The sequence below is a fragment of the Kribbella sp. NPDC043289 genome, from assembly GCF_056436705.1.
In genome coordinates this window covers 1-229515 of the sequence record NZ_JBWKCB010000009.1, presented here as the reverse complement: position 1 = coordinate 229515, position 229515 = coordinate 1, and the positions used below count along the sequence as shown (strand labels likewise).

The window sequence follows — 229515 nt, the reverse complement described above, 5'->3', positions numbered from 1 at the left end:
CGAATGGCTCTGGGGCGGTCCAGGCCTGATCACCGGTTCGCGCGCCGGTCTCGCGACGTTCGTCGATGCCGGCGGGGTCGACGAGTGCTTTCCCACGATCCGCGGGGTGCCTGACCACGGAGGTCTGTGGAACCAGCCCTGGGACAGTTCGGTCGTGTTCGGGGACGCGGTGCTGACCCGCGCGTTCACCCCGGGCGCGGAGACCGTCACGGTCGACTACCACCTGGAAGCATCACCCGGTTACCGCTTCCTTTGGGCGGCCCACGCACTGCTCGACTGCGTGCCCGGTGCAACCATCTCCGCACTGCCGGGAACGGTCTGCCGGCTCTATCCCGAGGCGGCTCCCTTGTTGCCGTGGGCCTGGCCGGACGGCGAACCCTGGGTGGCCGCTGGCTGGCCGACGCCGCTCGAGCTCGGGGAGTTCGGACCCACGGACGGATCCGCCGCCGGCGCGATCCTGGTGGACTGCCCGACGGTCTCGGTCCGCGACCGCGGCGCCGAACTCACGTGGACGTTGAGTTGCCCGGGGCAACCGGTTTCGGTCGCGTTGTGGCGTAACCAGGGCGGCTTCCCGAGCGATGCGCCGTACCGGAGTCTCGGGGTGGAGGCGATGCTCGGGCGGGTGTTCGACCTCGCGGAGGCCGGGCCGGACGACGCCGCGGTGGTGCCGGCGAGTGGTGAACTGACCTGGCGGTTGACGGTCGCCGCCAGGCCGGTCTGATGTCACCCGAGCGGCAGATCGAGTACGGCGTTCGGTACCGCGGTGCTGTTGCTCGTGCGGATGCTGTTGAGCTCGGTCGCGGTCAGCGCTCGCTTGTAGAGGCGTACCTCGTCGAGCGAGCCGTCGAAGTGATGGGCGCCGTCGAGCCGCTGACCGACGTACATCTTGAAGGGGCGGCCGGGGCTGACCGATCCGCTGGGCGCGGTGACGCTCGCGATCTGGGCGCCGTCGACCCAGATCGCGAGCGTGCCGGCCTTGCGTTGCAGGGCGACGTGGTGCCAGGCGTTGTCGTTGTACGCCTTCGCTGTCTGGACCGCTGCGGTGTTGCCGCCGGTGGTGATCAGGCCGCGGATGCGACCGTCGGCCGGTTCCGCGCGGAGCCAGAACTGCGAGAACTCGTTGATGCCGTATCCCCAGAAGATCGCCTGCGGGGTGGTGGAGGCGCCGTACTTGATCCACGCCATCGCGGTGAAGTCACCGGCGCCGACCGCGAGCGACTCGGCGTACGGCAACTGGATCGCGTCGTCGACACCGTCGAGATCCCGCGCCTGCCCGAACTTGCCGGCGACCGAGGTCGTGCCGCCGCGCAGGTAGCTGTTGTTGTTCAGGCCGGAGACGTCCAGCGTGGTCGTGCCGAGCGGCGCGTCCGGGTGGCCGATGTCGTTCTCGGTGAAGCGCGCGAAACGGATCTGGTCCCGCGCGTCGACCGTACCGCCCTCGTAGAGCAGGCCGATCTCGCCGGTGTCGAGGATCGCCATGTCGGAGTACCCGGACCAGTCGCTGGTGATCCTCGTGCCCTCGTCGACGGTCTGCCAGGTCTTGCCCTCGTCGAAGCTGGACCGGATCGTCATGTACCGCCGCCGATCGGGATCCGCAGGCGAGGCAAACAAGAGCCGGTTGTATTTGTCCCCTTGATCGACCGCACGCAACCGCTGCAGCGACCCCTGTACGACGGGAGTGGTCAGGCCGGTGATCGTCGCGAAGGGGGCCGCAAACGTTTGAGCACCGTCGTTGCTCACCGCGGCCATCCGGCTGGCACCCGACGTACCGGCGTTGTTGCGCGCACCGGCGTACACGCTTCCGTCGACCTTCTCGACGACGCTGATCTCCTGCGGCGTGGCGTCCGAGCGCAGATCCGTCGCGCCCTTGTGCCAGGTGTCGCCGTGGTCGTCGCTGTAGACGAGCTGACCGGCGTTCTGGCCGGCGCCGTTGTCGTAGTTGGTGCCCACGACGAGACGACCGGCATGAGCGCCGCGGGTGAGCTGAATGCCGTGCACGGGACCGGTCGCGTACCAGCCCCACGCCGGGTCGTCGATCTGGTCGCCGATGTTCTTCGCCTTGCTCCACGTCTTCCCGTCGTCCTCACTGAACTGGACGTACGGCGTCCGCGGGCGGCTCGTCGTACCGGGGTCCATCGTGGTGAGCAGGACGATGCGGCCGGTCTCGTAGTCGACGATCGGGGCCGGGTTGCCTCGGGTGGCGACGGCGTTCGGGTCGGAGTCGGTGCCGGAGAGGACGGTTTGGGTGGCCGACCAGGTACGGCCGTCGTCCTCGGAGCGGCGCATCACCAGGTCGATCTCCTGGGAGTCGGCGCACCAAGCGCGGCGGGCCTCGGCGAAGGCGAGCAAGGTGCCGGCCTTGGTCTTCACGATCGCGGGGATGCGGTAGCAGCCGTAGCCGGCATCTCCCTTGTTGAACAGGACGGTCGTCGTGACGGCGGCTTGGGCAGTCGGTGCTTGCACGGTCAGCGCGGTCAGCGCCAGCGCGATCAGCAGGGCTTTGAGCTTAGGCATGAGCGGATGCCTCCAGAAAGTAAACAACGGGGCGGTTGTTCACTAAGAAAGTTAGCCACAGATCGGGCGTCCACACCAGAGCTCATGGGACGTCCTATGTCTATCCTCGTCACTTAGGTTGGAGACCATGGATCTGCTTGCCGAACTCCGGAGCCGGAAACTGCTCGCGATCATCCGCGCGGACAGCGCGGACACCGCGCTGGCCTGCGTCGAGACCCTGGTCGAGGCCGGGATCACCGCGCTGGAGATCTCACTGACCACGCCGGGCGGCGTCGAGGCGATCGCCAACGCGCGGTCGCTGTACGACGCACACATCCTGATCGGCGCCGGCACCGTCGTCACCGCGACCCAGGCCGACGAGGTCGCCGCCGCCGGCGCCGGGTTCGCCGTCACACCGGCGATCACCCGCGGCTCCCACCGCTCGATCGAACTCGGCCTGCCGCTGCTCTGCGGCGCGCTCACCCCCACCGAGGTGGTCACCGCGCTCGACCTGGGAGCCACCGCCGTCAAGATCTTCCCCGCCAAACTCCACGGCCCGGGCTACCTCTCCGAACTCCGAGCCCCACTCCCCGACGCTCCCCTGATCGCGGTCGGCGGGATCGACGCGGTCTCCGCCCCCCAGTACCTGGCCGCCGGCGCCTTGGCCGTCGGCGTCGGTTCCCCCCTCCTTGGCGACGCGGCCATGGGCGGCAACCTCGCCGACCTAGCCGTCCGAGCCCAAACTTTCCGCACCACCCTCAACGTATGACCACCCACCACCTCACGAAGCCCCGCTCGCCTCGCTCCCCCCTCGCCTCGAGACCCGCTCGATGCTCCACCTTCGCCCTCCCCACGAACCGCCCGATGACCTACCCCGCTCGTCCCGCGGACCGCTCGATGACCGCCTGTTCACCCTTCGGAGTGCTTGATGACTGATCTGTTGACGTTCGGTGAGACGATGGTTTCGGTGCGGACCGCCCGCCCGATGCGCCTCGGTGGGGACGCACACCTGTCGATCGCCGGCTCCGAGAGCAACGTCGCGATCGGCCTCGCCCGCCTCGGCCACCACGCCACCTGGCTGAGCGCCGTCGGCAACGACGAACCCGGTCGCCTGATCCAGCGCACCCTGCGCGCCGAAGGCGTCGACACCACCCACCTGCGGTACGCCGACGACGCGTTCACCGGTTTCATCGCCTTCGACCAGCCCTCGCACGACATCACCCGCGTCAGCTACCACCGAAACGGCTCGGCCGCCTCCACCCTCACCGCCGACGAAACCACCGCCGCGATCACCGCGATCCGCCCCACCCTCCTACATGTCACCGGCATCACCCCCGCCCTCTCCGACACCACCCGCGCCGCGACTTTGGCCGCCGTACAAACGGCGTATGCAGCCGGCGTGCAGGTGTCGCTAGACGTCAACTACCGCGCCCGCCTCTGGTCCCGCCCCGAAGACGCCGGCGCACTCCGCGAACTCCTCCCGTACATCCACACCGTGTTCGCCTCCGACGACGAACTCGACCTCCTCACCGACGCCGCCGAGCCCGTCACCGACCTCCTCAGCACCGTCGACCACGTCATCGTCACCGCCGGCAGCAAAGGCGCCTGGGCGCATTCGTCCGCAGGAACCATCCACCAGCCCGCCCTCCCGGTAACCGTCGCCGACAGCATCGGCGCCGGCGACGCCTTCGTCTCCGGCTACCTCTCAGCCACCCTCGATGCCCTCTCCCCCGAATCCCGCCTCGAACGCGCCACGACCTCCGGCGCCTTCTGCGTCTCGGCGTACGGCGACTGGGAATCCCTCCCCACCCGCGAAGACCTCACCCTCCTCACCCACACCCAGGGCACCGCCCTCCGCTGACCCATGTCACCAAGCAGGCGTCTATCTCGTCTTACCAACTGACACCGGACGAGAAGAAGCCGTGGTGAATGCATGCGAACAGCTCCGGCGAGAGCACGAGCGGACTTGCGGTGGACACGCGACGGGAACTGCAGTCGAGCGCACGAGACGAACTGCGGCGGACTCGCGATCAGACCGCGGCCAACTGCGACGACCGCGCGAGCGAAACCGCGGCGAAGGCACGGCACGAACGGCGGGTTGGGGAGGATTTGGTGCCCGGAATGGGCAGGCAATCCTCCCCAAGGTGATCGGGTCGAACCCGCGGAGCCGGATGCGCGGGAAGAAGTGCTGTGGATGCGCGGGAGAAACCGCAGTGAGAGCGCCCGCGCCGCACGAACCGCGGCGGACGCGTGGAGGAAGTGCGGTGCGAGCGGCGGGCGAGCTGCGACGACCGCGCCAACGGAACCGCAGCGAGGGCACGGCACGAACGGCGGGCTGGGGAGGATTTGGTGCCCGGAATGGGCAGGCAATCCTCCCCAAGGTGATCGGGTCGTGACCGCGGCGGCGGACGCGCGGGAAGAAGTGCTGTGGATGCGCGAGAGGAACTGGAATGAGTGCGCGGGACGAAGTGCGGTGGATGCGTGGAAGGAACCGCGGTGAGTGCAGGGGACGAACTGTGGTGAGGGGCTTGGGAGGCGTTGTGGTGAGTGGGTGGGAGGAACTTCCGGAGGTGCGGAGCGTTGGTGAGCTCGAGGGGTTTGGGACTCCGGAACCGATTGTGCGCGACAAGGTGGAGGCGCGGCTGAGCGACGTACACCGGGAGTGGATCGGCGGCTCGCCGCTGGTCTTCGTCGCGACCTCGTCCCTCGACGGCACCTGCGACGTCTCACCGAAGGGCGACCCGCCGGGCTTCGTGAAGGTGCTCGACGCCGGCACTCTCGCGATCCCCGAACGCTCGGGCAACCGCCGCATGGACGGCTTCCGCAACATCCTCGACAACCCGCACGCCGGCCTGCTCTTCCTGATCCCCGGCCGCCCCGAAACCCTCCGCGTGAACGGCCGCGCCCGCATCGTCACCGACGGCCCGTTCTTCGACGACATGATCGTCCGCTCCCACCGCCCGCGCCTGGCCCTCCTGCTCCACGTCGAAGAAACGTTCTTCCACTGCCCGAAGTCCTTCGCCCGAGCCCGCGCCTGGAAACCCGACACCTGGACACCGACAACAGTCCGCCCGTACTCCGAAATAGCCCAAGCCCTCTGGCGCCAAGGCGAACCCCTCGAATCCATCGAAGCCCGCAACCGCCCCGCCCTCCTGGAATCCCAGCTCTACCCCACCACCCCCACATAACCCACTGGGCCCGAGCCGCAGCCCACCATCCCCACACCCCGCCCCGCCCCGCCACTCGCCACTCGCCACTCGCCACCCGCGAGTCACACTCACCACACGGCCCTCGCCACTCGCACTCGCACTCGCACTCGCACTCGCCAAGCAGGGTTATCCCCTGGCGTTGGGGGTTCTCCGTGGGTATACGACGTCACCACCCCCAACACGAGCGGATAACCCTCCCCGCGATGCAGGCTCGTCTCGGCCGAGCGGGCTGGTTTGGGGAACGAGCGGGGCTGGTTTGGGGAACGAGCGGGGCTGGTTTGGGGAACGAGCGGGGCTGGTTTGGGGAGCGCAGTGCACCGGGATCGGCTAGCTGGGTTCCCCAGTGTCGGCCTCAGTGGGGAAGAGGATGGGGCTGAGGAGGTAGCGGCGGCGGGTGGGGGTTGCCTGGTTGGTGAGGGCCGGGAGGATGGCGGCTCGGAGGCCTTCGATCAGGTCGTGGAGTTCCGTGTCCGACAGCCAGATGGCGTGTTGGCGGTAGCCGACGAGGTCGGCGAGTGGGTCGGCGCCGGCATGGTCGACGTACGCCGTGAACTCCGCAAGCAGCGCCGCCATCGCGATCGCAAAAGCGCGACGGTGGTCGTCGGTTGTGAGCTGCTCGAGCTGTTCCGGCGTGATCGACGCGCGTTCGGCACGCAAGCGGAAGCGGCGCTCGACCGCACCACGCACCCGCCGTTCCTCCGCGACCTCGAGGATCCCGCCCTCGGCGAGCAGCTCGACGTGCCGGTACAGCGTCGCCTTCGACACGTCCGCGATCAGCTCCCCCAGCTCACCGGTCGTCAGCTCGCGGCCGCCGCGCAACGCATGCACGATCCGCAATCGCACCGGATGCCCCAGCAGCTCCAACGGATCCATGGCGAAACGATCTCACGCCATGCTACCTTTCGCAAAGATTGAGAAAGGTACGCCGATGACCTCCTGGACTCCCCCGCCGTACGCCGATCCGACCGCGTTCACCGAGCAAGACATCGCCCTGGATGCCGCGGGCCGTACTGTCGCCGGCACGCTGACACTGCCGACGCAGCCGACCGGTCGAGGTGTCGTGCTGCTCGCCGGCGGCGGCCCGTTCGACCGCGACGGGACCAGCGGGCCGAACAAGCCGTTGAAGGATCTCGCCTGGGGTCTCGCCACGCAGGGCGTCGCGGTACTGCGGTTCGACAAGCTGACCGCGAATCGGCCCGAGGCGATGACCGAGCCCGGGTACACGATGACGGCGGAGTACGTCCCGCACGGCATCGCCGCCGTACGCGCCCTCGCGGAGCACGTCGACCGGGTTGTCCTCGTCGGTCACAGCATGGGCGGAAAAGTCGCGCCGAAGATCGCCGCTGAGGAACCGCTCGTCGCCGGCGTCGTGATCATGGCCGGCGACACCACGCCGATGCACCACGCCGCCGTGCGCGTCATGCGCCATCTTGCGGAGACCGGAGCAGTCCTACCAGAGAGCGTCGAAATCTTCCAGCGCCAAGCAGCCGCCGTCGACAACCCAGACCTGACACCCGAAACCCCCGACCTCCCCTTCGGTCTGCCGGGATCATTCTGGCTGGACCTTCGCGCCTACGACCCAGTCGCCACCGCGGCGAAACTCGACGTACCGATCCTTGTCCTGCAAGGCGGTCGGGACTATCAGGTGACCGTCACCGACGACCTCCCGGCGTGGCGCGACGGGCTGCCCGACGCCACGATCAAGGTGCTGGACGCGGACAACCACCTGTTCTTCGCAGGCAGCGGGCCGTCGACGATGGCGGAGTACCAGGCCCCGGGACATCTGGATCCCGAGGCCATCTCCACCATCGTCACCTGGTTGCCGTAAGCAACCTCAGGAGAGCAGCGCCGGGTCGGACTCGAGCTCGCGTTCGGGATCGAGCGGCAGGACGATCTTGAAGACGGTGCGGCCCGGCTCGGACTCCACGCGGAGGTCGCCGTGGTGCTTCTTCACCACGATCCGCCAGGAGATGTCGAGGCCGAGACCGGTACCCTCACCGATCGGTTTCGTCGTGAAGAACGGCTCGAAGATCCGGCGCCGGATCTCCTCCGGGATCCCCGGTCCGGTGTCGCCGATCTCGACGACCGCATACGCGCCGTCGCGCCGGGTCCGGAGTGTGAGGGTGCCGGTGCCGCCCATCGCGCTGACCGCGTTGTCGATGATGTTCGTCCACACCTGGTTGAGCTCGGCGGCGTACGCCGGGATCGCCGGCAGCTCGGGATCGAAGTCCTTCACCACCTCGTACCCCTGGAGCTTGCCCGACATCATCACCAGCGTCGACTTCAGCAACTCCCGCAGATCAACAGTCTGGTACGGCGCCCTGTCGATCTGCGAGTACTGCTTCGCGGCACCGACGAGTGTCGAGATCCGGGTCACCGAATCGTCGATCTCGTTCATCAGCGACTCGGTGTCGATCGTGTACATCAACCACCGCACCGCGCCCTCGAGGTACTTCGGGCCGACCGCCGTCAGCACCTCCTCCATCCACGGCACGTCGAGGCCGGCCTGGGCCAGCACCGGCGCCACGTCCCAGCTCGCCTGGACGTCGTGGTCGTCGAGCCAGTCGGTGAGCGTGTCCTCGCGGTCGGACAGCTCCATCGGCGGGATGTCCTTGTCCTTGTTCTTCTCCAGCCGCTCGACCGCGTCGTCCTGCAGCGCGACGATCTGGTGCAGCTTGGTCGCGTCGAGCGTCCCGTCGGCCAGCATCGCCAGCTTCGACCGCATGCCGGAGACCCGCTGCCGCAAGGACGCCGCCGCGCGGACCGCCGCCGCGGCCGGGTTGTTCAACTCGTGGGTCAGACCCGCGGACAACGAGCCGAGGGCAAGCAACCGCTCGCGCTCGCCGAGCGTCTCGTTGGTCCGGCGCATGCCCATCACGAAGCCCTCGATCAGGTGCACCGCCATCGGGAACCAGGTGTTCATCATCGTCGCCATCGTCTCGGCGCCGATGACGAAGAACTCCGACGGCTGCGTCACCTGCATCGTCGCGGTGTACGACTTGTGGTCGTTGGCACCGAAGAACGCGTTGAACGCGCCGGAGTACACCCCGCGCTGGTTGGTCCGGTTGATCTCCACCAGCTCGCCGTGCGAGAGCTTGCAGAGCCGGATCTCACCGGTCAGCAGGACGTAGCAGCAGGTCGCCTCGTCACCCTCGTTGAACACGATGCCGTCGTGCACGGACTCGACATACCCTGCCTCGGACAGCCAGCCGAGCTGCTCCTCGGTGAGGCTCTCGAAGAGGAACAGCGTGCGCAGCTCGTCCGGGGTCAGCCGCCGCGGCTCCACGGTCTGGTCAGTCATCAGAGCATCTCCAGGTATCGGTGCACCAGTGTCACGGCCATCGCCCCGTCGCCGACGGCCGACGCGACTCGCTTCACCGACTCGGCCCGTACGTCGCCCGCGGCGAACACGCCCGGCATGCTCGTCTCGAGGTGGTACGGCTCCCGCTCCAGCGGCCAGCCCGGCGGTCGGCCGTGCAGGTCCGGTCCGGTGAGGACGAAACCGCGCTCGTCGCGGAGCAGGTCACCAGGCAGCCAGTCCGTCCGCGGGGCGGCGCCGATGAACACGAACATCCATTCCGTGTCCACCTCACGCTTCTCGCCGGTCTCGCTGTTCAGCAGGGTGAGATGTTCCAGGTGCTCCGAGCCGATACAGGAAACGACCTGCGTGCAGGTGTGCACCTCGATGTTGTCGATCTCGGCGATCTGGTCGATCAGGTACGACGACATCGTCGCGGTGAGCGATGGTCCTCTTACCAGCATATGCACACGTTTCGCATGCCTCGAGAAATAGACCGCGGCCTGACCGGCGGAGTTCGCCCCGCCGATGATGTAGACCTCCGAACCGGCGCACGCCGGACCCTCGGTGGTCGCCGAGCCGTAGTAGATCCCGCGGCCACACAGATCGTCGACGCCGGGCGCCTGGAGGGTCCGGTACGAGACGCCGGTCGCCAGGATCACCGAGTGCGCCGAGATCTCGCTGCCGTCGGCGAACCGCAGCAACCGCGCGTTCCCGAGCGTCTCCAGCCCGACTACCTGCCTGGTCGTCAGCAGCTCGGCCCCGAACCGCACCGCCTGCCGGCGCGCCCGGTCCGTCAGCTGCGCCCCGGACACACCGTCCGGGAAGCCCAGGTAGTTCTCGATCCGGCTCGACTGCCCGGCCTGACCACCGGTCGCCAACTGCTCGACCAGTACGGTCCGCAGGCCCTCGCTGGCGCCGTACACCGCCGCACCGAGACCGGCCGGACCGCCACCGACCACGACCAGGTCGTAGAAGTCCTTCTCCGGGGCCGTGGTCAGGCCGACCTTGGTGGCCAGCTCGACCTCGGACGGCGCGACCATCACGCTGGCATCCGGCGTGATCACCACCGGCAGCGTCGAACCATCGACCCCAGCGGCGTCGAGGAGCCGCTTGGCCTCGTCGTCGTCGACGTTCAGCCAGCGGTACGGCACGGCGTTGCGGGCGAGGAAGTCGCGGGCCGCGAACGACGGCGCCGACCAGCGGTGCCCGATCACCCGGGTCTCGTCACCGGACGGCTCCGGGGTCGACCTCCACAGCTCGAGCATCGCGTCGACCACCGGGTAGAGCTTCTCCTCCGGCGGGTTCCACGGCTTCAGCAGGTAGTGGTCGAGGTCGACCACGTTGATGGCCTGGATCGCCGCGTCGGTGTCGGCGTACGCCGTCAGCAGCACGCGGCGGGCGAGCGGGAACAGGTCCATCGCGGCCTCGAGGAACTCGATGCCGGACATCTGGGGCATCCGGTAGTCGGCCAGCAGCAGGGCGACGGGCTCGCCGCGGAGCTTCAGCTCCTTCAGCGCGTCGAGCGCCTGCGCCGGATTCTCCGCCCGGACGATGCGGTTCTCCTCGCCGTACCGACGGCGGAGGTCACGGGCTATCGACCGGGAAACGCCGGGGTCGTCGTCCACGGTGAGGATCACCGCGCGGGTCGTTGACGCTGTCATGCCTCTTTCATACCAGCGAAAACGTACAAATCGTGATCCGTAATCCACAGGCCCGGGCCCGGTTCGCGAGGGGCTGATTCGCGAACCGGGCCCGAGGGGCGGCCTACGGGAGGGCGTCGAGGTACGGCGCGTGGCTGTTCCGGAACTCCCAGTTGTTGAAGTGGTCCCAGTTGATCGACCACGTCATCAGCCCGCGCAGGCCCGGCGAAGTACCGCCGCGGAGGCTGTAGCCGCCACAGTTCTGGCCCTTCACCAAGCAGTCGAGCGCCTCGTGCACGGCTGCCGGGGCGGTGTAGCCGTTGCCTGCGCCGACCGCTGCCGGGAGCCCGAAACCGATCTGGTCGTCGCGCAGTCCCGGGAACGTCTGGCCGGTGTTCGCCACCGGGAAACCGGCCTTGACCATGTCGGTCATGGCGATGTGGAAGTCCGCACCGCCCACAGAACCGCCCATGGTGTGGTACTGGTTGTCGAGCCCCATCACGGGACCGGAGTTGTAGTCCTGGACGTGCAGGACGGTCAGGAAGTCCCGCACCGCGTGGATGACCGGCAGGTACGCCCCGGTCCGGTTGTCGCCGCCGTTCGAGCCGCCGTAGAACTGGTATCCGACCTGCACGAAGAACGTCTCCGGCGCCATCGTCAGCACGAACTTGTCGCCGTACTTCGCCTTGAGGGTCTTCAGCGCCGCGATCAGGTTCACGATCACCGGCGTGGTCGGGTTGCGGAAGTCGGTGTCACCGGAGTCCAGGGCGAGCGAGTGCCCTTCGAAGTCGATGTCGAGCCCGTCCAGCCCGTACTTGTCGATGATCGCGCCGACCGAGCTGACGAACGCGTCCCGGGCGGCGGTCGTGGTGAGCTGCACCTGCCCGTTCTGGCCGCCGATCGAGATCAGCACCTTCTTCCCGGCCGCCTGCTTCGCCCGGATCGCGGCGATGAAGTCCGCGTCGGATTCCACGTTCGGGCACTCGCTCGCCGGACACCGGTTGAAGCGGATGTCCCCCGACGTCACCGAGGTCGGCTCTCCGAAGGCGAGGTCGATGATGTCCCACTCGTCCGGTACGTCGGCCAGCGGCACGTACCCGGATCCGTTCGCGAAACTCGCGTGCAGGTACCCGATCAGCGCATGCTTCGCCGAGTCCGGCGCAGCCTGGGCCGGCACCGCTTGAGCTGGTGCCGTCGTGCTGGTGAGCAGGACCCCGAGAACCACTGCAAGCCATCGCATAGTCATTTAGTAGAGATGCTCCATAACTCACGGTCAATGCGTTGGCCACGGCGGGTATCCGACGCTGTCGGATACCCGCTGGCAGGTTTCCGCCAGCGGCTACTTGAAGCCAATCCCGTGTAGTCGGCGCGCCGGATTGGCAGGCTTTCGGCGTCCGAGCTCGGGGGCGGGCGGCCGGGGCTACAGCCACGGCCAGGACTACTGCCGTGGAGGCATCACGTGAACCATCCCACCCTGCGCCGCCGGGCCGCATTGCTGGCCGGCGCTGCGCTGATAACCACCGCCTTGGTGGCTCCACCAGGCTCCGCGACACCGGGCGCGACACCGGGAACAGCTCCTGAGTCCACCAACCGCTTCGGGTTCGCCCCCGGTCGGTACGTCGTCACGCTGGCCGACAAGCCGCTCGCGACGTACCAGGGTGGCGTGACCGGGCTGAAGGCGACCAAGCCGACCTCCGGTCGCAAGGTGGACGTCAACAGCACCAGCGGGAAGGCGTACCGCGCTTACCTCAACGGCAAGCACGCACAGGTCGCCGGCAAGGTCGGAGCGAAGGTAGACCACGACTACTCGACCACGCTGAACGGCTTCGCTGCCGCACTGACCTCCAAGCAGGTCAACGAGCTCAGCAAGACCTCTGGCGTCGTGTCCGTCGTACCCGACCAGCTGCACCACGCCCTCGACGACCGCAGCCCGACCGACTTCCTGAAGCTGTCCGGCGCCAACGGCGTCTGGAACAAGCTCGGCGGTACGGCGGCAGCGGGCAAGGGTGTCGTAGTAGGTGTGGTCGACACCGGCATCTGGCCGGAGAGCGAGTCGCTGGCCGGCTCCAAGCTCGGCACCGAGCCGCCGACGGCAGCTGACCCGTACCGCCCGTACCTGTCCGGCTCGACGACTGTCATGCAGAAGGCCGACGGCAGTACTTTCACCGGGAGCTGCCAGACCGGCGAGGACTTCACCGCCGACCTGTGCAACACCAAGCTGATCAGCGCCAAGTACTTCGGTGACGGGTGGCTCGGCCTGGTCCCGCCGGAGCGGCGTGCCGACTACGTGTCGCCGCGCGACGGTGAGGGCCACGGAACCCACACTGCGACCACTGCAGCTGGCAAGGCCGACGTGGACGTCGTACTGGGTGGCCGTGACCTCGGCAAGGTCACTGGTGTCGCACCGGCGGCCAAGATCGCCGTGTACAAGGCTCTCTGGGAGGGCAAAGCCGCCAACGACTCCGGTGGCTTCACCTCCGACATCGTCTCCGCGATCGACCAGGCAGTGGCCGACGGCGTCGACGTCATCAACTACTCGGTCGGCTCGACGATCGAGTCCCCGGCCACGGACCCGATCCAGCTGGCGTTCCTGTCCGCCGCGTCCGCAGGTGTCTTCGTCTCGGCAGCCGGCGGCAACTCCGGTCCGGACGCGTCGACGCTCGACAACACCTCCCCGTGGGTCACCACCGTCGGCGCGAGCACTGTGGCGCCGTGGAACGGCACTGTCGTGCTGGGCAACGGCCAGAAGTACGCCGGTGTCAGTACTACTGTCTCGTCCGCAACCGGCAGCAAGCCGCTGGTCAACGGTGTCACCGTGAAGAAGGCAGGCGTCAGCGATGCAGACGCACTGATCTGCCTGGCCAACACGCTGGACCCGGCCAAGACCGCCGGCAAGATCGTCGCCTGCGACCGCGGTATCAGTGCGCGCGTCGACAAGTCCGCCGAGGTACAGCGGGCCGGCGGTGTCGGCATGGTGCTGCTGAACCTCTTCGACCAGGACGTGGTCGGCGACTCCCACGCCGTACCCACTGTGCACCTCAACACGCCGGGTGCGTTGTCGGTGCGGTCGTACGCCGCAGAGGCCGGCGCGACGGTTGAGCTCGTCCCGGGGAATACGACCAGCACTACGACGCCGTACCCGCAGATGGCCGACTTCTCGTCGCGCGGGCCGTCGCTGTCGAGCAACGGCAACCTGCTGAAGCCTGACATCGCTGCGCCCGGCGTGAACGTGCTGGCAGCAGTTGCGCCGCCGACCAACGGCGGACAGAACTACGCCTTCCTCTCGGGTACGTCGATGGCCGCACCGCACGTAGCGGGTCTGGCCGCGCTCTACCTGTCGCTGCACCCGGACTGGTCGCCGATGGCGGTCAAGTCGGCTCTGATGACGACTGCCGGCGACGTACTGACCTCCACTGGCGCCGTCGACACCAACCCGTTCGACGCAGGTGCTGGTGAGGTACAGCCGTCCAAGATGCTGGACCCGGGCCTGGTCTACGACTCGGGCGACACCGACTGGCTGGGCTATCTGGAAGGTACGGGCGTCAAGACCGGTACCGACGTACCTGCGATCAACCCAAGTGACTACAACGCTCCGTCGATCTCCGTGGGACAGCTGCTGGGTACGCAGACCATCACTCGCCGCGTGACCGCTGTGACTCCCGGCCTGTACCGGGCGACCGTTTCGGTGCCGGGCATGAAGGCAGTGGTGACGCCGTCGATCCTGAACTTCAGCAAGGCCGGTCAGACCAAGTCGTTCACGGTGAAGCTCACTCTGGACACCGGCGACTCCGGCGCGACCACCAACGGCTGGCTGACGTGGCAGGGCGCTGGTAAGACGGTCCGCAGCCCGATCGTCGTCGTACCGACGTCTGTGCTCGCACCGACCGCTGTGTCCGGCACTGGCACTTCCGGCGCCGCGTCGTTCACTGCCACCGTTGGCAAGGCCGGAGTACCGATCCGCTCGTACGGCGTCGTCTCGGCTCCGCTCGTACCGGGTGCGGTGCCTGCGGGTGCTGCTGACGCGGACCTGCCCGACTACCCGGTCACTGTGACCTCACAGACCAAGGCGGTGCAGTGGAACATCAAGACCGTCGACCCGGCCGGCAGCATCTGGCTGGTGCTCTACAAGGTCGTGAACGGTCAGATGCAGGCACTGTCCTTCGTCGGTGACGGTTCCAACCAGGCGTCGGCCAGCCTGGCCGGTCCGACCCCTGGCGTGTGGGGCGTGCTCGCCATCACCCTGTCGAACCCGCCGGGCGCCAGCACGACGGAGTACACGATGCAGACCAACGTCGTGACGAGCGGCGGCTCGCTGAAGGTGACGCCGTCGTCGGCACCGGGCGCGTTCAAGCCGTTCCAGGTCACCGCCTCGTGGTCCGGTCTTCCGACCGACAAGCGCTCCACCGGCTTCGTCGAGTTCCCGAACCGGGCCGGCACGGTCGTAACGATCAACTAGTGACATGAGTACGGCGGGCCCGCGACAACGGGTCCGCCGTACGTCAACGCCAGGTACTGCGATCCGCAGGGCTCCCCGGGACTGGTTCGAAGACCACGTCCTCCTGAGGAACCTCTGCACCCTTCTTGTCCACAAAGCCGACGTCTACCAGGCCCTTGGACCGCGTGTCACGCCGGAGCACCGTCGGCCCGTCCGCCCGCGGCACGTGCACATCCCCCCACTGCTGCAGGGCCGCCAGCACGAGCTTCAGATCCTCGCCGGCAGGTGTCAGGTGGTACGACGACCGCGCGCGCTCGCCTTCCTCCCGGTACTCACGCTTCTCGAGCAGACCGGCATCGACCATGGCGGTCAGCCGGTTCGTCAGGATGTTCGGTGCAATCCGGAGGAAGTCGCGGAAGTCCGCGAACCGGGTGGTCCCGAGATGCGCCTCGCGCAGGATCAGGAAGGTCCAGCGGTCGCTGACCAACTCCAGTGTCCGAGCGATCGAGCAGTTCGGCTGGGTCGCCGTACGCGTTGTCATCACACCTCCTCGACCTGCTTCGCCATCAGGGCTGCTGAGGCGGCGATGGCGAGCACCGCCAGGCTACCGATCATGATCACGCCCAGGACCAACGCCGTACCGAGTCCCGACGCGGTCGCCACCAGCCCGAGTGCCAGGGCGATCGCTCCCTGCAGGATGTAGGCGACGAGGTAGACGGCAGCTACGGTGCCGCCGCGGTGGTGAGCCGGCGCGTGCGCGGTGATCAGACCGAGGCCGCCCGAGAAGAGCAGGCCGTAGCTGATGCCGCCCAACACGGTGGCGGTCATGAACAGCGGCAGCGAGTGCAGCTGGGCCGACGTCTCGAGCACGGCCAGGTCGACCAGCGTGGCGACGGCTCCGGCCAGGACCAGACGGCCGGGTGCGAAACGACGTCCGGCGATCGCCGTGACCCCGATCGTGACCGACATGATCGCGAGCACCAGACCGATGACGAAGATGTTCGCGGTCCCGATCAACTGGTGGGCGACCTGCGCACCGAGCGCGAGGAAGACCGAGCCGAACGCGTAGGCCGTCGTCACGGCGAGCGCGGACGCGACGTACAGAGTCCGGATTTCCTTGGCGACGGAGATCGGACGCGGCCGCCAGCGCCCCCTGCTCTCGTCCTTGAGGTGCCGAGGGAGTCGCCAGACGAGTCCAAAGACGATCCCGACGACCGCGAGCAGCACCCAGAAGTCCAGGTGCAGCGGCTGCGGCGCGTACTCGATCAGGCCGCCGCCGACGATCGTCGCCAGCGCGAGGCCGGCCGCCGTCGCCGCGGTCGTCACGGACGAGGCGCGCGCAGCCTTGCCGAGCGGGCTGAACTCGACCACCGCGGCCGTCGCGGGAGTGAGCGCCAGGCCGACACCGGCTCCCATCAGCGCGCGCCCGGCGTACACCCAGCCGACCGACGGCGCGATCGCGAAGAGCAGGACACCGGCGAGCAGCGCGCCGACGCCGTACAGCATGGTCGCCCTCCGGCCGATGTAGTCGGACAGTTGGCCGAAGAGGAGCAGGAAGGCGACCAGCACGACCGGATAGACGGCGAAGATCGCGGTGGTCGCGGTGGGAGTGAGATGCCAGGCCGAGGCATAGAGCGGGTACGTCGTCGTGGGGGCCGCGCTCGTCCACAGACTGATGGCCGCGACCGAGGCGGCGGTCCAGAAGCTGGCCTGCCTGCTCAGAGTGCGCGGCGGTCGCGCGGTGGTCAGTTCGAGAGTGCTGGTGGTCACGCCGGGTTCCTTCCGGAGCTGAATTGCACGATGAAACTCAGAACATCTGAGTAGCTCGATGCAATCCAGATCCTCGCGTGATCCGGGTCACACTCAGATCCAGCGACGCCGGGCTGCCTGAACGCCTGCCTGGAACCGGGTCTGCGCGCCGAGAGCATCCATCAGCGCGCGGACCCGGCGCTGCGTCGTCCGGGGACTGATCCGGAGCCGCCGACTGATCATGTCGTCGGTCGCACCACCGGCCAGCAGCATCAAGATGTCGCGATCCGGCGCCCGCAGCTCCGCCACCTCGCCAGTCGCCTCGAGCTCGGGCATCGGAACTGCCAGACCCCAGAGCATCTCGAACGTCGCGATCAGTCCGTCGAGCAGACCGGTCGACCTGATCAGCAGATGGCACTCCGCCGGGGCGCGCTTCGTCAGCGCGACGAGCGCCATGTTGTCGTCGCCCAGCACCATCTTCATCGGCATCTGCGGCAACACCCGACTCTCCTCGCCGGCCGCACGCAGCTCCGGCAGCACCGTCATGACCTCTTCGGACTCGAACACCTCGAACCCGTAGATCGCGCGGTACGCCAGCCCATCCGCCAGCCGGTCCAACTCGAGCTTCTGCTGCGACGCCGGCGGCGCGGAGTACGGCCCCCGATCCAACGCCCGGATCTGCTCGTGACAGCTCCGCTGCATCTCCTCGTACGCCGCCAGCAGCGTCGGCCCGTCCTCGACCAACTCCACCTGCTCGCCCCGCAACACCGGCCTACTCCGAGCAGCCAGCAACTCGTCCGCCACCACCCGCAACCGAGCCACCTGGGCATCAAGTTCATCCAGCGGATCAATCACCCCCGCACACTAAACCGCGTCAAGTAAGTAGGTCACCGCCATCTCACAGCGCACCTTCCTGCAACGGCTGCCAGTGGGCGGCCGGGGCGGGGCGGGCGTGCTACGGGCCGCAGCTGAGGCAGGGCCAGGGGCGGCCGCAGCGGGAGCAGAGGCCGTCGGGGGCCGGGGCTGGTAGCCAGATGGTGGGGGTTGGGGTGGTGTGGGTGGTTGGGGTCGTGCGAGGGACCGGCGTGGGGGCTTGGGTCCAGTGGAGTTGGGTGCGGGGGTCGGGGGCGTGGGCGGCCAGGAGGGCTTCTACGCCGGCGTCCCAGGTCGACGTACCTGGGTGGGGGCCGCGCCAGCGGACGGTGACTGCGCCGTCGGACCACTCCACGCCTTCGGCGAGGATCGCGGTGGGAGTGGGGTGGCGCACCAGACGGAAGAGACGAGCCTGTCGCTGCAGCGTGTTCACCTCTTCAGCATTGCCCGGAGCGCACTGCGGACAACAGGTGTGGGCTGTGGGCTGTGGGAACAGCCCACAGCCCACATGTCCGTGTTTGTCCTTGTTTTGAACGGTTTTTGTCGGCGAGGGCTTGTAGCTTGACCGGCACGCACCACATGAGCTCGAAGCGACGAACGGGGTGGTCCTGTGACTTTCGGTTCGCTACTGCGGCAGTGCAGGCAGACGGCCGGGCTGAGCCTGCGGCAACTCGCAGCACAGGTCGGGTACGACCACAGCTACCTGTCGCAGGTGGAGCGTGGGCAGCGGCCGGGCTCCGCAGACTTGGCGCGGCTCTGCGACCAGAAGCTCGGCACCGACGGCCGACTGACCGCGACCTTCGAGCGAAGGCCTGCGCGCACAGGTCAGGTGCGCCCGGAGCCCGACCCGCTGGAGGCGGCGTGGCGAGGGCTGGTCGGCGCCCTCGATGCCGCCGATACCCGTCAGCTGTTCGGTGACTTCCGCGGTGTCCCTCCGGCTGCGCTGCTGCCGGCTCTGGTGCGGCAGTTGCACGGCGCCGACGGTCCGGAGACAGCCGAGTTGAGTGTCCTGATCGCGGAGACGCTGACGAGACTGGGCGATCGAAGTACTGCGCGGCGCTGGTGGTGGGCCGCTCGGGCAGCGGCGGACAGTGTCGGCAGCGGAGCAGTGGTGCGTGCGCGAGAGGCGATCAGCGGGCTGGCCGAGCGACGTCCGCCCGCCGAGCTGCTGGAGCTGGCAGATGAGGCAGTGGCTGGCGATCACCACAGCTACCTTCCGCGTGCAGCACGAGCACTGGTGCTGGCCGAGCTCGGTGAGCACCAGGAGGCGCACCAGGCGTTGCAGGAGCTGATCGGTGTTGGCGACGAGCTGGCTCCGACCTATCAGCTGCACTGGGCAGAGGGACGCGTGTGCACCCTGCTTGGGTACGGCGTGGCGGGCTGCGTACTGCTGGAGCGCGCCAGAGAGCTCTGCCCGGAGAGCTGGATCGGCGACCGCGCCAGACTCGACCTGTGCCTCGCCGAGTGCCTGGCCGTCGCAGGAGAGGTCCCAGCCGGCCTCGCCATGTCGCTGCGTGTCCTGGTCGAGTTGCCGGACGAGTGGCACGACACCTTGGTGTACGACGCTGCCGACCGCGTACTGCGCGTCGTACAAGCGGAGCCGGGTGCTGCCGAGCTGCGAGCATTTCTGGCGCAGTCGGCGTACCGGAGTGGTCGGAGTGTGGGCGGTGGGTCGAGGTGGAGATGAGGGCAGGGTAGCGTGCGGTGAGTGACAGGTGAACAGCGGGGAACGGTAGTGACACACGCGTGGGACTTCGCGGTCGAGCTGCGGAGCGACCCGGCCAGTGCGGCGGCTCGTGCGGCCGTATTGGCGGAGCCGGTGTTCGGGCAGTCGTTCACGGACCACATGGTGATTGCCAACTGGTCGGCGGACCGGGGCTGGCACGACACCAAGGTCACGGCGTACGCACCGCTCAAGCTGAGCCCGGCGGCTGCTGTCTTCCACTACTCGCAGGAGATCTTCGAGGGCCTCAAGGCATACCGGCACCCGGACGGCTCGGTGTGGGCCTTCCGCCCCGATCGGAACGCGGCCCGGTTCACCGCGAGCGCGGAGCGACTCGCGCTGCCGCACGTTCCGGAGGAGGAGTTCGTCGCGGCGCTGCGCGCGCTGGTGACCGTCGACGAGGCCTGGGTGCCGTCGGCCGATGACGGCGAGACCAGTCTGTATCTCCGGCCCTACATGATGGCCACCGAAGCCGCACTGAGCGTCCGACCAGCACACGAGGTGCTGTTCGGCGTCATCGCCTCCCCCGCCGGCCCGTACTTCAACACCGGTCCCAAGCCCGTCTCCATCTGGCTGACCACGTCGACCATCCGGGCCACCCCGGGCGGCACCGGCGCGGCGAAGTGCGGTGGCAACTACGCCTCCAGCCTGGCCGGCCTTGCCGAAGCAGTCGCGAACGGTTGTGAGCAGGTCGCGTTCGTCGACGCCGTCGAGCACAAGTGGCTCGAGGAGATCGGCAGCATGAACATGTTCTTCGTGTACGCCGACGGCCGGATCGCAACGCCCGAGCTGTCCGGATCGATCCTCGAAGGCGTGACCCGCGCGTCGGTCGTCGAGCTCGCCGCCGACCTCGGCCACCCGGTCGAGGAGCGCCGAATCTCCGCCGACGAGTGGAAGGACGGCGTCCGCTCCGGGGAGATCACCGAGGTCTTCGCCTCCGGCACTGCGGCGGTCATCACCCCGATCGGCCGCGTCGCCTGGGCCGAGGGCGACCTGACCATCGGCGACCACTCGGTCAACTACGGCGTCGGCCCGGTCACCGCGAAGATCCGCAGCTCGCTGCTCGACCTGCAGTACGGGCGTACCCCGGACACGCGAGGCTGGCTCACCCGCTTGGCCTGATGCCGTTTGTCCCCGGCGCCGGTTAGGTTGGCGTCATGGCCGCGTCCAAGGGGAAGTCTCCGGCGATCGAGCTCGAGGTCGGCGAGCGGACGGTCCGGATCTCGAATCCGGACCGCGTGTACTTCCCTGCCCGCGGTGAGACCAAGCTGGACCTGGTCAAGTACTACCTGTCTGTCGGGGACGGCATCGTCAACGCGCTGCGCGAGCGGCCGTGCATGCTGCACCGGTTCCCCGAAGGCGTCGCGGGCGAGAAGGTGCACCAGAAGCGGCTGCCGCACGGTGCGCCGCCTTGGATGGAGACGGTCCGGGTCAAGTTCCCGCGGTACAACCGGACCGCCGACGAGCTCTGCGTCACCGAGATCGCGCATGTCGCGTGGGCGGTGCAGATGTCGACGGTCGAGTTCCACCCGTGGAACTCGCGCCGCGCCGACACCGAGAAGCCGGACGAATGGCGCATCGACCTCGACCCGATGCCCGACTGCCCCTTCGACCGGGTACGCCGGGTCGCGCACACGGTCCACGAAGTACTCGACGAGCTCGGCGCGGTCGGCTACCCGAAGACGTCCGGCGGCAGCGGCATCCACATCTACGTCCGCGTGAAGCCCGAGTACGGGTTCTCCGACGTACGGCGGGCCGCGCTCGCCTTCGCGCGTGAGGTGGAGCGACGCGCACCGGAGGACGTGACGACGACCTGGTGGCGTAAGGATCGTGATCCGCGACTGGTCTTCGTCGACTTCAACCAGAACGCCCGCGACCACACGATCGCGGCGGCGTACTCCGTCCGCGGCAACCCCGAAGGCACCGTGTCGACCCCGATCCACTGGGACGAGATCGACGATGTAAACCCGAAGGACTTCACGATCGCGACCGTCCCCCAGCGGTACGCCGAACTCGGCGACCTGCACGCCACGATCGACGACAACGTCTACTCACTGCAAACGCTGATGGAGTGGGCCGACCGCGACGACCGCGAAGGCGCCGAGGAACCACCCCCACCGGAGGAGTAGGCCCCCCGCCACTCGCCTGCGGACCTCTGCGACGCGCCACCCCTCGCCCGCGGACCTGCGCCGTTCGCCAACCCTCGCTAACGGACCTGCGCCACTCGCCAACCCTCGCTCGCGGACCTGCACCACTCACTAACCCTCGCTCGCGGACCTGCACCACTCACTAACCCACGGCCCCGCACGCCCCGCGCGGCTCTGCCCGCCTGCAAAAGCCGGACCCCACGCACTTGGTGAGTGCCACAGGTCCGCCTCGCGGATCTCCAGGCCATCACAATCACTCCAGACCGGGCGCTCCACGGTGCAGCAACGCCACCTGAGCACGATTGTGATGGCCTGGCGGTCCGCTAGCGACCCACCAACCCGTGGTGGAGCAAGCCCGTCAACGTGTCGATCGCGTCGTCGTCCGTGATTGTCTGGCCGTTCGCCGGGTTCACGACCAGCCACGTGTAGGCGAAGCCCTCCATCAGCGCGTTCATCGCCGAGATCGCGACCAGTGGATCGGCCGGCGGGTTCGGGAGATAGGCGAAGTGCTCGATCATGTGCTGGTCGTCGTCGGCCATGATCTGCTGCAGCCGCCGGCCCAGCTCCGGATCGACCATCGCGGCCTGTTTTACCGCGATCATCTCCGGCAGATGCGCCTGGTAGAACCGCCAGAACGCCGCCACGTGCCACCGGATCGCTGACCGCTTGCTGAAGTCCGGGTCGTGCCCGGCGACGTCCGCGATCGTCTCGTCCGCCTCCAGCAGCATGTCGCGCAGCAGCGCCTCGAGCAGCTCTTCCTTGCCGGCGAAGTGGTTGTAGAAGGACCCCGTCGCGCGCCCCGCGGCCGCGGTGATGTCGGTGATCTTCGTGTTCAGGTACCCGCGCTCGGCGAAGACCTCGCGCGCGGCCTGCTTCAGCGCCACTTCGGTCCCGGCCGCCCGCTGCCGGCGGCTCACCGTGTCGGTCACGAGCACCTCCTTGACACCGAACCCTAGCCACGTTCAAACTGAATCTAAATTCAGTGAATCACAATTCACCCAAGGAGACCACGATGAACGTCCTGATCGCGGGCGCCGGACCGACCGGACTGACCCTCGGCATCGAGCTGGCCCGGCGCGGCCTCGCGGTCCGGGTGATCGACAAGGCGACCGAGTTCTTCGACGGATCACGCGGCGACGGCCTGCAGCCTCGGACCCTGGAAGTCTTCGAGGACCTCGGCGTCCTGGACGACGTACTGCAGCAAGGCCGCTCGGTGCCGCTGATGAAGATCTACGTCGGCGGTCAACTCGTCGACGAACGCCGGATGGCGGACCCGGTCGAGCCCACTCCCGACATCCCGTACCCGAACGCCTGGATGCTCGGCCAGTCCCGCACCGAGAAGATCCTGCGGGACAAGCTCGCGGAGTACGGCGTGACCGTCGAACTGAACACCGCGCTCATCGGCTTCACCCAGACTGCGGACGACGTGACCGCCGAACTGTCCACCGGCGAGACCGTCACCGTCGACTACCTGGTCGGCGCCGACGGCGGCAAGAGCTTCGTCCGCAAGCATCTCGGGATCGCTTTCAAAGGGACGACCGACGAGTCGATCCAGATGCTGCTCGGCGACGTCGCGGCCGAGGGACTCGACCACGAGGTCGGGTACTGGTTCGGCGCCAAGGACAACCCGATGGCCGGTATCGCGATGACCCCGTTGTCCGGCGGCGATCAATTCCAGTTCGGCGCACCGCTCGACGGCGAGGACGCGGACACGTCGCTCGAGGGTTTGCAGGCCCTCGTCGACGACTTCACCGGCCCTGGTACGGCGAAACTCCGTGACCTCACCTGGTCGACCGTGTGGCGCCCGAACGTGCGACTGGCGGAGAGGTTCCGGGTCGGCCGGGTCTTCATCGCCGGCGACGCCGCGCACGTTCACCCACCGACGGGCGGTCAGGGCCTGAACACCGGCGTACAGGATGCGTACAACCTCGGCTGGAAGTTGGCCGACGGGCGTGAAGAGGTGCTGGCGACGTACGAGACCGAGCGTCGGACGAACGCGCTGCGCGTGCTCGGGATCAGCGAGGATCTGCTGCAGAAGCACGTCGACGGTGACGAGTCCGCGCTGGAGCGCGGCGAGAACACCCGCCAGCTCGACGTCTCGTACCGCGACCCGTCGGACACCCGCCCGCTCGCGAGCGGAGACCGCGCACCCGACGCGCCACTCATCGATGCCGCAGGCAACCAAGCGCGATTGTTCGAGCTGCTTCGCGGCCCGCACGAGACCCTGCTGCGGTTCTCCCCCACCACGCCGTCGACCCATCCGCACACGGTCGACATCACCACGCCGGAAGCCTTCGAGATCTACCACGCACAGCCGGGCGACGAGATCCTGATCCGCCCGGATGGCTACCTCGCTTAGGATTCAGCAGTGCAGACCCTGGACTCAGCCGCCGCCTACGAGCGTGCCGTCGCGCTGGCGACACGTGGGCGGCGTCAGATCCTGGGGATCACCGGGGCGCCGGCGGCGGGCAAGTCGACGTACGCCGAGCAGCTCGCGGCGAAGCTGACCGCCGACGGGCACAAGGTCGCCCTGGTCCCGATGGACGGCTATCACCTCGCGCAGTCGATACTCGACGAGCTCGGGCTCGCCGAGGTGAAAGGCGCGCCGCAGACCTTCGACGGCTTCGGCTTCGTCGCGTTGCTGAACAGGTTGAAGGAGTCACCGGACGAGCAGATCTGGGCGCCGCGCTTCGACCGCAGCATCGAGGACTCGATCGCCGCGAGCATCGGCATCGCGCCCGAAGTCACGCTCGTCCTCACCGAGGGCAATTACCTGCTCCTCGACGAGACCCCCTGGTCGGCGCTGCGCTCCTTGCTCGACCAATGCTGGTACGTCGAGGTTCCCGAAGCACTGCGTCATCAGCGACTCGAAGCGCGGCACCGCCTGTTCGGCAGGTCTCCCGAAGAAGCGCACGCGCGCACGTTCGGCTCCGACGAACGCAACGCGCACCTGATCGCCGCCACCGCGTCAGCGGCCGACGCGATCATTCACCTTTGACGGACACCCGGTCGATGAACGCGGCGACGCCGTCCAGGTAGAGCTGCAGACCGAAGTCGAAGTCGGCCTCGTTGTCCTCCTCGAAGGTCCCGACCTCGTCGAACACACCGGCCTCGACCGTCCGCGCGACGGCCGGATAGACCCGCGGGTCCGCGACCCGGCGCAGCGTCGAGCCGAAGCGCTGAAAAGCATCGGGGTTGTCCGCATAGCCGGCGGCCAGGTCGAACGCCATGCGAATCTCGCCCTGGACGTAGGTGATGAGCCCCATCACCACGCCGACCTTCGCCTCCTCCGGCAAGCCGGTGTCCGCCAGTACGCCGAGCGCGGAGTCGAACCAGGCGAGGTTGTTCGGCCCGGCGGGCGGACCCGAGATCGGCACCCGGGCGTACCAGGTGTGACGCCGGATCGCCGCCATTACGCCGTCCGCCCAGAACGTCAGCCCGGTCCGCCAGTCGATCCCCTCCGGCATCGGGTCCGGGCGTTCGAGCGCGGCGTCCGACATGATCACGAGCAGCTCGTCCTTGCTCTTCACGTGCCGGTAGAGCGCCATCGTCGAGTTGCCGAGCCGCTCGGCGACCCGGGCCATGGAGACGGCCGCGAGATCCTCGGCATCGGCGATCTCGATCGCGGCCCGGACGATCTCGTCCAGCGTCAGCGACGGCTTCGGTCCGCGCCGCGGGGCCTCCCGCAACCGCCACATCGCCGCGACGTCGGCCGGCAGCTCCTCGTTCTCCACCGGATCAGTTTAGGGCTTGCCGAGCCCTACTGCGTACCTGCTACGCTATTTAGCGTATCCAATACGCAGTAAGGAGGGGACAATGATCGTCGAGGCAACCGGACTCCGGAAGTCGTACGGCGCGACCGACGTGCTGGCCGGGGTCGACCTGAGCATCGAGGAGGGGTCGGTGCTCGCCCTGCTCGGCCCGAACGGCGCCGGCAAGACCACGACCGTGCGGATCCTGACCGCGCTGACCCGACCGGACTCCGGTACGGCGACCATCGCGGGGTACGACGTCCTGCGCGAGCCGGCCCGGGTTCGCGGGGTGATCAGCCTGACCGGGCAGTACGCCGCGGTCGACGAGAACCAGACCGGGCGGGAGAACCTGGTGATGGTCGGCCGGCTGATGCATCTCGGTCGAGGTCCCGCGCGACGGCGTACGTCCGAGCTGCTCGAGCAGTTCGGGCTCACGGCCGCGATGGATCGGCGCGTGAAGACCTACTCGGGTGGCATGCGGCGGAAGCTCGACCTGGCGATGAGCCTGATCGCCCGGCCGCGCGTGATCTTCCTGGACGAGCCGACGACCGGTCTCGACCCGGCCAGTCGGTCGGCGATGTGGGACGCGATCGTCGACCTGGTCCGCGACGGTACGACGATCCTGCTCACCACGCAGTACCTCGAGGAGGCGGACCGGCTGGCTGACCGCGTCGTGCTGCTCAACGAGGGCCGCAACGTCGCCAGCGGCACCGCGGACGCGCTCAAGACCCAGATCGGTGGCGAACGGATCGCACTGCGGTTCGCTGACGAGGTGCAGCTGCTCAAAGCGTGCGGCGTACTGAACGGTGTCGGCGATGGGCTCGTGCTGAACGTCCCGTCCGACGGTACGGCGACACACCTGCACCACGTCCTCGACGTACTGCGGGACAACGGACTGGAACCGGAGCGCGTGTCGTCCCACCGGCCGACGCTCGACGACGTCTTCCTCGCTCTGACCGCGTGAGAGGTTGCTGATGACACACCAGGGAGTTGTCGCCGCGTGCTCGGACGCGGCGACCATGATCGACCGCAGCGTCCGGCTGGCCCGGCGCAACGTCGACACGATGTTCGCTGCGGTACTGATGCCGCTGCTGATGATGGCGCTGTTCGTGTACGTGTTCGGCGGTGCGATCGACACGGGGACGCAGTACGTGAACTACGTCGTACCGGGGATCCTGCTGCTCACCACCGGGTACGGCGCCGCGTCGACGGCGATGGTGGTCGCGGACGACATGAACACCGGGATGATCGACCGACTGCGATCACTGCCGATCCACAGTTTCGCAGTGCTGACCGGACACGTGGTCGCGAGCGTGGCGCGCAACGCCACATCGACCGCAATCGTCATCCTCGCGTCACTGGCCATGGGGTTCCGACCGGCCGGCGGAGTGCTCGACTGGCTCGGAGTGATCGGTCTACTGCTCCTGTACGTCGTTGCGCTGTCGTGGCTCGCGGCGGGGCTGGGGGTGATCGCCAGGTCGGTGGAGTCGGCCAGCACGCTCAGCTTCTTCATGCTGTTCCTGCCATACCTCAGTAGTGCGTTCGTCCAGCCGGAGTCGATGCCTGCGTGGTTGCGGCCGGTCAGCGAGTACCAACCGATCACGCCGGTGATCGAAACCATCCGCAGTCTGCTGATCGGAACGCCGATGGGAAACAACGGCCGACTGGCACTGGCGTGGTGTTTTGGTCTACTCCTGTTCTCGATCCTGCTGGCGACATCGCTGTACCGGAGACGAACGAACCGCTGACCGGACTCGCTCCGAAAATGACCGGGTGTGACCCCTTCGTCGGGTTAACGTCAAAGTCCCCCCCAACGTGTGGTGGTCCCACTCCCCCCGGGACCCACACGGACGAGCGCCCCGGTCTTCGATCGGGGCGCTTTGTTTTCTTGCGGTTCGCGTGTGCTGCGGTGTCGAATCCGGGCCCTCTGGTTCGACGTACCAGTAAGAGCGACCAAAAGGAGAGGGTCAGAATGAACATCAGCGCAGACACCCGGACCATGATCGTCACCATGCTGGCCGAGGGGAGCCCGGTCTGGTTCGTGGCCGGCATGGTCAACATGCGAAGCCACGACGTGTACATGATCGGCCGCGAAGCCGGCTACCCGGACAAGGCCAGCCTGCGCCGAGCCGTCTGGGCCGCCCGGAATCGCGTACCGCAAGCCGCCTGACAACTCGTCCAGGTCGCTCACACCGCTGTCTGCCCCATGGAACGGGGGCGGGCAGCGGTTTTCGCTTGTTTAAGGTGTTTCCCGTGGACGACGTCAGTGTTGTGGACTACCACACGGCGGGCGAGCCGTTCCGGATCGTCACGTCGGTCGAGGTTCCGGGTTCGTCCGTGGCGGACCGCCGCGTGACGGCGCAGTCGTCCGAGGCGATCGACGCCGTACGGCGGTTGCTCGTCAACGAGCCGCGAGGTCACGCGGACATGTACGGCGGGTTCGTCGTACCGGGTGATGACGACGGCGCCGACTTCGGGGTGGTGTTCTGGCACAAGGACGGGTACTCCACGGCGTGTGGGCACGGGACGATCGCGCTGGCGACGTGGGCGGTCGAGACCGGTCTGGTCCAGGTTGCGCGTGACGGCGAGAGCGATGTCGTGATCGACGTACCGTCGGGGCGGGTCGTCGCTCGGGTGCGTTGTGCGGGCGGCGAGATCTCGAGCGTTGCCTTTCGCAACGTTCCGGCGTACGTGCTGCGTCGCGGCGTACCGGTGTCCACCGCGCGCGGTGAAGTGCTGGCCGACATCAGCTACGGCGGCGCCTTCTACGCCTCGGTCCTCGCATCGTCCGTCGGCCTGTCGGTGACCTCTTCGTCGTACGCCGACCTGATCGCGATCGGCCGCGAGATCAAATGGGCCCTCGACCCGGTCGCCGTCCACCCGACCGACCCGCGCCTGAGCGGCCTCTACGGCACGATCCTGTACGACGACCTCGGGGACGGACCGTCCGGTCCGCATCAGCGCAATCTCGCGGTCTTCGCCGACGGCGAGGCCGACCGCTCCCCCTGCGGCTCCGGTACGTCGGCGCGCCTCGCCCTCCTGCACGACGAGGGCCGGTTGCGGCTCGATCAGACGCTCCAGCACGACTCGATCGTCGGCACCACGTTCCTCGGCCGAGTCGTCGAGGAGACGCCCGCCGGCGTCATCACCGAGGTCATCGGCAGCGCCTTCCGCACGGGCACTGCGACGTTCACGCTGGATCCGCGCGACACGCTCGGCACCGGCTTCACGCTCCGCTGATGTCTCGTTTTGAGCCTGGCGCCCGGTGACTGTCGGGATAGCTTGGTGCCCATGATCTTCATTACCGCGAAGTTCCGTGTGAAACCCGAGCACGCCGCTGACTGGCCGTCCATCACCGCCGACTTCACCTCCGCCACCCGCGCCGAACCCGGTTGCCTCTGGTTCGACTGGTCGCGCTCACTCGACGACGCGAACGAGTACGTCCTGATCGAGGCCTTCGCCGACGACGACGCCGCGACCCACCACGTCACCTCGGACCACTTCAAGGCGGCCCAGCAGCACCTGCCCCCGCACCTGGTGGAGACGCCCCGCATCGTGAACTTCAAGGTCCCCCAGGACGACTGGTCGGAGCTCGGCGAGCTCGCGGTCAAGTAGCCCTCCCACCGCATAGGGTGATCAAAACGTGACCGATTGATCACCCAGCGTGGAGGGGTCTTGCTCAGGACTGCCATCGCCGCCGCAGGCTGCGCGGCCCTAGTACTCGCAGGCGTCTCCGCGGAGGCAACACCGCAGTCGAGCTCCATGAGCATCCAGGTGTGGCTGCAGCCTGACTTCGACGGCGCTCCGCGATTCGCTGCCGCGGTCTCGACGCCGGGCAGTCCTGAGTTCCACCACTATCTGAGCCCGAGCGCGTACACGGCTCGGTTCGGCCCGTCCGTCGCGACGGCCAAGGCCGTCTCCGACTGGCTGACGGCCGGCGGTCTTGAGGTGAAGGTCAGCGCCGGGCGCGACTATGTGACGGCGTCCGGGCCGGCTTCGGCCGTTGAATCGATCGTCGGCGTCGAGGGCGACACCCATCCGGCGTCGCTCGCTCCGGCCATCATCGGGGTCACCGGGCTCGGCAACTCCCACGCCTCCGCAGCGCAGACGTCACGAGTCGCACCGCCGACCTGCTCCTCCTACTGGGCGCAACATGTGGTTCAGGTCAGGCCGTCGTACCGCGGTCTGACCAAGGCCTCGCTCCCGATCTGTGGATACTCGGCGGGGCAACTCCGCGCAGCCTACGGAGCGACGTGGACCGCCACCGGCAAGGGGCAGACGGTCGCGATGACCGAGAGCGCCGCCCCGAACGCGATGTTCCAGACGCTGACCGAGTACGCGAAGCGGAACCACCTTCCGGCGCCGAAGCCCAGCCAGTACCGGGAGACCCACGTCGGTCAGAGCGACAGCTGCGGTCCAGCCCTGCGCAGCGCCGACCGCTACAACGACGAAGCCGAGATGGACTCCGAAGCCGTCTACGCGATGGCGCCCGACGCGAACCAGCTGATGGTCGTCGGAACCGGCTGCGACGAGGACCAGGCGCTCCTCAACGCGACACTCTCGGTCCTGATCGGCGACGGGCACCGCCCGAGCGCCTCGATCATCTCCAACTCCTGGCAGATCCCGATCGGCGATCTTCCGCCGAAGACCGTGCACGCCATCACCGTCCGCGCCGCGGCCGAAGGCGTCGGCCTCTACTTCTCCTCCGGCGACACACCCGGCCTCACGACCACCGCGTCCGACCCCTTCGTGACAGTAGTCGGCGGTACGACGCTGGGCCTCGGCGCATGGAACAACCGGGTGTTCGAAACCGGCTGGTCGAACGACACCGCGGTTCTCGACGGGGGCAAGTGGAGTGACCTGGGTGTCGGTGGTGCCGGTGGTGGGACGAGCCTTGATTATGCGCAACCGGCGTACCAGAAGGGCGTCGTACCGGCGTCGATGTCGCATGTGAAGGTGGGCGGGCGCACCGTGGTGAACCGCGCCGTACCGGACATCGCCGCCGTGGGCGACCTCGGCACCGGCATGCTCACCGGCTACACGAACGCGGACGGCCACTACCAAACCATGATCAACGCAGGCACCAGTTTGTCGGCCCCTTTGGTCGCTGGCCTCGTAGCTGACGCTCAGCAAGGCCAACACTCCCACTTCGGCTTCATCAACCCCGTGCTCTACCGCCTACACGGGACACCAGCCGTCCACGACGTCCTCCCCGTCACCAAGGCAACGCCACCGCTGAACCGCGCCACCTACACCCCAGCCAGCAACACAGACAGCGCCAGCATCGACGTCTTCGACTCCCAAAACCCCACCGACACCACCCAACTAACCGCCAAGGGCTACGACACCACCACCGGCCTAGGCACCCCCAACGGCCTCCCCTTCCTCCTCACCCTCCGCCTCGCCGCAAGCGGCAAGATCTAAACCTGTGAGCTGCGGGCCATGAGGCCTTGGTCGTCTACCCACCAATAGCCACCGGGCACCTCGGGAAGCCGGCCGGCGATCAATCGGTCGACGGCAGCCAGACCTTCGCGAGCCCAGGGAGCAAGCGCCGCAGGTGCCTCGATCGGCGGATCCACACCGACAGCGGCGGCGCGACGCAGAAACGCCGGGTCTCTGACCTCGACCAGGGCGTCGCCGGCGAGGCGGTTCTGGATGGGCGGAATCGCGCTGCGGATGAGTTCGACGATGCGGTCCTTCGTCACGTGGTCGTCCAGCGCTGCGTCCACAGCACCCGTCGCGCAAAGAGCGGCGCTGAGCGCCCACCGGTCCAGCATCGCCTCGAACTCAGGCTCGTTCGGGATCACCGGCTCAAGCTCCGCAACGAGCAGCGCGAGAACGACGCTCACCGCGGCATCGCGAGTCCAGAACGACTGCCCACGAAACTCGACCTTGCTCGTCCCCATGCCAGGAGGCTAGAACGCCACAGGCCCTTCCGGACAGCAGAACCCGCCCTGCAAACCGAACCGGACCCTCGCTCAACAACAAAACGAAGGCCCGGACCTGATGGTCCGGGCCTTCTTCCGTAGCGGGGGCAGGATTTGAACCTGCGACCTCTGGGTTATGAGCCCAGCGAGCTACCGAGCTGCTCCACCCCGCGTCGTTGTGTCTTTAGTTTAGAGGATCTGGGCCGTGCAACCAAATCGGCTCCCGGTGCGGTCATAACCCGTGTTCGCCGGACGCTCCGCGGCGTACCGTCCGGGTATGTCCCGACACGTCATCCGGCCGTTCGAGGAGGCGGATCTGCCGGCCGCGGCCGGTCTGCTCGCCGAGCGGCATCAGGAACATCGCAAGCGGCATCCCCTGCTTCCTGCGGACTACGAGGACGCTCGACTCGCGCTCGTCGAAGTGACAGCCGCCTGGGAGAGCGAGGGCGCGTCCGGCGCGGTGCTCGTCGAGGGTGACGAGATCACCGGCTACATCCTGGCCGCTCCCAAACCGTCCTCGATCTGGGGCCCGAACATCTGGGTCGAGTCCGCCGGTCACGCCGTACGTGAGCCGGAACACATCCGCGACCTGTACGGCGCCGCCGCGGCCAGGTGGGTCGACGACGGCCGGACCGCGCACTACGTGCTGGTGCCCGACGATCCCGAACTGATCGACGCCTGGTTCCGCCTCGGGCTCGGCTCGCAGCACGCGCACGCGGTCCGTCCAGTGCCCGACGCGCCGATCCCGCCGTCCCGCGATCTCGTCGTACGCCGTGCCGCGCGCGGGGACATCCCGGTACTCGCGGAGCTCGACCTCGCACTGCCTCGGCATCAAGCACTCTCGCCGGTGTTCTCGGCCGGTGAGCTGCCCACCCTCGAGGAGGCGCTGGCGGACTGGGAGGAGTCGATCGACGACCCGGACTTCGCGACGTTCGTTGCCGAGTACAACGGTCAGGTGATCGGGTCGTCGGTCGGGTGCTCGCTGGACAAGTCGAGTTCGCACAACGGTCTCGCCAAGCCGGACAACGCCGGTTTCCTCGGGTTCGCCGCCGTACTGCCGCGTGCTCGTGGGCTCGGCGCCGGCCGTGCGCTGGGCGAGGCCGTGCTGCAATGGTCGGCCGAGACCGGCTACACGTCGGTCGTGACGGACTGGCGGGTGACGAACCTGCTGTCGTCGCGGGCCTGGCCGCGGCTCGGGTTCCGGCAGACGTTCCACCGGCTGCACCGGTTGATCGGGTACTGACGGGCCGGTTGTCCACAGTTTCGAAAATCACCCGTCCGGACGAGGGGTGATCACTGCACCTTCTTGGGCACGAAAGGCGTCTCGCAGCGGGCGAGACGCCGCCGTACCCAGGAGGCAGCCATGTCGCGTTCAACGCTTCGTTCCCGAGTCGTGCCGTCCACCCGTCGTATCGTGATCGGGAGCGCAGTCGTCCTGGCCGCACTAGGGCTCTCGACGACCGTCCCTGCCTCAGCAACCGAGTTCGCACCGTCGGCGACGTACTCCGCCGCACCTCCATCGACCGAGCAAAGGGCTGACACCTTGGACGGCTTCGTGATCGAGAACCTTCCCGACGGCATCGGCGCACCGAGCGACTTCGAGTACGAGTGGGAGGACGTGTCCTTCAAGAGCCGGGTCTGGGAGACCGGCCCCGACGACGAGGGCGCGTTCAAGGTCGACCTGACGCTGAAGACGCTGCGCGGCGAGAAACTCACCGACCTCGAAGCCGTGAAGGACTTCCTCGTCGAGTACGAGGAGAAGGAGCCGGGCTCCTGGCAGCTCACCCCGGTGAAGGTCGGTGGGTACGACGGACTGTTCGCCGGCGACGAGGTGTTCTACTTCATCGAGCCGGGCGTGGCGGCCGAGGTGACGATCGATCACGACCGTTTCACCGACGAGGACGTGCTCGACACCGCGGCCGGGTTCCATCCGGAGAGCAACACCTGATGCCGTAGGCAACCAGGAGCTGGCGGCCGCAACCGAACGGGGGCGGCGACGCCGACTGCTGTCGGTGTCGCCGCCCCTGGAAGCGCCCCTGTGGCCCTGTGGCTCAGCCCGTGGGTGAGCTCGGTGGGCTCGATGGCGGCGTTGAGGACGCCGGTGGGCTCGCGGGTGTCGACGGACTGCCGGACGGTTTGGGTGTCGGGGTGGGCGTCACCACGGCTCCTGCAGCCACCGCCTTGTCGACCGCGGTCTTCATGTCGGTGACGGCCTTCTGGTAGCCGGCCAGGTCGCCCTTCTTGAGGGCGTCCTGTGCCCGACCGTAGGCGGCCTGCGCATCGGCAAGCGCCTGCTTGACCGTTGCGCTCTGCTGCGCCGGAGGTGTCTTCGTCCCGGGTGGTTCCTCGCCGGTATCGACGCTGGTGTTGAAGACCTTGGTCAGAGCTTCCTGCAGTGTCGAGCCGTAGGCGACACGATCACCGAACGACACGAGGACATAGCGCAGGACGGGATAACTACCAGGCCCACTGGTCCGCACCGAGTACACCGGCTGGACATAGAGCAGACCGCCACCGAGTGGCAACGTCAGCAGGTTGCCGTACTGCGCTCTTGCTCCGCTGTTCGGCTGGTTGATCGGGAGCAGCGCCTGTCTGATGCCCTCGTCGGTCTGGAACTTGTTGTAGACCTGCCCCGGACCAGGGATCTGCAGGTTGCCCGGCAATCGCAGTATTCGGAACTTGCCGTAGTCCGGGGACGTGGCCTCGGAATCCACGGCCATGAAGGCAGTCAGGTTCTCGCGTTCACCGTTCGGTACGTACACCGACGTCAGCGAGAACTTCGGATCGGTCTGACCAGGCATCCGCAACGACAGATAGAAGGGAGGCTGGCTGATATGCGTCGACGAGTCACCGCCCGACGACACCGCGGTCGGGTCGTCCGGGACACGCCACAGGTCGCTGTTCTGGTACCAGGTGCCCGCGTCCTGGACGTGGTACTTGGCCAGCAGGTCGCGCTGCACCTTGAACATGTCCTCGGGGTAGCGCAGGTGCGACATCAGCGCCGGCGAGATCGCCGACTTGGGCTTCACGGTGCCGGGGAAGGCCTTCATCCACGTCTTCAGGACCGGGTCGCTCTCGTCCCACGCGTACAGCTCGACGGAGCCGTCGTAGGCGTTGACCACGGCCTTGACCGAGTTGCGGATGTAGTTGATCTTCTCGCTCGGCTGCTGCGCGATCGTCCCGCGTCCCGTGGTGGTGTCCCGGGTGCTGACGTCGAGCGCGACCTTCTCGGAGTACGGGTAGTTGTCCGAGGTGGTGTAGCCGTCGACGATCCAGACGACCTGGCCGTCGACGATCGCCGGGTACGGGTCACCGTCGGGCGTCAGCCACGGTGCGGCCTTCTCGACCCGCTCGCGTGGCGTGCGGTCGTAGAGGATCTTCGAGTCAGAGTTCACCCGGCTGGACAGCAGGATGTTCGCATCCCGGAACTTGGTTGCGTAGAGCAAACGGTTGACGAAGGAGCCGACCTGGACGCCGCCCTTGCCCTCGTAGGTGTTCAGCGTCGGGTCGCCGCCGCTCTTACCTTCCGGGGTGTCGAGCTCGACCGGCGAGGATCCCTTAGGGCCGCCGACGATCGAGTAGTCCGGCGACTGCTCACCGAAGTAGATCCGCGGCTCGTAGTCACCGAGCTGACCGGTCGGCGGCAGGTCCTTCTCGGTCCAGACCGGCGTACCGTCCGCGGCGCGCTGGTTGCCGTTCGCGGCGACGACACCGTAGCCGTGGGTGTAGACGGTGTGGTCGTTGTTCCAGTTGCGCTGACCGGCCGGCAGCCGGTCGACCTGAACCTCGCGCACGCCGATGACGGTGTCGTTGACCTTCTGACCGATCTTGTACCGGTCGACGTCGAGATCCGTCGGGAACGAGTAGAAGCCACGCACCTGCTGGAGCTGCTCGAAGGTCGGCCCGATCACCGTCGGGTCGATCAGTCGGATCCCCGGGAGGACCTCGGCGTCCGCCGTCAGCTCGCTCGGCTTGGCCGTGGTTGCCGCCGGGTACTCGGTGATGTCGCTGTTCTCGAGCCCGTAGGCCTGCCGCGTTGCCTCGATGTTCTTGCTGATGTACGGCCCTTCCTTCACCGGCTCGCTGGGGCGCACCCGCAACTGCTGGAGCGCGGCCGGCCAGAGCGCACCGAGAAGGATCGCCGACAGGATCAGGACGACCGTGCCGACGCCAGGAAGCAGCCAGGTCCGGCGCACCACGTTGGCGAAGAACAACAACGCGCAAAGCACCGCGATGACGGCCAGGATCTCCTTGCTCGGCAGGATCGCGTTGTCACCGGTATAGGAGATACCTGTGAAAAGTCTGCCGTCGGAGGTCGTGAGGCCGAAGCGGTCCAGCCAGTAACTGAACGCCTTGAGCAGCACGAGCAGACCGAGCAGGATCGAGAACTGCACCTGCGCCGCGCCCGAGGCCTTCTGCCCCTTCGCGGACGGGCGGAAGCCGCCGTACAGGTAGTGGGTGATGATCGCTGCCACCAGCGACAGCAGCACGATCGAGTAACCGAAGCCGAGAAGGACGCGCAGCCATGGGTAGTCGAAGACGAAGAACGAGATGTCCTTGTGGAAGTGCTGGTCGGTGACACCGAACGGGGTGCGGTTCTTCCAGGCGAGGAAGACCTTCCACTCACCCGACGCGGCCGAGCCGCCGAAGATCAGCATCAGCCCCGCGACCACGCCGACGGCGATCCGGCCGTGCTGCTGCAGCAGATCGCCGTACCTCTCGAAGCCCGGGCTCGGCGACGGGGCGAGCGCGACCCGCGGGCGGGTGCGGAAGGCGACGATGATGTTCGCGACGACCGCCGCTGCCATCAGTACGCCGACGACCACGAAGAGCAGCACCCGGGTCCCGAGGACGGTGCTGAAGACCGAGCCGAAGTCGACGGAGCGGTACCAGAGCCGCTGGGTCCAGACGTCGGTGAAGACGCTGAAGAGGATCAACAGGACGATCAACGTGGCGATCGTCGGCAGCAAGGCGCGAGGGCGGCCGCCTGTTCGCCGCGTTTTTCGGGGCGGCTCGTCCGGCATGTCGTAGACGCCGTCGCTCATGGTCGCTTCTCCTCGTCGTCACCCTCGACCGCAACCCCCTTGCCCGGCCGGCTGCCGGACGAAGGTTCGAATGTCAATGACAGTACTTCGCACAGCGTGGGGACCAAGTCGACACCGGTCAGCACCGCACTGTCCTCGTCGTGGGCGCGGAGCCGGACAGCGCCGAACCGGTCACCCTCGCGGAGCACCGCGGCGACCATTCGGACCTCGTGCCGGCGCGGGTCGCTGCCGGCCAACTGGGCCAGCTCGGCGTCGGATTCGACGCTGGAGAGACCGGCTTCGGCTGCGGCCGGCAGCACGATCCGTTCGATCGCCAGCGCGCAGCCGGCGACCCCGTCGGGCCACTCGATCCGGCCGAGCGCGTCCGCCAGGTTGTCGTCCTCGAGGCCGCCGGGCAGTTCTCCCTGCGCGACCGGGGTGAGCGGCTGCGAAGCGTCGTCGGCGCCGAGCTGCGCGGCCAGGTTCGGCTCGGCACGGAGCAGTTCGGCGGTCGGGACCAGGGCGAACAACTGCGCGGGCTGGTCCCAGCCCGCGCTGCTCACGTGCTTCTCGATCTCGACCACCGCGCGACTGAGTGCGTCACGGGGCAGCGTGCCTACGGAATCCATGCCGGCCGATCATCCCTTCGGTTCGCCGGTACGTACGGGTGGCTCACTGACTGCACGACGGAACAGCTCCCTTGCCGCTGGTGACCGCCTGCAACGCGCTGATCGCGTCGGTCAGCGTGCTGATCTTCACGAGCTGGATGCCCTTCACGTCCGCTTGCAGCGCGGCTTCACAGTTCGGCGCCGGGACCAGGAACACCGTGGCGCCGTCGTTCCTGGCGCCGGCGATCTTCTGCTGGATGCCGCCGATCGCGCCGACCTGGCCGAGCGCGTCGATCGTGCCGGTGCCGGCCACGTGCTTCCCGTTGAGCAGCGGGCCCGGCGTCAGCTTGTCGTAGATCGCGAGGGCGAAGGCGGTGCCGGCGCTCGGGCCGCCGATGTCCTGACCGAGGTTGACGGTCACCTTCACCTGCGACTCGACGCCGATCGTGATCCCGACCATCGGCCGGGTCTCCTCGCCGGGAGTCGCGGCGGTCTTCAGCTGGACGGTCTGCTCGGCGGTGCCACGGCGGATCAGGAAGACGACGTTCTCGCCGACCTTGTGCTTGCGGACGAACTCACCGACCTGCGGGACCTGGGTCACGGTGTGACCGTCGACGGCCAGCACTATGTCACCGGGCTTCAGCTTGCCCTGGGCCGGCGACTTGTCGGCGACCGTCGACACCTTGGTGTGGAACGGCACCTTCGCAGCCTGCAGCGCGGCAGCCACCGCGCTGTCCTGGGATCCGGTCATCTCCGCAGTGTTCTGCTGCTCGACCTGGTCGGCGCTCTGGTCCGGCGGATAGATGATGTCGCGCGGGAACAGGTCGTGGTGCGGGTCGAGCCAGTTACGCATCGCCTGCGGCAGCGTCAGCTGCCGGTCCGGGGAGGTCACCGACACGGTCGTCAGGTCGAGCTGGCCCGAGGTCGGGAACGTCTCGTGTCCGGAGATCTCGATGACCGGCTTGTTCTTGGACGACGATCCCAGGGTGTCCTTCACGGGCCCGGGGCTGAACGAGACGAACGGCACGGGGAACGCGGTCACCAGCCCGAGCGAGACCACGAGCACGACGATCGAAGTGACCAATGTGGCGGTACGACGTGTCACGAACCCTGCCCTGCGATCTTGGTGGAGGCTGCCTGGTTACCAGCCTCGGCGGAGGCCGACCGGCCGCGGTTCTCGGTGAAGGCCGCCTGATGATTACGACGACCGAAGCCCCGGCGACGTTCCGGAGTGGCCCGTGGGCCGGGCGCCGCGAGGGCGGCGTTGAAGCGGCGGAACTCGTCGACCGAGGCGAAGGCGCCACCGGACCGGCGCGGCTCGCGGCTGCGCCAGCCGCGCCACGCCGCCCAGCACATCGCCAGCAGTGTGGCGGTCACTGGGAACGCCAGCCACGCCAAAACCTTCACAGGGCCACCTTCATGGGCCCAGCGTACGGGTCAGTGAGCGCCGACCCACTCGCTGCCACCGTCGCTGAAGTGCTGGTGTTTCCAAATCGGGACCTCGGCCTTGAGATCGTCGATCAGCCGCCGGCACGCCGCGAACGCGACATCGCGGTGCGACGCGGCCACCGCCACGATCACCGCGGCGTCCCCGATCTTGAGGTCCCCGGTCCGGTGGACCGCGGCCAGCGCAGTCACGGCCGGGTCGTCACAAACACGCTGCGCGACCTTCCGGAGGTGCTCCAGCGCGTCCGGATGTGCCTCGTAGCTCAGTCGGTCGACCGGCTTGTCGTGGTCGTGGTTGCGCACACTGCCGATGAACAGCGCAACCCCGCCCGCCGTCGGATCCGCGACGGCAGCGAGTACCTCGTCGCTGGACAACGCGCTGTCACGAATGTCCAGCAGCCTGATCGCGTCGCTCATCGGTTCCTCATTCCGGCCGTTTCCCCGCCTGCACAGCACACACCATCCCATCCCCCACCGCCCAATTCTCCCTCCCACCCTCCGATTCGCCCACATCCCCGCCTGCGCCACCCGGGTCGGCCGCGGCGTCCTGGCGTACCCGAGGGCTGCTGTGCGTGGCGTTCCGTGCACCAGGAGAGACTGTTGCCTTCCTCACCTACCTGGTACTGCACCGGTTCATCGCTCTGCCTGCGGCGAACACGGGCGGTGATGCGTTCACCGGGCGAGGAACTGGTCGACGGAACCAGTACGTTGGAGTTGTACGCCCCACCCGCACAGGAAGGCCCTCCGATGAGCGACGAACCGGACAACCCGGACAACCCGTTCAAGGGAACGCCGTTCGAGGCCATGTTCCAGCAGTTCTCGGGTGCGGCCGGAGCGGGCGGCACCCCGGACCTGAACGCGATCTTCGCGCAGGTCCAGCAGCTGCTGAGCGGCTCCACCGACGGCAAGCCCGTGAACTGGGACCTGGCCAAGGACATCGCCCGCAAGACCGTCTCCGCCGCCGGAGACCGGTCCATGACGGCCACCGACGGCGACCGGATCGCGGACGCGGTTCGCCTCGCCGAGCACTGGCTGGACCAGGCGACCACGCTGCCCGAGGTCTCCACGACGTCCGCGGCCTGGAGCCGCGCGGAGTGGGTGGAGAACACGCTTCCGGTGTGGCAGACGATCGTCGACCCGGTCGCGGAACACGTCGCCGGCGCGATGGGCAACGCGCTGCCCGCCGAGGCTCAGCAGTTCGCCGGGCCGATGGCCGGGATGTTGCGACAGCTGGGTGGCTCTGTCTTCGGTGCCCAGGTCGGACAGGGGCTCGGTGAGCTCGCCGGCGAGGTCGTGAGTTCCTCGGACATCGGGCTGCCGCTCGGACCGACCGGCCAGGCGATCATGCTGCCGGACAATGTCGCCAAGTTCGCCGAGGGCCTCGGGCTGACCGACGAGGACGTCCGGCTGTATCTGGCGCTGCGCGAGGTGGCGCACCAGCGGCTGTACGCGGGGGTGCCGTGGCTGCGGCAGCACCTGCTCGCCGCGGTCGCCGACTACGCGGCCGGGATCGAGGTCGACACCGGCAAGATCGAGCGTGCGATGGCCGACATCGACCCGCAGAACCCGGAGGCCATGCAGGAGGCGCTCGCGGGCGGTCTGTTCGAGCCCGAGGACTCCGAGCAGCAGAAGGCGGCGCTGGTCCGCCTCGAGACCACGCTTGCGCTCGTCGAAGGCTGGGTCGACGACGTCGTCCGCGAGGCCACGAAGGAGCGCATGCCCGCGGCGGTCCAACTGGCCGAGACGGTACGCCGCCGTCGCGCTGCCGGTGGGCCCGCTGAGCAGACGTTCGCAACTCTCGTGGGGCTCCAGCTCCGCCCGCGCCGGCTCCGCGACGCCGCCAACCTGTGGGCCGCCGTCCGTGACGCCCGTGGGGTGGACGGCCGCGACAACCTCTGGTCCCACCCCGACCTGATGCCGAGCACCAGCGACCTCGACGACCCGATCGGCTTCGCCCAGCACGCCGGCGAGCTCGCGAACATCGACATCACCGACTTCCTCCCGAAGGACGACGCTCCCGAAGAGCCGACACCCAAGGACGACGACGGCAACAACCCGGACAAGTAGCAGTCAGCGCGCCCCGGCACTCGAACCGGGGCGCGTCCCCTGCTTGGGCCGGGGCTCGTACCCCCGGTCAGGGTCCTCAGCGGTGGTTGTGGAGACTTGCGGGGTGCTTCATGGAGATGCGATCGAGGTCCTGCAGGGCTGGCGTGCGCCTGACGCTGAGCAGGAAGAGCTACGGCAGCACTATCTGAGGCACCTCGCGGCCCATCCCGATGGCATGTGGCGAGGCTGCCGTCCCGAGCACGTGACGGCTAGCGCGCTGCTGGTAGACGGCGCCGGCCAGAACACGCTCCTGACGCTGCACAAGACCGTCGGCCGGTGGCTCCAACTCGGCGGCCACTGCGAATCCGGCGACACCACGCTCACCGGCGCCGCGCTCCGCGAGGCCACGGAAGAGTCAGGTCTGCCGGAACTGACGGTCAGCCCCGAACCGCTACAGCTGTCCCGTCACCTGCTCGAGGCCGGCGGTTGCGCCGGGGCGTACCACCTGGACGTTCAGTTCCTGGTCACCGCGAGCACGAACACGGCGTACGTCGTCTCCGAGGAATCCCACGATCTCGCATGGTTCCCCTTGAACGCCCTCCCGGCCGACACCGACCCCAGCGTCCAAGCCCTAGCCGCCCGAGCCCGCAAACACCTCACATCCAGCTGACCCGTTCCCTCAGCCAGAACCCGTCACCACCGCGTCGACCAACGCGAGGCAGTAGTACCCCGGACATGACCGCACATCCGTGGGCCGACCCGAACTGACCGGCCCACCTCACACCAAACCCCGCAGTCCCCACCCCCTGCTGCCCCCCAGCACCTCGTCCCGCTGGCACTGCATCCCCGCTTGCGCTGTCCCCGTGATTGCCCCCGCGATGCCGCCCCGCCTGTGCCGCGCCCCGCACTTGCCTAGCTTGTACTGCATCCTGCTTGTGCTGCGTCCCGGTCTGGTATCGCGCCCCCGGTTGGTACCGCCACCACCCCAGATGCTGCGTCCCCGTTGGCACTGCATTCCTGCGCGTACCGCGATCCCCCGTGCTCGCTGCGGACTCCGTCGTGCTGCGTCCCCGCTGCATTCCGTCCCCGTGTACGGCGTACCCCGTGTGCTGCTTCGCCTGTGGTGGGTGTGTTGGTGCAGTCCCCCGACTGCGACATCCCACCGGATCCCCCGTGCGATCCCCCGTCGTGCTGTCCCTGGTGGGCCGCATCCCCCCGATGCGGCCGACAGGGGGAGCTGATGTCGGGTGCCGCCCCTGAACGGCATCGGCGATCAGCTGGGCTTCCCCGAAGTTCCCCGCTGCATGGTGAACGAGCCGGGAGGGAGAAGGTGACGCGTCAGGAGTGACGAAGAAGGGATCTTGTCGCGTCCCATCCTTCAAGGCCGGGATCCAGTCGCGGTATGTCAGCATTCGATCGCAGACGGTGCCATCCCGGGCCTGTCGCAACCGCGTGACGGCGAGGCTTGTGCGCTTCCAAGACCGACAGAGGTGTGTCGAAGGTAGGTGCGAGGTCGGCGATCCAGTTCGCGACGGGACGCTTGATTCCGATCGCGGCCAGGGAACCGTCTTCGGCAGGGGTGACCGCGATGTCGGCGTGGCTCAGCGCGCGGAAGAGCTTGCCGATGAGCAGTCCCGGCAGATCAGGTACGTCGTGCGAAACCGCGACGACCGCCGCAGCCGGACCGACGACCTCCACCGCGTGCAGGATCGGCCGGTCCCCGTCGACGGCGTACGTCGGCGTGCCCGGCCAGGTCAGTGCGCTGACCTCGGCCACCGCGGACTCGTCACCACCAGCGACCGCGACCGCTGTCTCGACGCGATCGAGCGCGGCGACCACCTCGTACGTGTCCTCGGCAAGCGCCAACCGCCAAGCCTCCGGATCCCGCCCCGGCGGAGCCCACGACCCCGTGGCCGGCACGACAACAATCACAACTCGCCGGTCCGCCACCTCAGACCGAGCAGCCGTTTCAAGGCCCTCGCCTGCCTCGAGATCGGGGCGGTCTGGGTTGGACGCACCTGGTGCGCCAGTGGTGGTCATGCGGGAGTGCTCACGTGGTCGTAGGTGGTGCGGGCGGCGGTGACCTGCGGCATATGGGTTTCGGCCCAGGTTTTGATGGCGGCGATCAGCGGCATCAAGGTGTGGCCGAGTGGCGTGAGCTCGTAGTCGACGCGGACCGGTACCGACGGGGTGACCGAGCGAGTCAGTAGCCCGTCACGCTCCAACGACCGCAGCGTCTGGGTGAGCATCTTCTGGCTGACGCCGGCGATCCGACGGGACAGGTCGGAGTACCGCTGTGGTCCGTTGGCGAGTGCCGTGAGTACGAGGGTCACCCATTTGTCGCTGATGCGGTCGAGGAGTTGGCGCGCGGGGCAGGTGGCCAGGAACGCGTCGTACTCGCGGGCCGCCTCTTCTCGGCGTTGCGCTGCGGTGCGGGTGGGCATGGCTCTCCTCGTCGTGCGGTACGTACTCCGAAGTGCGTACTTCCCAGAAGAGAGTAGCTCTCCGAGAGTGGGCTCAACCCCAAAACAAGGAGAGAGAACACCATGCGTGCACTGGTTGCCCGTCGGCTCGACGGACCCGAGGCGATCGAGCTGATCGAGACCGCCGTCCCCGAGCCGGCTGCCGGTCAGGTACGGATCAAGGTCGCCGCAGCAGCAGTCAATCCGGTGGATGTCGCGGTCAGCATCGGGCTGCCGATCGAGTTCGGTCTGACGGCCGCCCGCAAGCAGTTCGGCCTCGGCTGGGACGTGGCTGGGACTGTCGATGCCGTCGGCCCCAATACACAGCTGCAGATCGGCGAGGCCGTGGTCGGTGTCGCGGACCTGCTGGGCCGGGCACTCAAGACGCATGCCGAGTACGTCGTGCTGGATGCGGACGCGACGGTCCGGGCCCCCGAAGGTCTGGAACTGGTGCAGGCGGCAACGTTCGGCCTCAACGGGCTCACGGCATTGCAGGCGATCAAAGCGCTGCAGCCCGGCGCCATATTGGTGACCGGAGCGGCAGGCGGAGTTGGTCGCAGCGCCGCCGAGATCGCGAAGCATGTCGGGATGACGGTGATCGGCAGCGCGCGCTCGACTGACAAGGAACAGTTGCGCGGAGTCGTCGACCACTTCGTCGACGCGGCGGACAACCTGGCCGACGCCGTACGTCGGATTGTGCCCGCCGGCGTGGATGGCCTGGTGGATGCCGCGGTGGTCGGCGTCGGCGCGCAGGAGGCCGTGCGTAACGGTGGGCGGCACGTACATCTGCAGGGAGGTCCGCGGCCGCCGCACCTGCGCGGCATCACCGTCACACAGCTGCTCGTTCGCGCCGATCAGGCCGATCTGCAGGAACTGACCCAGCTCGTCGAAGCAGGTGTCGTCTCGACGCGAGTCGCCGGCACGTACCCGCTCGAGCAAGCGGGGCTCGTCTACAAACGGGTTGCCGAAGGCGGCGTACGCGGTCGCCTCGTCCTCGTGCCTTAACAGCCCTAGGCAGGGATGCCGAGCTCCGGCTTGATCAGCCCCAACCGCATCGCGGCCATGATCGCGTTCGCACGATTGGTCGCACCAAGCTTCTCGTACACACGGGACACGTACGTCTTCGCAGTCGACAGACTGACGAACATCGTGGCAGCCATCGCCGGGACCGAGAGACCGGTCGCGAGCAGCGACAGGACCTCGAGCTCACGCGGGCTGAGCGCCAGGCCCGCGGGGTCGACTCGGTCGGGGCCCGATCTGCGAACTGTCCGCGGCGGGCCAGGGCGCGCCCGAGACCGGTGGCGGTGAAGGAGGCGGCCGCGACCGCGGCGTGCCGGATCGCTGCGAGCACCTCGGCGTTCGGAGCGGTCTTCTCGACGAAGGCGGAGACGCCGGTCTCCAGCGCTCGGAACAGTATGTCGTCACCGGCTTCGGCGGTGAGGACCACGATGCCCAGCTCGGCGTGCCGATCGCGGAGTTGCCGGGCGAGCTGGAGACCGTCGGCGTCCGGCAACGCGACGTCGAGGACCACGACGTCCGGCTGCGTGGAGGCGACGAGTGCCAACGCCTCGGACGCGAGTCCGCATTCGTCGACGATCGCGATGCCGGCACCGGCGCCGACGAGTCGCGCCAATCCGTACCTGGTCAGTGTGTGGCCGTCGATGACGACGACGGTGATCGAGGTTTCCATGACTGCCCCCAGTGCAATCCCGCCGTGACTCATCCGCCCACTGGGTTCGAAGTCACCTTCTGCCACCATGATCGACTGGGGCCTACAGCCCGTTACAGAAGCCCCGGAGATGCTTTCCAATTGCTTGGTCCCCGAGTTTCGTGGTCCGCTGCCGGTCACAGGAGGGCCGGTAGGTCTCGGCTGATCAAGCCGCGCTGCAGACCGAGCATCAGCGCCTGCGCCCGATTGGTCGCGCCGAGCTTCTCGTACACCCGCGAGACGTAGGTCTTCGCGGTCGAGTGACTCACTTGCAACGTGGTGCCTATAGCAACGACGGGCACACCCCGCCCGAGCATCTCGAGCACTTGGGACTCCCGCGGACTCAACGGCGAACCGCCTCCGAGTGGCAGAGGCCTGGGAGCCGGCGTACTCACGGATGCCCGACGACGGGCGATAGCCGAACCCAGGCCGCTCGCGATGAACGAGCCCGCTGCGACAGCGGAGTGCCGGATCGCGACCAGGCCCTCGACAGCCGGGGCCGTCTTCGGAACGAACGCGGAGACGCCGATCTCCAACGCCCGGAAGAGAACGTCGTCCTCACCGTCGGACGTGAGCAGGACGATGCCGAGCTCGGGATGCCGGTCGCGCAACTCCCGCGCGAGAGACAACCCGTCGCCGTCCGGCAGCGTGCTGTCGAGGACGACGACATCGGCGCGCTCGAGAGCGACAGCCGCGATCGCTTCGGATGCGAGGCCCGTCTCCCGAACGACCGACATGTCGGGCTGCGCAGTCACCAGTGGCGCAGCCCGTCGCGCGACAGCGTATGACCGTCGACCACAACGATGCGGATGTGATTACTCAAATTCAATCTCCCCGTGACGCCGTTACCCTAGGTAACAGGCGGAGGGGTCGACCAGGGACTGAGGACCCTATTTCGGGAGGCGCCGGGTCCTCAGCACCTACGCCGTCGGTCGGGGTTCGCCGGGTGCCACGGACAGCTGGACGTCAGCCCAGGGCAGACAGGAGGCGGAGGGCTACCTGGATGTCGAGGGTGTGGTTCGGGGATTGCCAGCCGTCGCCGAGGAGGGCGGTGACGCGGTCGAGGCGTTGCTGGACGGTGTTCGGGTGGATGTGGAGCGAGGTGGCGGCGCGGGTGGGGCTTTGGCCTGCGGCGAAGTACGCGTGCAGGGTGCCGATCAGGTCGGTACCGCGCTGCTCGTCGTAGTCGAGGACTTTGCCGAGCACGTGCTGCACGTGGGTACGCACGTCAACGTCGGATGCCCCGACCAGACCCGCCACTCCAAGGTCATCAGGGGTGGCGGACTCGCTGGTGCGCCCCAGACGAAGCATCGTGGCGACCAGACGAGCCGCCTGACGGTGCGCCTCGACGAGCGGCTCACCCCACGCCGCAGGGCCAGTGACCGCGATGGTGACCCCAGTGCGCTTGGCCAGCTCGGACAGGTCGCGTGCCGCGGTCACAGGAGTAGTGCGAGCGAACAGAAGCACCAGATCCCCGCCGTACGGACCAGATAGCACCAGCCGGTCCTCCAGTGGAGCAGACAGGCGAGCGCGTACGGCGGAGTGGTCGCCACGGCACACGGCGATGACCAGGCGGTCGTGACGGTGGTTCGGTGCGAGCAGCCGGAGTCGATCGGTCAGTGTGCGCGGATCGGCGCTCCCGCTGAGTACGTCGGCCAGGAGATCCGCCTGCGCTCGCTGCGACTGCTCCGCGGCCTGCCGGCGGAACAGCAGAACCAGTGCGGTCACCACTGCCGCCCGTTCGACAATGCGCTGGTCCGCACCGGACAGGTCGTCGACACCGCCGATGACCAAGGCACCGAGCCGTTCGCCCTTGGCCGTCGCGGCCACGACCCAACAGTCACCGATCCGGGTCAGGCGGCCAGACTCCGAGTCCTGCCAAGGCACTGCCGTATCTGGTGGGCTGCCAGCCATTGCCAGCTCGTTGCCGACGGCGTCGACCAGTACGACCCAGACATCGAGCAGCTCGGCCAGCGCGGCAGCGACCGCGTCCACATCCCCACCGGACAAGACGATCCCGGCGAACCGGTCGTGTGCTGCGGCAGCATGCTCGACACCGGCATGCGCTGCGGACAGCTGGTCCAGCGCGGCCGCAGTCTCGGCCGCGGCGCGGACCTGTACCAAGGTCACCGCGGCTAGAGCGGCGAGGGAACCTAGTAGTGACACCTCGTCGTGGCTGAACGGCCGCATCGTCCGGTTGGACGCGAACAGTACGCCGACGAACGCGCCGTCGACGATCAACGGCGTACCGCAGATCGCGACCAGGCCCTCGTCCCCTACCGCGTGGTCGATCGTCACGGTGTGCCGGAAACGCTGGTCCGACGGGTAGTCGGCGGTCCAGTAGGGCTTGTGGGTCTTGGCGACCAGACCGCCGAGTCCGGCCCCGAGCGGCAGCCGGACCTGCTGGAACTCCGCCGACACCGACCCGTCGGTCGCCCGCATGTACGTGTCGCCGCGCGCGTCGTCGTACAGCGTCAGGTAGGCGACGTCCACGCCGATCAGGCTGCGGGTCCGGTGCACGATGGTGTCGAGCACGCCGCCCGGGTCGCGCGCCGAGGCGAGCTCCCGGGCGACGTCGACCAGGGTGGAGAGCTCTGCCTCGCGCTTCTTGCTGGCATCGATGCCGGCCCGGATGCGCAGGGCGAGGTCACGGGCCACCGCGTCCTCGCCCGCCGCCCGGGCCAACTCGCTCCCGGGCGCATCCTCGGCCAGCAGCCGCAGCAGCTCCTCCATCCTGGGGATGATGCCACCTAGAGGGTGGTCAGGTCCCGCTTGTGCGTTTCGGAGTACGACGTCACCGCGATGATCGAGATGACCGCGCAGACCGCCACATAGATCGCGATGGCGTACCCGGAGTCGTACGCCTTGAGCAGTGCGACCGCGATGAACGGCGCCAGACCACCCGCGATGATCGACGCGAGCTGGTAGCCCACCGAGACACCGGAGTACCGCACGCGCGTCCCGAACAGCTCGGTGAAGAAGGACGCCTGCGGACCGTACATCGCTCCGTGCAACACAAGCCCGACTGTGACGGCCAGGGTCGCCAGCGCGAAGTTCTTAGTGTCCACCAGAGCGATGAAGAGGAAGGACCAGATACCGACACCAACCGCACCGACGAGGTACACCGGTCGCCGGCCGACCCGGTCCGACAGTGCACCCCACAGCGGGATAGCGCAGAAATGCACCGCGGCGCCGATCAGTACGGCGTTCAGCGCGAAGGACTTCCCCATCCCGAGGTGCTCCTTGGCGTACGTCGCGATGACGATCGTGAAGATGTAGTAGCTGACGTTCTCCGCCATCCGCGCACCCATCGCGGTCAGCACCTCCCGCGGGTACTTCGTCAGCACCTCCATCAACGGCAGCTTGTCCTCAGGCTGCTGCTTCGCCCGCGCCTCCTGGAACACCGGCGACTCCTCGATCCGCAGCCGCACCCACAGCCCCACCAGGACCAGCACTGCGGACAGCAGGAACGGAATGCGCCAGCCCCACGAGTTGAACGCCGCATCCGACTGGAACGCAGCCAGACCAGCCAGTACGCCGTTCGCGATCAGCTGACCCGCCGGAGCACCGGCCTGCGGCCACGACGCCCAGAAACCACGCCGCGCCGGGTCACCGTGCTCCGACACGATCAGTACGGCGCCACCCCACTCGCCACCGAGCGCGAAGCCCTGGATGAGCCGCAGTACGGTCAGCAGGACCGGAGCCAGTGCACCGACCTGCGCGTACGTCGGCAGCAGGCCGATGGCGAACGTGGCGAGCCCCATCATCAGCAGCGACAGCACGAGCAGCTGCTTGCGGCCAAGCCGGTCGCCGAAGTGCCCGAACACCACGCCGCCGATCGGACGGGCGAAGAAGCCCACCGCGAACGTGGCGAAGCTCAGCAGGGTCCCGGTGAGTTGCTCACCTTTCGGGAAGAAGAGGTCGCCGAACACCACCGATGCGGCGACCCCGTAGAGGAAGAAGTCGTACCACTCGACCGTCGTACCGACGAGACTCGCGCCCACCACCCGAACGATCGACGTACGGGTGCGGACCGGTTCTGTAGCTGTCATTTTGGGCGGCTCCTGAATTAGTGGGCGGTCCAGCCGCCGTCTAGTACGAACGAGCTCCCCGTGATGGAGGCGGACGCGGGGCCGCACAGCACGGCCACCAGCTCCGCCACTTCGGCCGGTTCGATCAGTCGCTTCACCGCGACCGGCTCGAGCAGGACCTTGTCCAGCACCTCTGACTCGGACAGGCCGTGCGTAGCGGCCTGGTCCCTCAACTGCGCGGTGACCAGCGGAGTCCGGACGTACGCCGGGTTCACGCAGTTGCTGGTCACTCCGTGCGCCGCACCCTCCAGTGCGACCACTTTGCTGAGTCCCTCGAGCCCGTGCTTCGCAGCGACGTACGCCGCCTTGAACGGACTCGCTCTGAGGCCGTGGACCGAGCTGATGTTCACCACGCGGCCCCAGCCGGCGCCGTACATGTGTGGGAGCGTCTGGCGGATCAGCCGGAACGGCGCCTCCAGCATCAGCCGGAGCAGGTAGCTGAACCGCTCCGGTGGGAACTGCTCGACCGGTGCGACCTGCTGGACGCCGGCGTTGTTCACCAGAATGTCGACGTCGACCGGCAGGTTCGCCAGCCCTTCCAGGTCGGACAGGTCGGCCACCACCGTCTCGACGCCCTCCAGCGCGTCGAGACCGGCCTGGTCGAGGTCGACGGCCACGACGTGCACGCCGTCCGCTGCCAGGCGTTGGGCGCACGCGGCGCCGATACCGGACGCGGCGCCGGTGACGAGGGCTCGACGGGTCTCCATGGCGGACGACTGTAGGAATCCGGCCGAGTCGGCACTATGGGATGGGACCACACATCCAGGCGGCAAGCTGTAGTCCGGATCACCATCTAGGCGTGGTCGCGTCTATCGAACCAGCGGATCGTCATAGATCGACCTATTGTTGAATCATGGTCGATATCGAGCAGCCGAAGCAGAAGGCTGCCGGCGTGCCCGCCGTGCTGTCGTCGTTCAAGTTCGGTCTCCGTGAGATGGGTGCGGTCCGCAGCGGCCGCGTCTTCCTGAAGATGAACCAGGACCGCGGGTTCGACTGCCCCTCCTGCGCGTGGCCGGACCCCGAGCACAAGCACACCGCGGAGTTCTGCGAGAACGGCGCCAAGGCGGTCGCCTGGGAGGCGACCCGCAAGCGGGTGCCGCGGGCGTTCTTCGCGGAGAACTCGGTCGAGGACATCCACCGGATCTCCGAGTTCGACCTCGGCAAGCTCGGCCGGATCACCGAGCCGATGCTGCTGCGGGCCGGCGCCACGCACTACGAGCCGGTCGGGTGGGACGAGGCGTTCCAGGTCGTCGCCCGGCACCTGAAGGCCCTCGCCGACCCCAACGACGCCGTCTTCTACACCTCCGGCCGGACCAGCAACGAGGCCGCGTTCCTGTACCAGCTGTTCGTCCGCGCGTACGGCACCAACAACCTGCCGGACTGCTCGAACATGTGCCACGAGTCCTCGGGTACGGCGCTGTCCCGCGTGATCGGCAGCGGTAAGGGCGCCGTCACGCTGAAGATGCTCGAAGAGTCCGAACTGATCGTGATCGTCGGGCAGAACCCGGGCACCAACGCGCCGCGGATGCTCACGCACCTCGAGGTCGCCAAGCGCAACGGCGCCGACATCGTCGCGGTCAACCCGCTGCCCGAGCCCGGCCTGATGACGTTCATGAACCCGCAGAAGCCCCGCGGCCTGGTCGGCAAGGGCACGCCGCTCGCCGACCAGCACCTGGGGATCCGGATCGGTGGCGACCAGGCGCTGTTCCTGGCCCTCGGGCACCTTCTGCTCGAGGCCGAGGCGGCGAACCCGGGCACCGTCCTGGACAAGGCGTTCGTCGATTCGCACACCAGCGGGTTCGAGCTCTACGCGAAACACAACACCGAGCTGGACTGGGACGCGGTCGAGCTGGCCACCGGGCTGCGCCGGGCCGAGATCGAGGAGCTGGCGCAGCGTTTCATCAAGTCCAAGGCGACCGTGATCTGCTGGGCGATGGGGCTGACGCAGCACCGCGAGGCGGTCGCGACGATCAGCGAGATCGTCAACGTGCTGCTGCTGCAGGGCAACATCGGCAAGCCGGGCGCCGGTCCGTGCCCGGTGCGCGGTCACTCGAACGTCCAGGGTGACCGCAGCATGGGGATCTGGGAGAAGGTGCCGGACGCCTTCCTGGACCGGCTCGACCGCGAGTTCGCGTTCACCGCGCCGCGCGAGCACGGTATCGACGCGGCCGCGACCGTGAAGCGGCTGCGGGACGGTGCCCTCCGGGTGTTCTTCGCGATGGGCGGCAACTTCGCGTCCGCGACGCCGGACACCGAGGTCGTGCATCGGGGCCTACGTGCGTGCGATCTCACCGTGCACGTGTCGACCAAGCTGAACCGGTCGCACACCGTCACCGGGCGGGAGGCGCTGATCCTGCCGACGCTCGGGCGCACCGACCACGACCACACCGCGGCCGGTCCGCAGTCCGTGTCGGTCGAGGACTCGCAGGGCGCCGTACACCTGTCGAAGGGGAACCTGATCCCGCCGGCGCCGGAGATGAAGTCCGAGATCGGGATCGTGTGCGGGCTGGCGCAGGCAGTCGTACCGGAGATCGGGCAGATTCCGTGGGCGGATTTCGCCGACGACTACAGCCTGGTCCGGCAGCGGATCGGGCGGGTCGCGGACGGGTACGAGAACTACGAGGACCGGTTGCGCGAGGGCGACGGCGGGTTCCTGCTGGCGCACGCGGCGCGCGACAAGCGCGAGTTCCGGACGTCGGACTCGCGGGCGCAGTTCACCGCGAACGACCTGACCTGGTTGCCGACGGCACCTGGTCGGCTGCTGCTCCAGACGCTGCGCAGTCACGACCAGTTCAACACCACGATCTACGGCCTCGAGGACCGCTACCGCGGCATCCACGGGACCCGCGACGTCGTCTTCGTGAATCCCGACGACCTGGCCGAGCTCGGTCTGAAGGACGGCGGGTACGTCGACATCGTCAGCGAGTTCCAGGGTGTCGAGCGACGCGCGTCGCACTTCCGGCTGGTCTCGTACCCGACGGCGCGTGGTTGCGTCGCCGCGTACTACCCGGAGACGAACGTCCTGATGTCGGCCGACGACCTCGCGAAGGGCAGCAACACTCCGGTCGCGAAGGGCCTGACCGTCAGGCTGGAGCCAGTCGCTTCCTGAACCACGGCTGCAGAAGAGCGAGTACGGCGGCGACCGCGGCGGTCGTCAACCACAACCCGGTCGGGCCCGTGGTCTTGAGCAGCTGGGTGACGGTGAGCGGGGCGATCGTGGTCGCAATGCCCCAGCTCAGGCCAAAGACGGCCAGGTAGCGGCCGCGCGCTTCGTCGGGCGCGAGGCCGGAAGCCTGGGTGAGGTAACGGGTCAGCAGGAACAGGTCGCCGAGGCTCCAGAAGATCGAGGCGCCGACGAAAAGCACCAGGTTGTGGGCCAACGCGGTGACGACCAGGCCGATGGCGACCAGGACATAGCCGATCGCGATCGACCGGAAGTCGTCCAGGTTCTGCACTCGCAGCAGGCGCTGCGCGGCGATCAGGGTGACCGCGGAGACGGCGAGGATGATGCCGGTGCCGGACTTCGGGAGTCCTTGCTCGAGCAGGGTGAGCGGCAGGCCGATGATCAACTGCATGTAGATCGTGGCGAACATCGTGCCGCCCGCGAGGAGCAGGAGCAGCCGTCGATCACGCCAGGCCGAAGCGGCCGGAGCTTGGTCCTTCGGGTGCTCTCGGCGTACGTCGGCCGGTAGCGCGAGCGCGACCAGGATCGCGCAGGACAGACAGGTGATCGCGTCGGCGACGAACAGCCAGCGCAGGTCCCAGTGGCTGATCGCGGCGGCGAGCAGACCGGCGAGAACGCCGGCCGCCGCAAGCGCCGCGCTGTAGAGGCCGTAGGCCGCAGGGCGGTCCGCCGGTTCGGTGACGTCGGCGATCATCGCCTGGCTCGGCGGCTCGTAGATCTCGAACGCGAGACCGAGCAGGACCGTGGCCAATACGGCGGACCACAGCGCGTGGCTGAGGGCGATCCAGAGTTGAGCGACCGCGCAGCCAGTGAGGCCGAGGACGATCGTGAGCCGGCGGCCGAGGCGGTCGGCGAGCTGGCCACCGAGCAGGCGGGACGGGATCGTCGCCGCGCCGAAGACCGCGAGGATCACGCCGGTCTCGGCGAGCGACGCGCCGAACTCGACCGCGAGCACCACGCCCAGGAACGGCAGCGTGAACGCGCCGATCCGGTTGACCGCCCGGGCGACGACCAGGATCCACACGGTCGGCGACACCCCGCGCCAGGGCGCGGTCACCGTGCTCGCAGCGCTCACGACGTACCTCCATGACTGTCTAAGTGGCTATGATCGGTCACGCAAGCTTGAGATTACGGAGGTGAAGCGTGACTGGTCAAGTGTCTTTTGATAGTCATGCCCGCAGCGTGCTGGCCGCGTCGGTCGAGTACGTGAACCGGCTGACGTCCGGGTACGCCGGAGGTGTAGCGTTCCATGCTCCGCCCGACACACCCGAGGCGGTGACGGAGGCGGTCGCCGAGGCGCTGACCGCGATCGGCCATCCGCCGAAGTCGGTACCGGTCGACGACGCACGGCGACTCGTGCGGCTCGCGGGCCGAATGCGGGTCGTGTTCGAGGCCGCGAGCTCCGGCGAGCTGGACGCCGCCGCGACCGAGATCAACGCGCTGCTGCTGGACACCAACGCCCGCCCGCAACTCGACCGCGGCCGGGACCGCCCGTGGAGCCTGCATTTCCACGGCCCGGACGAGCAACTGGCCAACGGGTGGGCCGCCGGCTGCGCGGCTGGTCTCGCGCTCGCGGTCGGTAGTGATCTAGCCGGACGCTTGGGTCTCTGCGCGGCGCCCCAGTGCGACCGGGTTTTCGTCGACGTGTCGAAGAACGGTCAGCGGCGCTTCTGTTCGCCGCAGTGTCAGAGCCGGGTCAAGGCCGCCGCGCATCGAGCCCGTCAGCAGGCCGCGGCCGAGTGAGTGTCGGGTTCGCCGGATCCTCGTTGCCGACGACGAGTTGGGCCCGATCGGCCGGGCGGACGTCGTCGACGTACATTCGCTCACCCGGGATGTAGCGGTTGCGGTAGCGCTCCTCCGCGGCCTCGGCTGACGCCATCCACGCTTGATCGCGCGCGGCGCCGCGGCGCAGTACCGTCTCGAAGTCGATGTGGACGTAGATCCGCAGGTCCCACCCATCGTCGAGTTCCGGTCGTTGCAGGAAGCAACCATCAGCGATCAGGACTGCTTGTGGTGTGGCTGTTCTGATCGGGAAGTCCAGCACAACCTGAGCGTTGGCCTCCCGCATCGCCGCCGTATAACGCCGATCCCCACCCGGCCCAAGCGGCCCCAGCAGCCGGTCACGAATCGCGGCGTGGTCGTACATCTCGAAGTAGTAGCTCTCCGGAGAATCGATCGGGTACGTCGTCCGCAACTCAGGCGCCCGCTTGAAGTAATCGAGACCAACCCGAATCACCTCACGCCCACTCCGCTGACGCAGTACGTCGGCCAACTCATCCCCGAGCGTCGTCTTCCCAGCAGCCGAACACCCGTCAACCCCAACCCGCACCGGATGCGCCCGCTCCACCGCCAGAATCTCCCCCGCCAACTCCCCCAGCACCGCACCACGCTCACCCATACCCGCCATCCTCCACCCCAGCGAGCGCCCCACCCGAACGGTTTTCGCGACTCACAGCGAAAGCGGTCGGAGGTGAAACGCGTGCGGCACCCGCCCGGTCTCGAAGTACCACGCGAATACCTCAGAGCTCCACGAAATTCGACTTCGCCAGCTTGGAGACGGCAGAGGTGATGGCGGTGCGCGTTATCTGGGGAACGACGAGGATGTTCGACAGCGTGGTGTATCCGGAGGATCGGACCTCGTCCGACACCTCCTGCTGCAGGCGAACCGCGTCGTACACCGTCAGGTTCCACACCCGATCACCGCTGCGGACGACGAGGTCTACGAGATAGCCCTTCGACTCGGTCTCGAATTCGTAGCCGTCCAGGTATGACGGAAACTCGATCTCAAAGGGAGCTCCTGACAAGTTCCACCTACCTCGTCGTGGTTTCGCTCATCCACGTTGGAAGATCGGTAGCAGGGTCGTGTTCCAGATCCCGTGCTGTAGTGAGAGGAAGAGTAGCCAGACCGCGGCCGGCATCGCTGCCCGGATCCACCAGGGCAGGCGGTTGACCAGGATGGCCATCGCGATCAGGGCGAGGCCGGCGGCCAGGCCGGGCGCGGTGAGTGCGATTGCCTGGGGTCGCTCGGGCCAGCAGGAGGTGTGGGTGCACGGGGTGTCCGGTCCGCCGAAGGTGTACGGGTGGCTGAGGAGGTACCCGAGCAGCGAACCACCGATCACGAGCACCCCGCTGATCCCCTGGACGAGCGCCGCACCCTCACCACCCCGAGCCTGACGCCACAAATGCCCAACGCCTCCCGATCCTTCAAGCAGGCGGGGCAGGCCGGTTGTTGCGGCGAGCGTTATCGCCATCCACAGAACGAGTGCTGCCCAGGTGAGGTCGAGAGGCTTGCCAAGATCGGTGCCACCCCGTGGGTCGACGGTGGTCAGGTAGAAGCTCAGGCCCGCGCCCACCCAACCGAACACGAGCACACCGATCAGCGCGCTAATCAGCAGACCCGCTTGACCAGCGAGAAACAAAACACGCCGGTACGCCGAGCCCGTGCCTGAACCTGCCTCGACGCCGACCCGGCCCTCCGGATCCCCCGCGTCCCCAGCAGTCACCGCGCCCCCTCGCCGCTCGGATCACCCGCCCCGGCGTCCATCATCCCCGCGACCACAGGTCACCGCCGCGCGGAGCGCACCGCAGGCCCACGCCGAACCCACGCCGTGCCGAGTGCGCCCGGCGCTCGTCACCGCGGTCGCCCCGTCCACACAGGCGAAACGGCGGGCGCCCCGCCCGAGTTGGTTCGGGTGGGGCGCCTGTGGGTGGTTAGCCGACGGGGGTTAGTTCGCGCTCTTCCTCCGCGGACGGGGGAAGGGTGGTGTGCTTCGGGCGGGTTGGGCGGAGCCATTTGGGGGCCCACCAGTTGGCGTCGCCGAGGAGGGTCATCACGGCAGGGAGGACGACCGCGCGGATGATCGTCGCGTCGATCAGGATCGCGACAGCGAGGCCGACGCCGAGTTGCTTCATGTCGAGGGTGCTCAGGGTCGCGAAGACCGCGAACACACCGATCATGACCGCGGCCGCGCTGGTGACCACGCCGGCCGAGCCGGTGATGCCTTCGGCGACGGCTTGCCGGGTCGGCACGCCGCGCAGTACCGCCTCGCGGATCCGGCTCACGACGAACACGTGGTAGTCCATCGACAGGCCGAACAGCACCACGAAGAGGAACAGTGGCAGCCAACTGACCACCGCGCCGTTGGAGCGGAAGTGCAGCAGCCCTTCGGCCCAGGTGTTCTGGAAGACCGCGGTGACGACGCCGTACGCCGCTCCGGCGCTCAGCAGGTTCAGCCCGATCGCGGTGACCGCGACCACCACCGACCGGAACGTCACCATCATCACGATCAGCGTCAGCAGCAGCACGAACCCGATCACCAGCGGCAGCTTGTCCCGGGTGTGCGCCGCATAGTCGACGTCCGCGGCCACGAAGCCGCCGACGGCGTACTCGACTCCCGGCACCTTGCCGACGGTCTCCGGCATCAGATCCTTGCGCAGCTTGGCCAACGAGTCGCGCGCCTGCTGGCTGCCCCCCTCGTACGGCGTTGCGACCTCGAGCGTCGCGACGGTGCCGTCCTTGGAGAACCGCGGCTCCTCGAGACCGTCCGACGCGAACAGCTTGTCGCCCTTGGTCTTCTGCATCAGCTCGGCCAGCGCCGCCTTCACCGCGGGCTCCTGATTGGCCGGAGCCCGTACGGCGACCTCGTGGCTCGTCCCCGTGCTCGGGAACGCGGCGGTCAGCCGGTCGTACGCCTTCATCACCGAGGTCGTGCGGGGCAGGTCCTCGGTGCCCGGGAACTTCAGCGTCATCCCGAGCGCCGGCGACGCGACCGCGAGCAGCGCGGTGACGGCGACCAGCAGCGTCGCGATCGGGTGCTTCAGAGCCGGCTTCAGCACCGTCGGCCAGAACCGCGGCTGTCCCTTGCTCGCCGTCAGCCGCCAGAGCAGCGGGATCCGCGGACGATCCACCCAGCGCCCGAGCTTCGCCAGTACGGCGGGGAGCACGGTCAGCGAACCGACGACGGCCACCGCGACGACCAGGATCGAACCGACCGCGAAGGACGAGAACACCGCGTCGCGGGCGAGGAACAGCCCGGCCATCGAGATGATCACCGCCGTACCGGAGACGACGACCGCGTGGCCCGAGGTGGCCGCGGCGATCTCGACCGCGTCGACGTGACCGCGGCCCTTGGCACGCTCCTCACGTTCGCGGCGCAGGTAGAAGAGTGAGTAGTCGACGCCGACCGCCATACCGATCAGCAGGATGACGCTGTTGACCGCGTCGACCGCGGGCACGAGCTGTGATGCGGCAGCCGATAACCCGATCGCGGCGGCGACGGCGGACAGCGCGAGCAGCAACGGCACCGAGGCGGCGATCAGGGCGCCGAACGCGATCAGCAGGATCGCCAGCGTGACCGGCAGGCTGAACATCTCGGCCCGTTTGAAGTCCTTGCCGAGCGTCTCGCTGAGCGCCTTGTCGATCGAGAGGCCACCGACCTCCTCGATCCGGAGGTCCGGATACTGCTTCTGGACCTGCGCGGTGGTGTCGAGCAGCGGCTGCACGCGAGCGTCCTTGTCGGCGCCCTCGGCCGCGTCCTTCAGCGTGACCCGGACGATCACCGCGTCCTTCTGCGGCGACGGCATCGGCTGAGCGACCTCCGCGACCCCACCGAGGCCGCGCATCCGCTGGATCACCGTGCCGGCGGCCGTGGTCGCCGCCGCCTGGTCGAGCTGCCCGGACGGCGCCGTGATCAGCACGCTCTCCACGTCCGGGTCGTCGAAGTTGCCGGACTTGACGATGTTGTCCGCCCGGGTCACCTCACCGATGTCACCCTCGTTCTTCGACTCCTTCGTCCCGGTCATCGAACCGAGCGCGAAACAGGCGACCACGACGACAACCCACATCGCGATCGCCCGCCACGGATGGGTGGCGCTCCAACGCGCCGCCCGCACCGTGATCTGTCCCCTGGCCATACCGTCCCTGCCCCTCTGCGCCCCCTCAGGCGCCCCACCCGGCGCCCCCTGGCGTGGCACCGGCTACGGGACAAAAGCCTCGCTGGCGGACACAGTCCGGGACCATGCAGGAGACCCCCGAGTTCCCCCTGGGGGAAACCCCACCCCACCCTTTCTCGTACGCCCTACGCCACCTGAGGACCGGCCGTCGCGCAAGCGCGCGGGAGCCCTTTCCCGTACGCCGTACGCACCCGGTGATCGGATGTCCTCGGGAGGCGGGTCAGAAGTCCTCGAGGTTCAGGGACGAGGCGGCGGAAACGCCCTCGAGGTACCCCTCGGCGCGCTCGGCCTTGGGGTAGCGGTGCACGAGATCCCAGAAGGTGGCGTTGTGGGTCGGCTCGATCAGATGGGCCAGCTCGTGCACCAGGACGTAGTCCACAACCCACCCCGGCATCGACTGCAACCGGGTCGACAACCGGATCGACCGGTCCGCCGGAGTGCAGGATCCCCACCGTCTGTTTTGGTTCGAAACCCACCTCACCGACGCAGGTTCGGGCACTTCGGGGAGGTGGCGACACGCGAGTTCGTGTGCTCTGGCCAACAATTTTTCGTCCGACACGCGCGATCGGCTGCGCTGCTTCTCCAGCCGCGCCAACATGGTCTCTACCCAGCGCGCCTCCTCGACGGCGGACAGCCGGTCGGGCATCAGCACGACCACTCGCTCGCCGTCCCGGTAGGCGCTGACTGTGCGCTTGCGGCGCTTGCTGCGACGGATGTCCACGTACGGCGGGATCGGGCGCGGTGGAGAGTCGGCCATGGCTCAAAAATGTACCCCCCGAATCCGACAAGTTTCTTCGGTGCACACCCTGTGAATTCCTGTTTCCGCAGGTCAGATGCCAGATCTTGAGCCCGCCGCCCCCTGTTGTTCACACCGTGTTCCCCAGCCCGTCCACCGTGCCCGACGGCGCGTCCCACAGGTTGCGCACAGAGTTATCCACAGGGGTGGACAACGCGGTCTTGCCACCGGGGCCGTGGCCTCCTAGCGTCGTCTGCAACAGGCTCCCGGACCGCCGCCGGGGCCGCTCGGAGGGGAAGCCGAGCGGTTCTGGCGGCGGAACCCCGGGAGCCTGTTCCGTGCCGGCGAAAGTTTCGGTAAGGGTTTTCCTCGGGGGATTCAGGCGGCACGCGGGCCATCAGGTGCGCTTGAGCCTGCGCCAGAAGGCCGTAGGGTGAATCCCGACTGGGCCGAACGGCCTACGGCAGGAAGGTCTGCCGTTAGCATCCAACGACTGCCCGGGGCGAGACCCCCGGGCTGTAATTCAGAGCAAGGAGAGGGCCCTCATGGCAGAGACCTGGAGCGGCGAGTTCTACTGCGTCAAGTGCAAGGCCAAGCGCACCGCCGACGGCGAGGTCAAGGTCAACGACAAGGGCACGCGCATGGCGAAGGCCAAGTGCCCCGAGTGCGGTACGAACCTGAACCGGATCCTCGGCAAGGCCTGACGCACCAAGTCGTAGAAGAGGCGGTGCCCGGCACGTTGCGCGTGCCGGGCACCGCCTTCGTCGTCCCCGGACCGGAGCACGCCGCGGGACACGCTCCGGGACACCCTCTGGGGCGCCGTCCGGGGACATGTTCGGGCGACACACGGCGACCCCACGGTGGCCGGGCTTGAGCGACCGGACAGAATGGGAGAGTGTCGGACCTTCCTCGTAAGGCGCTGAGCCGGACCGCGAAACTCGCCAGCCTGCCGCTCGGCGCCGCCGGGCGCGCGACGGTCGGCCTCGGCAAGCGCATCGGTGGTGCGCCCGCGGAGGCGGTGCTGGCCGAGTTCCAGCGCCGGACCGCCGACCAGTTGTTCGCCGTCCTGGGCGAGCTCAAGGGCGGCGCGATGAAGTTCGGGCAGATGCTCAGCCTGATGGAGTCCGCGATGCCGGAGGAGCTCGCGGCGCCGTACCGGGCGACCCTGACCAAGCTGCAGGACTCCGCCCCGCCGATGCCGGCCTCGACCGTGCACACGATCCTGTCCCGCGAGCTCGGGAAGCGCTGGCGGGACCGCTTCGAGGAGTTCGACGACCTGCCCGCGGCGGCCGCGTCGATCGGCCAGGTGCACCGTGGCCGGCTCAAGGACGGCCGCGAGGTCGCGGTCAAACTGCAGTACCCGGGGGCCGCCGAGGCTCTCCGGTCGGACCTTCGCCAGCTCGGCCGCTTCGCCCGCACGATCGGCACGCTGGTCCCCGGTCTGGACGTGAAGCCGCTGATCGCCGAGCTCCAGGAGCGGATCGGTGAGGAGCTCGACTACGACCGTGAGGCCCAGGCCCAGCAGCAGTACGCCGACGCATTCAAGGACCACCCGGAGTTCGTCGTCCCGCGGGTGGTGAAGCACTCCCCCACAGTGATCGTGTCCGAGTGGATCGAGGGCCGCCCGCTGTCGTCGTACATCACCGAAGGCACCAAGGAGGAGCGGGACGCGATCGGGCTGAAGTACGTCCGGTTCATGTTCAGCGGGCCGAAGTACGCCGGTCTGCTGCACTCCGATCCGCACCCGGGGAACTTCCGCGTCATGGAGGACGGAAGGCTCGGCGTGGTCGACTTCGGCCTGTGCGCCCGGCTGCCGGACGGTCTGCCGCCGGCGATCGGGCGGCTGCTGCGGATCTCGCTGCGCGGCGACGGAACGGCCGTCCGGGACGGGCTCAAGGCCGAGGGCTTCATCAAGCCGCGGATGGACATCGATCCGGACCAGCTGATGGATTACCTGGCGCCGTTCGCGGAGCCGGCCAAGGAGGAGACGTTCCAGTTCAGCCGGGCGTGGATGCGCGCGCAGGCGAACCGGACCGGTGACTTCCGCTCGCCGCACGCGTCGCTGGCGCTCCGCCTCAACCTGCCGCCGTCGTACCTGCTGATCCATCGCGTCTGGATCGGCGGCATCGCCGTGCTGTCGCAGCTCGAGGCCGAGGCGCCGTTCCGGGCGGTGCTCGAGGAGCTGCTGCCGGGCTTCACGGAGGACTGACTTTCTGCGCATTAGTGCGCTCAAGCCTTGACGTCTGCGCATTTACAGCCTCTTAATGTAGCGACCTTTCCTTTCCTGGAAGGACCGCCCAATGCGCCGATTCCTGGCCTTCACCGTCCCCTTCGCCCTCCTGGCCACGGCCACCACCGCCGCCCAGGCAGGCCCGCCGCAGCCCTGGGACACCACCTCTGTCGGAGCCGTGATCAAGCGGCTCGTCCCCGCTCAGGCCGCACAGGTCGAGCTCCGCGCCCTCCCGCCGACCGGTGAGTCGTACGACGTCGACCGGCACGGCCAGAACGTGCGGATCTCGGCCACCACGCCGAGCGCGATGCTGGCCGGCTTCAACGCGTACCTCGAGCAGGTCGCCCGCGTCGACGTCTCGTGGAACGGCGACTCGCTGGCCCGCCTCCCCCGCACCCTGCCCACTCCACAACAACCGCTGCACCAGTCGGCCACGGTCGCCAACCGCTTCGCGCTCAACGACACCGACGACGGCTACACCGGCGCGTACCGCACCTGGGCCGAGTGGGAGCACGAGATCGACGTCCTCGCCCTGCACGGGATCAACGAGGTCTTCGTCCCGGTCGGGGCGGAGGCGGTGTACGTCGACACGTTCCAGCAGTTCGGGTACTCCGAGAGCGACCTGCTGAGCTGGGTCCCGCAACCGAGCCACCAACCGTGGTGGCTGCTGCAGAACATGTCCGGCTTCCCGGCCGCGATGACCGCCGACCAGGTCCGCCAGCGCGCCGACCTGGGGCGCAAGATCATCACCAGACTGCGCGATCTCGGCATCACCCCCGTGCTCCCCGGGTACTTCGGTACGGTCCCGCCCGGCTTCGCAGCAAAGGTCCCTAGCGCGCGTACCGTGCCGCAGGGCAACTGGGTGGGCTTCCAGCGACCGGACTGGCTCGACCCGACGAGCACTCCGTTCGCCGACGTGGCGAAGGCGTTCTACGCCAGCTCCGAGCGGCTGTTCGGCCGCAGTACGCACTACAAGATGGACCTGTTGCACGAGGGAGGCCAGCCCGGTCCAGTACCGGTCGGTGCAGCTAGCAAGGCAGTCCAGGACGCACTGGAGGCCGCACGTCCCGGAGCCACCTGGGTGTTCCTCGGCTGGCAGAGCAACCCGCGGGCGGACACGCTGGCGGGCATCGACCGCTCACGCATCCTGATCGTGGACGGCCTGTCGGACCGGACCGACCAGAACCGCAACAAGACCTGGCCGGACTCGACGTACGCCTTCGGCTCGATCTGGAACTTCGGCGGTCACACCACGATCGGTGCGGCCACGACGACCTGGGAGGACCGATTCTGGCGCTGGCGCTCGGAAACCGGCAGCAGGCTCGACGGCATCGCGGTGATGCCCGAAGCGAGTGACAACAACCCAGCGGCCTTCGAGTACCTCACCGGTCTCGCGTGGCGCAGCGGACCCATCGACCGGGACACCTGGTTCCGGGACTGGTCCCAGCGTCGGTACGGCGGTTCTGACCAGGCATCCGCGACGGCGTGGACCGCGATCGGCAAGACGGCGTACTCGCTCGCCGGAAGCAGTGAAGCGCAGGACGGTCTGTACGCCGCCACTCCTTCGCTGACCGCCGACTCCGCGGCAACGTGGTCGCCCAGCTCGATGCAGTACGACGCCACTGACTTCGCAGCCGCACTACCGGCGCTCCTCTCGGTCGATCGACGGCTGCGCGGCACAGCGGCGTACCGCTATGACCTGATGGATGTGACGCGGCAGGTGCTGTCGAACCGGAGCAGGACGTTGCTCCCGCGGCTCAAGGCGGCGTACGACGCCAAGGACCTCGCGACCTTCGACACGCTCAAGGCGCAGTGGCTGGACCAGATGGCTCTGCTGGAGCAGGTGACGGCGACAAACCGGCAGACGATGCTCGGACCGTGGCTGGCGAACGCCGGCGACGCGTCACTGCAGAAGAGCGCCCGCACCATCCTCACCATCTGGGGTACGCGGGCCGGGTTCAACGCCGGTCTGAGTGACTACGCCAACCGCGAATGGTCCGGTCTGATCAGCACGTACTACGCCCCGCGGTGGAAGGCATACCTGGACGACCTGTCCGCAGCGCTGCGGGACAGCCGGGCACCGTCCACCTTCGACTGGTACCAGCGCGGCGCCGACTGGACGGCGTCCACGACGCCACTCCCCCAGAAGCCGACCGGTGACATCCACCAGGTCGCACAGCAGGTCGTCAGCTACCTGACCGCACACCCTGAACCGGTCGCGCTGACAGCCACCGCTACGCCGGCCAACGTTCCGGACGGCGCCAAGACGACCGTGACGGCCAGTCTGCGCAATGTCGACCCGTTCCAGACCGCCTCCAACGTCAGCGTCACTCTGACCGCTCCAGCCGACAGCGGCCTCACCGTGGAACCAGCGTCCGTCGCCATCCCCCGACTGGCACCTGGTGAACGCACCACCGCTTCCTTCGCCGTGACAGCGACAGGACCCGCAGCGCACCTGACAACAACCCTGACTGCTCGCACCGATCAGTCAGCAGCGTCTGTCCGCGTCCTACGCGCTGGACCAGTGCAGGAGCCGAACCGCACGCTCACGACCAACAACGCCGTATTCGCCCAGTCCGGTGACTCCTACCTCATCGAAGGCGCCGGAAACGACATGTGGGGTACGACGAAGCAGTACGGCACCATCTACCGCCAGAACGCCCTGGTGGCAGGCGGATCGCTCACCACTCGCGTTGTCACCCAGGACCGCACCGGTCCCTGGGCACGAGCCGGACTGGTCATCAGCCCCGACCTGACCAAGACCGGCAGCGCCGGACTGGCCGACATCGCGATCACTCCGGACAACGGGTGCGTCTACTCGTGGGACTCCGACGGCAACGGGTCCCTGGACCAGTACCGCAACGTCACCGGTCGGACTGCTCCCCAGTGGCTGCGCCTCACGCGGGACGGCGACACCGTGACCGCGGCGTGCAGCCCGGACAGTACGACGTGGACCACGATCGCGAGCTCCGTCGTACCGGCGGGGGCTGTGCTTGATGGCGGTCTGTTCATGTCGGCCGCGAACGGCGGTGCTGGGACTCGTGGCGCCGCCGAGTTCACCGGCTTCAGCTCTGCCGGCCCAGCGCAGGTACCGAGCGGAGGGTGACGGCCAGCAGGATCGCCATACCGGTCAGTGCGACGGCGGTGATCCCCGCAGCCAGGTGAAGACCTGAGGTGAACGCGTGTCGGGCGGCGTCCAGTACGTCGCCCGACGCGCCCTGGCTGATCGCCTCGCCGAGCGAGTTGCCGCCGCGGCCGTCCATGCGGCCCCGGTACACCACGGTCACCACGCTGCCCAGCACCGCGATGCCGAGCGAGTAGCCGAACTCGTTGCCGGTCTGGGTCAGCGCGCCGGCCGATCCTGCCTGCTCCGGCGGGACCGAACCGATGACCAGGTTCGTGCCGAGGATGACCAGCGCGCCGGGCCCGAAGCACTCCACCGCGAACGCGACGACCAGGACCGTCGTCGACGTCGTCTGGCTGACCACGACCATCCCGGCGACCGTGAACGCGACACCGGCCGGGATCAGGATGCCCGGGCGGATCCGCCGAGCGAGCCGCGGCGCGAGCTGGAAGCCGATCGTCGACGTGATCATGCCCGGCACCAACGCCAGCCCGGCGGCCAGCGGCGTCATCCCCTTCACCAGCTGGAAGTACTGCGCGACGAACACCATCACGCCACCGGACAGCATCGAGTACGCCGTCATGCTGCCGAGCGTCACGCTGAAGGTCCGCCGCGTGAACAGCCGCACGTCGACCAACGGTTCGGCCAGGCGCAACTGCCGTCGTACGAAGAACCACCCGAACACGCCCCCGAACACCAGGGCTCCGACCGACTGCGCACCGGCCCCGTGCGCCGCCAGGTGCTTGAGACCGTGAATGGCCGGCAGGATCGCCGCCAGCGACAGCACCACACTCGGTACGTCGATCCGCCCGGCCTTCTCGTTCCGGTACTCCGGGAGCAGGAACGGACCGATCGCGAGCAGCGCCACCATCGCCGGGACACCGATCAGGAACGCGGAACCCCACCAGAAGTGGTTCAGCAGCACACCCCCGACGATCGGCCCGACCACGGCGCCGACCGTGAAACAACCGCCCCAGACGCCGAGCGCGGTCGCCCGCTGCCGCTCGTCCGGGAACAGCGTGGAGATCAGCGCCAGCGTGCACGGCGCGATCGCCGCGCCCGCGATCCCCAGCACCGCTCGGGCCCCGATCAGCATGCCGGGGCTCACCGAGTACGCCGCCACGATGGAGGCGACCCCGAACACGCCGGCCGCGATCAGCAGCAGGCGCCGTCGGCCGAGCCGGTCGCCGAGGCTGCCCATCGTGATCATCAGGCCGGCCACCATGAACCCGTACACGTCCAGGATCCACAGCTGCCGGCTGCTGGTGGCGCCCAGCGCCTCGGTGACGGCCGGAACCGCGAGCAGCATCACGAACAAGTCCAGTGACACCAGCAGCGTTGCCAGGCACAGAACGCTCAGGGCGATCCACTGCCGCCGGCCGGTCGCCACGGTGTCGGCCTCGAGGGTGCGGGTCATGAGTGCGGTCCTTCCACAGGAGTGTCTTCACTCCCTGCGTCGACCGGATCACCCCGGAATCGACATAGGCTCGGAAGAAGTCCCCCGACGAGCGGAGAGCGCGATGACGGCGTCCGGAAATCTTCCCGAGGTCGTGTCGGAGCAGGAGTGGCTGGCCGCCCGCCGCGAACTGCTGCGGCTGGAGAAGGAGGCGACCCGAGCGCGGGACCGCCTGAACGCCGAGCGACGGCGGCTGCCGATGGTCCGGGTCACGAAGCCGTACGTGTTCGAGGGGCCGGACGGGCCGGTGGGTCTGCTCGACCTGTTCGAGGGCCGGGATCAGCTGGTGATCCACCACTTCATGTTCGGGCCGGACTGGGACGAGGCGTGCCCGAGCTGTTCGTCCGCCGCAGACGAGATCGGCAACCTCCGCCAGTTGCACGTTCGCAACACGTCACTCGCGGCCGTGTCCAGGGCGCCGTACGAGAAGATCGCCGCGTTCAAGGAGCGGCTGGGCTGGACGTTCCCGTGGTACTCGTCGTACCCGGGCGACTTCAACTACGACTTCCACGCCACGCTCGACGATCGGGTCGCGCCGGTGCTGCTGCACTTCCGGACGCAGGACGAGCTGGCGGCCGAGAAGGGTACGCCGTGGACCGACGGGCCCTGGACCGCGGACATGAACGGCGAGGAGATGCCCGGGATCAGCGCGTTCCTCCGGGTCGGCGACGACGTGTTCCACACCTACTCGACGTTCGGCCGCGGGATCGAGGACTTCCACAACGGCTACCGCTACCTCGACCTCACCGCCCTCGGGCGCCAGGAGGCGTGGGAGGAGCCGGCCGGACGCGCCGAACCGCTGGGCCTGCAGGTCGGCGGCCCGTCGGTGCGGGTACCGGATCAGTACTGACTCACCAGTGGACCGAGTCCAGCTTGCCCTCGATACTGCGCACGTTCTCCCGGGCGCAGCGATCGCAGTACAACAGCCTGCGGCCACCCTCGATCGACGTCACCCAGGTCAGCGGCGCATCCTCCGACTCAGCCTGCTGACCACACAACGCACACGTAGCAACTCCCATACGACTAGTCTGCACCGAGTGCGATGGACCGTTCACAACGAGGCCGAAGTCTGGGGCAATCGATGGCTGAGCGTCCGGCGCTTGGACGTCGAGCAACCCGATGGGGAGCGGTTCGACTACCACGCCGTCCGGCTCAAGGACATCGCCGCGGCGGTCGTCCTCCGCGACGCGCACGTGCTGCTGATGTGGCGGCACCGGTTCCTCACCGACACCTGGGCGTGGGAGCTCCCGATGGGGATCATCGAAGTCGGTGAGACCCCGATGGCCGCGGCGGCGCGGGAGCTCGAGGAAGAGACGGGGTGGCGGGCGGGTGAGCTGACCGAGCTGATCCGGTCCGAGCCGGCCGCCGGGATCATGGACTCGCGGCATTTCGTGTACTCCGCGGCTGGCGCCGTACGGGTCGGTGAGCCGACGGAGCGGAACGAGTCGGATCGGATCGAGTGGGTCCCGTTGGCCGACGTACCGGGGATGATCGCGCGGCACGAGATCGTCAGTGGGATCACGCTGATCGGTCTGCAGCAGGCGCTGCTTCAAAGACGTGGCTGAGGGGCGGCTCCCCCTTTGGGAGCCGCCCCTCAGTGATTCAGCTGGTCAGGCTGTGTTTCTGGTGTTTCAGACGAGGCGGGCGAGTGCGAGGCGCGCGCGTGCGCTGGCCCTCTCAGCTCGCCGGCCGGCCCGCTCGGCCTGCTTCTGCGCCTTCTCGATCTGGTGAGCGAGGCGGAAGCGCCGGTTCTGCTCGGCGTCGTTCAATTTGAAACGACAATGAGCACGGGCGAGATCTTCATTGAGTAAATGCATTTCGGTGCTCCTGTGCAAAGTCTGTGTGGTCATCGTTCGGACTCGTTTCGGATGGTTGGAAGTCGCTCAGGCTGCAGTTACGGTGTCGCTCTTGCGCGGGCGTCCGCGGGGCCGCTTGCGCGGAACCACCACACCCTGGACGAACAGCTGGCCGCCCCACACTCCCCACGGCTCGGAACGCTCGAGCGCTCCGGCCAGGCACTCGGCCTGAAGTGGGCAGGTCGTGCAGAGAGACTTCGCGTACTCGACGTCCGCCGGCGATTCGGCGAAGAAGAGTTCTGGCGCGTAGGACCGACAGGGCAGGTCCTGCGACGTTGCCACCTCGGTGAAGACATCGAGGAAGCTCACGCTCATTCCGGTCACCTCCCAGTGACTTTGGTGCTGATCTCTTGTCGTCCGTGACGACTACCGGTTGGTAGTCACCAAAACTGTGCTGACAAACAAAAGGGCCGCGGGACCCTTTTCGGGTTCCGCGGCCTTGGAGGTGCCGGCTCTGACGTCTGTCAGACCGGTGGACTCCATGCTCGAGAACCCGAACCGCCGTACTTCACATCGCCGACAGCTCCGCCCTTGAACTGGGCAGCGCCGGAAGCCATGAGCACAACGGTCGCGACGTGCAGGCGCGGCGAGGCACCCTGAATCGGGGCGCACGGCAGCGCGGCAGCGTCGCTGAACGGCTTCTTAACCGTGTTGGTGAGCATTTCCAGGGCACCTCCTCTCGTTGTGGCGAAGCGGGCGGTTAGCTCGATCGCTATGGTTGTTTGAAGTTTTCGGCCAGGCTTCGACCGCAGAAAGAACAGTACGCCGCCGGAGTCGGAGCCTGCAAACTATTTATCGCCAGTTTGCGAAGTTGGCCGGAAGTTGCCGCTCCGACGGCCGGATCTGGCGGCCGATGCGGGATTCCGGCACGCTCCGGGGCGCCGTCCGCACGCTCCGAGATCGTTGCCTCTGTCACCTAACTGCCACGTCTGCCAGGAGCAGAACACGGCATGTCCTCCAGGGTGCACCCCGGCTCCCGGGCCTGGCAACAGATTTGCCCGTAGGGGCAGCGGCTCAGCGCGTGCAGAGGTTGAGGATGTGCTCGCCGTACTTCGCCAGCTTGGTGTGGCCGATGCCCGGGATCTGCCGGAGCGCCTGGGGATCGCTGGGCCTGGTCTCGGCGATCGCGGTCAGCGTCGCGTCGGTCAGGATCACGAAGGCCGGCATCCGCTCCGACTCCGCCTGCTCGGTCCGCCACTCGATCAGAGCGTCGTACAGCTTCTGGTCGATCGTGGACGGGCAGCTCTCGCAGCGGCCGAGCTTGCGCGCGCCGGGGTCGAGGAGCCCGCGGCCGCAGACGCGGCACTTCGGGATCGGTCGGCCGGACTTCGACGAGCTCGAGGTCGACGGGCGCTCCCAGCCCACCGAGGACGACGGGGTCCACTCGGTCCGCGCGCTGCGGACACCGATCGGGTCCAGGAACCGGGTCGGTCCACGCGTGCCCCGGCCGCCGGGCGAGCGGGATGTCGACCAGCTGACGAACAGCTGCTGCTTCGCCCGTGTCACGCCGACATAGAACAGCCGCCGCTCCTCCTCCACCTGCGCCGGCGTCTGGGCGTAGCTGATAGGCAGCGTCCCCTCGTGCGCCCCGACGATGAAGACGCAGTCCCACTCCAGGCCCTTGGCCGCGTGCAGCGTCGCCAAGGTGACACCCTCCGCCAGCGGCGCGTGCTGGATCGTCGCCCGGCGGTCCAGCTCGGCCATCAGCTCCGGCAGGCGGGCGTCAGGATGCTCCGAAGCGAAGTCCGACGTCATCGTCACCAGCGCGCTCAGCGACTCCCACCGGTCCCGCACCGCGCCGGTCCCGGTCGGCGGCTCCGGCGACCACCCGGCCCCCGCCAGTACGCCGGTCACCGTGGTCACCAGGTCGTCGGACAGGTCCCCGGCCTTCGCCTGACCCCGCAGCAGTACGGCGGCCTGCCGGATCTCCGCCCGCTCGAAGAACCGCTCCGCGCCCTTCAGCACCGTCGGGATCTTCCGCTCGGCCAGCGCCTGCTCGAAGTTCTCGGACTGCGCGTTGGTCCGGAACAGTACGGCGATGTCGCGCAGCGCGACGCCCTCGTCCTTCAGCCGCACCACCGCCCGCGCCACCGCGTCCGCCTCCGCGACCTCGTCGGAGTACTCGCGGTAGACCGGGCTCGGACCGGCCTCCTTCTGCGACCGCAGGGTCACTCGGCCGGGCAGCCCCTTCGGGCCGGCGGCGTCCAGGATCTTGTTCGCCACGTCGACGATCTGCGGAGTCGACCGGTAGTCGCGCACCAACTTGATCACCGTCGCCGACGGGTGCCGGGACGCGAAGCGGACCAGGTTCTCCGGCTCGGCACCGGCCCACGAATAGATCGTCTGCGCCGGGTCACCGACCACGCAGACGTCCTCGCGGCCGCCGAGCCACAGGTCCAGCAGGCTCTGCTGCAGCGGCGAGACGTCCTGGTACTCGTCCACGACGAACGTCCGGTACTGACGGCGGATCTCCGCGGCGACCCGCTCGTCCTCCGCGAGCAGCGCCACCGCACAGAGCAGCACGTCCTCCAGATCGATCCGCCCGCGCTCGAGCTTCACGTCCTCGTACGCCGCGAAGATCCGCGCGATCGTCGCCGGGTCGAACGCAGCGAGTGCCCGCCCCGACTTCGGCGCCAGCCGCGCGTAGTCGTCGGGCCGGACGTTGCTCACCTTGGCCCACTCCACCTCACCGGCCAGGTCGCGCAGCGCGGGCGTGTCCACCCTGACGCGGCACCGCGACGCCGCCTCGGTGAGCAGCGGGAACTTGCGATCGGCGATCTGCGGCAGCTCCCCGCCGTACACCTTGGGCCAGAAGAAGCGGGCCTGGCGGAGCGCGGCGGAGTGGAAGGTTCGCGCCTGCACGCCCTGGACGCCGAGTTGCGCGAGCCGGCCGCGCATCTCGCCGGCCGCCCGCTGGGTGAACGTCACCGCGAGCACCCGGACCGGGTCGAAGGTGCCGGTGCGGACGCCGTACGCGATCCGGTGGGTGATCGCCCGCGTCTTCCCGGTCCCCGCGCCCGCCATCACCGCGACCGCCCCGTGCAACGACGTCGCGACCGCCCGCTGCTCCGGGTCGAGGGCCTCCAGGAGGTCCTCGGCGGAGGCCGATCGTGTGAAGTCGCTCACGGGTTGAGACATGCGGGAACAGCACCACCTGGACCATGGTTCGAATACGTCGAAGGCAACCCTAGACGGGACGCCCGACAGATTCCCCTCCCACTCCACAGGAGTCCGCCGATGTCGCCGACCTTGAGCAACACCGTCACGATGTACTCAACGCCCTGGTGCGGCTACTGCCACCGACTCAAGGGTCAGCTCAAGCGGGCCGGTATCGAGTTCACCGAGATCGACATCGAGCAGGTCCCGGGGGCCGCCGAGATCGTCGAGAAGATCAACAACGGCAACCAGACGGTGCCGACCGTGGTCTTCCCGGACGGCACCGCGATGACCAACCCGTCGCTCGCCCAGGTCGCGGACAAGCTCGTCGCCTGAGGGCTCCCAGCTGACATATCGGCACTGACGCACATATCGGCACCGGCTCGGGTCATATCACCCGAGTTATGGACATTACGGCCATGACCGTTATACCTTGCGATGAACTACGTCGCAGGGAGTCCGCCCATGTTCTCGCGCCGTCCTGTCGGTCAGTTCCTGATCACTCTCGCTGTCACGCTCGGCCTGCTCGCCACGGGCGGGCTGAGCGCCGGCGCCGCACCGCCGGGCGACCGGCCCGATCCCTTCCCGTCGGAGACCTGGCCGCTCGGCACTCCGACGAAGCCGTTCGCACCGGCCGCCGATCCCATCAAGGACCTCGGCTCACCGATCAGTTCGCTGACGATCATGGAGGGCGCGGTCGGCCGCACGCCCGACGGTCGCGACGTCGTGTACGCCGTACCGGCCGGCGAGAACGCCCGTTTGAACGTCGTCGACCTGCACTCGCGCGAACTCATCCGTACCGTGCCGCTGCCGGGAGCCGCCGGCGGCTGGGCGATCGTCGTCACGCCGAACGGCGATGTCTACCTCGGCACCTACGCGAACGCGCACCTCTACCGCTACAGCCCCGTCACCGGTGAAGTGACCGACCTGGGCCAGCCCATTCCGGGCGAGTCCCAGATCTATGGCCTCACCTCCGACCAGGCCGGCAACGTGTACGCCGGGACGTACCCGACCGCGCATGCCTTCAAGTACGACGCCGGCACCGGTCAGGTCACCGACTACGGCTCGCTCGACCCGGTGCAGCAGTACGCGCGGTCCACGGTCTACGACCCCGACCACAACAAGCTGTTCGTCGGCGTCTCCACTCCGAACGCCAGGCTGCTCCGCATCGACGTCGCCACCAAGGCCGTCGAGGACATCACTCCCCCGGGGACGACGGCCAAGGACTTCATCGACCTGGACTACGCCGGCGGCAAGGTGTTCGCGAATGCCAGCAGCCGGCTGGTGGTGGTCGACGCGGTCACCGGTGAGCAGGTCAAGTACACCGACGCCACGACCGGCCAGCAGGTGATGGACTACCCGATCGCCGCCCGCGGTGTCTCCGCGGCTGGTCCGGGTGGCGTCTACTTCACCAACAACACCCTGGCTCTCACGCACTACGACCTGGCCACCAACACGGTCGGTCCGGTCTCACCGGCGCGCACGCTGACCCGTGGTGCCTCGATCGGCTACGGCTGGGTGACCGAGAACGGCGTACCGGTTCTGTACGGCCTGGCGGGCAACTACTCCGGTGGGACGTTCCGGTACAACCCGGCGGACGGGACGCTGGCGCAGTGGAGCTCACCGTTCCAGTACGTGCCGTCTCCACTCATGCACGCGCTGGCCGACCCGTCCACGGGCAAGGTGTTCGTCAACGTCTATCTGAACGGCACCACCGGCATCTACGACCCCGCGACCGGCAAAACGGCCACCACCACCCGGCAGGGACAGGTGGAGGGCTGGGCATGGAACGGCGCCGGCAAGATGTACGTCGGCATCTATCCGTACGGCCGTCTCTCGCTCTGGGACCCGACCGCGCCGGAGAGCCCGACCAACCCGAAGGAACTGTTCAGCCTGGTCGACAGTGACCACCAGAACCGGCCCGTCTCAGTAGTCCCCGACGGCAACCAGGTGTACGTCGGAACCACTCCGGCGTACGGCGAGTACGGCGGCGCGCTGACCGTCTACGACGTACCCACCGGGAGCCACACCGTCTACCGCAACCTGGTGACCGACCAAACCATCGCCTCCATCCTCCCGACCGGAGCGAACGTCTGGGCCGGCTCCAGCATCGAGGGCGGTCAAGGCACTGACCCGCGGGCCACCGAGGCGCACCTGGTCAAGGTCGACCCCGCAACGGGACAGGTGCTCACCGACGTCGTACCCGTGCCCGGTGCGGCAAGCATCAACGAGCTGACGACCGGACCGGACGGCAACATCTGGGGACTGGCCGACGGCATCGTCTTCGCCGCCGATCCGGTGACGGGCGCAGTGCAGCGCCTGCTGCCGGTCTTCAGCGGAGCTACCGGTTCACAGGACGGCGCACTGTCCTGGCGAGACGGCTACCTGTACGGCGTGACTGGCGGGCGACTGTTCGAGGTGGACAGCCTCAGCGGCCACACGACTGTCCTGCACAGCCGCGGTCTCAACCGGCTCACTCAGACGCCGAATGGCACCTATTACTCGCTGCTCCGGCCGGACGGGTTCGTCAACCCGACCAATCTGGCCTCGTACACCCCGCCGACAGACACCTGCGCGCAGTCGGATGTCAGGGCGACGGTCTGGACGGGCAACATCGACAGCCACGTCCAGAACCGATTCCTCACCTACGGCTGCAGCTTGACCGACACACTGCCCAGTGCGAAGGCGGACTGGCCTAGCCATGGCGCGTACGTCGTCGCGGTCGACCGGAAGCTCCGGCAACTCGAGGCGAACGGGAGCGTGGAGAAGTGGGAGGGCGTCCTCATCCGAGTCGCCGCGGCGAGGTCGAACGTAGGTAGCTAGTCACCAGCTCCCGGTGAGGCTCTCGCCGTACCAGCCTTCGATGAGGCGGCGGGAGATGGAGATCGCACCCGGGAGGGCCATCGTGCCGGCTTCGACCAGCACGCGGACGTCCTCCCGGGTGAACCACTTCGCCTCGGCGATCTCGTCCTGGTCCACCTCGATGTCGAAGCCCGTCGCCTTCGCGTAGAACCCGAGCATCAGGCTGGCGGGCAACGGCCACGGCTGGCTCCCGGCGTACTCGATCTCCGGGCCGACGATCACCCCGGTCTCCTCGAGCACCTCACGCCGTACGGCGGCCTCCAGCGACTCACCCGGCTCCACGAACCCGGCGAGCGTGGAGTACCGCCCGACCGGCCACGCCTCGTTACGGCCGAGCAGCGCGCGGTCCTGGTCGTCGGTGACGAGCACGATGATCGCCGGGTCGCTGCGCGGGAAGTGCGACAGCCCGCACACCGGGCAGCGCCGGACGTGCCCCGCCTCGACCACCTCGGTGTGGGCGCCACAGTTCGCACAGTGCGTGTGCACGCCGTGCCAGTTGGACAGTCCGATCACGTGGACGGCGATTCCGGCCTCACGGTCGCTCAGTACGGCGCCGAGCTCGCGCAGACCGCCGTACGACTCGTCGGCGTCGCCCTCGACCAGGACGCCGAAGACCGCCCGTCCGTCGGCGGTCATCCCGGCACCGGACTCCCGGTCGATGCCGAGGAAGATCCGGGTGCCCTCCGGCGCCTCGGACGGCTGCACGAACCGCAGCGCGGCACGGTCTTCGGTCACCTGGATCTGGTCGCCGGTGACGACGACGACCTGTGTGTCGGGGGCGGCCCACGCCTTCTCCAGCCAGTCGTCGTCACGGCGGCGGTCGGCGGCGCGGTCGAGGACGGACCGGGACAGGGCTAGCGAACCGGAAGCGATGGAGTAGGCCACGTGCCTCAACCTACCCCGGGGGCGTGAGAGCATCCCCGCATGAGTATTCACATCGCCGCCGAGAAGGGGCAGATCGCACCGCGGGTGCTGTTCCCCGGCGACCCGCTGCGGGCCAAGTGGATCGCGGAGACGTACCTCGAGGACGTGATCTGCTACACCGAGATCCGGAACATGTTCGGGTTCACCGGCACCTACAAGGGTGAGCGGATCTCCGTGCAGGGCTCCGGCATGGGCCAGCCGTCCGCGTCGATCTACGCGCACGAGCTGTTCGCGGAGTACGACGTGCAGACGCTGATCCGGGTCGGCACCTGCGGCGCGCTCACCGAGGCGGTCCGGGTCCGCGACGTGATCGTGGCGATGTCCGCGAGTACCGACTCGCAGATGAACCGGCTGCGCTTCCACGGCATCGACTACGCGCCGACCGCCGACTACCAGCTGCTCCGCGCGGCCGTCGACGCGGCCGAGGCCGCCGGGCTGAACGTGCACGTCGGCCAGGTGTTCTCCGGCGACCTGTTCTACAACGACCGCCCGGACCTGGTGTCGCGGACGGCGGAGTACGGCGTCCTCGGGATCGAGATGGAGGCCGCGGCTCTGTACACGCTGGCGGCGAAGTTCGGCCGCCGGGCGCTCGGCATCATGACGGTGTCGGACCACCTGATCACCAAGGAGGAGACCAGCGCCGAGGAGCGCCAGACCACCTTCTCCGAGATGATCACCATTGCCCTGGACGCGGCGATCGAGGTGCCGGTCTGAACCGCCGGCTCGGCGCCGCCGTACTGGTGTGCGCCATGCTGCTGACCGCCTGCTCGGGCAAATCCGAAGAACCCAAGGCGGGTAGTACGACCACCAGCACGTCCGCTACACCGACAGGTGGCAGCACTACGTCGTCCGGTCCGGAAGAGACCCTTCCGGACCTGACAGCTGCACAGGTGGTCGCAGCATTCACAGCTCAGAAATACCAGTGCAGCACCGACGAGGCGTACGAGACCTGCAGCAAGGGCACCACCTCCGTGCAGGTACTCCTGGGCAAGCAGCCGCGCCCCGCGGTGCTCTCACTGCAGTCGACCGGTGTAGCGGCGGAAGCGGCCACCGCACTGGCCGAGTTCGCACCACAGGCGCTGGAGCTCGCGCATGTGAACCCCCGCGGTCAGATCGTCGACTGGATCAAGCAACACGCGAGCAAGCCGTCCGGTCAGACGACAGCAGGCAACTGGACGGTCGACTACTCGACCGAGGTCGACTCCGAGCAGCCAGGCGTGATCCTGACGCTCACCGACAAGCTCTGCAAGGCAGACTGCGGCGCTGAATAGGAGCTACGCCGCGACCAGTCTCGGAAGCACCTGCATGATCCGGTCGGCCAGCAGGCCGGGTGCCTTCTCCGGGTTCGCGGCGTAGCCCACCACGGCCTGCTCGAACAGGCCGTCGACGAGCGCGTACGCCGTCGGCGCGTCGACCGTCGGCGTACTGCCGGTGAGGTCGGCGTACCGGGCCAGGATCCGCCAGATCATCTCTTCGAGCAGCTTGTCGATCGCCTCGACGTCCGGGCGGAGCTGGTCCTCGAACATGGATTGGGCGCGCAGGTCGTACCAGAGCTTGTGCATCGGGGTCTCCTCGACCAGCGTCTGGGTCATCCTGCCCAGGAAGCCGGTCGCGAGCTCGTCGCCCGAGGTGGCGGTCTCGACCACCTCGTCGTACCGCCGGGCGCACTTGGTCTTGTAGTAGCGCACGCAGTAGCTGATCAGGTCGATCTTGTCGCGGAAGTAGTAGTGCACGACTCCGTGGGTGAACTCGGAGTTGTTCGCGATCTCGCGCAGGCTGGTGCGCGCGTACCCGAGCTCGCCGAGGGTCTTCAGCGCGGACTCGGCCAGTGCGACCCGGCGGCGCTCGATCTTGTCGATGCCGGAGACGCGGGCGGGCCGTTCTTCGGCGGCGCTGGCGGACGCCATCGAGACCACCCACCCTCCTGATCGATGCGGTACTGGATTCGGTGCTGATGGATGCGTTGCGTCAGAGTACCCCGCCCCGGGCCAGGCGCGTCCCGGTGCGGGGAGTTTTCTTGACAACTGTCAAACAAACTCTTGACGCCTGTCAAACAGATGGCCAGAGTGTGAAACACCCCTCGAGTCCGCTGTCAGCAAAGGAGCAACAGATGGGTTCACTCGATCTCTCCGGCCGGAAGGCCTTGGTCACCGGTGGCGCGCAGGGGCTCGGTGAGGGCATGGCGAGAGCCCTCGCGGCGGCCGGCGCGAAAGTCGTGATCAGCGATATCCAGAAGGACGCCGGCGCGGCGGTCGCCGACGCGCTCGACCAGGAGTACGGCGCCGGCAACGGCTTCGTCGCGCACGACATCACCGACGACGGCGACTGGGAGAACGCGGTCGTCGCCGCGAACGACGTCCTCGGCGGCCTCGACATCCTGGTGAACAACGCGGGGGTGGAGATCACCAGCCTGCTCACCGAGGTCACCGCCGAGCAGATCCGCAAGATGCTCGAAGTGAACGTCCTCGGCACCACGCTCGGCGTCAAATGGGGTCTGCGGACGATGCGGCCCGAGGGCCTGGCCGGTCAGGGCGGCGCGATCATCAACGTCGCGTCCGTAGCCGCCACCATCGCCTTCCCCGGCATCGCGGTGTACTCCGCGACCAAGTCCGCGGTCGACCGCCTCACCCGCGTCGCCGCGATGGAGTCCGGCAAGCTCGGGTACGGCGTACGCGTCAACTGCATCTACCCCGGGCTCGTCCCGACCGCGATGGGCGCCGGCCTGGCGAACGACGTCGCGCAGCTCGGACTGTTCGAGTCGCCGGACGCCGCGGTCGCCGCAGTCGTAGGGCTGACACCGGCCGGCCGGCTCGGTGAGGTCGCCGACATCGCGGACGCGGTCGTCTTCCTCGCATCGGACGAGTCACGGTTCATCACCGGTATCGGACTGCCTGTCGACGGCGGAATGGGGATGTGATCGCGAATGGCCACGAAACCAGTCGTTGTGTACGGCGCCTCCGGCTACACCGGCCGCCTGGTCTGTGAGTACCTCCGGCAGTACCACGTCCCGTTCGTCGCCGCCGGACGTGACGAGGCGAAGCTCAAGGCCTCCATGGACGCACATGTCCCGGGCATCGAGACAGCGGACTACGAGATAGCCGCGGTCGACCATGACGTTGCTGCGCTGACAGATCTCTTCAAGGGCGCATCCGTCGTACTGAACACGGTCGGGCCGTTCAGTGAGCTCGGTCCGGCGGCAGTGGAGGCCGCACTGGCAGCCGGTGCGCACTACACCGACACGACCGGTGAGCAGGACTGGCTGATGACCTGCGACGAGAAGTACGGCGCACAGTTCGCCGAGGCCAACCTGGTACTGGCCCCGGGGATCGCGCAGATGTACACCACCAGCGAGATCGCGGCGCAGCTCTGCCTTGAGCAGCCCGGCCTCGACTCCCTGGACATCGCCGTGTTCTGGGGCGGCAGCCCGACCATCGCCTCGACCCGCACGATTCTGGTGAACGCCGCGACGTCGAGGGCGCACTACCTGGAGAACAACCAGTACACCGAGTTCCCCGAGCAGGGTCTGGTGCCGCTGGTGGTGCCAGGGCAGCACGAGCTAGCGCTGTCCCTTCCCTGGGGCGGCATGTCGCATCCGGTCTGGTTCAAGCGCGATCCACGCGTCGCGAACTGCAAGGCGCAGGGCGGCGTGTTCAACGCCGCGCTGATGAACGGGGTCCCGCAGATCGTCGCTGCCGCGCTCGAAGCCACTAAGGACATGGCTCCGGACGACCGCAACGCCGCACTGACCGAGACCGCTCGCCAGGTGATGAACGAGATGCCGCCCCGGGAGAACCCGCGGGTCAACAAGACGCTGGACTCCGTACACGCCTCCGGGCCGCTCGGTCGCGCGCACTGCGTCATCCACGGCAACAGCAACTACCAGCAGACCGGTCTGATGCAGGCGTACGCGGCGTACTCGCTGTTGCAGACGCCACCCAAGCGGGTCGGTTTCGCGAGCGGTTGCCAGGCGTTCGGTCACCACGAGCTGCTCGGCGTACTGCGGAGCTTCGGCCTGGTGTCCGAGCCACAGCTGACGGTTCAGCACTAGGGAGCCCGCAGTGCGACTGGTCGACTACCTCGACAAGGGTGCCTCGCTCGGCCCGGACGCGGCCTGCCTGACCACGGACGGCGAGACCCTCTCGTACGCCGAGGTTCAGCAGCTCTCGTACCGGATAGCGGGCGCGCTGGCGGCGACCGGCGTCCGGCCGGGCGGCAAGGTCGCGATCCTGTCCGCGAACGACCCGGTGGCGTTCAGTTGCGTCTTCGGGATCAGCCGGGCCGGTGCGATCTGGTGCCCGATCAATCCGCGCAACGAAGCCGCGGAGAACCGTGAGCTGCTCGACCAGTTCGACTGTGAAGTACTGATCTACCAGGCGGCGTTCGCGCCGCTGGTGGACCGCATCCGCGACGCGCTGCCGAAGGTGCACACGTTCGTGTGTCTCGACGCGGATCCCGCGGTGTTGGATCCCATGGCCTCCGGCCCTACCCCCCACCCTGACGGCCGGAGAATCGTCGGCTGGGACGCGTTCTGCGGGGGCGCGTCCCAGTCGGCGCCTGACCTGACCGATCCCGATGATCTCGCGATGATCGTCGGCACCGGCGGGACGACCGGGCGTCCGAAGGGGGTGATGCTGAGCAACGGCAACCTCGAGACGATGACCGCACTGACGTTGATGGGGTACCCGTTCGGCGACCGGCCGGTCTATCTCGCGCTCGCGCCGCTGACCCACGCGGCCGGCGTGCTGTGCTTCCCGGTGCTCGCGTCCGGCGGCGAGATCGTGATCATGCGAGCTCCCGACGTACATGCGTTCCTCGAGCTGATCCCGCGCCATCGGGTCACTCACACGTTCCTGCCGCCGACGCTGATCTACATGGTGCTGGCGGCGCCCGAGCTGGACTCGACCGACCTGTCGTCGCTGCGCTGCTTCTGGTACGGCGCCGCGCCGATGTCGGTCGCCCGGCTCGAGGAGGCGCTGCACCGGATCGGTCCGGTGATGGCGCAACTGTTCGGGCAGACCGAGGCTCCGATGATGATCTCGGTGCTGCCACCGGCCGCCCATTTCAATGCCGACGGCAACGTTATCCGCGGACGGCTGTCGTCGGCAGGGCGGCCGTCCCCGCTCGTCAGCGTGGCGATCATGGGCACCGACGGCGCCCTGTTGCCGCACGGCGAGCGCGGCGAGATCGTGGTCCGCGGGTCCCTGGTGATGAAGGGGTACTACGAGAACGCCGAGGCCACCGCAGCGGCTTCGGCGTACGGCTGGCACCACACCGGCGACATCGGGTACCTCGACGCCGAGAACTACCTCTACATCGTCGACCGGGCGAAGGACATGATCATCACCGGCGGCTTCAACGTGTACTCCACCGAGGTCGAGCAGGCCCTGATGGCCCACGTCGCGGTCCAGGACTGCGCGGTGATCGGGCAGCCGGACGAGAAGTGGGGCGAGCGGGTCGTCGCCGTCGTCCAGCTGCAGGCGGGTGTCGCCGTCGATCCGGGCGAGCTGATCGCGTTCGCCAAGGCCCGGATCGGCAGCGTGAAGGCACCGAAAGACGTGCTGATCTGGCCGGACCTGCCGCGCTCGAAGGTCGGCAAGGTCGTCAAGCCGGAGATCAAGGCCCGGCTAGCTGCCGGCTGACGCGCCCGAGGCCGCAGTCACCACGAGCACCGCGGTGATGGCGGCCTGCATCTCGGTGACGGCCTTCTTCACCGCGTCGGCCGCCCAGTCGGACTCGGCGATCTCCTTCGCCCGCCGCTTCAGCGCGCGCTTGTCGACCGCATCGGTGACCACCCTCGGTACGACGTTCAGCGCGCTGAGCAGTGCGATCAGCGCACCGGTGCGCTCGTCCGGCGCCGTACCGACCTTGAGGACGCTCTCGAGCTTCGCGCGCACCTCGACCTCGTGGCGTGCGTCCTTGGCCGGCCAGCGCGTCACCGGGAACAGGCCGAGCACCTTGCCCTTGTCCGCCTCCAGCACTCCACGCTCCGCCAGGCGCGTCAGCAGCTGGTCGCGGAGCCGCTTCGACAGCGCGCCGACCTGGTCCTTCGGTTTCTTACCGGGCTTGTTGACGACGAACGCCAGCCGTTCGTCGAGGATCGGGTCGCCCGTCGGGCCATCGTCGAGAACCTGCAGGCGGCCTTGGCTGGTGATGTCGAGCTTGCGGCCTAGCGCCAGCTCGATCAGCACGGCGCCGGCCAACGCGTAGTCCAGGCCGGGCGAGCCCGCGATCGGCTTGCCGGTCTCGTCGTCGTACAGCAGCAGCAACAGGTCTTCGGCGATCAACATGTCACCAACGTAGGCACGACGGGTGCCTGGACACATCCGCCGCGCGGACGACCTGGGGTATCAGCCCGCGGACCCATCTCTTCGGGTCGGCGAGCGTCTAGTAAGGTAAGCCTTAGCTAACAGGTTCGTCCACCTCGCCAGCGGAGTCCGCCATGACCAGAGCACTGCCCGAGCCGGCGTACCGGCGGTTCGTCCCCGGCGTCGGCACCCTCAGCCTGCGCCCGTTCGACCTCGTTGACGACGTGGTCACACTGCACGACTGGGTCACCCAGCCGTATGCGCAGTACTGGGGGTTGCTGACCGCGTCGGTCGCCGACGTGCACGCGGAGTACCTGCGCATCGAGCAGAGTCCGCACCACCGCGCGTACCTCGGCGAGCACGACGGACGACCCGCGTTCCTGATGGAGCGCTACGAACCGGCGTACGACGCGGTCGGCCAGGTGTACGACGTGGCGCCGGGTGACATCGGCATGCACGTACTGGTCGGACCGCCCGTGATCCCGATCGCCGGGTTCACCGGGGGCGTGTTCGAGACGATCATGGACAGCCTGTTCAGTGATCCGCTGGTCGACCGGGTCGTGGTCGAGCCCGACGTACGCAACGGGAAGATCCAGGCGCTGAACGAGCGGATGGGGTTCCGCAAGCACAGCGTCGTACAGCTGCCGGACAAGCAGGCGTGGCTGAGCTTCTGCACGCGGGACCAGTACGCCGGCGCGCTCCGGATGAACGAGGCGGGCTGAATGATCGAGCACCTGAACCCCGAGGCCTGGGCCGTCGTCAACCGCGCACTGGTGCGGAAGGCGCTCGCCGAGTTCACCCACGAGCGCATCCTCGAACCAGTTGCCGAGGGCGACGAGTACGTCGTCGGCGGGTACCGGTTCAGCGCCCGGCGGTACCCGTTGAACCACTGGGATATCGGGGATGTCGCCCGCGTCGACGGTGGTCCGGTCGATGCGCTGGAGTTCGTGACCGAGTTGCACGAGCAGCTCGGGATCGGGCGCGAGATGCTGCCGGTGTACCTCGAGGAGATCAGCAGCACGCTGGCGTCGGCGGCGTACAAACTGTCGAAGCCCGACCTGACCGCGGCGGACCTGGTCACCGCGGACTTCCAGACCATCGAGGCCGCGATGACCGAGGGGCATCCGTGCTTCGTCGCCAACAACGGGCGGCTCGGGTTCGGGGTCGAGGACTACCGTTCGTTCGCACCGGAGACGGGCGCCGGCGTCGCGCTGACCTGGATCGCGACGCGGCGGGACCGGACGACCGTGGCCCACAGCTCGTCGCTTCGGTACGAGGATCTGCTGCGCACCGAGCTCGGTGACGAGGTGCTGGAGCGTTTCGCGGCCGAGATTGTTGCCGTGGGCGCTGATCCTTTCGATTACGTTTTCCTGCCCGTGCACCCGTGGCAGTGGGAGAACAAGACGTCGATCACGTTCGCGGCGGACATCGCGCAACGACACATCATTCCGGTCGGGTCGACAGCCGACGTGTATCAGCCGCAGCAGTCGATCCGGACGTTCTTCAACCGCTCGACGCCGTCGCGCTGCTACGTGAAGACAGCGCTCTCGGTGCTGAACATGGGCTTCATGCGCGGCCTGTCGCCGTCGTACATGGCCGCGACGCCGGCGATCAACGACTGGGTGCACTCGGTGGTCGAGAACGACGTGGTGCTGAAGCGGTACGGGTTCTCGGTACTGCGCGAGATCGCGGCGGCCGGGTATCACAACAGGTACTACGAGAACGCGACGGACAAGACATCGCCGTACCGGAAGATGCTGTCGGCACTCTGGCGGGAAAGCCCCGTGCCGTCCCTGGAACCGGGTGAGCGGCTGGCGACGATGGCCTCGCTGCTGCACGTCGACCGGCACGGCGCATCACTCGCCGCGGCGCTGATCCGCGCATCGGGCCTGGCGCCGGCCGACTGGCTGCGAGCGTACGTCGACGCGTACCTGATCCCGTTGCTGCACAGCTTCTACGCCTACGAACTGGTCTACATGCCACACGGCGAGAACCTGATCCTGGTACTGCGGGACGCGATCCCGATCCGGGTGATCATGAAGGACATCGCCGAGGAGATCGCCGTCCTCAGCCCGGCGACGCCGATCCCGGCCGAAGCCGAACGGGTCCGCGCCGAGGTCCCGGACGACGAGAAGCTGCTGTCGATCTTCACCGATGTCTTCGACTGCATCTTCCGGTTCCTGTCACCGCTGCTCGATCGTGAGGGGCTGTTGACGCCGGACGAGTTCTGGTCGGTGGTGGCGTCATCGATCCGCGACTACCAGTCCGCGACGCCGGAGCTGGCGGACGCGTTCGCGAAGTACGACATCTTCGCGCCGTCGTTCGCGCTGTCCTGCCTGAACCGTCTGCAGCTGCGCAACAACCAGCAGATGGTCGACCTGACGGACGTTGCCGGCTCCCTGCAGTTCGTCGGAACCCTGCAGAACCCGTTGGCCTGTGGATAACTAAAACCGCCGTCGGGCGCTTTCCGTCAGGCTGGGCGGGTGACAACTCTCGAAGCCACCCGCGACGGCCGAAGATACGAGGTGGTCGACGGCCGCCTCCTCGTCACCGGCCCGCAACCACCCGCCCATCACGCCGCCGTCATCGCGCTGATGGTGCAGCTCAAACACGCCTGCCCACCCCACCTCCTGGTCGCGATGGGCTCCATCACGTTCCGCCCCACTCCGCACACCACCCTCCGCCCCGACCTCCTCGTCTGCCCCCGCGACGCCCCCGTCACCCAGCCACCCTTACTCGCCGTCGAGGTCCTCTCCCCCACTACCCGCACCACCGACGTAGTCCGCAAACGAGCCCTCTACGAACAACACAACATCCCGTCCTACTGGCTCTACGACCCGTCGATCCAAGAACTCACCGTCCTAGCCCTAACCCCCACCGGCTACACCTGCCAAGCCGTCGTCCAATCCGAGGAAACCTTCCACGCCACGAACCCGTTTCCCGTCGCCCTCACCCCCGCCGCACTGGTCGGATGAGCCTGCATTCGCCCGGATCATGCGGGGCAGACCGGGGCAGATCGCAGCGTAGACGGGCAGATCACGGGGCAGCTCGGGGCAGATCGCCGGAATGGCTCCAACCGCACGGTCCGGCCCATCATGCTGGTCGTGTGACCGAGAAGGAGGCACCATTGTGTCCGTGGACCAGCTTGAGCCGTACACGTTGGAGTATCTCGACAGCACGCCCGATGACGGTGGACGGCGCGAGATTGTCGACGGCGGCCTGTTCGTGACGCCGGCACCATCGCGGCTCCATCAGCGAGCCGTCACCGAGCTGTGTTTCCAGCTGAAGCTCGCTTCCCCGGGCGGCATGGACATCCTCGTTGCACCGTTCGACTATCGGCCAACGTCACAGCGATCTCTCCAACCGGACGTACTCGTCTGCAGCCCGGACGACACCGATCCGCAGCATGCACGGAAGCCGCTGGCCCTCGCCGTCGAGATCCTCTCACCGAGCACCAGGATGGTGGACCTCCTGCTGAAGCGCGGTGTGTACGAGCAGGCCGGCGTGCGCTCGTACTGGATCCTCGATCCCGAGAAGGAGAGCCTGACCGTGCTCGAGCTCGTCGACGGCGTGTACGTCGAGCGCGACGTCGTCACCGGCGAGAAAGTCTTCGACGCCGTGCTCCCGTTCCCGGTACAGATCGTTCCGGCGGAACTCTTCCGGGCTCGTTAACCGTTCAAGAGTCTCGTCAGTTGTTGTTTGTCGGGGAGGGTTTCCGGGCGGACGATGTCGCCGGTGCGGACGTAGTAGAAGCCGGCGGTGATGTGGGTGAGGGGGATGTTGAGGAGTTCCGACCAGGCGACGCGGTAGATCGCGAGCTGGAGGGGGTCGGCGGTTTCGCCGCGGGTGGTTTTCCAGTCGATGACGTCGTAGCCGCGGGAGCCGTCCGGGCGGACCACCTGGTAGACCGCGTCGATGCGGCCGCGGATGACCCGGCCGTCGAGTGAGAGCGCGAACGGGGCTTCGATCTCGTACGGCGTGGTTTCGCCGAACGGACCGTCGCGGAAGGCGTCCATCAGGTCGGTGAGATCGGTGTCGTCGACGATGTCCTCGTCCGCGGCGCCCGGGAGATCGTCCGGATCGAGCAGCAGTTGCTGACCGAAGTAGCTCTCCACCCAGGCATGGAAGCGGGTGCCGAACCGCGCGGCCCGGTTGGGTCTGCGTGGCATCGGGCGGGCGAGTTCGGCGGCGAGACCGTCGGGGTCCTTCGCCAGCCGCATCACCTGGGTCGCGGACAGTGCCGCCGGCAGCGTCACGTCGTACGCCTTCCGGCTGCGGCTTTCCCTTGCCTCGGACAACAAACGCTCGATCTCGGAGTCCCAGCGCGCGACCGTCGCCTGCTCGTCCAGCAGCAGTGACTCCTCGGCCTCGACCGACGGCCCCTCGGAGCGCGACTGCTGCACCAGCGCCGCCGAGTCCAGTCGCCGCTGGTACGAGTCCACGTCGTACGGCGTCGGCCACGGCGCCTGCGTCTGCTCGGCGAGCTCCGGGTTCTCCGCGGTGAGCTCCGGCTGCTCGGCCCAGGCGATCACCCGCTCGCCGGCGTGCTTCTTCAACGTCTCGAGGTACGTCGACGGGCCGCGCGGACGCTTCTGGGTCGGGCCCCACCAGTGTCCGGTCGCGACCAGCAGATCCTTCGCGCGAGTGAAAGCGACGTACCCAAGGCGGCGTTCCTCGAGTGCGTTGATGGTCTTGCACTCGTCGGCGAAGGCCTTCAGTCCCGCGTTCGACAGGTCGTGGATGTCGGGCAGCGTGTCCGCGTCGCCGCGCAGCGGCCAGGGCAGAACCTTGGCATTCGTCGTCCACTTGTCCCGCCCGCGATCGGACGGGAACACCTTGGACACCAGCGTCGGCACGAACACGACCGGCCACTCGAGGCCCTTCGACCGGTGCGTGGTCAGCAGCTTCACCGAGTCCGCCTCACTCGGTACAGCGAGGTCGAGGCCCGCGGCGTACTCCTCCTCGGCCGCGAGGTACGCGAGCAGGCCGTCGAGCGACCCGTCCGACTCGGTCGACACGAAGTTGCCCACGGCATCCAGAAAGGCGGCCAGGTGATCGCGGCGGCCGGCGTCGACGTGGTCGGGCGTCGCGGTCAGCTCGACGTCCAGACCGATCGTGCTGATCACTCGCCGGACCAGATCCAGCAGCGGCTCCCCCGCGTGCCCACGCAGCTCACGGAGCTCGACCGACAGCTCCTTGAAGCGAACCAGGGCTTCCGGCGCGTACGCCGCCAGCCCTGGGTCGTCGACTGCCTCGGCGAGCGAGATCACCTCGGTCGAGTCCATCCCGGCGACGGCGGCGTCCAGGGCCGCGACCAGGTCGTCGGCGGCCGGGCGCTCCCCCGCGTCGGCCAGCGAGCGAGCGCGGTTGGCGAGCAGCGCGAGGTCGCGGTGACCAATCCGGTACCGCGGGCCGGTGAGGATCCGCAGCATGGCCGCGTTCGCGGTCAGATCGTTGACGGCCTGCAGGGTCGCGACGACGTCGACGACCTCGGGCAGCGCGAGCAGCCCACCGAGACCGACGACCTCGACCGGGACCTTGCGGGCGATCAGTGCCTCGTGGACCGCGCTGAGGTCGACGTTGGTCCGCATCAGGATGCCGATGTCCTTCCACCGGCGGTTCCGGGTCTGGTGCGCGGCGACGATCGCGTCGGCGACCCACTCGATCTCCTCCGACCGCGTCTCGAACAGACCGACCGTGATCGCGCCCTCGGGAGCGTTCGTCGGGGCCTCGAGCGGGATCACGCCGGGATGCTGTTCGTACAGCTCTGCCGCATGTTGATTGGCGGCCGCGAGGATGCGGCTTCCACAGCGGCGGTTGACGCTGAGCACGTAGCGCTGCGCGGGAGCGCCGTCGACCTGCGCGAAGTGCTCCGGGAACTCGTCGAGGTTCGCGACCGATGCGCCTCGCCAGCCGTAGATCGCCTGGCACGGGTCGCCGACCGCGGTGACCGGATGGCCCCGGCCGTCGCCCGCGGCGAACAGTGCGGTCAGCATCCGGCGCTGCGACACCGACGTGTCCTGGTACTCGTCGAGCAGCACGACCTTGTACCGCGCGCGCTCGACCGCGGCGACCTCCGGGCACTCCTCCGCGAGCCGCGCGCCGAGCGCCATCTGATCCGCGAAGTCGACGACGCCGCGCTCCCCCTTGTACGCCTGGTACTCCTCGACGAGCTGCAGAATCTCGCCACGCTTCAACGAGGTCTCGGCCAGCTTCCGGACCTCCACGGTCTGCTTGCGCGCCGCGGCGACCTCCTGCCGTACGGCGTCGTCGTGGTCGCGGATGTCGTCCGGGCGGAGCAGGTGGTCGGCGAGCTCACCGTCGAGCGCGAGCAGACTGTTGACGAGCGTCGGGACGTGGTGCGAGGCGAAGCGGATCGGCCCCGCGGAACGGCGTACCACTCGGCCTGCGAGCTGGAAGCGGGTCGCGTCGGCGAGCACTCGCGAGTCCGGCTCGAGACCGAGCCGGAGCCCGTGCTCCGCGATCAACGTGCCGGCGAACGCGTGGTACGTCGAGACGACGGGCTCGCCCGGCTCCTCGGGCTCCCAGTTCGGGATGTTGCTGCGCAGGTGCGCGGCGAGCAGCGGGTGCTGGTCGGTCGGCAGGGTGGATCCCAGGACGCCGGCCTTCGTCAGGTCCTCGCGGATCCGGACGTCGAGCTCGTTGGCCGCCTTCTTCGTGAACGTCAGCCCGAGCACTTCCTCCGGCTTCACCTGCCCGGTGCAGATCAGCCACACCACCCGGGCCGCCATCGCGGTCGTCTTGCCCGAACCCGCGCCCGCCACGATCACGCCAGGAGCCAACGGCGCGGTAATGGCCGCCAGCTGCTGATCGGAGAACGGGATCCCCAGCAGATCGCACAGGTCAGCAGTGGACCTCAACTGTGCAGGCATCAGACGACTTCCCGCCCCTCGGGCTGGATGGGACACAGTGCCCGCGCCTCGCAGCGGCCGCAGCCGTCGTTGCGCTGGGCGGTGATGTTCTCGGTGCGGATCATCGACTCGGCGTCGTCGACCGCCTCGTCCAGCCAGGTGCGGCCTTCGTCGTCGGCCTCCAGCGGCCCCTGGTGCTGCACCTTCGGGAACCCGCCGTTGTCGTCATGGCGCAACTGCACCAGCTCGGCGCCTCCCGCGACCGCGTCCTCGCCGAGCTTCTTCAGCTGCCGCGACTGGATCGCCCGTTGGTAGATCGCCAGCTGAACATGCCGCTCCAGCGCCGGCTTCGTCGGCATCGTGCGCCCGGTCTTCAGGTCGACGACCCGGATCGTCCCCTCGGGATCCTTCTCGACCCGGTCCATCCGGCCCTTCACCCGGACCGCGGGCTGCTCCTCGTCCGGCAGCAGTACGTCGAAGTCGACCTCGGTCCCCACCAGGGTCCGGTCCGGACGACCCTGATGCCAGGCGACGAACCGCCGCAACGCCTGCTCGGCCTCGCCGCGCTCACGGTCCGAGATCCAGGCGGACTCGAACTCGAGTTGCGTCCACACCTTGTCCAGCCAGCCGTTCAGCTCGTCGACCGACGGTGGCAGTGTCCCGGTCGCGACCGCATCCGCCAACGTGTGCAGCACCATGCCGAACCCGATCGCCGACGTACTCGGGGTCTCGCCGCCGGCCCGGCGGGTCAAGAACCAGCGCAGCGGGCAGTCGACGATCGTCGTCAACGCGCTCCCGGACAGCGGCACCGGCTGCTCGGGATCCGCGATCGGTTTTACGGACTCCGTCCGCTCGCGCACGCCCCACCAGCGGGACGGATCAGCTGTCGGCACGAGTGGATAGTCGCGGTCGTCGACGGCGTCGGCCAGCAACGCCAGCCGGTCCGCCGCAGCTCGCTTCAACGCCGGCGACGAGGCGGGATCGGCCAGCACGCACCGCAGATCGGCGACCAGACCGGGCAGCGACAACGGCCGTCGCGGTCGCCCGGCGACCAGTTTCAAAGGAATGTCGAGCTCGGCAAGGAAGCGGGACGGTTGGTCGCCGTCGGCCTCCGGCGCCTGGACCGCGGTCACGATCAGCCGTTCCCGGGCCCGGGTGATCGCGACGTAGAACAACCGTCTCTCCTCGGCCAGCAACGCACCGGCCGACAACGGATCGATCAACCCGTCCGGACCCAACCGGTCCGGCTCCAGCAACGATCCGCGGCGCCGCAGGTCGGGCCACTGCCCTTCCTGGACCGACGCCACGACGACGAGCCGCCACTGCAGCCCCTTCGACCGATGCGCCGTCATCAGCTGTACGCCGGCCTCGCGGTACGTACCGTCGAACCGGTTGTCACCCGCGATGTCGAGCGATTCCAACTCCGACAGGAACGCCGACACGCCCTTGAACCCGACCTGCTCCTCGGCCCGGCTCGCCGCATCGAACAACGCACACAGGGAATCCAGGTCGCGGTTCGCCGCCCGGGCCGGCTCGCCCCCGGAGTGCGCCTGGCCGCGCAGCCGGCGCAACCACGGCGAGTCCGACCACAGCGACCACATCACCTCGTCCGGCGCCGCGCCCGCGGTCACGATGTTCCTTGCCTTGAGCAACCGCTCGCCGAGTGCCGCGAACCGCGCCTCGGCCGGGGATGCCTGCTCGTCCAGCAGCAACGGGCTCATCAGCGCTTCGCGCAGCAGCTCGTCGGATGAGCGCGGCAGCCGCTGACCACCCGCGGCATCCCGGTCCCGCCGCCGAAGCACCCGGGCCAGCCGCCGCAGCTGCCCCGCATCCATCGCTCCCAACGGAGACAACGCCAACGCCCGGACCACGTCCACGGTCAACGTCTCCGGATCGGCCACCGCCCGCAACGCCAGCAACATCGGCCGTACGGCGGGCTCGCGCGACAACGGCAACTCGTCACCGGCGACGTCCACCGGGATCCCGGCCGCCGCCAGCGCCCGTCGCAGCGGCGGGATCGACCAGCTGCCGGAGCGAACCAGGACCGCCATCTCGTTCCATCCGATGCCGTCCTGGACATGCGCCCGCCGCAGCAGGTCCGCGATGTGTTCGAGCTCGGCGCCGCTGGTCGAGTAGAGGTTGGCCTCGACCTTCCCCGGGCCGTACACGCACGAGGAGGCATCCGGGTTCCGGAACCGGTCGAACGTGTCCCGGTCCAGCGTGCCGGGTACGCCGAGGCGGTTGACCACGTTGCGCGAAACGCGTTGCAGCGTGCTGCCGAAGCGTCGCGTCGTACCCAAAGCGATCTGCGCGGCCTCGGAGCCGTCGATGGTCTTGAACTCTTCGGTGAAGCGGAGCAGGCCGCGGACGTCTGCGCCGCGGAACGTGTAGATCGACTGGTCGGGGTCGCCGACCACGACCAGGTCCCGGCCGTCGCCGGCGATCGCCTGCAGCAGTTTGGTCTGCCCGGGATCGGTGTCCTGGTACTCGTCGACGAAGACCGCTTTGAACTCGGCGCGCAGCTTGGCCTGCACCGACGGCTGCTGCGCGAGGATCACCGCGCGATGGATCAGCTCGGAGTAGTCCAGCACCTGTTCGGCGTCGAGCACCTGCAGGTACTCCTGGAAGAAGTCGCCGACCGCGACCCACTCGGCCCGGTCCGCCGAGCGGCCGATCGCGGACAGGTCCTCCGGGTCGAGTCCCAGCTGCCGCGCCTTGCCGATGACCGCCTGCACCTCGTCAGTGAACCCGCGCGTCTTCAGCGCCGGATGCAGACTGCCCGGCCAGTGCACCGCACCGACCTCACGACTCCCGGACAGCGCCTCGTTCAACCGCAGCGACTGCTCCGGCCCGGACGGCAGCCGCAGTGGTACGTCGAACGCGTCCGCCGGCGTGAACCGTCGCAGCAACGCGTAGCAGAACGAGTGGAACGTCATCGACGGCATCACTCGGGTCGTCCGCCCGAGCCGGCCGGTGATGCGGTCCCGGAGCTCGGTCGCGGCCTTCCGGCCGAACGTCAGCACGAGCACCTGGTCCGGGCTCAGACCACGATTGCGGACCCGGTCGGCGACGGCCTCCACCAAGGTCGTCGTCTTGCCCGTCCCCGGCCCGGCGAGGACCAGGAGCGGCCCGCCGGGATGGTTGACGACCGCCTGCTGATCGGCGTCCAGGACCGGCGCTTCCGCCGCGCGCCCCGCCTCCCGGACCAAGCGATACCGGGACCCCTGTCTGCCGACCATCGCATCATCCCAGCAGACTCCACCGACAAAAGCCGACGGGCACCCCGAGCCGTCCACAGATGCTCGGAAACCGGACAACAAACGCCGTAGCTGACCGATCAGCGCAGCGCTGAAAGCGGGCGGGTCAGTCCTGCGGATCCCAGCGGGCGTCGCGGAGGTTCACGCGTCCGTTGGTGATCCGCACACCGTCCGACCGCAGCCGGTGCAGCTGCTCGTCCCCGACCTCGTCGGCCGGTACGCCGGATGCGCGGATCACCCGCCACCACGGCACGCTCGCGCCGTACTCGCGCATGATCGCGCCGACCTGCCGCGGTCCACCCTGGCCGACGTACTCGGCGATGTCCCCGTACGTCGCGACGCTGCCCTCCGGGATGGACTCCACGGCCCGCAGGACAGCCTCGATGTATTCCTCCCGATCCACGGGCTCAATCTAGGCGAGCGGTGCCAACGCCTTCGCCAACGGCTCCAGGACCGACGGCGGCGCGTCCAGCGGGAGGTTCATCACGACCAGGTCGACGCCGGCCTCGCCGTACGCCGCGGCCTCGGAGACCGCCTTGTCGAGCGGGCGGTCGGGGTCGATGCGGACGTTCACCGAGCAGGTGATCTCGTTGACGTCGCGGCCGACCTCCTCGCAGCGCTGGACCAGCACCTCCTTGAGCGGCGTCCACTCCTGCGGGTTCGGGACGATCACGTTCCACTGCTGGGCCCACTTGGCGACCGCGCGGAGCGTCCGCTTCGGGCCCTTGCCGCCGATCGTGATCGGCGGGTGCGGGGTCTGCACCGGCTTCGGGTTGCAGTAGGCGTCGGTGAGCTTGACGTAGGTGCCGTCGAAGTTCGCGACCTTCTCGGTGAGCAGCGCGATGATCGCCTGGGTGCCCTCGTCGAAGCGGTCGAAGCGCTCCTTCAACGGGTACAGGTCGATGCCGTACGCAGCGGTCTCCATCTCGTTCCAGCCGGCGCCGATGCCGAGCTCGAGGCGGCCGTTGCTGATGATGTCGGTGGTCGCCGCCATGTTCGCCAGCACCGCGGGGTGCCGGTAGATCATGCCATTCACCTGGCAGCCGACCCGGATCCGCGACGTCGCCTGGGCGAGCGCGGCCAGGGTCGTCCAGGCCTCCAGGTTCGGGCCCTGCATGTCACCGCTCAGCGGGTAGAAGTGATCCCAGTGCCAGGCGGATTCGAAGATCTCGAACTGGTCCGCCGCGACCCACACGTCCCGCATCTGCTGCCAGGTGGTGTGCTCCGGCCTGGTCTTGATCGCGAACCGCATCCCGCGCCTCCCTCAGGGGTAACCGTTTCCCCGGGTGAGATTACTCTGCTTTCGCCTCAGTCGAGGCCGAGGCGGGCGCGCACTTCCGGACGGCGCAGCGGTGGCACGGTCTGCGGTGGCGTCCGGCGGGCCGGCATCTCCTCGAGCAGTTGCTCGGTGATCCGCGCGACCTCGATGGCCGCCTTCTCGATCGGGCCGCGCGTGGTCGCGCTCAGCGAGCCGACGCCGGTCACCTTCCGCACGTACTGCAACGCCGCCGCATAGATCTCCTCGGAGGTCGCGGACGGCTCGAGTCCCCGGAGCACGGTGATGTTTCTGCACATGCCTTCAGACAGTACGCGCCACCGGGGACAAGACCAGGCAATCTACGAGGTATTGACATCCCTAATGGCGTTAGCTTTTCCTCAGGGTATGAGCACTGCCGCGCCGGACCGCCGTACCCGCCGTCGTCAGGAGACGATCGGGGAGATCCTCGACGTCGCCATCGAGCTGATGGCGACCGAGGGCGTCGCGGCGCTCAGCCTGTCCGCGGTGGCCCGGCGGCTCGGCATGCAGCCGCCGTCGCTGTACCAGTACTTCCCGTCGAAGATGGCGATCTACGACGCGTTGTTCCAGCGGGGCGCCGAGCTGTTCCTCGCCTCGCAGCGCGACGCAGTCGCCGCCGCGACCACCATCGACGTCGTCGAGCTGCATCTGATCGGCACCACGGCGTTCGCCCGCTGGAGCATGCAGAACCCGGTCTACTCGCAGCTGCTGTTCTGGCGGACGATCCCCGGTTTCGAGCCGAGCCCGGAGGCGTTCGCGCCGGCCCAGGAGGCGGTCGCCGACCTGCGCCGGCACCTGCAGGCGGGCGTCGACGCCGGCCGGTTGCGTCCGGAGGCGGCGAGCGACGAGGGGCTCACGGTGTTCACATCAGTCACGTCGGGGGTGCTCTCGCAGCAGATGGCGAACGAGCCGGACGTGCCGTTCGAGGAGGGGCGGTTCAGCCGGCTGCTGCCCGTCGTACTCGAGATGTTCTACCAGTACTACGCACCGACGAGGGGAAAGAGATGAGCGCAGTACTCGCGGAGCAGATCGGGCGGGCCGACCGGTCACGGTGCCGGATCCACCGGGACGCGGAGCTCGAGGCGTGGCACGAGTTCCTCGGGTCGATCGAGGGCGACGAGTGGCAGCGCCGTACCGTCTGCGAGGCGTGGGACGTCGCGGACATCGCCGGCCACCTGATCGGGCAGGCCGAGGACGTGAACCGGCCGCTCTCGTTCCCGCGCCGCTACCGCAAGGCGAAGCGGGTCTATCCCGGCGTACTGCGGATCGACGCGCACATGATGGTCCAGGCCGACGAGCACCGGGGTACGCCGCCTGCTGAACTGCGCACCACCTTCGACCAGGTGTGGGCGAAGGCGACGCGGAAGATCTCGACGGAGCTTGCGCTGATGCGCCGGATGTCGATGACGATCGACGGGTTCGAGAGCGTGAAACTCAGCCTCGGCTACATCCACGACATCCTGCTCGCGCGTGACCTGTGGATGCACCGCGACGACGTCTGTCAGGCTCTCGGCCGCCCCTTCGATCCGGGCCCGAACGCGGAGGAGATCGTCGCCCAGGTCATGTACGACGTGATCGACGGACCGTGGTGGGGCGAGCGGCCTGCCGTCGAGGTGGAGCTCACCGGGGCCGGAGGTGGGACCTACCAGCTCGGGAGGGGTGCGCCGGTGGGTCACGCTGCGGTGGACGCGGTCTCGTACATGCGAACCGTGTCCGGACGTGACGACGCCCCAGCGGTTTCGGGAGATCCCGTCGCCGCTGAGGCGGTCGCTTCGTGCAGGATGCCGTTCTAGCCGGCGTCTGTTTAGTACGAGGGCTGGCTCGGGTCGATCTGGTCGACCCAGGCGACCACGCCGCCGCCGACGTGGACCGCGTCGGAGAAGCCCGCACCCTTGGCGATCGCGAGCACCTCGGCGGAGCGGACGCCGGACTTGCAGTGGAAGACCAGCTGCTTGTCCTGCGGCAGCTTCTCCAGCGCCACACCGGTCTGGAAGTCCGCCTTCGGGATCAGCACCGAGCCCGGGATCTTGTTGATCTCGTACTCGTTCGGCTCCCGGACGTCGATCAGGACGAAGTCCTTCTCGCCGTTGTCCTTGAGTTTGATCCACTCGCTGAGCTGCTTGACGGAGATCGTCGAGCCGGCGGCCGCGTCGGCCGCCTCCTCGGTGATCGCACCGCAGAAGCTCTCGTAGTCGATCAGCTCGGTGACCGTCGGGTTCTCGCCGCAGATGGCGCAGTTCGGGTCCTTGCGGACCTTCAGCGAACGCCAGTTCAGGTCGAGCGCCTCGTAGATGTTCAGCCGGCCGAGCGACGGGTCGCCGATGCCGGTGAGCAGCTTGATCGCCTCGGTGACCTGGGCCGCGCCGACCGACGCGCAGAGCACGCCGAGCACGCCACCCTCGGCGCAGGACGGGACCATGCCGGGCGGCGGGGGCTCCGGGTACAGGCAGCGGTAGCAGGGGCCGTTGTCGGCCCAGAACACGCTGACCTGGCCGTCGAAGCGGAAGATCGATCCCCACACGTACGGCTTGTGCAGCAGCACCGCGGCGTCGTTCACCAGGTACCTGGTGGCGAAGTTGTCGGTGCCGTCGACGATCAGGTCGTACGGCTCGAAGATCTCGAACACGTTGTCGTTGTCCAGCCGGGTCTCGTGCAGGACGACGTTCGTGTACGGGTTGACCTCGAGGATGGACTCCTTGGCGGACTGCGCCTTGGACTTGCCCACGTCGGACTGACCGTGGATGACCTGGCGCTGCAGGTTGGACTCGTCGACGGTGTCGAACTCGACGATGCCGAGCGTGCCGACCCCGGCCGCGGCCAGGTAGAGCAGCGCCGGGCTGCCGAGACCGCCGGCGCCGATGACCAGCACCTTGGCGTTCTTCAGCCGCTTCTGCCCGGCCATCCCGACCTCGGGGATGATCAGGTGCCGCGAGTACCGGCGCACCTCGTCAATCGTCAGCTCGTCAGCCGGTTCGACCAGCGGTGGCAGTGACACGTTGCGGCTCCTCAGGAAGACGTCGTTCGGGGTCTGAAGGTTTTCAACCATCTGTCCCTCCCCCATGTTCCCGCACTATCCCAACCGCCCTCTGCGGAGTCCACCATCCGGTACCTCCGTCTCAGTCGTTGTCGGTGATCGTGGCGGTCAGGGTGGTGGGGACCTTCAAGGTGGCACCGTCGATCTTCTGGATCACGGCCGTGAAGGTCTCGGCGGGTTCCTTGAGCTTGTCGTCGAGGATCTTGACCGCCAGGTTGCCGGTGGTCTTCCCTGGCTCCACTGAGCCGTCGATGACCGGGGCCGCCGGTCCCTCGTCCGCGTCGGTGTAGTCCTTGCCGAAGACCGCCGCACCGTTCTTGAGGACCCCGCTGAAGGACACATACTTGTCGCTCGGTGCGGACAGCTTGACTCCGAAGCTGACCACTCCGGTCTTCTCGACCGTCTTCAGGTTGCTGAGCGTCAGCGTTGGCGTCGGGTCGTCGTCGACGACCAGACCGTGCCCGAAGGACTCGTCCAGCAGCCCGTCGTGCGGCACCGACAGCACCAGGCTGAACTTGATGTCATAGCTGTCCCGCGTGTTCCCCGTGATCGGCACAGTCACCTTCTGCCGTACCTGCCCCGGCTTGAACACCAGTTGCCGCGAGACCTCGCCCACCGTCTCCGCAAGGTCGCCGTTCGTCTCGACGTACACGCTGACCGGTCGGATGCTCGGACGGGACATGCGGACCCAGAAGTCCACCGTCCGCGTTCCCTTGTCCCCCTCCTGGACTGTGACGTTGGACGCCGACAGCTTCGGCAGCAGCGTCGCGGGGGCCGAGAACCCGAGTCCGGGCGACGAGAACCCCAGATCGCTCACGTACGCCGACCCGCTGGCCACACGGTCGGTCCTCAGCTCCACCGCACGCACATCCCGCAGGTCCACGCCCGTCAGGGACGAGACCGGGATGCGCACCGTTCGCAGCAGGTTCTTCGGTAGGCCACTGCCGTCGTTGCTCCCCGGCATCCGCACCAGCGCGTCACTGACCGCAGACACCGGTACGGCGACCGCGCTCCCGTGGCCGTCGACCACGCGCACCGTCAGGTCAGTCTTCGGCGCACCATTCGGGTCCGGCGCCGCGCGGAACGTCAGAGCCGCAAAACGACGTACGTCGCGCTGGCCGGCGGGCACGTCGACTCGCACGACCCCATTGGTGCCCGTCCACTTCAGTTTGGTGACCGCAGTGGTCGGCGTCTTCGCTGCGAACCACGCCGTACCCCAGTGCGGTGCGCTGGCCCAGTCATCGGTCGCCATGCACGCCGGAGTACTGGACTTCGACGTTGCGTCGGCCACTCCGGCGCACACGTTCGCAGAGACCTTCGGGCTGACCGCACCGGCCGGCAGCGCCTTGTCGAAGTCGTTCAGATCCCGCCGCGACCCCACCGGCGCCTGCGACACCACTCGTACGACGGCCTTCCCAGCCGACGCCGCTCGCGAGTCCGACCCGTCGAACTGCGACAGGAACTGCGTCTCGCGTCCCAGCTGCAGCCGGAAGAACCCCGCGACGTACGCCGTACCGACCGCCTGCTGCTCCTTGGCAGTCAGCCGGCCCGGGTACTTCGTACCGCAGGGCGCCGCCTTCTCGTCACCGAACCAGTCGTCGTTCGACGGTGCGACGGACTGCCCGGGCGTCCACTCGGTGTTGAAGAAGTTGTGGTTGGCGCCCAGCACCGTGACAGTGGACCGCGGCGCGGCGTCACCGTCGACGGAGTACCGGGTGTCGTCGTAGAACTTCTGACCCTGCAGATCCGACACGTCGCCATCGCAATACGGCAGGACGACGCTCATCGCGACACCCGGCACCGTGGCCCGGGCGAAGTCCGTGGGTGCGAGCGGGAGGACCGCACGGATCCCGTACTGGCCGCCGCGGTCCGCGTTCAGCACTACGGCGCGGGCGACGCCTTCACCGCCACGTGAGTGCCCCATCAGGCCGACGTTCTGCAGATCGATCCTGCCGACGAAGCGGGCGCCGAACGGCCCGCCGCCGATGGTCGACCACTTCCGCCACAGGGCGAGATGGTCGAGGACCAGCTCGGCCCGCGCCTGCGCGCCGGCGTCGTACACCTCGCTGTCCCAGGCGTTGACGGCGTTGGCGCTGATCGAGACCACCTGGTAGCCGTTGCTGGCCAGCGCGGTCGCCGGAGCGTCGTACCCGCGGTAGCTCGGGATGGCCTTCATCCCCGGCGGGCACGGCCAGGGCTTGGCGTCGTCGGACGGGTGCGTCGGCTCGCCGTAGCAGACCTCGTGGCGGCCGTGCAGGAAGATCACCAGCGGCCGCGGCCCCAGTGCGCCACGCGGCGAGTACACCTTTCCACGCAGCTCCGACTTGTGACCGAGACCGGGCAGCTCGATCGCCTCGTCGCCCAGGTTGTACTCCGCGGTGTCGACCTTGTATTTGCCCAGTGCACCGGGGTCGGACGGCAGCAACGGACCACGCCGCGCCTTCAGCCAGTCGGCATCCGTCGGGCCGCCGGCAGTGATGCCACGACTCTTGCTGGATTGCTTCCCCAGGTCCCCGGACCAGACCAGGCTTACGTCGCGGGCCGTCAGCACAGAGGGATCCGCACTGACCAGCGTCAGCGTCTTGCGGTCCACCGACTGCTTGGCGACGCCCAGCGGCTTGCCGTCGACCGCCAGCAGCGGAAGCGAGGCGCGCATCGCGGCGGGTGCGTCCAGATGCAGTGTCAGTTGATAACCACCGGCTACCGGACGCACGTCCGATTGGTTGCCTTTAGCAACCGCAGGTGGCGCCGGCAGCGCGGCTGTTGCGGTCAGTGTCCCCACACCGAGTAGTGCGACCATTCCTAACGACAGACTTCGGGCGGCTCTGCCGATACCTCGCACAGTGGTCCTCTCGTTCGTCCCAACAGGTCACCTGTACTACTTGTCAGGCGAGAGGAAAGTTGACCGGACGGGCTGCTCAGTCGTGTCTCAGTCGAGCCTCGGATTCGACTCGATCAGGAGATCAGCTGACGGACCGCGCGGGCCACCTGATCGGGGTGCTCCATCTGTGCGACGTGACCCGACTGCGGCAGGTAGAGCAGCCGGGCGTTCGGGAACGTGCGCTGGGCCTTGGTGCGGATCCGGGCGTCGACCAGCCGGTCTCTGCCGCCGTAGATCAACAGCACCGGGCACTCCACCGTGGCCGCGTCCGCCCACAGCGACCGGCGTGGTCTGGCGAGCGACGACCGCAGAATGCTCCGAGCACCCTCCACCGTCGCCTGCCGGCCCCACGGGTCGGTGTCGCGCCGGTGCAGTTCCGCCTCGTACGCCGCCCGTACCTCTGGGGACAGCGTCCGCGGGTCCCCGAACACCATCGACAGCGAGGCCTGGAACCGCTGGTCGAACGGCATCCGCGCCGTGCGCTCCAGTACGGCGGGACCGAGCCGCGGAGTCGCCAGGGCGGCGAACCACAGCGCACTCGCGGACACCCGTGGATGCGGCAGTGCGGGCGAGACGAGCGTCAACGACGCGACCAGATCAGGACGCTGCGCGGCCAGCGCCACCGACGCGGCCCCACCCATCGAGTTCCCGAACACGTGCACCGGCCGGTCGAACTGCTTCTCCAGCAGCTCGACGAGGAGTGCGGCCTGCTCCGAGATCCCGATCACGCCGGTGAGCGGCGTACGGCCGAAGCCGGGCAGATCGGGTGCGATACCCCGGATGGTGTCGTTCAGCATCGTGCCGAGGGCAGTCCAGTTCAGTGACGACCCACCGAGGCCGTGGACGAACAGCGCGGGCGGCAGGTCCGCCGCCGCGCCAGGCACGTCCCTGACCAGCAGATCCACTCCCGCCACCGGCACCCGCCGCTCCGGCCACTCCTGCAGCTCGAGCGGTGCGGCGTCCCCAGTTACTGGCCCGTAACTATCCACGGTTCCCATGGTAAGACGGTCTGCAGATGGAAACATGGAGGTATGGCGGGCGCGCAGCAGCAGCTGACCACTGAGGTGGACGGGCAGACGATGAAGCTCACCAACCTCGGCAAGGTGCTGTATCCACAGACCGGGTTCACCAAGGCCGAGGTGATCGACTACTACCACCAGGTCGCCGCCTTGCTGCTGCCTCACCTGTCCGACCGGCCGCTGACCCGCAAACGCTGGCCGGACGGCACCGAAGCGGCGTACTTCTTCGAGAAGAACGCTCCCCGCGGTACGCCGGCCTGGGTACGGACCGTGACGCTGCCTACACCGGGTAGTTCGACCGGGCGCGACGTGGCGGACTTCGTGGTCGCGGACGACGTACAGACCGTGGTGTGGCTGGCCAACCTCGCCGCGCTCGAGCTGCACATCCCGCAGTGGCGGATCGGGCTGTCCGACGACGGTAAGAACCCGCAGGCCGATCTGATCGTGTTCGACCTCGACCCGGGGCCCGGGGCGACCGTCGTGGAGTGCTGCGACGTCGCGCTCGCGCTGCGGCAACTGCTGGGCCACTACGGTCTCGAAGGCTGGCCGAAGACCTCTGGGAACAAGGGCATGCACCTGTACGTGCCGATCGAGCCCGCGTCCTCCAAGCTGACCAGTGCGTTCGCAAAACAGCTCGCAGAACAGCTGGCGGAGGCTCTGCCGGAGAGTGTGACCGCCAACATGACCAAGGCGCTCCGGCCCGGGAAGGTGTTCATCGACTGGAGCCAGAACGCCAGCGCGAAGACCACGCTGGCGCCGTACTCGCTCCGCGGCTCCGACGAGCCCCGCGTGTCCACACCGATCGACTGGGACGAGGTGGCGTCCGCCACGTCACCCGAAGAGCTCAGATTCCTCCCGCACGACGTCCTGGCCCGCATCGAGGAGTACGGCGACGTCCTGGAGGGCCTGTACGACGATCCGCAGCCGTTGCCGACAGTCGGGTAGCTGGGGTGTAGCTGGGTGTAGGTGGTACACACGTAGGTGAGTCATAGCTGTCGCAGTCCGAGAGGAGAGCGAGTCGCATGACCAGCGAAACCGACTACGAGGGCGCGGGCGACGGAACGCTGCCTGACGAGGCGTCGGAGGCCGACGTACTGGAGCAGCGGCTGGCCTCGAGCACGGTGGACGACCGGCCCGAGGAGACGGGGCTGCCGAACGAGGCGGATCCCGCCGACGTCGAGGAACAGCGCCGCTCGATCGGCGACACCGGCGAGGACGACTACCGCTGAGCTGCCGCCACTGAGCGGTATTGGGCACGACTGCGCACTGCTGAACGCACGCGTGCCGGAACGCTGTTCGGCGGGGAAGCTACTGGCGAGGAGGACTGCTGGGTAGGATTCGTGGAACGTCACACCCGAAGGAGCCACCACCGTGTCGACGACACCTGAGACCGCACCCAAGCGTGGCAGCCGCCTGCCCCGGCTGGCCCGCCGCGCGCAGCTGCTCGAGGCGGCCCAGGAAGTATTCGTCGCGAACGGGTACCACGCGGCCGCGATGGACGACATCGCGGACCGGGCCGGAGTCTCCAAGCCTGTCCTCTACCAGCACTTCCCCGGGAAGCTGGAGCTGTACCTGGCGCTGCTGGACACGTCCTGTGAGGCAATCGTCGCGTCCGTCCAGGACGCACTGAAGTCGACCGAGGACAACAAGCTCCGGGTCGCGGCGACGATGCATGCCTTCTACGACTACGTGGCGAACGCGCAGGGCGCGTTCCGCCTGGTCTTCGAGTCGGACCTGACCAACGAGCCGGCCGTCCGGGAACGGGTCGACCGGGTCACGCACGCCTGTGCCGAGGCCGTCTCCGAGGTGATCAGCGCCGACGCCGGCCTCAGCCGCGAGCAGTCGATGGTGCTGGCCGTCAGCCTGGTCGGTATGGCCCAGGTCAGCGCCCGCTACTGGCTCGGCGCCGGGGACCCGTCGATCCCCCAGGAACACGCCGCCGACCTGGTCGCGTCCCTGGCCTGGCGCGGTATCCGGGGCTTCCCACGCAGCGACGGCTGACGCCCGTACCACCGTCCTGAGGTTCTGCTCTGGGCGGACGGGTGAGAGCCGGGGGACGTGAGCGGATAGGCTCGAAGGGTCACCGGCGAGAGCCGCCGGTCGGAGCGTGTGCCCGGAGGGTTTCGTGGAGGTCAAGATCGGCGTACAGCACGCCAATCGCGAGTTGGTTCTGGAATCCGAGCAGAGCCCGGAAGAGGTTCAGCAGTTGGTGGCGGACGCGCTCAGCGGCAAGAGCGGCCTGCTGGAGCTGGCCGACGAGAAGGGCCGCAAGGTGCTGGTCCCGGCCGACCGGCTGGCGTACGTCGAGATCGGCGAGGTATCGACCCGCAAGGTCGGGTTCGGCGCGATCTGATCGCGGTCCGGACACAGTAGAGCGTGTCCCGGTTCGCTGGGGCCGCTCGACGGGCACGATGGCGGTAGACCTGCGTCGTGATTGGTCTGGTTTGTCACGGGGCACCGGACCGGACGCAGGTCCTCCACCTCACAAGGAGGCATCGTGGGTTACTGGATCTGGATGATCATCGTCAGTCTCATCGCGGGCATCATCTTCGGGCCGCTGGCCCGGCTGGTGCTCCCCGGCAAGCAGAACATCAGCCTCGGCTGGACCATCCTCGGCGGCGGTATCGGCGCCTTCATCGGCGGTCTGATCGCCAAACTGCTCGGCGTCAAGGACACCCCGGGCCCGGACTGGATCCAGTACCTGATCCAGATCATCTGCGCCGCGATCGTGGTCGCGATCATTTCGTCCCGCAACAGTAAGACCAAAGCCGCCTGACACAGTCAGCGCTCAACGGCCGCCGCCCACCCCGGGCAGGCGGCCGTTGCGCTTTCCGAGGGGTCAGGCTTGAAGGCCGAGGGCCGTCATCCGGGCCGTGTGGGCCTCGGTGAGGCGGGTGAACATCCGGCCGATCGCGGCCAGGTCGAGGCCGGGCCGGTCCACGCTGCCGGCCAGGAGAGCGGTCAGCGAGTCGCGGTCGGCGGCGATCCGCTGCGCCTGGCTGAGGGCCTCGCCCACCAGGCGGCGGCCCCACAGCGCCAGCCGACCACCGAGTTTCGGGTCCTCGTCGATGGCGGCCCGGACCCGGTCGACGACGAACTCGGCCTGACCGGAGTCCGCGAACACCTCGAGCACGAGCGCCCGGGTCTCCGCGTCGACGAACGAGGCGATCTCCCGGTAGAAGTCGTTGGCCAGCCCGTCGCCGACGTACGCCTTGACCAGACCCTCGAGCCAGTCCGACGGGGCGGTGTGGTCGTGGAACGCGTCCAGCGGCGTGACGAACGGGCGCATGGCCTCCATCGGGTCCACGCCGAGCTGGACGAGCCGGTCCCGGAGTCGCTGGAAGTGCCCGAACTCGGTGGTCGCGAGCGCCGCCAGCTCCGCCTTGTCGTCCAGCGTCGGCGCCAGTTTGGCGTCTTCTGCCATCCGCTCGAAGGCGGTCAGCTCGCCGTACGCGAGCACACCCAGCAGATCCACCGCCGCGGCCCGGTAGGCGGGATCATCAAAGGCCGTCTGCTCCATGCCCGGCACCCTATCTGCCCCCGAGCGCGCGTGCGGCGTGCCACACTTCGTCCCTCTCCGCTTCCGCGTCATCTGTCCCGCGAGTGGCGCACACCACACGAAGCGGCGTTGACAGCTGCTGCGGTTACACTGGTGGGCGATTCGCCGGTGACGCGCCCAGATGGGCAAGCTGGTGCGAGGTGCTTGCACAGTGTCCCCGCGCCTCACGATCGGGGTCTCATGACCCCAGGCGCCCGGCCACTGAGCATCTGTCCGTACAAGCATGTGAGAGGCGATCAGCCTGACCACCTTCCGAGAGCTCGGGGTGCTCCCCGAGATCTGCGACGCGCTCGACCGTGTCGGTATCGTCGAACCCTTCCCGATCCAGGAGATGACGCTCCCGGTCGCCCTGATGGGCACCGATCTGATCGGCCAGGCCCGCACCGGTACCGGTAAGACCCTCGGCTTCGGTATTCCGTTGCTGCAGCGCACCATCTCCCCCGGCGAGCCCGACTACGACGAACTCGCCGCCCCCGGCAAGCCGCAGGCGCTGGTCGTCACCCCGACCCGAGAGCTGACCATCCAGGTCGCCAAGGACCTGACGACGGCCTCCACCGTGCGCACCGTGCGGGTCCTGACCATCTACGGCGGTGTCGCCTACGAGCCGCAGCTGGACGCGCTGAAGAGCGGCGTCGACGTCGTCGTCGGTACGCCGGGACGCCTGCTGGACCTGGCGAACCGCGGCGTACTCGATCTCGGCCACATCAAGGTGCTGGTCCTGGACGAGGCCGACGAGATGCTCGACCTGGGCTTCCTGCCCGACGTCGAGCGGATCCTCCGCAAGACGCCCGAGCTGCGCCAGACGATGTTGTTCTCGGCAACGATGCCGGCGGCCGTGATCGGGCTGGCCCGCACTCACATGCGGCACCCGCTGAACATCCGGGCCGAGTCGCACGAGGACACCGAGATGGTGCCGACCACGGCACAGTTCGTCTACCGCGCGCACGACCTGGACAAGCCCGAGGTGGTGGCCAGGATCCTGCAGGCCGACGACCGCGGCCGGGTGATGATCTTCTGCCGGACCAAGCGCGAGGCGTCCCGGCTGACCGACGACCTGCAGGACCGCGGGTTCAAGGCCGCCGCGATCCACGGTGACCTGAACCAGCAGGCCCGGGAGCGGGCGCTGACCCGGTTCCGCGGCGACAAGATCGACGTACTGATCTGCACCGACGTCGCTGCCCGCGGGATCGACGTCGAGGGCGTCACGCACGTCATCAACAACACCTGTCCCGAGGACGAGAAGGCCTACATCCACCGGATCGGCCGGACCGGGCGCGCGGGGGCCAGCGGCATCGCCGTCACCTTCGTCGACTGGCCGGACCTGACCCGGTGGAAGGTGATCAACAAGGCGCTCGACCTGCCGTACGACGAGCCGCAGGAGATCTACTCCACCTCGCCGGAGCTGTACCACGACCTCGGGATCCCGACCGACGCGAAGGGCCGGATCCGTCCGGCGCGCGCGCCGCAGGAGGTCACCGAGGCGCGGGACGAGCGCGGTGGTCGTGCTGGTCGCGGCGGTCGTGGTGATCGTGGTGATCGTGGCGATCGTGGCGATCGTGGCGATCGTGGCGGTCGGCCCGAGCGTGAGAACGAGCGGCCGGGGCGCAAGCGGAACCGGACGCGGAAGCGCACCCGGGCCGGGCAGCCGCTCGAGGAGCTCGCCGACGTCACCACCAAGACCGAGGTACCGGCCGTCACCGACGGCGGCGTCACGGGTGGGGCGGCCGTTGGGGAGGCGCCGGCGCGGAAGCCGCGCAAGCGGAACCGCAACCGGAAGTCCACGAACTCGCAGGTGACCACGACGGACACCGTCGCGACCGAGACCGGCGCGAGCCCGGCTGCCCCGACCGGGGTCGCCGAGGCTGAGGTCGTCGAGGCCCGGAGCCTCGAGACCGGCAGCGTCGAGGGCGGGAGCATCGAGGCGCCGGCGGAGAAGCCTGCCAAGCGGACGCGGACGCGTAAGAGCGCGACGGCTGAATCTGCTGCTGCGGTCGAGTCTGCGCCCGAGGCTGAGGTCGCCGAGTCGGCGGAGAAGCCGGTCAAGCGGACCCGGACGCGTAAGGCTGCGGCGAGCACCGTGGCGGAGCCTGGCGCGGAGGCGGCTACGGCCGATGCCGTGGCCGAGGCGGGCGTCGAGGCGCCGGTGGAGAAGCCGGTGAAGCGGGCCCGGACGCGCAAGGCTGCGGCGGCTGAACCTGCCGCGCCGGTCGAGTCTGCACCTGAGGCTGAGGCGGCGGAGAAGCCGGCCAAGCGCACGCGGACCCGCAAGGCCGCGGCGAGTACGGCGGCTGAGGCGACGACGGCTGAAGCCGTGGCCGAGGCGGACGTTGCGCCGGCGGGGAAGCCGGTCAAGCGGGCCCGGACGCGCAAGGCTGCGGTGAGTACGACGGCTGAGCCCGCTGCGACGGTCGAGTCTGCACCCGAGGCTGAGGCGGCTGAGAAGCCGGTCAAGCGCACTCGCGCCCGGAAGACGGCGGCGGCTGAGGCCCCGGCGGCCGAGGTCGACGCCGGCGAGGCGGCTGAGAAGCCGGTGAAGCGGGCGGCGAAGAAGGCTGCTCCGGCCAAGAAGGCGGCTCCGGCCAAGAAGGCGGCGGCGGCGAAGAAGGCGGCGGCGAAGAAGACCGCGAAGAAGGCGCCGGCGGCGCCGATCTTCAGTGCGCCGGAGTGACCGTTTCCCAATGGTGATCTGAGGCTGCAACACCCAGCCCCGCGTGGGCCGTCCTAGGGCGGTAACCACGAGAGAGGGGCTGGGTGATGGGGCGGATCAGAGCCGTGACGGCCGTGCTGGCTGCGGTGGGGGTCGTGTTGCTGGCCGGGTGCGGTGCCGGCGGCGACGAGAGCGCGACCAGCGACAGCGCGCCGGCATCCAAGCAGGACTCCGGTGGGACCAGCGGCAAAGCTCAGCCGCAAGCCGGGCAATCAAAAGCCGGGCAATCAGAGGCAGGGCAGTCACAGGCCGGCAAGCCCCAGGCCTCGGGCTCGGCCGGTGGCCAGAACGACCCGGAGATTACCCGCGCGATCATCAAGACCGGTTCGCTGACGGTCGAGGGCGACGACGTGTCCGGGATGCGGCAGAAGGCGGTCACGGCGATCGCCGCGCTGGACGGTCAGGTGGCGTCGGAGGACACCGGCAGCGACCCGGACGGCAAGGTCACCCGGGCCAACCTCGTCCTCAAGGTCCCTACCAAGTCGTTCGAGACCGCGATCCAGCGGCTCTCCGACCTGGGCAAACGCCTGCAGATCCACCAGGAGTCGACCGACGTCACCGAGCAGGTCGTCGATGTCGCGAGCCGGATCGAGTCGCAGCGCGCCAGCCTGGACCGGATGCGCGCCCTGATGGCGAAGGCGAACACGATCGGCGAGATCGTCTCGGTCGAGAGCGAGCTGACCCGTCGCGAGTCCGACCTGGAAGCCCTGCTGGCGAAGCAGAAGAACCTGGCTCTGCAGACCGATCTGGCCACGCTCACGCTGACGCTGACCGAGAAGAGCGAGCCGGTGATGGCCGAGAAGGTGCCGGACAAGGGCTTCTTGGCCGGTCTTAAGAGCGGTTGGCACGCATTCTCGGCCGCGTTCTCCGCGCTGGCGACGGCGGTCGGGGCGATGCTCCCGTTCCTCGTGCTGATCGCGATCATCGCCGTACCACTGCGGCGGTTCCGGCATCGGTTGCGGCGGCCGACGAACCAGGCCGCACCGCAGGCTCCGAACAACCAGTAGCGGCTCAGTCGAGCAGCGCGCCGGCCAACGCCCGGTAAGCCTCCGCACCGGGCGAGGCCGGCGCCGTGCTCAGGATCGTCTCGCCGATCGCCGGCGCCTCCGCGAACCGGATCGACTTCGGGATCGCCGGCTGCAGGACGTCCAGCGAGTACGTGTCCGCGATCGTCTCCAGGACGGTCCGGGCATGCGTGGTGCGGCCGTCGTACAGGGTCGGGAGGACGCCGAGCACGTGCAGACCCGGGTTGGCCAGCCGCTGGACGTCGTACACCGTGTCGAGTAGTTGCCCTACGCCACGATGTGCCAACGTCTCGCACTGCAAGGGAATCAGTACGTCGGACGCCGCGGACAACCCGTTGACGGTGAGCAGCCCGAGCGTCGGCGGACAGTCCACGATGATCCAGTCGTACGACGATCGCAGCGGGCGCAACACGTTGCGGAGTACCTGCTCCGGACTGCTCTCCGCGGCCAGCCGTACCTCGGCGGTCGCGAGCGCGATCGTCGACGGCAGCAGATCGGGCGCGTCCTCGAACTCGATCAGGACGTCGCGCGTGCGGACGCCGCCGAGCAGCACCTGATGGATGGACTTGTCCAGGTCCTCGGGATCGATGCCGACCGAGAAGGTCAGACAGGCCTGCGGATCCAGGTCGACCAGCAGCACCCGTTGGCCGAGCTCGACCAGGGCTGCGCCGAGGGTGGCGACGGTGGTCGTCTTGGCCACGCCGCCCTTCTGATTGGCGACGGCGAGAGTGCGAGGCACCCGGCCATTGTGCCGCACCTCGGACATCGCTGCTCCGAGGCGGCGGCACCCGGCGACCGGTACCCTTTCTACTTGTGAGTACGCCGCGTACGTTGACGCTGCCCGCCGGGGTGCACCCCCAGATCCTCGAGACCGACCGTGGCGCGTTCGCCACGCTGACCGCCGTACCCGACATCGGTACGCCGCTCGGCACGGTCCTGCTCGTACCGGGGTGGACGGGGAGCAAGGAGGACTTCGCTCCGCTGGTGGACCACCTGTGCCGGTACGGCTGGCGGACCGTGGCGGTCGACCAGCGCGGCCAGTACGAGACTGCGGGTCCGGCCGACACATCGGCGTACTCGCTCGCTGAGCTCGGTGCGGACGTGGTGGCGATGAGCAAGGCGCTGGGCGGATACAGCCAGCTGGTCGGGCACTCGTTCGGCGGACTGGTCGCGCGGGAGGCGGTGCTGACCGACCCGTCGGTGTTCTCGACGATCAGCCTGCTCTGCTCGGGCCCGGCCGCGTTCACCGACGAGGCGACGGTGCAGGGCCTGCAGATGCTCGCGTTCGGGCTGGAGAACCTGCCGATCGAGCAGGTGTACGACATGAAAATCGGCCACGACAGCGAGGCCCCCGGGTACGTCGCTCCGCCGAGCGACATCGCCGCCTTTCTGCGCAAACGTTTCACCAGCAACGTGCCGGCCAGCCTGGCCCAGATCACTCGCCGGCTGACCGACGCCGAGGACAAGACCGAGCAGCTCGCCAAGACCGGCGTCCGCGCTCAGGTACTGCACGGCGCGACGGACGACGGCTGGCCGATCGCTGTGCAGGAGAAGATGGCCTCCGGCCTCGGTGTGGAGGCCGAGGTCATTCCGGACGCCGGCCACTCACCTGCTATCGACCAGCCCGCGAAGACCGCTCGCATGCTCGTCGACTTCTTCCACGACTACCCGAGCCTGCTGACCAACTGAGGCTTACTTGGCTGGGGTGACGGCCGGCATCACTTGCAGGGTGTCCAGCCCGATCGGGGTCAGCGCCGTCTTCACCTGCTGCGTGTAGGCGATCATCGAGACCTTCGCGCGACCGCCGTCCGGGTCCGAACCAGCGGCGCCCTGGACGCCGAGGTTCTTGTCCTGCATCAGCGGGGTCACGGCGTTGACGATCCGCTCGTTGTCGGAGCGGCTCAGCAGGACGGGCGCGACGCAGAGGTTCCCGCTGTACACCTTCTCGAGGGCCGCGCGGAGCACGGTGAGATCGCCGTGCGCGACCCCGACCATGGAAACGACCGGGGCGTTGCGCGCGTGACCGTTCGGGTAGTGGATGACCGGCCCGAAGATCTGATCCGCGTGCGCGGCCAGGAACGCGGTCACCGCGGGCGAGCTGACGTTGCTGGGCTTCGACACCCAGCCGCCGGCCGGCGCCGCGCACGGCAGCGGCGGGAAGGTCCACGCCGCGGGGGTGGTCGGCGCGGCCTGCTGCTGGACGTCGATCGAGCGGTCGCCCCAGATCCCGACGAGCTTGGCCCGGCCGGAGCGCACGCCGTCCGTCGTTCGCGGCTCGGTCAGGCGGTCGAGATCGACGCCCTTCAGCGTGACGGTGAACTCCGGCGCGCAGGACGGCGCCGGCTGCTTCCCCGGCTGATAGCCGATGTCGGGACCGCCCTCGGCCGAGCAGTAGACCGGCGCCTTCCCCGGCGCGGCGATCACCAGACCACTCGCCTGCACCGTGTCGCCCGGCTTCACCAGGAGCTGGTCGTTGCTCTGAGCAACCGCTCGCGGGGAGCTCTGCGCGCTGAAGCCTTCGGTGCTACCCGCGGCCCGGCTGCTCGCGGGCTGAGTCGTGTCGTGTCCCGGCAGCACCGCGACCACGCCGGCGGCGATCACCGCCACGCTGGCCGCGGCGAGCGCCGGCACCCACCGGCGGCGCTTGCGGCCACCCCTCAGCATGTACTCGAGATCGGGCTCGGGCGGCGGCGCTTGGTCGGCCCGCCACCGATGACCCGCGCGGGTCAGCAGATCGTCGACTTCGTCAACCGGGTTCATGCGCTGTCCTCCGGCCCGCCGTTCGGGCTCATTCGGTGACCTCCAGCAGCGTGCGCAGTCGGGCGCGGGCGTCGGAGAGAGTGGATTTGACGGTGCCTTCGGAGCAGCCCATGACGGCCGCGGTCTCGGCGATCGACAGGTCGGCGAAGTAGTAGCAGTCCACCGCGAGCCGCTGCCGGGCCGCGAGCGACTGGATCGCCTGGTCGACATCCATCCGGGCGTCGAGATCGGGGCGCGCGACCGGTTGGGTGTCGAACTCGTCGGCCGCCAGTTCGAGGTGCAGTCCACCCGGGCGCATCCGGCGTACCGCCTTGCGGGCCTGGTCGGCGGTGATCGCGAGCAGCCAGGCCGAGGGGGTACCGCGCTCGGCGTCGTACTGCGATCGCTTGGCCCAGGCGCGCGCGAGCGCCTCCTGGACGATGTCGTCGCGGTCCGCACCCACCGCGAGCCGCCCCGCCAACCGGGCCATCGCCGCCAGGTGTGGCCGCACCCAGGCGACGAACCCGGGCCCGTCCCGCGGAGGTCTGACCGCCTCCACCACCGGCTCACCCGTCATCGTCGGCATACCTTCTCTACCCCCGATCCACCCCGTTCGGTTGGGTCCCTACCCGGATTTCAACGACCGCCCCACGCCAAGGTCACCCACCCACCTATTCCGTAACGCAGTTGTCGACGGGCTAGGTGGTGGCGGGGGTGTAGAGCTGGGTGATGACCGATTCGATGGTGGGTTCGGCGATGGAGACGTCCATCAGGGGGTAGTTGGCGGCGATCTCGGCCAGCAACGGGGCCGCGCTGGTGGTGGCGGGGAAGGTGAGGTGCTGGCGGGGGCCGTCGACCTTCGTGACGGTGGTGCCGGGGATCTCGATCGGTGGGAGGGACGTGGCCAGGTCGACGATCAGGGTGCGGGGCGCGGACTGGCTGGACTTCAGCTGCGGCAGGGTTCCGTCGAAGATCTGGCGGCCGTGGTCGATGATCATCACGCGCGTGCAGAGCGCCTCGATGTCGTCCAGGTCGTGGGTGGTGAGGATGACCGTGGTACGGCGTTCCGCGTTGACCTCGGCGAGGAACTCGCGCAGCCGCGCCTTGCTGATCACGTCCAGCCCGATCGTCGGCTCGTCGAGGTAGACGATCTCCGGGTCGTGCAGCAACGCGGCCGCGATGTCACCGCGCATCCGCTGCCCGAGGGACAGCTGACGGACCGGAACGTCCAGCAGGTCGCCGAGGTCGAGGAGTTCGACGAACGTCGCCAGGTTCTCCCGGTGCCGGGCGAGCGGGACGTCGTACATCTTCTGCAGGACGGCGAACGAGTCCTTCAACGGCAGGTCCCACCACAGGGTGGTGCGTTGGCCGAAGACGACACCGATCCGTTTCGCCAGCTTCAACCGGTGCCGCGACGGGTCGACGCCGGCCACCCGGATCGTTCCTCCCGAAGGAACCAGGATGCCGGTCAGCATCTTGATCGTGGTGGACTTCCCGGCACCGTTCGGCCCGATGTAGCCCACCACCTCCCCCGGCTCGACGGTGAACGACAGCCCGTCGACCGCGCGCACCTCCCGCCGGGTACGGCGCCATCCGTTGCGTGACGCGACGGTGAAAGCGCGCGACACGTCCTCCAACTCGATAACAGGCACTTCAGCTCCCTGTACTGCGATAGCGACGAAGACCGGCCCGCCACGCGAGCGACGCCAGGGCGACCATCGCGACGGCGACCAGCGGCGACAGCAGCCCGAACCAGGACGGCAGGCCGAGCGGGGCCGGTTTCCCCAGGACGAACAGCACCGGGTAGTAGTTGACGAAGGCAAGCGGTACGACGAACGTCACGGCCCGCACGATCTCCTTGCCGAAGATCGTCAGCGGGAACTGCGTCAGCGCCTGCCCGCCGTACGTGACCGAGTTGGCCAGCTCGGCGGAGTCGACCGAGACGAACTGGAACGCGCCGCCGAGCACGAACAGCGCGCCGAAGATCACCGATCCGGCGACCAGTGAGACGCCCAGCATGATGCCGCGGGCAACTGTCCAGTCGACCTCGAGGTTGATCAGCGCGAGCACCAGCACGGTCGCGGCCTGCAGCGGGCGGCCGAGCCGGCGCAGCGCGAACCCGTCCGCCGCGGTCTGCAGGAACGCGGGCACCGGCCGGATCAGGTACGCGTCGAACGAGCCGGTCCGGATCCGTTCGCCGACCCGCTCGATCGACCCGGTGACCAGATCGGCTACCCCGAGCGCCATCGAGGCCGTTGCGTAGAGCAACGCCATCTCCGGCAGCGTGAACCCGCCGAACGACCTGATGTGACTGAACATGAACAGCACCGCGATGAAGTCCGTCACCGTGACCAGCATCGAGCTCACCAGCATCAGCACGAACGACGCCGGGTACGCCAGTGCGGACCGGATCCACAACACGATCAGCATCCAGTACTGCGCGGGCGCCCGGAGGACACGCTCAACCACCTTGGATCACCACCTTCCGGGTCGCCAGCGTGGTGGCGAACTGTCCGATCAGCAGCAGCACCAGGAGCCAGCCCACCTGGAACATCAGCGCCGCGCCCGTCCCACCCGGGTTCTGGCCGAGCCAGATGTCGATCGGCACCTGCATGGTCGCGGCCCACGGCGTCCCGCGCGCGAACGTACCGATCCAACCGGGGAAAGCGACCAGCGGCAGGATCGTCCCGGCGAAGAACAGTGACAGCACCAGCGCGAGATGCTCCATCCCGCGCGAGTCGGTGATCCAGAACCCGGACAACGCCACCAGGTACCGGATCGTGAAGCTGACCAGGATCCCGAGCACCAGCCCGAGCGCGATCACCGGCCACAGGCTCACACTCGAAGGAAACTTCAGGTCGAACACCAGCGCGCCGACCAGCAACGGGGCACCGCCGCGGACCAGCAGCTGGAACATCGCCCGCCCGAGATCGACGGACATCCACCACAGCAACAGCTGCGTCGGCCGGTACAGGTCGACGGCGATCTCGCCGCTGCGGACCCGCTCCCCCAGCTCGTTCGTGGTGGTCGCGCCGAAGATCCCGACCGGCATCAGCAAACCCTGCTGCAACCACACGAACGTCAGCGCGTCCGGAACGTCGTACCCGCCGAGCCCGGGGCGTTCGCGCCATAGGGTCAGATAGACGCCGCACAGGATGAACCCGAAGATCGTGTTGGTGAAGATGCCGGACACGCTGGCGATCCGGTACGTCGAGAATCGCCGGAAGGACCGGACGGCGATCGCCCAGTAGACACCCACTACTACCTCCTCTCGCACTCCTGGTGGTGTCCGAGAGGCACAGCGGCACGCGGAACTGCCCCGGTTCCATCAGGACCCGGGGGTTCGGACACCACTGTGAAGGCGTGGTTGGACCACGCCGATTGTCAAGGGCAGAAGAGGGACGGTACGCCGGAGCTCGGCGTACCGTCAACACGAATAACCGATCCGGGCGCGGGACCCCTCAGAACCGCGCCCGGACCGGTGTCTACAGGGTGTCGGTCTTGAGCAGGTGCGCGAGATGGGTCGCGAACGCCGCCGGGTGGCTGGAGTATCCGCCGTGTCCGCCGGGGAACATCACCACCGGCCAGCCGAGGTGGTCCGCGACGACCTCGATCGGGCGCCCCGGCAGATGCAGGTACGACTCGAGGCCGGCCGCCGGCACCACCCGGTCCGCCGCCCGCCGCAGAGCGTCCAGGTCCGGCACGTAGCGGGTGAAGGGCAGCAGTTTGTGCTCGTAGAAGTTCGCCGCGTTGGCCTGCATCCGTTCGGCGAGCTCGCGGTACTCCGGCAGCAGGTCCTCGAGCGGCGGCATCGCGTCGTCGTCCATCCCGGTGCCCATCATGAACACCACGTCGGCGGCGGTCAGCCCGTCGTCGCGGTACGTCGCGTACACGTCGTCGAAGAACGCCCGCGCGTCGGTAGCGTCCGGCAGCACCTCGGTGCACGGCGGCTCGTGCGCGACGAGCATCCGGACCCGGTCGGGGTACCGCGTGATCAGCTCGAGGCCGGTGATCGCGCCGGAACTGGTGCCGAACACGTACGCCGGTTCCGCGCCGCCGACCGCGTCGATCAACGCGAGCGCATCGGCGGCCGACTGCTCGACGCACTCGTCGGCCGCGTCACCGTCGTACCGGCTGCGGGAGTTGCCCCGCGGGTCGTAGGTCACCACCGTGTACTCGGCCGCGAGCTGCCCGACGATCCCGGAGAACACCGCGGCGTCGGTCCCACCACCGGCGATCAGCAGCAGCACCGGCCCGGACCCGGCGACCTCGTAATGCAGCGTCGCCCCCGGCACCGCCAGCTTGTTCACAGTCTTCGCACCCATCAGGCGAACCCCTTTCGTTCACCCTCACACTCCCCCGCCCCGCTGGCACCGGACGCACACGGCACTGGCACGGACAGGTCAGCGGGGAAGCTGCGTGTCCAGCATCTGCCGGATCTCCTCCTGGCCACGCGACACAACATCGACAACATCTGCTACCGAGGCGGTCGATGGCAGCGAAAGGTCTGCCAGCAGGTCCCGAACTGTGAATCTGCGCGCGACCCAGAGCCGGAGATCTTGCACATGCTGCGACTTGCTCGGCTTGCTCATGACGGCCGCCAAGCTACTGCGATAAGGAGTTGGGTCGGCCCCCAGCGCAGCCTGCATGCCGGAGCGCCTGATGAGACACGGATAGCAGTATCCACAGTTGCCGAATCCGCGTTGAACTGTGTGACTCCCGCAACTGACGGTGGCGGCAAGCGCGCCCGGAGTCAGACCTGCCTCCAATCCGGCACGACAGACTTCACCCTTCGTGTACACCTGGAAGGGATTCATCAAGGCAACATTCCCACCAATGAGAACAATCAGGTCGTTAATAAGTGATAGCACTCTCGGGTGGACCGACCGAGTTGAGCAAGCGCCTCGACGCGCTGGACTGATGGGCGGATTGATCGCGAGTTGCCCGTTCTCTGGGACAACCACCTGCCTAACGCCGTGTGCTGCCGCCGCGAAGATCGCACTCGCAATATAGCTCAATCCTCGACTTCGAGTACTACTTTCCAATCGCGCACCTTTGGTCCGAACTTCGCTTGACATCGGTCTACGACAAATTCTTTCCGATGCTCCCGCAAGCTTCCGGAGATGCCCAAGAAGACGTTCTTGAGGTACGTGCGCATTTGCCTGGCCATGTGAGACCAACAGCAGGTTCCCAGAAGATTGCGCAAGGTGAGCGGCGGCGTACGCCGACGAGTCAAGGCCTCCCGAGAACAACGCAACGCCGTCCGCCTTCCAGCTGCCGAACAGCCGAGGCTGAGCGTCGATCGGAGCAGCGCCTGAAACGGTCGACAAGTGCCAGCTGTCACCCGTGAGCGCGGACAGCACGGCCTCCAGGGCCGGCAACGCCTCGCTCCAGCGCGCCGAGTCCGAGACCTGGACCCTCAATTCGAGATGACGAGACCATCTGTCTGCCACGCTCATGCGAGGGACTAGCCGATCGACCAGATGCGCCGCCCTGAAGACCCGCAGTACATCCTCAGCCCATACCGGCGTCGCTGTCGCCAGCGCCGCATTCTCCTTGATCCGCTCTAACGACGCCTTGTAATCCGAGTCGGAGATGACTTCCCAATCTCCACGCCCGTTCCTCGCCCCCGAAGATCGAGCCGCTTGCTCGACGAAGCAGAAGCGCCGAACGGAAGTCATAGCAGCCTCAACTCGCTTCCAACCATCGATCGAAGGTATCGCTCACCATGTCCTGCGCGATCGAGGTCAGCGGATCGTGGGTACCACCTTCGTTCTTTTCCTCGCAGGGCGTCGGAATCGCCTCGACGATCTTGCTCGCCAGATACTGGGAGATCTGACCGGTCGGATCGATCACGAGCAGAAGCGGAACCGCAACATTCAGCTTTGCGGCAATCACGCTCGTGAGAAACTCGGTAATCGCGTCTGCGAAGAATTCGCGGTACAAGAAGCACAACAACTCGTCGTCGATTAGTGCCTGACCGGATCGCGCACGTCGCCTACTTGCAGGAGAATGCGTCAGCTTGCTGATCGTCAGGACGACGCCCGGCCGGATCGCCGCGTTGACATACCCTGGCTCGTCGAGACAGATCGACGCGGTCAACAACTCCAGCAATCGATCTGGCCCGCTGGGCTGATCGAGGTCAAGGTGATCGGGATGTTGTCCCCAAGACGTCTCGCGAAGCGAGGTAAGCACCTCGACGAATCTCGTCGCATGTGCATTCACCGCCTGCCGTAGCCCGTAACTGTCCTGGTCGGTCCGAAGCTGCTGTATCAGCGCAGAGCGATACAGCTCCGCGAGTTCGGCCGCGCGTTCTGGCGATAGCACCTCGGAGGAGGCGATGCCATCCAGCCGGCCGTTGACCGGGCCGACGCCATTGCCGGCCGCCCCAGCTGCGGCTTGGCCTGACGGGGCACTTGACGACCCATCGTCAGGTGGTGACGCCTGCCCGATGACCTTCTTGACTGTCTGCGTCGTCTGACGCGATGCATTGCTCCAAGGCCCGCGCGATGGCCCCGGCCATTTCGTCGATGTGCCCATGCCCGTCGCCCCCAGCCAAGGACCGATAAGAACCCTGAGTAACTCAGAGTAGGCCAGTCTGAGCAGACTGCTGCGAGTATCGCGCGTCGCGGATCACGCGCTCCCGTTGCGCAAAGCCTCAGCTCACGTCGGCGGTTGGGACTTGGGCGGGTTCGTCGAGGCCGGCCCAGGGGTCGCGGGTCGGGGACTCGCGGCGGCCCTGGGGGCAGATCTTGGCGAAGTCGCACCATCCGCACAGCGGCGACGGCTCCGGGGGGAACGCCTCGTCGGCCTCCGCCGGGGTCAGGCCTTCCGCCCAGCGAGCCTCGGCGGCCGCGGCGTCGTCGGCCATCGACTCGGCGCGCTTCTGGTGCCGAGCGAGCGACGCGTCGTCGTGGTCGGCGGCCGCGACGGTGTTCGTGGGGAGGTGGTGGAGCTCGACCCGCGTGCACGGCTTGTGCAGCACCCGCCGCGCGCCGAGCACGTACAGCGCCATCGCCAGCGACGACCTCGCATCCGTCGACGTCAACGGCCGCCGCCCGGTCTTGTAGTCGACGATCACCAGCGCAGTGCCGCCGCTGCCGTCGCGGGCCGGTCGCTCGTCGATCCGGTCGATCCGCCCGCGCAGCGACGCCCGCTCGGTGGTGAACCCGACCGTGCGCTCCACTCCACGCGGCTCGTAGTACGGATCGGAGTCACGGAGGTAGCCGAGCACCATTTCCGTCGACCGGTCCCGCCAGTCAAGCGACTGCTGCTCGTCGCGGAACCCCTCGCTGCGCCAGCTCGACCGCATCTTGGCGACCACCTCGTCCGGGGTACGCCGGGACGCGGGCCAGCGACCGAAGAAGTCGGCGAGCACCTCGTGCACGATCGCGCCGACCGTGTTGTGTGCCCACGGCGGGCCCTTCGGCGGCCGCGGCGACTCGAGATAGGTGTAGCGGTACTTGCGCTTGCAGTCCGCGAACGTCAGCAACTTCGTCGGCGTCGCGGTGAACAACCGGGTCGGCATTCCGGGAAGCATGTCACTCATGGCCTCAGCCCGCCTTGATGAAGTCGGCGACCGCGTCCGCGACCAGCTGGACGGCGATCGCGCTCAGCAGCAGACCCGCGATCCGGGTGACGAGCAGGACGCCGTTCTCCCCCAGCAGCCGCATGATCAGCCCGGAGAACCGCAGCGTCAGCCACATCACCAGGTGGATCAGGATGATCCCGACCGAGATCGCGACCACGTCCGGGAGCGATCCGTTCGCGCGCTGCACGAACACCATCGTCGCGACGATCGCACCTGGCCCGGCGAGCAGCGGCGTACCGAGCGGGACGAAGGCGATGTTCACGTTCTTGGTCTGGACCGGGTCCTCGGCGGTGTCGGTCAGCAACTGCAGGGCGATCAGCAGGAGCAGCAGGCCGCCGGCGCACTGCAGCGCGGGCAGCGTGATGCCGAGATGGTGCAGGATCTGCTGGCCGAAGGCCGCGAACACCACGATGACGCCGAACGCGACCAGCACCGCCTGCCACGCGGCCTTCTTCCGCACCGCGCGGGACTGCCCGGCGGTGAGCGAGATGAAGACCGGCACGGTGCCCGGCGGGTCCATGATCACGAAGAGCGTGACGACCACCTCACTGAGCAGCCCGAGGTTGATGACACTGTTCACGGAAGATAGGCCTCGGGAACCTGTGCGTCGGCGGAGGCGGCGGCGTTGGTCTTGGCGACCTCGAGCAGGCGCTCGAACTGCTCCGGCTCAGTGGTGTTCACGCCGAGGTCGTGGTCGATCTTGCCGGCCCCGTGGTGGTCGCTGGAGCCGGTGTAGATGATGCCCAGGTTGTTCGCGATCGCGCGCAGCGCGTCCCGGGACTCCGGCGAGTGGTCCTGGTGGTCGACCTCGATGCCGGCCAGGCCGTGGTCCTGGACCAACCGGGCGACGGTGTCCTCGGTCATCACCTTGTAGCTGGAGCGGCCCCACGGGTGCGCGATCACCGGGACCCCGCCGGCCTCGCGGACCAGGTCGATCGCCCGCCCGGGCTCGATGGCGTAGTGCGGGACGTGGCCGGCGCGGCCGTCGGCCAGGTACTTGTCGAAGGCCTCGCTGCGGTTCGCGACCGTCCCGTTCGCGACCAGGGCGTCGGCGACGTGCGGCCGTCCGACCGACGGCGTACCGGTCGCTTGGGCGAGCACCTCGTCGACGGTGAGCGGTACGCCGATGCTGTTCAGGCGGGCCACGATCGTCGGGATCCGGTCGGTGCGGCCCTCGCGGACCACCTGCAGGTCGGCGGCCAACGGCGGATACGCCGGGTCGGGCAGGTAACCGAGCAGGTGCACGCTGATCCCGTCGAGCTTGCAGGAGATCTCCAGGCCGGGCAGGAACCCGATCCCGAGCTCCTCCGCGGCCCGCCGGCCGTCCACCCAGCCGTCGGCGGTGTCGTGGTCGGTGAGCGCGATCACGTCCAGCCCCGCCTGCCGCGCGTGCGTCATCAGGACGTCCACCGGATCGGTGCCGTCCGAACGGTTCGAGTGGGTGTGCAGATCGATGCGCACGAGCGGTCCGAATCCCTTCGCCTGGTCAGCTTGCACCGCTGATGCTATCCGCGTTCACCCACGAGCCCTGGCACTTGTGCACAAGTCACCTATCCTTCGGGGGCATGGAGCGCGTCGACTGTGTGGGGGCCCTCGTGTACGACGAGGAGCGCCGGCTGCTCGTGGTGCGGAGAGCCCACGAGCCGGACCGCGGGCTGTGGTCGATTCCGGGTGGGCGGGTCGAGCCCGGTGAGGACGATCCCACCGCGGTCGCCCGCGAGGTGGCGGAGGAGACCGGATTGACGGTCGAGGTCGGGGAACTGGTCGGCGAGGTCGAGCGACAGGGCCCGCGCGGACAGCTGTACGTGATCCGTGACTACGAGGCGACCGCTGTCGGCGGCACTCTCACAGCGGGTGACGACGCGGCCGACGCTCGGTTCGTGACGCGGTCGGAGTTCCTGAAGCTGTCGACGACGACCCTGCTCGTTTCCACACTGGACCAGTGGAACGCGCTGCCCGGCTGACTCAGCACGTACTGAGCGGAACCCGACCGGTCGCGAACGCCTGAGGTGTGACGTGCATCAGCGCGCGGAAGTCGGCGATCAGGTGCGACTGGTCGGCGTACCCGGCGGACGCCGCGGTGTCGGACCAGGAACGGCCGGCTTGACCGATCACACTGCGTACGCGGGAGATGCGGGCGAAATGCTTGGGTGACACGCCCACCGCCTGCCGGAAGACGCGGCGCAGGTACCGCTCGCTGACCCCGAGCCGGGCAGCGGTCTCGTCCACTCTGCGTGCTGTCGAGGCCAGGTCGGCAACTGCGCTGCCGACGAGGTCGAAGCGGTTCGGCAGGCGGCGTGGCAGTTGTCCGAGGAGGAAATCGCCGAGCACCTCGACCGCCTGCTCCGGCTGAGTCCGGTACGCCGTGAGGCGATCGGCGAGGTCGCTCGGGCCGCACACGTCCTCCAGCGGGACGGTCCGGTCGACCAACTCGTCCGCGGCCGTGCCGAGCAGCGGCGTCACGCGCCCCGGCCGGATCCGGAGCCGCACGCAGACCGGCAGATCCTTCGTGACGTGGTACGCCGCCTTGGTGCGCGGTCCCGCGATCAGTACGTCACTCGCGCCCGCGGTCGTCATTCGCCAGACGACCGTCGTCGCCGGGTCCGGCGGCAGCACGGTGATCGGTGTCGTCGCGGGGCGGAGGGTGACGTCTTCTACCCACGGGTCGAGGGTGCGCACCTTTCGAGAATAGCGAGTCGGTGTGCGCGTTCCGTAGTACCGAAAGTTCCTATCTCTGGGCGGGGCGATCGGTCAGGGTGGCGAGATGATTCTGGTTACGGGTGCGACCGGCACCATCGGCAGTGAGCTCGTCCGGCAATTGGTTGCCCGCGGCATCCCGGTGCGTGGGATGACGCGGCGCGAGCCGCAGGGAGCGTTTGTCCGGGGTGACTTCGATGATCCGGATTCGTTGCGCAAGGCAATCGACGGGGTGGATGCCGTGTTCCTGCTGACCGCGCCGGGTCCGTGGGTGCCGGATCACGATCAGGCACTGGTAGCGGCCGCGGTCGATGGTGGGGTGCGGAAGATCGTGAAGCTGTCGGCGATCGGGAGCACCGGCGACGGGATGCCGGCGAACTGGCACGCGCCCGGCGAGCGCGCGGTGCGGGACAGCGGGATCGCGTGGACGATTCTGCGACCGGCCGGGTTCGCGTCGAACGCGCTGCGCTGGGCGCCGGCGGTCCGGGCGGGGCAGCCGATTCCCAATCAGACCGGGGACGGCGGGCATGCGTTCGTCGATCCCTCTGATGTCGCCGCGGTGGCTGTCGAGGCGTTGATTTCGGATGACCACGGTGCGCGGACCTACACGCTGACGGGTCCGGAGACGCTCAGTGTTCCGGAGCAGGTGGAGGTCATGTCGGAGGTGCTCGGGTTGGCGTTGCGCGTGGTCGACGTACCGCTGGAGGTGTATGCGGGGCAGTTGCGCGCGGCGGGTCTTGATGAGGCGGTGGTGTCGGTGGCAATGCGTGGTGCGGAGCTGATCCGGAGCGGTGGTGGGGAAACGGTGACCGATGACGTCGAGCGGGTGCTCGGGAGGCCGGCTGGATCGTTCCGTGGTTGGGTGGAAAGGTGTCGCGCCGCGTTCGAGTGATCGGCACACTGGGGCGGGTGGACGACGCTGAGCTGGTACGGGCGATCGAGGACAACGCGGCCGAGTTGCTGATGGCGATGGGCGCCGCGGGTGGTGGCACGCAGCGGTCCGACGAGCGGGCGGAGTGGACGATCGGTGGGTCGCCGCTCGACTACCACAACGCTGTCGTGCGCGCCTCGGACGACGCCGTGGTCGCGGAATCCCTGGTGGAGTTGAAGAAATACGGCGTACCGGGAAGCTGGCATGTCGGGCCGTCGCTGCGGATCGATCGGTCGGCGTTGACGGCGGCGGGGTTCGTGCACGGGGGCGGCGAGCCGGGGATGGCGGTGCGGATCTCGGAGTTGGTGGCCCCGCGCGTCGTCCCTGGGCTGGAGCTTCAGCGGGTGAGGGACGATGCGGGGCTCGCGGCCTGGGAGGAGACGCTCGGCCGTGGTTTCGGCGAGGGCGAGAAGGAGGCCCGGTGGGTCGCGTCGGTCTATCGCAAACTCGGGTACGGCGATCCGTGGCGGCACTACGTGGGCTGGCTGGACGGCTCGCCGGTCGGGACCGCCACGGTGTTCCTCGGCGCCGGCGTGGCCGGGGTGTACTTCGTGATGACGGTCCCCGAAGCGCGGCGGCGCGGGATCGGGGCCGCCATCACGGACGGCGCGGTGCGTGCGGCGGGTGATGTTGCGGAGTACGGCGTACTCGGATCCTCGGCGGCCGGGCGGCCGGTGTACGAGCGGCTCGGGTTCCGGAAGTACTGCACGATCGAGCTCTACGAGTGGGCCGGCTGAAGGGTCTTGCTCTCGGGGACCGTGGTGCGCTCGCGGAGCAGCAGGAACGCGTCGACGAGCATGACGGCCGCGGTGAGGCCGTGGATACCGAGCGCGGTCGCGGCCGTGCCGCCGTGACTGAGCACCATGATCATGTCCGTGACCGGGATGATCGCCGAGATCGCCATCAGGACGCCGGTCGCGCGGCGCTGACCCATCGCGAACAGAGCGAGCAGGTTCAGTCCGAGGGCGATGTCGCGGATCCCCTTCACGCCGAAGTACCCGGCCGCGACGCCGGTGGGCCATTCGGCGATGCCGAAGTTCGGAGCGGCAGTGTGTCCGGCGAGCAGGAACTGTGTGCCGAAGGTGAGCGGGAAGACGGCGAGCAGGACGGTCAGGACGGTGGTGAAGCGGCGCATGCGATTCTCCTATGTACTAGCAGTGCTAACTTTCCTAGCGACGCTAACACTGTCGTTGCTAGATTGTCTAGCAGTGCTAAGATCTGGTCCATGCCGATCCCGTCACGCCGGGAGCGGGCCCGCGAGGAGCGCCGCGACCTGATCCTTCGCACCGCCCGCGACCTCGCCGAGTCCGAGGGCTGGGAGGCCGTCACCACCCGCCGCCTCGCCGACGCCGTCGACTACAGCCAGCCGGTGCTCTACGGCCACTTCAAGAACATGGACGCGATCGCCGACGCGGTCGCCCTCGAAGGGGCCGCCGAACTGGCCGAGGTACTCCGCGACGCCCGCTCGGCCGACGGACTGAGCGGACTCGCGCACGCCTACCTCGACTACGCCGAGTCCCACCCTGCGGTCTACGAAGCGCTGTTCGTCCGCCCGACCACGCTGCGCTTCGGCGGACCGGACAGCCCGCAATCACTCATCGCGGCCTTCGAGGAGATCCAGGCCGGAGTAGCGCCGTACGCCGGCGACGACCCCGAAACCCTCACCGAGGTCTTCTGGAGCGCCCTCCACGGCCAAGCCACCCTCAACCACCGCACCCGCCTCCGCCCCACCCACCGCAACCCCCGCATCGACCTCCTGGTCGCAGCAATCACCCAAGCCTGATCTGTGGAACTAAATGGCCGTGGAGCGGACATTTAGTTCCACAAACCGAGCTGGCGCCCGTCGTCCACAGGGGGTCCGGCGCGGGGCGGGGAGATGCGGCAGGCTTGGGCGGATGGACTGGTGGTGGCGAGGGCAGCTCGAGGCCGAAGGGATTGACGCCCTCATCCATGACCAGCTCCGGATCGTGTCGCGCGGGCAACTCCAGGCCGCCGGGTGGCCGGGCTCGCGGATCAAACGTGGGTTGCGCGGGCGGCGGTGGCAGGTGGTGCATCCCGGCGTCTACGCCACGCACACAGGACCTATCGGGTACTACGAACGCCTGCTCGCCGCCCTGCTGTACGCCGGTCCCGACGCGGCGTGGAGCCACTACACGGCCGCCGAACAGCTCGGTCTGCTGAAGCGCGACGCCGATCGCCCCGTCCACGTCACGATCCCGAAGCAGCGGAAGGTGCGACCGCAGCCGCAGTTCGTGATTCACCGCGACGAACACTGGGCCGCGCGGCTCGCGCGGGTGGTGCCGCCGCGGCGGACGCCCGCGGACGCCGTACTCGACATCGTGGGGATCTCTCCCACGCTGGACCGCGCGGCAGCCGTGATCGCCGAGGCTTGCCAGAGCGGGCGGGTCGATCCGTCCGCGATCCTGCGTGCCCTGGAGACACGTCCGCGGCTGCGGCATCGCGGGGAGTTGCGGCCGATCATCGCGGACGTCGCGGGTGGGACGCACTCGCTGTTAGAGCTTCGGTACTTGCGTGACGTGGAGCGACGGCACGGGTTGCCGCATGGGACTCGGCAGCGGGCGGTGGGTGGTGAGTTCACCGACGTGTACTACGACGGGTTCGGACTGCTCGTGGAGCTCGACGGGCGGCTGCATCTTGTGCCGCGGCAGCGGTGGCGGGATCTCGATCGGGACAATCGCGCCACGCTGCGGGCCGAGGCGACCTTGCGGTACGGGTGGTTCGACGTGACGAATCGGGCGTGCGAGGCCGCCGTACAGGTGCTCGAGGTGCTGCGGCGTACCCAACCCTCCCTGCAAGCGAAACCGTGCTCGCCGGGGTGCCCGGTCGCCGGTTTGTGGAACGTTTTGGCCGTCTAGCGCGCAAAAGGTTCCACAAAGCGTCAGCTGTTCCAGTGGAGGATTGCCGGGGAGCCTCGTTCCCAGCCCAGGACCGAGATGGTGGCGGTGTTGAGGACGAAGTGGCGGCCTTGGGTGACGTCTAGTTCTAGCCAGCGGGCGGTCAGGGCGCGGAGTGCGTGGGAGTGGCCGAAGACCAGTGCGTCGCCGGGGACCGCGGCGAGGCGGGCGGTGACGCGGTCCAGGCGGGTGGAGATCTCGGCGGGGGTTTCGCCGTGCGGTACCGGGTCGTCCCACACGGTCCAGCCGGGGACGGTCTCGCGGATCTCGGCGGTCGTGACGCCCTCGTAGTCGCCGTAGTTCCACTCGACCAGGTCGTCGTCGACCTGCGCGTCGGGGAAGCCCGCGAGTTCCGCCGTACGCCGGGCGCGCTGCCGGGGTGACGTGAGCACCAGGTCGAACGACTCCGCCGCCAGCCGATCCCGCAAACTCGCGGCGACCCGCTCGCCCTCAGGCGTCAGCGGCAGGTCGGTGACGGACGTGTGCCGGCCCGACTTGCTCCACTCGGTCTCCCCGTGACGGACCAGGAAGACCCGGTCCTCGCGTTCCTGTGTGGTCACGCTGTCATCCTCGCAGACCTCGCGCGGAGGGGCTCGAACCCTTGACCGTTTGAACGATCCAGGGCAGGGTATCCAAAACTGTAAGCGCTTCCACTTCCACCACCCCCGACCGCCCGAGGTGACCACGTGGCTTCCGGACCCACCGGCAGGCCGGCGACGATCTACGACGTCGCCGCCCGCGCGAAGCTGTCGATCGCGACGGTTTCCCGTGTCCTGCAAGGGACCGGGCCGGTGTCGGCGAAGGCGCGGGCGCGGGTCGACCAGGCGGCGCAGGAACTGAACTACGTACCGCTACGCGCCGCCCGGAGTCTCGCCGTCCAGCGGCACGAGGCGCACGGGCTGGTACTGCCCGATCTCGCCGGTCCGTTCTACGGCGACCTGCTCATGGGGTACGAGCGCTGGGCCGGCGAGCACGGTCAGAGCGTCGTCATCACCGTCACGCACGGCAACCCGCACCCGCGCCGCAGCGTGATGGACCTGGCCGGGCGCGTCGACGGGATCGTTGTCCACGGCAACGCTCTCGACCTTCCGACGGTGCAGGGGCTGCGGAAGGCCGGCGTACCTGTGGTGCTGATCGCGCATCCGCCGGCGACCGGGTGCGACTCGGTCCGCAGCGAGAGCGCCGCGAGCGCCGAGCAGCTCACGACGCGACTGCTCGACCACGGCCGGACCAGCCTGCATTTCGTGGGTGACCCCGCCAGCTCGTACGACGTCTCCGAGCGGTACGCCGGATTCGCGAAGGCGCACGAGCTGCGCAAGCTCGCGGTACCGAAGCCGGAACAGGTGCCGTTGACGGAGGACGCCGGACGGCAGGCGGCGGAGAAGGTGCTCAAGGCAAAGAAACGTCCCGACGGCCTGGTCTGTGCGAACGACGAACTCGCGCTCGCCGCGTTGACCACGTTCACCGCGAACGGGGTCGACGTACCGGGCGAGATCGTGGTGACGGGGTGGGACGACGTGATGGCGGCGCGGTACGTGTCGCCGGGGTTGACGACTGTGCGGCAGCCGATGGCCGAGTTGGGGCGGGTGGCCGCCGAACGGCTGCACGAACGCGTGACCGGGGCCCGGACCCGCGCGCGCAACGACGTACTGGCAACACAACTCGTGCTGCGGGACAGCTGTGGCACGTCGGGGGATGCAGCAGTAATCCAGTGAGGAGACAACACATGTTCACCCACAGCATCCGCCGCCGGCTGGTGATCGGCAGCGCTGCACTCACCGCGACAGCGCTGGCGTTGGCCGGGTGTGGACGGTCCGCGGACACGCCGAGTGGCGAGTCCAAGGCGACCACCACCGTCAGCGAGGGACCGGCCACCGGGAACCTGACCGTCTGGGCGATGGGCACCGAGGGCGAGAACCTGCCCAAGTTGATGGAGCAGTTCAAACAGGCCAACCCGGGGGTCAACGTGACCGTCACCCCGATCCCGTGGGACGCGGCGCACAACAAGTTCACCACCGCGATCACCGCCAACACGCTGCCCGACGCGGCGATGGTCGGCACCACCTGGATGGGTGAGTTCGCCGACCTCGGCGCGCTCGACCCGACGCCGCAGGGGTTCGACAACTCGGGCTTCTACGAGGGCGCGCTGGACACCACGAAGGCGGGCGGGACGCAGTACGGCGTTCCCTGGTACGTCGAGACGCGGCTCGTGTTCTACCGCAAGGACCTCGCCGCGAAGGCCGGCTTCAGCACTCCCCCGACCGACTGGGACGGGCTGAAGGCGATGGCCAAGGCGATGAAGGAGAAGGCCGGCGCGAAGTACGGGATCAACCTGCAGCCGGGTGGCGACGGGTCCTGGCAGACCGTGATGCCGTTCGCGTGGTCGGCCGGGGCGAACATCACCGGGGACGACCAGAAGGAGTTCACCTTCGACACCCCGGAGATGCAGGAGGGGCTGAAGTACTACCAGAGCTTCTTCACCGAGAAGCTGGCCGGGACCGACCTGCCGCCGAACCAGACCGAGGCGCAGTTCGTGAACGGGCAGGTGCCGATGTTCATCTCCGGGCCGTGGATGGCCGGGTCGGTCGCCAAGGCCGGCGGGGACGCGATCAAGCCGAACATCGGGGTGTTCCGGATGCCGAAGAACAAGACCTCGACGTCGTTCGTCGGTGGGTCGGACTTCGTGGTGTTCAAGTCGTCCAAGAACAAGGACAGCGCGTGGAAGCTGGTCAAGTACCTGTCCGACGCGAAGACGCAGGCGTCGTGGTTCAAGATGTCGTCGGACCTGCCGGCGGTGAAGAGCGCGTGGCAGGACCCGAGCATCTCCGCCGACCCGTTGCTGCCGGTCTTCGGTCAGCAGCTCGAGGACGCCAAGGCACCGCCGGCGATCGTGAACTGGGAGCAGGTCGCGAAGGCCTTCGACACCGAGATCGAGAAGATGGCGAAGACCGGCCAGTCCCCGGCCGACACGAGCAAAGCCATCCAAACCAAGGCCAGCCAGATCGGCACCGGCGGTAGCTGAACAGATGACTGTCGTCACTGAGAGGGAGTCCCAGGCGGTACGGCGTTCCGCGCCGCCTGGGCGTCCGCGACGGAGGATCGGCCGCGAAACGTGGGCCGCGTGGGTGTTGGTGTTGCCGTTCGTGTTGTTGTTTCTCGCGTTTACGGCGGGGCCGGTGCTCGGGTCGTTGGGGATGAGTTTCACCGACATCAAGCAGCGGGATCTGCGGGCGCCGTTCGCGGTGAACGGGGTCGGGTTCGACAACTACCTGAAGGCGCTCGGCGACGAGACGTTCCGCAAGGCGGCGTTCAACACGGCGTACTTCGTGGTGCTCGGGGTGCCGTTGACGCTGGTCGCGGCGCTGGCCGCGGCGGTGCTGCTGGATCGTGGCGTGAAGCGGTTCCAGGCGCTGTTCAAGGTCGGCTACTACCTGCCGGTGGTGACGTCGATCGTGGCCATCGCGGTGATCTGGCGGTTCGTGCTGTCGCCCGACAACGGCCTGGTGAACACCGTGCTCGGCTGGGTCGGCATCGAGGGGCCGAACTGGCTCGCCTCGAAGACCTGGGCGATGCCGTCGCTGATCGCGATGGCGGTCTGGCGGAACTTCGGCTCCGCGATGATCATCTTCCTGGCCGGTCTGCAGGGCATCCCGCAGTCCGTCGAGGAAGCCGGCCAGATCGACGGTGCGGGCGCGTGGCAACGGTTCCGGTACCTGATCCTGCCGCTGCTGCGGCCGACCGTGCTGTTCACCAGCGTGACCACCGGCATCGGGTACCTGCAGTTCTTCGAGGAGCCGTTCGTGATGACCCAGGGCGGTCCGCTGGACAGCACGATCTCGGTGTCGATGTACACCTACGACCAGTTCGGCTTCGGCAACTACGGTCTCGCGACGTCGATGGCGTACATCCTGTTCGTCGTCATCGCGGTGATCACGTTCATCCAGTTCCGGCTGCTGAGGGAGAAGTGATGCGCCGTACCTGGTGGATCTACCTGATCGGGGTGCTTGGCCTGGTCGCGGTCGCGGCGCCGTTCCTGTGGATGGTGCTCGGCAGCTTCAAGACCCAGGGCGAGCTGCTCCGGGTGCCGCCGACCTGGTGGCCGAACCAGCCGACCGGCCAGAACTACTCCGACCTGTTCAGCAAGGCGAACTTCCCGCGGTACTTCGTCAACTCGACCCTCGTCGCGCTGGTCGTGACCGCCGGGAACCTGACCTTCTGCTCGATGATCGGCTACGCGCTCGCCAAGCTCCGGTTCAAGGGCCGCAACGCCCTGTTCGTGCTGGTGATGGCGACGCTGATGATCCCGGGGATGGTCACGTTCGTCCCGCTGTTCATCCTGGTCACCAACGCCGGGCTGGCGAACAGCTACCCGGGCCTGATCCTGCCGTTCCTGGTCTCGCCGTTCGGGGTGTTCCTGATGCGGCAGTTCTTCCTCGGGCTGCCGGACGACCTGATCGACGCCGGCCGCGTCGACGGGACCGGCGAGCTGGGCATCTTCGTGCGGATCATGCTGCCGCTGACCCGGCCGGCCCTGGCCACGCTCGGGATCTTGACCTTCCTGGGTTCCTGGAACAACTTCCTCTGGCCGCTGGTGATCGCCCAGACCGAGGACAAGTACACCCTGCCCGTCGCCCTCGCCCTGTACTCGACCGGACAGAACGCGCAGAACTTCGGCCTGTTGATGGCCGGCGCGGTCGTGGTCGTCGTACCGGTGCTCGTCATGTTCCTCGCGTTCCAGCGGCACGTGACCAAGGGCATCGCCATTACCGGACTCAAATAGGAGCGTTCGATGACCGCCATCATCAGTCGCCGTACCCTGTTAGCCGCCGGAACCGCCGCCAGTGTCGTGGGGGGTGCCGTCGGGAGTGCCGCTCCCGCTTTCGGTGGAACCTCCACACCAGCAGACCTTCTGAAGGCCGGCTGGACGCCGAGCCGCGCGGACAAGGCGCTCGTGGGCCGGTGGGCTCGCGACACCTGGCGCAGCCTGGTCGCGATGACCGACGAGAAGACCGGCCTGCCCGCCGACAACATCGGCGAGTCCGTGACGAACCCGGTCCGCAGCAACTACACCTCCCCCACCAACATCGGCGGCTACCTGTGGAGCACGGTGGTCGCCAAGCACCTCGGCATCATCTCGCCGCAGGAGTCGCTGCGCCGCGTCACGCAGACGCTGACGACGATGCAGAACGTCGTCCACCACGAGCCGAGCGGCATGTACTTCAACTGGTACGACGAGGCGACCGGCGAGGTCCGGCGCGTCGACCCCGACGGCACCCGGCCGATCACGCCGTTCGTGTCGAGCGTCGACAACGCCTGGTTCGCCTGCGCGCTGATGGTGGTGCGGAACGCCGAGCCGCGCGCCCGCGCCCTCGCGGACGCCCTGCTGAACAAGATGAACTTCGCGTTCTACTACAACCCGGCCGCCCGTCCCGGCGGACTGATGCGCGGCGGTTTCTTCGAGACCCCGCCGCCGGACGAGGAGACCGACAAGGGCAACCACGCCGGCGTCGGCCCGGACGTGTACTACCGCAAGTTCCACTACGACACCTGCAACACCGAGGCCCGGATCGCCGGGTACGTCGGCTTCGCGCTCGGTCAGGTCCCGCACACGCAGTACTTCGCGACGTACCGGACCTTCCCGGACAGCTGTGACTGGTCGTGGGTCGAGCAGAAGCCGAAGGGCGTGCACCGGACGTACCTCGGTCTGGATGTCCTCGAGGGGACGTACGAGTACCGCGGGATGCGGCTGGTCCCGTCCTGGGGCGGCGACATGTTCGAGTCGCTGATGCCGGACCTGTTCGTCCCCGAGGCGACCTGGGCGCCGCGCAGCTGGGGCCTCAACCACCCGCTCACGGTCCGCGCGCACATCGAGCACGGCCTGGACGACGCGAAGTACGGCTACTGGGGCTTCTCCCCCGCCTCGAACCCCAAGGGCGGGTACTCCGTCTACGGCGTCGAGGCGATCGGGATGGACCCGGGTGGCTACCCGTCCGACCTCGAGGGCACGAACTACGACGCCGGCTTCGAGGGTTGCCGCGAGGGCACCAACCCGAACCCGACGTACGGCGACGGTGTGGTCACCCCGCACGCGGCGTTCCTGGCGATGTCCTACGCGCCGCGGCAGGCGATCGACAACCTGGCCAGGATCGAGAACACGCTGCACGCGTACGGCGCCGGCGGGTTCTACGACTCGGTCGCGGTGAAGTCCGGCCTGATCGCCAAGCGGTACCTGTCCCTCGACCAGGCGATGGTGATGGGTGCCATCGGCAACGTGTTCGGCAACGACCTGGTCCGGCGCAACTTCGCGAGCCGCACGGTCGAGGAACGGATCCGGCCGCTGATCGCGATGGAGCAGTTCGGGTCCGGCCTCGAGTAACGGAGACATCTACATGCAACAGGACGCCAAGACCGACTGGGACGCCCGCATCGCCCGGCGCAGCGACGAGGAGCGCGAGTTCGCGTTCCCCGACCTCGATCCGCCGAAGCAGGTGACGGCGGTGGGCGGCACCGGTCAGGTCACGATCGACTGGTCACCGGTGGACGGCGCGGCCGGCTACCTGATCCTGCGCGGCGCCGGCGAGCACGGCCCGCTGGAACCGGTCGATCATCACAGCGGGGACATCCTCTCGATCCCGGCGCCCCCGTACGTCGACACCACCTGCACCCCCGGCACGCCGTACCGCTACGCGGTGGTGAGCGTGCCGGAGGTGACGGTGCTGAACGGGCGGCCGAGCAGCACCGTCGGCGCCGTACCCCTGGTTGCCGACGGCACGGTTCCGGGAGTCGAGGTGACCGTCGACGTGGTCGCCGAGGGCACTGAGCTGGCCACGCCGTGGGTCCCGATGGTGGGTAGCGAGCGGCTCAGTCAGCTGCTCTGCAAGGACCGCACCGGCGGCCACGAGATCGGTCCCGAGCTCGAGGACGCGCTACGCCGGATGCACGACGAGCTCGGCGTCCGGACGGTGCGGGCGCACGCGATCTTCCACGACGACACGCACGTGATTGCGGGTGCCTCCTACGACTTCAGTGTCGTGGACGCGATCTACGACAAGCTGCTCGGGATGGGGCTGCGGCCGGTCGTCGAGCTCGGCTTCATGCCGCGCGAACTGGCGAGCGATCCGTCCAAGACGGTCTTCGAGTACGGCGCGATCATCTCACCGCCCGCGTCGTACCAGGCCTGGCACGACCTGGTGCAGGCGCTGGTACAGCACCTGGTCGACCGGTACGGCCTGGACGAGGTGCTGACCTGGGACTTCGAGGTCTGGAACGAGGCGAACCTCGAGGTCTTCTGGTCCGGCACCAAGGAGGAATGGTTCCAGCTGTACGACGCGTCCGCGGCGGCCGTGAAGTCGGTCGACCCGCGGCTCGCGGTCGGCGGCCCGTCGTCGGCCGCGGCCGGCTGGGTCGACGACCTGCTCGTCCACGCCAAACGATCCGGTACGCCGGTGGACTTCGTCTCCACGCACACCTACGGATCACCGCCGCTCGACGTCCGCGCATCGCTGGAACGGCACGGGTACGGCGACGCGCGGATCCTGTGGACCGAATGGGGCGTGACACCGACGCACTTCAACCCGATCAACGACTCGGTGTTCGCGGGAGTGTTCCTGCTCCGCGGGATGCGGTCCGCGGCCGGGCGGATCGACGCACTCTCGTACTGGGTCGCGTCGGACCATTTCGAGGAGCTCGGCCGGCCGCCGCGGTTCCTGCACGGCGGGTTCGGGCTGCAGACGGTCGGCGGGCTGCCGAAGCCGCGGTACCACGCGTTGACACTGCTGAGCCGGCTCGGGCCGGTGGAGCTGCCGGTGACGCTCACCGGCGACGGTGGCGGCAGCCTGGTCGAGGCCTGGGCGTCACGGGATCGCGACCGGGTCGCCGTACTGGTGTGGAATCTGACGCTCGACCAGACCAAGGCAGCGGGGGAACCGGACCTGACCAGAACGGTTCAGGTCCGGCTTCCCGGCATCGATCCGTCCTGGCAGGCCACCGCGACCACTCTCGCCATCGGCGCCGGCGACATCGCCGAGGCCGCGGCAGGGCTCGGCGACTGGCCGACCGACGAACAGCTGGCCGAGTTGCGCGAGCGTAGTCAGCTGGTCAGTACCCCACTCGAGTGGAACGGTTCAGCGGTCGAACTGACGCTGCCGATGCCGTCCGCGGTGCTAGTGGAGCTACTTCCCCATCGAGGTTGATCGCCTCGTTGATCCAGCGTTCGACGCCCGCAATGTGCACGGTCGCCCAGGCCTGGGCGACCTCGGGTTCGCGGGCGGCGATCGCGTCCATGATGGCGCGGTGTTCCGCCACCGAGCGGTTCACCGCGCCCGTCTGGGTCAGACCGCGCCAGATCCGGGCCCGGTAGGTCGGCTGCCGCAGGCTCTCGATGATCGAGGCCAGCGTCCGGTTGCCACTGCCGATCGCGAGCAACCGGTGGAACTCCACATCGCTGGCGAGCTGCTCGTCGGCTGACGGGTCCGGCCCGAGGTCGTCGAGCAGCGCCCGCATCGCGGTGATCTCCGCGTCCGGCATCCGCATGGCCGCCCGGGCCGCGGCGGCCGGCTCGAGAATCCGCCGTACCTCGAAGAACTCCAGGACCGACGCGTCCTGATGCAGGTCGAGGACGAACCCCATCGTCTCCATCAGCAGCGCCGGGTCCAGGCTGGTCACGTACGTGCCGTCACCCTGCCGGACCTCGAGCACCCGGATCAGCGCCAGCGCCTTGACCGCCTCGCGCAGCGAGTTGCGGGACAGCCCGAGCCGCGCGGCCAGGTCGGCCTCGCGCGGCAGCCGGTCGCCGGGCCGCAGTTCCCCGGCCACGATCATCTGCTTGATCCGGTCGATCGCCTCGTCGGTGACCGCCATCCGGCCCCTCCCTCCTCCGCCCCGAAACCTCCGATGTCTTTGGACCATACATCGGAGGTCTGGGTACTGCGCTAGGGCTCAGCGACTGATTTTCTCTCCTAAAATAAGGCCACGAGCTGTTGACTCTCGTCAAGATCACGGCATATTGATCGGATGAATCAGAGCTCTCCTTGGAGGTCAGGATGAGAGGAACACCAGCGAGGGCGCGCCGCTGGATCACCGCAACCTGCGCGGTGCTCGCGCTCACGGCCGTCGCCGCTTGTGGCGGCGGCAACGGCGGCAGTAGCAGCGGCGGGTCCGGTTCGGCCGACAAGGCCGATCTGACCTGGCAGTTCTGGATCGGTGGGACCGAGGACCAGGCAGCCTGGCAGAAAGTCGCCGACCAGGCGCACACCGACCACTCCGGCATCACGGTCAAACTCCAGGGCACCGACTGGAACAACTACTGGTCCAAGATCGGCACCCTGCTGGCCAGCGGCAAGGCCCCCTGCATCATCGGCATGCAGTCGCTGCGACTCGCGTCGTACGCGAACGCGCTGCTGCCGCTCGACGATCTGATGAAGAAGTACGGGCTGAAGTCGGAGGACTTCGACAAACCGATCATGGACGGCCTGAAATCGGACGGGAAACAGATCGCGATCCCGTACGACTCCGGTCCGATGGTGGTCTTCTACAACAAGGACATGTTCAAGGCCGCCGGGATCGCCGACCCGAAGCCGGGCTGGACGATGGACGAGTTCAAGGCCGCCGCGAAGAAACTCACCGCGGCCGGCAAGACCGGACTGGTGACCTCTCCTGGTGACCTCGGTGTGGCGTCCTGGGTCCGGACCCAGACCGGGGCGGAGCCGCTGGCCGACGGCAAGCTGAACCTCACCGACCCGAAGTTCGAGGAGGGGTTCAAGGGCTACACGGACTTCGTCCGCACCGACAAGATCGCGCCGCAGGTGCCGGCCGGCAACGGCGACTTCGAGACCACCCAGTTCGTCTCCGGCAAGTCGGCGATGCAGCTGAACGGTCCCTGGTCGCTGATCGACACCATGGGCAAGGTCAAGTTCAACCTCGGCATCGCGCCGATCCCGGCGGGTGCGGACGGTTCCAAGACCTTCACCGCCGGTTCGGGCTTCGGGATCTCCCGGTCCTGCAAGACGCCGGACGCCGCGTTCCAGGCGATCCAGTCGATGACGGGTGAGAAGCCGCTGACCACGCTGGCCGCCGCCGGTCGCGCGTACCCGGCCCGGACCGCCGCGCACCCGGCCTGGTTCACCGCCGCGAAGATCCCGGAGGCCAAGGAGGTCATCGACTACGCGTCGCAGAACTCGGTCGCCCTGACCACCTCGAAGAACTGGGTGCAGGTCGCCGACCTGCTCAGCCGGTTCGGCACCCAGGCGCTGAACGGCGAGATCCCACCGGATCAGGCACTGAAGACCATCCAGGACCAGGCGGGCGCTGGGTCCTGATGGCGACCGACACCACCACCGTCGCCCCGGCCGGACCACCACAGAAGGTGGCCCGGGCGGGGCGCCGGCCCGCGCTCCGCAGGGACGGCCGGTACGCCGGGATCTTCCTGGCACCGAGTCTCGGCGGCCTGCTCCTGTTCACGCTCTTCCCGACCGCGATGGCGCTCGCGATCAGCCTGTTCGACTGGCCGGTGTTCGGCACCCGCACGTTCCTCGGCCTGGACAACTACACGCATCTGCTGCACGACCCGGTGTTCCGCCGGGTGGTGCTGAACACCGTGCTGTTCGTGGTGCTGTACGTCCCGCTGAACGTGGTCGTCTCGCTCGGCCTCGCCATGTGGGTCGGCCCGAAGATCAAGGGCCGGCAGGCGTTCCGGGTGCTGTTCTTCATCCCGGTGATGACGCCGATGGTGGCCAACGTGATGGTCTGGCGGCTGATGTTCCAGCCCGGTGGCCTGATCGACAGCGGGCTGCAGAGCTGGTTCGGGATCAACGCGCCGAACTTCCTCGGCTCGTCCACCTGGGCGATGCCGGCGATCGTGGCGATGTCGGTGTGGCAGGGATTCGGGTACAACTTCCTGGTCTTCTCCGCCGCGCTCGACCAGGTGCCGCAGTCGCAGCTGGAGTCCGCGCAGATCGACGGTGCGGGTCCGCTGGCCCGGTTCAAGTACGTCGTCTGGCCGATGATCACGCCGTCGGTCTTCTTCGCCACCACGATGACGCTGATCACGTCGTTCCAGGTGTTCGCACAACCGTTCCTGCTGACCCAGGGCGGTCCGGGCGTGTCCACCCAGACGATCGTGATGTACGTGTACAACCAGGGCTGGCAGTTCCTCACCATGGGCCTGGCGTCGGCGGCCGGCTGGGTGCTGTTCGTGATCATCATGGCCATCACCGCGATCCAGTTCGTGGGTCAGCGCAAGTGGGTGAACTATGACGTCTGAGACCGTGACCGTCGTCGGCCGCCGGGTCCGCAACGGCGTGTCCCATGTCCTGTTGGTGATCGTCGCGCTGCTGTTCCTGGTGCCGCTGGTGTGGGCCGTGTCCACCTCGCTGAAGCCCGCGGACGAGGTGTTCACCGCGACCCCGCACCTGTTCGGCTCCAAGATCCAGTGGTCGAACTACAAGGACGCCTTCTCGTACGCGCCGTTCGGCCGGTACTTCCTGAACAGCGCGTTCGTCGCAGTGGCCGGAACCCTGGTGGTGGTCACTGCCTCGAGTCTGTCGGCGTACGCTTTCGCGCGACTGAAGTTCCGCGGCCGGGAGTCGCTGTTCGTGCTGTTCCTGGGCACCCTGATGGTGCCGCAGGAGGTGCTGATCGTCCCGATGTACTGGCTGATGCAGTCGCTCGGCTGGGTCGACAGCTACTGGGCGCTGATCCTGCCGTGGGCATTCACCGCGTTCGGCACCTTCCTGCTCCGGCAGTTCTTCCTGACCGTCCCGAGCGAACTGGAGGAGGCCGCCCGGGTGGACGGTTGCGGGCCGTTCGGCTCGTTCTTCCGGATCATGCTTCCGCTGGCCCGGCCGGCGATCGCCGTCCTCACCGTCTTCACCTTCATCGGCTTCTGGGGCAGCTTCCTGTGGCCGCTGATCATCGTGAACAGCGTCGAGTCCAAGGGCACCGTGCCGCTCGGCCTCGCGCAGTTCAGCGGGCAGGCCGGCACCCAGTGGAACCTGATGATGGCGGCGTCGGTGCTGGCGATGATCCCGACCGTGCTGCTCGTCGTCCTGTTGCAGAAACACCTCGTCCGTGGCCTGCTCGTCACCGGCCTCGGCGGCCGTTAACCCTAAGGAGATTCACACCATGACTGATACGCCTCCCGCGGCTTCCGTGGAGAAGTTCCGCGACTGGCGGTTCGGCCTGTTCGTCCACTGGGGCCTGTACTCGCTCCCGGCCCGGCACGAGTGGGTGAAGAACCGCGAACGGCTGACCGACGAGGACTACCAGCCGTACTTCGACCACTTCGAGCCCGACCTGTACGACCCGCGCGCGTGGGCCAAGGCGGCGCGCGAGGCCGGCATGAAGTACGCCGTACTCACGACCAAGCACCACGAGGGCTTCTGCCTGTGGGACTCCGAGGTCTCGGACTACACCGTCGCGAAGACCGCCTGGGGCAAGGACCTGGTCGGCCCGTTCGTCGAGGCCTGCCGGGCCGAGGGGCTCGGGGTCGGGTTCTACCACTCGCTGATCGACTGGCACCACCCCGAGTTCCCGATCGACCTGGTGCACCCGCAGCGCGACGACGAGGAAGCGATCGCGAAGGCGGCCGGCCGCGACGTCCAGGTGTACGCCGACTACCTGCACGCCCAGACGCGTGAGCTGCTGAGCAACTACGGCCCGATCGACATCATGTGGTTCGACTTCTCGTACCCGGGACGGAACTACGACGACGGGCGCGACGGTCACGGCAAGGGCAAGGACGACTGGCGTTCCGAGGAACTGATGGCGATGGTCCGGGAACTGCAGCCGGGCATCCTGATCAACGACCGGCTGGACATCGCGGGCGACTTCGTGACGCCGGAGCAGTACCAGCCGGACGGTCCGATGGAGCGTGACGGCGTACCCGTGCTGTGGGAGGCGTGCCAGACGCTGAACGGCAGCTGGGGCTACGACCGGGACAACCTGGACTGGAAGTCACCGGAGACGCTGGTCAAGATGCTCGTCGACTCGGTCTCCAAGGACGGCAACCTGCTGCTGAACGTGGGGCCGACCGGACGTGGTGAGTTCGACCCGCGGGCGCTGGCGACGCTGGCCTCCATCGGTGAGTGGATGCGACAGCACGAGCGCTCGATCCGCGGGGCGCGGCCGGCCGAGGGGTACGACGCCCCGGTCGACTGCCGCTTCACGCAGAAGGGCAATCGGCTGTACCTGCACCTGTTCTCGTGGCCGATGGGTCACATCCACCTGCAGGGGCTGGCGGGCAAGATCAAGTACGCGCAACTGCTGAACGACGCGTCCGAGATCAAGCGCATCGTCAACGACCCGCACCAGCAGGCCCAGAACACCACGATGGGCGGCGTCTCGACGGAGACCCTCACCCTGAAGCTACCGATCCAGCGCCCGAACGTGCTGGTCCCGGTGATCGAGCTCTTCCTTTAGAAGACCTAGGAGGCTGGGGTGGGGCGGCCAGGCTGTTCCCCGCCCCGGCTCTCCAGGTAGTTGTTCTTCGGGACCATCACCTTGCGGCGGAACAGGCAGACGACCGTACCGTCCTGCTTGTAGCCCTTGGTCTCCACGTGGACGACGCCGCGGTCGTCCTTCGACTTCGACTCCCACTTGTCGAGGACGACGGTCTCGCCGTAGATCGTGTCGCCGTGGAAGGTCGGCGCGACGTGCCGCAGCGACTCGATCTCCAGGTTCGCGATCGCCTTACCGCTGACGTCCGGTACCGACATGCCGAGCAGGATCGAGTAGATGTAATTGCCCACCACAACGTTCTTCCCGAACTGGGTGGACCCCTCCGCGTAGTGCGTGTCCAGGTGCAGCGGGTGGTGGTTCATCGTGAGCAGGCAGAACAGGTGGTCGTCGTACTCCGTCACCGTCTTGCCCGGCCAGTGCTTGTAGACCGCACCGACCTCGAACTCCTCGTAGCTGCGCCCGAACTGCATCGCGGTTCCTCCTCCGGTCCTGGATTCCCCATGCTGCCGGTCCGGGCGCATCCGGACCGTGGTCTGGCTCTCACCGGTGGGAGAGATAGGTCACCTCACCCACCGGTCAGCGTCAGTCTCAGTCCTGCGGACGCTGCAGCGGTGCCTGCTGCGTCGGCTGTTGGGCCGGCTGCTCGGGCAGGCGCGGGTGCACCTCGCCCTTCAGCGCCAGCTTGGCCAGATGGTTGCGTGCCTCCTCGGCGAACTTGAAGTCGCACAGGACGTCGTACGTCGTCGCGACGACCGAGGTCCGGGAGGTGAAGTCGCGGCGGCCTGCCGACTGCGCGTAGCTGAGGCCGCCGAACACCAGTCCGAAGAACGCGCCGAGCACCACACCGGTCAGCACGGCCGCGATCCAAGTGCCGCTGGTGAACCAGCCGAGCAGCAGACCGACGAACAGACCGAACCAGGCGCCGCTGGCCAGGCCGGCGGTGAGCGCGCGACCCCAGGTCAGCCGGCCGGTGATCTTCTCGACCTGGCGGAGGTTGTTGCCGACGATGGTCGTGTGCTCGACCGGGAACTTCTCGTCCGAGAGGTAGTCGACGGCGCGCTGTGCCTCCCGGTAGGTGTCGTACGTCCCGATCGTCAGCCCGGTCGGCCGAGGGTCCATCGAGGGCATGCCCTGGGTGGTCATGGTCGTTCCTCTCCACGTGCTTCCACCACCCATCATTGCCGACGGCTGGTTACCCGGCTTGATAGCCTCGCCGATGATGGCCGGGCGACGGTGGGACAGACGCTGGGAAGTAGCCGCGACACGCCGGATGGGCAAGGTCTTCGCCCGGCGCGCCGCCGCTGACGGACACCCTCTGGACGAGGTGGTCACCGGGAAGCTCGAGGGCGCCCTGGTCGACTGGGGGCTGTACCGCGACGGTCAGCGCGACCACCGGGTCAGCTCCTACACCGAGGCCCTGGCCCGGGCCCGCCACGGACAGGGGTTCGTTTGGATCGGTCTGTTCCAGCCCACGCCCCATCAGCTCGCCATCGTCGGCGAGGAGTTCGGTCTGCACCCGCTGGCCCTGGAGGACGCCGCGAAAGCTCACCAGCGGCCGAAACTGGAGCGGTACGGCGACACTCTGTTCGCCGTGTTCAAAACGGTCACGTACGTCCCGCACCGGGACCTGACCGCCACCAGTGAAGTCGTGGCCACCGGTGAGGTGATGGTGTTCTGCGGACCGGGGTTCGTCGTCACTGTCCGGCACGGTGAACACAGTGAGTTGACCGGACTGCGTCAGGAGCTGGAGAAGGAGCCACACCGGCTCGCCACCGGCCCAGGCGCCGTACTGCATGCCATCGCCGACCACGTGGTGGACCGGTACCTGGAGGTCGCGGACGCGGTCCAGGCCGACATCGACCTGATCGAGACGGACATGTTCTCCCCGCGGGGCTGGCGCGGGATCGACCGGGTCTACCAGCTGAAACGCGAAGTACTCGAGCTGAAACGGGCCGTGGCGCCGCTGACCGGGCCGATGCGGGCGCTGTCCACGTTGCGGCACCCGATGATCGCCGAGGAGACCCGCAACTACTTCCGGGACGTCGACGACCACTTGCAGCGGGTGAAGGAGCAGGTGATCTCGTTCGACGAGCTGCTCAGCTCGATCCTGCAGGCCGGCCTCGCCCAGGTCCAGGTCGCCGAGAACGAGGACATGCGCCGGATCTCCGCCTGGGTCGCGATCCTCGCCGTCCCGACGATGATCGCCGGGATCTACGGGATGAACTTCGACTACATGCCGGAACTGCGCCTGCGGTACGCGTACTTCGTCGTACTCGGTGTGATGTCGTCCGCCTGTGTCGTGCTGTACCGGTTGTTCAAGCGCAACCACTGGCTCTGACCCCGGTACTCCGTACCGTTGCCCCGACCTCTCCACTACCGGTAACGAGGCGACCTGGCAACCTTTTGCCATGGCCGGGAGTCCTCGCGGATTGGAATGTTCCAACAGTTGTGGACCATTCCGCTGCCTTGGTTGAATTCCGGCATCGCGTTCGGTCAGGTTTCGACCACTTTCTGCGACCGGCGCCGCTGGGGGAGATGTCGTGACGACAGCTGACGGGAGGGGTTCGCGGTGCTCCGGATTCATTTCACGCCACGCGACCTGACCCGGGTCACGGTGGCAACGCAGCCGGCCCCGCTCTGGGAGGTGCTGCTGAGTCTGCACATGCTGCAGCATTCGGACGGCCGGCTGATCTTCGAGGACTGGCGCCGCCAGGTGCGCACCAAGGTCGCTCCGGACCAGATGCGGCTGCTGCTCGAGCTGATGCCGTCCAAGGGCTACTCCCCCGACTTCCTGACCCCGGCCGAGTCCGCACCGGACTTCGACACCGCGCTGGAGCAGGCGCTGTCGACACCGCGGCAGCAGATCCGCAGCCAGCTCGACCTGCTCCAGCGGTGGCGTCCGGCGTCACCGTGGACGCGGGAGCTGGCACAAGGTGGCCGGACGTCGCTGCACAAACTCGGCCGGGCCATCCGGACATACCATGACGCGGCGATCGCGCCGTACTGGAAGTCGATCGGCACGCATGTGTCCGCGGACCACGCCCATCGTGGGGAGGCGTTGGCCCGCCACGGGGTGGACCGGCTGTTGTCGTCGCTGCATCCGCGGGTCCGGTGGGTGGCACCGGTCCTGCAGGTGCTGGACATGAACGACCGTGATCTGTATCTCGATGGCAGGGGAATCGAGTTGCAGCCTTCGGCGTTCTGCTGGCAGGTACCGACCAAGCTGCGGGACCCGGATCTGAAACCGATCCTGGTCTACCCGATTCAGCATGCGCCCGGGATCCTGCGGCAGGCGTCGATGGACGCGACTCCGTCGAGCGACCCGCTGGGTTCGCTGCTCGGATCCACCCGGGCGGCCGCGCTGGAAGCGACCGTCAGCGGCTGTACGACGACGGAGCTCGCGAGGCGCTGCAAGATCTCCCCGGCCGCCGCCAGCCACCAGGCGACGGTCCTGCGCGAAGCCGGCCTGATCACCACCCGCCGGGCCGGCGCCTCGGTACGCCACGAGATCACCCAGCTGGGCATCTGGCTGCTGTCCGGCCACGGCTCGGGACACACCCCGGGCCCTGCCTCTAGACACACCCGACCTTCGGACCGGGCGCCCGCCTAGCCCCCGCGCCCGCCTAGCCCCCGCGCCCGCCTGGCCCCTGCCCCGCCACGCGCTGGGCCGACTGGCACCGCCCCGCCCGTCGACCCAGCGCGCCGGCCGGCAACACACTCAGAGTTTGTAGTCCTCCAGCAGGCGGCGGCCGATGATCATCCGCTGGATGTCGGCGGTCCCTTCACCGATCAGCAGCATCGGCGCCTCGCGGTACAGGCGTTCGATCTCGTACTCCTTGGAGTACCCGTACCCGCCGTGGATGCGGAACGAGTCCTCCACGACCTGGGCGCAGTACTCACTCGCCAGGTACTTCGCGACGCCCGCCTCGAAGTCGTTGCGGGAACCGCTGTCCTTCTTGCGCGCCGCCTTCACCATCAGCTCGTGGCCGGCCTCGACCTTGACCGCCATGTCGGCCAGCCGGAACAGCACGGCCTGGTGGTCGGCGATCTTCTTGCCGAACGTCTCGCGCTGCTGGGCGTAGCTGATCCCGAGCTCGAACGCCCGCCGCGCCACCCCGCAGCCGCGCGCGGCGACGTTCACCCGGCCGACCTCGACGCCGTCCATCATCTGGTAGAAGCCCTTGCCCGGGACTCCGCCGAGGATCTGGCCGGCGTCGATCCGGTAGCCGTCGAACACCAGCTCGGTGGTGTCGACGCCCTTGTAGCCCATCTTCTCGATCTTCCCCGGCACCGTCAGGCCCTTGTCGACCTCACCGAACCCGGGCTCCTTCTCGACCAGGAACGTGGTCATGTTCTTGTAGACCGAGTCCTGGCCCTCGTCGGTCTTCACCAGGACGGCGACCAGCGTCGACGAACCACCGTTGGTCAGCCACATCTTCTGGCCGTTGATCACATAGTCGTCACCGTCGTGAACGGCCTTGGTCTTGATCGCGGACACGTCGGACCCACAGCCCGGCTCGGACATCGAGAACGCGCCGCGGACCTCGCCGGTCGCCATCCGCGGCAGGTACTTCCGCTTCTGCTCGTCGGTGCCGTGCTGGAGCAGCATGTACGCGACGATGAAGTGCGTGTTGATGATGCCGGAGACGCTCATCCAGCCGCGGGCGATCTCCTCGACGCACAGTGCGTAGGTGAGCAGCGATTCGCCGAGGCCGCCGTACTCCTCGGGGATCATCAGCCCGAACAGGCCGAGCTCCTTGAGGCCCTCGACGATCTCGGTCGGGTACTCGTCGCGGTGCTCCAGCTCGGTGGCGACCGGGAGGATCTCCGCCTCGACGAAGGACCGGACCGTCTTCAGGATCTCCTCCTGGATGTCGGTCAGCCCGTCGGTCTGCTGCAACCTGCTCATCGTGCGCCTCCTTCGGCCGGCATACCCGCGAGTATCGCGGCTTCCAGCATCCCGGGACGAGATGACACCCGCTGTGACACCGACCACCTGGTGGAGGTCGCGTGGCTCACTCGTTGTTGTCGTGCTGCGGGCGTGGCAGCGCTTCGCCGACGGTCTTGAACAGTGCCGCGATCGGCGCGGTCGCCTGCCACCGGTGCCGCTGCTGTGCCTCGACCAGCCGCTGCCGTGCCGCGTAGAAGTGCTCGGCCGCGGACTTGGTGTCACCGTGGTCCAGCGCCTGCGCGGCCTGGTCCAGCTCGCGCGCTGCGTCACGCGGCGCCTTGCTGTGGCTGTCCTGCTGAGTCGCACGGACCTGCGCGGCCAGAGTCCGCATCTGCTGCACCAGAGCGGCCTGCGGGTTCTGCGGGGTCTCCTTGGGCTTCGGCTTCTTCGTCGGCGTCGTCTTCGTGGGAGTCGGCGTCGGCTTCGGCTTCGGCTGCGCAGTCGTCTTCGGGGCCGCCGTCACCTTCTGCGCCGGCGCTGACGGCGTACCGCCAGCCTGGGCCGGCGGATCGTTCGACACACCTGCCCGCAACAGCAGCACCGCCACGAGACCTGCGACCACTACGGCTGCAGCCACACCCACCTTGGCGAACGGGAACGTACTCCCCGCCTCTGCCCGATGCGTGTGGTGCGGCGCCTCGTCGTCGGACTCCTCCTCCCACCTCCCCACGCCGAGCACCTCAGCGGCCGCAAGCGGGCTGTAGGACAACACCTGAGTCTGGTTGGCGGGTGTGAGCAGTGCGGTGACCGCAGCGGCCGACGACGGGCGGTCTGCCGGGTTCTTCGCCAGCAGGTGCGTGACGAGGTTCGCCAGCTCCTCAGGTACGTCGGTGCGCACAACGGGCGGCGGCGGTGTCTCCAGGTGCTGCCGCATCACCACGTCCACGGTCGGCCCGGTGAACGGCGGCGTACCGGTGAGCAGTTCGTGCAGGACGCAGCCGAAGGAGTACCAGTCGCTCTCCGCGGTGGCCGGCTCGCCACGGACCTGCTCCGGCGACACGTACGACGCCGTACCCAGCAGGACGCCCAGTCCGGTCGTCTCGGTGCCGACGCTCTTGGCGATCCCGAAGTCGGTGATCTTGAGCGTGCCGTCGGGGGCGAGCAGCAGGTTGCCCGGCTTCACGTCGCGGTGCACGATGCCGGCCTCGTGCGCGGCGTCGAGGGCCCGCGCGCCTTGCGTGGCGATGTCCTTGACCAAGTCGGCCGTTGGGAGTCCCGACGTACGCATCAGCTGGGCGAGGTCCGGGCCTTGCACCAACTCCATCACCAGGAACACGTGGTCCCCGGCGGCGCCGACGTCGTACGTCGCGACCACGTTCGGATGCATCAGCCGGGCAGCGGCCTGCGCCTCCGCCTGGAACCGGTTGACCGCGTCCACCGGGTCGCCGTCGAGCCCACGCAGCAGTTTCACCGCCACCTGCCGAGCGAGGATCGTGTCCTCGGCCTGCCACACCTCTCCCGCGCCGCCTCTCCCCAACAGGGTCAGCAGCCGGTACCGATCTGCGAGTACCTCGCCGTTCACACACCACACCTTCCGCATTGGACCGCAACACCTTAGGCAAGTTGGGCTGACGGATCGAGTCCTGGCCAAAAGGTTCACGAAAGCTCTGCGGAGCGCGATCGAGGTACTACGGTGTGTCGCATGAAGCGATCGATCACCGCCCTGATCGCGGCCACGCTGGTCGCGACGACGCTGACCACGACCACGGCATCCGCCACCCCTGAACACCGTCCGAAGCCGGTCGTGACCTGTGAGTTCACCCCGACGCCGGAGAACCCGGCCGCCAAGCCGGTCCGGATCCCGTCCGCGCAGGCCAGGGCGAAGGGCACCGTCGACGTGTCCTTCGTGACCAACTACGGAGCGTTCGTGGTCCGGATGGACCGGGCGAACGCGCCGTGCGGCGTACACAACTTCGTACACCTGGTGAAGAGCCGGTTCTACGACGCCACCCAGTGCTTCCGGCTGACGAACTCGGCCCGCCTGGGCGTGCTGCAGTGCGGCGACATCTACCGTCAGGAGGAGGGCGGACCGGGGTACAAGTTCCCCGACGAGGTGACCGGCCAGGAGACCTACCCGCGCGGCACCGTTGCCTACGGCAACCAGGGCCCGGGGACCAATGGGTCGGAGTTCTTCATCGTGCACTCGTTCGCGAACATCCCCCCGGACTACACCGTTCTCGGCCACGTCGTCGCCGGCATGTCCACCTTCGACCGCATGGTCGCCGCCGGCATCGCCGACCCCGACCAGGACGGCCCACCCGCCAAGCCCATCCGCATCTACAAGGTCTGGGCGCACTGAGGGTCGGGTAGGCCTGCTCTCCCCCGGCGGGTCAGTCCGCCGGGGGGTGCCAGATGTCGGTGCGGGTGAGGCCGGCGGCGCGGCCCTTGGCGGAGATGACGAGGGCCATCTTGCGGGAGGCCTCGTCGATCATCTCGTCGCCGAGCATCACTGCGCCGCGGGCACCGCCGGCGGCGGAGGTGAAGTGGTCGTAGGCGTCGAGGATGTTCTCGGCGTGGTCGTAGTCGTCCTGGCGCGGCGAGTAGACCTCGTTGGCGGCGGCGATCTGGTCAGGGTGCAGCACCCATTTGCCGTCGAAGCCGAGCGCGGCCGAGCGGCCCGCGACCCGGCGGAACCCGTCGACGTCCTTGATCTGCAGGTACGGGCCGTCGATGGCCTGCTTGCCATGCGCCCGTGCCGCCATCAGGATCTGCATCAGGATGTAGTGGTACGCGTCGCCGACGTCGTACCCGGGCGGCTGTTCACCGACCACCAGCGACTTCATGTTGATCGACGCCATGAAGTCCGCCGGGCCGAAGATGATCGTCTCGACCCGCGGCGACGCGGTGGCGATCGCGTTCACATTGGTCAGGCCGAGCGCGTTCTCGATCTGCGCCTCGATGCCGATCTTGCCGAGCTCGTACCCGTGCACCTTCTCCAACTGGGTGAGCAGCAGGTCGAGCGCGACCACCTGTTCGGCGGTCTGCACCTTCGGCAGCATGATGCAGTCGAGGTTCGCGCCGGCCCCGCCGACCACCTCGATGACGTCGGCGTAGGTCCACTCGGTGGTCCAGTCGTTCACCCGGACGACCCGCAGCTTGGTCCCCCAGCCGCCCTCGTTCAGTGCGGCGACGATGTTCTTCCGGGCGTCCGGCTTGGCGAGCGGCGCGACGGAGTCCTCGAGGTCCAGGAACACCTGGTCCGCGTCCAGCCCCTTGGCCTTGGTCAGGAACCGCGGGTTCGATCCCGGGGTGGCCAGACACGACCGCCGACTGCGCAAAACCTGTTCCGTCATCGGGGACCTCCACTCGGTTACTCGCCGGTCACCGGCAGCGTACGGCGTCACCCACCGCCGCACCGGTGACCCGGCTCACTTCACTGCCGAGTGTGTCCCGATTCACCGCGCCGTACGCACAACCTGACCCTGTGCCACTCTTGGTTGCGTGGACGCGGATGCCGAGATCGCCGGAGTGATGAAGAAGGCCGGGCTCGTCTGGCTGGCCTGGGACGGCCGCCGGCCGGCACCGGCGTGGTTCGCCACGGTCGACGGTCAGTACGTCGTGCTCGCGGACGCATCCGAAAGCGCCGAGCAGCCGCTGCCCGGTCTGGCCGCGGCGGCGACAGTCGACGTCGTCGTACCCGCGAAGCCGGCCACCAACCGGCTGGCGAGCTGGAAGGCCACGGTCCGGCGGCTGAAGCCCGGGACCGACGAGTGGACGCAGGCCGCTCAGGTACTGCGGACCGACCGCCTGAACGCGGCGGAACTGGACACGCAGCTCGAGCGCTGGCAGACCGAGGCCGACATCCTGGTCCTGGACCCGACCGGTGAGATCACCGAGGCGGCCGGACGCTACGACGCGACCCCACGGGCCGAGGCTCCGGTTCCGACCAGAGCCACGACCCGCGGGAAGCCGCCGACGACGTTCCACCGCTCGATCCGCCGCCGCCCGAAACTCAGCTAGCGCACTCCGAACGCCCGCTGAACGGTCTGGGTCACGCTGTTGCCCGCGCTGTCGCGCGCCGTGACTCGCAGACTCGCGTACTCGGCGGACGTCGGCGCATCGAGCTTGCCCCGCCAACCGGCTCCCGAGCGCTGCAGCTGGATCGGTCGCCAGGTCGCGCCGTCGTCGTACGACAGCTCCAGAGTCGCCGTACTGACCTTGCCGGTCCCTACAGTGCCTGGAAGATGCGAGGCGGTCACCGCGAGGTCCGTGTGGCGCTTCGCCCGTCCGGACAGGTCCGTTGCGACCGAGTAGTCGAGTTGGAGCAGCGGCAGCGTCTCCAGGTTCGCGTAGTCGGCCTGGCTGGAGGTGAAGCCCCACTCGGTGTGCGTCCGTGGCGAGTACGGCCGGCCCGGCAGATCGCGCGTGGTGTCGACCACCAGCCGGTACGGCGCAGGCTCCGAAGGCACCTCGACAGAGAGCATGTCAGCGCCCTCACCGAGCAGCGTGTCGCCTTGGTAGAGCGCAGTGGTCACCGGTGCGCCCACGTCGTACACGAAGCCCTGGTGTGGACCGGAGTCGGCCCAGCCGGGCAACGTGAAAACGCTCATGATGTCGCCGACGCGTGAGGGCGGAGTCGAGAGCGCACTGTCGCTCAGCAACCTCGGACGCTGGATACCGCCGAACCAGGTCTCCTTCGTGGTGCTGCCTGCTCGGTAGGACAACGAGGAGCCCTGCTGAGACAGATCCGGCACTGCGGCCATGCTGAGCCACTTCACCTTCGGACTGGCAGTCACCCACGCGGTGTGGTCACCCTGCGCGGGGACAGTGGTTGTTGCGGCGCCCACTGCCCAGGTGAGGTCGGCCGACAGGTCGAAACGGATGTCGATCGCGTCGCCCTGCTTGGTGTCCCGGTAGGACTCGTCGATCCGTGCCAGGTCCCGCGCACCAGGCCGGTAGCCGGGGTCACTCGGCACCGCTCCATCGTGGTGCTGGACCAGGTCGTACAAGTAGTCCGGGTACGGATGCGACACGACACTCAGCAGCTTGGGACTCCGTGCGAGCAACTGCCGCCCCTGGTCGGTCGTCAACGACGCCACTGGCAGCGCCGGCGCGTCCTCGATCGGTAGATCGGCCCATGCGTCCAGCGGACCGTAGCCGTCGTTCAGGATCAGCAGCAGCTTCGCACCGGCGCGCGCCGCGACCGCTGCCTGCTCCGTCGGCGGTACGGCGTCGTTGCGTTGGGCAACTGCGATCTTGCCGCGCACGTTGTACTTCGTGACATCCGCGCCGTCACCGACGTACACCACTGGAGAGACGCCGATGCCCTCCGGCAGCTTCGGTGAGAAGCTCTGAACGAGGGCGTCAACGGAACCGACAGTCAGCGCCGGCTGCTCCTGACGCCAGCGCGTGGCGAACGTGTAGGAGCCCTGCGTCACCTTGCGAGTCGGCGTGGCCCAGAGGGAGTCGTACAGCCACCACTCGAGCTGATACGTGTCGACAAAGCGATGCAGGGTGCCGTAGCTGCGGTACTGGTCGACGCGAACGTAGGTGTTGTCCGTCGGCCGCGGAGTGACCGCAGCGACCTTGCGCAGCCCGGCCGCGTCGAAGGTGACAGTCCGGTCCTGAGTGATCTCCAGTTCCGGCTGACTGATCACAGCACGCCCCAGCGAATGCGCACTGTCCAGACCGCGAACGTCGGCGTACATCCAGCCGGCGTAGGTACTCGGACGCACGTTGACGTCCAGACTGCCGCTCTCGTCCACCATGAACACCTGCGGTACGACGTCCCGCTTGATGTCCTTCAGTACGACGACACCGGGCAGCGGCGCACCATGCGGGTCCTTCGTGCGGATGGACAGTTTGACTCGCTGGCTCTGCTTGCTGATGCCAATAGCGGTGTGAGCGCGGACTGCTCCGGCAGCATCCGTTGCCGTGAGCATCGAGCTGTAGCCGGCGTCGTCGGCCGCCAGATCGAGGTGACTGACCACACCGACAGGCGCCGTACCGTGAGCTGGGACCGTCACCTGCGGAGTGGTCAGAGTGAACAGACCGACGGGGATGCCCTGGTTCTTGAGGGACAGGTTCAGCGTGACGGGTTCGGCGCCGTCGTTCGTGTACGTGACGTCCTTCTGCACCAGTCCGCTCGTCGGGTACGGCCACTTGACCGCAGCGAAAGCGGAACCGGACGAGAACAGCGTGCCGCGCACCGCAGCGGCCACGTCGAGCCGCCCGGCACCTGCAGAGAACGGGCTGTACTGCATCGTGGTCTTGGTCGAGCTGACCAACGCATCTTTCAGTTGCTGACCGGACCAGTCAGGGTGCGCGTGGGCCAGCAACGCAGCCGCGCCGGCGACGTGCGGAGTGGCCATCGAGGTTCCACTCATCGCGACGTACGCACCCTCGCCTTCCGGCGAGTACTGCGACCGAGCCGCGAGTACGCCGACGCCCGGAGCCGTCAGGTCGGGCTTGACCGCACTGTCACCGAGTCGCGGGCCACGGCTGGAGAAGCTGGCGAGCCGATCCGCACCGTCGACCGCACCAACGGTCAGCGCCGCGTCCGCCGCACCTGGTGCGGAGACGCTGTACGGGTCCGGGCCCGAGTTGCCGGCCGCGATCACGAACAGGGCGCCGGTCTCCGCGCTCAGCGTGTTGACCGCCTGGCTCATCGGGTCCGTACCGTCCGACGGGCCGGATCCGAGGCTCATGCTGATCACCTTGGCGTGCTGGTCACGCGCGGCCCACTCCATGCCGGCGAGGATCCAGGAGTCCTGACCGCTGCCGTCGTCGCCCAGGACCTTGCCGATGTGCAGGCCGGCGCCCGGTGCGACTCCCTGCTCCTTGCCGTTCGACGCTGCGCCGGTGCCGGCGATCGTCGACGCCACGTGGGTGCCGTGGCCGTTGCGATCGGTGACGTCCTGACCGGGGACGAAACTGGTCGACGCGACGATCCGGCCGCCGAAGTCGGGGTGCGCGGCATCGATGCCGGTGTCCAGGACCGCGACGTCCACGCCCTGACCGGTATCACCGCCCTGCCAGACCTCCGGTGCGCCGATCTGTGCCGTGGTGTCGGCGAGGCTCGCCTTGGCCTTGCCGTCCAGCCAGATCTTCGCGATGCCGCTGGGGACCGCTTTGGCAGAAGTAGAGCCGCCGGTGAAGGACGACCAGAAGGACGTGGCCTGGTCGTGCTCCGCGGTCACGGCGGCGCCGCGGATGCTGCTGAGGACCAGCGTCTGTCGAGCGCCCGCCAGTGGCGCCTGCTTGCGCGCCTGGGTGTACGAGACGATCAGCGGCGTGCCGTCGCTGTGCGCATCGTCGTACCCGTCGGCGAGGAGCTCGGTGACGTTGAAGAGGCGCTGGTCGAGGACGCCGGAGGCGAGGTACGGCAGGGCGGCGTCCGGGTAGACGTACAGGTCGTTGCCTACGGCCATGATGTGCGCGCCGGCCGGAGTGCCGTTCGGCTTGCGTACGGTCGCGGTCGGGCGGCCGGCGACAGTGGTCACGGAGACCTTGTCGCCGGTGATCAAGGTGATCGTGTGGGCCGCACCAACAGAACCAGTTGTTCGTGCGGGGGCAGCGCCGGCTGAGGGCACGGTGGCGGCGGTCAGCGCCAGCACAGCTGCGCCCAGGGCGGTCAGCCCACGACGAGGGAAGGACAGGGACACGACGGCTCCAAGCTGAGGGGGGAACCAGCAATCCCCGCATTACATGTGGTGCGGTCCCCGGACTGCTATCGATCCGACTGGCGCAAACGGGTCACGACCAATTGGGTCAGAGCCAACCCCGGTCCCGCGCGTGCCAACCCAACTGCAGGCGGGACCGTGAATGCGTCTGCTCCATCAACTGCTGCACTCTGCGCGCGACAGTGCGCCGGCTGATCCCGAGCCGTGCACCGGCCGCGTCGTCGGTCAGTCCGGCGACCAGCAACGACAGCAGGTGCCTGTCCTCCGCGGACATCGCAGCCTCCGACTGCAGACCGTTCGAGTCGGTCACCGACAACGGACTGGCCCGGTTCCACACTGTCTCGAACAGCGCGACGAGGGCGTCCAGCAGACTGCACGGGTGGACCAGGAGAGCCGCGTCCTGAGCCGGCGTGGCCCAGTCCAGCGGCAGCAACGCGAGCTCCCGGTCCGCGATGGCGAGTTTGGTCGGCAGAACGTCCGCGATCCGGGCCTGCTCCCCCGCACGGACATGACTGACCGCACTGGCCGCCAGCACCGGGTCGCCGAGCGCCGAGTTGTCGTAGACGACCCGATAGGTGACGCCCGCTCCCTGCCGGGCCAGCTGCGTGCTGTTCACCTCCGCGGAGGCGACGTACGGCGGAGCGACCAGTTCACGCATCTCGCTGCGGGCCGTCCGCTGCACGCGGTCGAACGCCAGCCCGACCGCGGTCTCCCCGGTGACGATCTCGATGAGCTCCTCGGTCCGCCGCGCACCGCCCTGCCGCGTCGCCTCGGCCGCCAGCCGGTACGCCGCCTTGCGGATCCGCTCGAACTCCTCCTCCTGCCGCTGGATGAGCTGCTCGACCGCCAGCTCCGGCGGCACCGGGACGATCAGCTCCCCGGGCGCCGGCGTCCGGTGCACGAACCCTTCGGCCTGCAGGACGTCGACCGCGCGCCGTACCTCCTCCACTGGCCACCCGAGCCGCACGGCCAGGTCCCCCAGCGCCGCGGCACCGCGCCGGATCAGGTCCAGGTACGCCGCCTCGTCGTCGGCACCGAGACCGGTGGTACCCAGCATGCCCACCCCCCACTTCCAAGCTCGCCCGAGGAGCAAAGTCTACGAAGCGTCCTCAGCCGAGACTCACGCTCGGCGGGTTAGCCTTCGGACATGACCGGATCACCGTCGCGGGTTTACGTCGCTCGGCTGGCGGGGCTGCCGGTGTACGACCCCAACGGGGACCAGGTCGGCAAGGTCCGGGACGTGGTCGCCATGATGCGTCAGGGCAACCAGCCGGCCCGGGTGCTCGGCCTGGTCGTCGAGGTGTTCACCCGGCGCCGCATCTTCCTCCCGATGACCCGGGTCACGTCTGTCGAGGTCGGCCACGTCATCACCACCGGTCTGCTCAATATGCGGCGCTTCGAGCAGCGAGCGACCGAAGTACTGGTGCTGGGTGAGCTGCTCGACCGGACCGTCACCATTGCTGACACCGGCGCCACCGCAGTGGTGTTCGACATGGCAATGGAGCAGTGGCGGTCCAGGGACTGGTTGCTGACCAAGGTGGCGGTCCGGGAAGGCTCCAAACGGTTCCGGCGGCGCGGGCAGACGCATGTGCTCGACTGGGCCGACGTCAGCGGACTCACCCAGGTCGAGGAGGGGCAGGGCGCGACACACATCCTGGCCGCCTTCGAATCGATGCGTGCGGCCGACCTGGCCGGCGTACTGCACGATCTGTCGGTCAAGCGCCGCAACGAGATCGCCGTCGCGCTGGACGACGAGCGACTGGCGGACGTCCTCGAGGAACTGCCGGAGGACATCCAGGTCGAGATCCTCGCCGGACTGGACACCGAGCGTGCCGCGGACGTGCTGGAGGAGATGTCCCCGGACGACGCGGCCGACCTGATCGCCGAGCTGCCGACCGACACCGCCGAGCGTCTGCTGACGCTGATGGAGCCGGAAGAGGCAGAAGACGTACGGCGACTGCTGACCTACGAGGAGCACACAGCGGGCGGTCTGATGACTTCCGAGCCGGTCATCCTGCCGGTGGACGCCACCGTGGCCGATGCGCTGGCACACGTCCGCAACGCCGACCTGAGTCCCGCACTGGCCGCCATGATCTACGTCTGCCGGCCGCCACTGGAGACGCCGACCGGAAGGTTCATCGGGATCGGCCACATCCAGCGGCTGCTCCGCGAGCCACCGTCCGAGCTGGTGTCCGCCGCACTGGACACCGACCTGGACGGGCTGCGGCCGGACGACAGCCTGCAGACGGTCAGCAAGTACCTGGCGACGTACAACCTGGTCGCCGCGCCGGTGCTGGACGACGAGGGCCGGCTGCTGGGTGCGGTGACCGTCGACGACGTCCTCGACCACCTGCTGCCGGACGACTGGCGGGAGAACGACCACACCGAGCCCGCAGTACCTACAGCGCCTTCCACGCCTTCCACGCCTTCCACGCCGCAGGAGGTGGACCACGATGCCCCGTGACGACCGCAGCGCCGACGACCGCCGCCCGCGCAGTAGTACGCCGCGCAGTAGTAACCAGCGCGGCAGTACCACCGAGGAGCGCCGCCGGAGTTCGGACGAGCGGCGGATGTTCCGCGGTACCACGCGGCTCGACGTACCGCGGGACTGGCGCCGGACGTTCGTCCCGCGGCCGACGTACGACGCGGACGCGTTCGGGCGGTTGTCCGAGCGGATCGCCCGGTTCCTCGGCACCGGGCAGTTCCTGGTCTACATGACCGCGACCATCCTGTTCTGGGTCGGCTGGAACATCTTCGCGCCGTCGAGCCTGCGCTTCGACGAGTACCCGTTCATCTTCCTCACGCTGGCGCTCAGTCTGCAGGCGTCGTACGCCGCTCCGCTGATCCTGCTCGCCCAGAACCGGCAGGAGGCCCGCGACCGGGTCCAGTACGAGCGGGACCGCGACGTCGACTCCCGGACCCGCGCCGACATGGAGTTCCTGGCCCGCGAGATGGCGTCGCTGCGGATGGCGGTCGGGGAGGTCGCGACCCGCGACTTTCTGCGGTCCGAGCTCCGCTCGCTGCTCGCCGACCTCGATCTGCGCAGCCGCGAGGACGACCGGGTTTGACACCGAGCTACCCTCACTATCAGGTGAGGAAGGACGTGGGATGAAGACTCGATTCGCGCCTGACCGGGGGCTGTCCAGCCGGATGATCATCACGAGCTTCCTGCTCGGGCTGCTGTACGTCGGTTTCGTGGCGCTGCTGATCGCGCTGACCAAGAGCGCGGTGCTGGCGGTACTGATCGCGGGCGGCGCGCTGTTCGCGCAGTACTGGTTCTCCGACCGGATCGCGCTGTACGCGATGCACGGCCGGATCGTCACGCCGGAGGAGGCGCCGCAACTGCACGGCGTGATCGATCGGCTGTGCGCCCTGGCCGACATGCCGAAGCCGCGGGTCGCCATTGCCGACGTCGATATGCCGAACGCCTTCGCCACCGGCCGGAACCCGAAGAACGCGGTCGTCTGCGTGACGACCGGCATCATGCGGCGGCTGGACAACGACGAACTCGAGGGCGTGCTGTCGCACGAGCTCTCCCACGTCGCGCACCGCGACGTCGCGGTGATGACGATCGCGTCGTTCCTCGGCGTCCTGGCCGGCCTGATCACCCGCTTCGGCCTGTACGGCGGCCTCGGCCGCGGCAACCGCGACCAGAACGCGGCCCTGGTCGTGCTGACGATCATCGCGGTCTCCGTCGTGGTCTACGCGATCTCGTTCCTGCTGACCCGCGCGCTCTCGCGGTACCGCGAACTGGCCGCCGACCGCGCCGGCGCGATGCTGACCGGCAGACCATCGGCACTGGCGTCCGCGTTGACGAAGATCAGCGGCGACATCGCCCGGATCCCGTCCCGCGACCTGCGTCAGGCGCAGGCGTTCAACGCGTTCTTCTTCGCCCCCGCGATCTCGGGCAAGGCCGGCGCGAGCCTGTCGTCGCTGTTCTCCACCCACCCCTCGCTCGAGACCCGCATCGACCGCCTCGGCACCCTCTCCCGCCAGCTCGGCGAGCAGGCCTAGGAACCCTGGGCCGAGCGCCGCGACGGCCGGCGTGCGGCCCGGGGACATACCCTCGACGCATGGGTCTTCTCGACATCCTTCTCGGCCGGAGCAAGGCGGTCCCGCCGAATCTCGACCAACTGTTCTCCGTCCCGTCGGCCGCGATCACGTTGGAGACCGCGGCGGGCTACCGGCCGACCGGCAGCGGATCGGTCTGCTTCAAGGCAGCCGAAGGCGGCGGCTTCAGCACGCTCCGCGACGAGGTCGACAAGCTGCTCGCCCTCGACAACGGCAAGTTCACCAGTACGACGGACTCCTACGGGTTCACCTGGCTGGTCCGGCAGACGGCCCCCGACGACCTGGAAACCCTGGTCACCGACCTGCACGCCGTCAACAGTTCCCTCGTCGACGCGGGCTTCGGCAACGCCCTCCTCTGCACCCTGGTCGCCTTCACGAACGGCACGCAGTCGCTGGGCCTCGTCTACTTGTACAAACGCGGCTCCTGGTACCCCTTCGTCCCCGCCGGCCCGGACCGCCGCGACAACGCCACCGAACTCCAGATCAAGTCCGTAGTAGGCAGCGACCTCAACTTCGAACAAGACCTCTCCCGCTGGTTCCCCGTCTACGGCGCCCCCGGCCTCTGACCGCCCCGCGGGCAAAGGCCTGCAGGTAAGGGTTGCCTTGGCGGAGGTAGGTCACACGGACCGTGGTCGGGGTTTCTCGGTGGAGCACGTAGCCTTGGTGCATGGCTCCCACTGCTGATCAGGTGACCACGGCGCTCGGTGGCGTGATGGACCCGGAGATCCGCAAACCGATCACGGATCTCGGCATGGTCGAGTCCGTCGTCGTCCGGGAGGACGGCGTGGTCGCGGTCCGGATCCTGCTGACTGTCGCCGGCTGTCCGATGAAGGACACCTTGCGTCGCGACATCACCGCCGCGGTCAGCAAGCTGGACGGGGTCGCCGGCGTCGAGATCGACCTCGGCGTGATGTCCGCCGAGCAGCGGTCGGCCCTGCAGACGCAGTTGCGGGGCGGCCAGGCCGAGAAGGAGATCCCGTTCGCGCGGCCGGACTCGCTGACCAAGGTGTTCGCGATCGCGTCCGGCAAGGGCGGCGTGGGCAAGTCCTCGGTGACGGTGAACCTGGCGGTCGCGATGGCGCGGCAGGGGCTGTCGGTCGGCGTCCTGGACGCGGACATCTACGGGCACTCGGTGCCGGCGATGTTCGGGGTCGCCGACGAGCGGCCGACCGCGGTGGACGACATGATCATGCCGGTGCCCGCGCACGGCGTGAAGGTGATCTCGATCGGCATGCTGAAGCCGAAGCGCGATCAGGTGGTCGCCTGGCGCGGCCCGATCCTGGACCGCGCGCTCGTGCAGATGCTCGCCGACGTGTACTGGGGTGACCTCGACGTACTGCTGCTCGACCTGCCGCCCGGCACCGGCGACATCGCGATCTCGGTCGGCCAGCGGCTGACCAGCGCCGAGGTGATCGTCGTGACGACCCCACAGGAGGCGGCCGCCGAGGTGGCCGAGCGGGCCGGCACGATGGCGCAGATGGTGCACCAGCGGGTGGCCGGCGTGGTCGAGAACATGTCGTACCTGCCGTGCCCGCACTGCGGTCCTGAGCACCGGATCGAGATCTTCGGCTCCGGCGGCGGTACGCGGGTCGCCGAGACCCTCTCCGCCCGCCTCGGGTACCCGATCCCGCTGCTGGGTGAGATCCCGCTCGACGAGCGCCTGCGCTCCGGCGGCGACCTCGGCCAGCCGCTCACGATGGCCGACCCGGACACCCCGGCGGCTCAGGTCCTCGACAAGATCGCCACCACCCTCGGCGGTAAGCCCCGCGGCCTCCTCGGCCGTCAGCTCGGTCTGTCCCCCGCCGGTCGCTGACGCCTGCGGTGGCAGGGTTCGAGCACCCCGTACTGGAGAGCTCGCGGCTCCGCCTGCGGCTTTGGCGTACGGACGAGATCCCACGGATCACGACCGCGCGCACCAACCAGGCGACCGCGCATTTCCTGCCGTTCATCCCGCAGCCGTTCACGGCCGAGGACGCCCGTTTCTGGCTGAAGGACATGGCCGAGCAGGCGGCCGCGAGCAAGCGGTTCAACTGGTGCGTGGCGGACCGCGAGACCGATGAAGGGCTCGGCAACGTCACCCTGTTCAACCTCGACTCCGACGTCGAGGTCGGTTACTGGTTGCACCCCGACACGCAAGGCCGTGGCGTGATGGCCGAAGCGATCCAGCGAGTCGCCGGCTGGTACTTCGAGAGCTTCGACGGCCGGCGCATCGTCATCCGTACGGCGGCCACGAACCGCGCGGCCCGCCGTACCGCGGAGACGGCCGGCTTCCGCCTCGTCGGGACCGAGACGGCTGCGTTCCCGATCGCGACGCACGTCGACGACCGGGCGGTCTACGAGCTACTCCCCTCCGACGCGCCAGATCGGGCGTAGTGGGGCGAGGCCTTCCTCGACGTACTCCGCGACGGGACGGACCCCGCCGTCGACGTACCACTGCTCCAAGGCGGCGAAGTAGCCGAAGACGAGGGCGTTCGCGGCGACCCGGGCCTGGGTCTCGGTGAAGTGCTCGCCGGCCATCAGCGGGGCGATCCGCTGGCTGGCGCGATCCAGTGACGCGCAGAACGCCGTACGGACGGAAGGTTCTTTGAAGAAGTAGCGGATCCGGCGCCACGGGACGGGCTCGGCGGCACCCTCGACCGGCGCTTCGTAGGCGCGGACGATCCGGGTCATGGTGCCGACCGGGTCGCTCGGGTCGAACAGTTCCTCGAGCGCCTCCTGGCTCATCGTGTCGAACTCGTCGGCGACGATCAGCCCTTCCTTGGTGCCGAAGTAGCGGTAGACCGAGGACGGCGAGACCTCGGCCGCGGCGGCGATCTCCTCGATCGTCACCGCGTCGAATCCGCGCTCGTCGAACAGATCGAGCGCGCGCTCCTGGATCGTCCGCCGGGCCTTGACGCGCCAGCGTTCCCGCAGTCCGGTAGCCATGCTCCGACCATAGGAGACAGCGACGCGCTTCAGCAAGTCACTGTCTAAAACTCTTGACCGCGCGAATCCGCCGTTCGTACAGTCACTTGCATGAGACAGTCACTTTCTGAAAAACGCACAGCGCTGCTCGCGGTCGGGTTCTCGGTCCTGCTCGCCGCGATCGCGGTCATCGACCAGATCGGCAGCCAGAGCCTCGGCGAGCACGCCACGTCCGCCTATGCGGCGTACGGCAAGCACGCGTCGGAGGGCGCGCTCTACGGCCTGCTGTACGGCGTTGCCGTCCTCGACGCACTGCTCTGGTTCGCGGTCGCCGCGCTGGCCCGCTCACACCGCCTCGTCGCGGGCGTGCTGGGCGCACTCGTCGTACTGCTCACGGCTTCGCTCGGCGTGACGCTGCTGCTCGTGTCCGAGTACGGCGTCCGTCCTTACCCGCCGTTGTGGGGCCTGCTCGCGCTGCTGCCCGCCGTCGCGGGTGCGATCGCGACGGTGCTGCTCTTTCGCAGAGGTCAGGTCGCCTCGGTGTCGTAGGGCGGCTTCTGGCCGGCCGGCAGCCGCTCGGGAGCGCCGTCCTTGAACTCGGAGACGAGCTTGTCCGCCTCTTCGTCCATCGGGTCGAGGAGGTGCTTGCGGACGAAGTTCTTCGGGTTCAGGTCCTGGAGCTCGAGGTCGGCGTACTCCGGACCGAGCTCGGCACGCAGGTCGTTCTGCGCGTTGTTGACCATCTGGCGGACCTGCCGCAGCAGCCGCCCGGCGGTCCGGGCGAACTCCGGCAGGCGATCCGGCCCGAAGACCAGTACGGCGACGATCGCGATCACGACCAGTTCGAGTGGTCCGATGCCGAACATGGCCTCACCTCCTGTTCATCGCCACGGACGCCGCCAAGGGTATCTCGACTCCGGGCACGATGGTTCAGCCGATCTGCTGGCCGAGAGTGAGCGTAACCGTCCGGGCCCGTCCGGCGCGCTCGTACGTGAGTCGCACGGCCTCGCCCGGCTGGTAGGTGCGGATGGCGACGATCAGTACCTCGGCGCTGTCCACCGGCTGGTTGTTGACCGCGGTGATCACGTCACCGACCCGCAGACCGGCGCGCGCGGACGGCGAGTTCGCGGTCACCGAGCTGACCCGGCCGCCACCCTCGAACGTCATGTCCACACTCGCCCCGATCACCGGGTACGACGCCCTGCCGGTGGCGATCAGCTGCTGCGCGGTCCGCCGGGCCTGGTCGATCGGGATCGCGAACCCGAGCCCGATACTCCCGCTCTGCCCGTCCGTGGAACCGCGCACGGTCGCGATCGCGGAGTTCACGCCGATCACCCGCGCGTTCATGTCGACCAGCGGACCGCCCGAGTTGCCCGGGTTGATCGCCGCGTCGGTCTGCAGCGCGCTGATGAACGAGGACGTCTGGCCGGTGTCGTCGCCGGTGGTCACCGGGCGGTTCTTCGCCGAGATGATGCCCGACGTGACGGTGCCGGCGAGTCCGAGCGGCGAGCCGATCGCGACCACGTCCTGCCCGACGACGGCGGCGTCCGAGCGGCCGAACTGCACCGACGGCGCGTCCAGGCCGGCGACCTGGACCACCGCGAGGTCGTACGCCGGGGAGCGGCCGACCAGCCGTGCCGTCGCGGTCTTGTTGTTGTTCGTCACGACCTGGATCGAGCCGCCCTTGGCGGCGGCCGCGACCACGTGGTTGTTGGTCAGGATGTGCCCGACGTTGTCGATCACGAGGCCGGAGCCGGTCGCGTCGGAGTTGTCCGATCCCTGGACCTTCAGCTGCACGACACTCGGCAGCAGCGTCGCGGCGACCGCGGACACGGAGCCGGTGCGGATCTTCGGGGCCGCGCCGGTGCCGACCGGCGGATCGGGCTGGTCAGCGATCGGGCCGCTGCCGCCACCGCCGAGCGCGACGACAGCCGTGGCCGCGCCGGCGCCGGCGATCACCCCGATGACCAGCGCGACCAGGGCCGCGATCATCACGACGCGATTCAACTTCGCCGGCTCGTTCTGGTACGAGCGGGCCTGCTGCTGGTGCCAGTCCGCCGGTGGTGGCGGCGTGAAGGCCGGCCGGTACTGCGGCTGCTCGGTCGGCCACGCCTGTCCCTGGTACACCGGGCGGAACCGGGGCTCCGGGGGCTCGGACTGGCCGAAGCTGCGCTGCGTGGTGGAGCGACCACCGTTCGTCTGCCGGTACGCCGCGTCGGAGCCGGGCGTCCGCAGCGGCATCGTCCCCGCTCCCGGAGCGGGCGGCGTCAACGCGCTCAACGGCTGACCAGGCAGACCAGGCGGCGCCGGCGGGCCGGCCGCGGGCTCGTTCGCGGGCAGGTCTGCAGCCGGACCCGCACCGAGCTCCGTAGTGGGCTCCGTAGTGGGATCCGCAGCCGCCGCGTTCGGAACTGTCGGCTCGGCGTCGTCGCTCGTCACGGTCCCCGCCTCACGTCGTCGTCGTGGTCGTCGGAAGCCCTGGCCGGGGATCACCGGAGGTACTTCCGGATTCGATTATCCCAGCTTCGGCGAAAGTGCACCCATCGGAGTGAGCCAGGTCGCGATTTTGGCCAGTCCGGTCCCCAGCCGCTGGATCGCGGTCAGCTTGGCCGGCACCTCGTGCGGGAACGCCTTGACCACCTGTCCGAGCTGGTCCGGCGGCAGGTCCCCGATCAGCGTGTAGACGATCCCTCCGGACGACCAGACGACGTACGACGGCATGCCGTAGCGCAGGTAGACGCCGGGGGTGTCGGTGGTGGTGAAGCCGGCCACGGCGGCTGGGTCGAGCGCGCCACGCTGCTCGAACAGGGAGACGTTGAACAGGCCGTCGGAGTACGAGAACTGGAGGGAGCTGTTGCTGGTGTCCTGGTGGACGTCGTACAGCGTGAGCGAGGCGGGCAGCTGCGGGGCGCAGACCCAGCCCTGGGAGCGCAGGTTGTCGACCTTGCCCATGCCGACCGCTTCGACGCCGCTGGGCAGCATCGGCGGCAGGTGGCCGAGGAACTCCGAGCTCTCGATCTCCAGCTCGGTGAACACAGTCGCCCGGACCATCGTCTTGCCGTCCTGACTGAACAGCTGGCGCTGCAGGAGCAGTCCGGTCGTCTTGTCGATCCAGAACCGGGCCGCCAGCGTCTGGTCGCCCCGCAGCGCCTCCACGAGCACCGCGCTCCGACCGATCAGGTCCGTACAGCACTTGTCGACCAGCTGGTACGTCGCCTGGAGCAGCGCCAGCGGTCCGCCGTCGATGGCCGCGTCGGTGTTCGTGGCGCGCTGTACGAACGCCTTTGCGCCCGGCGCGGACGACGAACCGAGCACGCTGACTTCGGAGCCCTGTGACGCGGCGTGCACGATGTCGAACATCGCTGAGCTCGCGCCCTGCGGTCCCCAGGCGGTGATGATCTGCGTGCCGTGGTACGAGACCTGGTTCGGCGCGGCGGCGGCGCGTTGCAGCCAGCGGACCGCGGTCGCCGAGTCCGGCTTCGAGGCCGCGGGGGCGGCCCCGGGGATCGGGACTGCGAACGCGGAGACCGGTGCTGCGGAAGCGGGCAGGCCGAAGCCGATCAGGGCGGTGCTGACCAGCACGGCGAGCCGGGTGAGGCTCACCGGTCAGCGCCCTGTCAGGGCCACCGGCCGCAGCGACGAGCTCAGCCCGGCGTACCCCGAACCGTTGTACGAGTTCAGCACGGCGACCGGGTCGGCGAACGGTGTCCCGCCGGTCGTGGTCGCGTGGTCGGACGAGAAGCTGGCGACCGGCGGTTGCAGCGCCGGCGGCTGCTCCGTGCGGGACGGGTCGCCGACGACGAACGCCGTACCGAGCAGGGAGGCGACCGCGGCGGCCGAACCGGCCGCACCGACGACGCGGCGCCGGGAACGGGACGTGCGGGCGGCTCCCGGCCGGGTGCCACCTGTACGCCCGGCCGGGAACGCGGACCGCTGCGGGAACAGGCTGACCGCCGGTGTGAGCACCGGGCGGACCTCCTCCCGCGGCTCGGTCGAGAACGACGAGACGCCCATCAGGCGCTGCATCAGGTCAGTGGACGGGTCCGGCGACTCGAGCGCGGCCATCTTGGCCTTGAGCCGGCGCTGCGCGTCCACCTCGGCGCGACAGGTGTCGCAGCCGACCAGGTGGCTCAGCACCTTGTCCCGGGAGTCGTGGTCGAGCGCGCCATCGACGACGGCGCTCAGCTTGTCGAGCGGGTGCGTCATCCGAGGTCACCCCCGTCACCGAACAGACCGCCGTCGGCAGGTGGGCCGCCGACGCGGGTCTGGCCGGACCGCGGGGCCCGGTGCTCCAGGTGCTTGCGCAGCATCGACCGGCCGCGATGGATCCGGCTGCGGACGGTGCCGAGCTTCACGTCCAGGACGTCGGCGATCTCGTCGTACGTCATGCCCTCGATGTCGCACAGCACCACGGCGGCGCGGAAGTCCTCGGGCAGCGCGTCGAGCGCGTCCTGCACGTCGTGGTCGAAGAGGTCGGAGTCCAGCTTCTCGGCCGGGCCCTCGCCCTTGGCCGGCAGCCGGTCGTGGGCGTCCTCGGGCAGGCCGTCGAAACGGATTCGCTGCTTACGGCGGGCGCCGTCCAGGAAGAGGTTCGTGGTGATCCGGTACAGCCAGCCCTCGAAGGTGCCCGGTGTGTACGACGACAGCGACCGGAAGACCCGGACGAAGACCTCCTGGGTGAGGTCCTCGGCGTCGTGCTTGTTGCCGGTCAGGCGGTACGCGAGCCGGTAGACGCGGGCCGAGTGCGTGCGGACGATCTCGTCCCACGACGGCAGCACGTCCTCGACCGGCTGGGGCGCGGGCACCGTGGGGGTGTGGTGCGGCTTCACCGCAACGCCTCCCTGAGTCCTCTCGGCAATAAGCGTGAAGGCCATGGTGCCGCGGTCACCGTCCTCTGCGCACGTCGGGAGAACCCGGGAAAGACCCTGAGATCCTGGGGTTCGCTGTACGACGGCTCAACGCGGTGCCCGGACCGGAAGTTCCCGGCCGGTGCCTTCACTGGTACAGACGCCTCGACGGCCATTTCGGTTGAATCACCTCTCGTCGATGACGGCGATCGGGTCCCCGTCCCGCACCACTTCGCCCTCGACGACCTTCAGCTCGGTAATGGTGCCGGCCACCTCGGCCAGCACCGGGATCTCCATCTTCATCGACTCCAGGATGACCAGTGTGTCGGTCGGACCCACCGTGTCCCCGGCCCTGGCAGTGACCTTCAGCACGTTGGCCACCAGCTCGGCCAGCACGGTGTGACTCAACTCGCACTCCTCCCACTCCCGGACCACTCCCGGACTCCCCACCTGATCCTAGGCATCCGGAGTGGGTTCGGCGGGAGTGGGTTCGGCGTAGGTGCCCCTCGGGCAGCGTTCCAGGGCACCTACGCCGAGTCAGTGCGGGGCTACCGGGCCGCCGCCGGATCCAGCCGGATCGCGTTGAACAGGGCCGGGTTCTTGGTCTCCGCGACCCCCTTGCCCCAGGTCAGCCAGCCGCGCCGCCCGGTGCCGTCGTTCTCGTTGAGCACCACGGTGGCCGAGAGCAGTCGATCCTTCGCCGCGAACCCGAGCGTGCTCCACGGGATCGCGATCTCGTACGTCGTGGTGTGCGCCGTCTCGTCCCGGACCACCTTCGCCTGGACGCCAGGCGGCGTACCGGTCTGAGTCGTCGGAGTCCAGCGCCAGGTGTCCACCGGACCGGCATCGGTCAGGGCGGCACCGATCTCCTGGGTAGCGGTCGCCTCACCGGGCGCACCGGCTGTCATACCGAGCTGGATCCCGTCGCCGCCCCAGATGTTGCCGTTGCGGTTGGGCTGCGAGAACACGTCGTCGGTGACCTTGGCGGACAGGTACAGGTTCTGGTCGTCGTGAGTGAGCCAGAGCGAACCGGACAGGTCGCTCGGACCGCCCCAGCCCGTCACCGGCGGCGTACCGGTGCCTTCGAGTGCGATGGCGGGCTGTTTGGCGACCTCTGGGTCGATGACGCCGTCCAACGTGACCGTGTGGCGGTTCGCCACCGTAGGCGCGGCGACTGGCACCAGCTTCCCGGACGCCTTGATGTCAGCAGCCCCGGGACGCCGGACGCTCGCCGACCACGTTGACGCGGCAGTGAGCGTCAGTGCGACGTCAGCCTCGTTCGTGGAATGCGCTGGGACGACGGACCCGGCCAGGAGCGTGCCTGACGCGGTTGCAGACGCCCAGTCCAGCCCGTCCAGCGTGATGGGCCGTGACGACGCGTTGGTGACACGGAAGCGGAGCAGGTCCTTGCCACTGCCGTTGAGGACGTGTGAGGCAGTCACGGACAACGGCGGGGTCGCAGTACCTGTCGTGGAGATCAGCCCGACGGGTTGTCCGTCGACGCTGACCGTGGCGGTGTATGTGCGCGGTCCAGTCGACTCCTGTGCCGGATAGCTGACCGGTGCGGTTGCTGTGGCGCCTGCAGCGGCTGATCCGCTCGTTTCGGTACCGCCGGCGGACACGGTGAACGTGTGGGCGACCGCATCCGGGTTGCTGAACGTCAGTGTCCCGGTGGCCGGGTCGCCGGCGATCTCCGGCGTCATCGAGAGCGCGAACCGGTTGGACGGCGCCACTCCGGAAATCGCACCACGTGCATAGAACGGATCCGGTCCGGCCGACACCCACACGTGTCCTCCGGCGTCAGCGGTCAGAGTGGTCGTCACGCCGTACAGATTGGTGATCTCGACCGGAGAGCCCGCCGGAGCGGCCACGTTGACCAGGCCGGGTGTCGCCGACCAGACGGCGTGGACCGACTGACCACTACCGGCGTCGAACGCGACGTCGTACCCGTTGGTGCCGAAGCGGGTCTGGCCGATCAGCGGGCGCTCGTCGATCTGGCGAGCGAGGACGGCGGTCGCGACGTACGACGGCTTGGGGACGAGCGCGCCACGCGTGTCGAGCCGGTTGCGCACCAGGCCGAACCGGTGCTCGACGTTCGACGGGTCAGTCCCCGAGTCCATGAAGTTGTACGAGCTGTAGCGCGCCACACCGTTGCCGTACGACAGCAGCTGGCCGCGGATCAGGTCCCTGGCCTGTGCCGGCTCGGAGACCGCGCTGGGGTTGGTGCCGGTCGCCCAGCCCTGCTCGGTGATGTAGATCGGTTTGGTCGAGCCGTGCGCCGCCATGATGCTGCGGATCGTGTTGACGTAGGTGACCGAGGCCTCCGGGTCCAGCGGCTGCACGTACGGGTGGATGGTCACCGCGTCGACGTAGTCCAGCCCACCGAGGTCCGCGAACTTCGTGAACCACCCCTGCCAGTCGTTGATGACCGCCAGCGACGGACCGGTCAGCTTCACCTCCGGGTGCTTCGCCCGCACCGCAGCGCTGACCATCTTCAGCAGCGCGACGTAGTTCTCCGGACTGGCCTTCGCGGCCCCGTTCGGATCCCGCAGGTTCCACTCGTTCCACAGCTCGTACGTCGTGTGCTCGGTACCGAACTCGTCGACCGCAGCAACGGCGTACCTGGTGAAGGCCGCTCGCTGCTCGTCGGTGGCGGGCGCCTCGTCCGGGTAGTACAGCGGGTTGCCGTAGTCGAGGATGTGCAGGAAGTCCACGTTGTTCGCGTCCAGCGCGGCCTTGTAGTCCTTGACCCGCTGCGGGAACTGGATGACGCCCTTGGTGGTCTCGGCGGCCGCCCAGAACGCCTCGTCGCGGTCGGTGGAGATACCGCCGTTGGCCATCAGCGGTACGGACTCAAGACCGGGATTGGACGCACTGCTGAACCCGAGCGCACCAGCGACACCGATCCGGGTGTCCGTGGACGCCGAGAAGTCGTGCGGACTCAGTACGGCGAAGTCGGTGCCGCCCAACGTGGTGGAGCCGTCGGAGCCGACCGCTGTGAGATCGGTCTGGTACCAGCCGGGCGTACTGATCGACAGCGGGAGCTGTCCGTTGAGTGAAGCGGCCGATGCGGAGCCTTTGGCGACCTCAGTGCCGCCGGCGTCGCGGACCGTCCAGTTGACGGTCGTTGCGTCGGTGGTGAAGCCCAGCTTCACCTGCTGCCCGACGGTGAACGTGTTGCCGACGGTCGTCGGCGTGATGCTCAGTGAGGGCGCGGCGGTGACTGCCGCGCGGGCGGGTGACTGGAGTACTGCGGCCAGCATCAGACCGGCCGTGAGAAGACTGACTGCGCCGGAGCGGCGACGTGCCATGGAGCGTTCTCCTCCCAGGGGAAGCGAAAGCGGTTTCGCAGATCACACCCTGATACGCCGCGCCCTCGCTGTCAACGGCTCGTGACCTCATTACGATGTGTGCATGGCCGACCAGGTGATCACGCTGTCCGATGTGGCTGCCGCGGCCGGTGTGTCGCTGTCGACGGCTTCCAAAGCCCTCAACGGCACGGACCGGATCTCGGAAGCCACCCGGGAACACGTGCGGGTGACTGCGGACCGGCTCGGCTTCCGGCACAACGCGCTGGCCCGCTCGTTCGCCCGCGGCCGCAGCCAGACGATCGGAGTCCTCACACACCGCGCGTCGAACCCGTTCACCCGCGTGGTGCTGGCCACCGTGGCCACCGAGCTGGGCGCGAAGGAGCAGGCCATCCTGCTGTACGACGCGCGGATGGACGAGCAGCACGACGTGACCGAGAGCATCCTGCAGCTACGTGCCCGCCGGATCGACGGCGTGATCGTGATCGGCACCAGTACGTCGTTCCGGACGCCGTCGCTGACCAGCCGGTTCGACGTCCCGGTGATCAACGCGTTCACGGTGCCGGCGGATCCGCAGGACACCACGATCACCGCCGACGACTACGCGATCGGGCGGCTCGCGATCAGCCACCTGCTGACCAACGGCCGGCGCAAGATCGCGCACCTGACCGCGGAGCGGCACGACATGGCCGCGCAACGCCGGGCCGAGGGCGCCGCCGAGCTGCTCCTCGAGGCCGGGCTCAAGTGGGCGGCACCGGTCCGATTCGGGCGCTGGCGCGAGGAGTGGGGCGAGCAGGCCGCGGCCGAGCTGTTGGCCGAGGTGCCCGACCTGGACGCGATCTTCTGCGGCAGCGACGCGATCGGCCGCGGTGTGGAACGGGCCGTCCGCGCCGCCGGCCGGCAGGTGCCCGGCGACATCGCGCTGATCGGCGTCGACAACTGGGAGAGCCTGATGCACGACCAGCGCGGCACCAGGCACCTGACCACGATCGACGTCGGCCTCGAGGAGATCGGCCGCCAGGTCGCCAACCGGCTCCTGGAGGGCGACCTCCAGCCCGGAGTCGAGTACGTCGAGCCTCACGTGGTCGTCGCGGACACCGCCTGATCGTGGATCGAGTACCGCGGCCGGAAGCCCAGCAACTCCTGCGCCCGCGTCGTGTCGACCAGCGAGCCACGTCCGTCCACAGGTCGCTTCAACGGCACGCCTGGCGCGTACTGGCGCAGTAGCTCGTCCGTCTCCCGGTCGATCAGGATGTCGTCGGCTGCCAGCCCCACCACGTGTGCTCCGGCAGCCGTTGACTCCAGTGCGGCAATGATCGCCCGTACGCCGTCCCGCAGGTCCAGATAGGCCCAACCCTCGCGAGCCATGATCGACGGGTCGCGGTCCGCCATCGCGGCGAACTTGACCAGCTCGTCGCGATCCTTGACCAGCGGGAAGCGCAGCGCGATCACATCGGTCCCCCAGCGCCGCCACGCCATCCGCGCGCTCTGTTCGTCCACGCTTTTGGACAAGGAGTACGCGTCGGCGATGTCAGCCTCCACCTCCTCGTCCAGCGGGTAGTACGCCGGCTCGACCTCGTTCACGTTCATCGGTACGCCGAATGCGTTGATACTGCTCGCGATCACCACGCGACCGATCCCCCGCTGCCCAGCCTGCGCCAGCACGTTGAAGGTCGCCGCGACGTTGTTCTCGAACACCTCCTCCGGCGTACCCAGACTGGGATGCGGAATCGCGGCCAGATGCAGTACGGCGTCCGCGTCGGCGAGTGCGGCGGACACATCGTCGGCCGACCGCGCATCGCCGACCAGTGAGCGGTCCGCCGTACTGGCGTGGTCGTAGCGAAGGGACAGACCTGTGACGTCGTACCCGGCGGCTTGCAGACCGTCGACGGCGGCTCGGCCGATGGAACCGTCCGCACCGGTCACCAGAACGCGTTTCACGCCTTGATGCCCCCAGACAGGCCCACGCCACGCAAGAATGCTCGCTGGAAGACCAGGAACAGCAGCACCGGGATCAGCAGGGCCAGGAACAGACCCGCCAACTGGATGTTGAGTTCCGTCACCTTCGCGATCTTGGGCAACGCCACCGAGACCGGCTGGAGATCCGGATTCGTCAGCACCAGCAGGGGCCACAGGTAGTCCTTCCACGAAGAGATGATGCTGAGCAGCACGACCACACCCAGGATCGGCCGCGACAGCGGGAGCACGAGCGAGGTGAACACCCGGATCGAGCCGGCGCCGTCGATCCGGGCGGCCTCGAAGTACTCACGCGGGATGCTGTCGAAGAACCGCTTCACGATCAGCACGTTGAACGCACTGGCCGCGGGCGGCAGCCAGACCGCCCAGAACGTGTTGGTCAGGTTGGCGTGCACCACCGGCATCTTCAGCACGGTCAGATACAGCGGCACGAGCGAGACGATGTGCGGCACGAACAACGTGGCCAGGATCGCCGCGGACAACAGCGCGCCCCACCGCGGGCGCAGCACACTCAGCACGTAGCCGGACGTCGTACAGACGATCAGCGACGTGACCGCCGAACCCGCGGCGATCATGGCGGTGTTGCCCAGGTAGTAGCCGATATGGCCCTGCTGCCACGCGGTGGCGAGGTTCTGCCACTGCACCTGACCGGAGGGGAACCAGCCGAGCGGCGAGCGGATGCTGTCCTGCGTCGGCGAGATCGCTGCCTTGAGCAACCACAGCAACGGCCCCAGACCCGCGACGAGCAGTCCGATCAGTACGACGACCTGCCCGGCCACGAACGGCACTCTGACCCGCGTGAGCTTCCGGTCCGCGTCCGACAGCGCACCACGTTCTTGACTCATTCGGTACTCCAACCACGCGTCGCCAACTGGAAGACCGCGGACAGTACGGCGAGCGCGATCGCCAGCAGCACGCTCAGCGCCGTCGCGGCACCGTAGTCGCCGTTGACGAACGCGTAGTTGTAGATCAGCAACAGAATCGTCATCGTCGACCCTTGTGGTCCACCGCCGGTGAACAGCAGCGGTTCGGTGAACAACTGCATCGTCCCGATCACCTGCAGGAGCAGCATCAGCAGCAGCACCCCACGCAGGTGCGGCAACATCACGTGCCAAACCCGCCGTACGACGCCCGCGCCGTCCAGCTCGGCCGCCTCGTAGAGGTCCGCGCGTACCGACGTCAGCGCGGCCAGGTAGATGATCACTGCGTTACCCGCACCCGCCCACGTCGCCTCCAGCACGATCGACGGCATCGCCGACGACGGACTGTCCAGCCACGGGAACGGACCGAGCCCCACCGCGCCCAGGATGGTGTTGAACATCCCACTCGCCGACGGGTCGTAGAAGAACCGCCAGAGCAGGATGGCCACCACCGGCGGCGTGATCACCGGCAGATACGCCAGCGTCGTGTACAGCCACGACCTGCCACGCAACTCGGACAGGAACATCGCCAGCAGGACCGGCAGCGGGAAGCCGAACAGCAAAGCCAGCAAGGTGAACCAGACCGTGTTCAGCGCCGCCTGACCGACGCCGGGGTCGGTCAGCACGTAGCGGAAGTTCTCCAGCCCGACCCACTTGACCGGATCGACCAGATTGGTCTGCTGCACGCTCATCACGAGGCCCTTGACGATCGGGCCCCACGAGAACACGACGAAGATCAGGAGCACCGGCAGCGCGAACAGCACTGCCGGTACTCCACCTCGCATCCGCTGCAGATACCTGCGGTTCACCCGTCGCCGCACACCGGCGCCGCGGCTGGTCGCCGGGGCACCGGTGGAACGAGTGGTGGTTGCGGTGGGCAACTCAGCGCCCGAGCTTGGCATTCACGGTGCCGGCGGCCTTGGTCAGCAGCGCACCGACGTCGGCCTTCTCGTTCCCCAGCACGGTCTGCACGACCGGGTCGAGAGCGGCGTACACCTCCTGAGCCTTCACCGGCGGCTCGGCGATGATCTTCTGGTCAGCAGCGACCTTGGTGTATGACGCGAAGTTCTCCAGCGGCACGTTGACGTACGGCTTGATCCAGCCCTGGTACGTCGACCACTGGTCCGCCGAGATCACCGGCAGGCCCGGCGTACCGACCGGAAGCTTCGCCGCCACACCGGCCTTCGCACTCGTCACCGCGGCATCCTGGTCCACGTACTTGTTCAGATAGTTGAACTTGATCCACTTGATCGCCGCGACCTTCTCGGCGTCGGTCGCGTTCGGGCTGACGATCTGGACGCTGCCACCGCTCAGGGTGCCGTGGTCACCGCCCTGCTGCGGCATCGGGCCGATCCCGAACGCCGCCGACGGCAGGCCGTTCTGCTGCACCAGCGTGCGGTAGGCGTCCGGCGCGGCCATGAACATCCCGACCTTGCCGGCCGCGAACGCTTTCGAGATCCCGTTGATGTCGTAGAGCACGGCCTGGCCCATCGACTTGTCGGTCCACTTCATGTCGTGCAGCAACTGCAGCGCGGCCTTGGACGGCGCGTCGTCGAAGGTCGCCTTACTGCCGTCCTCGTTCTCGATCGACCCGCCGAACGCGTACGTCTGGGTGGTGAACATCCAGCCGCCGGTGTTGTTCGTCGTCATCTGCGCGTAGCCGGGCTGACCGGTCTTCTGGGCGATCTGCTTCGCGTCCGCGCGCAGCTCGTCCCAGGTCGCCGGCGGCTTGTCCGGGTCCAGACCGGCCTTCTTGAACAGGTCCCGGTTGTAGACCAGACCGACCGAGTACGCCGCGGTCGGCACCGCGAACACGCTGCCGGACTTGTCCTGGGCGATCTTCAGGACGTTCGGGTTGAACTTGTCCATCAGACCCTGGTCCTTGAGCACCTGGGTCAGGTCGGCGACCTGCTTGCGGGCGATCATGCCCTGCGGCTCGGTGAACGGCACGTTCAGTACGTCGGGCAGCTGGCCGCCGGCGGCCTGCGCCTGGAACGTCGTCGCGTCCCAGATGGTCTCGACCGGGTTCAGCTTGATGTCCGGGTTGGCCTTCTGGAAGTCGGCCACCCGCTTGTCGAAGGTGGCCCGGTTGGCCGGGTCGGAACTGCTCGGACGGTCACCGACCGTGATCGCGACCTGCCCTCCGGAACTCGCTCCGCTACCGGCGGCGCCGCCCGAGGACGGCGCACTGGAGCAGGCCGCCAGCAGAAGCGGCGCGGAAAGCCCTGCAGCACAACGGATTGCAAACCTCTTCATCGGAACTCCTCTGCGGGGATGGCGATCGGCAAGCCGACCGTTCCGCAGAGTAGCGCAAGCGCTTTCGCAAATACCAGACCTCAGGCGAAACTGGTTTCGCTATTCCTGCCGAGCCCGGTCGCTACCGCCGCCGGGCCCGGTGATTATCGCTGTCGGGCCCGGTGGTTATCGCTGTCGGGCCCGGTACGACGCGACGCGGGTGCGGCTCGAGCAGCGCGGCGTACAGAACCTGCGCGGCCGGTTCTCCGCCGCGTTCGCGAAGACCCGCTCGCAGTCCGTCGCCGCACAGACCGCGAGGGCTTCGAACCCGTGGCCGGCCGCGAAACTCGCCAGCCCGAGCGCACTCGTCGCCGCCAGCCAGTCGGCCCACGAAGCTCCTGGCTTCGCTACATGGAGATGCCATGGCGTCCCGTCGTGATCCGACAGATACGGCCGTACGGCGTGCCTCTCGAGTACTGCGTTCAACACCCGGGCCGCCTGACCCGGATCGCCGTGGAACACCGGCCGCAGCCACTCGCGAACCATCCGCACCGCGGCCAGATCGGCCTCGTCGACGGCGACCGGCTCGGGCTCGCCGTGCTCGAGCAGGAACGTCCGCAGGTCGGCCGGGGTGTTGAGCTGCTCGGGATCGAGGGTTCGCGTGTTGACCAGGTCGACGGCCAGCCGCAGCTGCCGATCCGGGGACTGAATTTCCACTGGACTCCTCCCGTAACGCCTTTGTTAGCGTAACGCGTAACAGTCAGCTTTGCGTTACAGGAGGATCGGCGTGCCCAGTTACTACCTCGCGGCGACGCTGGCCCGGTTCGCCGACGAGATGGTCGCGTTCACGCTCGTCCTGCTGGTCCTCGACCGCACCGACAACCCGGCGCTCGCGGGCGTGACCGGTGCGGCGTACGCGTTCCCCGCGATCGTCACCGGCCCGCTGCTCGGCGCCTGGCTCGACCGGACGCCGTACCGCCGCAGCGCCCTCGCACTCAACCAGGCTGTGCTCGGCGTGGTCATGCTCTGTCTGCTGACTTTGGTCGGTCACAGCGCGCACTGGATAACACCGGCGCTGGCAGCGGTTGCCGGTGCGACGTTGCCGATGGTGAGCGGCGGGTTCACGAGCATGCTGCCGAGCCTGTTCCGCCCGGAGCGACTCGCGCGGGCCAACTCCTTCGAGTCCGTCAGCTTCAGCGCCGCCGCGATCGCCGGCCCCGCGACTGCGGCCACCATCGCCGCCGGTGTCTCGGTCGATGCAGCCGTCGCGGTGATCGTGGTCGCGGCAACGCTCAGCATCCTCGCGATCAGCCGACTCCCCGCACTCCCACCCGTCGGCACCTCCGGCGAACCGTTCCTGGCGTCCGTCGTCAGCGGTCTCCGCCACCTCGCCCGGACGCCACCGCTGCGCGCCTCGACCGTGACAACCACCTTGCTGATGGGCTTCACCGGCATCCTGCTGATCGCGCTGCCACTGCACATGTCCTCGCTCGGCCTGCCGAAGTCCGCCGCCGGGTACCTATGGACGGCCGTCGAGCTCGGCAGCGTCACGACGGCGTTGCTGGTCCGAACTCGTCGACGTCCAGAACACGTGGTGATGCTGTCGGTCGCCGCGTACGGCCTCGTCCTCACCACATGGCCGCTCGCCCCGTCGTTCGCCGTACTGCTGGTGCTCGCAGTGGTTGCCGGGTTCGCGGAAGGCCCGACGCTCCCGGCGATGTTCGCGGCACGCCAGCAGTACAGCCCCAGATCACTCCAAGGCCGAGTCAGCACCACCGCAGCCAGCCTCCGAGTCGGCACTTCAGCCGTAGGCCAAGCCACCGCCGGCCTCCTGGTCCCCGCACTAGGCACCAACTCAACCCTGCTCATAGTCGGCCTCGGCCTGATGACCGCCGCCGTCACCGGCCACCTCACCACCCACCGAACCACCTAGCCCGCCCCGCCCGCCCCGCCTCGCCTCGCCCAGCCTCGCCCCGCCTCACCCCGCCCCGCCTCACCCCGCCCCGCCTCACCCCGCCTCACCCCGCCCCGCCTCACCCCGCCCGCCCCGCCTCGCCTCGCCCCGCCTCGCCCCGCCTCACCCCGCCCCGCCTCACCCCGCCTCGCCCCGCGTCGCCTCGCCTCGCCTCGCACGGACGGATATCCGTTCGTGTGCAGGGTTCTCCCCTGGTGTACGAACAGAGAACCCCCACCGCGAGGGGTTATCCCCTCGCGCTGGGGGCGCGACGTGCCAGCGGAAGGTCAGTCGTCGAGGATGACCGAGCGGGAGAGGCTGCGGGGCTGATCCGGGTTCAGGCCGAGCGCGAGGGACTTGGCGACGGCGACGCGCTGGGCGACGACGAGGGACGCCATCGGGTCGAGGTCGTGGTGGACGATCGTCGCGCCGGTCGCGGTGACGTCGTCGAGCAGGCCCGCCGGCGGCTGGCCGAAGATCCAGACGCCACGGCCCGGCTGCGCGATCGCGATCGGGCCGTGCCGGTAGTCCATCGCCGGGTACGCCTCGGTCCACGCGGACGCGGCCTCGCGCTGCTTGAGCGCGGCCTCGTGGGCCAGGCCGACGGTCCACCGCGTGCCGACGTACGTGACCTGCTCGAGCTTGGCGAGCTCGTCGACGTCGATGGTCAGTGCGGTCTGAGCGTCCGCAGCGGCCTGCGTCAGGTCCTCACCGAGCGACGCGCGGAGCAGCGCCAGCGTGGTGGTCGCGAACCGGGTCTGTACGACGGACTGCTCGTCGGCGAACTCGAGCAGGATGGTGTGGTCGGCCAGCTCGACGATCGGCGAGTCCGCGGTGGCGGTGATCGCGATCGTCGGCAGGTCGGTCTCCCGGATCAGGTCCAGTACTTCGGTCGTCGTACCGGAGCGGCTGATCACGACCACCGCGTCGTACGCGCGACCGGCCGGGAACTCCGAGCCGGCGAACGCGTCGGTCTCGCCCTGGCCGAGGTCCTCGCGCAACGCGGCGTACGCCATCGCCATGAACCAGGAGGTGCCGCAGCCGACGGCCGCGACCCGCTGACCGGCCTTCGGAAGTGCACCGCCGTACTGCGCGAAACCGTCCGAGACCTGGCGCCACAGCGCTGGCTGAGTGGCGATCTCACTGCTCACGAATGGCGTCTGGGTCATGTCGTCTCCGCACTTGTCATGGTCGAAACTGCTCGAACGTGATCGAATGGTGCCAACCAGCCGCCACCCGGCTGACCGATTGTGTGAAGGAGGAGCCCCGGGTGAAGCGTTATGAACGCCTCAACACCTTGCTCGAGTCGCTGGCCGAGAAGGGCGCCATCGACGTCGACGAGCTCGCCGAGCAGTTGCACGTGTCCGCGGCCACGATCAGGCGTGACCTGGACCATCTCGGCAAGCAGCAGCTCCTCACCAGGACCCGCGGCGGCGCGGTCGCCAACGCGGTGTCGTACGACCTGCCGCTGCGCTACAAGACTGCGCGTTTCGCGTCCGAGAAGCAGCGGATCGCGCAGGCCGCGGCCACGCTGGTCCGGCGCGGCATGGTGATCGGGATGAACGGCGGTACGACGATCTCGGAGGTGGCGCGCACACTCGCGACCCGCCCGGAGCTGTCCGCGGAGCACGGTGAGCCGGCGTTCACGCTCGTCACGAACGCGCTGAACATCGCCAACGAGCTGATCGTCCGCCCGCACGTGAAGATGGTGCTCACCGGTGGTGTGGCGCGGCCGCAGTCCTACGAGATGATCGGCCCGCTGTCGCACCGGATCCTGTCCGACCTGTCGCTGGACATCGCGTTCATCGGCGTCGACGGGATCGACGAGACCGGCGCCACCGCCCATCACGAGGGCGAGGCGAACATCAACCAGCTGATCGTCAGCCGGGCCGCGAAGGTGGTCGTGGTGGCCGACTCCTCGAAGCTCGGGCAGCGCGCCTTCGCCCGGATCTGCGAGCTCAGCGAGATCGACACGCTCGTCACCGACGCCCAGGCCGACGACTCCCAGCTGACGGTCTTCCGCGAAGCCGGGATCGACGTCATCCGCGCCTGACCCCCCAAATTCCCCAAAAGGCACCGCACACCTCCCTCACCAGGTGAGTCATGTCCACTGAAGACGATCATATCTGATTGCGTCAAGGTCGTTATGAGCAAGAGTGCGCAGTCTCAGCGCGTGCAGCACGGAAAGCGGACTTCCAACCGCTAGGCTTCGGATCAGCATGGGTACCGCAGCCGCAGAACACTCCGCCGACCATTGGGAGGACGCCATCGCCACCGGCATCGACCCGACGTCCTGGGCGTACGCCGAGGACTACACCGGTGAGGACGAAGTCGTCACCGGTGCGCGGGCGAGCGCCGCGGACAGCGGTGTCGCCCCGATCGGCCCGGGCACGTCCGCCGCGCTGAGCCTGCTCGCTGCCGGCGCCGGCGCCAAGGCAGTCGTCGAGATCGGCACCGGGACCGGCGTCTCCGGCCTCGCCCTGCTGCGCGGGATGCGCCCCGACGGCACGCTCACCACGGTCGACATCGACGCGGAGAACCAGCGCCTGGCCCGTAAGACGTTCCTCGACGCCGGCGTCGCGTCGAACCGGTTCCGCCTGATCGCGGGTGCCGGGCTGGACGTGGTGACCCGGCTCACCGACGGCCACTACGACCTGGTGTTCTGCGACGCCGACCGGCGCGAGAACACGGCGTACCTGCACGAGGCACTGCGGCTGCTGCGCCCCGGCGGCGTCGTCGCGTTCGCCGGCATCCTCACCGGCGGCCGTGTCGCCGACCCGGCCCGCCGCGACGCCGACACGATGGCACTGCGCGACCTGGTCCGCGCCGTCCGCGAGGACGACGACCTGGTCTCCGCCCTCCTCCCCACCTCCGAAGGCCTCCTCACCGCCGCCAAGCGCCTGCAGTAGCAGCACGGAGCGTGCCGAACCGCCACCGAGAGTGGCGGACGAGCAAGAGAAACGAACCAACAAAAGATACAAACCTACTAAGATGAGCAGCGTTTAGTACGTTTGTCGGTCTGCCCGGGATCAGCGACCAGACGATCCGTCTTGTCCTCGAGGAGCTCAAGACCGAGCAGAAGGTCAGTCCTGAGGGGACGGGACGCGGCGCCGTCTGGCGGCGCATCCCGGATGAGGATGACGCCTAGGACGTGAGGCGGGTCAGTTCGGTGGTTACTACGTGCCAGGGGTCGGTCATGGGGTCGATGAGTTCGTAGTGGCCGCAGTGGTCCACGCGGTGGAAGTGGGCCGTGGGGTGGGCGCTGAAGTAGGACTCGGTGACGCTGAGCGGGACGACGGTGTCGTTGACGCCGTGGATGAGCGTTACCGGTGCGATGGAGGCCGGGAGGTGCGCCGGGTCGAGGTCGTTGCGCACACCGCCGCCGATGAAGGCCTGTACGGCGCCGTCGCCGAGGCGCTGCTGGTCAGCCAGCAACAGGTCGGCTACGGGGGCCAAGGCGACCACGCCGCGCAGCTGGACCGGGTTGAGCGTCGACGCGGCCCACAACGCGAGTTGACCGCCTGCGGAGTGGCCCATCAGCACATAGCCCGCGTGGACGTCTACGAGATCCGGGAGCGCGTCGAGCGCCGTACGGATGTCTGTCGTGGTCGCGTCCGGGTCGCCGGGCTCGCGGCGGTACTCCAGCGACAGCACGGACCACCCCAGGTCCGACAGGGCCGCACCGAGCGACCGGGCGTGCATCCGGTCGGTCTTCGGCCGCCAGAAACCGCCGTGCAGGAACACCACGGTCGGCCGGTACTCCTTCGCGTGCCAGTGGTCGATCACCTGGTCCGCGTGGTCGCCGTACTTGAGCTCCTCATCGGGCTCACGCGCAGTGCGCGACAGTACCGACCGGTCCTCACTCATCCAGACCTCCCGAGATAGCGCAGGGCGTTCGCCGTCAGCAGCTTGTGCTGCTGCTCCGCGGTCAGGAAGCCGGCCTTCCGTACTACTTCCCCGACCGGCCGCTCACCCAGTGGATAGGGATAGTCACTGCCGACCAGAACGCGGTCTTCCCCCAAGGTATCGACAAGTAGCCGCAAAGGCGCTGATTCGAACACCACCGTGTCGACCAGGATCCGGTCCAGGTACGTCGCCGGTGGATGCTGCGAGCAACCGCGCACGATGTCTCCGCGCCGGTGCCAGGCGTTCTCGAGTCGCCCCAGCCAGAACGCGAAACTCCCGCCCCCGTGGGCGAAACAGATCCGCAGGTACGGCGGCAACTGGTCGAACGCCCCGCCGAGGATCATCGCCAGCAACGACAGATGCGTCTCGGCCGGCATCCCGGTCAGCCAGCGCGCCATCCACCGGTCCAGCCGCGGACCGCCCGGCATGTCCCACGGATGCACCAGCACCGGTGTCCCGGTCTCCGCGCAATGCTTGAGGAAGGCAACGATCCCGGCGTCGTCGAGGTCCTTGTCGCCGACGTGGTTGCCGATCTCGACGCCGGCGTGACCGGCGGCGCGGCAGCGGTCCAGCTCGGCGCAGGCGAGGTCCGGATCCTGCAGCGGCACCTGGCAGAACGGCACGAACCGGTCGTCGCCGGCGAGTGTCTCCAGGGTCAGGTCGTTGAAGATCCGCGCGAGCTTCACGGCCTGGTCGGCGGGCCGCTCGTACCCGAAGAACACCGGGGTCGGCGACACCACCTGCAGATCGATGCCGTCGGCATCCATGTCCGCGCGCCGGACGGCCGGATCCCAGGCCTGCGGTCCGATCGGGCGGAACTCCGTCGAGCCGATCATGATCATCGCGGCCCGCTCGGAGTCGATCCGCAGCCACGGCCAGCCGTCGCCGCCGCAGGCCGCCGCGAGATCCGGCCAGCCCTTCGGCACCAGGTGGGTATGGACGTCGACGGTCATTTACCCGGATGCACCGTGCCGCAGTTCGGGCAGGTACGCGCGTCCTCGCTCTCGTAGAACGCGGTGAACACCGGAGGCAGGTCGGCGACGATGTCGGTCACCTGGAGCTCGACCTCGTGGACGATCCCGTTGCAGTTGGCGCAGTACCAGCGGAACTTCTCCAGGACGCCGGGTTCGCGGACGCGTTCGATCACCAGGCCGATCGACTCCGGTCCGCGTTGCGGGGAGTGCGGCATGTTTCGCGGCAGGACCCACATCTCGCCGGCGTTCACCGCGACCGTCGCGGGACCGTCGTCGGTCATCACGTTGACCCGGAGCTCACCCGAGATCTGGTAGAAGAACTCCTCGTACGGGTCGACGTGGAAGTCGGTGCGCTGGTTCGGCCCGCCGACCACCATCGTGATGAAGTCGTCCCCGGTCGGGAACATCTGCTTGTTGCCGACCGGCGGCTTCAGCAGGTGCTTGTTCTCCTCGATCCACTCCGGGAAGTTCGTCGACTCCAGATTCGCCATCACTAGCTCCTTTGCGGGATCGCCGCTACGGCAGATATTTCGATCAGCAGCTGGGGATGCGGCAGCTGATGTACTGCGACAGTCGTTCGCGCCGGCCCGTTCTCGTCGAAGAACTCGCCGTACACCTCGTTGTACCCGCCGAAGTCGTTCATCGACACCAGGTACGTCGTGACGCTGACCAGATCCTCGAGCCCGGCACCGACCGCGGCGAGGACGTCCCGGATGTTCTCCAGCACCGCCCGCGTCTGCACCCGGATGTCCAGCTCCACCGTCCCGAGCGGATCCACCGAGGCCCCCGCGATCGAGTTGTCCGCCCGCCGGCTCGACGTCCCCGACACAAACGCGAACCCACCGGCCACCTTCACATGCGGATACCGCCCCCGCGGGCTCGCCTTCCCTGGCACCACCTTCGCGTCAGCCACGCAATCACCTTGCCGCACGGGCCGCGACCCGCCAAGTACCTACCGCGCGCCGCGCCCGGCTCGCTATCATCGAACGCTCGCGAATCGGAGACGGAAGGCCGGGGCTGAGGGTGACCGACAAGGGCGTGTCTCTGCAGGACATGATTCGCAAGAGGCAGGCTGGAGCGTTCGTCGGGCGCACCGAGCCGCTCCGCCAGTTCGAGCAGAACCTGGCTCTCCCGCCGGACGATCCACGCCGTCGCTTCATCTTCACCCTGTACGGCGACGCCGGCATCGGCAAGACAACCCTGGTGCGACAGTGGCAACGGGTCGCCGTACGCCAGGGACACGCCACCGGGTACGTCGACGAGGCCGCGCTGGACATCCCGTCCGCGATCGAGATGCTCGCGCGCAGCCTAGCCGCGGACGGAGCCGAGTGCGAGGCGTTCACCGGCAAGCTGACGCAGTACCGCAAGCACCGGCACACGGTGGACTCCGACCCTGGAGCGCCTTCGGGCATCTCGTCGCTGCTGACCAGGTCGGCGGTCCGGATCGGTCTGCGGGCGGCCGAAGGGATCCCGGTGGTCGGTGCCTTCACGGGTGAGATCGACAAGAACGAGGCCGCGCTGCAGGCCGACCAGGCGCGCGCGTTCCTGGCTCGCCGGTTCGCCAGGCACCAGGACATCGAGCTGCTGCTGGCACCGGTCGACGTCCTCACCGCGGCCTTCGCCGAGGACCTGCAGTCGATCGGCCGGCAGCGCCCGATCGCCTTGTTCGTCGACACGTTCGAGCGGACCGGCCAGTTCCTGAACGACTGGCTGCTGGAGTTGCTGGAGGGCCGGCACGGCGGCCTGCCACCGAACCTGGTGATCTCGATCGCCGGCCAGCGGCCGCTGGACGCCAACCTGTGGGCCGACTACCTGGGCATCCGGACCGACGTCGAACTCGAGGTGTTCACCGCGACCGAGTCGCGCCACCTGCTGGCGACCCGCGGTATCGACGACACCCCCACCGTGGACGTGATCCTCAAGCTGTCCGGCGGATTGCCGGTCCTCGTCGCCACCCTGGCCGAGTCGTCGGCCGCCCGGGGCACGACCGAGCTGGGCGACCCGAGCGAGACCGCGGTCGATCGCTTCCTGAAGTGGGAACCGGATCGGGACCGGCGAGCGGCCGCGGTGTCCGGCGCGCTGCCCCGGCGCCTGGATCGCGAGGTCCTCACCGTGGCCGGCGGTACAGCTGATGACTTCGACTGGCTTCGCCGGCTGCCGTTCGTGGTCAATCACACCGACGGCTACCGGTACCACGACGTCGTCCGTGGTCCCATGCTGCGCTCGCTCCGCCGGGAAGCGCCGAACGAGTGGACCACCCGGCAGCACGGGCTGGCCGCGCACTACGAGACCCGGCGCGGCGAGCTCGGCGTACCGGCAGCCGAGGAGTGGAACGACAGCCGCTGGCGGGAACTGAAGCTGGAGGAGTCGTACCACTACCTGTGCGCGACGGGCACGCCGGCGCTGCCGTCCGCGCTGTCGACCTTGATCGAGGGGTATGGGCGAACCTCGGACACCGCGGCGAAATGGGCGCGGATGATCGAGCAGGCGGGCCGGGACACCGACCTGCCAGAGATCCAAGCTCGCGGCGAACAGCTCGCGACCTGGCTGCAAAGCGGCGCAGACGAGGAGATGCTGCTGCTGTCCAGCCTCGCCGCGGACGCCTTGCTGGACGAGGCGCACCGGGGCTTGGCCCTGGCCGAACGCAGCCAGGTCCACGAACGTCTCGGAGACTTCGAGAGCTCGCTCCGGGATCTCGACAAAGCGGCGTCGATGGCTCCGGACCGGCACTGGATCATCGGCTGGCGTGGCTTCGCGCACTTCCAGTTGGGCAACCACGAGCAAGCTCTGGCCGACCTGACCCGGGCCATCGAGCTCCGCCCGCGCTACGAGTGGGCGTTCAGCACCCGCAGCGACGTCCACCAGACCCTCGGGCAGTACGAGGCTGCCCTCGCCGACATCGATCGGGCCCTGGAGATCGATCCGGCCGACGCCCTGTACTTCGCGACCCGCGCGTCGATCAAGCAAGCGATGGGCCGCTTCGCCGACGCGGTCGCGGACTACGACCAGGCGCTGGTCCTGGCCCCGGACGACGCAGCGTACTTCGCCTACCGAGGCGACGCCTGGTACGCGCAGGACCGCCATCCGGAGGCCCTGGCCGATCTCGACCGCTCCCTCGAACTCGAGCCGCAGTACACCTGGGCCCTGACCGCCCGCGCATCCGTCCTACGATCGCTGAATCGGACTTCTGACGCGCTGGCCGACGTGAACCGAGCGCTGGCCATCGAGCCGGACTCCGCCTGGGCGCTGTTCGTCCGGGCCCTGATCCACCTCGACGACGACGCACTCGCCGAAGCGCAGGCAGACCTCTCCGCCGTGCTCTCGATCAATCCGCAGAACGCCTACGTGCTGGCCCGGCGTGGCGACCTCCTGTGGCGGGAAGGCCGGCTGACCGAGGCATTGCGCGATCTCGACCAGGCCATCGAGCTCGAGCCGGCCTTGGAGTACGCGTACGGGCGCCGCGCTGAGGTCCATCGGCTGAACGACAACGTCTCCGCCACCCTCGCGGACCTGGACCGGGCCGTCGAGCTCGATCCTGAGGACGACTGGGCGCTGGCGGAGCGCGGCGACGTACAACTCGAGCAGGGCAGGTACCGGCGCGCGCTCGATGACCTGAGCCGGGCGGTGGCGATCGATCCCGACTACGCCTGGGCAATCTCCCGGCGTGCGGAAGTACAGGAACATCTGGGCGACCTATCGGCCGCACGCCTCGACCACGACCGCGCGGTCGACCTGGCACCGGAGGAGGCCGACTTCCGGATCGAGCGGGGCCGGTTCCTGCACCGCATCGGCGACCACGCGGAAGCTCTGTCCGACTTCACCCGCGTCATCGACGGGGAGCCGGACAACACCTGGGCCTGGAACTCCAAGGGTGAGGTGCATCAGGCTCTCGGCGACGATACGGCGGCGCTGGCGGCCTTCGAGCGGGTCTTACAGCTCGACCCGACGCGCAGCTGGTCGCTGTACCGGCGCGCGCTCATCTACCGCCGGCAGGGTCGGGAGGCCGAAGCCCAGGAGCTGCTGCGGTCCGCGATCCAGGTCCAGGATTCCGAGCTTCCCGGCGTACTCAACCGCGTGGTGTACCTGATCGCGCTCGGGGATCAGACGGGTGCGCGGGAGCTGCTCGTGGAGTTGCTCCGGGCCAAGCCGTTCGGCGATTACGTCCGGGAGACGGCCGACGACCTGACCGAGCTCGGGACGATCATCGGTGCGGACGCGGTGGCCGAGTGTTCGGGTCTGCTGGCCGAGTACCGGGCCACGATCGACCCGATGGGTTGATCAGGTCAGCTCTACGCAGACGTTGGTGGATTCGGTGTAGAAGTCGAGGGAGTGGCGGCCGCCTTCGCGGCCTATTCCGGAGAGTTTGACGCCGCCGAACGGGGTGCGGAGGTCGCGGAGGAACCAGGTGTTGACCCAGCAGAGGCCGACGTCGAGGGCGGCGCCGGCTCGGTGGGCGCGGCCGACGTCGCGGGTCCACACCGTCGCCGCGAGGCCGTAGTCGCTGTCGTTGGCGAGCGCGTACGCCTCGTCCTCGGTCTCGAACGGGGCGATGTGGCAGATCGGGCCGAAGATCTCCTCGCGGTTGGTGCGGGCGTCGGCGGGCAGCCCGGTGACCACCGTTGGTTGCACGTAGCAACCGCCGTCGCGGGCATCACCGAAGGCCGGTGCGCCGCCACCGGTCAGCACCTCGGCACCTTCGGAGCGCGCGAGATCGTAGTACGACAGGACTTTGTCGCGGTGTTGTTTGGAGATCAGCGGCATGTTCATCGTGGCCTCGTCGGACGGCCAGCCGTACGTGAGCTCGGAAGCGCGTTGCGCCAAGCGTGTGCAGAACTCGTCGAACACCGGCCGTTGCACGTAAAGGCGTTCGGTGCACAAGCACACCTGGCCGCCGTTGGTGAAGACGGACCGCACCGAGCCCTCGACCGCGTCGTCCAGTGAGGCGTCGGCGAAGATCAGACCCGCGTTCTTCCCACCCAGCTCGAAGGACACCGCCTTCACCCGATCGGCGGCCACCTTCGCGATCGCCGTACCGGTGGCGGACTCGCCGGTGAACGTGATCGCGTCGACTCCGGGATGCCGGGTCAGGTACTCCCCCGCCGACGACGGCCCGAAACCGTGCACCAGGTTGAAGACACCGTCCGGTACGCCGGCCTCCGCCATCACCTCGGCGAGTACGGTCGCCGACGACGGCGTCTCCTCGGACGGCTTCACGACCACCGTGTTGCCACAGGCAAGCGCCGGCGCCACCTTCCAGGTCAGCAGCAGTAACGGCAGGTTCCACGGGACGACGATCGCGACCACACCGACCGGTTTCCGTACGGCGTAGTTCAGCGCCCGCCGCCCGTCGGGAAGGACAGTTGTGTAGGACTCGGTCGGCACCGTGGTGGCGAAGTCCGCGAACGCCCGGAAGTTCGCCGCGCCGCGCGGGATGTCCAGCGTCCGCGCCTGGCTGATCGACTTCCCGGTGTCACCGACCTCGGCCGCCACCAGGTCCTCGAACCGTCGCTCGAGCCCGTCCGCGACCCGGCGCAGTACCGCGGCCCGGTCTTGCTCGCTCATCCGTCCCCACGGCCCGCGCAACGCCGCCCGAGCGGCCGCCACCGCCGCGTCCACGGTCGCCTCGTCGGCCTCACAGACGTCGAAGATCTGCTCCCCGGTCACCGGCGACACCTTCGCGAACCGCGCCGTACTCTCCACGAACGCACCGCCGACAAAGTGCCGCAACACCCCGACCGACCGAGGCTGTCCAGTCAGCAACTCAGGCGACCACAGGCCGGTCATCCGCGTGTCCGTCGACGGGCTATGCCTAGCAGGCTCGCAGCCACTGCGACCACGCCCGCGCCCAGGAGCTGGTGCTGGCGGCGGACTCGGCGTTGGACCTCGGCGTACGGCGTGGTGGAGAACGACACCAGCTCGTACCGGGACACGTAGCGCCCCGGAAGCGCCCGCTCGAGCGCGTGCTCCACCTGTTTCTGCAGCCGGAAGACGGGCGACGCGACCTTGTCCCGCATCTCGACGAAGTTCGCCAGCGCCATCTCGGCGATCGCCTCGGTGTTCTCGCGGCGGCGCGTCTCGAACAGCGGCAGCGCCCGCGCCCAGGAGCCGCCGGTGTCGTCCAGGCAGCGATCCAGCTCGACGACGTCCTCGAACGCACAGTTCGCACCCTGGCCGTAGAACGGCACGATCGCGTGCGCCGCGTCGCCGACCAACGCGGTCCGCCCGTGGGCCTGCCAGGGCAGGGTGTGCACGGTCCCGAGCACGCCGACGGGATTGTTCAGGTAGTCGTCGACCAGGTTCGGTGCCAGCGGCAACAGATCGGGGTAGTTCACCCGGAAGTGGTCCTCGATCCCGGCGGCCGAGGTCAGCGCGTCGAACGAGCCGGCCGGCCAGAACAGCGTGCAGGTGAACGAGTGGTCCGGATTCGGGAGGGCGATCATCATCGACGTACCGCGCGGCCAGATGTGCAGCGCGCCGGGGTCGAGCGCGAAGTCACCGTCGGCGGCGGCCGGGATCGACAGTTCCTTGTAGCCGTAGTCGAGGAAGTCGACGTGTTCCGCGACGATGCCCTCGGCAAGCAATTGCTCGCGGACCGCGGACCCGGCACCGTCGGCGCCGAGGACGATGTACGCGCTGACCGACACCTTGCCGGACGGCGTCGCGAACACCATCCGACCGGCCTGCGAGTCCAGCTCCACCAGGCGATGCTCGAACTCCACCGTCACGCCGGGCGCGGCCGACGCCGCCGACAGCAGCGCGTTGTTCAGTGCGCCGCGGCTGATCGAGTTGATCGCGCGCTCCCCGGACGCGGAGTACGCCTGGAAGTCCAGCGGGCCCGTCACCGGGTGGATCATCCGGCCCTTCATCGGCAGCGCGTCGGCCATCACCTGGTCGACCAGATCGATCCGCCGCAGCGCGTCCAGCCCACGCTCGGAGATCGCCAGGTTGATCGACCGGCCGCGTTCGGCCTCGCCGAGCCGCGGATCGGCGCGCCGTTCGTACAACGTGACCGACAGACCGCGCCGCGCGAGGAAACACGCGAGCAGCGAACCGGTCAGCCCGGCCCCGACAATCGCGACTCTCATGCCATCACCTCGGTCAACGCCGCAGCGGCCCGCCAGCAGTCGTGGTACGACGAGTACAACGGCACCGGCGCCAATCGCAGTACGTCGGGCTCCCGCGCGTCCGCGATCACGCCGTACTCGAACCGCAGGCGCCGCGACAGCTCACCGGCGCGCAGGCCGTGAACACGCAGGGAGAGCTGGGCGCCACGTCGCGCCGGATCCGTCGGCGTGATCACCGGGAACGGCCCGGTCGCCAACAGTTTCTCCAAGTACGCCGTCAACCGCACGCTCCGCTCCCGCAGTACCTCGATGCCGATCTTGTCGAAGATGTCCAGCGACGTGCGGACCGGGCTCATCGCGAAGATCGGCGGGTTCGAGACCTGCCACGCGTCCGCGGTCGCCGGCGGCCGCGCCTCGGGCTTCATCTCGAACCGGGTCGCCGCCTCGGTGCTCCACCAGCCCTCGAACCGCGGCAGGTCACCGCCGAGGTGCCGCTCGTGTACGAAGGCGCCGGCGATCGCTCCCGGTCCGGAGTTCAGGTACTTGTACGAGCACCATGCGGCGAAGTCCACGTCCCAATCGTGCAACGCCAGCGGCACGTTTCCGGCCGCATGCGCGAGGTCCCACCCGACGACCGCACCGGCCGCGTGACCGGCCCTGGTGATCATCGGGATGTCCAACAACTCACCGGTCAGGTAGTTCACCCCGCCGAGCAGGACGAGCGCCACATCACCACCGAGCTGCTCCACGACATCCGCCGTCCGCAGACTGTCCTCACCCGGTCGTGGACGCAATCGGATCACCGCATCCTCCGCGTCGTACCCGTGGAACCGGACCTGCGACCGTACGGCGTAACTGTCCGACGGGAACGCCGAGTCCTCGATGACGATCCGGTGCCGGGACCGCGTCGGCCGGTAGAACGACACCATCAGCAGATGCAGGTTGACCGTCAGCGTGTTCATCACGACGGTCTCGCTCGGCAGCGCCCCGACCAGGCGGGACGCGGCGCCGGTCAACAGCTCGTGGTACGGCAGCCACGGCCGGTCCGCGTCGAGATGGCCCTCGACGCCGAGCGCCGCCCACGCGTCCAGGTCCGCGAGCAGCTCGTCGCGGGTCGCCTTCGGGCGCAGACCGAGCGAGTTGCCGGCGAAGTACGCCACCTCGGGATAGCTCCCACCCTGCGCCGGCGGTACGTCGAACAGCTCGCGGTGCCCCGGGTCGGCGATGTCGAGTTCCAGGGCTCCTTGCTCGGACAGAGCCTCCGTCATCACGCCCCGGCGACCTCGTCGGAGTCCTTGGGCTGTACCGTCTCGGCCGGCTTGGCGGAATCGGCGGGCTTGGCGGGATCGATGGGCTGCCCCTTCCCGAGCACCGTCACGCCGCCCTTGGACACGGTGAACCCGCGTTCCCGGTCGTGGTCGGCGTCAACCCCGATCTCGACGCCGTCCGGGACCACGATGTTCTTGTCCAGGATGACGTTCTTCAGCACCGCGTTCTTGCCGATCTTGCAGTTGTCCATGATCACCGAGTACTCGATCCGGGCGCCGGCGCTGACGATCACGTTCGACCCGATCACCGAGTGGTCGACGGTCGCGCCGGACACGATCGAGCCCTGGCAGACGATCGACTCGCCGACGGTCGCGTTGTCGGTGAACTTCGCGCCGGGCAGCTGCGGGTGCGAGGTGAAGATCGGCCAGTCCGAGTTGTACAGGTTGAACACCGGCTGGATCGAGACCAGGTCCATGTGCGCCTCGTGGTACGAGTCCAGCGATCCGACGTCGCGCCAGTACGAGCGGTCTCGGTCCAGGGCGCCGGGCAGGTCGTTGTCCTTGAAGTCGTAGACGCCGGCCTTGCCGTCGGCAACGAGCATCGGGACGATGTCGCCGCCCATGTCGTGCCGGGAGGCCGGGTTCGCGGCGTCCCGGCGGAGCGCGTCGACCAGGACGTCGCGGGAGAACACGTAGTTGCCCATCGAGGCGAACGTCTCGTCCGGGGAGTCCGGCAGCCCCGGCGGGTCGGCCGGCTTCTCCAGGAACTCCTCGATGGTGTGCCCGTCGGCGGCGGTCTTGATCACGCCGAACTCGGTCGCCTCCACCCGCGGCACCCGGATGCCCGCCACGGTCACGCCGCTGCCGCGCTCGATGTGCGCGGCCACCATCTGCGACGCGTCCATCCGGTACACGTGATCGGCGCCGAAGACCACGATGTACTCCGGGTCGGCATCGTTGATCAGGTTCATCGACTGGTAGATCGCGTCCGCGCTGCCCTGGTACCACTGCGGGCCGAGCCGCTGCTGGGCCGGCACACAGGTCACGTAGTTGCCGAGGAACGTCGACATCCGCCAGGTCAGCGTGACGTGTCTGTCAAGGGAGTGCGACTTGTACTGCGTGAGCACGCAGAGGTTCCGGTATCCGGCGTTGACCAGGTTGGACAGCACGAAGTCGATCAGGCGATAACTGCCGCCGAACGGCACGGCCGGTTTGGCCCGGTCCGCCGTCAGCGGCATCAACCGCTTGCCCTCGCCACCGGCCAGCACAATTCCGAGAACTCTGGGCGCCTTTGCCATGTCCGCACCTTAGCTCCGACAACCCCCAGGCATAAGCGCTTGCGAGTGTCGCGACACTGGAAAGATGCCGATGCTCGTCGTTCCGACCACTGCCGTTCACCGGTCGTTCCTCGCCGCCTGGGACGAGCTGGGTCCGCATTTCGAGCGCTGGATGGGTGCCCGCACGATCACCGCCGACGAGGAGGAGTGGAGCCGGCGGCAGGCCGCGGACCCGGCCGAGTTCGCCCGGCTGGTGGCGGCGATCCGGACCGAGGCGGAGCCGGAGACCGAGCTGCTGCCCGGCGTCGTGCACCAGACCGTGCTGTGGTTCGTGGACGGCGTCGAGTTCCTGGGCCGACTGTCGATCCGCCACGACCTCACGCCGGCGCTCCACGAGGTCGGCGGCCACATCGGGTACTGCGTCCGTCCGTCGGCGCGCCGCCGCGGGTACGCGACGCAGATGCTCGTCCAGTCACTTCCGATCACCGCCGTTCTCGGAATCGACCTCGCACTGGTCACCTGCGACGTCGACAACGTCGCATCGCGCAAGGTGATCGAAGCGGCCGGCGGCGAATTGGAAGACGAAAGACACGGAAAGCTCCGCTTCTGGGTGCCGACAGCCGTCGATTGATGACCTATCGTCGGGCGGTATGAAGGTCGCCATTCTGACGCGTGAGTTTCCTCCGGACGTGTACGGCGGCGCGGGGGTGCACGTGGACTTCCTGGTCCGCGAGCTGCGCCGGCTGCTCGACGTGGACGTGCACTGCATGGGCGAGCCCCGGCAGGGCGCGACCGCGCACTCCGAGGACGACCCACGGATGCCGGCCGCGAACGCGGCGCTGCGCATCCTGTCCACCGACCTGACGATGACCGCCGCGGTGGGCGACGCGAAGCTCGTGCACTCGCACACCTGGTACGCGAACATGGCCGGCCACTGGGCCAAGCTGCTGTACGACGTCCCGCACGTGGTGACCGCGCACTCACTCGAGCCGCGCCGGCCGTGGAAGGCCGAGCAGCTCGGCGGTGGCTACCGACTGTCGAGCTGGGCCGAGCAGACGGCGTACGAGGCGGCCGACGCGGTGGTGGCGGTGAGTCGCGGGATGCGTACCGACGTACTCGAGTGCTACCCGTCGATCGACCCGGCCAAGGTGCACGTGATCTCGAACGGGATCGACGCGGACTTCTACCACCCGGACCCGTCGACGCACGTGCTCGAGCGGCTCGGGGTGGACCTGAGTCGCCCGTACGTGACGTTCGTCGGCCGGATCACGCGGCAGAAGGGCGTCCCGCACCTGCTGCGCGCCGGGCTGCGGCTGGACCCGTCGGTGCAGCTCGTGCTGCTCGCCGGTGCCGCCGACACGGTCGAGCTGAAGGCCGAGACGGACGCGCTGATCGACGATCTCCGGCAGGCTCGGGACGGCGTGTTCGTGGTCTCCGAGATGCTGCCGCGCCAGGAGGTCCGGCAGGTGCTGACGCACGCGCTGGCGTTCTGCTGCCCGTCGGTCTACGAGCCGCTCGGCATCGTGAACCTGGAGGCGATGGCCTGCGAGACCGCCGTCGTGGCGAGCGCGGTCGGCGGCATCCCTGAGGTCGTCGACGACGGCGTGACCGGCACCCTGGTCCCGTACGACGAGAACGACACCGAGACGTTCGAGCGCGGCCTGGCCGACGGCATCAACGCGTTGGTCGACGACCCGGCGAAGGCCGCGGCGATGGGCAAGGCCGGCCGCGAGCGCGCCGTCTCCCAGTTCGGCTGGGACGCGGTCGCGAACCGCACCGTCGAGCTGTACAACAGCCTGCTGGGGTAGGGAAAACCCCACTCGGGTTCGGGGGTTCGCACCATTCTGTGCGGGCCTCGGCGGGGGTTGGGTTGGGGTATGACTTCTCGCCTGACGAAAACCGTCGCCGCCACCCTCGCGACCGCTGCGCTGCTCACGTTCCCGGTGTCCGCGGTCGCGGCCGTGCACCACCCGACACTGTCCGAGTCCGCCGTGTCGAGCGTGCGTGCGCCGCGTGGTGCGCTGGTCTCAGCGGTGCCGGTCGCACACCTGACCGCGGCCCAACTGGATGCGGCCGCCGCTGACTTCCCGGGTGTGCCACAGTCGTCGTACGGCGTCACGGCGTACCGCTTGATCTATCGGACGGTTGATCACGACGGGCGGCCGACGACCGCCAGCGGGATCGTGGTGCTGCCGGACGGGCGGCGTGGCGCGCTCACCGTCGCGGAGTACCTGCACGGGACGAGCGCGACCAAGGCGGATGCCGCGTCCGTCGACCCCACGTCGACGGACCGGCTGGTCACCGCGCTGTTCGCCGGGCAGGGTCTGGTCGGTGTCGCGCCGGACTACCTCGGGCTGGGGTTCGGGACGGGGCAGCATCCGTACATCGACACGAAGACCGAGACCACGGCGTCGGCCGACCTGCTGCTCGCGGTGCGGACTTTCGCGGCCCAACACGGCGTCGCGTTGAAGCGGGACGTGCTGGTCACCGGGTTCTCCCAAGGCGGTCGCGCGTCGATCGCGTTCGGCCGCGCGCTCAGCCGTGGCGAGGTCGGCTCGTTCCGGCTCGGTGAGATCCGCGCCGTCGCGGGACCGTACGACCTGCTCGGCGAGGAGTTCCCGGCGGCCTTCGACGGCGGGGTGCTGCCCGCCACCGCGACCTTCTACCTCGGGTACTTCGTGACCGCGTGGAACCGCACGGTCGGGTTGTACGGCGATCCGCGCGAGGCGTTCCGGGCGCCGTACGCGGCGACCGTGGAGGGGCTTTTCGACGGCTCGCACAGCTACGAGGAGATCGTGGCCGGGCTGCCGGACTCGCCGGAGAAGCTGTTCACGCCGGAGTTCGTCGCGAAGCTGCAGCATCCGACCGGGCGGTTTCTCCGGGCGCTGCAGGCGGCCGACCAGGTCTGCCGGGACTGGACGCCGCGCGTCCCAGTGCACCTCTACAGCGGGACCAAGGACACCGACGTGGTGGCTTCGAACACCGACTCGTGCGCCGCCGGTCTTCGGGCTCGCGGGGCGGACGTCACCGTTCACTCGATGGGGGCTGTCGATCACACCGGGACGGCGTTCGCGGCGTACCCGCAGATCATTCGGGCTTACGCTCATTGGGCCTGACGTGCGGCTCGGGCGCCTCCGCGGGCGCTGCGACTTCGGGACCTGTGACTTCGCGTGCTGCGACTTCGGGGGCTGCGACGAGGCTGCCGAGCAGGGCGAGCGACTCCGCGTCGCGCGTCCCGGGGACGGCGTGAAAGACGACCAGCGTCATGTTGTCGGTGTCACCAATCGTCAGCTTGTCCGACCGGAGGTCGAGCTCACCGACCTCCGGGTGGGTCAACTGGCTCAGCCGGCCACGCCGCGGACGCACCTCGTGCCGGGCCCACAACTGCCGGAAGCGCTCGCTGCGGACCGACAGGTCGCCGACCAGTTCCTTCAGCCGCGGGTCGTCGACGTTCGGGCCGAGCTCGCTGCGCAGGATCGCGACGCCTTCCTCGGTGAGGTCGTCCCAGTCCCGGCGCAGATCGCGCTCCCGCGGGTCGAGCAGCAGGGCGGTCAGCATGTTCACCCCGACCGCGTAGTTCGGCGACAGCGCGGAGCACAGTGGATTGGCCGCGAGGACGTCGGTGTACTTGTTCTGCACGTACGCCGGGTTGTTCGGCCAGCCGCTGATCAACTCGACGATGCTGTCCGGCGCCTGTTCAGTGCGCGCTCGCGACCGCACCGGCACGTGGGCGCGTTCCTGCGCCAGCGTCAGGAGGTACTCGGTGGCGTCCGCGTCCAACCGCAGTACCTCGGCGAGCGCCTCGAGGACCTGCACCGACGGGTTCCGGTCCCGCCCCTGTTCGAGGCGGAGGTAGTAGTCGGAGCTGATGCCGGCCAGCATCGCCACCTCTTCACGCCGCAGCCCGGGCACGCGGCGCAGCCCGCTGCTCCGAATCCCGACCTCCTCCGGCCGGACCTGCTCCCGCCGGGCCCGGAGGTAGTCGCCGAGCGCGTTCGTACTCTCCACGACTCCCACGGTAGACCGAGACTAGGTGAGTTCGCGTTGGAGCATGTGGATCAGGGTCTTCACGTCGGACTCGACCATCGGCTCGCCGGTCATGCCCATTCGATGCAGGAGGGTGCCGATCACGACGTCGATGACGAACAGGATGCGGTGCTCGGGTTCGCCGAGGGACTGCTGGAGCACCTGGCGGTAGGGGTCCTGCAACTGGGTCGCGAGGATCTCGCGCAGGGCAGGGTCGCCGATGGCGTCGGTGAAGACGCCGGCGAAGGCCGCGGCCACACCGGGTTCGGCGATCCGGGCGGCGCCGAAGCGGATCGCGGCGTCGACGTCCGCCGCGCGGTCGCCGCCGGTGAGCGGAAGGGGGCCGAAGGCATCGACCAGGACCGCGGTGACCAGTGCGCCCTTGGACGGCCAGCGCCGGTAGATCGTCGTCTTCGCGATCCCCGCGGCCGCGGCGATCCGGTCGACGGTGGCGCGGGTGTACCCGAGCTCGTGGATCGTCCGCAGCGTCGCCGAGAACACCTCCGCGTCGACGCTGGACCGGGGCCGGCCGGGCGGCCGTGCTGTCGAAGCCATGGTCATACCTTATCCAGTTATGCTACCGTCGGTATCGATACCACTGGTAGCGAAACCCTGGACGGGCCCGATGACCAACTCCGCCACCACCCGCACGACCAGCCACACCCGCGCACAGCAGCCGCCGCTCGGCATCCGCCTGTTCTACGGCCTGCGCAAAGAGCCGGATCTCGCGTCGATGACCCCCGCCGACCTGACGGCGTACGCCGAAGCCCGCAACCGAACCGTGGCCTCGCCGCTGGCTCGCTTCGTCACCGGGTTCCCGCATCGAGCAGCGACCATCAGTTGGCAACAGATCGAGCTTCCCGACCGCATCATCAAGGTGCGCGTCTACCGCCCGAAGGCTGGAACGACTCTGCCGCTCGTGCTCCACGTTCACGGCGGCGGCTACACCGGCACCGCGATGCAGTGCGACTGGATCAACAGCCACGTCGCCGCGCGCCTACCCGCAGTCGTCGTATCGGTCGACCACCGCCTGCTCAGCGAAGACATCGCGCTGTCAGACGCGGTCGACGACGGCTGGGACGTCTGGCGTCACGTCCTGCGGCACGCCGACGACTGGGGAGTCGACCGGTCCCGTACGGCGCTCGTCGGTGAGAGCGCCGGCTCGATGGTCGCGGCGCTGTCCACGCTCCGCGCGACGGACACCGGACTGCTGGTCAGCGCCCAGGTCCTGGTCAACCCGTGCACCGACGTGACCGAGACCGCGCTCGACTACACCTCGATGTGGGAGTACGCCGACACTCCCACCCTCACCACCGAGGTCATCGCGCTCTTCCGCCGTCTCGCTGTCCCGGCAGGGACCGACGCTCGCGCGCTCTCCCCCGTGTACGCCGACGATCTGAGCGGCCTGCCGCCCACGCTGATCGTCGTACCGGCGCTCGATCCGGTCGCGGACCACGGTCGCGCGTACGCCGACCGGCTGCGTGCTGCGGGAACGCCGGTCGACGTGGCGGAGTACGACCGGGCCGGGCACGCGTTCATCAGCCTGCCCGGACTCGTCCCGCAGGCGAAGCCGGCCCGCGAACGGATCGTGGAGTTCCTCCGCGAGCAGCTCGGGCAGGCCCGATAAACGGGCGGCTCGGGCAGGGCCGGTGAACTAGTTGCCGGAGGCCCGGATCAGCCGATCCCGGCGGTCGGCGTCTCGGAGGCGAGCCAGGTGGAGAGCAGGCGCGCGCCGGCTCCGGTCGCGCCGACGGAGTACTCGAACCGGTCGGCGGGCGATTCCGCGATCGACGACAGGTCGAGGTGCGCCCACGGGATGTCGCCGGCGAACGCCTTCAGGAACAGCGCGGCGGTGATCGACCCGGGGCCCTTCGAGCTGTTCACCGAGTCGGCGACCGGCGTCGCGATCAGCTCCTCGTACTCGGCCGGCAGCGGCATCCGCCACAGTTCCTCGCCCGAGACCCGGCCGGCGTCGGCGAGGTTGTCCGCCAGCGCGTCGTCGGTCGCGAACATCCCGCCGTACAGCATCGCGCCGAGCGAGACCTTGATCGCGCCGGTCAGCGTGGCGATGTCGACCAGCACGTCCGGCTTCAGTTCGCGCACCGCGTACGCGAGGCCGTCGGCCATCACCAGCCGGCCCTCGGCGTCGGTGTTCTTCACCTCGGTGGTCCGCCCGCCGTAGTGCCGGATCACGTCGTCCGGGCGGTACGCCGAACCGGACGGCATGTTCTCGGCCGAGCAGACCAGGCCGGTCACCCGAACGTTCGCGCCGAGCTCGCGCAGCGCCGACATCGTGGCGATCACCGAACCGCCGCCGGTCATGTCGCGCTTCATCGACACCATGCCCTCGCGCGGCTTCAGCGACAGACCGCCGGTGTCGTAGGTGATGCCCTTCCCGACCAGGACGACGTACGGCGTGTTCTTGGTGGCACCGTCCGGCACGTAGTCCAGCCGGATGAACCGCGGCGGCCGGGTGGAGCCCTGGCCGACTGCGAGGATGCCGCCGAAGCCCTCGGCGGCGAGCTTCTTCTCGTCCCAGACCGTCACCTCGAGCCCGGTCGCGGCGGCCACCTCGGTCGCCCGCGCGGCCATCCAGGACGGGTCTTTCTCGTTCGACGGAGTGATCGCGAACTGCCGGGCCAGCCAGCCGGTCCGCCCGATCACCACGCCGCGATCGAGCACCGACTGCCGGACCGCGTCCGACCCGTCGGTCAGCGTCACCCGGCCGACCGCCGGCTTGCCCGCGTCGACGGTCTTCAGCGTGTACGAGAACGAGCCGAGCACGACGCCCTCGGCGAACGCCTGCAGCGCCGCGTCCTCGATGCCCTCGGCAACGAGGGTGGTCAGCTCGTCCTTGCCACGACCGAAGCGCGCGATCGCCGCCCCGGCGTGCCGCAGGTCCTTGGCGCTGCCGTCCCCGGCGCCGACGAGCAGGACCTCGGCCACCTCACCGGACAGCAACGGGTACGCCGCGCTGGCACCGGCCGACGGGCTGAAACCGGTCGCCCGCTGCACCTCGAGCAGCCGGTCGAGGTCGACGCCGAGCCGCTCCCCGGCCTCCTTCGCGGCGGCCGGCAAGCCACTGTCGTCGCCGACGACGAGCACCCAGGTCGAGGCCCCGTGCACCGGCAGGCCAGGCTGCCAGGCAACGACCGGAAGACTGGGGAAGGGAGACGAACCACTGCGGCGTGCCACCAGGACAACCTCACTGTTTGATCAAAGAGAGCTCGGGCTGGACAACCGTAACGACCCCGGCCGGTGCCGGAAAGAGCACCCACCGGGGTCGAGGTGTTGAGCAGGGGGGCACAAGACACCCCTGGAGGATGTGATCAGCCGACGACGGCCTTCAACGCGTTGCCGAGTTCGGTCGCTTCGTCGGCGTTCAGCTCGACGACGAGCCGGCCGCCGCCCTCGAGCGGGACCCGCATTACGATCCCCCGACCCTCCTTGGTGACCTCGAGCGGACCATCGCCCGTCCGCGGCTTCATCGCCGCCATGCGCGCACCCCTTCCCAGTGTCGGTGTTGAGCGACGACACCGCGCGGGGTACCGTCGCCGGCGCCGTTGCGGTGATGCGCCGTCGGCGCGTATCGCAGTGTGTATCAGACCCCATTATTCCCGATCACAGGCCAGAGCCGCGCACCATACGGCAGACTCAAGTCTTGTGCACGCCCGTTCAGCCCTCTTCGACCTGTACGGCGACCACCTGCGCGCGCGTGGCGCGCGGGCTCCGGTCGCGGCCCTGGTCCAGCTGTTGGCCCCGCTCGGCGTCCATCCACCGGCGGTTCGGACCGCCGTGTCCCGGATGGTCCGGCAGGGCTGGCTGGAGCCTGTCCGAATCGAAGGGCAACCCGGTTACGCGCTGACGTCCCGGGCGCGTCGCCGCCTCGACGACGCGGCCGCGCGGATCTATCGGACCGCGCCCGACGGGACCCCGATCGTGACCGGTTCCGAGGGTCCCGGCGACTGGGACCGGCACTGGCACCTGGGCATTCTCCGTGAGGTACCGAACGCGCGCCGCCGCGAACAGCTCGCGAGTCAACTCTCCTTCCTGGGTTGGGCTCCGCTGTCCGACGGTGCGTGGGTGGGGCTGCGCAACGACCTCGAGGTGGACCAGATTCTCGGCGTCGAGGGCATCGCCGCGGACCGGTTCCGCGCACCGATCGACGAGGGTGCCGTCGAGTTCGCCCGGCGGGTCTGGAAACTGGACGAACTGGGCGCGTCGTACGACACCTGGCTGGTCGACGCGAAGGCCCTGGTGGACGGCCCCGACGAGGACACCACCGGTGTGGTCAGCGACGAGCAAGCGTTCGCCGTGCGGTCCGAACTCGTGCACGAATGGCGCAAGTTCCTGTTCCGGGATCCGGGGTTGCCACCCGAGCTGCTGCCGTCCGATTGGGCGGGTGCGCGGGCCGCCGAATTCTTCGATTTCCACGCCGAACGATTGAGCCCCGCGGCCGGGCGTTTCGTCGACAACTGCCTGACACTGCACTGAAAATCTCACCGAAAGTCGAGGAGCTGACCACGATGAGTGACTCCGTCACGTACGCCGTCGCCGACGGCGTCGCCACCATCACGCTGAACCGGCCGGACGCGATGAACGCGCTCGACACGCCGACCAAGGTCCTGCTCCGCGACACCGTCCAGGCCGCCGCCGACGATCCGGCCGTCCGGGTCGTCGTACTGACCGGGACCGGCCGGGCGTTCTGTGTCGGTCAGGACCTGAAGGAGCACATCGGGCTGCTCGAGGCCAACGACCAGGCCGCGCTCTGGAGCACGGTGCCGGACCACTACGCCCCGATCGCGCTGGCACTCGCCGAGATGCCGAAGCCGGTGATTGCGGCGGTCAACGGCGTGGCGGCCGGCGCCGGCGCGTCGATGGCGTTCGCCTGCGACTTCCGGGTCGTCGCCGACACCGCCGGTTTCAACCTCGCCTTCACCGGGATCGCGCTGTCCTGCGACACCGGCATCTCCTGGACACTGCCCCGGCTGATCGGTCACGCGAAGGCGCTCGAACTGCTTTACTTCCCGCGGACGGTCCCCGCCGCCGAGGCGCTCGACCTCGGCCTGGCGAGTTCCGTCGTACCAGCCGGTGAGTTGGAAGGCACCGTCGCCGAGTTGGCCGGGAAGCTGGCGGCGGGGCCGACGGTCGCGTACGGCGCGGTGCGGCAGTCGCTCGCGTACTCGGCGAGTCACCCGCTGGCCGAGGCGCTCGCGTTCGAGGCCGGGAAGATGCAGCTCACGGGTGGGACCGAAGATCACCGCAACGCCGTCGCGTCGTTCGTCGCGAAGCAGAAGCCCACCTTCACCGGTCGCTGACGCTCGCCTGTCCCGTCCCCCGGGGAACTCCTGGTGCGCGCACTCTTGTAATCGTTTACGTAAGCGATTACAAACTGCCGTGTGAGGAAACTTCTGCTGCCTGTCCTGACCGCCGCCACGCTGGTCGGGAGTCTCGTCGTCCCTGGGTCCAGTGCCGCGCCGGCCGCCGAACCCGGCGTGATCAGGACCGCCGCCGCGCGGTCCGCGACCCTCGGCGAGAACATCAACTACAACGTCTACCTACCGGCCGGGTACGACACCTCGGACCGGCGATACCCGGTCGTCTACCTGCTGCACGGGCGCGGGGACTCGATGAGTGCCTGGACGCAGGTGAAGAGCCGCCTGGACGAGCTGATCGGGACCGGCGAGATCCCACCGACGATCGCGATCATGCCGGACGCACCGTGGAGCAGCCGGGCGAGCTGGTACGTCGACTCGGCGTACAAGGGAGCCGTCCCGGGGCGGCCGGTGGAGACCGCGTTCTTCAAGGATCTCGTGCCGCAGGTCGACGCGACGTACCGGACGATCGCGGATCGCAGCGGGCGGGCGATCGCCGGGTACTCGATGGGTGGTGCCGGCGCGTTGCGGTACTCGCTGGCGCATCCGGACGTCTTCGGTGCGGCGATCGCGCTCAGCCCGGCGGTCTACTTCCCGCTGCCGCCGAGCGACTCGAGCACCCGGGAGTTCGGTGCCTTCGGCAAGGGAAACGATCCGTTCTCCGAGGCGGCGTACCTGAGGCTGAACTGGCCGGCGGCGCTGAAGTCGTTCGCGGCGACCGGACTGCAGTCGCACCTGTACATCGCGGTCGGCGACGACGAGTACAAGAACCCGAAGGCGATCGACGCCACTCACGACCTCGACTTCGAGGCGCATGTGGTGTTCAACCAGGCGGCCCGGGTGCCGACACTGACGTCCGAGTTCCGGGTCGTTGACGGTGGGCACGACTGGGATGTCTGGGGGCCGACGTTCGCCGAGGGCGCGAAGTACATCTTCCGGTACCTCGGGAAGCCGCCGGCGACGCCGATGCGGGCCGCGATCACGGGTACTGCGGGCGACGACCGGGCCGGCGGGATCGCTACCGATGCCTCAGGCAACGTTTATCAGGCTGTCGCGGCGGCTGGCGCCGTGGACGGGCAGCCGTACGTGGGCGGGACGGATGTCGCGCTGACGAAGTACGCGGCGGACGGTACTCGGGAGTGGACGCGATCGCTGGGGACGAGCGGGACGGAGCGCGCGTACGGCGTCGCCGTGGATGCCGACGGGCGAGTTGTGGTCACGGGCTACACGAACGGCGATCTGGACGGGTCGCATCCGGGGAACGCGACGGACGATGCCTTCGTGGCGCAGTACGACGCCGCTGGGAATCGGCGGTGGGTGCGGCAGTTCGGCGTACCGGGGGTGGCGGATCGGAGCTACTCGGTGGCTGTCGACGGGACGGCTGTGTACGTCGGCGGCTACACCAAGGGTGCGTTGGGTGGCGCGAACCAGGGCGACAAGGACGTGTTCGTCGCGCGGCTCGACGCGGACGGGAACCAGGTGTGGTTGCGCCAGACCGGGAGCGCGGGCGAGGACAAGGGCATGGCGGTCGCCGTGTCCGGCGGCGCGGTGTACGTCGGCGGCATGACGGCCGGCGAGCTCGGTACGTCGTCCGGCGGGATCGACGGGTTCCTCGCGCGGTACTCGTCTGGTGGTGATGCCGTGTGGACGAAACAGTTCGGTACGGCGGCATCCGACGAGGTGTGGAGTCTCGCGGCCGACCCGGCGGGCGGCGTCTACCTGACCGGCTACACCGCGGGCGACTTCGCCGGGACTCTGGCTGGTGACAAGGACTTCCTGGTCGCGAGAGCCGATGGCGACGGCGTTCTGACCTGGCGGGACCAGTTCGGTACAGCGGCCAACGACAAGGGCGCCGCGATCGCCGCGGACGCGTCCGGCACCGTCTACGTCGGTGGGTTCACGGACGGGGCGCTGGAGACACCGCTCGGCAAGTTCGACGGCGTACTAGCGAAGTACTCCCCCGACCACGTCCGCAGCTGGACACGTCAGTTCGGAACGGCGGACGACGACGCGGCAGACGCTTACGCCGAAGCGAATCTGTACATCACGACCACCACAACAGGTGTCCAACTGAGTGGCCTGACCGGAACCGATGTGTTCCGGACGGCCTATACCTCAGACGGCGCAAACAACCTGCCGTAGAACGTTTGGTGGGCTCCGCGACTACGTTCCGGCCGGGCGAGTCACGGCCGGACAACCACCTGACAGTCGGGGAGCCCGCTGAACACCACATCACGTTCCGTGCCCAAAGCACAACTCGTTCAGGCGTTTGCGTTGGGCTGTCGCCAAAATACTTTTTGCATATGCACAAAGCGCCTGCACGTGCACGGGAACTAGTGTCCTGAGTCGGAAATTCGGCGAGTGATTTCGGTGGTCAGGTGCGTGCATCGCGGTGCTTGGTCAGTGGCCTCGATGCGGAGCATCGTGGGCGCTGGCCAAGTGCCGTGAGGTGCGTGCCTGGGCGCCGAAAGCGCCGTCGAATCTCCGACTCAGGACACTCAGCGCGCGATGCAGGTTTTCAAGTGGTCGTTTACGATGCCGGTGGCCTGCATCAAGGCGTACGCCGTGGTGGGTCCGACGAAGACGAAACCCTTCTTCTTCAAGGACTTCGACATCGCCACGGACTCCGGTGTCGTGGCCGGCACGTCGGCCAGCGTCCGCGGCGCCTTGTGCTTCACCGGCCGGAACGACCACAGCAACTCGGTGAACTCGCCGTCGTCCAGCTCGAGCAGCGCGCGGGCGTTGGAGATCGTCGCGTTGATCTTCAGCCGGTTACGGACGATGCCCGGGTCGGCCATCAAACGCTCGAAATCCGCGCCGTCGTACTTCGCGATCGTCTCCGGATCGAACCGCCCGAACGCGGCCCGGAAGTTCTCCCGTTTGCGCAGGATCGTGATCCACGACAGGCCGGACTGAAATCCCTCGAGGGTCATCCGCTCGAACAGCCCGACGTCGTCGCGGATCTCCTTGCCCCACTCGGTGTCGTGATACGCGACGTACTCCGGGGCCGAGGTCGCCCACCCGCAACGTGGCTGCCCGTCCGGACCGATCACCGTCATGCGCGGGGATCCCAGTGTGTGATGGCCATGGCGTCAGTCAACCCGACGCCACCGACAGAACCCGCGTCGGGGGATCAGCTGGGGCGCTGATACGCCCCGGGACCGTCCTGGTCAGCCGGCGGCCAGAACTGCCACCCCTCGCCCTCCCCCTTCGCCTCACCGTTCTGCTCCTGCGGCTGAGCTTGAGGTTGGGGTTGCGCCGGCGCTTGGGCCTGGGACTGCTGCCGGGGATCGGCCTGAGGCTGCGACTGCTCGGCTGGCTGCTGCTCGGCCTGAGGTTGGGCCTGTTCGGCGGGTTGCTGCTGTGGCTGCTGCGGGGCCGGTTGCTCGTGCTGGGGCGGCTGCGCGGTCCAGTGCTCGGCGGGGTCCTGCTGTTGTGCTTGCTGTTGTGCTTGCTGTGGTGCTTGCTGTGCGGCCTGCTGAGGAGGAGCGGGAGTACGGCGGGGTGTGACGGGCTGGGACTGTGCTTCGAGCACAGCCCGTGCCTCAGCCTGCAACCGCTCGTACTCATCCGCAGCCGCCGCCCGCGGCAACTCGGTCGTCTCCGGCTCGTCGTCATCCCTCACCGCCGCAGCCTCCGCACCCTCGGCGGCCACGTCGTCCGCATGCCCAGCACTCGACGGCGCGGCACCCGCCTGCGCGGCACCCGCCTGCCCGCCGAGCGCCGGCCCCGCGACCGGCGTGACGTCTGCGCTCTGCTGCTGCTCAGCCGACTCCGGGAACTGAGCTGCCGCGCCCGGGGACTGCGCTGCCGCATCTGCGGAGTGAGCTGACGTGTCGGCGGAGTGAGCTGACGTGTCGGCGGAGTGAGCAGACGCGTCCGGCGACTGAAGTGCGGCGTCCGGGGACTGAGGTGCGCCCTCCGCGGACTGCGCCGGGGGCTGCTGTGGTTCAGTCCCGGACTGCGGCGGGGTGGCGGCGGTGGTGTCTGCGACGGGCGTTGCCTCGCCGGGCTGCTCCGGCTCGGGCTCGGTGGTCGGGAAGTCGCCGCCGACGAGGATCGGCTTGTGCGCCCCGGCGTCCTCGAACTCCGCGGGGTCGTGTGTCGCCCGCGAGCTGAAACCGGCGCCGTCCGGGGCGTCGACGATCGGGGCGACGGCGCGTTCGAGGTCGGCGATCCGGCGGTCGCGCTCGGCGACCTCCTTCGCGACCCGTTCGAGCAGCGTGTCGACCTCGTCCATCCGGTAGCCGCGGACCCCGACCCCGAACCGCGCGGTCTCGATGTCCGTCGCCGTCAGCGCCTGCCGCGCCGGCACGGTCATGTCGGGCCGGTCGTCGTACGCGGTGTTCATGGCACCCCAACGACCCGAGGCCACGACTGCGACAGCCCCGATCAACAGCACCACGATCAGCCCGAAGAACCACATCACGGGACCGATCGTGCCATGCCGGGCGAGTCAACCGCGAAGACACCCAGAATTTCAGCTCCCGTCGGAGCCGAGGCGGTGGGCTCGGGAGGTGGCGTCGTTGAGTTCGTCGACCTCGCGGGCGGCGGCTTCGGCGGCCTCCTCGGCGGCGGCGTCGGCGAGTTCACCGGCCTTCACGATGTAGCTGATCGCCTCGTCGACGTCGTCGGTGACCACGAACATGTCCAGGTCCGCCGGGGAGATCTTCCCGTCCTCGAGCATCGTGGAACGCAGCCAGTCGACCAGCCCGCCCCAGTACGACGTACCGAACAGCACGACCGGGAACGACGTGACCTTGCGGGTCTGCGCCAGCGTGAGCGCCTCGAACAGCTCGTCCAGCGTGCCGAACCCGCCCGGCATCACCACGAACCCCTGGGCGTACTTCACGAACATCGTCTTGCGAGTGAAGAAGTACCGGAAGTTCATCCCGATGTCGACCCACTCGTTCAGGCCGTTCTCGAAGGGCAGTTCGATCCCGAGCCCGACCGACACCCCGCCGGCCTCGGACGCGCCCTTGTTCGCCGCCTCCATCACGCCCGGTCCGCCGCCGGTGATCACGGCGTACCCGGCGCTGACCAGCTTCCGCCCGAACTCCTCGGCGGCCACGTACATCGGGTCGTCCGGCTTGGTCCGCGCCGAGCCGAACACGCTGATCGCGGACCCGAGCTCGGCCAGCATGCCGAACCCCTCGATGAACTCCGACTGGATCCGCAGCACCCGCCAGGGGTCGGTGTGCACCCAGTCCGACGGCCCGCGACTGTCCAGCAGCCGCTGCTCGGAGGTGGAGTGCTGCACCTGCTTGCGGCGCATCACGATCGGCCCGCGCTGCTGCTGGCCCACCGGACGGTCGGGGTGGATCGATGGTTCTGACATGCGTCCAGGTTATGGCCTGGGCGGTAACGCGGCCGGTCTAGGCGCGGCCTGTCAACCAAGTCCTCAGCCGCTGTTCACACAGCTCGATCTCGGCCTCCGGCACGAACTCGTCCTGTTTGTGCGCGTACAGCGGGTCACCGGGCCCGTAGTTCACCGCCGGTACGCCGAGCAGCGTGAACCGCGCCACGTCCGTCCACCCGAACTTCGGCTGCGGCTCCCCACCCACCACCTGCAGGAAGGCCGCCGCGGCCGGCCGCTCCAGGCCCGGCAGTCCACCCGGGGCGGAGTCGGTGACAACGACGTCGTACCCCTCGAACACCTCGCGCAGATGGGCCTCGGCCTCGGCCTCGGACCGGCTCGGCGCGAACCGGTAGTTGATCGTCACCGTGCACAGATCCGGTACGACGTTGCCCGCGACGCCACCCGTGATCGCGACCGCGTTCAGCCCTTCGCGGTACTCGAGCCCGTCGATCGGCACCCGGCGCGGCTCGTACGCCGCCAGTCGCGCGAGCACCGCACCCGCGGCGTGGATCGCGTTCGACCCCATCCAGGAGCGGGCCGAGTGCGCGCGTTCGCCGCGGGTGGTGACCTCGATCCGCATCGTCCCTTGGCAGCCGGCCTCGACGACCGCGTTCGACGGCTCCATCACGACCGCGAACACGCCTTCGAGCAGCTCCGGGTTGGACCGGGTCAGCTTGAAGAGCCCGTTCCGCTCGGCCTCGATCTCCTCGCAGTCGTAAAAGACGTAGGTGATGTCCCGGTTCGGTTCGTCGAGGGTCGCGGCGAGCCGGAGCGCGACCGCGACACCGCCCTTCATGTCGCACGCGCCGAGCCCGTGGATCAGGCCGTCGGCGCGGCGCGCGGGGAGGTTGTCGTTCAGCGGGACGGTGTCGAGGTGACCGGCGAGCACGACCCGCTCGTCCCGCCCGAGGTCGGTGCGCGCCACGACCGTGTTGCCGTGCCGGAACACCTTCAGATGCGGGTACGCCGAGAGCGCCTTCTCCACCTTGTCGGCGAGCTTCTCCTCGGTACCGCTCACCGAGGACACGTTCACCAGCGCCTCGGTCAGATCAGGCCCGGAGACGGTCAGGTCCAGCTTGGTCATGCCGCACAGATTATCCGGCGGTGCGTTTGCGGTAGGCGCGGTTCACCCGTTCGCGGTTTCCGCAGGACGGGGAGCACCAGGTTTGGCGGGGGTCGTCCTGCAGGAAGTACTTCACGCAGCGCGCGGCGGGACAGGCTCTCAATCTGGTCCGGTCCGGGCTCACCAGGAAGTCGATCGCGGACCGCCCGACGGCGCCGATCAACAGCTTCGTCGGATCGTCGGTGCGCGGCGCCCAGCGCGCGACCGGCTCGTCCGTCCACAGGAGATGCGTCGTCCCCAGCCGGTCGGCCGCCCGATTGATCATCCGGAGCGCGTCCTCGACCTTCATCAGCCGATCGGCATCCGCCTTACTGGGCGGCTCCGGTTCGACTGCCCGCGCGAAGAGCGCCCGCACCGCCCGCCGAACCCGCAACAACTCTTCTTGCACGCCCCCGCCCCACTCCGAACCCCGCCCCTCACGAAGAACAGAGGAGGGGTCGAGCAGCCCATCCCCCGGCGCCCCCTCGCCCCGCGCCTTCACCAGCGCCGCGCGCGGGGCGCCGAGGACGTCCGCGATCAAGTGGTCGTGTTCGGTGAGCCAGGTGGCTGTTTGTTGTGGGGTTTCGAGGAGGTCTGCTACGCCGCCGTGGCCGTCGTGTTTGATGGTGGCGGCGAGGGCGAAGGCGAGCGTGGGCATGGGGTGAGTCTAATGGGATATCGGGTTGATGCCATGTGAACACGTGACTTATGGTCGAGCCGTGACCGACCTCCGTACGCGACTGCGCGCCGTGCCGACGCTGACCGGGAGCCCGCCGTCCTGGGATCCCACGCGGACTCCCGCGACCCCGCACCCGCTGTTTGTCGACTGGCTGCTGACGGCCGTTGACCAGCAAGTGCCCGAGCCGTGTGCGGCGACGCTGTCGACCGTCCGCGCCGACGGTCGCCCGAACGGCCGCGTCCTGATCCTGAAGAACGTGACCGACGACGGCTGGCAGTTCGCGTCGTCCTCGACCAGCCGCAAAGGCGAGGAGCTGGCAACCTCGCCGTACGCCGCCCTGACGTTCTACTGGATCCCGCTCGGGCGCCAGGTCCGCGTCCTGGGACGTGTCGAGCCCGCGGCCCCGGAGGATTCCGCGCGGGACTTCCTGCTGCGGTCACCGGGTGCTCGAGCCGAGGCGCTGGTCGGCCGGCAGAGCGCCGTACTCGAGGACCGTGCGGAGGTCGAGGTCGCGGCGAAGGAGCAGGCGAGCGCATCGCGCGCGAGCCGGACCTGGTCGCGCCGAACTGGACCCTGTACACGTTGCGCGCCGAGGAGGTCGAGTTCTGGCAGGCCGACCCGGACCGCCGGCACGTGCGACTCCGTTACCGCTGGGAAGACGACTGGACGAAGGAGCTCTTGTGGCCCTGACCGATGTACGCGCCGCCGCCGACCAACTGCTGGCTCTGACAGCGGACCTCGACGAACCCACCGCCCGCGCCGCGTCCGCCCTCCCCGGATGGTCGCGCGGCCACGTGATCACGCACATCGCGTACTTCTCCGAGGCCATGACCCGTCAGGTCGACGAAGCGCTCCAGGGCCGCCTCATCGAGGTGTACGACGGCGGTCGCCCCGCCCGTGACGCGGCGATCGAAGCCGGCGCCGACCGCCCCGCCGCGGAGCTGAAGGCCCACCTGACCGAAGCCGTCACCACGCTGATGGCCTCGTGGGACAAGGTCAGCCCCACCGACTGGCCGCTGCCGATCCTGCACCGCGACAGCAACTTGGCCGCCGGTCTGAACGCCACCTGGCGAGAGCTCACCATCCACACCTCGGACCTCGACCTGGGCATCACCCCAGCCAACTGGTCCACCCCGTTCTGCGAACACCTCCTGGACTTCCTCCGCCCGCGCACCCCCGAAGGCGTCCACCTGGTGCTCGACTCCCCCGACCTCACCTGGGACAACGGCACCGGCGACGAGGTCCACCTGACCGGCACCCTCACCGACCTCACCGCCTGGTACGCCGGCCGCTCCCCCATCGGCCCGATCACCGGCGACCAGCCCGAACTCCTCCCCTGGCCGTGAACCGCCACCACTCACCAACCTCAGCCCGCGGCGCCGAGCCAGGCGTACCCCGGCCTCGCGATCCAGCGAATCGGGTGGTTGGTGAGTGGTGGCGGTCCGCCAGGCCATCACAATCGCCGGTCCGGCCCGGGTGTGAGCGTGGGCACCCGGGTCGGCGAGCGATTGTGATGGCTTGCAGGTCCGCCTCTCTCAGCTGACCGTGAAGTCGTCGACCTGGATCCACGTGTCCTTGTTCGGACCGGTGAAGCCGGCGTAGACCGTGAGTTCGTGAGTGTCGGCCGGGACCTTCACCGTGACCTCGTGGTGGACGTAGCCGGTGCCGGCGCCGAACGTGGTGCTCCCGAGATCCGTCGTACCGGCGCGGACACCGAAGCGACCCTGGTCCGCCGGGAGGTTGGCCGAGGCGTTGACCCACGCGCCGAAGGTGTACGTCGCCCCGGGCGTGACGGGAACGGTTTGGTACAGGTCGCTGAATCCCGTGCAGGTGCAGCGGATCCACCCGTTGTTCGCGCCGGAGTGGGCGAATCCGAGACCACGGTCCACACCGTTGGCCGCCGTACCCTCGAACTGCCACGCGGGCTTCCCGCCGCCCGTACCTTCGAAGCCGCCGTCCGCGAGCTGCGAGACGAAGCGGACGCCGAGCTCGGAGATCGTCGTATAGGACCGCGTCCCACCCGGCAACCCGATCACTCGCACGCCGTCGGTCTCCTGCGTCGGGAACGTGATCGTGTACGTCGTGTTCGCCCCGGCCGACGCATCACCCGGATAAGCGGGCGAGACCGTCTGCGAACCCACCTCGACCCACGAACCGTTCTGCTTCACCTGCACCCGAGGACGCCCCGTGAAGTAGCCGCCCTCGGCCGACACCGCGCCGGACGTGAACTCGACGTTGTTGACCTTGTGGCGAGCGGGCCACTCGTACCCCCACCACGACGCGCCCTTCACCTCGTCGTCGAAGTCCGACTCACTGCCCGTCTTAGCGCCGTCGTTCATCAGCGCGAGACTGCCCGAGTTCGTCGACTTGGAGATCGCGACCGCACCGGTCGCCGGCGCAGCGAGGTTGTCCGACCCCGGCAGGTTGGATGCCGGAGCGTCCGACGAGGGGGTGATGACGAGCTTGCGCAGGTTGAAGTTGTAGACCGACGTACCGATCCCGCCGCCGCCACACGGGCAGACGTTGGCCTGGATGTACATCGTCTTGCCGTCCGGCTGGATGAACTTCGACGGGATCGTGACGCCGTACCCGCCGTACTTCGAGGTCGACCACGGGTACCCGCCGAAGTCCTTGCTCATGAAGTGCTTCCAGGGACCCCACGGCGTCGCCGACTCGTAGAACTCGAAGGTGTACTCCGTCCAGGACGTGTACACGTATCGCTTCTGCTGCGGCAGGTACGTCACGCCACCCTGGCTGATCACGCTCAGGTTCGACGCGTTCGTCCCGTACGTCTGCGCGTACAGCCGCCGCGTGTCGGTGAGCACCGGCTTCTTGTCCGCGACCTTCGCCGACCACCCGGATCCGGTGTAGAACGTCCACGAGCCCCGGTCCTGCACCTTGTTCTTCGGTACCCGCGCCAGGAACACACTCTGCGGATCCGCCACCGTGTCGTCGAACGAGTCCCGCCAGTTCCCATCCAGCCCGTACGCGTACACGTACCCGTCCGGCGCCAGCGCCCCGCCCTTGCCGAAGTCCGCGAACCAGATCGTGGTGAACACATGGTCCGAGAACATCGGCTTCTTCTTGTCCCACGTCCACGTCTTCCCGTGGTCCGTCGACTTCAGGATCGTCGCCGCCGGTACGTCGTTGAAGTCCAGCGCGAGGTCCTGCACGGCGAGGTACAGCGTGTCGCCGACGCACACCATCCCGGTGGGTTTGCGGTTGTAGCCGGCGCCGCTCCAGACCGACCCGACCTGGTCGCCCTTCGAGATCGTTGCCCCGGACAAGTTTCCGGGGGTGCCGTTGATCTCGCTGACCGCGATGTCGGCGAAGTCGCCGGACGTGGAGAATCCCTTGCCGTCGCCGTTCGCGGCGTACAGCTTGTCGTTGCCGGCCCAGCAGGACGGCCAGAGGTCGCCGTCGCTCGAGCTGGGTGTTCCCTTGGACTCTACTTGGGCGGTACCTGCAGAGGAGGTGGACACAGGTGGTGCGGCATGCGATTGGGTGAGGAGCGTCGCCGATCCGAAGACCAGCGGGAGGACAGCAAGTAAGGCCCCACGCTTCATGAGCGCTATCCCTTCAAGGTCTGGTACCAGTACGCGACCGACGACCAGTCGTCGCTGCGCTTGTTGGCGTGCCCGTGCTCGATGGTCACGCGGATGGAGCGGAAGAACGTGATCGGGTCCTCGATGTGGAAGCGGTACAGCGAGATCTCGCCGCTCCAGTTGGCCCCGCCCGGCAACGTGATCCCGTGGTACGGCGCGGAGTACGCCTCGCTCGGGCACCACGCGGTGTTGAAGTAGTCCTCGGTCCCGGTGCCGTGCAATGACGGCGGGAACGGTTCGCCGTCGATGAAGATCATGTCGTCACCTTCGCCGTACCAGTTCCACTCGTCCGACTCGCGGAGGTTGCGGATGCTGACGACGCAGCCGACGTAATGCCCCTTGCCCTCGGTGTCGAGGACGACGTAGTTCCCGTCACCGGTGAGGTTCGTCCCCTCGACCTGGTACTGGCGCAGCGTCTCGTTCCCCTGCTCCACACCATCGGTCGGATGCTGCCGGTTGTACGACGCATGGAAGTACCCGAGCCCGTCCTGCGCACCGTCGAACAGCTCGTAGTCCACGTAGTAGTAGAAGAAGACAGGCGCCGTGCTGAGCTCAGAGATGATCTCCACGCGAGCACGCGACGCGAAGGGCATGTGGAACCAGCTGTTGAAACCCTTCCCGTCCTGCGGGCTCATCTGCAGCGGTGCAGATACGAAGTTCACAGTCTTCCCGTGCCCGACCCCGAAGAAGTCCCCGAGCGGGACGAGCACACTGGGTTGCGCCGAGTCCTCCCAGGTGATGCGGAGGATCAGCTTCCGCAGGTAGTCACCGTCCACCTCGTCCGGTCCCCACGCGCTGTCGCGTGCGACGGTGCACCAGATGTGGTTGATCGATCCCGGTCCCTCGATGTCCGCCAGTACGGCGGTCTCACCCGGGCGGATCGTCAGTCGGTCGTCGTTGCCACCGGTCCGGTCCCAGCTGGACGCGCGGCGGCGTTTCGAGTCCCGCAGCCTGGGCAGATCACGCAGGCTGCTGCCATAGTCGCCGTACATAGAAGCCTTTCGACTACTTGAGTCCGGTCGTCTTCATCGCGTCGACCAGGCGCTTCTGGCCCGCGACGAACACCACGACCGTGGGGATGGCCGCGATCACGGCGGCCGCGAGAATGAGGTTCCACGCGGAGGCGTACTGCCCCTGCATGCCGGACACACCGAGCTGGATCACCCGCAGGTCAGGGTTCCGGGTGATGGTCAGCGGCCAGAGGAACGCGTTCCAGTTGGCCAGGAAGAACAGCACCGACAGCGACGCGAGCACCGGACGGCTGAGCGGCAGGATGACGCTCCAGTACCGCCGCCAGTACCCACACCCGTCGAGGTCGGCCGCTTCCTCCAGCTCCCGCGGGATGTTCAGGTAGTACTGCCGGAGCAGGAAGATCCCGAACGCGTGGAAGATGCTCGGCACGATCAGGCCGGCGTAACTGTCCAGCAGACCTAGTTGCTTTGCCACTAGAAACAACGGAACTAGTATCACCGGCAGCGAGACCAGCAGCGTCGACATAATGCCGGAGAAGATGATCCCGCGCCCCGGAAACCGCAACCGGGCCAGCGCGTACGCCGCCATCGAGTGGAAGAACAGTGCGATCACGGTGACCGTGACGGCCACGATCGCCGAGTTCAGCATGAACCGCGGCATCGGGATCTTCAGCAACACGTACCGCAGGTTGTCCAGCGTCCAGTGCGACGGCCACCCGAAGTTGAACACGTCCTCGGCCGGCTTCAGCGCACTGATCAGGATCCAGAGCAACGGCGCGACCGCGATGATCGCCAGGACATGGGCAAGGATCGGAAGGACCTTAATCCTCGTCAAAGCGACCTCCTCGGGTGAAGCCGAACATCAGGCCGGTGCAGATGACGAGGATCGCCACCACCACGGTGGTCAGCGCGGCGGCGTACCCCATGTTGTTGAACGTGAAGGCCTGTTCGTAGATGTAGAGGACGACCGTGCTGGTCGCGCGGGCAGGGCCGCCCTTGGTGAGTACGAAGACCAGGTCGAACGCCTGCAGACCGGTGACCGCGCCGATCGTCGAGTTCACCACGACGAAGAAGCTGGTCGGGCGCAGCAGCGGCCAGATCACGAAGCGGAACCGTTGCCAAGGGCCCGCACCGTCGATCGCGGCGGCGTCCTCGAGCTCCTTCGGTACGTCCTTCAGGCCGGCCAGGAAGACCAGCATCTGGTAGCCCATCAGGAACCAGACACTGATCACCACGTACGTGCCGAGCGCGAGGGACGGCGTACCGAGGAAGGAGACGTCGCCGAGGCCGAGCGGGGCGAGCAGCTTGGACAGCGCGCCGCGCTTGTCGACCAGCAGGAACTGCCAGATCAGGCCGACCACGACCAGGCTCACCACGTTCGGCAGGAAGAACGCCGAGCGGACCCAGCCGATGCCCTTGAAGTGGTTGCGGACCAGCATCGCCAGCGCGAAGCTCACCACGAACGCGATCGGTACGAACGTGACGACGTACGTCGCGGTGACCTTCAGCGAGGCCCAGAGCTGGTCGTCGCCGGCCATCAGCTTGTAGTTGGCGAGACCGACGTACTGGTAGTTGCCGAAGCCGTCGACCTTGAAGAACGCGACGCCGAAGGCGAGCACCATCGGGATCGCGACGAAGATCAGCAGGCCGAGGGTGTCCGGCGCGAGGAAGGCGTACGCCGCCAACGCCTCGCGCCGTTTCCTCGTCAGGCCCGCCTTCGGTGTGGCGCGCGCACGGGCCACCGACTTGGACGGAGGGGCTGTCGTGGTCACCATCAGCTGATCGGCGCGCCCTGGTAGGTCTTCAGGAACGTGTCGATCTTCTGCGCGGCGTCAGCGGCCGCCTTGGCCGGGTCGGCCGCGTTCAGCTGGCAGGCCTGGATCGCGTCCGCGATCGGCTGGTACACCTCCGGTGGGAACCGCGGCTCGGGCTTGCCGGTCGGGGCGATCTCGCTGACGAACTTCTTCAGCGCCCCCTCGCTGAACGCGCCTTTCGCGTCCGCGGCCGTCTGCACCGACTTGCGCGGCGGCACGTTCGTCTTCACGACGGTGTTCCATTGCCGCTGCCGCTCGACACCGGCCTCGTCGGTCGACCCGAGTGCCCAGGCGATGAACTTCGCCGCGGCCTCGGGGTTCGCACCCTTCGAGTTCGCGACGAACGCCCAGCCGCCGAGGTCCGTGGCCGCCTTGCCGCCGTCCGGCGTGGGCAGCGGAATGATGCCGTACTTGAAGTTCTTCGCCTTGGCGCGCAGGTCGGCGACGGCCCAGATCCCGCTCTGCTGCATCGCGGCCGCGCCGGATCCGAGGTTCGACACCACGTCACCGCCACCGTCGCCGAGGGCCTTGCGCGGCGCGACCTTGTTCTTGACGGTGTCGCCCCAGAACTTCAGCGCCTGCACGGCGGCCGGCGAGTCGAACGCGGTCTTGCCGTCCTTGATCGCGTTGCCGTCGCCCTGCCACAGGAACGGGTACCAGGTGAAATTCTGGTAGTAGCCCGGGGTGGTCTCGAACATCACGCCGTACCGGTCCTTGCCGGTCAGCTTCTGCGCGACCGCGAGGGTCTGGTCCCAGGTCTTCGGCAGATCGGCCTCGGACAGGCCGGCCTTCTCGAACGCGGCCTCGCTGTAGTACATCGCGAGCGGCTCGATCTCCATCGGCAGGCCGTAGACCTTGCCGTCGACACTGCGAGCCTCGAGCAGGCCGGGCAGGTAGTCCTTCTTGGACTCGTCCGACAATGCGGACCCGAGATCCTGCAGTACGCCGCCGTTGTAGTAGCGGAGGAAGTCGCCGGGACTGATCAGGAAGATGTCCGGACCCTGGCCGGACTGGAACGCGGTCTGCAGCGTGGTCCCGTTCAGGTAGTCCTTGCCGGGGATGTAGCGCAGCTTGACCTTGACGTCGTTGTTCTTGTTCCACTCCGCGACCGTGTCGACGAACCACTTGCTCTGCGGTCCTTGGTCGTCGGACGGACCGTAGAAATTCCAGAACGACATCTCCTTGGCGTTGCCGCCCGAGGAGTTGCCGCCACAGGCGGACAGCAGCGGCACGCCCGCGGCGCTCGCCGCGAGGGCGCCCAGTCCGCCCCGCAGGACGGAGCGGCGGCTAGGTCCTGGCTGCCTGGCAGGGGAAGGTGTTGCGGCCATCAGGTGCTCCAGAGGTCTCTCGAACGGCCGAGCCGTGTGCTTCGAGGGGCAATCGATTTCTCGCAATCTACGAGCGGCGGCCTGAGCGGTCAAGGGCCGAGCCGGTGACGATGTGGTCAATTCGAGCGATTCCCCCGGCAGGCAAGGGTTTCGACCTGAGTGCAGGCGTTGACACCACGCGGCCCGGCTGCCTAATCTGCGGAAATCGATTTCTGAGATGAGAGGCGCTGGGATGCCAGTTGTGCCGAACCGTGCGTCCGCCCACCGCACGGCCGACGAGCTGTCCAGAGACCTGGTGGCACGGGGACTGCAAGCGGCGCGGGACGCCATCGAGACCGAGGCCGCGGCCGTGTCGGCGCTCGCCGACCGACTCGACGGAGTCTTCCTGGAGGTACTGACCGCGGTCGCGGCGTGCGAGGGTCACCTGGTGGTGACCGGCCTCGGGAAATCCGGTCTGGTCGGCCGGAAGATCGCGGCCACGCTGGCGAGCACCGGTACGCCGGCCACGTTCATCCACTCCGGTGACGCGTTGCACGGCGACTCCGGCGCGGTGACTTCACGCGACATCGTGCTGGCGTTGTCGGCATCGGGCGAGACCGCCGAGGTGTGTGCGTTCGCTCGGATGCTGCACGAGCGCGAGATCCCGGTGATCGCGATGACCGGGCGCGAGGAGTCGACGCTGGCGCGACTGTCGACGTACACGCTGGACACGATGGTGCTGCGCGAGGCGGATCCGTTGAATCTGGCCCCTACCGCGTCGACGACGGCCTCGCTGGCGATGGGTGACGCGCTGGCGTGCGCACTCGTCGTACTGCGGGAGTTCAGTCATCACGACTTCGCCCGGTTCCACCCATCCGGTGCCTTGGGCAAGCGTCTTGCGGAGGACCAGGCATGAGCGGGTACGACGTTTGTGTACTCGGCTCGTTCATGAAGGATCTCGTCGCCTCGGCGGAGCGGCGGCCGTTGCCGGGTGAGACCTTGCACGGGACCGGATTCGCGGAGTTCCTCGGCGGCAAGGGCGTGAACCAGGCGATCGCGGCGTCCCGGATGGGTGCGCGGACCGCGATCGTCGGCACCATCGGCGAGGACCGGTACGGCGAGGAGTTCCTCGAACTGCTGTCCTCGAACGGGGTCGACACGTCGTGGGTCGTCCAGCATCCTTCGCTGGGGACCGGCGTCGGACTGCCGCTGGTGCTGCCCGACGGCGGGAACTCGATCATCATCGTGTCCCGCGCGAACGCCGCGATCACGACCGCGGACATCGAGGCCGCCGCTGAGGTGCTGGCCGCTAGCAAAGTGCTGAGCGTCCAGCTCGAGCTCCCGGTCGAGGCGAGTCACACCGCGCTGCGGCTCGCCGCCGCCGCGGGCGTCACCACTATCCTCACTCCGGCCCCCGTCGGACCGGTCGATCCCGCGCTGGCGGCGTACGTCGACATCCTGGTACCGAACGAGGTCGAGGCCGCCGCCCTGACGGGCCTGAACTGTGACGACGAGAAGCAAGTACCGATGATCGCGCGCAAGCTCGCCGAGGACTGGGATCTGCGGGCCTGCGTCGTCACACTCGGGTCCCGCGGCGCGTACGTACTGGACCGGGTCGGTGGCTTCGAGGAACGGGTCGTGCCACACCAGGTCGACACCGTCGACACGGTCGGCGCCGGCGATGCGTTCTGCGGTTCACTGGCCGCTTCCCTCGCGGACGGGGCCGGGCTGGTTGACGCCGTACGACTGGCGAACGCGGCCGGAGCTCTGTCGACAACCGTTAACGGCGCCGCCGACTCCGCCCCCGACCGCGCCGCCGCACTCGCGCTCTTGGAGGACGTACCCCTCGGTTCACAGCCCACATGAGATCCTTTGGCGTGGATCGGAGTTAGAGTGCGATCCAGACGACCATCGGATCTCCAGCGGGGAGCGGGTATGACGACGATCTACGACGTCGCGCGTAGGTCGGGGGTGTCGCCGGCCACGGTCTCCCGGGTGCTGAGCGGCCGGCGGAACGTGGACCCGGAGCTGTCCGAGAAGGTCCGCGCCGCGGTCGCCGAGCTCGGGTACCGGCCGAACGGCGTCGCCCGGAACCTGCGCAAGTCCTCCACGAACCTGTGGGCGGTCGTCATCTCGGACATCGAGAACCCGTTCTTCACCTCGCTGGTCCGCGGCCTCGAGGACGTCGCGCAGACCGAGGGGTACCACGTCGTCCTCTGCAACTCCGACGAGGATCCGGCGAAGGAATCGGCGTACGCCTCGGCCGTCCTGACCGACCAGATGGCCGGCGTGGTGATCTCGCCGACGTCGACCGCCGAGGGCGTGCACCTGCTCGCCGACGCGAAGATCCCGATGGTGATGATCGACCGCCGCGTCGAGGGCGTCGAGGCCGACACCGTGCTGGTCGACAACGAGCACGGTGCGTTCGAAGGCGTCAAGCACCTGATCGACGGCGGGTACCGGCGGATCGCGTGCATCACCGGTCCGCGCAAGGTGTCGACGGCGATGGATCGCCTCGGCGGGTACCGGTCCGCGCTGCGAGCCGGCGGGATCCGGTACGACAAGGACTTGGTCCGGCACGCCGACTTCCGCGAGGCCGGTGGGTACGCCGCGATGGAAAGCCTCCTGGAACTCGCCGACCCGCCCGAGGCGCTCTTCGCCACCAACAACCTGATGACCGTCGGCGCCCTCGAATGCCTGGCCAAGAAGAGCCTCCGCGCCCCCGACGACATCGCCCTGGTCGGCTTCGACGACATCCCGTGGGCCGACCTCGTCATCCCCAGCCTCACCACGGTCGCCCAACCGACGTACGAACTGGGCCGCACCGCCGGCCTCCTCCTCAAAGACCGCACCGCCTCCCCCGGCCGCCCGCCCTCCACAGTCACCCTCCGCACCGAACTCCACATCAGAGCCACCTCAGCCCCGAAGAAGAGCTGACTTTCCACCCCGCCGCCCTTCCCGCCGGCCAGCGGTTGGCCCTCCCCGCCTTCCGCGCCGAGTCGTGGCATTCGGTTCGTCCCGCAAACGCCGAGTCGTGGCGTTCGGTTCGCGACCCCAAACCCGACTCGTGAATTGGGGCTGCGTTCCCGCAACCGGACTCCACGACTCGACGCACGGGACAGCTGCTCGCGCCGATTGACCGGTGCGGGAGGAGAGGTCGTGCGGGCTGGCGACGGGGGTCGGGCGCGCTGCCGGCAGCGCGCAACACCTCCCCGGCGTACCCGGCCTGAGTGGTCGGGGTGGTTCATGACTCGGGGAAGGAGGTGGGCGCGGGGTGATCGGGGGCCGGAGGATGTCGGCGTAGGGTTTGGGTTGGCGGGAAGAAGTGGTTTGGAGCTGGGGATGTCAACGTTGACATTACACTGGGGAACATGAGCGAACCTGCGCGGCGGCCGCGGCTCGAGGATGTGGCGGCGACCACCGGTGTGAGTATCAAGACCGTGTCGCGGGCCTTGCGGGGCGACCCGAAGGTCCGGGAGTCGACGCGGCAGCGAATCGTCGCGGAGGCCGACCGGCTCGGCGTACAGCTGAACGACGTCGCCGCGGGGCTGCGGCGGAAGAACCAGGCGATGACGTCGATCGGGGTCACGCTCGGCGACTGCACCAACCCGTTCTTCGCGCCGATGCTGCGCGGGATCCACTCGGTGGCGTCCGAGCGCGGGTACCTGGTGCTGACCGCCGACGCGCAGAACGACCCGGACCTCGAGCACCGCGCGATCCGGTCGTTCTTCGCGCACCGGGTGGCCGGGCTGATCATCGCGCCGGTCGGCGACGACCTCGGGTACCTGGCGAACGAGGCCCGCTTCGGCTCCGCGATCGTGTTCGTCGACTCCCCTCCCCCGGGCCTCGGCGAGTCGATGGACTCGGTCACCACCACGAACGCGGCCAGCACCACGTCCGGGATCGAGCACCTGCTCGCAAAGGGCCGCCGGCGAATCGCGTACCTCGGGCACCCGCGCAGCGGCAGCGGCGCCGAGGAACGCTGGGCCGGGTACGTCGCCGCGCTCGAAGCCGCAGGTATCGCCGTCGACCCGGCGCTGGTTCGCGACAACCTCGTCAGCGAGGACGACGCCCGCCGCGCCGCCGACGAACTGCTGCCGACCGCCGCGCCCGACGCCGTCTTCGTCGACAACAACCGCCTCTGCACCGGACTGCTGCAGTCCAAGGCGTTCGCGAGCCGACGGATCGACGTCGTCTGCTTCGACCGCTTCGAACTCGCCGCCGCGTTCGGCGTCTCGGTCATCGACAGCGACCCGTACGACGTCGGCCGCGCCGGCGCCCAACTCCTCTTCGAACGCCTCGCCGACCCCTCCCGAGCCCCCCACCGCCTAGAAGTCCCCGCCCGCCTCGTCGTCAACAACAACCCCACCTACTGACCCACACCAACAACCCGCGCGCCCCTCAGCCCCGGGCAGCACGCCGTTTGAGGGGCCAGCCCCTCAAAGTGTGGTTTGGCCCCCGAAGTTTTGGGTGCGCAACCCGCCGTTTGAGGGGCCGGCCCCTCAAACGGCGCAGTGCGGGGCGGGGCGGGGCGGGGCGGCGTAGCGCCTCGGACGAGGCGCACACGACTGCCGGAGGTACGCGCCCACGCGCACACGACTGGCGGAGGCGGATGCTGACGCGCCCGCCTCGGGCGAGGCGCACGCGACTGCCGGAGGCAGTCGCACTCACGCCCGGCGGAGGGCTCACGCCTGGCGAAGGCAAGTGCCCTCATGCCTGCGTGGGCAGACGGACTCATGCATGGTGGGGGCGGGTGTGCTCGCGCCTGCGTCGGCAGCTCGACAGGACGTATACGTCTACGGGCGTCAAGTCGGAGCCAGTTCCACGCTCAGGCACTCGTACCCGAACGGCACAAGCCCGGACACCTCCTGTCGAGATGCCGGTGGGCCCGGCCCACCCCGCGTCCAGCAGCCGCCGCCCCCGCAGAGGATGCGTTTGAGGGGGCGCCCCCTCAAACGGAGGGTTGCCCCCTGGGATTCTGGGTCCGCAACCCACCGGCTCAGGGGGCGACCCCTCAAACGTTTCCGTGGGGCGAGCCAGGCCGCGGGATACGAACCGCGGACGCCTCGCGTCGTGGGAGCGCGAACGGCGGGGCGCCTCGCGTCGTGGAAGCGCGAACGCCGGGGCGCCTCGCCGCCGTGGAAGCGCGAACGGCGGGGCGCCTCGCGTCGTGGGCGCGCGAACCGGGACGCCGCGCCGTCGTGGGAGGGCGAGCGGCGGGGCGGCCCGGGGGGCGGGGTTAGGTGACTTGGCGGAGCCAGGCTTCGGAGAGGGCTTGGTGACCGGCCGGTGTCGGGTGGACGCCGTCGAAGAGCCAGTGTTCGGGGCCTGTGCCGGCTGCGAGTTCGGCGAACATGCCGTCGGCCGCCACCAGACCGGCGCCGAACTCGCGGGCCAACTCCCGCACGACCTGGATCTTCGCGTCGAGGTCGGCCCGCCAAGCCCACTGGTCGTCCTTCACCGGCAGCAAGAACGGCTCGATCAGCACGAGTTGTACGTCGGCCAGCGGCTCCAGCAACCGTCGATACCCCGCCCGATACCCATCCGCCGAAACCTCCTCATGCCCGAAGGAGTACCGATACCCGGTGTCGTTGATCCCGATCAGGACCGACACCACATCCGGCCGAGCATCGAGTACGTCGGACTCCCACCGACTGCCCAGCCCGGCGAGCGTGTCACCGGAGAGCCCGCTGTTCATCCACACCGGCATGCGATCCGGCGTACGGCGGCCGAACTGCCCCGCGACGAGCAACGGGTACCCGTACCCGAGCGGATTGTCGGTCTCGCGACGATGGCAATCGGTGATGGAGTCCCCGGTGAACATCACCCGAGCACCGTCAGCAAGCTTGATCACGAGCTCTCCGGGGTGAACGTGGCGACACCGACGGTCGTGTCGCTCTGGCCGTAGTACGCGAACCAGGTCCCGCGGTGGAAGACCAGTCCTTCGACGAACGTGACGTTGTCGACCAGTCCGTGCTGGTCCTCGAAAGTACTCGGTTCCAGCCACGGCTCGGTCAGTTTGGCGACGACGGTGTCCGGCTTCCGCGGGTCGATGAGTACCTGACCGCAGGCGTAGTACACGCCGCCCTCGGGCCGGACCACCGCGCTGTTGTGCATCAGGAGCACGTGACCGGTGCGGGTACGGATCGGTTGCGGGCCGGTCTCGACGAGGTCGCCCATGAATGTGCCGGGCTCGGGCCGCAGGACCGGTGTCGGGTCGGCCTTCCAGTGCAGCAGGTCGTCGGAGGTGGCGAGGTGGATGTTGCCCTCACCGAACCACATCAGGTACCGCCCGTCGATCGGCTCAGGCAGGATCACGCCGCCCTTGCTCCACTCCGGACCCGGCGTCTCGCGCACGCCGGCAAACGTGTTGATGCCCGGGAACATCGGCCCGTGCTTCTCCCACGTCCGCAGGTCGGTCGACGTCGCGAGGCAGAGCCGCGCGGTGTGCCGGTCCCAACCGGTGTACGTCAGATAGTAGGTGCCGTCAACGAAGACGACGCGTGGGTCCTCACACCCGTACCGCTCGTAGTCCTCGGTAGGCGACATGATCGGATCGGGCTCGGTCTCGAAGGTGAGGCCGTCGTCGGACCAGGCGAGGCCGAGATGCGACACGATGTCGGCGGCATGCGCGCGGTAGATCAGCGCGATCCGTCCGTCCACCGCGAGCGCCGACGGGTTGTAGACATTCGTCGACTCCCAGTCGTGCCGGCCCGGCCGCAGAACGGGGTTCTCCGGCCGCGGCACGAACGGACCGAACGGGTAGTCGACCACCGGCGCGCTCATTTGTTGATCAACTTGTTGACACCGGCAACCATGCCGTCGACGCCGGCAGCCACGTCCTTCTTGCCGGACAGCGCCGGGTTCCAGGTGGTCCCGACGACGTCACCGGCCGGTGTCGACCACGGGTCGAGGAACTGGGTGACGAACTTGTCCTTCACCCCGAGCTCGTACGTCGCGGTCGCGGCGATGCTCTTCGCGGCGGCGTCGCCGGCCTGCAGCGCCTCGTAGTACCCCTTGGAGCCGGGCTCGTAGGCGATCGGGGCGATCGGCTGGTCCTTCATCGTCTCGTTGAAGCCGGTGACCTCCATGTAGCTGATGACCTTCCAGGTGGTGTCGGGGTCCTTCAGGGTCGCGGGTGAACACACGCCGTTCGTCTCGATCGGTTGCACGGATTTCGCCGTACCCACCGGCCAGGGGGCATAACCCCATTCGAACTTCGGCTTGTTCTGGGTGATCGTCTGGTGCAGCCACTGGCCGCCGAACATCAGCGGGATGCCGCCGTTGGCGAACTTGGCCATCGCGTTCGTTCCGTCGTAGTCCGGGTTGGTCATCTCACCGGCCTTGATCGCCTTCGCGATCCGCTCCGCGCCGGTCCGGAAGGTCGCGTCGGCCTGCAGTTCCTTGGCGCCGATCGGCTTGTCCATGATCGGCGCGCCACCGTTCGCGACGGAGTACGCCGAGACGCCCTGCGGACTCTCGAGCAGCGGCCACGCGTTCACCAGCGGCGTGGTCTTGGCGTCGGCGCGCTTCAGCGCCGCGATGTCGCTGAACAGCTGGTCCCAGGTCCACCCGGTCGTCGGCACCTTCAGCTTGGCCTTGTCGAAGGCCGTCTTGTTGTAGAAGAACCCGTACGTGTTCGCCAGCGTCGGGATCCCGAACAGCTTGCCCTCGGGGTTCCGCCACAGGTCGAGCGACCCTGGCGAGAACTTGTCCTCCTGCAGCCCGTCCCCCTTCTTCAGGTACGACGACCAGTCGTAGAGCAACCCTTCCGCGGCAAGGTTCTGCTCCTGCGCGTTCGAGCACCAGAAGAAGTCGGGGGCCTTCTTGGACATGATCAGCGAGGCGAGCTTCTGCGCGTAGTCAGCGTTCGGGGACTCCTCCCGCTTGACCGTGGCGCCCTGCATCTTGGCCATGCTCTTGTCCAGGGCCGCGTTCGTGGCCACGGATTCCCAGGTCATGTAGCTGACGTTCCCGTCGCCGCCCTTCGCGGCACCGGAGCCGCCGCCACCGCAGCCGGCGAGGGCGAGTCCGGCGACGACGAGCACTGCGGTCGCCCTGATTGTGGGCATGATCGATCTCCTCATTTGGCGATGGTTCCGAGGGCGCCGAGGCCCTCCATGAAGTAGCGCTGGGCGAGGAAGAACAGCACCAGCGGCGGTACGACGAACAGCAGGTTCGTCGCCATGTAGTAGTTGTACTGAGACCCCGCCTGGTCGGACAGGAACGCGGCCATACCCAGCGGCAACGTGAACTTCTTCGAGTCCTGCAGGTACACCAACGGACTGAGGTAGTCGTTCCAGGCCAGCTGGAAACTCATGATCGCGACCGTGATCCAGACCGGCTTGGTGAGCGGGATCATGATCCGGGTGAAGATCATCCAGTGCCCCGCGCCGTCGATGGTCGCCGATTCGTCCAGGTACTTCGGGATCGACTGGTAGTACTGCCGCGCCAGGAACACGAAGATCGGGCTCCCGAAGAACGCCGGCAGGATCAGCGGCACCCAGGTGTCGATCAGACCGAGACTGATGTACAGGTGCTGCAGCGGGATCAGTCCGACGATGCCCGGCACGAAGATGCTGCCGGAGATCGCTGCGAACCAGAACCGGCGGCCCGGGAAGTCGATCCGCGAGATGCCGTAGCCGACGATCATCGAGCTGACCACAGCGCCGATCGTCGACAGCACGGTGACGATCACAGTGTTCAGCAGCAACCGGTAGAAACCGATCTGTGCCGGACCGTCGACGAAGTTCGCGGCGCGGAACTCACGCGGCAGGAACGCCGGCGGCAACTGATTGATGTCGCCGTTCCCCTTGAGCGCGATGCTGACCATCCACACCAGAGGCAGCAACATCGACACCGCGAGCAGCCCGCAGAGGGCGTACCACGCGACGCGGGACAGCATGAACGGCACCCGCTGCGTCAGCGCGGCCGGACGTGCGATGACAAGTGCTTCGGCGGTCATCAGCCCTCCCCCTGGTAGACGCGGTTCCGGGTGAGGCGCAGCATCACGACGGTCACCAGCATCACGATCACGAACAGCACCCACACCTCGGCGGTCGCGTACCCGAGCTGCGGAGAGGTGATGAAGTCGGCGAACCCGTCGTTGTAGATCTTGTACATCAACAGATTCGTCGAGTGTCCCGGTCCGCCCTTGGTCAGGATCGCGACCTGGTTGAAGGTCTGGAACGCACCGTTCAGCGCCAGCATCAGCTGGAGCATCATGATCGGCCCGATCATCGGCAGCGTGATCCGGGTGAACCGGTGGAACGCGCCGGCGCCGTCGACCTTGGCCGCCTCCTGGATCTCTTCCGGAACCGCCTGCAGCCCGGCGAGGAAGATCATCATCGTCCCGCCGACACTCCACACACCGACGATCAGGATCGCGGGCAGTGCGACATGCGCGTCACCCAACCACATGCTCGTCGGCAGGTGCAGTGCCTTGAGCAACTGGTTCGCCAGCCCGTACGTCGGGTCGTAGATGTACTTCCACAACGTCAGTACGGCGACCGCGGGCAGCACGACCGGCAGGTAGAAGATCGTCCGGAACACCTTGACGCCTTTGATCCCGCGGTTCACCACGACCGCGAGCGCCAGCCCGGCGATCAGCGTGGCCGGCACCGAGATGACCACCCACAGCACGGTCACCTTCAACGACGGCCAGAACGTGGGGTCGTTGGTGAACAGGAACTTGTAGTTCTCCAGGCCGACCCAGGTGGCCGGCGTCAGCCCGTTCCACCGGGTGAACGAGTGGTAGAGCGACGTCACCATCGGATAGGCGACGAACAGCAGCAGCCCGATGATCGCGGGCGAGATGAAGCAGTACCCGAGGATCGCGTCTCGGCGCCGCTTAGTGGAGTTCATCGGAGTCCACCTCCTGGACTCGAAGTCGGACGGTCAGGATCTGGAACGGACGCAGCTCGAAACTGCCGTCGAAGCTCCCGAGCGGCCGCTCCAGCAGGTCGACGATTTCGGCGCCCTCGGCAACGAAATCCCAGTGCAACCGCCCGGTCGTCCGCGCACCGAGCGCCTCGTAGAACCGGACGATCACGTCACCGGAGCGGTCCTCGGCGAGCTTCACGGTCTCGATCACCACGCCTTCGCCCTCGACCGTGACGACCGGCGTAGGTGCCGTCGTACCGCGGACTTCGCGGATCGGGAGGTTCAGTCGCAGACCGGTCTCGACCGCGGTCGCGATGTCGGCGCCAGACACCAGCGTGTAGCGCATGTGGTGGCGGCCCTGGTCGGTCTCCGGATCGGGATAGCGCGGCGCCCGCAGCAGCGACAGCCCGATCCCCGTGCCGGTGCGTCCGGCCAGTGGATCACCGGATCGTCCCGGCAGGCGCCGTACGTCATGGCCGTACGTCGAGTCGTTGGCGACCGCTACGCCGAAGCCGGGCTCGCCGACGTGCACCCAGCGATGCGCGCACACCTCGAACTTGGCCTCGTCCCAGGTGGTGTTGTCGTGCGTCGTCCGGCGGATGTGACCGAACTGGATCTCGGCCGCCGCGTCGTTCGCCCGGACGTCCAGACCGAACGTTGCTTTGAGCAATTTCTCCCGCTCGTGCCAGTCCACGTCGACCGCGAAGTCGACCCGGTCCGAGCCGGCCGCGACGGTGATCGTCTGGCGGTACGTCGACGCGCCGTGCGACCGCCGTACCTCCACCACGACCTCGCCCGCCTGTTCGACGACGTCCAACGCATCCAGCACCCGCAGCGGAGTAGCGGTCGCGCGGTAGGTGTCGTCGAGATCCCAGGCGTCGAAGGCGTTCGGAAGATCGTGGTGCAGGACCAGGTCGTTCAGGCGCGCACCGTCGGCGACGAGCTCGCGGTTGTAGCGGGTGTCGATCAGGGACGGGATCGTTCCGTCGGGAGCGATCGTGATCCGCAGGACGCCGTTGTCGATGAGGATGTCCTCACCACGCTGCACCGTCACGGCAGCCGCGATCGGCGCCGGCTCCTGTGACGCGCCCAGAGCAGCAACGCCATCGACGACGGCTGGTACGGCGTTGAAGCGGATCGTGGTCTCGCCATCGCCGGCCAGCTGATCGAGAGCGGTCGAGATCAGGCCCTCGAGCTCGGCCTGCACCTGTTCGTACGCCGCCCGCGCCTCCCGATGCACCCAGGCGATCGACGAGCCCGGCAGGACGTCGTGGAACTGATGGAGCAGGACCGTCTTCCAGATCCGGTCGAGCGCGTCGTACGGGTACGGCGCGCCGGTGCGGAGCGTGGCCGTGGTACACCAGAGTTCGGCCTCGCGCAGGAGGTGCTCACCGCGGCGGTTGCCGCGCTTCATCGCCGCCTGCGACGTGTACGTCCCGCGATGCGCCTCCATGTACAGCTCGCCGACCCAGACCGGCGCATCCGGGTACTCCGCTTCCGCGCGCTCGAAGAACGCGGTCGGAGTCAGGTGCTCAATCGTTGGAGCACCTTCGAGATCCGCCTGCCGCCGCGCCCGCTCCATCATCAGCGCGGTCGGTCCGCCCCCGCCGTCCCCGTGACCGAACGGGACCAGCGACGTCGTCGCGCCGGCGTGATCACGGAAATTGCGAGTGGCGTGGTTCAACTCGGCCGGCGACAGCTCGGCGAGGTACGTGTCGACCGGTGGCAGGTGCGCGAACACCCGGCTGCCGTCGATCCCCTCCCACCAGAACGTGTGATGCGGGAACGGGTTCGTCGGATGCCACGCGAGCTTCTGCGTCAGGAAGTACCGGAACCCGGCGAGTAGGGCGATCTGCGGCAACGCGGCCGTGTAGCCGAACGAGTCGGGCAGCCAGACCTCCCGCGGTTCGACCCCGAAGCGCTCGGCGAAGTACCGCTTGCCGTGCACGAACTGGCGGACCAGCGCCTCGCCGCCCGGCATGTTCGTGTCCGACTCGACCCACATCCCGCCGGCCGGGATGAACTTCCCGGCCGCGACCGCATCGGCGATCCGCGCAAACAGTTTCGGCTGGTGCTCCTCGATCCACGCGTACTGCTGCGCCTGCGAGCACGCGAACCGCAGCTCGGGATAGTCGTCCATCAGCGCGAGCACGTTCGAGAACGTCCGCGTGCACTTGCGCACGGTCTCGCGCATCGGCCACAGCCACGCGGAGTCGATGTGCGCATGCCCGACGGCCGCGACCCGGTGCGCGCTCGGCACCGAGCGCGGCGCCAGCACCGGCGCGAGCTCGGCCCGCGCGGCAGCGACGCAGTCCGCGATCCGATCCGGGTCGATCACGTCGCAGGCTCGATCCAGCGCCCGCAGGATCTTCGACCGCCGCGGATCGTCGGCGGCCAGCTCGACCGCCCACCCGATCAGTACGTCGAGATCGATCGCCAACTGCTCCGCGTCCCGATCGAGCGCGACGAGTTCGGCGCGCCGGAACCGGTACTGCGGTTCGCCGTCCGCGGCGAGCCCGTTGCCGAGATCGGTCGGCCGGAACGCCTTCGCGGCGACATCCGGGTTCGCCGCTGCCTCGACGTACAGATCGACGGTGGTCGACCCGGGGTCGACGTACTGGCTCCGGGGGTGGATGCCCTTGATGATGCTGCCGTCGGCGCGGTGCACCAGGCCCTCGCTCTGGAAGCCCGGTCCGCCGTCGAAACCGAGGTCGATCACGACGGCCGCTTCGGCGTCGGCTTGGTCCGAGGCCCAGTCGGCCGGGACCTCGCCCCGGAGCCGGAGCCACGAGGTGGTCCAGGCCGGGCCCCACGCGGACCCGGCGGCGAACGGTTCGAACGGGCCGGCGGTGGCCCGCTCGAAGGGCTCGGGTTCACCGGGCAACCGCCGGACGGTGATCTCGAGGGGCGCCGACCGGCGCTCGACGGCGGGCAGGACCCGCTCGTCGAGCATCCGACGCGCCCGGTCGATGGTGCGCTGGGGGTGCTGGTGCATCACTTGCCCTTGCTGGCTTTGGCGAAACGGACCTTGACGAGCATCTGCGCACCGGTCGACGAGGTGTAGTACGTGTAGTACTTCGTCAGGCCGTCGGCGCTGGTGTACTCCGGGTGCGCGAACGCGGCGTACTCGATCCCGCTCGTCTTCGCGGCGGTGAAGAGCTTGGTCGCCGACGACCACGGACCCCACGGGTTGGGCGCGGTCTGGTAGAAGACGTCCTGCGACTGGAACGGCATGAACGTGTTGACGTAGGCGCCGAACGCGCTGTCCCAGTAGACCGTCGAGCCGGCGGCACCGGTGGCCTTGACGAGCACGGTCTTGCTCGGGTCGGTGGACCACTGCGGCTGACCGTTGCTGTCGGCACCGATGTAGTAGCGCCACTGGGAGATGTCGGTGACGTTCGCGACCGGGACCTTGGCGACCGCGCAACCGTCCAGCGTGCACTTGCCGTACCCGTAGAGCGTGCTGCCGACGAGCACCATCGCGTTCCCGGTCCAGTCCTGACCGACCGGGAAGAACAGCGTGTTGTCGGTGCCTTCGGGGCTCGGGATGTCGGCGGGCCGGTTGGTGGCGGTGAGCCGGGTGATCGTCTTGCTGTTCATGTCGACCGAGACCAGGCCGGTACCCTGCGCCTGACCGACGAAGCCGGATTCACAGGGTGTACCGACGCGTCCGCCGCGGCAGAGCTTGCCGTACGACACGAGGATCCGGTGCCGGGCCTGGTCGACCACGACCGGACCGGGCCAGTGCGCGAACACCGTCCCGCAGTACTCGTCGGTGGAGTTCGTGCAGTCGCTCGATGCGTGCTTCTGCTGGAACGCGAGCTCGGCGGCGGAGAACGGGACGAACTCCGGAGGTACGCCGGTCGAGTGCTCGTCGAGCGGGTTGGCCGAGGTGATCGTGATGTTGTCGCTCGCGTCCAGGTCGCTCGTGGTCGCGGCGGTGCTGGTCAGGAAGCCGTCCGGGTTCTTCAGGATCGTGTCGTCGAAGAACCAGACCGACTGGTTGCCGTAGCGGACGCTCTGCCCGTTGTCCCGGGCGGCGTTGTACGGGTTCTGGGTGATCGGGCCGAGCTCGGCCGTGCTCTCGACCACCAGGTTCGAGGCAGGCCGGACGGGTTTCGCGGCCGCCGGTTCGGCGGCGACGGCCGGGATGGAGAGGGCGGTCGCGGCGAGCAGCGTCGCGGCGGACAGTGCTGCGGCGAGAACGGGGAGGCGGGGTTGACGCACGGTTGGTACTCCCTCACTGGGTGACAACAAGTGCGAAGCGAAATTGATGATGTCAACGTTGACATAGCCTTGTCAACGTTGACATTTCTCCCTAAGGTCCGTGCGGTGACCACCGTTTCCCGCCGTACTTTCCTGCGCACCAACGCCGCTCTCGCCACCGGCCTGAGCGTCTCCGCCGCGCTGCCGGCTGTGTCAGCGAAGGCCTGGTCCTCCCCCACCGACCGTCCGCTCCGCGCCACCCGCGCCGACGAGTGGACCCAGTTGTTCGACCGCCGCTCCGGCTGGATCGGCGCGGACGGGATCTACTCCGTCCCGCTCGACGGCCGCGACGGCCTCGGGTCCGCGACCCCCGGCTCGCGGACCGCGTTCATCTTCAGCGACACCCGGATCGGCACCGTCGACCCGGGCGACCTGACCTACGACCAGACCGGGTTCATCAACAACTCCTCGGCGGTGCTGACCGGCAACCGCCCCGACCCCGGTCGCGCGACCTTCGTCATCCCCGAGAACGGTGCCTTCGGCAACGGGTTCTGGATGAACGACGGGATCGCGATCGGCGACACGCTGTACGCGACCGGGTTCGCGCCCGACTCCGACTGGAACGCCGCCCGCGTCGACCTGATCGCCGTACCGATCGTCGACGGGGCGCCTGACTACAGCGCCGTACACCGGACCGAGAACTTCGGGCTGCTGGTCCGGAACAGCACGTACATCGTGATGTTCGGCGTCGGCATCATGCCGGGCACGGACGGGTTCGTGTACGTCTACGGCTACCGGAACACGTTGGCCGGCGGGCAGAAGGACCTGGTCGTGGCGCGTGTGCCGCGTGATCAGTTCGCCGACATCACGGCCTGGCGGTTCTGGAGCGGTACGGCGTGGAGCCCGGACATCACGGTCAGCGTGCAGGATTCCGCCGTACTGCATGCCGATGTGTCGACGGAGCTGAGCGTCACGCCCATCCCCCGCGGCCGGTATGCGGGGAAGTACCTGCTGGTCTATCTGCGGAACGTGAACTCGACCGGGCTCGAGTACGCCGTCGGGTCGTCGCCGGTCGGGCCGTTCGCGCCCGGTGTGCGGTTCTACAACTGCCCGGAGCCGTACGTTTATGAGTCGCAGACCGAGGGCGGTACGTACTGCTACAACGCGAAGGCGCACCCGAGTCTTTCGGAGGACGGCCGGCTCCTGGTGAGCTACAACGTCAACCGCCTCGGCAGCGACCCGCTGACCACCGAGATCTATCGCCCACGGTTCGTCTGGCTGGATCTGCAACACCTGGCCGACCAACCGGTGACACCTCGCGCGAGCACTGATGTCGCCATCTCCCGCGACTGGACGGCGGACGCGCGCCGCGACGCCCACCTCGTCCTCGACCTCGGCTGGCTACGCACCATCTCCGGCTACCGGATCAAGCACGCCGGGTACGTCGGGAGTCCGGCCCCGAGCGCGTGGAACACCAGGGACTTCACGATCGAGGTCTCGCAACGCGCCGCCGGACCGTGGCGCCCGGTCGACGACGTCACGGGCAACACCGAGAACCTGACGGACCGGCGGTTCACGAGTCCGGTCCTCACCCGCTTCGTTCGGCTGACCGTGCACCGCCCGACGCAATCGGACGACACCACGGCACGCGTACTGGAGTTCGCAGCGGTGGCCGATGCCGACTCGGCTCCTGACTTCGCTCGCTACCGGCCGGTGCTCGCGGACGCCGCCAACAGCACCGCCCACTCGGTGACCGACCGCGGCGAGGATGTCTGGGTGAACGCCTCGGGCCACTCGACCACGTGGCTCTCGATCGACCTCGGCACCGATCGAACGATCGGCAGGTACGTCGTCGAACACGCCGGCGACCCGAACCTCAACACCCGCGACTTCGCACTCCAGTCCAGCGACAACAACAAGCAATGGACCACCCGAGACACCGTCACCGCCAACACAGCCGCGGTATCGGACCGGCCCGTCACCACGTTTACGGCCCGCTACCTCCGCCTGCTCATCACCCGCCCGGTCGCCGACTCGATCCCCGAAAAGACCACCCGGATCCGCGCGCTGGCGGCGTACCCACCCGCCTGACCCCACCGAGTCGTGGGGTTTGGTTCCTACCCTGATCGCCGAGTCGTGGCGTTTGGTTCCTGTCCCGATCGCCGAGTCGTGGGTTCTGGCGCAACTTCCTCAGCCAGGGCCCACGACTCGGCGGGCAAGTTAGGCGAGGAGCTCGATTTGGGTGAGGGGAGTGGGGGTCGGGAGGGTGAGGCGGTAGTGCTGGTACTCGCCGGGGGTGGTGATCGTGAAGGGACGGGTTTGGCGGTTCCAGCGGAAGGACTGGTTGGCGCGTTCGTCCAGCGTGGTCCAGGTGGTGCCGTCCGTCGAGCCCTCCAGGCGCCACTCGGTCGGCGCTGCCTCGGCCTGGGCTGAGGTGAGCGTGTAGATCGTCGGAGTCGCCGGCGCCGGGAGGGACCACGTGGTGATCGCGTCCAGGCTTGCTTCCCTGGCGGACGTGTTGTCGAAGAGCGGGTTACCCAGGTCGATCGGGACGAGGTCGACGAGCGGCCTCGCCACGGCGTCGTCGGTGGTGAGCGCCGGCGGGGACTCCAGGCTTCCCCAGTCGGACGGGTCTGCGCCGAGCGTGAACTGCAGCTCGGCCCCACCGGCAAGGGCCGAGTGGTCGATGGATGCTACGGGCAACGGTTTGCCGTCGACGAGGACCTCGTGGACGTACGGGTGTTCGGGGCTCGTCGCCGTGACGGTGAACGGCGTACCACCGAGCGGCGCGACCGTGGTCCGCGAGAACAGCGGCGAGCCGATCGCGTACTCCGGAGCGCCGACGCGGAGCGGGTACAGCCCGATCGCGGCGAACAGGTACCACGCGGACATCTCGCCGTTGTCCTCGTCACCGGGATAACCCTGGCCGATCTGCTCCCCGACGTACAGGCGGTCGAGGACCTCGCGGACGATCGCCTGGGTCTTGTGCGGTGCACCGGCGTAGTTGTACATCCAGGCGATGTGGTGCGCCGGCTGGTTGCTGAAGCCGAACTGCCCCATCCGGACCGCCTGTGCCTCGACCATCTCGTGGATGACGATCGAGTACGTGCCCTTCTTCACCGCCAGCTCGGGGGTCGAGAAGAACCCGTCGAGCTTCGCCTCCAGACCGTGCGGGCCGCCGTACAGATTGGCCAGGCCGCGTGGGTCGTGGGCGACGTGGAAGGCGAAGTTCCAGCCGTCGGTCTCGGTGAAGTCGCCGCCCCACTCCTCGGGGTCGAAGTCGGCGGGCTTCTTCGCGAACGCGCCGTCCGGCCGGCGGCCCTGGAAGAAGTTGACGTCCTCGTCGAACAGCAGCACGTAGTTCAGGGACCGGCGCCGCAGGTACTCCGCTTCCTCGCGAAGCTCGGCGCGCCGCGCGGCCGGAACAGCCGGGTCGTCAGCGAGCCGAGCCGCCATCAAGGCCAGCCCGAAGTCGTTCAGGTACGCCTCCAGCGACCACGACACGCTCTCCTCGGTGTCCGTGCTCACGTACCCGGCGAAGAACCCGGTCTCGACACCCTTCCGGCCGACCTCGGTGGCCTCCGGCGCGACGGTCGCGTTCCGCAGCCCTGCGTCGTACGTCGCCAGCGGATCCGGCAACGCCACGTCCTTGAGATACGCATCCGCGAACGAGACGTCCGAGCTCGTCCCGGTCATGCAGTCCGCGTAGCCCGGTGAGGACCAGCGCGCGATCCACCCGCCGTCGCGGTACTGCTGCACGAACCCGTCGACCAGCTCGGCCGCGAGCTCCGGGTAGAAGAACGCGTACGCCGGCCACGCGGTCCGGTACGTGTCCCAGAACCCGCTGTTCACGTACATCTTCCCGGGCTTCACCACCGCATTGGTGGACCGCGCGGTCGCCGTACCTTCGACGGGCAGGACCGGGCTGGCGTAGCGGTACTCCGGGGCATCGGCGGTACCCGTGTTCTCGAAGTGCGAGTTCGGGTAGAGGTTCAGTCGGTAGAGGTTGCCGTAGACGGTCCGCAACTGCGGCGCCGTCGCGCCTTCCGGCCGCATCACCTGCAGCCGCTCGTTCCACACGGCGTTCGCGGCGGCGTGGATCTCGTCGAACGTCCCGCCGAGCTCGAGCGACAGGTTGTGCCGCGCCTGGTCGACGCCGATGAACGACGTCGCGATCCGCAACGTCACCTCGGGGACGTCGAAGCTCGCGGCGCGCGCGTTCTCGCGACCGCCGCGGGTCGCACCGAAGCTCGCGGGGGCGGTGGAGAACTCGCCGTAGCAGTACATCCGCGTCCGGCCGGTCTCCGAGCCGTTCTCGACCCAGCCGGTGACCGCGGTCCCGTCGTACTCGAAGGCGCCGTTCTCATCGATCGTGTCGAGCACCAGGTGCCGCCCGGCCGCGTCCGCGGGGAACGTGAAGCGGAAGATCGCGCCGTGGTCGGTCGGGGCGAGCTCCGCGCGGATGCCGTTCGCGAGGGCGACCGAGTACAGGTCGGGGCGCGCGATCTCGTCGTCGTGGCTGAACGCGGCGGCGCGCTCGGCCGGATCGCCCAGCGGCTCGGCGGCCGCGACCGGCATGATCGTCAGCTGATCGCGGTCGCCCATCCACGGACTCGGCTGATGCGAGAACGTCAGGCCCTGGAGCTCGGGACGGTTGTCGGCGTTGTTCGCCCGGTGGTACTCGTACGGCCAGCGGTGCGTGGACGCGTCCGTCACCGGCGTGACGAAGTTGAACCCGTTCGGCCAGGCCGTGATCGGCAGCGTGTTGCCGCGGGAGAAGCCGTGGCTGGCGTTGGTGCCGCGGCGCGTGTCGACGTACGCCGCCAGGTCCGAACCGTCCGGCTCGGCCGGCGCCGGACCGATCTCGACGTCGTCGATCCAGCCCGCGAACTCGTGCCCCGCCTCCGGTGCGTCCAGCACGAGCACGACCTGCGCGATCGTCTTCCCGGCGGCCGCGCTCAGGTCGATCTGTACGTCGTTCCACTGGTCGGCGTACAGGATCTTCGCCGCACCCTGCCCCGCCGCGTCGGCCGGCTTCCCGTACTGGTCCAGCGCACCGGTCAGCCGCGACCCGTCCGCGAACACCAGCTCCACCGCCGCGTACGTCGCCGCATAACTCAGCGCCGCGTCGAGCACCGGATAGATCTTGTACCGCAGCCGGTCCCCGGTCGCGACCACTCCCCCGGCCCCCGGCAGCTCAACCTCCTGCCGCCCACCACTGGTCCCGAAGTACCGCGTCCCGTCAACCCCGCTGAACCCCGCCCGCGGGCTGGTCGGTCCGGCCGGTCCACCACCTGTCTCGATCATCACCCGCCAATCCTACGAATCAATGCGGCGGCTCCGGCGGAACGTTTCCATGCTGGACCGGGAGCCTGCTGCTATCCTCGTTCCCACGAGGCCTTCGATGGCCGCGGAGAGTGGGCCTGACCCGTTTTGACGGACATCCGAGATCAGGAGCTTGTGCTCCGGAAGGATGTTCATCATGGAGTCCATGGGCAAGAAGAAGCCGCGGC

General features: G+C 68.5%; 209 protein-coding genes, 1 tRNA gene and 2 pseudogenes (1 of these 212 only partly in view). 96 read left to right on the top strand and 116 right to left on the bottom strand.

Translation table 11 applies throughout. From position 1 onward, the window contains the following. Positions 1 to 721: the 3' portion of a hypothetical protein gene (locus AC0662_RS37340; protein ID WP_478306583.1), read on the top strand. It extends 80 nt beyond the left edge of the window; only the last 721 of its 801 coding nucleotides appear in the window; the start codon falls outside the window, past its left edge; it ends in the stop codon at positions 719 to 721. A gap of 2 nt (positions 722 to 723) precedes the next feature. Here the strand turns inward: AC0662_RS37340 and AC0662_RS37335 are convergent, their stop codons facing one another. Then, positions 724 to 2514: an exo-alpha-sialidase gene (locus AC0662_RS37335; protein WP_452201999.1), complete on the bottom strand. Its 1791-nt coding sequence runs from the start codon at positions 2512 to 2514 to the stop codon at positions 724 to 726. A gap of 127 nt (positions 2515 to 2641) precedes the next feature. On the opposite strand from AC0662_RS37335, the gene AC0662_RS37330 reads away from it, so the two are divergent. From AC0662_RS37330 to AC0662_RS37320, 3 genes are all read left to right on the top strand, one after another. Continuing rightward, positions 2642 to 3262, top strand: coding sequence for a bifunctional 4-hydroxy-2-oxoglutarate aldolase/2-dehydro-3-deoxy-phosphogluconate aldolase (locus AC0662_RS37330; protein WP_452201997.1), 621 nt, complete (start codon positions 2642 to 2644; stop codon positions 3260 to 3262). Between the two features lie 159 nt (positions 3263 to 3421). Then, on the top strand, positions 3422 to 4354 hold the full coding sequence (locus tag AC0662_RS37325; protein ID WP_478306581.1) for a sugar kinase: 933 nt from the start codon (positions 3422 to 3424) through the stop codon (positions 4352 to 4354). 655 nt (positions 4355 to 5009) lie between these two features. Then, the gene (locus AC0662_RS37320) at positions 5010 to 5681 is read left to right on the top strand and encodes an MSMEG_1061 family FMN-dependent PPOX-type flavoprotein (RefSeq protein WP_478306579.1); all 672 of its coding nucleotides are present in this window, start codon (positions 5010 to 5012) and stop codon (positions 5679 to 5681) included. Between the two features lie 348 nt (positions 5682 to 6029). On the opposite strand, the gene AC0662_RS37315 is transcribed toward AC0662_RS37320, so the two are convergent. Next, positions 6030 to 6575, bottom strand: coding sequence for a helix-turn-helix domain-containing protein (locus tag AC0662_RS37315; protein ID WP_478306577.1), 546 nt, complete (start codon positions 6573 to 6575; stop codon positions 6030 to 6032). A 55-nt stretch (positions 6576 to 6630) separates the two neighbouring features. On the opposite strand from AC0662_RS37315, the gene AC0662_RS37310 reads away from it, so the two are divergent. Next, a complete protein-coding gene (locus AC0662_RS37310) occupies positions 6631 to 7530 on the top strand; it encodes an alpha/beta hydrolase family protein (RefSeq protein WP_478306575.1) in 900 nt (299 codons plus the stop codon). 6 nt (positions 7531 to 7536) lie between these two features. On the opposite strand, the gene AC0662_RS37305 is transcribed toward AC0662_RS37310, so the two are convergent. The 3 genes from AC0662_RS37305 to AC0662_RS37295 all read right to left on the bottom strand — a co-directional run bounded on the left by AC0662_RS37305 (position 7537) and on the right by AC0662_RS37295 (position 11883). Next, on the bottom strand, positions 7537 to 9003 hold the full coding sequence (locus AC0662_RS37305; protein ID WP_478306573.1) for an ATP-binding protein: 1467 nt from the start codon (positions 9001 to 9003) through the stop codon (positions 7537 to 7539). Further along, complete coding sequence (locus AC0662_RS37300; protein WP_452201985.1) at positions 9003 to 10664, bottom strand: FAD-dependent oxidoreductase; 1662 nt, start codon at positions 10662 to 10664, stop codon at positions 9003 to 9005. The genes AC0662_RS37305 and AC0662_RS37300 overlap by 1 nt, the downstream gene beginning before the upstream one ends. Before the next feature lie 103 nt (positions 10665 to 10767). Then, complete coding sequence (locus AC0662_RS37295) at positions 10768 to 11883, bottom strand: chitinase (RefSeq protein ID WP_452201983.1); 1116 nt, start codon at positions 11881 to 11883, stop codon at positions 10768 to 10770. 219 nt (positions 11884 to 12102) lie between these two features. On the opposite strand from AC0662_RS37295, the gene AC0662_RS37290 reads away from it, so the two are divergent. Continuing rightward, the gene (locus tag AC0662_RS37290) at positions 12103 to 15099 is read left to right on the top strand and encodes a S8 family peptidase (RefSeq protein ID WP_478306571.1); all 2997 of its coding nucleotides are present in this window, start codon (positions 12103 to 12105) and stop codon (positions 15097 to 15099) included. Positions 15100 to 15142: 43 nt separating this feature from the next. On the opposite strand, the gene AC0662_RS37285 is transcribed toward AC0662_RS37290, so the two are convergent. From AC0662_RS37285 to AC0662_RS37275, 3 genes are all read right to left on the bottom strand, one after another. After that, positions 15143 to 15619 carry a winged helix-turn-helix transcriptional regulator gene (locus tag AC0662_RS37285; protein WP_478306569.1) on the bottom strand — a complete coding sequence of 159 codons (477 nt, stop codon included), beginning with the start codon at positions 15617 to 15619 and terminating at the stop codon, positions 15143 to 15145. After that, a complete protein-coding gene (locus AC0662_RS37280) occupies positions 15619 to 16848 on the bottom strand; it encodes an MFS transporter (RefSeq protein WP_478306567.1) in 1230 nt (409 codons plus the stop codon). Before AC0662_RS37280 ends, AC0662_RS37285 begins: the two co-directional genes overlap by 1 nt. Positions 16849 to 16941: 93 nt before the next feature. Further along, complete coding sequence (locus AC0662_RS37275) at positions 16942 to 17682, bottom strand: hypothetical protein (RefSeq protein WP_452201975.1); 741 nt, start codon at positions 17680 to 17682, stop codon at positions 16942 to 16944. A gap of 628 nt (positions 17683 to 18310) precedes the next feature. On the opposite strand from AC0662_RS37275, the gene AC0662_RS37270 reads away from it, so the two are divergent. Genes AC0662_RS37270 through ligD (AC0662_RS37260) form a run of 3 tightly spaced genes read left to right on the top strand, consistent with a single transcriptional unit; the run spans position 18311 to position 21552 of the window. Then, positions 18311 to 19387 (top strand): helix-turn-helix domain-containing protein, encoded by a 1077-nt coding sequence (locus tag AC0662_RS37270; RefSeq protein ID WP_452201973.1) that lies wholly within the window; start codon positions 18311 to 18313, stop codon positions 19385 to 19387. 48 nt (positions 19388 to 19435) lie between these two features. After that, positions 19436 to 20545, top strand: coding sequence for a branched-chain amino acid aminotransferase (locus AC0662_RS37265; protein WP_478306565.1), 1110 nt, complete (start codon positions 19436 to 19438; stop codon positions 20543 to 20545). Positions 20546 to 20580: 35 nt separating this feature from the next. Further along, positions 20581 to 21552 carry a non-homologous end-joining DNA ligase gene (gene ligD, locus AC0662_RS37260; protein WP_478306563.1) on the top strand — a complete coding sequence of 324 codons (972 nt, stop codon included), beginning with the start codon at positions 20581 to 20583 and terminating at the stop codon, positions 21550 to 21552. Positions 21553 to 21893: 341 nt separating this feature from the next. Here the strand turns inward: ligD (AC0662_RS37260) and AC0662_RS37255 are convergent, their stop codons facing one another. Next, complete coding sequence (locus tag AC0662_RS37255) at positions 21894 to 22499, bottom strand: TetR/AcrR family transcriptional regulator (RefSeq protein WP_478306561.1); 606 nt, start codon at positions 22497 to 22499, stop codon at positions 21894 to 21896. Between the two features lie 83 nt (positions 22500 to 22582). Between AC0662_RS37255 and AC0662_RS37250 the strand changes: the two genes are divergently transcribed. Both AC0662_RS37250 and AC0662_RS37245 read left to right on the top strand, forming a co-directional pair. Next, positions 22583 to 23929 (top strand): FAD-dependent monooxygenase, encoded by a 1347-nt coding sequence (locus AC0662_RS37250; RefSeq protein ID WP_478306559.1) that lies wholly within the window; start codon positions 22583 to 22585, stop codon positions 23927 to 23929. 9 nt (positions 23930 to 23938) lie between these two features. Further along, positions 23939 to 24568: a nucleoside/nucleotide kinase family protein gene (locus tag AC0662_RS37245; RefSeq protein ID WP_478306557.1), complete on the top strand. Its 630-nt coding sequence runs from the start codon at positions 23939 to 23941 to the stop codon at positions 24566 to 24568. Here AC0662_RS37245 and AC0662_RS37240 read toward each other — a convergent pair. Beyond that, a complete protein-coding gene (locus tag AC0662_RS37240) occupies positions 24555 to 25304 on the bottom strand; it encodes a TetR/AcrR family transcriptional regulator (protein ID WP_478306555.1) in 750 nt (249 codons plus the stop codon). The two genes, AC0662_RS37245 and AC0662_RS37240, sit on opposite strands and share 14 nt — an antisense overlap. A gap of 82 nt (positions 25305 to 25386) precedes the next feature. On the opposite strand from AC0662_RS37240, the gene AC0662_RS37235 reads away from it, so the two are divergent. The 6 genes from AC0662_RS37235 to AC0662_RS37210 all read left to right on the top strand — a co-directional run bounded on the left by AC0662_RS37235 (position 25387) and on the right by AC0662_RS37210 (position 30746). Further along, positions 25387 to 26286, top strand: a complete 900-nt coding sequence (locus AC0662_RS37235) for an ATP-binding cassette domain-containing protein (protein ID WP_478306553.1) — start codon at positions 25387 to 25389, stop codon at positions 26284 to 26286. Positions 26287 to 26296: 10 nt separating this feature from the next. Beyond that, positions 26297 to 27070 (top strand): ABC transporter permease, encoded by a 774-nt coding sequence (locus tag AC0662_RS37230; RefSeq protein ID WP_452201956.1) that lies wholly within the window; start codon positions 26297 to 26299, stop codon positions 27068 to 27070. 224 nt (positions 27071 to 27294) lie between these two features. Next, the gene (locus tag AC0662_RS37225) at positions 27295 to 27492 is read left to right on the top strand and encodes a hypothetical protein (RefSeq protein WP_452201954.1); all 198 of its coding nucleotides are present in this window, start codon (positions 27295 to 27297) and stop codon (positions 27490 to 27492) included. An 83-nt stretch (positions 27493 to 27575) separates the two neighbouring features. Further along, the gene (locus tag AC0662_RS37220; RefSeq protein ID WP_478306551.1) at positions 27576 to 28562 is read left to right on the top strand and encodes a proline racemase family protein; all 987 of its coding nucleotides are present in this window, start codon (positions 27576 to 27578) and stop codon (positions 28560 to 28562) included. 51 nt (positions 28563 to 28613) lie between these two features. Continuing rightward, positions 28614 to 28937 (top strand): putative quinol monooxygenase, encoded by a 324-nt coding sequence (locus AC0662_RS37215; RefSeq protein WP_452201951.1) that lies wholly within the window; start codon positions 28614 to 28616, stop codon positions 28935 to 28937. A gap of 36 nt (positions 28938 to 28973) precedes the next feature. Continuing rightward, positions 28974 to 30746, top strand: a complete 1773-nt coding sequence (locus AC0662_RS37210; RefSeq protein WP_478306549.1) for a S53 family peptidase — start codon at positions 28974 to 28976, stop codon at positions 30744 to 30746. Here AC0662_RS37210 and AC0662_RS37205 read toward each other — a convergent pair. Next, positions 30743 to 31228 (bottom strand): hypothetical protein, encoded by a 486-nt coding sequence (locus tag AC0662_RS37205; protein ID WP_478306547.1) that lies wholly within the window; start codon positions 31226 to 31228, stop codon positions 30743 to 30745. The genes AC0662_RS37210 and AC0662_RS37205 overlap by 4 nt on opposite strands. A 120-nt stretch (positions 31229 to 31348) precedes the next feature. Then, positions 31349 to 31422 (bottom strand) — tRNA-Met (locus AC0662_RS37200). A gap of 104 nt (positions 31423 to 31526) precedes the next feature. Between AC0662_RS37200 and AC0662_RS37195 the strand changes: the two genes are divergently transcribed. Beyond that, positions 31527 to 32492 carry an N-acetyltransferase family protein gene (locus AC0662_RS37195; protein WP_478306545.1) on the top strand — a complete coding sequence of 322 codons (966 nt, stop codon included), beginning with the start codon at positions 31527 to 31529 and terminating at the stop codon, positions 32490 to 32492. Positions 32493 to 32612: 120 nt separating this feature from the next. After that, the gene (locus AC0662_RS37190) at positions 32613 to 33197 is read left to right on the top strand and encodes a hypothetical protein (RefSeq protein ID WP_478306543.1); all 585 of its coding nucleotides are present in this window, start codon (positions 32613 to 32615) and stop codon (positions 33195 to 33197) included. A gap of 103 nt (positions 33198 to 33300) precedes the next feature. Here the strand turns inward: AC0662_RS37190 and AC0662_RS37185 are convergent, their stop codons facing one another. The 5 genes from AC0662_RS37185 to AC0662_RS37165 are packed head-to-tail and all read right to left on the bottom strand — an operon-like array spanning position 33301 to position 38744. Beyond that, complete coding sequence (locus AC0662_RS37185) at positions 33301 to 36294, bottom strand: UPF0182 family membrane protein (RefSeq protein WP_478306541.1); 2994 nt, start codon at positions 36292 to 36294, stop codon at positions 33301 to 33303. Next, entirely contained in the window at positions 36291 to 36902 is a 612-nt protein-coding gene (locus AC0662_RS37180; protein ID WP_452201320.1) for a PPA1309 family protein, read from the bottom strand. Before AC0662_RS37180 ends, AC0662_RS37185 begins: the two co-directional genes overlap by 4 nt. A 43-nt stretch (positions 36903 to 36945) precedes the next feature. Beyond that, positions 36946 to 37986, bottom strand: a complete 1041-nt coding sequence (locus tag AC0662_RS37175; protein ID WP_478306539.1) for a YlbL family protein — start codon at positions 37984 to 37986, stop codon at positions 36946 to 36948. Next, positions 37983 to 38288, bottom strand: coding sequence for a hypothetical protein (locus AC0662_RS37170; protein ID WP_452201317.1), 306 nt, complete (start codon positions 38286 to 38288; stop codon positions 37983 to 37985). The genes AC0662_RS37175 and AC0662_RS37170 overlap by 4 nt, the downstream gene beginning before the upstream one ends. Positions 38289 to 38318: 30 nt before the next feature. After that, the gene (locus AC0662_RS37165) at positions 38319 to 38744 is read right to left on the bottom strand and encodes a molybdenum cofactor biosynthesis protein MoaE (protein WP_452201315.1); all 426 of its coding nucleotides are present in this window, start codon (positions 38742 to 38744) and stop codon (positions 38319 to 38321) included. A gap of 330 nt (positions 38745 to 39074) precedes the next feature. On the opposite strand from AC0662_RS37165, the gene AC0662_RS37160 reads away from it, so the two are divergent. Further along, entirely contained in the window at positions 39075 to 40394 is a 1320-nt protein-coding gene (locus AC0662_RS37160) for a zinc-dependent metalloprotease (RefSeq protein WP_478306536.1), read from the top strand. Positions 40395 to 40497: 103 nt separating this feature from the next. Then, a complete protein-coding gene (locus tag AC0662_RS37155) occupies positions 40498 to 41043 on the top strand; it encodes an NUDIX hydrolase (protein ID WP_478306534.1) in 546 nt (181 codons plus the stop codon). Positions 41044 to 41711: 668 nt separating this feature from the next. Here AC0662_RS37155 and AC0662_RS37150 read toward each other — a convergent pair. Together AC0662_RS37150 and AC0662_RS37145 are read right to left on the bottom strand one after the other, a co-directional pair. After that, positions 41712 to 42293: a DUF2064 domain-containing protein gene (locus AC0662_RS37150; protein WP_478306532.1), complete on the bottom strand. Its 582-nt coding sequence runs from the start codon at positions 42291 to 42293 to the stop codon at positions 41712 to 41714. A 116-nt stretch (positions 42294 to 42409) separates the two neighbouring features. Continuing rightward, positions 42410 to 42817 (bottom strand): winged helix-turn-helix transcriptional regulator, encoded by a 408-nt coding sequence (locus AC0662_RS37145; protein ID WP_452201307.1) that lies wholly within the window; start codon positions 42815 to 42817, stop codon positions 42410 to 42412. 102 nt (positions 42818 to 42919) lie between these two features. Between AC0662_RS37145 and AC0662_RS37140 the strand changes: the two genes are divergently transcribed. Next, positions 42920 to 43840, top strand: a complete 921-nt coding sequence (locus AC0662_RS37140) for an NADP-dependent oxidoreductase (RefSeq protein WP_478306530.1) — start codon at positions 42920 to 42922, stop codon at positions 43838 to 43840. 5 nt (positions 43841 to 43845) lie between these two features. Here AC0662_RS37140 and AC0662_RS37135 read toward each other — a convergent pair whose 3' ends face one another. The 6 genes and pseudogenes from AC0662_RS37135 to AC0662_RS37110 form a co-directional block, all read right to left on the bottom strand. Then, complete coding sequence (locus AC0662_RS37135; RefSeq protein WP_478306603.1) at positions 43846 to 44025, bottom strand: response regulator transcription factor; 180 nt, start codon at positions 44023 to 44025, stop codon at positions 43846 to 43848. A 203-nt stretch (positions 44026 to 44228) separates the two neighbouring features. Then, positions 44229 to 44525 (bottom strand): annotated as a pseudogene (locus AC0662_RS37130) (response regulator); the annotation flags it as partial. A gap of 155 nt (positions 44526 to 44680) precedes the next feature. After that, positions 44681 to 45280 carry a response regulator gene (locus AC0662_RS37125; protein WP_478306528.1) on the bottom strand — a complete coding sequence of 200 codons (600 nt, stop codon included), beginning with the start codon at positions 45278 to 45280 and terminating at the stop codon, positions 44681 to 44683. Between the two features lie 229 nt (positions 45281 to 45509). Further along, entirely contained in the window at positions 45510 to 47276 is a 1767-nt protein-coding gene (locus AC0662_RS37120; RefSeq protein ID WP_478306526.1) for a helix-turn-helix domain-containing protein, read from the bottom strand. Positions 47277 to 47293: 17 nt separating this feature from the next. After that, a complete protein-coding gene (locus tag AC0662_RS37115; protein WP_452201299.1) occupies positions 47294 to 48595 on the bottom strand; it encodes an MFS transporter in 1302 nt (433 codons plus the stop codon). A gap of 17 nt (positions 48596 to 48612) precedes the next feature. Continuing rightward, positions 48613 to 49341, bottom strand: a complete 729-nt coding sequence (locus AC0662_RS37110; protein WP_452201297.1) for a 3-hydroxybutyrate dehydrogenase — start codon at positions 49339 to 49341, stop codon at positions 48613 to 48615. A gap of 146 nt (positions 49342 to 49487) precedes the next feature. Here AC0662_RS37110 and AC0662_RS37105 point away from each other — a divergent pair, with 146 nt between their 5' ends. Beyond that, positions 49488 to 51743, top strand: a complete 2256-nt coding sequence (locus tag AC0662_RS37105) for an FdhF/YdeP family oxidoreductase (protein ID WP_478306523.1) — start codon at positions 49488 to 49490, stop codon at positions 51741 to 51743. Here AC0662_RS37105 and AC0662_RS37100 read toward each other — a convergent pair. Further along, positions 51718 to 52893 (bottom strand): MFS transporter, encoded by a 1176-nt coding sequence (locus AC0662_RS37100; RefSeq protein ID WP_478306521.1) that lies wholly within the window; start codon positions 52891 to 52893, stop codon positions 51718 to 51720. The genes AC0662_RS37105 and AC0662_RS37100 overlap by 26 nt on opposite strands. Positions 52894 to 52961: 68 nt before the next feature. Between AC0662_RS37100 and AC0662_RS37095 the strand changes: the two genes are divergently transcribed. Next, complete coding sequence (locus tag AC0662_RS37095; protein WP_478306519.1) at positions 52962 to 53561, top strand: CGNR zinc finger domain-containing protein; 600 nt, start codon at positions 52962 to 52964, stop codon at positions 53559 to 53561. On the opposite strand, the gene AC0662_RS37090 is transcribed toward AC0662_RS37095, so the two are convergent. From AC0662_RS37090 to AC0662_RS37070, 5 genes are all read right to left on the bottom strand, one after another. Further along, the gene (locus AC0662_RS37090; protein WP_478306517.1) at positions 53515 to 54216 is read right to left on the bottom strand and encodes a nucleoside/nucleotide kinase family protein; all 702 of its coding nucleotides are present in this window, start codon (positions 54214 to 54216) and stop codon (positions 53515 to 53517) included. The two genes, AC0662_RS37095 and AC0662_RS37090, sit on opposite strands and share 47 nt — an antisense overlap. Positions 54217 to 54337: 121 nt before the next feature. Continuing rightward, complete coding sequence (locus AC0662_RS37085; protein WP_452201286.1) at positions 54338 to 54622, bottom strand: hypothetical protein; 285 nt, start codon at positions 54620 to 54622, stop codon at positions 54338 to 54340. A 27-nt stretch (positions 54623 to 54649) separates the two neighbouring features. Beyond that, entirely contained in the window at positions 54650 to 55321 is a 672-nt protein-coding gene (locus AC0662_RS37080; RefSeq protein ID WP_478306515.1) for a hypothetical protein, read from the bottom strand. A 208-nt stretch (positions 55322 to 55529) separates the two neighbouring features. Further along, positions 55530 to 57731: an MMPL family transporter gene (locus tag AC0662_RS37075; protein ID WP_452201282.1), complete on the bottom strand. Its 2202-nt coding sequence runs from the start codon at positions 57729 to 57731 to the stop codon at positions 55530 to 55532. Positions 57732 to 57990: 259 nt separating this feature from the next. Then, positions 57991 to 58527: a M48 family metallopeptidase gene (locus AC0662_RS37070; protein WP_137258184.1), complete on the bottom strand. Its 537-nt coding sequence runs from the start codon at positions 58525 to 58527 to the stop codon at positions 57991 to 57993. A gap of 524 nt (positions 58528 to 59051) precedes the next feature. On the opposite strand from AC0662_RS37070, the gene AC0662_RS37065 reads away from it, so the two are divergent. From AC0662_RS37065 to AC0662_RS37055, 3 genes are all read left to right on the top strand, one after another. Next, the gene (locus AC0662_RS37065; RefSeq protein WP_012922897.1) at positions 59052 to 59210 is read left to right on the top strand and encodes a DUF5679 domain-containing protein; all 159 of its coding nucleotides are present in this window, start codon (positions 59052 to 59054) and stop codon (positions 59208 to 59210) included. Between the two features lie 191 nt (positions 59211 to 59401). Beyond that, entirely contained in the window at positions 59402 to 60715 is a 1314-nt protein-coding gene (locus tag AC0662_RS37060) for an ABC1 kinase family protein (RefSeq protein ID WP_478306511.1), read from the top strand. A 91-nt stretch (positions 60716 to 60806) separates the two neighbouring features. Further along, the gene (locus AC0662_RS37055; RefSeq protein ID WP_478306509.1) at positions 60807 to 63842 is read left to right on the top strand and encodes an alpha-N-acetylglucosaminidase; all 3036 of its coding nucleotides are present in this window, start codon (positions 60807 to 60809) and stop codon (positions 63840 to 63842) included. Here the strand turns inward: AC0662_RS37055 and AC0662_RS37050 are convergent. Continuing rightward, a complete protein-coding gene (locus AC0662_RS37050) occupies positions 63802 to 65277 on the bottom strand; it encodes an MFS transporter (RefSeq protein ID WP_478306507.1) in 1476 nt (491 codons plus the stop codon). The genes AC0662_RS37055 and AC0662_RS37050 overlap by 41 nt on opposite strands. A gap of 103 nt (positions 65278 to 65380) precedes the next feature. Between AC0662_RS37050 and AC0662_RS37045 the strand changes: the two genes are divergently transcribed. Continuing rightward, on the top strand, positions 65381 to 66166 hold the full coding sequence (locus AC0662_RS37045) for a DUF899 domain-containing protein (RefSeq protein WP_478306505.1): 786 nt from the start codon (positions 65381 to 65383) through the stop codon (positions 66164 to 66166). 1 nt (position 66167) lies between these two features. Here AC0662_RS37045 and AC0662_RS37040 read toward each other — a convergent pair whose 3' ends face one another. After that, positions 66168 to 66335 (bottom strand): hypothetical protein, encoded by a 168-nt coding sequence (locus tag AC0662_RS37040; RefSeq protein WP_452201272.1) that lies wholly within the window; start codon positions 66333 to 66335, stop codon positions 66168 to 66170. Positions 66336 to 66353: 18 nt separating this feature from the next. Between AC0662_RS37040 and AC0662_RS37035 the strand changes: the two genes are divergently transcribed. After that, positions 66354 to 66881, top strand: a complete 528-nt coding sequence (locus AC0662_RS37035) for an NUDIX domain-containing protein (RefSeq protein WP_452201271.1) — start codon at positions 66354 to 66356, stop codon at positions 66879 to 66881. Positions 66882 to 66947: 66 nt separating this feature from the next. Here the strand turns inward: AC0662_RS37035 and AC0662_RS37030 are convergent, their stop codons facing one another. From AC0662_RS37030 to AC0662_RS37015, 4 genes are all read right to left on the bottom strand, one after another. Next, positions 66948 to 67166 (bottom strand): hypothetical protein, encoded by a 219-nt coding sequence (locus AC0662_RS37030; RefSeq protein ID WP_452201269.1) that lies wholly within the window; start codon positions 67164 to 67166, stop codon positions 66948 to 66950. Positions 67167 to 67199: 33 nt separating this feature from the next. Beyond that, the gene (locus AC0662_RS37025) at positions 67200 to 67487 is read right to left on the bottom strand and encodes a WhiB family transcriptional regulator (protein ID WP_130383944.1); all 288 of its coding nucleotides are present in this window, start codon (positions 67485 to 67487) and stop codon (positions 67200 to 67202) included. A 149-nt stretch (positions 67488 to 67636) separates the two neighbouring features. After that, on the bottom strand, positions 67637 to 67834 hold the full coding sequence (locus tag AC0662_RS37020) for a hypothetical protein (RefSeq protein WP_478306501.1): 198 nt from the start codon (positions 67832 to 67834) through the stop codon (positions 67637 to 67639). Between the two features lie 352 nt (positions 67835 to 68186). Then, positions 68187 to 70310 carry an ATP-dependent DNA helicase UvrD2 gene (locus AC0662_RS37015; RefSeq protein ID WP_478306499.1) on the bottom strand — a complete coding sequence of 708 codons (2124 nt, stop codon included), beginning with the start codon at positions 70308 to 70310 and terminating at the stop codon, positions 68187 to 68189. 99 nt (positions 70311 to 70409) lie between these two features. Here AC0662_RS37015 and AC0662_RS37010 point away from each other — a divergent pair, with 99 nt between their 5' ends. Both AC0662_RS37010 and AC0662_RS37005 read left to right on the top strand, forming a co-directional pair. Then, positions 70410 to 70664 (top strand): mycoredoxin, encoded by a 255-nt coding sequence (locus AC0662_RS37010; protein WP_452201265.1) that lies wholly within the window; start codon positions 70410 to 70412, stop codon positions 70662 to 70664. A gap of 129 nt (positions 70665 to 70793) precedes the next feature. Continuing rightward, positions 70794 to 73151: a Vgb family protein gene (locus AC0662_RS37005; protein ID WP_478306497.1), complete on the top strand. Its 2358-nt coding sequence runs from the start codon at positions 70794 to 70796 to the stop codon at positions 73149 to 73151. Here AC0662_RS37005 and nudC read toward each other — a convergent pair whose 3' ends face one another. Continuing rightward, positions 73152 to 74075, bottom strand: a complete 924-nt coding sequence (nudC, locus tag AC0662_RS37000) for an NAD(+) diphosphatase (RefSeq protein ID WP_478306495.1) — start codon at positions 74073 to 74075, stop codon at positions 73152 to 73154. A 39-nt stretch (positions 74076 to 74114) separates the two neighbouring features. Here nudC and deoD point away from each other — a divergent pair, with 39 nt between their 5' ends. Both deoD and AC0662_RS36990 read left to right on the top strand, forming a co-directional pair. Continuing rightward, positions 74115 to 74828, top strand: a complete 714-nt coding sequence (gene deoD / locus AC0662_RS36995) for a purine-nucleoside phosphorylase (RefSeq protein WP_478306493.1) — start codon at positions 74115 to 74117, stop codon at positions 74826 to 74828. A 35-nt stretch (positions 74829 to 74863) separates the two neighbouring features. Continuing rightward, positions 74864 to 75385, top strand: a complete 522-nt coding sequence (locus AC0662_RS36990) for a hypothetical protein (RefSeq protein ID WP_452201259.1) — start codon at positions 74864 to 74866, stop codon at positions 75383 to 75385. A gap of 3 nt (positions 75386 to 75388) precedes the next feature. Here the strand turns inward: AC0662_RS36990 and AC0662_RS36985 are convergent, their stop codons facing one another. After that, entirely contained in the window at positions 75389 to 76021 is a 633-nt protein-coding gene (locus tag AC0662_RS36985) for a TetR/AcrR family transcriptional regulator (RefSeq protein WP_478306491.1), read from the bottom strand. 203 nt (positions 76022 to 76224) lie between these two features. Between AC0662_RS36985 and AC0662_RS36980 the strand changes: the two genes are divergently transcribed. Genes AC0662_RS36980 through AC0662_RS36970 form a run of 3 tightly spaced genes read left to right on the top strand, consistent with a single transcriptional unit; the run spans position 76225 to position 79753 of the window. Next, on the top strand, positions 76225 to 77031 hold the full coding sequence (locus tag AC0662_RS36980; protein WP_452201256.1) for an SDR family NAD(P)-dependent oxidoreductase: 807 nt from the start codon (positions 76225 to 76227) through the stop codon (positions 77029 to 77031). 6 nt (positions 77032 to 77037) lie between these two features. Next, positions 77038 to 78162, top strand: a complete 1125-nt coding sequence (locus AC0662_RS36975) for a DUF5938 domain-containing protein (protein WP_478306489.1) — start codon at positions 77038 to 77040, stop codon at positions 78160 to 78162. A 10-nt stretch (positions 78163 to 78172) separates the two neighbouring features. Next, positions 78173 to 79753 (top strand): AMP-binding protein, encoded by a 1581-nt coding sequence (locus AC0662_RS36970; protein WP_478306487.1) that lies wholly within the window; start codon positions 78173 to 78175, stop codon positions 79751 to 79753. Here the strand turns inward: AC0662_RS36970 and AC0662_RS36965 are convergent. Next, positions 79739 to 80401 (bottom strand): GOLPH3/VPS74 family protein, encoded by a 663-nt coding sequence (locus AC0662_RS36965; RefSeq protein WP_478306485.1) that lies wholly within the window; start codon positions 80399 to 80401, stop codon positions 79739 to 79741. The two genes, AC0662_RS36970 and AC0662_RS36965, sit on opposite strands and share 15 nt — an antisense overlap. 152 nt (positions 80402 to 80553) lie before the next feature. Between AC0662_RS36965 and AC0662_RS36960 the strand changes: the two genes are divergently transcribed. From AC0662_RS36960 to AC0662_RS36945, 4 genes are all read left to right on the top strand, one after another. Next, complete coding sequence (locus AC0662_RS36960; RefSeq protein WP_478306483.1) at positions 80554 to 81141, top strand: GNAT family N-acetyltransferase; 588 nt, start codon at positions 80554 to 80556, stop codon at positions 81139 to 81141. Then, entirely contained in the window at positions 81142 to 82863 is a 1722-nt protein-coding gene (locus tag AC0662_RS36955) for an IucA/IucC family protein (protein ID WP_452201247.1), read from the top strand. 39 nt (positions 82864 to 82902) lie between these two features. After that, positions 82903 to 83394 (top strand): Uma2 family endonuclease, encoded by a 492-nt coding sequence (locus AC0662_RS36950; RefSeq protein WP_452201245.1) that lies wholly within the window; start codon positions 82903 to 82905, stop codon positions 83392 to 83394. Positions 83395 to 83554: 160 nt separating this feature from the next. Then, complete coding sequence (locus AC0662_RS36945) at positions 83555 to 84091, top strand: Uma2 family endonuclease (RefSeq protein ID WP_452201243.1); 537 nt, start codon at positions 83555 to 83557, stop codon at positions 84089 to 84091. Here the strand turns inward: AC0662_RS36945 and AC0662_RS36940 are convergent. The 5 genes from AC0662_RS36940 to AC0662_RS36920 form a co-directional block, all read right to left on the bottom strand. Beyond that, positions 84088 to 87312 carry a UvrD-helicase domain-containing protein gene (locus AC0662_RS36940; protein WP_478306480.1) on the bottom strand — a complete coding sequence of 1075 codons (3225 nt, stop codon included), beginning with the start codon at positions 87310 to 87312 and terminating at the stop codon, positions 84088 to 84090. The genes AC0662_RS36945 and AC0662_RS36940 overlap by 4 nt on opposite strands. Further along, the gene (locus AC0662_RS36935; RefSeq protein WP_478306478.1) at positions 87312 to 90530 is read right to left on the bottom strand and encodes an ATP-dependent helicase; all 3219 of its coding nucleotides are present in this window, start codon (positions 90528 to 90530) and stop codon (positions 87312 to 87314) included. The genes AC0662_RS36940 and AC0662_RS36935 overlap by 1 nt, the downstream gene beginning before the upstream one ends. Positions 90531 to 90654: 124 nt before the next feature. Continuing rightward, on the bottom strand, positions 90655 to 90951 hold the full coding sequence (locus AC0662_RS36930; protein ID WP_478306476.1) for an MGMT family protein: 297 nt from the start codon (positions 90949 to 90951) through the stop codon (positions 90655 to 90657). Positions 90952 to 90960: 9 nt separating this feature from the next. Then, positions 90961 to 91800: a TIGR03560 family F420-dependent LLM class oxidoreductase gene (locus AC0662_RS36925; RefSeq protein ID WP_478306474.1), complete on the bottom strand. Its 840-nt coding sequence runs from the start codon at positions 91798 to 91800 to the stop codon at positions 90961 to 90963. Positions 91801 to 91856: 56 nt separating this feature from the next. Continuing rightward, positions 91857 to 92123 carry a DUF2277 domain-containing protein gene (locus tag AC0662_RS36920; RefSeq protein ID WP_478306472.1) on the bottom strand — a complete coding sequence of 89 codons (267 nt, stop codon included), beginning with the start codon at positions 92121 to 92123 and terminating at the stop codon, positions 91857 to 91859. A gap of 88 nt (positions 92124 to 92211) precedes the next feature. On the opposite strand from AC0662_RS36920, the gene AC0662_RS36915 reads away from it, so the two are divergent. Further along, positions 92212 to 92853 carry a TetR/AcrR family transcriptional regulator gene (locus tag AC0662_RS36915; protein ID WP_478306470.1) on the top strand — a complete coding sequence of 214 codons (642 nt, stop codon included), beginning with the start codon at positions 92212 to 92214 and terminating at the stop codon, positions 92851 to 92853. Beyond that, the gene (locus AC0662_RS36910) at positions 92850 to 93638 is read left to right on the top strand and encodes a maleylpyruvate isomerase family mycothiol-dependent enzyme (RefSeq protein ID WP_478306468.1); all 789 of its coding nucleotides are present in this window, start codon (positions 92850 to 92852) and stop codon (positions 93636 to 93638) included. Before AC0662_RS36915 ends, AC0662_RS36910 begins: the two co-directional genes overlap by 4 nt. A gap of 11 nt (positions 93639 to 93649) precedes the next feature. Here AC0662_RS36910 and moeZ read toward each other — a convergent pair whose 3' ends face one another. From moeZ to AC0662_RS36895, 3 genes are all read right to left on the bottom strand, one after another. Continuing rightward, complete coding sequence (moeZ, locus tag AC0662_RS36905) at positions 93650 to 94840, bottom strand: adenylyltransferase/sulfurtransferase MoeZ (protein WP_387781922.1); 1191 nt, start codon at positions 94838 to 94840, stop codon at positions 93650 to 93652. Positions 94841 to 94961: 121 nt separating this feature from the next. Further along, positions 94962 to 97592 carry a Calx-beta domain-containing protein gene (locus AC0662_RS36900; RefSeq protein ID WP_478306466.1) on the bottom strand — a complete coding sequence of 877 codons (2631 nt, stop codon included), beginning with the start codon at positions 97590 to 97592 and terminating at the stop codon, positions 94962 to 94964. Between the two features lie 242 nt (positions 97593 to 97834). Next, entirely contained in the window at positions 97835 to 98749 is a 915-nt protein-coding gene (locus tag AC0662_RS36895) for an alpha/beta fold hydrolase (protein WP_478306464.1), read from the bottom strand. A gap of 42 nt (positions 98750 to 98791) precedes the next feature. Between AC0662_RS36895 and ligD (AC0662_RS36890) the strand changes: the two genes are divergently transcribed. From ligD (AC0662_RS36890) to AC0662_RS36870, 5 genes are all read left to right on the top strand, one after another. Continuing rightward, positions 98792 to 99724: a non-homologous end-joining DNA ligase gene (ligD, locus tag AC0662_RS36890; protein ID WP_478306462.1), complete on the top strand. Its 933-nt coding sequence runs from the start codon at positions 98792 to 98794 to the stop codon at positions 99722 to 99724. 77 nt (positions 99725 to 99801) lie between these two features. Continuing rightward, positions 99802 to 100008, top strand: a complete 207-nt coding sequence (locus AC0662_RS36885; RefSeq protein WP_452201222.1) for a hypothetical protein — start codon at positions 99802 to 99804, stop codon at positions 100006 to 100008. 142 nt (positions 100009 to 100150) lie between these two features. Continuing rightward, a complete protein-coding gene (locus tag AC0662_RS36880; protein WP_452201220.1) occupies positions 100151 to 100780 on the top strand; it encodes a TetR/AcrR family transcriptional regulator in 630 nt (209 codons plus the stop codon). Between the two features lie 124 nt (positions 100781 to 100904). After that, the gene (locus AC0662_RS36875; RefSeq protein WP_452201218.1) at positions 100905 to 101132 is read left to right on the top strand and encodes a DUF3107 domain-containing protein; all 228 of its coding nucleotides are present in this window, start codon (positions 100905 to 100907) and stop codon (positions 101130 to 101132) included. 144 nt (positions 101133 to 101276) lie between these two features. Then, entirely contained in the window at positions 101277 to 101555 is a 279-nt protein-coding gene (locus tag AC0662_RS36870; protein ID WP_387781908.1) for a GlsB/YeaQ/YmgE family stress response membrane protein, read from the top strand. Between the two features lie 63 nt (positions 101556 to 101618). Here AC0662_RS36870 and AC0662_RS36865 read toward each other — a convergent pair whose 3' ends face one another. Continuing rightward, complete coding sequence (locus AC0662_RS36865) at positions 101619 to 102299, bottom strand: ferritin-like fold-containing protein (RefSeq protein WP_452202751.1); 681 nt, start codon at positions 102297 to 102299, stop codon at positions 101619 to 101621. A 304-nt stretch (positions 102300 to 102603) separates the two neighbouring features. On the opposite strand from AC0662_RS36865, the gene AC0662_RS36860 reads away from it, so the two are divergent. After that, complete coding sequence (locus AC0662_RS36860) at positions 102604 to 105006, top strand: DEAD/DEAH box helicase (RefSeq protein WP_478306458.1); 2403 nt, start codon at positions 102604 to 102606, stop codon at positions 105004 to 105006. A gap of 86 nt (positions 105007 to 105092) precedes the next feature. Continuing rightward, the gene (locus tag AC0662_RS36855) at positions 105093 to 106052 is read left to right on the top strand and encodes a DUF4349 domain-containing protein (protein WP_478306456.1); all 960 of its coding nucleotides are present in this window, start codon (positions 105093 to 105095) and stop codon (positions 106050 to 106052) included. Positions 106053 to 106056: 4 nt separating this feature from the next. On the opposite strand, the gene AC0662_RS36850 is transcribed toward AC0662_RS36855, so the two are convergent. Beyond that, positions 106057 to 106809, bottom strand: coding sequence for a ParA family protein (locus tag AC0662_RS36850; RefSeq protein ID WP_452202745.1), 753 nt, complete (start codon positions 106807 to 106809; stop codon positions 106057 to 106059). Positions 106810 to 106883: 74 nt separating this feature from the next. Here AC0662_RS36850 and AC0662_RS36845 point away from each other — a divergent pair, with 74 nt between their 5' ends. Next, entirely contained in the window at positions 106884 to 107759 is an 876-nt protein-coding gene (locus AC0662_RS36845) for an alpha/beta fold hydrolase (RefSeq protein ID WP_478306454.1), read from the top strand. Positions 107760 to 107762: 3 nt separating this feature from the next. Here AC0662_RS36845 and AC0662_RS36840 read toward each other — a convergent pair whose 3' ends face one another. The 10 genes from AC0662_RS36840 to AC0662_RS36795 all read right to left on the bottom strand — a co-directional run bounded on the left by AC0662_RS36840 (position 107763) and on the right by AC0662_RS36795 (position 117861). After that, positions 107763 to 108830: a hypothetical protein gene (locus AC0662_RS36840; RefSeq protein ID WP_478306452.1), complete on the bottom strand. Its 1068-nt coding sequence runs from the start codon at positions 108828 to 108830 to the stop codon at positions 107763 to 107765. A gap of 28 nt (positions 108831 to 108858) precedes the next feature. Beyond that, positions 108859 to 109395, bottom strand: coding sequence for an RNA polymerase sigma factor (locus tag AC0662_RS36835; protein ID WP_478306450.1), 537 nt, complete (start codon positions 109393 to 109395; stop codon positions 108859 to 108861). Positions 109396 to 109507: 112 nt separating this feature from the next. After that, positions 109508 to 110461, bottom strand: coding sequence for an ABC transporter ATP-binding protein (locus AC0662_RS36830; RefSeq protein WP_478306448.1), 954 nt, complete (start codon positions 110459 to 110461; stop codon positions 109508 to 109510). Position 110462: 1 nt separating this feature from the next. Further along, positions 110463 to 111278: an ABC transporter permease gene (locus AC0662_RS36825; RefSeq protein WP_452202736.1), complete on the bottom strand. Its 816-nt coding sequence runs from the start codon at positions 111276 to 111278 to the stop codon at positions 110463 to 110465. Beyond that, complete coding sequence (locus AC0662_RS36820) at positions 111271 to 112068, bottom strand: ABC transporter permease (RefSeq protein ID WP_452202734.1); 798 nt, start codon at positions 112066 to 112068, stop codon at positions 111271 to 111273. Before AC0662_RS36820 ends, AC0662_RS36825 begins: the two co-directional genes overlap by 8 nt. A 226-nt stretch (positions 112069 to 112294) precedes the next feature. After that, positions 112295 to 113134: an alpha/beta fold hydrolase gene (locus AC0662_RS36815; protein WP_452202733.1), complete on the bottom strand. Its 840-nt coding sequence runs from the start codon at positions 113132 to 113134 to the stop codon at positions 112295 to 112297. 1363 nt (positions 113135 to 114497) lie between these two features. Next, positions 114498 to 115349 (bottom strand): hypothetical protein, encoded by an 852-nt coding sequence (locus AC0662_RS36810; protein WP_452202729.1) that lies wholly within the window; start codon positions 115347 to 115349, stop codon positions 114498 to 114500. Between the two features lie 118 nt (positions 115350 to 115467). Continuing rightward, positions 115468 to 116358 carry a RecB family exonuclease gene (locus AC0662_RS36805; protein ID WP_478306446.1) on the bottom strand — a complete coding sequence of 297 codons (891 nt, stop codon included), beginning with the start codon at positions 116356 to 116358 and terminating at the stop codon, positions 115468 to 115470. A 4-nt stretch (positions 116359 to 116362) separates the two neighbouring features. Continuing rightward, complete coding sequence (locus AC0662_RS36800; protein WP_452202725.1) at positions 116363 to 116980, bottom strand: MarC family protein; 618 nt, start codon at positions 116978 to 116980, stop codon at positions 116363 to 116365. Continuing rightward, entirely contained in the window at positions 116977 to 117861 is an 885-nt protein-coding gene (locus tag AC0662_RS36795; RefSeq protein WP_452202723.1) for a PHP domain-containing protein, read from the bottom strand. The genes AC0662_RS36800 and AC0662_RS36795 overlap by 4 nt, the downstream gene beginning before the upstream one ends. Positions 117862 to 117965: 104 nt before the next feature. On the opposite strand from AC0662_RS36795, the gene AC0662_RS36790 reads away from it, so the two are divergent. Continuing rightward, the gene (locus AC0662_RS36790) at positions 117966 to 118364 is read left to right on the top strand and encodes an NUDIX hydrolase (RefSeq protein WP_452202721.1); all 399 of its coding nucleotides are present in this window, start codon (positions 117966 to 117968) and stop codon (positions 118362 to 118364) included. 1 nt (position 118365) lies between these two features. Here AC0662_RS36790 and AC0662_RS36785 read toward each other — a convergent pair whose 3' ends face one another. Beyond that, positions 118366 to 119079: a helix-turn-helix domain-containing protein gene (locus AC0662_RS36785; RefSeq protein WP_452202719.1), complete on the bottom strand. Its 714-nt coding sequence runs from the start codon at positions 119077 to 119079 to the stop codon at positions 118366 to 118368. Positions 119080 to 119164: 85 nt separating this feature from the next. Here AC0662_RS36785 and AC0662_RS36780 point away from each other — a divergent pair, with 85 nt between their 5' ends. Both AC0662_RS36780 and AC0662_RS36775 read left to right on the top strand, forming a co-directional pair. Next, a complete protein-coding gene (locus AC0662_RS36780) occupies positions 119165 to 119989 on the top strand; it encodes an NAD(P)H-binding protein (RefSeq protein WP_452202717.1) in 825 nt (274 codons plus the stop codon). Between the two features lie 17 nt (positions 119990 to 120006). Continuing rightward, on the top strand, positions 120007 to 120765 hold the full coding sequence (locus AC0662_RS36775) for a GNAT family N-acetyltransferase (protein ID WP_452202715.1): 759 nt from the start codon (positions 120007 to 120009) through the stop codon (positions 120763 to 120765). On the opposite strand, the gene AC0662_RS36770 is transcribed toward AC0662_RS36775, so the two are convergent. Then, entirely contained in the window at positions 120747 to 121163 is a 417-nt protein-coding gene (locus AC0662_RS36770) for a DUF4267 domain-containing protein (RefSeq protein ID WP_452202713.1), read from the bottom strand. The two genes, AC0662_RS36775 and AC0662_RS36770, sit on opposite strands and share 19 nt — an antisense overlap. Positions 121164 to 121253: 90 nt before the next feature. On the opposite strand from AC0662_RS36770, the gene AC0662_RS36765 reads away from it, so the two are divergent. Beyond that, a complete protein-coding gene (locus AC0662_RS36765; protein ID WP_478306442.1) occupies positions 121254 to 121811 on the top strand; it encodes a TetR/AcrR family transcriptional regulator in 558 nt (185 codons plus the stop codon). 112 nt (positions 121812 to 121923) lie between these two features. Next, positions 121924 to 122904 (top strand): hypothetical protein, encoded by a 981-nt coding sequence (locus tag AC0662_RS36760; RefSeq protein WP_478306440.1) that lies wholly within the window; start codon positions 121924 to 121926, stop codon positions 122902 to 122904. A gap of 23 nt (positions 122905 to 122927) precedes the next feature. Here AC0662_RS36760 and AC0662_RS36755 read toward each other — a convergent pair whose 3' ends face one another. Next, on the bottom strand, positions 122928 to 123503 hold the full coding sequence (locus AC0662_RS36755; RefSeq protein ID WP_452202707.1) for a histidine phosphatase family protein: 576 nt from the start codon (positions 123501 to 123503) through the stop codon (positions 122928 to 122930). Positions 123504 to 123629: 126 nt separating this feature from the next. Between AC0662_RS36755 and AC0662_RS36750 the strand changes: the two genes are divergently transcribed. The 6 genes from AC0662_RS36750 to AC0662_RS36725 all read left to right on the top strand — a co-directional run bounded on the left by AC0662_RS36750 (position 123630) and on the right by AC0662_RS36725 (position 131135). Beyond that, positions 123630 to 124658 carry a LacI family DNA-binding transcriptional regulator gene (locus AC0662_RS36750; protein WP_452202705.1) on the top strand — a complete coding sequence of 343 codons (1029 nt, stop codon included), beginning with the start codon at positions 123630 to 123632 and terminating at the stop codon, positions 124656 to 124658. 11 nt (positions 124659 to 124669) lie between these two features. Beyond that, positions 124670 to 125965: a sugar ABC transporter substrate-binding protein gene (locus AC0662_RS36745; RefSeq protein ID WP_452202703.1), complete on the top strand. Its 1296-nt coding sequence runs from the start codon at positions 124670 to 124672 to the stop codon at positions 125963 to 125965. Positions 125966 to 126137: 172 nt separating this feature from the next. Then, entirely contained in the window at positions 126138 to 126911 is a 774-nt protein-coding gene (locus tag AC0662_RS36740; protein WP_452202701.1) for a carbohydrate ABC transporter permease, read from the top strand. Beyond that, on the top strand, positions 126911 to 127723 hold the full coding sequence (locus tag AC0662_RS36735; protein WP_478306437.1) for a carbohydrate ABC transporter permease: 813 nt from the start codon (positions 126911 to 126913) through the stop codon (positions 127721 to 127723). Before AC0662_RS36740 ends, AC0662_RS36735 begins: the two co-directional genes overlap by 1 nt. 9 nt (positions 127724 to 127732) lie before the next feature. Then, a complete protein-coding gene (locus AC0662_RS36730) occupies positions 127733 to 129319 on the top strand; it encodes a glucoamylase family protein (RefSeq protein ID WP_478306435.1) in 1587 nt (528 codons plus the stop codon). A 13-nt stretch (positions 129320 to 129332) separates the two neighbouring features. Continuing rightward, positions 129333 to 131135 carry a GH39 family glycosyl hydrolase gene (locus AC0662_RS36725; RefSeq protein ID WP_478306433.1) on the top strand — a complete coding sequence of 601 codons (1803 nt, stop codon included), beginning with the start codon at positions 129333 to 129335 and terminating at the stop codon, positions 131133 to 131135. Here AC0662_RS36725 and AC0662_RS36720 read toward each other — a convergent pair. After that, positions 131041 to 131802 (bottom strand): FadR/GntR family transcriptional regulator, encoded by a 762-nt coding sequence (locus tag AC0662_RS36720; RefSeq protein WP_452202693.1) that lies wholly within the window; start codon positions 131800 to 131802, stop codon positions 131041 to 131043. The genes AC0662_RS36725 and AC0662_RS36720 overlap by 95 nt on opposite strands. Positions 131803 to 131984: 182 nt before the next feature. On the opposite strand from AC0662_RS36720, the gene AC0662_RS36715 reads away from it, so the two are divergent. Genes AC0662_RS36715 through AC0662_RS36700 form a run of 4 tightly spaced genes read left to right on the top strand, consistent with a single transcriptional unit; the run spans position 131985 to position 136359 of the window. Then, positions 131985 to 133259, top strand: coding sequence for an ABC transporter substrate-binding protein (locus tag AC0662_RS36715; RefSeq protein WP_452202691.1), 1275 nt, complete (start codon positions 131985 to 131987; stop codon positions 133257 to 133259). Then, positions 133259 to 134203, top strand: a complete 945-nt coding sequence (locus AC0662_RS36710) for a carbohydrate ABC transporter permease (protein ID WP_452202690.1) — start codon at positions 133259 to 133261, stop codon at positions 134201 to 134203. Before AC0662_RS36715 ends, AC0662_RS36710 begins: the two co-directional genes overlap by 1 nt. Then, entirely contained in the window at positions 134193 to 135044 is an 852-nt protein-coding gene (locus AC0662_RS36705) for a carbohydrate ABC transporter permease (RefSeq protein WP_452202688.1), read from the top strand. Before AC0662_RS36710 ends, AC0662_RS36705 begins: the two co-directional genes overlap by 11 nt. A 19-nt stretch (positions 135045 to 135063) precedes the next feature. Further along, positions 135064 to 136359: an alpha-L-fucosidase gene (locus tag AC0662_RS36700; protein WP_452202686.1), complete on the top strand. Its 1296-nt coding sequence runs from the start codon at positions 135064 to 135066 to the stop codon at positions 136357 to 136359. A 5-nt stretch (positions 136360 to 136364) separates the two neighbouring features. Here AC0662_RS36700 and AC0662_RS36695 read toward each other — a convergent pair whose 3' ends face one another. Then, positions 136365 to 136868, bottom strand: coding sequence for a MaoC family dehydratase (locus AC0662_RS36695; protein ID WP_452202684.1), 504 nt, complete (start codon positions 136866 to 136868; stop codon positions 136365 to 136367). A gap of 118 nt (positions 136869 to 136986) precedes the next feature. Further along, positions 136987 to 137541 (bottom strand): YflT domain-containing protein, encoded by a 555-nt coding sequence (locus tag AC0662_RS36690; protein WP_452202682.1) that lies wholly within the window; start codon positions 137539 to 137541, stop codon positions 136987 to 136989. A gap of 76 nt (positions 137542 to 137617) precedes the next feature. On the opposite strand from AC0662_RS36690, the gene AC0662_RS36685 reads away from it, so the two are divergent. After that, a complete protein-coding gene (locus AC0662_RS36685; protein ID WP_478306430.1) occupies positions 137618 to 138736 on the top strand; it encodes a magnesium and cobalt transport protein CorA in 1119 nt (372 codons plus the stop codon). 231 nt (positions 138737 to 138967) lie between these two features. Beyond that, positions 138968 to 140008, top strand: coding sequence for an ArsR/SmtB family transcription factor (locus tag AC0662_RS36680; protein WP_478306428.1), 1041 nt, complete (start codon positions 138968 to 138970; stop codon positions 140006 to 140008). Between the two features lie 108 nt (positions 140009 to 140116). Here the strand turns inward: AC0662_RS36680 and AC0662_RS36675 are convergent, their stop codons facing one another. After that, the gene (locus tag AC0662_RS36675; protein WP_478306426.1) at positions 140117 to 141307 is read right to left on the bottom strand and encodes an acyl-CoA dehydrogenase family protein; all 1191 of its coding nucleotides are present in this window, start codon (positions 141305 to 141307) and stop codon (positions 140117 to 140119) included. A gap of 106 nt (positions 141308 to 141413) precedes the next feature. Beyond that, positions 141414 to 142871, bottom strand: coding sequence for a serine/threonine-protein kinase (locus tag AC0662_RS36670; RefSeq protein ID WP_478306424.1), 1458 nt, complete (start codon positions 142869 to 142871; stop codon positions 141414 to 141416). A 120-nt stretch (positions 142872 to 142991) separates the two neighbouring features. Here AC0662_RS36670 and AC0662_RS36665 point away from each other — a divergent pair, with 120 nt between their 5' ends. Beyond that, positions 142992 to 143648, top strand: a complete 657-nt coding sequence (locus AC0662_RS36665) for a peptidylprolyl isomerase (protein ID WP_452202672.1) — start codon at positions 142992 to 142994, stop codon at positions 143646 to 143648. Positions 143649 to 143679: 31 nt separating this feature from the next. Here the strand turns inward: AC0662_RS36665 and AC0662_RS36660 are convergent, their stop codons facing one another. After that, on the bottom strand, positions 143680 to 144642 hold the full coding sequence (locus AC0662_RS36660; protein ID WP_478306422.1) for an HpcH/HpaI aldolase/citrate lyase family protein: 963 nt from the start codon (positions 144640 to 144642) through the stop codon (positions 143680 to 143682). 148 nt (positions 144643 to 144790) lie between these two features. Between AC0662_RS36660 and AC0662_RS36655 the strand changes: the two genes are divergently transcribed. Continuing rightward, positions 144791 to 145309, top strand: a complete 519-nt coding sequence (locus AC0662_RS36655) for a hypothetical protein (protein WP_452202668.1) — start codon at positions 144791 to 144793, stop codon at positions 145307 to 145309. On the opposite strand, the gene AC0662_RS36650 is transcribed toward AC0662_RS36655, so the two are convergent. Further along, positions 145306 to 148953 (bottom strand): S8 family serine peptidase, encoded by a 3648-nt coding sequence (locus tag AC0662_RS36650; RefSeq protein ID WP_478306420.1) that lies wholly within the window; start codon positions 148951 to 148953, stop codon positions 145306 to 145308. The genes AC0662_RS36655 and AC0662_RS36650 overlap by 4 nt on opposite strands. A gap of 106 nt (positions 148954 to 149059) precedes the next feature. Continuing rightward, positions 149060 to 150028: a helix-turn-helix domain-containing protein gene (locus AC0662_RS36645; RefSeq protein ID WP_452202665.1), complete on the bottom strand. Its 969-nt coding sequence runs from the start codon at positions 150026 to 150028 to the stop codon at positions 149060 to 149062. A 90-nt stretch (positions 150029 to 150118) separates the two neighbouring features. On the opposite strand from AC0662_RS36645, the gene AC0662_RS36640 reads away from it, so the two are divergent. From AC0662_RS36640 to AC0662_RS36615, 6 genes are all read left to right on the top strand, one after another. After that, the gene (locus AC0662_RS36640) at positions 150119 to 151435 is read left to right on the top strand and encodes a magnesium transporter MgtE N-terminal domain-containing protein (RefSeq protein WP_478306418.1); all 1317 of its coding nucleotides are present in this window, start codon (positions 150119 to 150121) and stop codon (positions 151433 to 151435) included. A gap of 106 nt (positions 151436 to 151541) precedes the next feature. Further along, positions 151542 to 152039, top strand: coding sequence for a DUF1003 domain-containing protein (locus AC0662_RS36635; RefSeq protein ID WP_452202755.1), 498 nt, complete (start codon positions 151542 to 151544; stop codon positions 152037 to 152039). A gap of 40 nt (positions 152040 to 152079) precedes the next feature. Beyond that, entirely contained in the window at positions 152080 to 152985 is a 906-nt protein-coding gene (htpX, locus tag AC0662_RS36630) for a zinc metalloprotease HtpX (protein WP_452202661.1), read from the top strand. A gap of 59 nt (positions 152986 to 153044) precedes the next feature. After that, positions 153045 to 153608, top strand: coding sequence for a PspA-associated protein PspAB (gene pspAB, locus AC0662_RS36625; RefSeq protein WP_452202659.1), 564 nt, complete (start codon positions 153045 to 153047; stop codon positions 153606 to 153608). A 101-nt stretch (positions 153609 to 153709) separates the two neighbouring features. Further along, the gene (locus AC0662_RS36620) at positions 153710 to 154855 is read left to right on the top strand and encodes an Mrp/NBP35 family ATP-binding protein (RefSeq protein ID WP_452202657.1); all 1146 of its coding nucleotides are present in this window, start codon (positions 153710 to 153712) and stop codon (positions 154853 to 154855) included. An 8-nt stretch (positions 154856 to 154863) separates the two neighbouring features. Further along, positions 154864 to 155415 (top strand): GNAT family N-acetyltransferase, encoded by a 552-nt coding sequence (locus AC0662_RS36615; RefSeq protein ID WP_452202655.1) that lies wholly within the window; start codon positions 154864 to 154866, stop codon positions 155413 to 155415. On the opposite strand, the gene AC0662_RS36610 is transcribed toward AC0662_RS36615, so the two are convergent. Next, the gene (locus AC0662_RS36610) at positions 155383 to 155967 is read right to left on the bottom strand and encodes a TetR/AcrR family transcriptional regulator (RefSeq protein WP_452202653.1); all 585 of its coding nucleotides are present in this window, start codon (positions 155965 to 155967) and stop codon (positions 155383 to 155385) included. The genes AC0662_RS36615 and AC0662_RS36610 overlap by 33 nt on opposite strands. Positions 155968 to 156057: 90 nt before the next feature. Between AC0662_RS36610 and AC0662_RS36605 the strand changes: the two genes are divergently transcribed. Beyond that, complete coding sequence (locus AC0662_RS36605) at positions 156058 to 156495, top strand: hypothetical protein (RefSeq protein WP_452202651.1); 438 nt, start codon at positions 156058 to 156060, stop codon at positions 156493 to 156495. Here AC0662_RS36605 and AC0662_RS36600 read toward each other — a convergent pair. The 7 genes from AC0662_RS36600 to AC0662_RS36570 all read right to left on the bottom strand — a co-directional run bounded on the left by AC0662_RS36600 (position 156474) and on the right by AC0662_RS36570 (position 164104). After that, positions 156474 to 156812: a sec-independent translocase gene (locus tag AC0662_RS36600; RefSeq protein ID WP_452202649.1), complete on the bottom strand. Its 339-nt coding sequence runs from the start codon at positions 156810 to 156812 to the stop codon at positions 156474 to 156476. The two genes, AC0662_RS36605 and AC0662_RS36600, sit on opposite strands and share 22 nt — an antisense overlap. Positions 156813 to 156876: 64 nt before the next feature. After that, entirely contained in the window at positions 156877 to 158385 is a 1509-nt protein-coding gene (locus AC0662_RS36595; protein WP_452202647.1) for a S1C family serine protease, read from the bottom strand. A 75-nt stretch (positions 158386 to 158460) separates the two neighbouring features. Then, positions 158461 to 159549 (bottom strand): sigma-E factor regulatory protein RseB domain-containing protein, encoded by a 1089-nt coding sequence (locus AC0662_RS36590; protein ID WP_478306415.1) that lies wholly within the window; start codon positions 159547 to 159549, stop codon positions 158461 to 158463. A 3-nt stretch (positions 159550 to 159552) separates the two neighbouring features. After that, positions 159553 to 160152 carry an anti-sigma factor family protein gene (locus tag AC0662_RS36585; RefSeq protein ID WP_478306413.1) on the bottom strand — a complete coding sequence of 200 codons (600 nt, stop codon included), beginning with the start codon at positions 160150 to 160152 and terminating at the stop codon, positions 159553 to 159555. Continuing rightward, positions 160149 to 160820: an RNA polymerase sigma factor SigE gene (gene sigE / locus AC0662_RS36580; RefSeq protein ID WP_452202641.1), complete on the bottom strand. Its 672-nt coding sequence runs from the start codon at positions 160818 to 160820 to the stop codon at positions 160149 to 160151. The genes AC0662_RS36585 and sigE overlap by 4 nt, the downstream gene beginning before the upstream one ends. Before the next feature lie 159 nt (positions 160821 to 160979). Then, entirely contained in the window at positions 160980 to 161201 is a 222-nt protein-coding gene (locus tag AC0662_RS36575) for a biotin/lipoyl-binding carrier protein (RefSeq protein WP_478306411.1), read from the bottom strand. A 140-nt stretch (positions 161202 to 161341) separates the two neighbouring features. Continuing rightward, complete coding sequence (locus tag AC0662_RS36570) at positions 161342 to 164104, bottom strand: sugar-binding protein (RefSeq protein WP_478306409.1); 2763 nt, start codon at positions 164102 to 164104, stop codon at positions 161342 to 161344. Between the two features lie 103 nt (positions 164105 to 164207). Between AC0662_RS36570 and AC0662_RS36565 the strand changes: the two genes are divergently transcribed. Further along, on the top strand, positions 164208 to 165206 hold the full coding sequence (locus tag AC0662_RS36565) for a LacI family DNA-binding transcriptional regulator (protein ID WP_452202635.1): 999 nt from the start codon (positions 164208 to 164210) through the stop codon (positions 165204 to 165206). Here the strand turns inward: AC0662_RS36565 and AC0662_RS36560 are convergent. From AC0662_RS36560 to AC0662_RS36540, 5 genes are all read right to left on the bottom strand, one after another. Further along, a complete protein-coding gene (locus AC0662_RS36560) occupies positions 165179 to 166042 on the bottom strand; it encodes an NAD-dependent epimerase/dehydratase family protein (protein WP_478306407.1) in 864 nt (287 codons plus the stop codon). The two genes, AC0662_RS36565 and AC0662_RS36560, sit on opposite strands and share 28 nt — an antisense overlap. Further along, positions 166039 to 166923, bottom strand: a complete 885-nt coding sequence (locus AC0662_RS36555; protein WP_452202631.1) for a carbohydrate ABC transporter permease — start codon at positions 166921 to 166923, stop codon at positions 166039 to 166041. The genes AC0662_RS36560 and AC0662_RS36555 overlap by 4 nt, the downstream gene beginning before the upstream one ends. Then, the gene (locus AC0662_RS36550) at positions 166920 to 167783 is read right to left on the bottom strand and encodes a carbohydrate ABC transporter permease (RefSeq protein WP_452202629.1); all 864 of its coding nucleotides are present in this window, start codon (positions 167781 to 167783) and stop codon (positions 166920 to 166922) included. Before AC0662_RS36550 ends, AC0662_RS36555 begins: the two co-directional genes overlap by 4 nt. A 97-nt stretch (positions 167784 to 167880) precedes the next feature. Then, entirely contained in the window at positions 167881 to 169254 is a 1374-nt protein-coding gene (locus AC0662_RS36545) for an extracellular solute-binding protein (RefSeq protein ID WP_478306405.1), read from the bottom strand. Between the two features lie 165 nt (positions 169255 to 169419). Continuing rightward, a complete protein-coding gene (locus tag AC0662_RS36540) occupies positions 169420 to 169950 on the bottom strand; it encodes a CGNR zinc finger domain-containing protein (RefSeq protein WP_478306403.1) in 531 nt (176 codons plus the stop codon). Between the two features lie 70 nt (positions 169951 to 170020). Here AC0662_RS36540 and AC0662_RS36535 point away from each other — a divergent pair, with 70 nt between their 5' ends. Beyond that, the gene (locus tag AC0662_RS36535) at positions 170021 to 171166 is read left to right on the top strand and encodes an MFS transporter (protein ID WP_478306401.1); all 1146 of its coding nucleotides are present in this window, start codon (positions 170021 to 170023) and stop codon (positions 171164 to 171166) included. A 308-nt stretch (positions 171167 to 171474) separates the two neighbouring features. Here the strand turns inward: AC0662_RS36535 and AC0662_RS36530 are convergent, their stop codons facing one another. Next, complete coding sequence (locus AC0662_RS36530; protein ID WP_452202621.1) at positions 171475 to 172356, bottom strand: SIS domain-containing protein; 882 nt, start codon at positions 172354 to 172356, stop codon at positions 171475 to 171477. A 101-nt stretch (positions 172357 to 172457) separates the two neighbouring features. Here AC0662_RS36530 and AC0662_RS36525 point away from each other — a divergent pair, with 101 nt between their 5' ends. Together AC0662_RS36525 and AC0662_RS36520 are read left to right on the top strand one after the other, a co-directional pair. After that, the gene (locus AC0662_RS36525; protein ID WP_452202619.1) at positions 172458 to 173240 is read left to right on the top strand and encodes a DeoR/GlpR family DNA-binding transcription regulator; all 783 of its coding nucleotides are present in this window, start codon (positions 172458 to 172460) and stop codon (positions 173238 to 173240) included. A gap of 166 nt (positions 173241 to 173406) precedes the next feature. After that, positions 173407 to 174096, top strand: coding sequence for an O-methyltransferase (locus tag AC0662_RS36520; RefSeq protein ID WP_478306399.1), 690 nt, complete (start codon positions 173407 to 173409; stop codon positions 174094 to 174096). Positions 174097 to 174331: 235 nt separating this feature from the next. On the opposite strand, the gene AC0662_RS36515 is transcribed toward AC0662_RS36520, so the two are convergent. From AC0662_RS36515 to AC0662_RS36500, 4 genes are read right to left on the bottom strand one after another with little or no spacing between them, the layout of a single operon-like run. Further along, positions 174332 to 175054 (bottom strand): alpha/beta hydrolase family protein, encoded by a 723-nt coding sequence (locus AC0662_RS36515; RefSeq protein WP_478306397.1) that lies wholly within the window; start codon positions 175052 to 175054, stop codon positions 174332 to 174334. After that, complete coding sequence (locus AC0662_RS36510) at positions 175051 to 176046, bottom strand: amidohydrolase family protein (RefSeq protein ID WP_452202613.1); 996 nt, start codon at positions 176044 to 176046, stop codon at positions 175051 to 175053. Before AC0662_RS36510 ends, AC0662_RS36515 begins: the two co-directional genes overlap by 4 nt. After that, complete coding sequence (locus AC0662_RS36505) at positions 176043 to 176558, bottom strand: 3-hydroxyanthranilate 3,4-dioxygenase (RefSeq protein WP_452202611.1); 516 nt, start codon at positions 176556 to 176558, stop codon at positions 176043 to 176045. The genes AC0662_RS36510 and AC0662_RS36505 overlap by 4 nt, the downstream gene beginning before the upstream one ends. Before the next feature lie 2 nt (positions 176559 to 176560). Further along, on the bottom strand, positions 176561 to 176980 hold the full coding sequence (locus tag AC0662_RS36500) for a RidA family protein (RefSeq protein ID WP_452202609.1): 420 nt from the start codon (positions 176978 to 176980) through the stop codon (positions 176561 to 176563). Between the two features lie 140 nt (positions 176981 to 177120). Here AC0662_RS36500 and AC0662_RS36495 point away from each other — a divergent pair, with 140 nt between their 5' ends. Then, positions 177121 to 180345 carry a tetratricopeptide repeat protein gene (locus tag AC0662_RS36495; protein ID WP_478306395.1) on the top strand — a complete coding sequence of 1075 codons (3225 nt, stop codon included), beginning with the start codon at positions 177121 to 177123 and terminating at the stop codon, positions 180343 to 180345. Here AC0662_RS36495 and AC0662_RS36490 read toward each other — a convergent pair whose 3' ends face one another. From AC0662_RS36490 to glgC, 4 genes are read right to left on the bottom strand one after another with little or no spacing between them, the layout of a single operon-like run. Beyond that, complete coding sequence (locus AC0662_RS36490) at positions 180346 to 181851, bottom strand: 2-hydroxymuconic semialdehyde dehydrogenase (protein ID WP_478306393.1); 1506 nt, start codon at positions 181849 to 181851, stop codon at positions 180346 to 180348. Beyond that, on the bottom strand, positions 181848 to 183152 hold the full coding sequence (locus AC0662_RS36485; RefSeq protein ID WP_478306391.1) for an FAD-dependent oxidoreductase: 1305 nt from the start codon (positions 183150 to 183152) through the stop codon (positions 181848 to 181850). The genes AC0662_RS36490 and AC0662_RS36485 overlap by 4 nt, the downstream gene beginning before the upstream one ends. Beyond that, positions 183149 to 184399, bottom strand: a complete 1251-nt coding sequence (gene kynU, locus AC0662_RS36480; RefSeq protein ID WP_478306389.1) for a kynureninase — start codon at positions 184397 to 184399, stop codon at positions 183149 to 183151. The genes AC0662_RS36485 and kynU overlap by 4 nt, the downstream gene beginning before the upstream one ends. Continuing rightward, the gene (gene glgC / locus AC0662_RS36475; RefSeq protein ID WP_478306387.1) at positions 184399 to 185697 is read right to left on the bottom strand and encodes a glucose-1-phosphate adenylyltransferase; all 1299 of its coding nucleotides are present in this window, start codon (positions 185695 to 185697) and stop codon (positions 184399 to 184401) included. The genes kynU and glgC overlap by 1 nt, the downstream gene beginning before the upstream one ends. Before the next feature lie 64 nt (positions 185698 to 185761). Between glgC and AC0662_RS36470 the strand changes: the two genes are divergently transcribed. From AC0662_RS36470 to AC0662_RS36460, 3 genes are all read left to right on the top strand, one after another. Next, the gene (locus tag AC0662_RS36470) at positions 185762 to 186307 is read left to right on the top strand and encodes a GNAT family N-acetyltransferase (RefSeq protein WP_452202598.1); all 546 of its coding nucleotides are present in this window, start codon (positions 185762 to 185764) and stop codon (positions 186305 to 186307) included. Between the two features lie 19 nt (positions 186308 to 186326). Then, positions 186327 to 187484 carry a glycogen synthase gene (gene glgA / locus AC0662_RS36465; RefSeq protein ID WP_452202596.1) on the top strand — a complete coding sequence of 386 codons (1158 nt, stop codon included), beginning with the start codon at positions 186327 to 186329 and terminating at the stop codon, positions 187482 to 187484. Positions 187485 to 187553: 69 nt separating this feature from the next. Then, entirely contained in the window at positions 187554 to 188792 is a 1239-nt protein-coding gene (locus tag AC0662_RS36460) for an alpha/beta hydrolase family protein (protein ID WP_478306384.1), read from the top strand. On the opposite strand, the gene AC0662_RS36455 is transcribed toward AC0662_RS36460, so the two are convergent. Then, on the bottom strand, positions 188764 to 189684 hold the full coding sequence (locus tag AC0662_RS36455) for a helix-turn-helix domain-containing protein (RefSeq protein ID WP_478306382.1): 921 nt from the start codon (positions 189682 to 189684) through the stop codon (positions 188764 to 188766). The genes AC0662_RS36460 and AC0662_RS36455 overlap by 29 nt on opposite strands. Positions 189685 to 189705: 21 nt before the next feature. Continuing rightward, complete coding sequence (locus tag AC0662_RS36450) at positions 189706 to 190257, bottom strand: TetR/AcrR family transcriptional regulator (RefSeq protein WP_452202590.1); 552 nt, start codon at positions 190255 to 190257, stop codon at positions 189706 to 189708. Positions 190258 to 190327: 70 nt separating this feature from the next. On the opposite strand from AC0662_RS36450, the gene AC0662_RS36445 reads away from it, so the two are divergent. Then, positions 190328 to 191329 carry an alpha/beta hydrolase gene (locus tag AC0662_RS36445; protein WP_478306380.1) on the top strand — a complete coding sequence of 334 codons (1002 nt, stop codon included), beginning with the start codon at positions 190328 to 190330 and terminating at the stop codon, positions 191327 to 191329. A 47-nt stretch (positions 191330 to 191376) separates the two neighbouring features. Here the strand turns inward: AC0662_RS36445 and AC0662_RS36440 are convergent, their stop codons facing one another. After that, complete coding sequence (locus AC0662_RS36440; RefSeq protein ID WP_452202586.1) at positions 191377 to 192897, bottom strand: leucyl aminopeptidase family protein; 1521 nt, start codon at positions 192895 to 192897, stop codon at positions 191377 to 191379. A 134-nt stretch (positions 192898 to 193031) separates the two neighbouring features. After that, positions 193032 to 193199, bottom strand: a complete 168-nt coding sequence (locus AC0662_RS36435; protein ID WP_012923066.1) for a DUF3117 domain-containing protein — start codon at positions 193197 to 193199, stop codon at positions 193032 to 193034. 166 nt (positions 193200 to 193365) lie between these two features. Between AC0662_RS36435 and AC0662_RS36430 the strand changes: the two genes are divergently transcribed. From AC0662_RS36430 to AC0662_RS36420, 3 genes are all read left to right on the top strand, one after another. After that, positions 193366 to 194196: a PaaX family transcriptional regulator gene (locus tag AC0662_RS36430; protein ID WP_452202583.1), complete on the top strand. Its 831-nt coding sequence runs from the start codon at positions 193366 to 193368 to the stop codon at positions 194194 to 194196. A gap of 32 nt (positions 194197 to 194228) precedes the next feature. After that, complete coding sequence (locus AC0662_RS36425; protein ID WP_478306377.1) at positions 194229 to 195020, top strand: enoyl-CoA hydratase/isomerase family protein; 792 nt, start codon at positions 194229 to 194231, stop codon at positions 195018 to 195020. Between the two features lie 81 nt (positions 195021 to 195101). Next, entirely contained in the window at positions 195102 to 197219 is a 2118-nt protein-coding gene (locus tag AC0662_RS36420; protein WP_478306375.1) for an alpha/beta hydrolase-fold protein, read from the top strand. A 356-nt stretch (positions 197220 to 197575) separates the two neighbouring features. On the opposite strand, the gene AC0662_RS36415 is transcribed toward AC0662_RS36420, so the two are convergent. The 5 genes from AC0662_RS36415 to AC0662_RS36395 all read right to left on the bottom strand — a co-directional run bounded on the left by AC0662_RS36415 (position 197576) and on the right by AC0662_RS36395 (position 202196). After that, positions 197576 to 198136: a DNA-3-methyladenine glycosylase I gene (locus AC0662_RS36415; protein ID WP_452202577.1), complete on the bottom strand. Its 561-nt coding sequence runs from the start codon at positions 198134 to 198136 to the stop codon at positions 197576 to 197578. Positions 198137 to 198210: 74 nt separating this feature from the next. Next, on the bottom strand, positions 198211 to 199503 hold the full coding sequence (locus AC0662_RS36410) for a DivIVA domain-containing protein (RefSeq protein ID WP_478306601.1): 1293 nt from the start codon (positions 199501 to 199503) through the stop codon (positions 198211 to 198213). Between the two features lie 54 nt (positions 199504 to 199557). Continuing rightward, positions 199558 to 200415 carry an LOG family protein gene (locus AC0662_RS36405; protein WP_452202575.1) on the bottom strand — a complete coding sequence of 286 codons (858 nt, stop codon included), beginning with the start codon at positions 200413 to 200415 and terminating at the stop codon, positions 199558 to 199560. A gap of 37 nt (positions 200416 to 200452) precedes the next feature. Beyond that, positions 200453 to 201520 (bottom strand): succinyl-diaminopimelate desuccinylase, encoded by a 1068-nt coding sequence (gene dapE / locus AC0662_RS36400; protein WP_452202573.1) that lies wholly within the window; start codon positions 201518 to 201520, stop codon positions 200453 to 200455. A gap of 10 nt (positions 201521 to 201530) precedes the next feature. Further along, the gene (locus tag AC0662_RS36395; RefSeq protein ID WP_452202571.1) at positions 201531 to 202196 is read right to left on the bottom strand and encodes an ABATE domain-containing protein; all 666 of its coding nucleotides are present in this window, start codon (positions 202194 to 202196) and stop codon (positions 201531 to 201533) included. 28 nt (positions 202197 to 202224) lie between these two features. Here AC0662_RS36395 and AC0662_RS36390 point away from each other — a divergent pair. From AC0662_RS36390 to AC0662_RS36380, 3 genes and pseudogenes are all read left to right on the top strand, one after another. Beyond that, positions 202225 to 202728, top strand: a pseudogene (locus AC0662_RS36390) (pyridoxine/pyridoxamine 5'-phosphate oxidase); the annotation flags it as partial. Between the two features lie 71 nt (positions 202729 to 202799). Then, positions 202800 to 202907, top strand: coding sequence for a pyridoxine 5'-phosphate oxidase C-terminal domain-containing protein (locus AC0662_RS36385; protein ID WP_478306373.1), 108 nt, complete (start codon positions 202800 to 202802; stop codon positions 202905 to 202907). Continuing rightward, positions 202898 to 203563, top strand: coding sequence for a maleylpyruvate isomerase family mycothiol-dependent enzyme (locus AC0662_RS36380; RefSeq protein WP_478306371.1), 666 nt, complete (start codon positions 202898 to 202900; stop codon positions 203561 to 203563). Before AC0662_RS36385 ends, AC0662_RS36380 begins: the two co-directional genes overlap by 10 nt. A gap of 189 nt (positions 203564 to 203752) precedes the next feature. On the opposite strand, the gene AC0662_RS36375 is transcribed toward AC0662_RS36380, so the two are convergent. From AC0662_RS36375 to AC0662_RS36355, 5 genes are read right to left on the bottom strand one after another with little or no spacing between them, the layout of a single operon-like run. Further along, positions 203753 to 205783 (bottom strand): DUF4185 domain-containing protein, encoded by a 2031-nt coding sequence (locus AC0662_RS36375; protein WP_478306369.1) that lies wholly within the window; start codon positions 205781 to 205783, stop codon positions 203753 to 203755. A 5-nt stretch (positions 205784 to 205788) separates the two neighbouring features. Beyond that, positions 205789 to 206814, bottom strand: a complete 1026-nt coding sequence (locus AC0662_RS36370) for a glycoside hydrolase family 172 protein (RefSeq protein ID WP_452202563.1) — start codon at positions 206812 to 206814, stop codon at positions 205789 to 205791. Between the two features lie 13 nt (positions 206815 to 206827). Then, a complete protein-coding gene (locus AC0662_RS36365) occupies positions 206828 to 207628 on the bottom strand; it encodes a carbohydrate ABC transporter permease (protein WP_452202561.1) in 801 nt (266 codons plus the stop codon). Beyond that, the gene (locus tag AC0662_RS36360; protein WP_452202559.1) at positions 207615 to 208568 is read right to left on the bottom strand and encodes a carbohydrate ABC transporter permease; all 954 of its coding nucleotides are present in this window, start codon (positions 208566 to 208568) and stop codon (positions 207615 to 207617) included. The genes AC0662_RS36365 and AC0662_RS36360 overlap by 14 nt, the downstream gene beginning before the upstream one ends. Then, on the bottom strand, positions 208568 to 209935 hold the full coding sequence (locus tag AC0662_RS36355) for an ABC transporter substrate-binding protein (protein ID WP_452202557.1): 1368 nt from the start codon (positions 209933 to 209935) through the stop codon (positions 208568 to 208570). Before AC0662_RS36355 ends, AC0662_RS36360 begins: the two co-directional genes overlap by 1 nt. A 232-nt stretch (positions 209936 to 210167) precedes the next feature. Here AC0662_RS36355 and AC0662_RS36350 point away from each other — a divergent pair, with 232 nt between their 5' ends. The 4 genes from AC0662_RS36350 (at position 210168) to AC0662_RS36335 (ending at position 214290) form a co-directional block, all read left to right on the top strand. Next, positions 210168 to 210830, top strand: a complete 663-nt coding sequence (locus AC0662_RS36350; RefSeq protein WP_452202555.1) for a KpsF/GutQ family sugar-phosphate isomerase — start codon at positions 210168 to 210170, stop codon at positions 210828 to 210830. Continuing rightward, the gene (locus AC0662_RS36345; protein WP_452202553.1) at positions 210827 to 211780 is read left to right on the top strand and encodes a ribokinase; all 954 of its coding nucleotides are present in this window, start codon (positions 210827 to 210829) and stop codon (positions 211778 to 211780) included. The genes AC0662_RS36350 and AC0662_RS36345 overlap by 4 nt, the downstream gene beginning before the upstream one ends. Positions 211781 to 211849: 69 nt before the next feature. Then, on the top strand, positions 211850 to 212851 hold the full coding sequence (locus AC0662_RS36340; protein WP_452202551.1) for a LacI family DNA-binding transcriptional regulator: 1002 nt from the start codon (positions 211850 to 211852) through the stop codon (positions 212849 to 212851). A gap of 434 nt (positions 212852 to 213285) precedes the next feature. Then, positions 213286 to 214290, top strand: a complete 1005-nt coding sequence (locus AC0662_RS36335; protein ID WP_452202549.1) for a LacI family DNA-binding transcriptional regulator — start codon at positions 213286 to 213288, stop codon at positions 214288 to 214290. A gap of 863 nt (positions 214291 to 215153) precedes the next feature. Here AC0662_RS36335 and AC0662_RS36330 read toward each other — a convergent pair. From AC0662_RS36330 to AC0662_RS36300, 7 genes are read right to left on the bottom strand one after another with little or no spacing between them, the layout of a single operon-like run. Then, positions 215154 to 215768 (bottom strand): SGNH/GDSL hydrolase family protein, encoded by a 615-nt coding sequence (locus AC0662_RS36330; protein ID WP_478306366.1) that lies wholly within the window; start codon positions 215766 to 215768, stop codon positions 215154 to 215156. Next, positions 215765 to 216700, bottom strand: coding sequence for a glycoside hydrolase family 130 protein (locus AC0662_RS36325; protein WP_478306364.1), 936 nt, complete (start codon positions 216698 to 216700; stop codon positions 215765 to 215767). The genes AC0662_RS36330 and AC0662_RS36325 overlap by 4 nt, the downstream gene beginning before the upstream one ends. Continuing rightward, entirely contained in the window at positions 216697 to 217986 is a 1290-nt protein-coding gene (locus AC0662_RS36320; RefSeq protein WP_452204582.1) for an ABC transporter substrate-binding protein, read from the bottom strand. The genes AC0662_RS36325 and AC0662_RS36320 overlap by 4 nt, the downstream gene beginning before the upstream one ends. 11 nt (positions 217987 to 217997) lie before the next feature. Then, on the bottom strand, positions 217998 to 218879 hold the full coding sequence (locus AC0662_RS36315; protein WP_452204581.1) for a carbohydrate ABC transporter permease: 882 nt from the start codon (positions 218877 to 218879) through the stop codon (positions 217998 to 218000). Continuing rightward, entirely contained in the window at positions 218879 to 219778 is a 900-nt protein-coding gene (locus tag AC0662_RS36310; RefSeq protein ID WP_478306362.1) for a carbohydrate ABC transporter permease, read from the bottom strand. The genes AC0662_RS36315 and AC0662_RS36310 overlap by 1 nt, the downstream gene beginning before the upstream one ends. Beyond that, positions 219765 to 222791, bottom strand: coding sequence for an alpha-mannosidase (locus tag AC0662_RS36305; protein WP_478306360.1), 3027 nt, complete (start codon positions 222789 to 222791; stop codon positions 219765 to 219767). The genes AC0662_RS36310 and AC0662_RS36305 overlap by 14 nt, the downstream gene beginning before the upstream one ends. Next, complete coding sequence (locus tag AC0662_RS36300; RefSeq protein WP_478306358.1) at positions 222791 to 224023, bottom strand: DUF4185 domain-containing protein; 1233 nt, start codon at positions 224021 to 224023, stop codon at positions 222791 to 222793. The genes AC0662_RS36305 and AC0662_RS36300 overlap by 1 nt, the downstream gene beginning before the upstream one ends. Positions 224024 to 224128: 105 nt before the next feature. Between AC0662_RS36300 and AC0662_RS36295 the strand changes: the two genes are divergently transcribed. Beyond that, a complete protein-coding gene (locus AC0662_RS36295) occupies positions 224129 to 226093 on the top strand; it encodes a galactose-binding domain-containing protein (protein ID WP_478306356.1) in 1965 nt (654 codons plus the stop codon). 129 nt (positions 226094 to 226222) lie between these two features. Here the strand turns inward: AC0662_RS36295 and AC0662_RS36290 are convergent, their stop codons facing one another. After that, positions 226223 to 229309: a GH92 family glycosyl hydrolase gene (locus AC0662_RS36290; RefSeq protein ID WP_478306599.1), complete on the bottom strand. Its 3087-nt coding sequence runs from the start codon at positions 229307 to 229309 to the stop codon at positions 226223 to 226225. A gap of 12 nt (positions 229310 to 229321) precedes the next feature. Continuing rightward, a partial coding sequence (locus tag AC0662_RS36285) for a hypothetical protein (RefSeq protein ID WP_478306354.1) occupies positions 229322 to 229515 on the bottom strand: 194 nt, incomplete at its 5' end.

Excerpts from the sequence above, each read along its gene's own strand:
- AC0662_RS37335 (WP_452201999.1), bottom strand. The coding sequence starts at position 2,514 with ATGCCTAAGCTCAAAGCCCTGCTGATCGCGCTGGCGCTGACCGCGCTG.
- AC0662_RS37330 (WP_452201997.1), top strand. The coding sequence starts at position 2,642 with ATGGATCTGCTTGCCGAACTCCGGAGCCGGAAACTGCTCGCGATCATC.
- AC0662_RS37325 (WP_478306581.1), top strand. The coding sequence starts at position 3,422 with ATGACTGATCTGTTGACGTTCGGTGAGACGATGGTTTCGGTGCGGACC.
- AC0662_RS37315 (WP_478306577.1), bottom strand. The coding sequence starts at position 6,575 with ATGGATCCGTTGGAGCTGCTGGGGCATCCGGTGCGATTGCGGATCGTG.
- AC0662_RS37310 (WP_478306575.1), top strand. The coding sequence starts at position 6,631 with ATGACCTCCTGGACTCCCCCGCCGTACGCCGATCCGACCGCGTTCACC.
- AC0662_RS37305 (WP_478306573.1), bottom strand. The coding sequence starts at position 9,003 with ATGACTGACCAGACCGTGGAGCCGCGGCGGCTGACCCCGGACGAGCTG.
- AC0662_RS37300 (WP_452201985.1), bottom strand. The coding sequence starts at position 10,664 with ATGACAGCGTCAACGACCCGCGCGGTGATCCTCACCGTGGACGACGAC.
- AC0662_RS37295 (WP_452201983.1), bottom strand. The coding sequence starts at position 11,883 with ATGCGATGGCTTGCAGTGGTTCTCGGGGTCCTGCTCACCAGCACGACG.
- AC0662_RS37285 (WP_478306569.1), bottom strand. The coding sequence starts at position 15,619 with ATGACAACGCGTACGGCGACCCAGCCGAACTGCTCGATCGCTCGGACA.
- ligD (WP_478306563.1), top strand. The coding sequence starts at position 20,581 with ATGGCCGCGTCCAAGGGGAAGTCTCCGGCGATCGAGCTCGAGGTCGGC.
- AC0662_RS37250 (WP_478306559.1), top strand. The coding sequence starts at position 22,583 with ATGAACGTCCTGATCGCGGGCGCCGGACCGACCGGACTGACCCTCGGC.
- AC0662_RS37235 (WP_478306553.1), top strand. The coding sequence starts at position 25,387 with ATGATCGTCGAGGCAACCGGACTCCGGAAGTCGTACGGCGCGACCGAC.
- AC0662_RS37230 (WP_452201956.1), top strand. The coding sequence starts at position 26,297 with ATGACACACCAGGGAGTTGTCGCCGCGTGCTCGGACGCGGCGACCATG.
- AC0662_RS37225 (WP_452201954.1), top strand. The coding sequence starts at position 27,295 with ATGAACATCAGCGCAGACACCCGGACCATGATCGTCACCATGCTGGCC.
- AC0662_RS37215 (WP_452201951.1), top strand. The coding sequence starts at position 28,614 with ATGATCTTCATTACCGCGAAGTTCCGTGTGAAACCCGAGCACGCCGCT.
- AC0662_RS37205 (WP_478306547.1), bottom strand. The coding sequence starts at position 31,228 with ATGGGGACGAGCAAGGTCGAGTTTCGTGGGCAGTCGTTCTGGACTCGC.
- AC0662_RS37195 (WP_478306545.1), top strand. The coding sequence starts at position 31,527 with ATGTCCCGACACGTCATCCGGCCGTTCGAGGAGGCGGATCTGCCGGCC.
- AC0662_RS37190 (WP_478306543.1), top strand. The coding sequence starts at position 32,613 with ATGTCGCGTTCAACGCTTCGTTCCCGAGTCGTGCCGTCCACCCGTCGT.
- AC0662_RS37185 (WP_478306541.1), bottom strand. The coding sequence starts at position 36,294 with ATGAGCGACGGCGTCTACGACATGCCGGACGAGCCGCCCCGAAAAACG.
- AC0662_RS37180 (WP_452201320.1), bottom strand. The coding sequence starts at position 36,902 with ATGGATTCCGTAGGCACGCTGCCCCGTGACGCACTCAGTCGCGCGGTG.
- AC0662_RS37165 (WP_452201315.1), bottom strand. The coding sequence starts at position 38,744 with ATGAGCGACGCGATCAGGCTGCTGGACATTCGTGACAGCGCGTTGTCC.
- AC0662_RS37160 (WP_478306536.1), top strand. The coding sequence starts at position 39,075 with ATGAGCGACGAACCGGACAACCCGGACAACCCGTTCAAGGGAACGCCG.
- AC0662_RS37145 (WP_452201307.1), bottom strand. The coding sequence starts at position 42,817 with ATGCCCACCCGCACCGCAGCGCAACGCCGAGAAGAGGCGGCCCGCGAG.
- AC0662_RS37140 (WP_478306530.1), top strand. The coding sequence starts at position 42,920 with ATGCGTGCACTGGTTGCCCGTCGGCTCGACGGACCCGAGGCGATCGAG.
- AC0662_RS37125 (WP_478306528.1), bottom strand. The coding sequence starts at position 45,280 with ATGTCGGTCGTTCGGGAGACGGGCCTCGCATCCGAAGCGATCGCGGCT.
- AC0662_RS37120 (WP_478306526.1), bottom strand. The coding sequence starts at position 47,276 with ATGGAGGAGCTGCTGCGGCTGCTGGCCGAGGATGCGCCCGGGAGCGAG.
- AC0662_RS37115 (WP_452201299.1), bottom strand. The coding sequence starts at position 48,595 with ATGACAGCTACAGAACCGGTCCGCACCCGTACGTCGATCGTTCGGGTG.
- AC0662_RS37110 (WP_452201297.1), bottom strand. The coding sequence starts at position 49,341 with ATGGAGACCCGTCGAGCCCTCGTCACCGGCGCCGCGTCCGGTATCGGC.
- AC0662_RS37105 (WP_478306523.1), top strand. The coding sequence starts at position 49,488 with ATGGTCGATATCGAGCAGCCGAAGCAGAAGGCTGCCGGCGTGCCCGCC.
- AC0662_RS37090 (WP_478306517.1), bottom strand. The coding sequence starts at position 54,216 with ATGGGTGAGCGTGGTGCGGTGCTGGGGGAGTTGGCGGGGGAGATTCTG.
- AC0662_RS37075 (WP_452201282.1), bottom strand. The coding sequence starts at position 57,731 with ATGGCCAGGGGACAGATCACGGTGCGGGCGGCGCGTTGGAGCGCCACC.
- AC0662_RS37070 (WP_137258184.1), bottom strand. The coding sequence starts at position 58,527 with ATGGCCGACTCTCCACCGCGCCCGATCCCGCCGTACGTGGACATCCGT.
- AC0662_RS37065 (WP_012922897.1), top strand. The coding sequence starts at position 59,052 with ATGGCAGAGACCTGGAGCGGCGAGTTCTACTGCGTCAAGTGCAAGGCC.
- AC0662_RS37055 (WP_478306509.1), top strand. The coding sequence starts at position 60,807 with ATGCGCCGATTCCTGGCCTTCACCGTCCCCTTCGCCCTCCTGGCCACG.
- AC0662_RS37050 (WP_478306507.1), bottom strand. The coding sequence starts at position 65,277 with ATGACCCGCACCCTCGAGGCCGACACCGTGGCGACCGGCCGGCGGCAG.
- AC0662_RS37045 (WP_478306505.1), top strand. The coding sequence starts at position 65,381 with ATGACGGCGTCCGGAAATCTTCCCGAGGTCGTGTCGGAGCAGGAGTGG.
- AC0662_RS37040 (WP_452201272.1), bottom strand. The coding sequence starts at position 66,335 with ATGGGAGTTGCTACGTGTGCGTTGTGTGGTCAGCAGGCTGAGTCGGAG.
- AC0662_RS37030 (WP_452201269.1), bottom strand. The coding sequence starts at position 67,166 with ATGACCACACAGACTTTGCACAGGAGCACCGAAATGCATTTACTCAAT.
- AC0662_RS37025 (WP_130383944.1), bottom strand. The coding sequence starts at position 67,487 with ATGAGCGTGAGCTTCCTCGATGTCTTCACCGAGGTGGCAACGTCGCAG.
- AC0662_RS37020 (WP_478306501.1), bottom strand. The coding sequence starts at position 67,834 with ATGCTCACCAACACGGTTAAGAAGCCGTTCAGCGACGCTGCCGCGCTG.
- AC0662_RS37015 (WP_478306499.1), bottom strand. The coding sequence starts at position 70,310 with ATGTCTCAACCCGTGAGCGACTTCACACGATCGGCCTCCGCCGAGGAC.
- AC0662_RS37010 (WP_452201265.1), top strand. The coding sequence starts at position 70,410 with ATGTCGCCGACCTTGAGCAACACCGTCACGATGTACTCAACGCCCTGG.
- AC0662_RS37005 (WP_478306497.1), top strand. The coding sequence starts at position 70,794 with ATGTTCTCGCGCCGTCCTGTCGGTCAGTTCCTGATCACTCTCGCTGTC.
- deoD (WP_478306493.1), top strand. The coding sequence starts at position 74,115 with ATGAGTATTCACATCGCCGCCGAGAAGGGGCAGATCGCACCGCGGGTG.
- AC0662_RS36990 (WP_452201259.1), top strand. The coding sequence starts at position 74,864 with ATGCTGCTGACCGCCTGCTCGGGCAAATCCGAAGAACCCAAGGCGGGT.
- AC0662_RS36985 (WP_478306491.1), bottom strand. The coding sequence starts at position 76,021 with ATGGCGTCCGCCAGCGCCGCCGAAGAACGGCCCGCCCGCGTCTCCGGC.
- AC0662_RS36980 (WP_452201256.1), top strand. The coding sequence starts at position 76,225 with ATGGGTTCACTCGATCTCTCCGGCCGGAAGGCCTTGGTCACCGGTGGC.
- AC0662_RS36975 (WP_478306489.1), top strand. The coding sequence starts at position 77,038 with ATGGCCACGAAACCAGTCGTTGTGTACGGCGCCTCCGGCTACACCGGC.
- AC0662_RS36965 (WP_478306485.1), bottom strand. The coding sequence starts at position 80,401 with ATGTTGATCGCCGAAGACCTGTTGCTGCTGCTGTACGACGACGAGACC.
- AC0662_RS36960 (WP_478306483.1), top strand. The coding sequence starts at position 80,554 with ATGACCAGAGCACTGCCCGAGCCGGCGTACCGGCGGTTCGTCCCCGGC.
- AC0662_RS36955 (WP_452201247.1), top strand. The coding sequence starts at position 81,142 with ATGATCGAGCACCTGAACCCCGAGGCCTGGGCCGTCGTCAACCGCGCA.
- AC0662_RS36940 (WP_478306480.1), bottom strand. The coding sequence starts at position 87,312 with ATGCCTGCACAGTTGAGGTCCACTGCTGACCTGTGCGATCTGCTGGGG.
- AC0662_RS36935 (WP_478306478.1), bottom strand. The coding sequence starts at position 90,530 with ATGGTCGGCAGACAGGGGTCCCGGTATCGCTTGGTCCGGGAGGCGGGG.
- AC0662_RS36925 (WP_478306474.1), bottom strand. The coding sequence starts at position 91,800 with ATGCGGTTCGCGATCAAGACCAGGCCGGAGCACACCACCTGGCAGCAG.
- AC0662_RS36920 (WP_478306472.1), bottom strand. The coding sequence starts at position 92,123 with ATGTGCAGAAACATCACCGTGCTCCGGGGACTCGAGCCGTCCGCGACC.
- AC0662_RS36915 (WP_478306470.1), top strand. The coding sequence starts at position 92,212 with ATGAGCACTGCCGCGCCGGACCGCCGTACCCGCCGTCGTCAGGAGACG.
- AC0662_RS36910 (WP_478306468.1), top strand. The coding sequence starts at position 92,850 with ATGAGCGCAGTACTCGCGGAGCAGATCGGGCGGGCCGACCGGTCACGG.
- ligD (WP_478306462.1), top strand. The coding sequence starts at position 98,792 with ATGGCGGGCGCGCAGCAGCAGCTGACCACTGAGGTGGACGGGCAGACG.
- AC0662_RS36885 (WP_452201222.1), top strand. The coding sequence starts at position 99,802 with ATGACCAGCGAAACCGACTACGAGGGCGCGGGCGACGGAACGCTGCCT.
- AC0662_RS36865 (WP_452202751.1), bottom strand. The coding sequence starts at position 102,299 with ATGGAGCAGACGGCCTTTGATGATCCCGCCTACCGGGCCGCGGCGGTG.
- AC0662_RS36855 (WP_478306456.1), top strand. The coding sequence starts at position 105,093 with ATGGGGCGGATCAGAGCCGTGACGGCCGTGCTGGCTGCGGTGGGGGTC.
- AC0662_RS36840 (WP_478306452.1), bottom strand. The coding sequence starts at position 108,830 with ATGAACCCGGTTGACGAAGTCGACGATCTGCTGACCCGCGCGGGTCAT.
- AC0662_RS36835 (WP_478306450.1), bottom strand. The coding sequence starts at position 109,395 with ATGCCGACGATGACGGGTGAGCCGGTGGTGGAGGCGGTCAGACCTCCG.
- AC0662_RS36815 (WP_452202733.1), bottom strand. The coding sequence starts at position 113,134 with ATGGGTGCGAAGACTGTGAACAAGCTGGCGGTGCCGGGGGCGACGCTG.
- AC0662_RS36810 (WP_452202729.1), bottom strand. The coding sequence starts at position 115,349 with ATGGGCACATCGACGAAATGGCCGGGGCCATCGCGCGGGCCTTGGAGC.
- AC0662_RS36805 (WP_478306446.1), bottom strand. The coding sequence starts at position 116,358 with ATGAGTGACATGCTTCCCGGAATGCCGACCCGGTTGTTCACCGCGACG.
- AC0662_RS36790 (WP_452202721.1), top strand. The coding sequence starts at position 117,966 with ATGGAGCGCGTCGACTGTGTGGGGGCCCTCGTGTACGACGAGGAGCGC.
- AC0662_RS36780 (WP_452202717.1), top strand. The coding sequence starts at position 119,165 with ATGATTCTGGTTACGGGTGCGACCGGCACCATCGGCAGTGAGCTCGTC.
- AC0662_RS36770 (WP_452202713.1), bottom strand. The coding sequence starts at position 121,163 with ATGCGCCGCTTCACCACCGTCCTGACCGTCCTGCTCGCCGTCTTCCCG.
- AC0662_RS36765 (WP_478306442.1), top strand. The coding sequence starts at position 121,254 with ATGCCGATCCCGTCACGCCGGGAGCGGGCCCGCGAGGAGCGCCGCGAC.
- AC0662_RS36760 (WP_478306440.1), top strand. The coding sequence starts at position 121,924 with ATGGACTGGTGGTGGCGAGGGCAGCTCGAGGCCGAAGGGATTGACGCC.
- AC0662_RS36745 (WP_452202703.1), top strand. The coding sequence starts at position 124,670 with ATGTTCACCCACAGCATCCGCCGCCGGCTGGTGATCGGCAGCGCTGCA.
- AC0662_RS36740 (WP_452202701.1), top strand. The coding sequence starts at position 126,138 with ATGAGTTTCACCGACATCAAGCAGCGGGATCTGCGGGCGCCGTTCGCG.
- AC0662_RS36735 (WP_478306437.1), top strand. The coding sequence starts at position 126,911 with ATGCGCCGTACCTGGTGGATCTACCTGATCGGGGTGCTTGGCCTGGTC.
- AC0662_RS36730 (WP_478306435.1), top strand. The coding sequence starts at position 127,733 with ATGACCGCCATCATCAGTCGCCGTACCCTGTTAGCCGCCGGAACCGCC.
- AC0662_RS36725 (WP_478306433.1), top strand. The coding sequence starts at position 129,333 with ATGCAACAGGACGCCAAGACCGACTGGGACGCCCGCATCGCCCGGCGC.
- AC0662_RS36720 (WP_452202693.1), bottom strand. The coding sequence starts at position 131,802 with ATGGCGGTCACCGACGAGGCGATCGACCGGATCAAGCAGATGATCGTG.
- AC0662_RS36715 (WP_452202691.1), top strand. The coding sequence starts at position 131,985 with ATGAGAGGAACACCAGCGAGGGCGCGCCGCTGGATCACCGCAACCTGC.
- AC0662_RS36710 (WP_452202690.1), top strand. The coding sequence starts at position 133,259 with ATGGCGACCGACACCACCACCGTCGCCCCGGCCGGACCACCACAGAAG.
- AC0662_RS36705 (WP_452202688.1), top strand. The coding sequence starts at position 134,193 with ATGACGTCTGAGACCGTGACCGTCGTCGGCCGCCGGGTCCGCAACGGC.
- AC0662_RS36700 (WP_452202686.1), top strand. The coding sequence starts at position 135,064 with ATGACTGATACGCCTCCCGCGGCTTCCGTGGAGAAGTTCCGCGACTGG.
- AC0662_RS36695 (WP_452202684.1), bottom strand. The coding sequence starts at position 136,868 with ATGCAGTTCGGGCGCAGCTACGAGGAGTTCGAGGTCGGTGCGGTCTAC.
- AC0662_RS36690 (WP_452202682.1), bottom strand. The coding sequence starts at position 137,541 with ATGACCACCCAGGGCATGCCCTCGATGGACCCTCGGCCGACCGGGCTG.
- AC0662_RS36685 (WP_478306430.1), top strand. The coding sequence starts at position 137,618 with ATGGCCGGGCGACGGTGGGACAGACGCTGGGAAGTAGCCGCGACACGC.
- AC0662_RS36675 (WP_478306426.1), bottom strand. The coding sequence starts at position 141,307 with ATGAGCAGGTTGCAGCAGACCGACGGGCTGACCGACATCCAGGAGGAG.
- AC0662_RS36665 (WP_452202672.1), top strand. The coding sequence starts at position 142,992 with ATGAAGCGATCGATCACCGCCCTGATCGCGGCCACGCTGGTCGCGACG.
- AC0662_RS36660 (WP_478306422.1), bottom strand. The coding sequence starts at position 144,642 with ATGACGGAACAGGTTTTGCGCAGTCGGCGGTCGTGTCTGGCCACCCCG.
- AC0662_RS36645 (WP_452202665.1), bottom strand. The coding sequence starts at position 150,028 with ATGCTGGGTACCACCGGTCTCGGTGCCGACGACGAGGCGGCGTACCTG.
- AC0662_RS36640 (WP_478306418.1), top strand. The coding sequence starts at position 150,119 with ATGACCGGATCACCGTCGCGGGTTTACGTCGCTCGGCTGGCGGGGCTG.
- AC0662_RS36635 (WP_452202755.1), top strand. The coding sequence starts at position 151,542 with ATGTTCCGCGGTACCACGCGGCTCGACGTACCGCGGGACTGGCGCCGG.
- htpX (WP_452202661.1), top strand. The coding sequence starts at position 152,080 with ATGAAGACTCGATTCGCGCCTGACCGGGGGCTGTCCAGCCGGATGATC.
- pspAB (WP_452202659.1), top strand. The coding sequence starts at position 153,045 with ATGGGTCTTCTCGACATCCTTCTCGGCCGGAGCAAGGCGGTCCCGCCG.
- AC0662_RS36620 (WP_452202657.1), top strand. The coding sequence starts at position 153,710 with ATGGCTCCCACTGCTGATCAGGTGACCACGGCGCTCGGTGGCGTGATG.
- AC0662_RS36610 (WP_452202653.1), bottom strand. The coding sequence starts at position 155,967 with ATGGCTACCGGACTGCGGGAACGCTGGCGCGTCAAGGCCCGGCGGACG.
- AC0662_RS36605 (WP_452202651.1), top strand. The coding sequence starts at position 156,058 with ATGAGACAGTCACTTTCTGAAAAACGCACAGCGCTGCTCGCGGTCGGG.
- AC0662_RS36600 (WP_452202649.1), bottom strand. The coding sequence starts at position 156,812 with ATGTTCGGCATCGGACCACTCGAACTGGTCGTGATCGCGATCGTCGCC.
- AC0662_RS36585 (WP_478306413.1), bottom strand. The coding sequence starts at position 160,152 with ATGACGCACCCGCTCGACAAGCTGAGCGCCGTCGTCGATGGCGCGCTC.
- sigE (WP_452202641.1), bottom strand. The coding sequence starts at position 160,820 with ATGGCCTTCACGCTTATTGCCGAGAGGACTCAGGGAGGCGTTGCGGTG.
- AC0662_RS36570 (WP_478306409.1), bottom strand. The coding sequence starts at position 164,104 with ATGGCACGTCGCCGCTCCGGCGCAGTCAGTCTTCTCACGGCCGGTCTG.
- AC0662_RS36565 (WP_452202635.1), top strand. The coding sequence starts at position 164,208 with ATGGCCGACCAGGTGATCACGCTGTCCGATGTGGCTGCCGCGGCCGGT.
- AC0662_RS36555 (WP_452202631.1), bottom strand. The coding sequence starts at position 166,923 with ATGAGTCAAGAACGTGGTGCGCTGTCGGACGCGGACCGGAAGCTCACG.
- AC0662_RS36550 (WP_452202629.1), bottom strand. The coding sequence starts at position 167,783 with ATGCGAGGTGGAGTACCGGCAGTGCTGTTCGCGCTGCCGGTGCTCCTG.
- AC0662_RS36545 (WP_478306405.1), bottom strand. The coding sequence starts at position 169,254 with ATGAAGAGGTTTGCAATCCGTTGTGCTGCAGGGCTTTCCGCGCCGCTT.
- AC0662_RS36530 (WP_452202621.1), bottom strand. The coding sequence starts at position 172,356 with ATGACCCAGACGCCATTCGTGAGCAGTGAGATCGCCACTCAGCCAGCG.
- AC0662_RS36520 (WP_478306399.1), top strand. The coding sequence starts at position 173,407 with ATGGGTACCGCAGCCGCAGAACACTCCGCCGACCATTGGGAGGACGCC.
- AC0662_RS36515 (WP_478306397.1), bottom strand. The coding sequence starts at position 175,054 with ATGAGTGAGGACCGGTCGGTACTGTCGCGCACTGCGCGTGAGCCCGAT.
- AC0662_RS36510 (WP_452202613.1), bottom strand. The coding sequence starts at position 176,046 with ATGACCGTCGACGTCCATACCCACCTGGTGCCGAAGGGCTGGCCGGAT.
- AC0662_RS36505 (WP_452202611.1), bottom strand. The coding sequence starts at position 176,558 with ATGGCGAATCTGGAGTCGACGAACTTCCCGGAGTGGATCGAGGAGAAC.
- AC0662_RS36495 (WP_478306395.1), top strand. The coding sequence starts at position 177,121 with ATGATTCGCAAGAGGCAGGCTGGAGCGTTCGTCGGGCGCACCGAGCCG.
- AC0662_RS36490 (WP_478306393.1), bottom strand. The coding sequence starts at position 181,851 with ATGACCGGCCTGTGGTCGCCTGAGTTGCTGACTGGACAGCCTCGGTCG.
- AC0662_RS36485 (WP_478306391.1), bottom strand. The coding sequence starts at position 183,152 with ATGAGAGTCGCGATTGTCGGGGCCGGGCTGACCGGTTCGCTGCTCGCG.
- kynU (WP_478306389.1), bottom strand. The coding sequence starts at position 184,399 with ATGACGGAGGCTCTGTCCGAGCAAGGAGCCCTGGAACTCGACATCGCC.
- glgC (WP_478306387.1), bottom strand. The coding sequence starts at position 185,697 with ATGGCAAAGGCGCCCAGAGTTCTCGGAATTGTGCTGGCCGGTGGCGAG.
- AC0662_RS36470 (WP_452202598.1), top strand. The coding sequence starts at position 185,762 with ATGCCGATGCTCGTCGTTCCGACCACTGCCGTTCACCGGTCGTTCCTC.
- glgA (WP_452202596.1), top strand. The coding sequence starts at position 186,327 with ATGAAGGTCGCCATTCTGACGCGTGAGTTTCCTCCGGACGTGTACGGC.
- AC0662_RS36460 (WP_478306384.1), top strand. The coding sequence starts at position 187,554 with ATGACTTCTCGCCTGACGAAAACCGTCGCCGCCACCCTCGCGACCGCT.
- AC0662_RS36450 (WP_452202590.1), bottom strand. The coding sequence starts at position 190,257 with ATGGCTTCGACAGCACGGCCGCCCGGCCGGCCCCGGTCCAGCGTCGAC.
- AC0662_RS36445 (WP_478306380.1), top strand. The coding sequence starts at position 190,328 with ATGACCAACTCCGCCACCACCCGCACGACCAGCCACACCCGCGCACAG.
- AC0662_RS36435 (WP_012923066.1), bottom strand. The coding sequence starts at position 193,199 with ATGGCGGCGATGAAGCCGCGGACGGGCGATGGTCCGCTCGAGGTCACC.
- AC0662_RS36425 (WP_478306377.1), top strand. The coding sequence starts at position 194,229 with ATGAGTGACTCCGTCACGTACGCCGTCGCCGACGGCGTCGCCACCATC.
- AC0662_RS36415 (WP_452202577.1), bottom strand. The coding sequence starts at position 198,136 with ATGACGGTGATCGGTCCGGACGGGCAGCCACGTTGCGGGTGGGCGACC.
- AC0662_RS36410 (WP_478306601.1), bottom strand. The coding sequence starts at position 199,503 with ATGTGGTTCTTCGGGCTGATCGTGGTGCTGTTGATCGGGGCTGTCGCA.
- AC0662_RS36405 (WP_452202575.1), bottom strand. The coding sequence starts at position 200,415 with ATGTCAGAACCATCGATCCACCCCGACCGTCCGGTGGGCCAGCAGCAG.
- dapE (WP_452202573.1), bottom strand. The coding sequence starts at position 201,520 with ATGACCAAGCTGGACCTGACCGTCTCCGGGCCTGATCTGACCGAGGCG.
- AC0662_RS36395 (WP_452202571.1), bottom strand. The coding sequence starts at position 202,196 with ATGCCCACGCTCGCCTTCGCCCTCGCCGCCACCATCAAACACGACGGC.
- AC0662_RS36375 (WP_478306369.1), bottom strand. The coding sequence starts at position 205,783 with ATGAAGCGTGGGGCCTTACTTGCTGTCCTCCCGCTGGTCTTCGGATCG.
- AC0662_RS36370 (WP_452202563.1), bottom strand. The coding sequence starts at position 206,814 with ATGTACGGCGACTATGGCAGCAGCCTGCGTGATCTGCCCAGGCTGCGG.
- AC0662_RS36360 (WP_452202559.1), bottom strand. The coding sequence starts at position 208,568 with ATGGTGACCACGACAGCCCCTCCGTCCAAGTCGGTGGCCCGTGCGCGC.
- AC0662_RS36355 (WP_452202557.1), bottom strand. The coding sequence starts at position 209,935 with ATGGCCGCAACACCTTCCCCTGCCAGGCAGCCAGGACCTAGCCGCCGC.
- AC0662_RS36350 (WP_452202555.1), top strand. The coding sequence starts at position 210,168 with ATGCCAGTTGTGCCGAACCGTGCGTCCGCCCACCGCACGGCCGACGAG.
- AC0662_RS36345 (WP_452202553.1), top strand. The coding sequence starts at position 210,827 with ATGAGCGGGTACGACGTTTGTGTACTCGGCTCGTTCATGAAGGATCTC.
- AC0662_RS36340 (WP_452202551.1), top strand. The coding sequence starts at position 211,850 with ATGACGACGATCTACGACGTCGCGCGTAGGTCGGGGGTGTCGCCGGCC.
- AC0662_RS36335 (WP_452202549.1), top strand. The coding sequence starts at position 213,286 with ATGAGCGAACCTGCGCGGCGGCCGCGGCTCGAGGATGTGGCGGCGACC.
- AC0662_RS36325 (WP_478306364.1), bottom strand. The coding sequence starts at position 216,700 with ATGAGCGCGCCGGTGGTCGACTACCCGTTCGGTCCGTTCGTGCCGCGG.
- AC0662_RS36320 (WP_452204582.1), bottom strand. The coding sequence starts at position 217,986 with ATGCCCACAATCAGGGCGACCGCAGTGCTCGTCGTCGCCGGACTCGCC.
- AC0662_RS36315 (WP_452204581.1), bottom strand. The coding sequence starts at position 218,879 with ATGACCGCCGAAGCACTTGTCATCGCACGTCCGGCCGCGCTGACGCAG.
- AC0662_RS36310 (WP_478306362.1), bottom strand. The coding sequence starts at position 219,778 with ATGAACTCCACTAAGCGGCGCCGAGACGCGATCCTCGGGTACTGCTTC.
- AC0662_RS36305 (WP_478306360.1), bottom strand. The coding sequence starts at position 222,791 with ATGCACCAGCACCCCCAGCGCACCATCGACCGGGCGCGTCGGATGCTC.
- AC0662_RS36290 (WP_478306599.1), bottom strand. The coding sequence starts at position 229,309 with ATGATCGAGACAGGTGGTGGACCGGCCGGACCGACCAGCCCGCGGGCG.